Source organism: Bacillota bacterium (genome assembly GCA_012842395.1).
GTDB lineage: Bacteria > Bacillota > SHA-98 > UBA4971 > UBA4971 > UBA6256.
In genome coordinates, this window is sequence record DUSX01000017.1 from 1 (window position 1) to 230,686 (window position 230,686).

The 230,686-nt window shown below is 62.7% G+C and carries 189 protein-coding genes, 4 tRNA genes, 1 pseudogene and 1 riboswitch (1 of these 195 cut by a window edge); of the genes and pseudogenes, 44 read left to right on the plus strand and 150 right to left on the minus strand.

Going from position 1 to position 230,686, the window contains the following annotated elements; all coding sequences use genetic code 11:
- Positions 1-1,734: 1,734 nt before the first annotated feature.
- Together GX515_05070 and GX515_05075 are read left to right on the plus strand one after the other, a co-directional pair.
- Positions 1,735-3,273: a multicopper oxidase domain-containing protein gene (locus GX515_05070; protein HHY32389.1), complete on the plus strand. Its 1,539-nt coding sequence runs from the start codon at positions 1,735-1,737 to the stop codon at positions 3,271-3,273.
- A gap of 576 nt (positions 3,274-3,849) precedes the next feature.
- Positions 3,850-4,170: a hypothetical protein gene (locus GX515_05075; protein HHY32390.1), complete on the plus strand. Its 321-nt coding sequence runs from the start codon at positions 3,850-3,852 to the stop codon at positions 4,168-4,170.
- A gap of 252 nt (positions 4,171-4,422) precedes the next feature.
- Here the strand turns inward: GX515_05075 and mscL are convergent, their stop codons facing one another.
- From mscL to gcvH, 19 genes are all read right to left on the minus strand, one after another.
- Positions 4,423-4,626: a large conductance mechanosensitive channel protein MscL gene (gene mscL, locus GX515_05080; protein ID HHY32391.1), complete on the minus strand. Its 204-nt coding sequence runs from the start codon at positions 4,624-4,626 to the stop codon at positions 4,423-4,425.
- Between the two features lie 31 nt (positions 4,627-4,657).
- The gene (locus GX515_05085; protein HHY32392.1) at positions 4,658-5,866 is read right to left on the minus strand and encodes an MFS transporter; all 1,209 of its coding nucleotides are present in this window, start codon (positions 5,864-5,866) and stop codon (positions 4,658-4,660) included.
- 254 nt (positions 5,867-6,120) lie between these two features.
- The gene (locus GX515_05090) at positions 6,121-6,480 is read right to left on the minus strand and encodes a hypothetical protein (protein ID HHY32393.1); all 360 of its coding nucleotides are present in this window, start codon (positions 6,478-6,480) and stop codon (positions 6,121-6,123) included.
- Positions 6,481-6,621: 141 nt separating this feature from the next.
- Complete coding sequence (locus GX515_05095; protein ID HHY32394.1) at positions 6,622-7,527, minus strand: formate/nitrite transporter family protein; 906 nt, start codon at positions 7,525-7,527, stop codon at positions 6,622-6,624.
- Between the two features lie 402 nt (positions 7,528-7,929).
- Positions 7,930-8,505 carry a hypothetical protein gene (locus GX515_05100; GenBank protein ID HHY32395.1) on the minus strand — a complete coding sequence of 192 codons (576 nt, stop codon included), beginning with the start codon at positions 8,503-8,505 and terminating at the stop codon, positions 7,930-7,932.
- 15 nt (positions 8,506-8,520) lie between these two features.
- Entirely contained in the window at positions 8,521-9,762 is a 1,242-nt protein-coding gene (locus GX515_05105; protein HHY32396.1) for a serpin family protein, read from the minus strand.
- Positions 9,763-10,169: 407 nt separating this feature from the next.
- Positions 10,170-10,703: a nitroreductase family protein gene (locus GX515_05110; protein ID HHY32397.1), complete on the minus strand. Its 534-nt coding sequence runs from the start codon at positions 10,701-10,703 to the stop codon at positions 10,170-10,172.
- A 49-nt stretch (positions 10,704-10,752) separates the two neighbouring features.
- Positions 10,753-11,625: a hypothetical protein gene (locus GX515_05115; GenBank protein ID HHY32398.1), complete on the minus strand. Its 873-nt coding sequence runs from the start codon at positions 11,623-11,625 to the stop codon at positions 10,753-10,755.
- Positions 11,626-11,791: 166 nt separating this feature from the next.
- Positions 11,792-12,238 (minus strand): Hsp20/alpha crystallin family protein, encoded by a 447-nt coding sequence (locus tag GX515_05120; protein ID HHY32399.1) that lies wholly within the window; start codon positions 12,236-12,238, stop codon positions 11,792-11,794.
- Positions 12,239-12,416: 178 nt separating this feature from the next.
- Entirely contained in the window at positions 12,417-13,283 is an 867-nt protein-coding gene (locus GX515_05125; protein HHY32400.1) for a hydrogenase, read from the minus strand.
- Positions 13,284-13,371: 88 nt separating this feature from the next.
- On the minus strand, positions 13,372-14,496 hold the full coding sequence (locus GX515_05130; GenBank protein ID HHY32401.1) for a 4Fe-4S ferredoxin: 1,125 nt from the start codon (positions 14,494-14,496) through the stop codon (positions 13,372-13,374).
- 98 nt (positions 14,497-14,594) lie between these two features.
- Positions 14,595-15,590 (minus strand): 4Fe-4S ferredoxin, encoded by a 996-nt coding sequence (locus tag GX515_05135; protein ID HHY32402.1) that lies wholly within the window; start codon positions 15,588-15,590, stop codon positions 14,595-14,597.
- On the minus strand, positions 15,591-16,046 hold the full coding sequence (locus GX515_05140; GenBank protein HHY32403.1) for a hydrogenase iron-sulfur subunit: 456 nt from the start codon (positions 16,044-16,046) through the stop codon (positions 15,591-15,593). It abuts the gene before it with no gap.
- A 71-nt stretch (positions 16,047-16,117) separates the two neighbouring features.
- Entirely contained in the window at positions 16,118-19,339 is a 3,222-nt protein-coding gene (locus GX515_05145; protein HHY32404.1) for a CoB--CoM heterodisulfide reductase iron-sulfur subunit A family protein, read from the minus strand.
- A gap of 53 nt (positions 19,340-19,392) precedes the next feature.
- Positions 19,393-20,235, minus strand: a complete 843-nt coding sequence (locus tag GX515_05150) for a hydrogenase iron-sulfur subunit (GenBank protein ID HHY32405.1) — start codon at positions 20,233-20,235, stop codon at positions 19,393-19,395.
- Position 20,236: 1 nt separating this feature from the next.
- Positions 20,237-22,228: a CoB--CoM heterodisulfide reductase iron-sulfur subunit A family protein gene (locus GX515_05155; GenBank protein HHY32406.1), complete on the minus strand. Its 1,992-nt coding sequence runs from the start codon at positions 22,226-22,228 to the stop codon at positions 20,237-20,239.
- Positions 22,229-22,387: 159 nt separating this feature from the next.
- On the minus strand, positions 22,388-23,260 hold the full coding sequence (locus GX515_05160) for a disulfide reductase (protein ID HHY32407.1): 873 nt from the start codon (positions 23,258-23,260) through the stop codon (positions 22,388-22,390).
- Between the two features lie 6 nt (positions 23,261-23,266).
- Entirely contained in the window at positions 23,267-23,797 is a 531-nt protein-coding gene (locus GX515_05165) for a heterodisulfide reductase (GenBank protein ID HHY32408.1), read from the minus strand.
- Between the two features lie 318 nt (positions 23,798-24,115).
- Positions 24,116-24,532: a glycine cleavage system protein GcvH gene (gcvH, locus tag GX515_05170; protein ID HHY32409.1), complete on the minus strand. Its 417-nt coding sequence runs from the start codon at positions 24,530-24,532 to the stop codon at positions 24,116-24,118.
- A 1,232-nt stretch (positions 24,533-25,764) separates the two neighbouring features.
- On the opposite strand from gcvH, the gene GX515_05175 reads away from it, so the two are divergent.
- Positions 25,765-26,322: an O-acetyl-ADP-ribose deacetylase gene (locus GX515_05175; GenBank protein ID HHY32410.1), complete on the plus strand. Its 558-nt coding sequence runs from the start codon at positions 25,765-25,767 to the stop codon at positions 26,320-26,322.
- Between the two features lie 24 nt (positions 26,323-26,346).
- Here the strand turns inward: GX515_05175 and GX515_05180 are convergent, their stop codons facing one another.
- The 15 genes from GX515_05180 to GX515_05250 form a co-directional block, all read right to left on the minus strand.
- Positions 26,347-26,973, minus strand: a complete 627-nt coding sequence (locus tag GX515_05180; protein HHY32411.1) for a hypothetical protein — start codon at positions 26,971-26,973, stop codon at positions 26,347-26,349.
- A gap of 203 nt (positions 26,974-27,176) precedes the next feature.
- Positions 27,177-28,217: a 6-phosphofructokinase gene (locus GX515_05185; GenBank protein ID HHY32412.1), complete on the minus strand. Its 1,041-nt coding sequence runs from the start codon at positions 28,215-28,217 to the stop codon at positions 27,177-27,179.
- 60 nt (positions 28,218-28,277) lie between these two features.
- Entirely contained in the window at positions 28,278-29,129 is an 852-nt protein-coding gene (gene fba, locus GX515_05190) for a class II fructose-1,6-bisphosphate aldolase (GenBank protein HHY32413.1), read from the minus strand.
- A gap of 159 nt (positions 29,130-29,288) precedes the next feature.
- Positions 29,289-29,480 (minus strand): hypothetical protein, encoded by a 192-nt coding sequence (locus GX515_05195; GenBank protein ID HHY32414.1) that lies wholly within the window; start codon positions 29,478-29,480, stop codon positions 29,289-29,291.
- Between the two features lie 39 nt (positions 29,481-29,519).
- Complete coding sequence (gene pyk / locus GX515_05200; GenBank protein ID HHY32415.1) at positions 29,520-30,932, minus strand: pyruvate kinase; 1,413 nt, start codon at positions 30,930-30,932, stop codon at positions 29,520-29,522.
- Positions 30,933-31,310: 378 nt separating this feature from the next.
- Entirely contained in the window at positions 31,311-32,309 is a 999-nt protein-coding gene (gene pfkA, locus GX515_05205; GenBank protein ID HHY32416.1) for a 6-phosphofructokinase, read from the minus strand.
- The gene (locus GX515_05210) at positions 32,306-33,367 is read right to left on the minus strand and encodes an acetyl-CoA carboxylase carboxyltransferase subunit alpha (GenBank protein HHY32417.1); all 1,062 of its coding nucleotides are present in this window, start codon (positions 33,365-33,367) and stop codon (positions 32,306-32,308) included. Before GX515_05210 ends, pfkA begins: the two co-directional genes overlap by 4 nt.
- Positions 33,364-34,230, minus strand: coding sequence for an acetyl-CoA carboxylase carboxyltransferase subunit beta (locus GX515_05215; GenBank protein HHY32418.1), 867 nt, complete (start codon positions 34,228-34,230; stop codon positions 33,364-33,366). The genes GX515_05210 and GX515_05215 overlap by 4 nt, the downstream gene beginning before the upstream one ends.
- A 6-nt stretch (positions 34,231-34,236) precedes the next feature.
- A complete protein-coding gene (locus GX515_05220; GenBank protein ID HHY32419.1) occupies positions 34,237-34,437 on the minus strand; it encodes a DUF2007 domain-containing protein in 201 nt (66 codons plus the stop codon).
- 202 nt (positions 34,438-34,639) lie between these two features.
- Complete coding sequence (locus tag GX515_05225) at positions 34,640-35,176, minus strand: phosphatidylglycerophosphatase A (GenBank protein HHY32420.1); 537 nt, start codon at positions 35,174-35,176, stop codon at positions 34,640-34,642.
- 56 nt (positions 35,177-35,232) lie between these two features.
- Positions 35,233-38,664, minus strand: coding sequence for a DNA polymerase III subunit alpha (locus GX515_05230; GenBank protein ID HHY32421.1), 3,432 nt, complete (start codon positions 38,662-38,664; stop codon positions 35,233-35,235).
- Between the two features lie 224 nt (positions 38,665-38,888).
- Positions 38,889-39,350 (minus strand): hypothetical protein, encoded by a 462-nt coding sequence (locus GX515_05235; protein ID HHY32422.1) that lies wholly within the window; start codon positions 39,348-39,350, stop codon positions 38,889-38,891.
- A 281-nt stretch (positions 39,351-39,631) separates the two neighbouring features.
- Positions 39,632-39,775 carry a hypothetical protein gene (locus tag GX515_05240; GenBank protein ID HHY32423.1) on the minus strand — a complete coding sequence of 48 codons (144 nt, stop codon included), beginning with the start codon at positions 39,773-39,775 and terminating at the stop codon, positions 39,632-39,634.
- Between the two features lie 104 nt (positions 39,776-39,879).
- Positions 39,880-41,436 carry a hypothetical protein gene (locus GX515_05245; protein ID HHY32424.1) on the minus strand — a complete coding sequence of 519 codons (1,557 nt, stop codon included), beginning with the start codon at positions 41,434-41,436 and terminating at the stop codon, positions 39,880-39,882.
- 14 nt (positions 41,437-41,450) lie between these two features.
- On the minus strand, positions 41,451-42,359 hold the full coding sequence (locus GX515_05250; GenBank protein ID HHY32425.1) for an aminopeptidase: 909 nt from the start codon (positions 42,357-42,359) through the stop codon (positions 41,451-41,453).
- A gap of 417 nt (positions 42,360-42,776) precedes the next feature.
- Here GX515_05250 and GX515_05255 point away from each other — a divergent pair, with 417 nt between their 5' ends.
- Together GX515_05255 and GX515_05260 are read left to right on the plus strand one after the other, a co-directional pair.
- Positions 42,777-43,097: a carbohydrate-binding protein gene (locus GX515_05255; protein HHY32426.1), complete on the plus strand. Its 321-nt coding sequence runs from the start codon at positions 42,777-42,779 to the stop codon at positions 43,095-43,097.
- A 265-nt stretch (positions 43,098-43,362) separates the two neighbouring features.
- On the plus strand, positions 43,363-44,022 hold the full coding sequence (locus GX515_05260) for a DUF1614 domain-containing protein (GenBank protein HHY32427.1): 660 nt from the start codon (positions 43,363-43,365) through the stop codon (positions 44,020-44,022).
- A 316-nt stretch (positions 44,023-44,338) separates the two neighbouring features.
- Here GX515_05260 and GX515_05265 read toward each other — a convergent pair.
- The 13 genes from GX515_05265 to GX515_05325 all read right to left on the minus strand — a co-directional run bounded on the left by GX515_05265 (position 44,339) and on the right by GX515_05325 (position 55,577).
- Positions 44,339-44,414, minus strand: a tRNA-Glu gene (locus GX515_05265).
- 22 nt (positions 44,415-44,436) lie between these two features.
- A tRNA-Gln gene (locus GX515_05270) sits at positions 44,437-44,510 on the minus strand.
- 265 nt (positions 44,511-44,775) lie between these two features.
- Positions 44,776-46,245 carry a glutamate--tRNA ligase gene (locus GX515_05275; GenBank protein ID HHY32428.1) on the minus strand — a complete coding sequence of 490 codons (1,470 nt, stop codon included), beginning with the start codon at positions 46,243-46,245 and terminating at the stop codon, positions 44,776-44,778.
- A gap of 213 nt (positions 46,246-46,458) precedes the next feature.
- The gene (locus GX515_05280) at positions 46,459-46,971 is read right to left on the minus strand and encodes a carbohydrate-binding protein (protein ID HHY32429.1); all 513 of its coding nucleotides are present in this window, start codon (positions 46,969-46,971) and stop codon (positions 46,459-46,461) included.
- A 198-nt stretch (positions 46,972-47,169) separates the two neighbouring features.
- Entirely contained in the window at positions 47,170-48,396 is a 1,227-nt protein-coding gene (locus GX515_05285; GenBank protein HHY32430.1) for a stage II sporulation protein P, read from the minus strand.
- Positions 48,397-48,780: 384 nt separating this feature from the next.
- Complete coding sequence (htpX, locus tag GX515_05290) at positions 48,781-49,674, minus strand: zinc metalloprotease HtpX (protein ID HHY32431.1); 894 nt, start codon at positions 49,672-49,674, stop codon at positions 48,781-48,783.
- 70 nt (positions 49,675-49,744) lie between these two features.
- On the minus strand, positions 49,745-50,293 hold the full coding sequence (locus GX515_05295; protein ID HHY32432.1) for a LemA family protein: 549 nt from the start codon (positions 50,291-50,293) through the stop codon (positions 49,745-49,747).
- Between the two features lie 122 nt (positions 50,294-50,415).
- A complete protein-coding gene (locus GX515_05300) occupies positions 50,416-51,714 on the minus strand; it encodes an amidohydrolase (protein ID HHY32433.1) in 1,299 nt (432 codons plus the stop codon).
- Positions 51,715-51,925: 211 nt separating this feature from the next.
- Complete coding sequence (locus GX515_05305) at positions 51,926-52,648, minus strand: tetratricopeptide repeat protein (protein HHY32434.1); 723 nt, start codon at positions 52,646-52,648, stop codon at positions 51,926-51,928.
- A 171-nt stretch (positions 52,649-52,819) separates the two neighbouring features.
- Positions 52,820-54,013: a pyridoxal phosphate-dependent aminotransferase gene (locus GX515_05310; GenBank protein ID HHY32435.1), complete on the minus strand. Its 1,194-nt coding sequence runs from the start codon at positions 54,011-54,013 to the stop codon at positions 52,820-52,822.
- Positions 54,014-54,074: 61 nt separating this feature from the next.
- The gene (locus GX515_05315) at positions 54,075-54,662 is read right to left on the minus strand and encodes a flavin reductase family protein (protein HHY32436.1); all 588 of its coding nucleotides are present in this window, start codon (positions 54,660-54,662) and stop codon (positions 54,075-54,077) included.
- Between the two features lie 42 nt (positions 54,663-54,704).
- The gene (locus GX515_05320) at positions 54,705-54,890 is read right to left on the minus strand and encodes a 4-oxalocrotonate tautomerase (GenBank protein ID HHY32437.1); all 186 of its coding nucleotides are present in this window, start codon (positions 54,888-54,890) and stop codon (positions 54,705-54,707) included.
- Between the two features lie 54 nt (positions 54,891-54,944).
- Positions 54,945-55,577, minus strand: coding sequence for a QueT transporter family protein (locus GX515_05325; protein HHY32438.1), 633 nt, complete (start codon positions 55,575-55,577; stop codon positions 54,945-54,947).
- Between the two features lie 219 nt (positions 55,578-55,796).
- Between GX515_05325 and GX515_05330 the strand changes: the two genes are divergently transcribed.
- Both GX515_05330 and GX515_05335 read left to right on the plus strand, forming a co-directional pair.
- Positions 55,797-56,966: a M28 family peptidase gene (locus GX515_05330; GenBank protein ID HHY32439.1), complete on the plus strand. Its 1,170-nt coding sequence runs from the start codon at positions 55,797-55,799 to the stop codon at positions 56,964-56,966.
- Between the two features lie 310 nt (positions 56,967-57,276).
- Entirely contained in the window at positions 57,277-58,332 is a 1,056-nt protein-coding gene (locus GX515_05335) for an ATP-grasp domain-containing protein (GenBank protein HHY32440.1), read from the plus strand.
- A gap of 111 nt (positions 58,333-58,443) precedes the next feature.
- Here the strand turns inward: GX515_05335 and GX515_05340 are convergent, their stop codons facing one another.
- From GX515_05340 to GX515_05380, 9 genes are all read right to left on the minus strand, one after another.
- Positions 58,444-59,241 (minus strand): ATP-binding cassette domain-containing protein, encoded by a 798-nt coding sequence (locus tag GX515_05340; protein ID HHY32441.1) that lies wholly within the window; start codon positions 59,239-59,241, stop codon positions 58,444-58,446.
- Positions 59,192-60,130, minus strand: a complete 939-nt coding sequence (locus tag GX515_05345; protein HHY32442.1) for an ABC transporter permease — start codon at positions 60,128-60,130, stop codon at positions 59,192-59,194. Before GX515_05345 ends, GX515_05340 begins: the two co-directional genes overlap by 50 nt.
- Entirely contained in the window at positions 60,130-61,131 is a 1,002-nt protein-coding gene (locus GX515_05350; protein HHY32443.1) for an ABC transporter substrate-binding protein, read from the minus strand. The genes GX515_05345 and GX515_05350 overlap by 1 nt, the downstream gene beginning before the upstream one ends.
- 55 nt (positions 61,132-61,186) lie before the next feature.
- A complete protein-coding gene (locus tag GX515_05355) occupies positions 61,187-61,723 on the minus strand; it encodes an Lrp/AsnC family transcriptional regulator (protein ID HHY32444.1) in 537 nt (178 codons plus the stop codon).
- A gap of 128 nt (positions 61,724-61,851) precedes the next feature.
- The gene (gene pflA / locus GX515_05360; GenBank protein HHY32445.1) at positions 61,852-62,625 is read right to left on the minus strand and encodes a pyruvate formate lyase-activating protein; all 774 of its coding nucleotides are present in this window, start codon (positions 62,623-62,625) and stop codon (positions 61,852-61,854) included.
- 7 nt (positions 62,626-62,632) lie between these two features.
- On the minus strand, positions 62,633-64,897 hold the full coding sequence (gene pflB, locus GX515_05365; protein HHY32446.1) for a formate C-acetyltransferase: 2,265 nt from the start codon (positions 64,895-64,897) through the stop codon (positions 62,633-62,635).
- An 81-nt stretch (positions 64,898-64,978) separates the two neighbouring features.
- The gene (glgA, locus tag GX515_05370) at positions 64,979-66,466 is read right to left on the minus strand and encodes a glycogen synthase GlgA (protein ID HHY32447.1); all 1,488 of its coding nucleotides are present in this window, start codon (positions 66,464-66,466) and stop codon (positions 64,979-64,981) included.
- On the minus strand, positions 66,463-67,611 hold the full coding sequence (galT, locus tag GX515_05375) for a galactose-1-phosphate uridylyltransferase (protein ID HHY32448.1): 1,149 nt from the start codon (positions 67,609-67,611) through the stop codon (positions 66,463-66,465). The genes glgA (GX515_05370) and galT overlap by 4 nt, the downstream gene beginning before the upstream one ends.
- 216 nt (positions 67,612-67,827) lie before the next feature.
- Positions 67,828-68,331 (minus strand): hypothetical protein, encoded by a 504-nt coding sequence (locus GX515_05380; protein HHY32449.1) that lies wholly within the window; start codon positions 68,329-68,331, stop codon positions 67,828-67,830.
- A 258-nt stretch (positions 68,332-68,589) separates the two neighbouring features.
- Between GX515_05380 and GX515_05385 the strand changes: the two genes are divergently transcribed.
- Positions 68,590-68,856, plus strand: coding sequence for a DUF1657 domain-containing protein (locus GX515_05385; protein ID HHY32450.1), 267 nt, complete (start codon positions 68,590-68,592; stop codon positions 68,854-68,856).
- Positions 68,857-69,029: 173 nt separating this feature from the next.
- Entirely contained in the window at positions 69,030-69,548 is a 519-nt protein-coding gene (locus GX515_05390) for a hypothetical protein (GenBank protein ID HHY32451.1), read from the plus strand.
- 68 nt (positions 69,549-69,616) lie between these two features.
- Here GX515_05390 and GX515_05395 read toward each other — a convergent pair whose 3' ends face one another.
- Genes GX515_05395 through GX515_05410 form a run of 4 tightly spaced genes read right to left on the minus strand, consistent with a single transcriptional unit; the run spans position 69,617 to position 73,690 of the window.
- Positions 69,617-71,098 (minus strand): 6-phospho-beta-glucosidase, encoded by a 1,482-nt coding sequence (locus GX515_05395; GenBank protein HHY32452.1) that lies wholly within the window; start codon positions 71,096-71,098, stop codon positions 69,617-69,619.
- The gene (locus GX515_05400) at positions 71,098-71,841 is read right to left on the minus strand and encodes a PIG-L family deacetylase (protein HHY32453.1); all 744 of its coding nucleotides are present in this window, start codon (positions 71,839-71,841) and stop codon (positions 71,098-71,100) included. Before GX515_05400 ends, GX515_05395 begins: the two co-directional genes overlap by 1 nt.
- A 23-nt stretch (positions 71,842-71,864) precedes the next feature.
- Entirely contained in the window at positions 71,865-72,692 is an 828-nt protein-coding gene (locus tag GX515_05405; protein ID HHY32454.1) for a serine hydrolase, read from the minus strand.
- Positions 72,693-72,706: 14 nt separating this feature from the next.
- Complete coding sequence (locus tag GX515_05410; GenBank protein ID HHY32455.1) at positions 72,707-73,690, minus strand: TGS domain-containing protein; 984 nt, start codon at positions 73,688-73,690, stop codon at positions 72,707-72,709.
- Positions 73,691-74,152: 462 nt separating this feature from the next.
- Between GX515_05410 and glgP the strand changes: the two genes are divergently transcribed.
- Complete coding sequence (glgP, locus tag GX515_05415; protein ID HHY32456.1) at positions 74,153-75,808, plus strand: alpha-glucan family phosphorylase; 1,656 nt, start codon at positions 74,153-74,155, stop codon at positions 75,806-75,808.
- Between the two features lie 115 nt (positions 75,809-75,923).
- Here the strand turns inward: glgP and GX515_05420 are convergent, their stop codons facing one another.
- From GX515_05420 to GX515_05435, 4 genes are all read right to left on the minus strand, one after another.
- A complete protein-coding gene (locus GX515_05420) occupies positions 75,924-78,431 on the minus strand; it encodes an HAD-IC family P-type ATPase (GenBank protein HHY32457.1) in 2,508 nt (835 codons plus the stop codon).
- A gap of 32 nt (positions 78,432-78,463) precedes the next feature.
- Positions 78,464-79,240 (minus strand): TrmB family transcriptional regulator, encoded by a 777-nt coding sequence (locus tag GX515_05425; GenBank protein ID HHY32458.1) that lies wholly within the window; start codon positions 79,238-79,240, stop codon positions 78,464-78,466.
- A gap of 190 nt (positions 79,241-79,430) precedes the next feature.
- Complete coding sequence (locus GX515_05430; protein ID HHY32459.1) at positions 79,431-80,672, minus strand: MFS transporter; 1,242 nt, start codon at positions 80,670-80,672, stop codon at positions 79,431-79,433.
- Positions 80,673-80,694: 22 nt separating this feature from the next.
- Complete coding sequence (locus tag GX515_05435; GenBank protein ID HHY32460.1) at positions 80,695-81,435, minus strand: hypothetical protein; 741 nt, start codon at positions 81,433-81,435, stop codon at positions 80,695-80,697.
- Positions 81,436-81,704: 269 nt separating this feature from the next.
- Here GX515_05435 and GX515_05440 point away from each other — a divergent pair, with 269 nt between their 5' ends.
- The gene (locus GX515_05440; protein HHY32461.1) at positions 81,705-82,973 is read left to right on the plus strand and encodes an amidase domain-containing protein; all 1,269 of its coding nucleotides are present in this window, start codon (positions 81,705-81,707) and stop codon (positions 82,971-82,973) included.
- Here the strand turns inward: GX515_05440 and GX515_05445 are convergent.
- Positions 82,957-84,390 (minus strand): phosphomannomutase/phosphoglucomutase, encoded by a 1,434-nt coding sequence (locus GX515_05445; GenBank protein ID HHY32462.1) that lies wholly within the window; start codon positions 84,388-84,390, stop codon positions 82,957-82,959. The genes GX515_05440 and GX515_05445 overlap by 17 nt on opposite strands.
- A gap of 160 nt (positions 84,391-84,550) precedes the next feature.
- Between GX515_05445 and GX515_05450 the strand changes: the two genes are divergently transcribed.
- The 3 genes from GX515_05450 (at position 84,551) to GX515_05460 (ending at position 87,832) form a co-directional block, all read left to right on the plus strand.
- Entirely contained in the window at positions 84,551-85,273 is a 723-nt protein-coding gene (locus tag GX515_05450) for a hypothetical protein (GenBank protein HHY32463.1), read from the plus strand.
- 315 nt (positions 85,274-85,588) lie between these two features.
- Positions 85,589-86,305 carry a response regulator transcription factor gene (locus GX515_05455; protein ID HHY32464.1) on the plus strand — a complete coding sequence of 239 codons (717 nt, stop codon included), beginning with the start codon at positions 85,589-85,591 and terminating at the stop codon, positions 86,303-86,305.
- Between the two features lie 123 nt (positions 86,306-86,428).
- Entirely contained in the window at positions 86,429-87,832 is a 1,404-nt protein-coding gene (locus GX515_05460) for a HAMP domain-containing histidine kinase (protein ID HHY32465.1), read from the plus strand.
- 47 nt (positions 87,833-87,879) lie between these two features.
- On the opposite strand, the gene GX515_05465 is transcribed toward GX515_05460, so the two are convergent.
- From GX515_05465 to GX515_05530, 14 genes and pseudogenes are all read right to left on the minus strand, one after another.
- A complete protein-coding gene (locus tag GX515_05465; GenBank protein HHY32466.1) occupies positions 87,880-89,049 on the minus strand; it encodes a hypothetical protein in 1,170 nt (389 codons plus the stop codon).
- Positions 89,050-89,136: 87 nt separating this feature from the next.
- A pseudogene (locus GX515_05470) lies at positions 89,137-90,066 on the minus strand (DMT family transporter).
- A gap of 140 nt (positions 90,067-90,206) precedes the next feature.
- On the minus strand, positions 90,207-91,709 hold the full coding sequence (gene gatB / locus GX515_05475; protein HHY32467.1) for an Asp-tRNA(Asn)/Glu-tRNA(Gln) amidotransferase subunit GatB: 1,503 nt from the start codon (positions 91,707-91,709) through the stop codon (positions 90,207-90,209).
- Positions 91,702-93,327 carry an Asp-tRNA(Asn)/Glu-tRNA(Gln) amidotransferase subunit GatA gene (gene gatA, locus GX515_05480; GenBank protein HHY32468.1) on the minus strand — a complete coding sequence of 542 codons (1,626 nt, stop codon included), beginning with the start codon at positions 93,325-93,327 and terminating at the stop codon, positions 91,702-91,704. Before gatA ends, gatB begins: the two co-directional genes overlap by 8 nt.
- Positions 93,328-93,602: 275 nt before the next feature.
- Entirely contained in the window at positions 93,603-93,896 is a 294-nt protein-coding gene (gene gatC / locus GX515_05485; GenBank protein ID HHY32469.1) for an Asp-tRNA(Asn)/Glu-tRNA(Gln) amidotransferase subunit GatC, read from the minus strand.
- Between the two features lie 78 nt (positions 93,897-93,974).
- Positions 93,975-96,014 (minus strand): NAD-dependent DNA ligase LigA, encoded by a 2,040-nt coding sequence (gene ligA, locus GX515_05490; GenBank protein ID HHY32470.1) that lies wholly within the window; start codon positions 96,012-96,014, stop codon positions 93,975-93,977.
- Positions 96,015-96,130: 116 nt separating this feature from the next.
- Positions 96,131-98,431 carry a DNA helicase PcrA gene (gene pcrA / locus GX515_05495; protein HHY32471.1) on the minus strand — a complete coding sequence of 767 codons (2,301 nt, stop codon included), beginning with the start codon at positions 98,429-98,431 and terminating at the stop codon, positions 96,131-96,133.
- A 122-nt stretch (positions 98,432-98,553) separates the two neighbouring features.
- Complete coding sequence (locus tag GX515_05500) at positions 98,554-99,459, minus strand: carbohydrate ABC transporter permease (GenBank protein ID HHY32472.1); 906 nt, start codon at positions 99,457-99,459, stop codon at positions 98,554-98,556.
- Positions 99,460-99,714: 255 nt separating this feature from the next.
- Positions 99,715-100,578 (minus strand): sugar ABC transporter permease, encoded by an 864-nt coding sequence (locus GX515_05505; protein ID HHY32473.1) that lies wholly within the window; start codon positions 100,576-100,578, stop codon positions 99,715-99,717.
- A gap of 138 nt (positions 100,579-100,716) precedes the next feature.
- Complete coding sequence (locus GX515_05510) at positions 100,717-102,033, minus strand: sugar ABC transporter substrate-binding protein (protein HHY32474.1); 1,317 nt, start codon at positions 102,031-102,033, stop codon at positions 100,717-100,719.
- A gap of 352 nt (positions 102,034-102,385) precedes the next feature.
- Complete coding sequence (locus GX515_05515; GenBank protein ID HHY32475.1) at positions 102,386-103,666, minus strand: ROK family transcriptional regulator; 1,281 nt, start codon at positions 103,664-103,666, stop codon at positions 102,386-102,388.
- A gap of 434 nt (positions 103,667-104,100) precedes the next feature.
- Complete coding sequence (melA, locus tag GX515_05520; GenBank protein HHY32476.1) at positions 104,101-105,411, minus strand: alpha-galactosidase; 1,311 nt, start codon at positions 105,409-105,411, stop codon at positions 104,101-104,103.
- A gap of 20 nt (positions 105,412-105,431) precedes the next feature.
- Complete coding sequence (locus tag GX515_05525; protein HHY32477.1) at positions 105,432-106,793, minus strand: TldD/PmbA family protein; 1,362 nt, start codon at positions 106,791-106,793, stop codon at positions 105,432-105,434.
- Entirely contained in the window at positions 106,787-108,238 is a 1,452-nt protein-coding gene (locus GX515_05530; protein ID HHY32478.1) for a TldD/PmbA family protein, read from the minus strand. Before GX515_05530 ends, GX515_05525 begins: the two co-directional genes overlap by 7 nt.
- A 582-nt stretch (positions 108,239-108,820) precedes the next feature.
- Between GX515_05530 and GX515_05535 the strand changes: the two genes are divergently transcribed.
- Positions 108,821-109,924 carry a DegT/DnrJ/EryC1/StrS family aminotransferase gene (locus GX515_05535; protein ID HHY32479.1) on the plus strand — a complete coding sequence of 368 codons (1,104 nt, stop codon included), beginning with the start codon at positions 108,821-108,823 and terminating at the stop codon, positions 109,922-109,924.
- 492 nt (positions 109,925-110,416) lie between these two features.
- Entirely contained in the window at positions 110,417-111,724 is a 1,308-nt protein-coding gene (locus tag GX515_05540; protein ID HHY32480.1) for an NCS2 family permease, read from the plus strand.
- 420 nt (positions 111,725-112,144) lie between these two features.
- Here the strand turns inward: GX515_05540 and guaA are convergent, their stop codons facing one another.
- The 18 genes from guaA to tsaE all read right to left on the minus strand — a co-directional run bounded on the left by guaA (position 112,145) and on the right by tsaE (position 132,317).
- Positions 112,145-113,674 carry a glutamine-hydrolyzing GMP synthase gene (guaA, locus tag GX515_05545; protein HHY32481.1) on the minus strand — a complete coding sequence of 510 codons (1,530 nt, stop codon included), beginning with the start codon at positions 113,672-113,674 and terminating at the stop codon, positions 112,145-112,147.
- Positions 113,671-114,210, minus strand: coding sequence for a hypoxanthine phosphoribosyltransferase (gene hpt, locus GX515_05550; protein ID HHY32482.1), 540 nt, complete (start codon positions 114,208-114,210; stop codon positions 113,671-113,673). The genes guaA and hpt overlap by 4 nt, the downstream gene beginning before the upstream one ends.
- Before the next feature lie 175 nt (positions 114,211-114,385).
- Entirely contained in the window at positions 114,386-115,324 is a 939-nt protein-coding gene (locus GX515_05555) for an MOSC domain-containing protein (protein ID HHY32483.1), read from the minus strand.
- Positions 115,312-115,827 (minus strand): cyclic pyranopterin monophosphate synthase MoaC, encoded by a 516-nt coding sequence (moaC, locus tag GX515_05560; protein HHY32484.1) that lies wholly within the window; start codon positions 115,825-115,827, stop codon positions 115,312-115,314. Before moaC ends, GX515_05555 begins: the two co-directional genes overlap by 13 nt.
- A gap of 42 nt (positions 115,828-115,869) precedes the next feature.
- Entirely contained in the window at positions 115,870-116,934 is a 1,065-nt protein-coding gene (moaA, locus tag GX515_05565; GenBank protein HHY32485.1) for a GTP 3',8-cyclase MoaA, read from the minus strand.
- The gene (locus GX515_05570; GenBank protein HHY32486.1) at positions 116,931-118,859 is read right to left on the minus strand and encodes a molybdopterin biosynthesis protein; all 1,929 of its coding nucleotides are present in this window, start codon (positions 118,857-118,859) and stop codon (positions 116,931-116,933) included. The genes moaA and GX515_05570 overlap by 4 nt, the downstream gene beginning before the upstream one ends.
- A 355-nt stretch (positions 118,860-119,214) precedes the next feature.
- Positions 119,215-120,453, minus strand: a complete 1,239-nt coding sequence (locus tag GX515_05575) for a molybdopterin molybdenumtransferase MoeA (GenBank protein ID HHY32487.1) — start codon at positions 120,451-120,453, stop codon at positions 119,215-119,217.
- On the minus strand, positions 120,413-121,201 hold the full coding sequence (locus GX515_05580; protein ID HHY32488.1) for an ATP-binding cassette domain-containing protein: 789 nt from the start codon (positions 121,199-121,201) through the stop codon (positions 120,413-120,415). The genes GX515_05575 and GX515_05580 overlap by 41 nt, the downstream gene beginning before the upstream one ends.
- A 64-nt stretch (positions 121,202-121,265) precedes the next feature.
- Positions 121,266-121,964 carry an ABC transporter permease gene (locus GX515_05585; GenBank protein HHY32489.1) on the minus strand — a complete coding sequence of 233 codons (699 nt, stop codon included), beginning with the start codon at positions 121,962-121,964 and terminating at the stop codon, positions 121,266-121,268.
- A 7-nt stretch (positions 121,965-121,971) separates the two neighbouring features.
- Positions 121,972-122,859, minus strand: coding sequence for a solute-binding protein (locus GX515_05590; GenBank protein ID HHY32490.1), 888 nt, complete (start codon positions 122,857-122,859; stop codon positions 121,972-121,974).
- A riboswitch (molybdenum cofactor riboswitch) is annotated at positions 122,854-123,004 on the minus strand. Its footprint overlaps the gene before it by 6 nt.
- Before the next feature lie 205 nt (positions 123,005-123,209).
- Positions 123,210-124,016: a hypothetical protein gene (locus GX515_05595; protein ID HHY32491.1), complete on the minus strand. Its 807-nt coding sequence runs from the start codon at positions 124,014-124,016 to the stop codon at positions 123,210-123,212.
- Positions 124,017-125,553: 1,537 nt separating this feature from the next.
- Positions 125,554-127,536 (minus strand): SpoIID/LytB domain-containing protein, encoded by a 1,983-nt coding sequence (locus GX515_05600; GenBank protein ID HHY32492.1) that lies wholly within the window; start codon positions 127,534-127,536, stop codon positions 125,554-125,556.
- Positions 127,537-127,549: 13 nt separating this feature from the next.
- Entirely contained in the window at positions 127,550-128,275 is a 726-nt protein-coding gene (locus GX515_05605; GenBank protein HHY32493.1) for a 2-phosphosulfolactate phosphatase, read from the minus strand.
- Between the two features lie 45 nt (positions 128,276-128,320).
- Positions 128,321-129,301 carry an LCP family protein gene (locus GX515_05610; protein HHY32494.1) on the minus strand — a complete coding sequence of 327 codons (981 nt, stop codon included), beginning with the start codon at positions 129,299-129,301 and terminating at the stop codon, positions 128,321-128,323.
- Positions 129,302-129,542: 241 nt separating this feature from the next.
- The gene (gene tsaD, locus GX515_05615; GenBank protein ID HHY32495.1) at positions 129,543-130,580 is read right to left on the minus strand and encodes a tRNA (adenosine(37)-N6)-threonylcarbamoyltransferase complex transferase subunit TsaD; all 1,038 of its coding nucleotides are present in this window, start codon (positions 130,578-130,580) and stop codon (positions 129,543-129,545) included.
- Positions 130,567-131,034: a ribosomal protein S18-alanine N-acetyltransferase gene (rimI, locus tag GX515_05620; GenBank protein HHY32496.1), complete on the minus strand. Its 468-nt coding sequence runs from the start codon at positions 131,032-131,034 to the stop codon at positions 130,567-130,569. Before rimI ends, tsaD begins: the two co-directional genes overlap by 14 nt.
- A 28-nt stretch (positions 131,035-131,062) precedes the next feature.
- On the minus strand, positions 131,063-131,779 hold the full coding sequence (tsaB, locus tag GX515_05625; protein HHY32497.1) for a tRNA (adenosine(37)-N6)-threonylcarbamoyltransferase complex dimerization subunit type 1 TsaB: 717 nt from the start codon (positions 131,777-131,779) through the stop codon (positions 131,063-131,065).
- 22 nt (positions 131,780-131,801) lie between these two features.
- A complete protein-coding gene (gene tsaE / locus GX515_05630) occupies positions 131,802-132,317 on the minus strand; it encodes a tRNA (adenosine(37)-N6)-threonylcarbamoyltransferase complex ATPase subunit type 1 TsaE (GenBank protein ID HHY32498.1) in 516 nt (171 codons plus the stop codon).
- A gap of 218 nt (positions 132,318-132,535) precedes the next feature.
- Between tsaE and GX515_05635 the strand changes: the two genes are divergently transcribed.
- The 8 genes from GX515_05635 to GX515_05670 all read left to right on the plus strand — a co-directional run bounded on the left by GX515_05635 (position 132,536) and on the right by GX515_05670 (position 140,630).
- On the plus strand, positions 132,536-132,805 hold the full coding sequence (locus tag GX515_05635; GenBank protein HHY32499.1) for a ribbon-helix-helix protein, CopG family: 270 nt from the start codon (positions 132,536-132,538) through the stop codon (positions 132,803-132,805).
- On the plus strand, positions 132,795-133,145 hold the full coding sequence (locus GX515_05640; protein HHY32500.1) for a type II toxin-antitoxin system PemK/MazF family toxin: 351 nt from the start codon (positions 132,795-132,797) through the stop codon (positions 133,143-133,145). The genes GX515_05635 and GX515_05640 overlap by 11 nt, the downstream gene beginning before the upstream one ends.
- Positions 133,146-133,260: 115 nt before the next feature.
- Positions 133,261-133,983, plus strand: a complete 723-nt coding sequence (locus GX515_05645; protein HHY32501.1) for a gamma-glutamyl-gamma-aminobutyrate hydrolase family protein — start codon at positions 133,261-133,263, stop codon at positions 133,981-133,983.
- 41 nt (positions 133,984-134,024) lie between these two features.
- Positions 134,025-135,044: an asparaginase gene (locus GX515_05650; GenBank protein ID HHY32502.1), complete on the plus strand. Its 1,020-nt coding sequence runs from the start codon at positions 134,025-134,027 to the stop codon at positions 135,042-135,044.
- Positions 135,045-135,155: 111 nt separating this feature from the next.
- Positions 135,156-135,980: a M55 family metallopeptidase gene (locus GX515_05655; protein HHY32503.1), complete on the plus strand. Its 825-nt coding sequence runs from the start codon at positions 135,156-135,158 to the stop codon at positions 135,978-135,980.
- A gap of 73 nt (positions 135,981-136,053) precedes the next feature.
- Complete coding sequence (locus tag GX515_05660) at positions 136,054-137,265, plus strand: amidohydrolase (GenBank protein ID HHY32504.1); 1,212 nt, start codon at positions 136,054-136,056, stop codon at positions 137,263-137,265.
- Positions 137,266-137,271: 6 nt separating this feature from the next.
- Positions 137,272-138,870, plus strand: a complete 1,599-nt coding sequence (locus GX515_05665; GenBank protein HHY32505.1) for a D-aminoacylase — start codon at positions 137,272-137,274, stop codon at positions 138,868-138,870.
- Between the two features lie 545 nt (positions 138,871-139,415).
- Positions 139,416-140,630 (plus strand): M20/M25/M40 family metallo-hydrolase, encoded by a 1,215-nt coding sequence (locus GX515_05670; GenBank protein HHY32506.1) that lies wholly within the window; start codon positions 139,416-139,418, stop codon positions 140,628-140,630.
- Positions 140,631-140,733: 103 nt separating this feature from the next.
- Here the strand turns inward: GX515_05670 and GX515_05675 are convergent, their stop codons facing one another.
- From GX515_05675 to GX515_05685, 3 genes are all read right to left on the minus strand, one after another.
- Positions 140,734-141,921 (minus strand): diguanylate cyclase, encoded by a 1,188-nt coding sequence (locus tag GX515_05675; protein ID HHY32507.1) that lies wholly within the window; start codon positions 141,919-141,921, stop codon positions 140,734-140,736.
- 233 nt (positions 141,922-142,154) lie between these two features.
- Positions 142,155-143,297: a magnesium transporter CorA family protein gene (locus GX515_05680; GenBank protein ID HHY32508.1), complete on the minus strand. Its 1,143-nt coding sequence runs from the start codon at positions 143,295-143,297 to the stop codon at positions 142,155-142,157.
- Positions 143,298-143,946: 649 nt separating this feature from the next.
- On the minus strand, positions 143,947-144,801 hold the full coding sequence (locus GX515_05685) for a DUF1848 domain-containing protein (protein HHY32509.1): 855 nt from the start codon (positions 144,799-144,801) through the stop codon (positions 143,947-143,949).
- Between the two features lie 539 nt (positions 144,802-145,340).
- On the opposite strand from GX515_05685, the gene GX515_05690 reads away from it, so the two are divergent.
- The 7 genes from GX515_05690 (at position 145,341) to GX515_05720 (ending at position 154,797) form a co-directional block, all read left to right on the plus strand.
- Positions 145,341-146,543 (plus strand): LacI family transcriptional regulator, encoded by a 1,203-nt coding sequence (locus tag GX515_05690; protein ID HHY32510.1) that lies wholly within the window; start codon positions 145,341-145,343, stop codon positions 146,541-146,543.
- Between the two features lie 80 nt (positions 146,544-146,623).
- The gene (locus GX515_05695; GenBank protein HHY32511.1) at positions 146,624-149,248 is read left to right on the plus strand and encodes a hypothetical protein; all 2,625 of its coding nucleotides are present in this window, start codon (positions 146,624-146,626) and stop codon (positions 149,246-149,248) included.
- A 29-nt stretch (positions 149,249-149,277) separates the two neighbouring features.
- Positions 149,278-149,421: a hypothetical protein gene (locus GX515_05700; protein HHY32512.1), complete on the plus strand. Its 144-nt coding sequence runs from the start codon at positions 149,278-149,280 to the stop codon at positions 149,419-149,421.
- Positions 149,397-150,695: a sugar ABC transporter substrate-binding protein gene (locus GX515_05705; GenBank protein HHY32513.1), complete on the plus strand. Its 1,299-nt coding sequence runs from the start codon at positions 149,397-149,399 to the stop codon at positions 150,693-150,695. Before GX515_05700 ends, GX515_05705 begins: the two co-directional genes overlap by 25 nt.
- 245 nt (positions 150,696-150,940) lie before the next feature.
- Positions 150,941-151,879 (plus strand): sugar ABC transporter permease, encoded by a 939-nt coding sequence (locus GX515_05710; protein ID HHY32514.1) that lies wholly within the window; start codon positions 150,941-150,943, stop codon positions 151,877-151,879.
- A complete protein-coding gene (locus tag GX515_05715) occupies positions 151,876-152,769 on the plus strand; it encodes a carbohydrate ABC transporter permease (protein HHY32515.1) in 894 nt (297 codons plus the stop codon). Before GX515_05710 ends, GX515_05715 begins: the two co-directional genes overlap by 4 nt.
- Positions 152,770-152,901: 132 nt before the next feature.
- On the plus strand, positions 152,902-154,797 hold the full coding sequence (locus GX515_05720) for a cellulase family glycosylhydrolase (protein ID HHY32516.1): 1,896 nt from the start codon (positions 152,902-152,904) through the stop codon (positions 154,795-154,797).
- Positions 154,798-154,819: 22 nt separating this feature from the next.
- Here the strand turns inward: GX515_05720 and GX515_05725 are convergent, their stop codons facing one another.
- The 17 genes from GX515_05725 to GX515_05805 form a co-directional block, all read right to left on the minus strand.
- Positions 154,820-155,857 (minus strand): alpha-hydroxy-acid oxidizing protein, encoded by a 1,038-nt coding sequence (locus tag GX515_05725; protein ID HHY32517.1) that lies wholly within the window; start codon positions 155,855-155,857, stop codon positions 154,820-154,822.
- Between the two features lie 125 nt (positions 155,858-155,982).
- On the minus strand, positions 155,983-156,459 hold the full coding sequence (locus GX515_05730; GenBank protein ID HHY32518.1) for a DUF134 domain-containing protein: 477 nt from the start codon (positions 156,457-156,459) through the stop codon (positions 155,983-155,985).
- Positions 156,460-156,552: 93 nt separating this feature from the next.
- Positions 156,553-157,584 (minus strand): hypothetical protein, encoded by a 1,032-nt coding sequence (locus GX515_05735; GenBank protein HHY32519.1) that lies wholly within the window; start codon positions 157,582-157,584, stop codon positions 156,553-156,555.
- Between the two features lie 22 nt (positions 157,585-157,606).
- On the minus strand, positions 157,607-161,479 hold the full coding sequence (locus tag GX515_05740) for a DEAD/DEAH box helicase (GenBank protein HHY32520.1): 3,873 nt from the start codon (positions 161,477-161,479) through the stop codon (positions 157,607-157,609).
- Positions 161,476-162,885: a hypothetical protein gene (locus tag GX515_05745; protein ID HHY32521.1), complete on the minus strand. Its 1,410-nt coding sequence runs from the start codon at positions 162,883-162,885 to the stop codon at positions 161,476-161,478. The genes GX515_05740 and GX515_05745 overlap by 4 nt, the downstream gene beginning before the upstream one ends.
- Before the next feature lie 124 nt (positions 162,886-163,009).
- Positions 163,010-163,085, minus strand: a tRNA-Arg gene (locus GX515_05750).
- A gap of 225 nt (positions 163,086-163,310) precedes the next feature.
- Positions 163,311-164,033, minus strand: coding sequence for an amino acid ABC transporter permease (locus tag GX515_05755; GenBank protein ID HHY32522.1), 723 nt, complete (start codon positions 164,031-164,033; stop codon positions 163,311-163,313).
- Between the two features lie 310 nt (positions 164,034-164,343).
- A complete protein-coding gene (locus GX515_05760) occupies positions 164,344-165,141 on the minus strand; it encodes an amino acid ABC transporter substrate-binding protein (GenBank protein ID HHY32523.1) in 798 nt (265 codons plus the stop codon).
- A gap of 771 nt (positions 165,142-165,912) precedes the next feature.
- Positions 165,913-167,904, minus strand: coding sequence for a glycoside hydrolase family 13 protein (locus GX515_05765; protein HHY32524.1), 1,992 nt, complete (start codon positions 167,902-167,904; stop codon positions 165,913-165,915).
- Positions 167,905-168,096: 192 nt separating this feature from the next.
- Positions 168,097-171,156 carry a glycoside hydrolase family 57 gene (locus GX515_05770; GenBank protein ID HHY32525.1) on the minus strand — a complete coding sequence of 1,020 codons (3,060 nt, stop codon included), beginning with the start codon at positions 171,154-171,156 and terminating at the stop codon, positions 168,097-168,099.
- A gap of 283 nt (positions 171,157-171,439) precedes the next feature.
- A complete protein-coding gene (locus GX515_05775; protein ID HHY32526.1) occupies positions 171,440-172,741 on the minus strand; it encodes a glycoside hydrolase family 1 protein in 1,302 nt (433 codons plus the stop codon).
- A 352-nt stretch (positions 172,742-173,093) separates the two neighbouring features.
- Positions 173,094-174,635: a multifunctional 2',3'-cyclic-nucleotide 2'-phosphodiesterase/5'-nucleotidase/3'-nucleotidase gene (locus tag GX515_05780; protein ID HHY32527.1), complete on the minus strand. Its 1,542-nt coding sequence runs from the start codon at positions 174,633-174,635 to the stop codon at positions 173,094-173,096.
- Positions 174,636-174,893: 258 nt separating this feature from the next.
- Positions 174,894-174,971: transfer RNA gene (locus tag GX515_05785), tRNA-Pro, on the minus strand.
- Between the two features lie 62 nt (positions 174,972-175,033).
- Entirely contained in the window at positions 175,034-175,675 is a 642-nt protein-coding gene (rdgB, locus tag GX515_05790) for an RdgB/HAM1 family non-canonical purine NTP pyrophosphatase (protein ID HHY32528.1), read from the minus strand.
- A 1-nt stretch (position 175,676) separates the two neighbouring features.
- Positions 175,677-176,462: a ribonuclease PH gene (gene rph / locus GX515_05795; protein HHY32529.1), complete on the minus strand. Its 786-nt coding sequence runs from the start codon at positions 176,460-176,462 to the stop codon at positions 175,677-175,679.
- Between the two features lie 188 nt (positions 176,463-176,650).
- The gene (locus GX515_05800; protein HHY32530.1) at positions 176,651-177,463 is read right to left on the minus strand and encodes a glutamate racemase; all 813 of its coding nucleotides are present in this window, start codon (positions 177,461-177,463) and stop codon (positions 176,651-176,653) included.
- A gap of 234 nt (positions 177,464-177,697) precedes the next feature.
- On the minus strand, positions 177,698-178,117 hold the full coding sequence (locus tag GX515_05805) for a helix-turn-helix domain-containing protein (protein ID HHY32531.1): 420 nt from the start codon (positions 178,115-178,117) through the stop codon (positions 177,698-177,700).
- 262 nt (positions 178,118-178,379) lie between these two features.
- Between GX515_05805 and GX515_05810 the strand changes: the two genes are divergently transcribed.
- Entirely contained in the window at positions 178,380-180,242 is a 1,863-nt protein-coding gene (locus GX515_05810) for an N-acetylmuramoyl-L-alanine amidase (GenBank protein ID HHY32532.1), read from the plus strand.
- A gap of 10 nt (positions 180,243-180,252) precedes the next feature.
- Here the strand turns inward: GX515_05810 and glgA (GX515_05815) are convergent, their stop codons facing one another.
- The 8 genes from glgA (GX515_05815) to GX515_05850 form a co-directional block, all read right to left on the minus strand.
- The gene (glgA, locus tag GX515_05815) at positions 180,253-181,407 is read right to left on the minus strand and encodes a glycogen synthase (GenBank protein ID HHY32533.1); all 1,155 of its coding nucleotides are present in this window, start codon (positions 181,405-181,407) and stop codon (positions 180,253-180,255) included.
- Positions 181,408-181,559: 152 nt separating this feature from the next.
- The gene (locus tag GX515_05820) at positions 181,560-183,227 is read right to left on the minus strand and encodes a hypothetical protein (GenBank protein HHY32534.1); all 1,668 of its coding nucleotides are present in this window, start codon (positions 183,225-183,227) and stop codon (positions 181,560-181,562) included.
- Between the two features lie 582 nt (positions 183,228-183,809).
- Entirely contained in the window at positions 183,810-184,940 is a 1,131-nt protein-coding gene (locus tag GX515_05825; GenBank protein HHY32535.1) for a DUF362 domain-containing protein, read from the minus strand.
- A 51-nt stretch (positions 184,941-184,991) separates the two neighbouring features.
- Complete coding sequence (locus tag GX515_05830; GenBank protein ID HHY32536.1) at positions 184,992-185,579, minus strand: glycerol-3-phosphate acyltransferase; 588 nt, start codon at positions 185,577-185,579, stop codon at positions 184,992-184,994.
- A 565-nt stretch (positions 185,580-186,144) separates the two neighbouring features.
- The gene (locus GX515_05835; protein HHY32537.1) at positions 186,145-187,236 is read right to left on the minus strand and encodes a hypothetical protein; all 1,092 of its coding nucleotides are present in this window, start codon (positions 187,234-187,236) and stop codon (positions 186,145-186,147) included.
- Positions 187,237-187,295: 59 nt separating this feature from the next.
- Entirely contained in the window at positions 187,296-188,477 is a 1,182-nt protein-coding gene (locus GX515_05840) for a S8 family peptidase (GenBank protein HHY32538.1), read from the minus strand.
- A gap of 947 nt (positions 188,478-189,424) precedes the next feature.
- Positions 189,425-189,628: a hypothetical protein gene (locus tag GX515_05845; protein ID HHY32539.1), complete on the minus strand. Its 204-nt coding sequence runs from the start codon at positions 189,626-189,628 to the stop codon at positions 189,425-189,427.
- Positions 189,629-189,685: 57 nt separating this feature from the next.
- The gene (locus GX515_05850) at positions 189,686-190,051 is read right to left on the minus strand and encodes a hypothetical protein (protein HHY32540.1); all 366 of its coding nucleotides are present in this window, start codon (positions 190,049-190,051) and stop codon (positions 189,686-189,688) included.
- 258 nt (positions 190,052-190,309) lie between these two features.
- Between GX515_05850 and GX515_05855 the strand changes: the two genes are divergently transcribed.
- Positions 190,310-191,065, plus strand: a complete 756-nt coding sequence (locus tag GX515_05855) for a hypothetical protein (protein HHY32541.1) — start codon at positions 190,310-190,312, stop codon at positions 191,063-191,065.
- A gap of 385 nt (positions 191,066-191,450) precedes the next feature.
- On the opposite strand, the gene sucD is transcribed toward GX515_05855, so the two are convergent.
- The 20 genes from sucD to GX515_05955 form a co-directional block, all read right to left on the minus strand.
- Entirely contained in the window at positions 191,451-192,329 is an 879-nt protein-coding gene (gene sucD, locus GX515_05860; GenBank protein HHY32542.1) for a succinate--CoA ligase subunit alpha, read from the minus strand.
- Positions 192,329-193,474: an ADP-forming succinate--CoA ligase subunit beta gene (sucC, locus tag GX515_05865; protein HHY32543.1), complete on the minus strand. Its 1,146-nt coding sequence runs from the start codon at positions 193,472-193,474 to the stop codon at positions 192,329-192,331. Before sucC ends, sucD begins: the two co-directional genes overlap by 1 nt.
- A complete protein-coding gene (locus tag GX515_05870; protein ID HHY32544.1) occupies positions 193,471-194,019 on the minus strand; it encodes a 2-oxoacid:ferredoxin oxidoreductase subunit gamma in 549 nt (182 codons plus the stop codon). The genes sucC and GX515_05870 overlap by 4 nt, the downstream gene beginning before the upstream one ends.
- Positions 194,012-194,845: a 2-oxoacid:ferredoxin oxidoreductase subunit beta gene (locus GX515_05875; protein HHY32545.1), complete on the minus strand. Its 834-nt coding sequence runs from the start codon at positions 194,843-194,845 to the stop codon at positions 194,012-194,014. The genes GX515_05870 and GX515_05875 overlap by 8 nt, the downstream gene beginning before the upstream one ends.
- An 8-nt stretch (positions 194,846-194,853) precedes the next feature.
- Positions 194,854-195,990: a 2-oxoacid:acceptor oxidoreductase subunit alpha gene (locus tag GX515_05880; GenBank protein HHY32546.1), complete on the minus strand. Its 1,137-nt coding sequence runs from the start codon at positions 195,988-195,990 to the stop codon at positions 194,854-194,856.
- On the minus strand, positions 195,983-196,249 hold the full coding sequence (locus GX515_05885; protein HHY32547.1) for a 4Fe-4S binding protein: 267 nt from the start codon (positions 196,247-196,249) through the stop codon (positions 195,983-195,985). The genes GX515_05880 and GX515_05885 overlap by 8 nt, the downstream gene beginning before the upstream one ends.
- A 67-nt stretch (positions 196,250-196,316) precedes the next feature.
- Positions 196,317-197,930: an FAD-binding protein gene (locus tag GX515_05890; protein HHY32548.1), complete on the minus strand. Its 1,614-nt coding sequence runs from the start codon at positions 197,928-197,930 to the stop codon at positions 196,317-196,319.
- Positions 197,931-197,961: 31 nt separating this feature from the next.
- Positions 197,962-198,642 carry a 4Fe-4S dicluster domain-containing protein gene (locus GX515_05895; GenBank protein HHY32549.1) on the minus strand — a complete coding sequence of 227 codons (681 nt, stop codon included), beginning with the start codon at positions 198,640-198,642 and terminating at the stop codon, positions 197,962-197,964.
- 29 nt (positions 198,643-198,671) lie between these two features.
- The gene (locus GX515_05900; GenBank protein HHY32550.1) at positions 198,672-199,754 is read right to left on the minus strand and encodes a hypothetical protein; all 1,083 of its coding nucleotides are present in this window, start codon (positions 199,752-199,754) and stop codon (positions 198,672-198,674) included.
- A 35-nt stretch (positions 199,755-199,789) separates the two neighbouring features.
- Positions 199,790-200,221, minus strand: coding sequence for a hydrogenase iron-sulfur subunit (locus tag GX515_05905; GenBank protein ID HHY32551.1), 432 nt, complete (start codon positions 200,219-200,221; stop codon positions 199,790-199,792).
- A gap of 61 nt (positions 200,222-200,282) precedes the next feature.
- Positions 200,283-203,489 (minus strand): CoB--CoM heterodisulfide reductase iron-sulfur subunit A family protein, encoded by a 3,207-nt coding sequence (locus GX515_05910; protein HHY32552.1) that lies wholly within the window; start codon positions 203,487-203,489, stop codon positions 200,283-200,285.
- Positions 203,490-203,644: 155 nt separating this feature from the next.
- Positions 203,645-205,591: a CoB--CoM heterodisulfide reductase iron-sulfur subunit A family protein gene (locus GX515_05915; protein HHY32553.1), complete on the minus strand. Its 1,947-nt coding sequence runs from the start codon at positions 205,589-205,591 to the stop codon at positions 203,645-203,647.
- Entirely contained in the window at positions 205,588-206,469 is an 882-nt protein-coding gene (locus tag GX515_05920; GenBank protein HHY32554.1) for a disulfide reductase, read from the minus strand. Before GX515_05920 ends, GX515_05915 begins: the two co-directional genes overlap by 4 nt.
- Positions 206,470-206,601: 132 nt before the next feature.
- On the minus strand, positions 206,602-206,886 hold the full coding sequence (locus GX515_05925) for a hypothetical protein (GenBank protein HHY32555.1): 285 nt from the start codon (positions 206,884-206,886) through the stop codon (positions 206,602-206,604).
- A gap of 381 nt (positions 206,887-207,267) precedes the next feature.
- Positions 207,268-208,629 carry an NADP-dependent malic enzyme gene (locus GX515_05930; GenBank protein HHY32556.1) on the minus strand — a complete coding sequence of 454 codons (1,362 nt, stop codon included), beginning with the start codon at positions 208,627-208,629 and terminating at the stop codon, positions 207,268-207,270.
- A gap of 303 nt (positions 208,630-208,932) precedes the next feature.
- Entirely contained in the window at positions 208,933-209,226 is a 294-nt protein-coding gene (locus GX515_05935) for a hypothetical protein (GenBank protein HHY32557.1), read from the minus strand.
- Between the two features lie 45 nt (positions 209,227-209,271).
- Entirely contained in the window at positions 209,272-211,179 is a 1,908-nt protein-coding gene (locus tag GX515_05940) for a TRAP transporter permease (GenBank protein ID HHY32558.1), read from the minus strand.
- A 95-nt stretch (positions 211,180-211,274) separates the two neighbouring features.
- Positions 211,275-211,886, minus strand: a complete 612-nt coding sequence (locus GX515_05945; GenBank protein ID HHY32559.1) for a DUF1850 domain-containing protein — start codon at positions 211,884-211,886, stop codon at positions 211,275-211,277.
- A gap of 1 nt (position 211,887) precedes the next feature.
- Positions 211,888-212,847: a TAXI family TRAP transporter solute-binding subunit gene (locus tag GX515_05950; GenBank protein ID HHY32560.1), complete on the minus strand. Its 960-nt coding sequence runs from the start codon at positions 212,845-212,847 to the stop codon at positions 211,888-211,890.
- A gap of 224 nt (positions 212,848-213,071) precedes the next feature.
- Complete coding sequence (locus tag GX515_05955; GenBank protein HHY32561.1) at positions 213,072-213,302, minus strand: DUF3006 domain-containing protein; 231 nt, start codon at positions 213,300-213,302, stop codon at positions 213,072-213,074.
- 872 nt (positions 213,303-214,174) lie between these two features.
- Here GX515_05955 and GX515_05960 point away from each other — a divergent pair.
- The 5 genes from GX515_05960 (at position 214,175) to GX515_05980 (ending at position 219,041) form a co-directional block, all read left to right on the plus strand.
- Entirely contained in the window at positions 214,175-215,302 is a 1,128-nt protein-coding gene (locus tag GX515_05960) for an ABC transporter substrate-binding protein (protein ID HHY32562.1), read from the plus strand.
- Positions 215,303-215,596: 294 nt separating this feature from the next.
- Positions 215,597-216,490, plus strand: coding sequence for a branched-chain amino acid ABC transporter permease (locus tag GX515_05965; GenBank protein ID HHY32563.1), 894 nt, complete (start codon positions 215,597-215,599; stop codon positions 216,488-216,490).
- A gap of 1 nt (position 216,491) precedes the next feature.
- Positions 216,492-217,580, plus strand: coding sequence for a branched-chain amino acid ABC transporter permease (locus GX515_05970; GenBank protein ID HHY32564.1), 1,089 nt, complete (start codon positions 216,492-216,494; stop codon positions 217,578-217,580).
- Entirely contained in the window at positions 217,547-218,335 is a 789-nt protein-coding gene (locus GX515_05975) for an ABC transporter ATP-binding protein (protein ID HHY32565.1), read from the plus strand. The genes GX515_05970 and GX515_05975 overlap by 34 nt, the downstream gene beginning before the upstream one ends.
- 1 nt (position 218,336) lies before the next feature.
- Entirely contained in the window at positions 218,337-219,041 is a 705-nt protein-coding gene (locus tag GX515_05980; GenBank protein HHY32566.1) for an ABC transporter ATP-binding protein, read from the plus strand.
- Positions 219,042-219,158: 117 nt separating this feature from the next.
- Here the strand turns inward: GX515_05980 and GX515_05985 are convergent, their stop codons facing one another.
- Complete coding sequence (locus GX515_05985; protein HHY32567.1) at positions 219,159-220,067, minus strand: helix-turn-helix domain-containing protein; 909 nt, start codon at positions 220,065-220,067, stop codon at positions 219,159-219,161.
- 259 nt (positions 220,068-220,326) lie between these two features.
- Between GX515_05985 and GX515_05990 the strand changes: the two genes are divergently transcribed.
- Positions 220,327-220,590 carry a zinc ribbon domain-containing protein gene (locus GX515_05990; GenBank protein ID HHY32568.1) on the plus strand — a complete coding sequence of 88 codons (264 nt, stop codon included), beginning with the start codon at positions 220,327-220,329 and terminating at the stop codon, positions 220,588-220,590.
- Positions 220,591-220,757: 167 nt separating this feature from the next.
- Here the strand turns inward: GX515_05990 and GX515_05995 are convergent, their stop codons facing one another.
- Complete coding sequence (locus GX515_05995) at positions 220,758-222,509, minus strand: FAD-dependent oxidoreductase (GenBank protein HHY32569.1); 1,752 nt, start codon at positions 222,507-222,509, stop codon at positions 220,758-220,760.
- Between the two features lie 509 nt (positions 222,510-223,018).
- Here GX515_05995 and GX515_06000 point away from each other — a divergent pair.
- The 4 genes from GX515_06000 to GX515_06015 all read left to right on the plus strand — a co-directional run bounded on the left by GX515_06000 (position 223,019) and on the right by GX515_06015 (position 226,270).
- On the plus strand, positions 223,019-224,092 hold the full coding sequence (locus GX515_06000) for an FAD:protein FMN transferase (protein HHY32570.1): 1,074 nt from the start codon (positions 223,019-223,021) through the stop codon (positions 224,090-224,092).
- The gene (locus GX515_06005; protein HHY32571.1) at positions 224,064-224,483 is read left to right on the plus strand and encodes a NusG domain II-containing protein; all 420 of its coding nucleotides are present in this window, start codon (positions 224,064-224,066) and stop codon (positions 224,481-224,483) included. Before GX515_06000 ends, GX515_06005 begins: the two co-directional genes overlap by 29 nt.
- Positions 224,484-224,598: 115 nt before the next feature.
- Positions 224,599-225,162: a Gx transporter family protein gene (locus GX515_06010; protein ID HHY32572.1), complete on the plus strand. Its 564-nt coding sequence runs from the start codon at positions 224,599-224,601 to the stop codon at positions 225,160-225,162.
- Positions 225,163-225,193: 31 nt separating this feature from the next.
- A complete protein-coding gene (locus GX515_06015) occupies positions 225,194-226,270 on the plus strand; it encodes a polyprenyl synthetase family protein (protein ID HHY32573.1) in 1,077 nt (358 codons plus the stop codon).
- A gap of 122 nt (positions 226,271-226,392) precedes the next feature.
- Here the strand turns inward: GX515_06015 and GX515_06020 are convergent, their stop codons facing one another.
- Positions 226,393-227,160 (minus strand): HD domain-containing protein, encoded by a 768-nt coding sequence (locus GX515_06020; GenBank protein ID HHY32574.1) that lies wholly within the window; start codon positions 227,158-227,160, stop codon positions 226,393-226,395.
- A gap of 302 nt (positions 227,161-227,462) precedes the next feature.
- Here GX515_06020 and GX515_06025 point away from each other — a divergent pair, with 302 nt between their 5' ends.
- A complete protein-coding gene (locus tag GX515_06025) occupies positions 227,463-228,464 on the plus strand; it encodes a LysM peptidoglycan-binding domain-containing protein (GenBank protein HHY32575.1) in 1,002 nt (333 codons plus the stop codon).
- Between the two features lie 270 nt (positions 228,465-228,734).
- Here GX515_06025 and GX515_06030 read toward each other — a convergent pair whose 3' ends face one another.
- Positions 228,735-229,418, minus strand: a complete 684-nt coding sequence (locus GX515_06030) for an FMN-binding protein (protein ID HHY32576.1) — start codon at positions 229,416-229,418, stop codon at positions 228,735-228,737.
- A 399-nt stretch (positions 229,419-229,817) separates the two neighbouring features.
- Positions 229,818-230,686, minus strand: partial view of an ABC transporter substrate-binding protein gene (locus GX515_06035; GenBank protein ID HHY32577.1) — the 3' portion only. Its footprint extends 337 nt past the window's final position; only the last 869 of its 1,206 coding nucleotides appear in the window; its start codon lies beyond the right edge, outside the window; the stop codon is at positions 229,818-229,820.

Here is a 230,686-nt window from a genome sequence, read left to right on the forward strand (position 1 = left end):
TAATATTCGTCCCAGTTAGACATATTCCTGCCTGGCTACATATCCCTCCTGTGGTTGCAGGGTCCGAATGACCTGCTCCCGGCACCGCGGGAGAACACCGGACTGAGTGTGAGAAGGTGACACATGCACCGTTGCAGGCCACCAGCTTGGGGTAGACGGTAGCGGAAAATGGAGCGGGCGGGGCCGGCTGTCACCACTTCCTTTTTCCGCCGTAGCAGTACGGCAAGCGTGTTTGCCACCGGTCTATTTGTCTGCGTCTATGGGGGGTGGGGCTCCGAAAGATCGCAAGAAAACAGGTTGACTATAGTATGACCCCCAGGAAAAACCTCCTGTTTAGGGGGACATTAAGGGTCAGCGCGGATGTACAAAGGAGGCCGCGAGTGGTCAGGCCATTCTTCTATGACAGGAGCACCCCAGGTGGTAAGTCCGAGATTTGTGGCGGACAGTTGAGAAGTCTGCAGCCTCCTTGCTATAATGCGAATGTATACGAACACATGTGCAACATTGTCCGACATAAGCCGCCCGGTGATTGATCCCATTAAACTCGATGGTCGTTGATGAAGTCAGATAATCTCCCGGAACGCTCTCAAGGCGGTATCCATCATGAGGGCTGAAAGGGGCGCTAGGTCACGCCGTTCATGCCCCGTTCAGCATCGGGATTGTACTTGGACGAGGGCCGCAGTTGGCAACTGCACCTCTCAGCCGAAGTCTAATCTGGGGCGAGGTTCGGGTAGAGGTCCGGTAGTCTGCTAATCATTTGCTAATGAACTACCTGAAACCAGGGATCATCAGTCGGACGGATTAGCATGAGGTGTCGCCTGAAGCGCAGCTAGGATATCATTTGACGGACGGGCGATCACGAGGCAGAACTGGGCAACAGGTGCCCCCCTGGAATCCCCCCTTCGGCACCAAGCTTTTGTACGGAATTCGTCAAACAGGCATTCTAGCGCTGAGCAGGGCTTTTGTGGTCCTGCTCAGTGTCCTTTATGTCGCCGTCGGAACCCTCGAAATCGGAAATTGGACGGAGAATGGACGATGACGTGTAGCTAGCCGAAAAGGAAAACCCCGGCGTGAGCCGGGATGGCATAAAGTATGTGGAAAAACCTACTCCTCCACCTGAAACAGGTCCTCCACGTTGCAGTTCAAGGCCTTCGCCAACTTCAATGCCACGCTCACCCTCGGATCCCGCCACTGCCCGAGCTCTACGTGAGGATGCGTTAGTCCTTGCCCCATTTCCAGTAGTTGCCGGGTTGCCGGTGTTGCACTCGGGGACGGCGCCCCAAGCGGGGCGCCTTGACAGAATCCGGCCCATTAGGCCAGTGGCCGGATTCTGACACCCCTCGTGCATTCACCGGCAACCCCTCCCAAAAGTCGGGAGCATTTCTGCACCCCCACTTAGCATCGATATCGCCCAGTGGGAATAACCGAGCATCCGGCCGAGCCCGGTCTGAGACAGCCCCAACGCACGACGCCGCTCGCAGATCCGGTTGCCGCTCTTCCGCAGAGACAGACTCCAAGCACCACTAGGGAGCTTACGACGCGGCATGGTGACTGCGTGACGGCGAACGTCTCGCCCAACAGAACCGGGCACGCTGTCCCCATTCTGACCGCTGCACAAGATTCGTCATCACCTGCACCTCTTTAAAGCTGGCGCCATACAGTACGAGTGTCACGGACAAGAAAGGCTCTTGAGGCCTCTCCGTCCTGACGACTAGACTCTGAGAGGTGAAAGCCATGTCCCAAAGGCTATTCTACAACTTGTTTGCCACTGACGGTTTCATTGACCTGCCCATAGACCCCACGGGAACGGAGCCTCGTCGTAGAGTCTATATCTTCGGTTTCGTCGGGGGGTTGTTCAAGACTCAACCGATATCCTTCGGTGTGCCCACAGGTCCAGCTACGGTGGTGAACCCCCAGTTTGACATCACCGTGCCGGCGAACCTCGACGCACTCAGGGGCAAGGCGGTGATTCCGTCACCGAGAATCGACATGGAAATCGGCGACGAACTCTACATCACCCTTGTGAACCTCGGCCTTTATCTGACCAGTCCTCCCATCCTCGACGTCCACACGATTCACGTACACGGCGGCCACGTGGCAAACCAAGTCGACGGCGTTCCTGAGACATCCTTTGGCCTTCCGGTAACCCCACCGGGTACGCCGGGGATTCCCGTGACTTACTACTTTAAGCCCGAGAAGCCGGGAACGTACTTCTATCACTGCCACCAAGAGGCTTCGGAACACGTCCAGATGGGCATGTACGGGGCCCTCATCGTCTACCCGTCCGCCCTCAGCTTAGCACAAGCGGGGATTGTGAAAAGCCAGACCTCTGGGCGCTGGTTCTTCAAGGGCAGGCCGCAGCCGCAGATTCCTCCCACCGCCACGAACAGAAATTTCGCCTACAACGACATCAACTCGTTCTTCAACAGCGACTGGGTGTTGCTCTTCTCGGACATCGACACGCGCTGGCACGATGCGGTGTTTGCTCAGACCGACTTCAACCCGGTTGACTACAGGCCGGATTACTGGCTCGTCAACGGCCGCGCCTTTCCGGACACTCTGCTACCTACCGCCCTACCCCCGGTGCTCGTGCCCAACTTCGGCTACAGCATACCCGACGGGTACGACTGCTTCGTGAAGGTGTCAACAGGGGATCCGAAAAGGCGCATACCACCGGACAAGTTCCTGCTCCGAATGATAAACATCGGCTATCAGCCGGTGCCGTTCCACGTCCACGGCTGGCACGGCATGATAGTCGGCAAGGACGCCAACCCGCGCACAGCAGGGGAGATGAACTTCACCACCCTGGTTGGCTCGGGCGAAAGCTACGACGTTCTGTATGTCGCCGATGACAAGAGGCCAATCTACGCGGACTACATCTTCTGCGGAAAGGCAGGCTTCCCGTCGCTGAAGAATCAGATTGCCACGGCCACTGCCCAATCAATGGCAGTCGGCACATTCATCCCACCCTTCCCCGGCGCGACGGATCTGTGGGCAAACATCATCCTGAAGACCAGTCTGGGCCAAGGGACATTCATTCCTCCGTACAACTGGGTGCCCTGGAACTATGGCACCCCCACCGCCGATAACTTCATGTTCCCGCAGTTCTATCTGGCTCACAATCACGACGACTACAAGGTCACCAATAACGGTGTGTACCCTGGCGGGCAGCTGATTCTAATCGAGACTGACTTCCCAGGCTCTGACTACAAGGCAACTCCCCCAGTGATAACCGAGCCTCCGCATGTGTGCCCTCCGACACCGATTCCGTAACAAACTGACGGGCGCGAGGGGCGGCCAGCAAACGCCCCTCGCAAAGGCAAGTCTGGAGGATAGCAATCCTGGTGGCTCTCTGCTCTCCCAGATAGTACAGCAAAAGCCCGGCCCCCCGAAGGGGCCGGGCTATAGAAGGAGCCGGCTCAGACGTCAGGTGCGTAGAGGCTGGTTACTCGCTGAAGATGGGGAAGAAGCAGAAGCAACAACACAGTATCAGAATAACGATGATAACTATGATTATGATCCACCACCATGAGCCTCCGCCCCCACCCGGCTTAGTGATGTCGGCCATAGCACCCACCTCCCTTGAACAGCCCTCGATAGAGGATCGTCCGCCGCGTGTTCCCTGCGGCCGTGATATGATATGCCCATCTGGACGAGGATGATACAAAGAGTCCATGCTGGCACACGCATGTAAACAGCTCGGCCCCCGAAGGGACCGGGCATGAGGAATTCCACCCGTTCATTCTCTCAAAATGGCCACACGGTAACACCATCGGGCTGTCTCGCATAACTTGTATTGGCACGAGACGGGTTCACGCTGAACCTCAAACGCCAAGGAGGTTACAGAACATGGAAGCATCAGGAGAGAAGCAACCCGTGGATGCGGATCCCATGGGCCACCCATTACTTGCGGGGCTCAGGCACTTCGGAGATCTCGAGAACCTGTGCATCGCTGTTGAATTCGAATGTGACGACTGCTGCAAGAAAGCTCTGAATGCAAGGATCCTAAAGATAATATGCGAATTCCTGGTCTTAGTAGGTTTCGGAGACGGATGCATTCTGGTGAAGACGATAAGCGGCGGCGAGCTAGTAGAGAAAGAACTAGTCAAGGCAATTGTCATTCCGCTCGACAGGGTTTGCAGCATAGAGATCGGTGCCGTGCAAGTATAGCCAAAGCGGCTGCGGTTGATCCTGAAAGAGCGGAGATTCCACGTCCCTCCGACCTAGCCCGGCCCCCAGGAGGCCGGGCCTCACTGTCGTCATCACTGCCTGACACAACTACGGTCTGAATTCGACACTCATGGCGAGCGCCGGTTCCAGCGTTAACCCTTGGGGCGTCATCACAACTCGAGCACTCACACCTGCTGCAAACGAAATGAACTGCCCGTAACTCAACATGACAGCCCATGCGTCCTTGGCCGCTTACAGCGTTTCGTATCGCCTTCCGTCAAAGCTGATGAACAGATTAGTGAAGTCGATCCCGCCGGTGACGAGGCTGACCATCGGCGTTAGAATGTCGCTGACAAGTGATGTCACTATCTTCCCAAATGCCGTCCCTATGACGACACCGGTGGCCGGATCTACGACGTTGCCCTTCATGGCGAAGTCCCTGAACTCTTTGATTATCGACATGTCATACCCACCTCTCTTGACCCGTCTAGTTTTCGCTAGCCGGCACCTGCGCAGCTCCGCCTCTGGCCCGGCGCTCACGCGCCAAGTGCTCGTTGACCGCGGATAGCACCAACATCACCCCGCATCCGAGGGGGATGAGAGCCATCCCCCGGCCCAGCGAGTACGCATCGGAGACGAGACCGATGAGCCCCGGGAGAATCGCCCCTCCCACCGCTCCCGCGGCCACGAGCATGCCGGTGACGCTTCCTGTTGAACTTGGGAAAAGCGACGTCCCTTGGGCGACGACCGTGGGGAATATGCCCGAGAAGAAGAACCCCAGCGAAACAAAGGATACGACCGCCGCACGAGCACCCATCCCTGTTGTCGCGAACAGCCCGAGCGCACTCGTGAGAATCGCCCCAACGCAGCAGCACAGGACGAACAACTCATGGCCGAGCCGTTCGGAAGCGTACGCTGACAAGAGCCTACCGAGGGTCAGCGACGCCCAGAACAAGGAGACTGCGGACGTGCCCACTTCCGGGGTCGTCCTCAAGGTTTCGGTCAGAAACGAGAACATCCACGCGCTCACTCCGCTTTCGAGCCCCACGTATACACATATCAGCGCCCCAAGAAGCACCAGCCGCTTGTCAACGAGCAAAGACGCGAAACGCTCGGGACTCGCCTTCCCCTCTCGCAAGGGCGGCCTGACGCGGCAGGCGCCGAACGCGAGGAGAAACACGAACGAGCACGCGGCCATCGCGAGGTAGGCGTATCTCCAACTCAGTGAACTCGCGACGATCCACCCCGCGCCAAGAGGCCCGAGGAACGCGCCGACACCGAAGAACGTGTGGAGAAGGTTCAGGGCGAAGGCTCTTCTTTCCGAATTGAGGTCCCCGACCAGGGGAGCCAGCCCGGCGTCAAAACCCCCGAACCCGATGCCGGCCGTGCAAAAGCCCAGCGTGAGGAGCCACGTATTGTGGAAGCATCCGATGAGGAGCAAACCGCACGTCAGAATGGCCGTTCCAACGAGAAGGAACGTCCGTTTCCCGAAGGTGTCCGCGATCATGCCACCGACCAGCACTGAAAGCACGAAGCCGGCGAACTGCACGCTGAAAAGGCTCCCCGCCTGCGAGAGACTGAGCTGGTAGTCAAGCCTGAGCGATGGCAGCAACGGACCGGACATCGTGTTCGCAATCCCGAAGAGCACAAAACCTGCCGCAAATACAGTTCCCAGTCCAGACCTCGTCGTCGCCAAACCTTCTCACACTCCTGCGACACCGACCTCATGATGAGGTATTCCACACAGAGCGACAGTAACCCTGCGTACCGGCGGGACTCACTCCTCAACTTCAGCCTTCAGCCGACCGGACAGCGGACCTTCTTACCGCACGGCCATACGACGCCCGTGACTACGACGAGCTGCGGCAGGACGCCGGCTTCCTTGAGCGCAGGGAAAGACGGCTGTGGGTCCGTGAGGATGGGTCCCGGAGGTGAGCTCGCCAGCTTGGCTCACACCTTCTTCGGCGCCTTCCGCCGCTCCAGCGCAGCCCCGACACACCCCAAGAGCGCCGATGCGACAAGCGCGTTCACCAGGCGTCCGTCCCACCGTCTCTGCACGATCACTTCGGGCAGGACGGTCACGCCTTCAACGCCCGCCCCGGCGACAAACCGCAGAGGAGCCGACATGGCGCCGACCACTGCGCCCCGGCCCTGCACAAGCTCCATGGTTTCCTCGTAGGCGCGCATCGCCACCGACAAGTCGCCGTACGAGAGGTGCGTCCCGTCGTTGCGTCCGAAATGGAGCCACGGCGCAATGCCGGCCCAAGAAGGGTCAGCCATGAACCATCGGCTGCCGTCGTAAAGCTCCACCCACGCGTGTGCCCCGGCAGGATGGCCCCAGGTGCGTCTTGACGACAGAAACGGAAGCGGCGGCGCGCTGGAAAAGGCCAACCCGCCCACCATGCGGGAGGGAAATACGTGGGAATCAACACCTGCCCTACGCGCCGCCTTTCAGACAGCCCTGGAAACTTTCGCAACGTCTCCCTTTTCGCCTTTCAGGTATACATACCAGTAGGCCATACCTACGAACAAGCCGGCACCCACGATGTTGCCCAGCGTCACCGGGATGAGGTTGTTCGAGAAGAATGTCTTCCATGTAGCCCTCAGGACAGGAACCTGCGCAGCAAGCGCCTGCGGGGTCCGAGCGAAGGCAACGTATGCCGGGTCGCCACCCGCGAAGATGCCGAGCGGCACGAAGAACATGTTGGCCACGGAGTGCTCGAAACCGATTGCCGCGAAGGCCATGATTGGCCACCAGATGGCAAGCATTTTTCCTATAATGTCTTCGGCGCTGAAAGCCATCCACACGGCGAGCGCCACGAACCAGTTGCACCCCGCGCCTCGCAAGAACGCCTGCGACCAAGGAAGCGCGGTTTTGGCGTTAGCGATCCCAACAGCGAAAGTCGCCCAGGGCATCTGAGTCACTACGCCGCCGACCTTCACGGGTTCCATGATTATCCCAGAAAGGTACGCCAGGACGAAGGCGACGAAGACGGCACCGGTGAAATTGGAGAGATAGACGAGAGCCCAGTTCCTCATGACCCCGTCGATCCCGATCTTCCGGTCGAGAAAGGCTAAGGACTGAGTCATGAAGTTGCCGGTGACAAGTTCAGCTCCGGCTATGATGACCATCATCAGGCCGACCGGGAACACGCCTCCGAAAACAAGCCTCTGCAAGCTCCCCAAGAGCTCCTTGGGCAGCGCCCCGCTCGCGCGCACAGCTAGAAGGCCTCCCAGGGCAACGTAGGCACCGGCGAGGAAACCGAGAAGCACCATTTTGCCCGGCGGCAGGCTGGCCTTTGTGACCCCCAGTTGCGCCATGCCCACAGCCACTTCACTCGGAGACTTGGAAGCCATGAGACACTCACTCCCCCTGTTCGGGAACAACTACATGAGAGCAGGCAGCATCGGCCTCTGACACGCGGCGATTGACGAGGCCATATCAGCGGTCCGGAAGCCCGATTGCCGTCCGCGAGGACGCTTTACGTTCCAGAGAATTGGAGCACGCCCCACAGTTGAGCCCACAGAACCCCATCATCGCCATCGTCAGTAGACCTCCTCATCTCCACTACGGCCTGGCCGCAGATGGTTTCGACGCGTCCACAATCCAGCCCGTCAGGCCGACGGCCGGATTCTGACACCCTCGTGGAGTCAGGGGAACTCCTCCCATGAGCCGGAAGCGTTTCTACCGTACCCTCACTTGTGCACGCCAGTTAGCCGCATGCCGCCGGGAGCCCTCGACCACTTCCGTGCCAGCGGCTACCACGCGCCCGCCGCCTCCGCCGCCGAACGTATTGGTCGTCTTGAGCGGGTAGAAGAGCTCTCTGCTCTTGAACCTGTACGCGATGGGCTCCACGACTGGATCTCATTGACCTTCACGACGGTGATGTCGTGGGCACCGAGCCGAGCGTTCATGCGGATCTCGACCGGCTCAGCGGACCGGTCGCCGCCCTTTGACGTCGAGACGAAAACCAGCTTGTGTTTCCTCATCAACTCTGCGACGGCTGCAAACGGGTCTCCTTCGGGGAGACTAACCTGAGGCTCCGATGGAAACGGTATGAACCTGAGGATCGTTGTCTCTCTGTCGGCCTCGAGGTCCGTTCCCAGGATCAGAACCTCTTCCTCGAGGTTGTGGAGAATGATGGCTTTCTGGGCCGTCTCCTCAACTCTCGCTTCTGTTGTGCGTATCCTTCCCATGTCAGCGCTGGACACCTGCGAAAAAGACAGGGCCACCAGAACGGCCAAGGCGACGACGCCCGGCGCCATCGCCTTCGTGACGGAAAGGTTCCCGACACGCACCACCGCACGCCCGCCCGAATGAATCGTGCCGCTCATGCCGCCACTCTCCCATCAAGACGACGACTTCGCCGGGTCGGACAGCCGACCCATGAAGAGGATGCTCCCGGAACGGAGATCGCGGATGGCGAAGACAAACGGGTGATCCGCGAGGAAGAGACGCGGTCTGTCCACAATCATCGATTTCGCGTTCATTACGACGGCTGTCGCGGCCGCTGCTTCAGTCCCTTCTTCGTTGACCTCGACGAACGCTTTGTGAATCACCATGCTTATGTACAAGTCGGGACCGGGAGTCATTCCGGAGAAGTCGGCCTTCATCTCGTCGAACGCGTCTCTCATCCCCAACCGCTGCAGCTCTTCGTTCAACACGAATCTCTCTTCCAGCCTGAACCTGGGCAGGAACACCTCCACTTCCTCGGTGGAAAGCTCAGAAAGCCAAGACTGGACAAGATCGGGGCGGAGCATGCCCTCAAGCTTTGCCAGCTCGTAACCGGGCTTCGGAAGGAGAATGACCATCGACAGGTCGCCGCCGGCATACGGCAGCTCCAAAACCTGAGCTTGGTCGTTCTCAGCGTAGTTGAACTTGGCAGCCTGATGCATCATGGGAACGTCCCTTGTCTCTTCGGCTGAGACATGGAACGGCATGGTCTTCGTCGCCTCTAGCTTGAACTGGATCTGCCACTTGCCCTTGAAGTATATGGCATTGGTCAGAACAAGCCGAGTGAGCTCGGTGAGGTCGTCAGGCTGGAGGATGTCCTTTATTCTCCCGTTGGTCTTTCCCTCCACCCATTTGTTGATCGTCTGTCTCGCCTGTTCGCGCGCTCCAACGTAATCGACCTCCTTGAAGCCTGCCCCATAGTACTTGTTGGTGGTCTCGACGAAGTCAGGTAGGAACTCGTAATCAACCTGCCCCCACAACGCGTTGGCCACGGAAAGCTGGTAGTCCTTTCCCGGAGCGTTGAACATGCCCGTAAGCTCGGAGAACGCGGGATGGAGCTTCTCCTGTGCCAGGCTGAAATGCATGACCTCAGCCATCTGCCTGGCGGTCTCCTCCCGAGCCCCCGCGTAGGTCATAGCCAGCGCGGAGGAGATGCTGAACGGGGAGAAGAAAAGGTTGCCCTCGTTCTCCGCGAGCTGTCTGTATAGATCAAGGGCGAAAGCGTTGTTTCCCGCAACAAGGGAGCCGACACCCGCCTCGTCGACGCTGGAGCATGTGATTCCCGAACCGGAGCATCCCGCGCTCAGGACGCACGCCAGCAGAAGCACCGCTCCCGCGACCGCATACCGGTTCTTCATGATTCCTGCGACCTCCCTTTCGGTCTTTCCTTCAAGGCTCCCGACACGGGTCGACACACGGACTCGGCACCCCAGCGCCTGTCGTCCTCCAGGAAGAGACCTGCCCTGACGACACGACGGCGCACGTCGCGCACGTTCAGCGTTGTTGGATTGTTTCGACACCGCGTAACGAAATCCCTCCCCCCGCTAACGATGCAACGAAGGTCCACCTGCCACAGCTCGGCATGCCCCTGCAGCCGGCATTGCCCACCTTTCCACCTCGAGGAATAGCCTGTGCGACGGTCTCGCGTACGTACATAGAGAAAGGCGGGGACTCCACGCCCCCGCCCTTAGCCGCGCGAGCGCCTCCACTACAGACTGCCGCATCGAGGCATCGGGAACCTGCGTATTTCCACACGCGGGGTTCCTCATTCGACCACCGTTACTACTTCCTCCCATGGCCTCTGGGGCCGTGGACGCTTGCCAGCAGGGTCACGCTTCGGATAACCTATGGGAATCATCGCGACGGGCCGCACATCCTCGGGCAAGTTGAGAGCGCGCCTCGCCTCGCCTTCGTCGAATGCCCCGACCCAACAAGCGCCGAGGCCGTATGCCACCACTGTGAGGAGGATGTTCTCGATCGCCGCGGCCGTGTCCTGGATGCAGTAGAGATCGGACCCACGCTTTCCGTATTTGGCCGCGCTCCGCTTGGGCTCGGCCGCCACGACCACCACGACGGGAGCTTCCTCGACGAAGCCCTGTCCGAAGGCGGCGCGCGCGAGGGCGGCTTTGACCTCCGGGCGCTTCACGACCCAAAACCGCCACGGCTGCACGTTCCCCGCTGTGGGCGCCATCAGGGCGCAGCCGACAATCCGGCTTATGGTTGTGTCGGGCACCGGGTCCGGCTTGAACTCCCTCACGCTCCTGCGCTGTTCGATCGCGTCGATGAGGTCCTTGGTCACTCCGCATCACCCTCCATCAGTCAATTCCGCGCTAACGATACCCCCGTGCTCAGGACGCGCGGCCGGAGCATACGCCACAGGCGGGCGGGACGTCCGGAGCGCCCGGACCACGCACCTCACAGTGACGACGCTGGGACACTTCGTGCTCGATCCACAAGTAAGAGAGCAGCCGGTGGGCGGCGGATGTCCGCGTTTCGCTTGCGCCTCGGGACAGGCGGCGGGTCTCCATCTCGTCCCGAACGTTCTTCCACAGGCTGCGGAGGACGGGATCCTCGATACTCATGGGGATATGCGGCCTGACCACCAGCCGCAAGCAGCGTGCGGAGACACGACCGACGAGCTCTCTGACCTGGGGCAGGGCGTCCCCGGGGACGAACGCCGGGCTCGTGGCCACCGTTACCAGGGCGGCCCGGCTATTTGGCATGACGAAACGGTCGTGGGGCACTATCTCCACCTGAACCTCGTGTCCCACGCGGCACCGGCAGCGACCCGTCTCGTGATACGACAGCGCCGCCCGTCGCTTTCTCAGCCACACGCCGGGGGTGTCCCATCGTTCCCATTCGCCGCTGTCATACAGCCATCGGGGAACGACCCACACGACTTTCGAGAACAAGCCGTCTTCCACTGCCTTCCGCAAGAAATTGCCGCAGTGGACAAGCCACGGAAAAGTGTCGTAGAAGTCAGAATGGGCGTCCACATGGACCAGGGTGGCCGAGTGAGCACCCCATTCCTTCCAGACGAAGTACGCTTCCTTGTGGTCGGTGAAGACTGCGACCGGACTTGCGCTCCAGTCGAGCCCCGCCTCCTCGAGCCGCTCCACGAACTCGGCCGGCGCTATCCAGCAATCCTGCCGAATCCGTGGATTCCCGCCCGTCCTCGGCTGGAACATGAAATCCGCGTCGATGTCCAGGTATACACCCATATCCCGCACCGCTTCCTGGTGTTCCGGGGTCTCGGGCGCAGCCCCCGCGACTTGAGAACGTGGGGAGGCTGCCTCCTTCCAGCGGTTGGCCTCTTTATTCCAGAGTGTACACAGACGCGCGCGGAATTCAAGCCCCCGTCCGCCCGCCCTCTTGCGGAAGTCGGGGTCAGTGTACGTCGAGCCTGTAGACCTTCCCTTTGGCTTCCTCAGCCTTGGGGATGACCACCTCCAGGACGCCGTTCTTGAAGCTGGCCCGCGCCTGGTCGGGCTTCACCTTCGTCGTTATCGGCAACGTCCGGGCGAACGTGCCGTAAGCCCGCTCGCGGCGGTACACGTTCTTGTCCTCGATCTCCTTCTCGTACTTCGACTCACCCTTTATCGTAAGGGCGCTGTCCGTGAGCGTTACCTCCACGTCCTTCTGGCCCACACCAGGTAGGTCTGCCCGCACCACGACTTCGTTCTCGGTCTCGTACATGTCGACCGACGGCTGCCACGCGCGACCGAACCCAAAACCGCCCATACCGCGTCTGGCGAACGTCTCGTCGAACACCCTGTTCATCGCGTCCCGAATCGTAGCAAGCTCGTCAAAGGGATCCCATCTGACAAGGCTCATCTGCCAGCCTCCTCTTTCCGTTTTCTCCGCCCCGGTTCCACCTAGGGCGGCACGCGTCGCACACATAGTGTTCCACGAGCGTGCGGGCGCTAAACGGTTTCGGAGGCCGCTCCGATGCCTAACAAATTGAACTACGTGCCGCTTTCTCCCTGCACCCGTGCCTGTGCCCGCCCCGTGGTCAGTATTCTTGCGGCATATCCAGAAGCTGTCTATGTGTGAACACCGGGCCGTCGCGGCACACGTACTTGCTGCCTATGTTGCACCTGCCGCACTTCCCTATGCCGCACTTCATGCGCATCTCGAGCGTGGTCACTACCTGCTCGGGCGCGAACCCAAGCTCCGTCAAGACGGAGAGCACGAACTTGATCATCACCGGCGGCCCGCACGTCACGACGACCGCGCCCTCCGGCCGCGGGGCCACCTCCTTCAGAACGGCGGGCACGAACCCCACGCGTCCCGTCCACGCCGGCTCAGGACGGTCGATGGTGACCACTTGGTCGATGTCGGCCCTTTCGCCCCACCGTTCGAGCTCCGGCTTGAAGACCAAGTCCCCCGAGCTCCTCGCGCCGTAGATTATCCTGACCCGACCGAATTCGGCCCTGTGTTCCTCGGAGAGGACGTAGTTGATGAGCGAGCGGAGCGGCGCGAGGCCGATCCCGCCACCTATGAAGACCAGGTTCTTGCCTTGCATGTCCGCGACGGGAAACGTGTTGCCGTAAGGGCCCCTCACCCCGATCACGGAACCCTCAGGCGAGTAGTGGAGCGCCGTGGTCACCTGGCCCATCCTCTTCACGCTGAACTCGAGGTATCCCCGCTGGGTTGGAGACGAAGTGATGGAAATGGGCGCCTCCCCCACGCCGAACACCGAAACCTCGGCGAACTGACCGGGCATGTACCGGAACCTCTCCCACGCGGACGGGTCACGGAACTCCACGCGGAAGGTCTTGACGTCGTTCGCGCCGGTTTCGCGCATGACGTGCGTAATCACGGCAAGGTGCGGCACGTACGGGTTGACGCCCGCATCGTATGTGAGCGCCCCACTCATTCGCTCATCCTCCCAGCCCCTCGCGCGCTCCGACTCGTCGTGCAGCGCGGCAGTCACGACGCGCGGGACGCGGTTTTTCGGCGTGACCTCACAGCGCGGCGAAAGCCTCAAGAACCTTGCGCACGTCCAAGTTGACCGGGCAGTTCTCGACGCAGCGCCCGCACCCCACGCACGCTACAACTCCGTTGTTCTCGACGAAGTAGTTGAACTTATGCATGATCCTCTGCCTGAACCTCTCCTTGCGGGACGGCCGCGGGTTGTGGCCAGACGCGTGGAGCGTGAAGAGGGGGAACATGCACGAGTCCCAGTTGCGCACCCTCTCCCCGCCTGTCCTCGTGGCTTCGTCGCCTATGTCGAAGCAGTGGCACGTGGGGCAGAGATACGTACAGACCGCGCAGCCAAGGCATTTCCGGTACGCGTCATCCCACGCAGGGTGGCCGAACGCGCCTTCGAGCCTCGATACGGCCGCGTCCACCGGAACGGCCCGGCTGGCCATGCGCGCCTCCGCCCTCGCCCGGGCTTCCCCCGAGGCCTCGAATTCCGCCTCTCCGGCCTCCCGCAGCGCCTCGAACCCTCGAATGAGATCCTCGCCCTTCGCTGACAACAGCCTCACTAGATACGCCTCGCCCACCTCAGCGAACACGACGTCCGAACCCGTCTCGTCGAACGGGCCGCCCCCAACAGACGTGCAAAAACAGGCCACACCCGGCTCGGGGCACGCGAACGTGACCACCGCCGTCTCCCTGCGTCGGCTGACGTAGTACGGGTCCCTGTGGTCGGCGGCGTCGAACACAAGGTCGAGGAGGGTCAGGCTCCGCGCGTCGCACGGCCGCGCCCCGAAGGCGACCCTGACCACGTCGGATGGAGAGGATACCAGCCGTTCGTCTCGTGCCCGCGCCCGTCCACGGTCATCCCCGAGTGCCGGTGCCTTCACGCCGGCCGCCGTCTCGATCCCACCATGCGCGTCGAAGGCGAAGAGCGTCTCCTGCTGCGGGAAGAAGAGCTCCTTCAAGGGCCTCGTCGAAAGAAACGGGTCGCCCTCAAGGCTCCGAGCACCGCGGGCGCCGTCAGGACACGCGGCGACAAAACGAGTCACCCCTCCCTCGTCCACCGGAACGAAAACCACGTACGAGGCCGCCAAATGGGTAACGAATCGGCCGAGGTCTCGTTTAGTCATCACAAGAGCTTTCCGGGGCCGCCCCTCTTCCAGCATGCGTAGTTCACCTCGGGGCCGCAAAACTCGCTCCCGCAGCACATTCCGACCGCCCGTACCGCTCGAGCATCCCCGACGCTTTCCTGCCCGAACCCTGCTCAAAGGATGAAATCGCCGGGGTCTTCCCGCTTATACGTCGCAAACACCGGCACGGCCGTAAGGTCCACGCCCGGCTCGTGCCCGAAAAACTCGAGTACATCCTTCTCTATACGTTTCGCGAGGAGCCTGAGATCGATCCCAGCGGGGCACGCCCTTCTGCACGCGCCACAATCCACGCACCGGCCCGCCGTGTGCAGGACGCGGCCGAGGTGGAACACCATCTTGTCGGAAAGGTCGCGCCACCTGCCGACCCACTTCGGGCTCTGGCGGTCCACGAAGCATTCGGGGCAGTAGCATAAAGGGCATGCCTGCCTGCATGCGTAGCACTCTATGCAGCGCTCTATTTCCCGCGCGAAATACGCGAAGCGTTCCTCCGGGCCCCGACTCGCGAACGCATCCACATCGCTGTACGCCTGCTCCTTTGGGCACGCCCGCCGAGCGGCCTCATCATCGCCCGCCAGGAAGTCGTGGACGACGGGCACAGGATGGGTGCACGCGACGCAGGACGCCGACAGAACATCCTCAATTGGAACGGCTTTCTCGAAGCCGTCACCCGCGACCACGACCACGCCGTCCGCGGTCTCCGCGGCGCTGCGGATAGTCTCGTGCCCCTCCCCGAGAGCAGCCGCAAGCTTCCGGCGGTCGACGACGCCTCCGCATGGCACGCCCACGATCTTCACATCGTCGCGACGTACTTGCCGCTCGATGATGAGGTTCACGAGCGCGCGCGCGTCGCAACCCTTGACCACCACGCCCACCCGCCCTTTGGGCTCGGGCAGGTAGACAGCGAGGTTGTTCTCACACATGTGGTTCCATACCAGGCGCGACACGTCGTCCGGGCGCGTCAAGAAGGCAGGGGACGTTCGAAGAGGAAGGGTCCCCTCCTCATATCCGATGAAGACATCGATCTCTCCCGTGGCAAGCAGGTCCGCCGCGATCTCCCGGAGCCGCCCGGCGACCTCCGCAGTCCGGCCCGATGAACCCCGTGTGAGCATTTACCTTTGCCTCTCCTTCACGAGCCTCGTGGGTTTGCCGAGCGCCTTCACGCTCTCCGTCACGCGCCTCACGACGTCGGCGAACTTCTCGCCCTCGGCCGCGGACACCCACGAGAAGTGCACCCGGCCTCTCTCGATGCCGACGAAATGGAGCAGATCCGCGAGGAGCGCAAACTTCCTCCTCGCAAGGTAATTCCCAGCTATGTAGTGGCAGTCTCCAGGGTGGCACCCCGATACGAGCACCCCGTCAGCCCCTTGCTGCAGGCACTTCAGAATGAGGAGCGGATCTACCCGGCCCGAGCAGGGCACGCGGACGATGCGCACGTTGGGCGGGTACTGCATCCGGCTCGTCCCAGCAAGGTCGGCACCCGCGTAGGAGCACCAGTTGCAGAGGAAAGCCACGATCCTTGGCTCCCACGCCTCGCCAGTCTCGTCACGGGCGCGGCCCGGGGCAATAGAACCCTCCTTGGTGGCCCGCGGGTCCTCCGCCCCGTCGCAAGCCCGTTGCCGTCCAAAGTGCTCAACGTTTAGCAAAGCGCGCCCACCTCCGCGAGGAGCTCCTCGTCGGTGAACCCCTTGAGTGTGATGGCGCCGCACCGACACGTCGCCGCGCACAGGCCGCACCCTTTGCACAACGCCGGGTTCACCTCCGCGACGTTTTCGACGGCGTCAATCTCGATGGCCTTGTACTGGCACACTTCGGCGCACAGGCCGCACCCAGCACACCGCGTTTTCGTGACCTCCGACTTTATCCCCTCGGTGGTGATGGCGCCGCGAGCGAGCAATGCGGAGGCCCTCGCTGCCGCCGCATGGGCCTGGGCGATGGTCTCATCGATGGTCTTCGGCGCATGAGCGAGCCCTGCGAGGAAGACGCCCTCCGTGGCAAAATCCACCGGCCTGAGCTTCACATGGGCCTCCAGGAAGAACCCGTCCTCGTCCAAGGGCACCTTGAGCATCTGCGCCAGCCTGCCGTTGCTTTCGTTCGGCACTATCCCTGCGCTCAGGACCACAAGATCGGCGGGAATAGCGAGCCTTTCGTCGAGGAGCGTGTCTGTGACCTCCACGACGAGCCGCGAGCCGAGGGGCGGTCCCGGTCGTGACACCACCGGCATCTGCCCCTCGGGGTATCGCACGAACACCACCCCTCGGCGCCGCGCCTCTTCGAAATAGACCTCCATTTTACCGTAAGTGCGAATGTCCCTGTAGAGGATGTACACCTCCGCGTCAGGAGCCGCCTCTTTGATCCGGATGGCATTCTTCACGGCCTCGCTGCAACACACGCGGCTGCAGTAGCCGCGTTCCTCGTCGCGCGAGCCCACACACTGGATCATGACCACCGACGCCGCGCCGCGGCCCCGGGGGCCCAAGCAACAGCTTTCCCTCACGCTGCCCTGCCCGCCGCGGCACGCCCCGGGCAGGTCTGTCCCTTCGGCTGCGCCTTGCCGCGAGGGCCCCAGGTCTCGGTCTCGCGCAGGTTCCAGGCCGGCCCACCGCGCCTCCCGGGCCACCGGCCGAAGCCCGGACGCCAGGGCCTTCTCGAGCTCGGACTGGGTCACGACAGCCGGATGCTCCCCGTACAGGAACCCGGCCGGGCGGTGCTCCTGCGCGCCCGTCGCGACGATCACCACACCGTGACCCACCACGAGCTCACGGATTGCGCCCGCCTCCCCGTCGCCCCGGCTCCGGTCCACCACGCGTGACCGAAAGTTCCCGACGTACCCCGCGACCTCGGTCACCTCGGACGATGTGTGAACCTCTATCAAGGGATGGGACTCAACCCTTCTCGTGAGGTCTCGCAGGAACGCTTGGACGTCCTCCCCGCTCAACGTAAAGTAGATGCCCCGCAGGTGGCCGCCGAGCTCGGCGCAAGCCTCCACAAGGTAAACCTTGAACCCCTGGTCTGCAAGGTCCAACGCCGCGATCATCCCCGCGAGCCCCCCGCCGATCACAAGGGCGGACTTGTCGACCTGTATCGGCACGCGCTCGAGTGGCTCCAGGAGCGCCGCCTTGGCCACAGCCGCGCGAACCAGATCCTTCGCCTTCTGGGTGGCCTTCTCGGGCTCGCGCATGTGGACCCAAGAGCACTGGTCCCGTATGTTCGCCATCGCGAAGAGGTAACGGTTGAGTCCCGCCTCCCGGATCGTCTCCTGGAAAAGCGGTTCGTGCGTGCGGGGCGTGCACGAAGCCACCACAACCCGGGTGAGCCCGTGCTCCTTGATCTTCTCCTGGATCCTCTTCTGGGTGTCTTGCGAGCAGGTATACAGGTTTCGCTCGGCGTACACCACATTCGGGAGGGTCCTCGCGTACTCCACGACCGCGGGAACGTCCACGACCCCGCCGATGTTTATCCCGCAGTGGCACACGAACACGCCAATGCGCGGGCCCACTCCCCTCAGGTCCTTTTCGGGAGGGTAGAGCTTCTCGCGGACTCGCGTCCCGCGGGCGCCTCTGAGAAGCGTTCCAACCACGCCTGCGACCCCGCTGGCTTGCGTCACGGTCTCGGGGATGTCCTTCGGGCCTTGCATCGCGCCGCATACGTACACGCCGGGCCTGGTGGTGGAAAGGGGATCTAACGGGCCCGTTTTCGCGAACCCGCTTTCGTCGAGGTCTATTCCAAAGACCCGCGCAAGCCGCTCAACGTTGTCTGGGGGCTCGAGCCCCACGGAGAGCACGACGAGGTCGAACTCCTCCTTCGCGACCGTGCCGTCGCCCCGCTCGAACGACACGATGAGGTTATGGGTCGCGGGGATCTCGGACACCCCGGCAACCCGCGTGCGGATGTACCTCACGCCGTGCTCTGTCTTCGCCCGCTCTACGTATGCATCAAACCTCTTCCCATAGGACCTCATGTCCATGTAGAAGATGGTCGCCTGGATGCCCGGCGCATGCTCCTTCGCGATCACCGCTTCTTTCGTCGCATACATGCAGCACACGGAGGAGCAGTAGCGGGCCCCACGCGCCCGGTCGCGCGACCCGACGCACTGTATGAAGGCTATCCTCTCGGGAACGTCGCCGTCGGACGGGCGCAGCACGCGCCCCTCATACGGCCCTGAGGCGCTCAGGATCCTCTCGAATTCCATGCTGGTGAGGACGTTCGGATATCTGCCGTACCCATACTCGTCACGGAGCGACGGGTCTAGAAGGCGAAATCCGGGAGCGAGCACGATCGCTCCCACGGAAACCGTACGCTCGCGCGGCGCGTCGTCGTAGCGGATGGCGCCGGCGAGGCACATGTTCTCGCACAGGCCGCACCCGACGCACGCGTCGCGGTCTATCACATAAGTGAGGGGCACCGCCTGCGGGTAATCGATGTAAATGGCGGGCCGCCCCGTGAGCCGCGCGTTGAAGGTGTCGCGGGCCGCTCCCACAGGGCAGTGCTGAGCACAAATGCCGCACCCTGTGCATTTCTCGGCGTCAACATAGCGCGGCCTGCTCGACACGGTCACCGTGAAATCCCCGGGCCTCCCTTCGACTCTTTCCACCGTGGAATTGGTTATCACTTCAATGTTGAGGTGGCGTCCGCACTCGACCAACTTGGGAGAGAGTATGCACATCGAGCAATCGTTCGTAGGGAATGTCTTGTCCAGTCGCGCCATGGCGCCGCCGATGGCCGGGCTCGATTCCACGACGTACACAAAGAAGCCTTGCTCCGCCAGGTCGAGCGCGGCCTGCATGCCTCCGATGCCCCCGCCGACCACTAGCACCGCACCCACAGCCTCTCCACCTGAACCGCTCGCCCCGCAACCCATGTCATGCGCCCCCGCTCGAAGTGCACCCTCCCGAAGTGGACCCTACGCTGACTCTACACCCTGGCGCCCCGCAGCACGTACCTTGGCGAGTGGCCCAGCACGTCATATGGCTCTATGACGCCCCGGCGCTTCAGATAGGCGGCCTGTTCCAGGACGATCTGCGCCGAGACTCCGAGACGCGCGGCGATGTCCTTGACCGACACGGGCGCCTCCGCGGCGAGCACCTCTATGGCCGCACGCACGCACTCATCTGCGATGACGCCTTGCAGCAGGGTGGCCACCTTCTCCGGCAAGATCCTCTCGCCATACACGTTGCCCTGCTCGCAAAGGGCCTTGCTACGCCCCACGAGCCACCTGAACCTCTCGCTAGCAGCCACGCGTCTTGCGATCTCGCTCCGAAACACGAACTCGTCCCGCGAGAGCCCTTCTCTGGATGCGGAGCCTCCGCCCGCCGGGCCGAGGGCCCTCACTTGCTCGACAAAGCAAGACACCATGTCCGCGAATCTGGCACCCTCTGCCGCCAAGACCCAGTCGAGATACAGCCGCGCACGATCAATCCCGAGATGATCGAACACCATCCACAACGTGCGGACCCGCTGTTCCGCCTGATAGTTCCCGCTCAGGTAGTGGCAGTCCCCGGGATGGCATCCGAGCACCATGACCGCGTCAGCCCCGCGAAGGAACGGGTCGACCATTATCTCCGGGTCCACACGGCCGGAGCACATGACGCGGACGATGCGGAGGTTCGCGGGATAGGCGAGCCGCGACGTGCCCGCAAGGTCGGCTCCTGCGTACGAACACCAGTTGCACAGGAATCCGATCACCCGTGGTTCAAACCTTTGGAGCTCTTGCCCATCTTCCCTGCGCACAGGACCCCCGGACGCGAGACCCGCCATTCTAGCCCACCTCCAGGAGCGCTTCCGCCTGCGCAACAAGCTGGCTTGTGGAGTAATGCTTCATCGTTATCGCCCTCGTGGAGCACGAGGCACCGCATACGCCACAGCCTTTGCACGCAACTTCAACGGCTCTCGCTTTGTACCCCCTGTCGGTCCTTTCCATCTTGATCGCCCCGTATGGGCAGAGCGTCTCGCATAGCCTGCAGCCGATGCAAAGCTGCTCGTCGATGACCGGGCCAAGCGGGTCCATTTCTATCCGCTCCCGCGAGCACGTCGCCGCAGCGGCCGCTGCGGCGCCTCCCGCCTGGGCGACGCTGTCAGGGATGTCCTTGGGAGACTGAACGCAGCCCGCGAGGTAGACACCGTCAATGGACGTCTCGAAGGGGCGAAGCTTCGGGTGCCCTTCCAAGAGGAACCCGTCCGCGCTGCGCGAAAGGTTCAGACGCTGGGCGAGCTCTGCGAGGCCCCTGGGCGGCGCGAGCCCCACCGCGAGCACCACCAGGTCGAAACGCATGTCGAGAACGCACCCGGAGTCGAGGTCTTCGCAGACCACGCGGAGCGATCCGTCTGGCTCCCCACGGACCTCGCCTGGCTTGCCCCGAACGAAGACTATTCCCTGCGCTCTTGCGCGCCGATAGAACTCCTCGAACCCCTTCCCGGCGGTCCGCATGTCGGTGTGGTATACGTACACCTCGATGGCGGGGTCCTTTTCCTTGATCATGAACGCCTGCTTCGCCGTGATCATGCAGCACACGCGGGAGCAGTAGGCCCCAGCTCCGTCCAGGCGATGCTCGTCGCGGGATCCAACACACTGTATGAACGCCACGCGCTTCGGAGCTCTCCAGTCGCCCGGCCTCTTCAGTTTGCCGTGGGTGGGTCCGTCGGCGCAGATGATCCTCTCGAAGTCGAGACTGGTGATGACATTGGGGTAACGGCCGTAGCCATACTGCGGCTTTTTCGACGCGTCGTATGGCTCGAACCCTGCAGCCACGACGATGGCGCCGACCTCGACCGTCTCCACGCGGTCAGTCTGGTCAAGCGCGATCGCACCGCGCTCGCACACCTTGTCGCACACCCTGCACTTGCCCTCTGTCAGATACCTGCAGTGTTCCACGTCGATCACATACACGGGCGGAATGGCCTGAGGAAACGGAATGTAGATTGCCTTCCGCTCACCCATGCCACGGTTGAACTCGTCGGGCGCCCTCACGGGGCACTTGGACGCGCACTGCCCGCAACCAGTGCACTTGGCCTCATCAACGTAGCGTGCCTTGCGTCTCAGTTGCACTCGGAAGTCCCCGACCTGACCATCGACTTTCTCCACCTCAGAGTAGCTCAAGACCTCGATATTCTCATGCTCGGCGACCTCCACCATTTTGGGTGAAAGGATGCAGAGGCTGCAGTCAAGGGTCGGAAACGTCTTGTCGAGCATGGCCATATGGCCTCCGATGGACGGCTCGCGCTCAACGAGATAGGTCTTTATCCCCGTATTGGCCAGGTAGAGCGCGGCGGATATTCCCGCAACGCCGCCTCCCACCACCATGGCCTTGGGCACGACCCGCCCCTGGCTGCGAGAAAGCGGGACGAGAAGCCTCGCCCTGGCCACAGCCGACCGCACGAGCGCCTTGGCCTTCTCCGTTGCGGCCGCAGCGTCACCCGGGTGCACCCATGAACATTGCTCCCGTATGTTCGCCATCTCGAGAAGGAACGGGTTGAGACCGCACTTTTCAAGGAGCGTCCGAAACGTCTTCTCGTGAAGCCTCGGCGAGCAAGACGCGATCACCACGCGGTCAAGCGCGAAGTTCCTGATGTCGTCGGCGATGGTTTTCTGCCCGACCTCGCTGCAAGTGTACTTGTTGTCGCGGGCGATCACCACCCCGTCGAGCAAGGAAGCGGCCTCCCTCACGGAGACCACGTCGACAACGCCGGCGATGTTAAGGCCGCAGTGGCACACGTAAACGCCGATTCTCGGCTGTGGCGTAGATGCCCGCATCGCACCGTCACACCACCTTTGCGTCACGTCACACCTATCGCTGTGAAGCCTCGTCAGCCGCGCTCGCCGCGCGCTGGCCGCGCTTGCCGTGCTCGCCGCAACGCGCGTCGCTCGTCTGCTGGCCGGGCGCGGCTCGCCGCCATGCAGCCCGGTGGCAGCTCATGAGATCTTCGCCAAGAGCGCCTTCGGCTTTATGGGATTCTGGGAGAGGCCCAGCTCTTCAGCGTCGATGCCCATGGCAAGCCCCAGGACCTGTGGATAATAGAGGATTGGGAGGTCGTACCTGGTGCCATACTTCGCCTGGATCTTGCGCTGGTTCGCTCCGTACATGACGCTGCAGAACGGGCATATCAAATTGATGGCGTCGGCCCCGTGGGCCTTTATGTCGTCCAGCTTCGCCCGGCTCATCTGAAGGGCAATGTTCTCGTCCACCCCGAGGATCGCGCCGCCGCAGCACTCCTTCTTTGTGGCGTAGTCGACGGGCTCAGCTCCTGTGACGGCCACGAGCATGTCGAGGGACCTGGGCACTTCGGGGTGGTCGAACCCGTCGTAGATTCCGGAAGGCTTGAGGTAATGACACCCGTAATGAGACGCAATGCGAAACGCATCGAGCGGCCGTCTTACCGTCTTCTTGACCCTCTCCAGGCCCACGTCTTCGTATATCACGCGTGCCAGGTGTTTCACCTGTACCTTGCCGGAATACCTCCGTCCGATCGCTCCGAGGCGTCGGTTCACCTCCTCAAGCAAACCCTCGTCCGCCGCGAGTTGTCGGGCCGTCTCGGTCAAGACGGACGTGCACGCGCTGCACAAGGTGCAGACGTCACACCCCTTTTCCTCGGCCAAAGAGAGATTCCTCGCCGCGAGGAGCAGCGACGTTTCGTGGTGAACCGACTTCACCGGGTAACCGCAGCAGCCAAAGTCCGGGATGTCGGCAAGCTCGATGCCGAGTTCAGCGGCTACGCGCCTTGCGGACAGCTCATAGCTGAGATTACGCACTGGGACCGTGCAACCCAGGAATATCGCGTACCTCACCGCTCATCACGCACCTTTGCGGGAAAGTAGGTCTGCGAGCCCCGTCATCCCGAATATCTCCACCGCCTCGACCAAGTCGCTCTGAAGAGCCGGAAGCCCGAGTTCCGCGCGCTTCTCGTTGGTAAACTCGTCGATCTCGTACAGCCGCCCGTGTCCGCCGACGAGCTCAGCCTGCGCCCGGAAGGCTGGGTGTATGTACCCGGCCTTCACGGCCATGTTCTTGAGGGCGTTCATCACCTCGGTGATTCTCACGTCTTGCGGGCAGCGCTCATAGCAGGTATAGCAGGTAGAACACAGCCAGATGAAATCGCTCGACAGCACCCGCTCCCGCATCCCGAGGATCGCCATGCGTATGATGCGTCGCGGGTTATACCTGCTGTCGAGCTCCGCCACGGGGCACCCTGACGTGCACGTGCCACACTGGAAGCAATACTTGATGTTCTCGCCCCCGGGCTCGCGGGCGATCTCGTGCTTGAACTCGGGATCGAGGACGGTGACGACCGCTCGGTCTTTCTCTCCCCACGTGCCGGACTCCACGGCCAAAACCCCCTTGCGATGCAGCCTGCCGAAATGGCAGGACGCTCAATGCAGATCGCCGCAAACCCCGCTGCTTTTCAGCGCCGAGGTGCCGTCTAGGGCTGCCGGCGTCGCCCTCCGACGGGGGTTCGCCCCGCGTGGCGAATCGTTCGAATCCAGCGCCCGGGCTAGCCGGATTTGCGGCGCCCCATCGTGCAAGCCCTGGCAACCCTGACGCGCTCAGGACGAGACGCTCAGGACGAGAGACGAACACTCATGTCATGGCTCCCTCCTGCCCAAGCGTCGTCAAGACCGCGCTCGCCGTGTCGTTCACGCCGCTCATTTCGCGTGCTTTTCTATCTCTTCCTCGAGCCACCTGACCGCCCTGTCTCCCCGCATCAGATTCGCCAGCTGCGCGGGATCATCCATTTTCACCTTGAAGACCCAGCCCTCTCCATACGGGTCTGTGTTCAGAAGCGTCGGGTCGTCTTCCAGATCCTCGTTCACCTCGATGACTTCGCCGGTGACAACCGCGTACACGCGTCCCACCCACTTGCCGGATTCGACCGCGGCCGCGGGCTTTCCTTGGTGCACCTTCCTGCCGACCGCCGGGAGATCCACCGACACGAACTCCCCCGCAAGCTTCTGGGCGAAGTCGTTGATCCCGACCGTCACGACGTCGCCCTCCACCCTGCCCCAGCTATGATTCGGCTCGTAGTAGAGGTCGTCCGGGAGAAGGTAGCCTTTGACTTCCACCCGCTCCACCCCCGATCCTGTCCCGTAATCTCCCTCCACACACTCACGCCCGCCGCCCCGGCGGCGTACGCAGGCCCCGCTCCGACCCGGTCCGTGGCTTCTTCCGTGAGATGAGCGGTGCCCTGAGCACCGCCTGTTTTCATGCTCTGATTCCAACTCCCCGATTCCCACGCTTGGTTCCGACAGTCTGATTCCCTCAGCGTGTCCCGCAGCGTGATTCTCACGGCTTGATTCCGGCGGCTCGATTCCTACGGCTTGATTGTTCTACGCAGCGGTGCCTGAATCCTCCTTCATTTTCGTACGCTTTCGAACGTAAAGAGCCCATTAGGGAAATGCGTGGGATGCGCGGTGTGAGGAAAACCTGCGGAGAATCTGCGGCGGCGAGCCTGTGGGAGGTGTGCGGGAGGCACACACCGGACGCCGGGGTATTGGACGCGGGGGCGGATGCGCGAAAGATCGAGGTACGGAGACTGTTGAGCTTCCCCGGTGACTGCCGATTTGCCCGACCCCAGCGCCATCTCTGCGGGCTTCAAGTGGCCCGGGATGGCGTAATACCATCGGGTCCTTGCGCTCAAGCATCCCCACGCTCAAGCACCATCAGCATCAGCGGCTTTCGGTCGGCAGCTCTGGATGGACGGATGAACTTCATCTGCCGAAAAGCGGCTGCCGAAAAGCGGCGCGGATTCCTGGCAGTCCAGCCAGAGGCCGCCCGAAAGGAATGCGCCGGACGCGCTAGAATAGTGTATTTGAGTAGTGCGTTTGCACGAATACGGGTTAGGGCGAGCCGCGCACCGTTCGGGGCGCCATCTCCGTGTCCGGCGCTGGCAACCGACCGACTAAGCGTGGCGCCACAAGTCTTCGTCTCCTTTCTTGACGGCGTTAGGGTTGCCGGTGCTTGCACCACGACGCGGCGTGGAGGATTCGGCCGTCTTGAGCGCCGAATTCGGACAAGGCGCGCCGCAAGCGCGCCGTCCCCGGAGGGCGAGGCCGATAGCCTTAGGCAGGGCCGTCCCGCCGAAAAGTGGCGCGAACTTTTGGCGACATACTTGGGCAACTGGTGGAGGAAGGACAAGAGCCAATGCACGACACCCTTGAGTCGCCTCAATAACTGCGAATTCGGGTGACCTTGGCGACGGCGACGGCTTTGTGGGCCTCGGTCGGGGTGAGGCATCATAGTGTGGGAGATTTCAGCAGTCTCACGCACGCTTACTCAAAAGGGAGGGGTTTCAGGCATGGATGTGACGATAGGTAGAACCTTGCTGAGGCTCGTCCAAGGCGACATAACCCAACAGGAGACAGACGCCATAGTGAACGCGGCAAACTCGGAGCTCGCTGGAGGCGGGGGCGTGGACGGTGCCATCCACAGGGCAGGCGGGCCAGTGATCTATGAGGAGTGCGCACGGATACGCAAGGAAAGGGGACGCCTTCCTGCGGGGCAGGCGGTGATCACCGCTGGGGGTCGACTCAAGGCGAAATACGTCATCCACACCGTAGGACCGGTTTGGCACGGCGGCACCCACGGTGAGGAGGAGACTCTCGCAAGCGCCTACCGCAGCAGCCTCAAGCTCGCCACGGAGCACGGCCTTCGAACGGTGGCGTTTCCCTCGATCAGCACGGGGGCTTACGGGTTTCCGGTTGAGCGGGCCGCCCGCGTCGCATTGCGTGCTGTGAAGGATTTCCTAGTGAGCCCAATGGGACGGGCCCTTGACGAAGTTCGGTTCGTGCTCTTCAGCTCCAGAGATCTCGAGGCGTACGAAAAGGCGCTCGCGGACATCCACCGCTCCGCGTGACCCCCGTCGATCGCTCACATTGCCCTACCGCCTCCGCCGACCCGAGCGCCGCCCAAGCCAACGGACCGCCTCGCGCACACTCACGGCCAGCACGCCGACGCCAAGGAGGACCCACCCCGCCAAGGCCATGTATTGCCCAAGCTTCGGCACATCGGCAACGATCCTCGCAAGCGCCCACGACCATGTTGCAGCCCAGATGACATCGGTGACAACAAGCGCGCGCAACGTGCGCTCGCCGTCATCGCCGAGGGCTCCGAGGACCCAGAATACCTGGCTGTATCCCACACCTACCCAGCGGAGCGCGAAGAGCCCGAGCACGGCGCGTGGCCGCCCGCGGCTCGCGGATGCCTTCAGGTACGCGAGCACGCGCGACAGCGAAGGGAGACGACGGGCAAGCGTGTCCATGAGATGACGGCCGGCAGCGCGAAACACCGCGTACGAGCTAACGTGCCCGGCTGCAGTGAAGAACCCCACCAAGAGGGCGGTGTAGGCCCACGGCCAGCGCTCGGCACGCATCGCCGCAGCCGCGAAGCTGAACATCGCGAGCGAAGAGATGGGTACGCCCACAGCCATCAAGAAAAAACCACCGCCCAGGAACGCAACAGACGGAACCCAGGCGGTGATCATGCCATCAAGGCCCATGGACCTCATCCTCGAATCTCCTGCGCAGCGATTGCGATGAGCGTGCGCCGGGGTTTCAGGTCTCTCCGCGACATAACGCGTGACACGCCATGACCCCCTGCCTCGCCCAGCCCCTCCGCGCCGTCTCGCTGCTCCAGCCTGCCGATGGAAGAGAGGTCTCAGCTGCAAGACAAGTCCCCGGCAGAAGAGAGGTCTCTAGCAGAAAGAGGTCTCTACTTGAATAGAGCCATCGCTTCTTTATAAAGGGACTCCGGCACCGACTTGGTCTTGCCGACAGCGGTCGCGAGGTCAACCACCCTGATCTCGCCACCAGCAAACGCAGGCATCTTGCCGAACTCCCCACGACTGACGAGGTCAACGGCTGCCATGCCCAACCTCGTTGCGTAGAACCTGTCGTTCACAGTGGGCGACCCACCACGCTGAATGTGGCCGATCACCGCGACCCTGGTTTGGATGCCGGTCCGCTTCTCGATCTCGTTGCCCACGGCGTGCCCGACGCCGCGCAGACCGAGCCTAACGTGGCCGAACGCGTCGACATCGCCGGTAGGCTCCTCCGAAACACCGGGAAGCTTCACGCCTTCTGAGACCACGACGACCCCGTACTTCTTGCCGGACGCGCGAAGGTTACGCAGGTGGTTGCACATGGCGTCCAGGTCCGGCTCGACCTCGGGAATGAGCACCCAGTCAGCTCCGCCGGCCATTGCGGTGACCAACGCGACCCACCCGGCGTCCCTGCCCATCACTTCAAGCACCATGATCCGCCTGTGCGACCGCGCCGTATCGCGCAGTCTCTCGACGGCGTCCACAGCCACTGTCACAGCGGTGTCAAAGCCGATGCAGTAATCTGTGCCCGATACGTCGTTGTCCATGGTCTTCGGCACTCCGACGCACGGCACCCCGCGCCCGGTGAGCTTATTCGCAACGCCCAGCGTATCGTCGCCCCCGATGGCGACTACCGCATCGAGCCCCAGCTTCTTTACGTTCTCGATACATTTTACGACGTCTTCTTCCTTTTTGAACGGGTTGGTCCGGGATGTGCCCAAAACCGTTCCCCCATGAGAGAGGATCTCCCTGACGTCATCAATGCCGAGAGGCGCCGCGTCAGCGTTTATGAGCCCAGCCCAGCCGTCATGGATCCCCAGGACCTCATAGCCGTAATCGGCCGCCCTCATCACAACGCCCCTGATCGCCGCGTTGAGCCCTGAGGAGTCGCCTCCACCAGTCAAAACCCCGATTTTCTTGATCTCAGGCATTTCAAGCACCCTCCTCCGCAAACCCCAAGCTCCAAGAGATCCGGTGTTTTCCCACGCCACTCAGGCCTTTCCCGAGCACCCGAAAAGGCGCATCTTCGCCTTCACGGCTTCCTTCATATAGTCGCGGCCCACTCCGGCTATGCGCCTCGGGTCGATCTCGTCGGGATTCTTCTGGAGCGCCTCGCGTATGCCGCGCGTGAACGCCTTGTTGAGCTCGGTCGCTATGTTGATCTTGCATATTCCTGCCGCGATGCCCATCTTGTAACCTTCGTCAGTCACACCGGACGCGCCGTGAAGCACGAGCGGCACGCCCGTGAGCTCCCTGATCCGCGCTATCCTTTCCACGTCAAGCTTGGCAGCTTGGGTCGTCATCTTGTGTACGCTCCCAACGGCCACGGCGAGCGAGTCGACCTCCGTCTCCTCGACGAACCTCTTCGCCTCTTCGGGGTCGGTCATAAGGGCCTTGATTTCTTCCTCGGTCACGTGGCCCGCAGTGGCCACCTTGCCCAGCTCAGCCTCAACAGGGATGCCCGCCGCATGCGCCATTTCCACGATCTTCTTGGTTATGGCGACATTCTCCTCAAAGGGGAGAGACGAGCCGTCGAACATCAGGGAGGTGAACCCGGCAGCGAGGCATTTCACGTTTTGCTTGTAGTCAGTGCCGTGGTCCAGGTGGAGCGCCACTGGCACACTCGCCTCTTCAGCCGCAGCCTTTACCATGGCCACGACCATCTTGAGCCCGGCGTACTTGATCGCTCCCTGGCTCGCCTGGAGGATTACCGGAGCTTTCTCTTCCTCCGCAGCCTCGATGATGGCCTGAACGTACTCGAGGTTATTGGCGTTGAAAGCGCCAACCGCGTAGCGCTCGGCCTGGGCTTTCTTGAGCATTTCCTTCGTTGTCACCAGCGGCATATGCACATTCCTCCTTCTGTCTTGCACCGTTCGGGCCTTCCCGGGCACGCTTGACGGAAACCCTCGTCGCGATCCTGAGGGCCCGGGACATCAACGGTCCCGCCGGGTCGCCTGCGCCCCCGGAAAAACGCGTCGGCTCCTACCTCTCGCCACGCGTCATCAAAGGTCGTCACGGTATAGGATTCGCCCGCCAACCTTTTCTATTCTCCAGTCGCCCTCGTATTCCTTCTTCATAACGGACCAACTTTCGCGCGCCCTCGCCGCCAAGGCCGCGAGCTGCGGGCCCTCAGGCACGCCCCCGTTCCGCCCGGTCCGGCGCCCGAAGGGCCTCAACCTCACCTGCTCCGGCAATGACCCGCCGTCCGCCGCAACACGAACCCTGGCACGCTGTCAAACCCTGTGGGCTTTGAGCATGTTCGTCGTCCCGGGAACGCCTGCTCTTACCCCCGCTGTGATGATCACGAGATCCCCCCGGCTCACCATGCCTAGCGACACCGCCGCCTCGATGGCCACATCGAGGACGTCGTCGATATTGGCCGCCTTGCGCACGAGAGTGGGAAGCACCCCCCAGACGAGGCTCAGCTTCGCGGCGACCCTCGGGTTGGGTGTGGCAGCGATTATCGGGGCTCGGGGGCGGTATTTCGATACCATACGCGCAGTCGCGCCAGACTCGGTCGAGGTGAGTATCGCTTTGACACCAAGGTCATGCGCGGTTTGACACGTGGCATGACTGATCGCGTCCGCGACGCTCCTCGAGGGCGCGACACCCTTGGCCCGCAGGATGTCCTCGTACGGGAGGCCGCTTTCCGTGCTCTCCGCGATCCGCGACATCATGGACACGGCCTCGACAGGGTACTTGCCGACAGCAGTCTCAGCGGACAGCATCACCGCGTCGGTGCCATCGAAGATCGCGCACGCCACGTCAGTCACTTCGGCCCTCGTCGGCCTAGGATTCTCGATCATGGACTCCAGCATCTCCGTGGCGGTGATCACCGGCTTGCCTGCGGCGTTGCACTTTTGTATTATCACCTTCTGAACGAGAGGCACCCGCTCCGGGGGCGTCTCCACGCCCAAATCACCCCTGGCCACCATGACGCCGTCTGCAACCCTCATTATCGAGTCGATGTTCTCTATCCCTTCGCTGGATTCGATCTTCGCGATTATGTGACTGTCAGACCCCGCCGCGTCCAGGAGAGCCCGGACCCGGACCACGTCCTCCGCGGTTTGCACGAAAGAGCACGCTACGAAATCGACCTCTTGAGCCGAGGCGAACTGAATGTCGGAGACGTCCTTGCGCGTTGCCGCCCTGAACCTCACCTTCGCACCGGGCAGGCTCACGCCCTTGCGCGACGCGAGTTCGCCGGAGGTCTTGACCAGGCACACGACCTCGCCATCGCCCACATGATCCACCTCAAGCTCGATCAGGCCGTCGCTGAGAAGGATCTTGCCGCCTGGGGACACGCTCTCGAGAAGCTCGGGGTAATTCACGAACACCCTTGTCGCGTCCCCCTCCTCGTCCCCGGGCACCAGGGAGACGAACGAGCCTTCTTTAAGCTCGACCTTGCCCCCTTTTATAGGACCTGTGCGGATCTTGGGACCAGCAAGGTCGAACATGATCCCCACATGCTTTCCGCATTCCCTGGCCGCATCCCTCACACGCTTTATGCGGGACGCGTGTTCTTCATACGTACCATGGGACGCGTTGATCCTGGCGACGTCCATGCCCGCCCTCACAAGAGCCTCTAGGACGCCGGGCTCGTCCGTGGCGGGCCCGAGCGTGCACACGATCTTCGTCCTGCGCACGTGCATACCCCCTTCCTCACCTTCCTCATAGGGACGCGCCGTATGCCAGTCCCTTCTTGTTTCTCCCTGATACACCGAAACCCTTCCTTAAGGGAAGGGCTTCACACCGATGCCGCTGTCAAAATACCGTGTCGAGAGGGCGTTTCCCCTGCTGGCCCGTCCCGCAAGCACTGGCCCCTCCCGCAAGCCCGCACCGGGAGGCGCCGGTCCGTTGTTGCGAGCAGGGGGCCGGGGCGCGCGGGCCCCAGGCCACATCTGGTGCGCACCAGCACCAGGTGCGTGGCAGGGCACGCAGCCGGGTGCAAGGCCGGGCATGCTGCCGGGGCGGGGGCACCCGACCACCGGAGAGGCAACCACCGGAGAGGCAGAGGCCCGGGTTCACACCTTCGAAAGCATCACAGCCACATTGTAAAGGCTCAGATCAACCTTCTTGCGCGTTGCCGTGACCTCGTCGACGTCGAAAACCCGGATCTCGTCGCCCACCACCCCAACAACCTTAGCGGCTTGACCATCCTTCAGCAACTCAACCGCTTTGCATCCGAACATCGTCGCAAGCAACCTGTCGCGGGCCGTGGGCGTACCACCCCTCTGTATGTACCCGAGCACAGTAACCCTTGTCTCAAGGCCGGTCCGCTCCTGCACAGCCTCGCCTATCTTGAACCCTATGCTCTCATGGTGGGGCTCGTCGGGAGAATGATATCCGCCCACGCCCTCGGCCACCACGATTATGCTGTGGGTCTTGCCGCGCCTATAACCTGCCTTGACGCCCTCACATATCGCGTCAAGGTCGTAAGGCACCTCGGGGATCAAGATGTACTCCGCCCCGCCGGCCAACCCGGCGGCAAGCGCGAGGTGACCGGTGTCCCGCCCCATGACCTCTATCACGTTGCTGCGGCCGTGCGAGCTTGCAGTATCCCGTATCTTCGTGATCGCGTCGACGGCTGTGTTGACGGCCGTGTCGAACCCGAGGGTGTAATCGGTGAGCGAGATGTCGTTGTCGATGGTCGCGGGGATTCCGACCACGGGCGTGCCCATGTCCACGAGCGCGCGAGCACCGCGAAACGTGCCGTCACCGCCGATGACCACCAGGCCTTCTATCCCGTGTCTCGACATTTGGTCCAGGGCCTTCCTGCGCCCAGCATCGGTCATGAACTCGTCAGACCGCGCGGACCGCAACATGGTCCCCGCGCGTTGGATGATGTCTCCTACGCTGCGGGAGGTCATGTCGAACATGTCGCCTTCGATAAGTCCCTGATACCCTCGGTTCACTCCGACTACTGACATCCCGTTGTACAGCGCGCACCTGGTCGCGGCCCTGATCGCCGCATTCATGCCCGGGGCATCGCCCCCGCTCGTGAGAATCCCTATTCGTTTCAAGATCTGGCCTCTCCCTTCGGGCCTCCGGGCCCGGCCGCCGCCTGAACCGAGCCGCCCCCGCTTGCCAAGGCAGTCTCGGGGAACCCTTCCTGCGCGGCCTCGCGAATCATGAACTCGCCTATCCTGCGAAGCCTGGCATAACGCCTCTCGATCAGCCTGCGAGGCGGGATTCCGGCGAGCTCATCTATGCTTCTTATGAGAGCGTCCTTGATAATGCGCGCCATCGCGTCCCGGTCTTTGTGAGCGGCGCCCAAGGGCTCAGGGAGCACCTCATCGACGATCCCGAGCCTCTTCATGTCCGGAGCGGTGAGTTTCAGCACGTCGGCAGCCTCCTGCGCCTTCGACCCGTCTTTCCACAGGATCGCGGCGCACCCCTCCGGCGAGATGACGGAGAAATACGCGTTCTCGAGCATGAGGAGCCTGTCGCCGACCCCTATGGCGAGGGCACCGCCGCTCCCTCCCTCACCGGTTATGACCACCACGATGCACGTGGCAAGCCTCGAGATCTCCTCCAGGTTACGGGCGATGATCTGGCCTTGCCCGCGTTCCTCGGCCTCAACACCCGGGTAGGCGCCGACCACATCTACGAAGGACACGACAGGCCTGCGGAATTTCTCAGCCTGTCTAATCAGCCGCAGCGCCTTGCGATATCCCTCCGGGTGAGGCATTCCGAAGTTTCGCGCGAGGTTCTCCTTGGTATCGCGACCCTTCTGCGTTCCGACCACCGTGACGGGACGACCGGCCAGGCTCGCGATCCCGCCCACGACCGCTCCGTCGTCGCGAAAGGCGCGGTCGCCGTGCAGCTCGATGAACTCGTCGAAGATGAGGTTTATGTAGTCCAGCGTCGTGGGACGCCTCGGGTGACGCGCTATCTGCACGCGCTGCCAGGGCGTGAGGTTATCGAATATCTCGCGCCGAAGCATCTCGGCCCTTTTCTCCAGGGTAGCTATCTCCTCGGACAGGTCGATCTCCTTCTCGCGACTGAAATTCCGGAGCTCCTCGATTCTCTTCTCCAGCTCCACCAGGGGCCTTTCGAAGTCCAACGTGGGGTTGATCATCCCACCTCGTGCCTCCTTTCGTGGAGCGCGAGCAAAGAGGCAAGGGTCTTCTTCATGTCGCGTCGCTCGACTATCATGTCTATCATGCCGTGTTCCATCACGAATTCGGCGCTCTGGAAGCCGGGCGGCAGCTTCTGTCTGATGGTCTCCTCGATCACCCTCTGGCCCGTAAAGCCTACGAGAGCGCCCGGCTCCGCGATGATGATGTCGCCGAGCGAAGCGAAGCTCGCCAGGACGCCAGCAGTGGTCGGATTCGTGAGTACTGAGATATACAAGACCCCTGCCTCCGACAGCCGCGCGCACGCCGCGCTCGTCTTGGCCATCTGCATCAAGGACAACACGCCCTCCTGCATCCGGGCACCCCCGGAAGCGCAGAACATCACCACGGGAACACGCTGCCGCGTGGCCCGCTCGAAGAGGCGGGTCACCTTCTCTCCAACGACCGAGCCCATGCTCGCGCCGATGAAGGAGAAATCCATGACTCCTATCATGACCGGGTAGCCGTTTATGGTTCCCTGCCCCGTGATCACGGCTTCCTCGAGCCCGGTGGCCTGCCTCGTTCTTTCCAGCTTGGCGGCGTACCCCGGGAACTCGATGGGATCGGCGGAGACGAGGTTTGAGTCGAACTCCGTGAAACTCCCCTCATCCAGAGTGATCGACAGCCTTTGGGCCGCGGTGAGCTTGAAGTGAAAACCGCACTTGTGGCATACGAGGAGGTTGTGGGCGAGCTCCCTTGTGTACGTGAGCTCGCCGCACTGCGTACATTTGGTCCACAACCCTTCGGCCCGTTCCTCCTGCACGCTCACGGCCTTTACGGTTACGTACTTCTGTTTGCCCTTGAAAAGGTCCTTAAAAGCAGGCATACGTACCTACCTTCCGAACGCTGCAGTTAGAAGCTCCTGCGCGTCCTCAGCCTCGGATTCCGGCACGAGCACCTCGACATTCGCTGAGTTGCCCATGTGGGGCACGCCCACCGGGCGCAACATCACAAGCATCCCCTCTTTTTCGAGCATCTCCTTCATCATCTCTGCCATTGCCTTGTTTGCGGCGATGTACACGACAGTCCACATTCGCTGTTTCCTCCTCTGCAAGACAGGAAGACGCCGGATGTAGTATGTCCACCCACGTTTATGCTCTTTTCTAGCCCGCCCTCGAATATCCTTCTTGGCCGCAAGCCCGTCAGGCGAACGGACCCCCACACGGCACCGCAGCACCACGGCACCGCGCAATTCAGGATCTGCTTAGCGGCCAAGCCGCCCGAGGCCACACTGCTCAACCCGCGGCTTCGCCCCGGTGCGCAATGCGCGCGGCCGCCGCGCCGGCTATTCCTGCGACCAGGTCATCGAGAAAGGTGTTGACTCTCGAGCCGGACCTGCCCGCTTGTGCGTTGAGCCCGCGAAGCACCCCCATTTTCCTTTTGTCCACGTACCCGAAATTCGTGAGCCCCACCGTGCCGTATATGTTCGTTATGCTGAGAGCCAGGATCTCGTCGACCCCGTATAAAGGGTCATCCGTTTTGACAAGCGATAGGAGTGGCTCCGGCAGTGCGTCGCTCTCGGCAAGCATGTCAAGGGCGATCCCCGTGAGCACGGCGTGCTGAACCTCCCTTTTCTCGAGGACCTTCTCGACACTTCTCAAGCACTCGTCCACGGTCAGATCCGGTCGATAGGGTCTTTGAAGCTCAACCACGATCCGGGCGATCTGCTCCAGCCGCACTCCTCGGGATGCGAGCATATCCACCACCAAATCCTTCACAATGCTTCTCCCCTTCCCACCGGGCGTGTCCGCCCTTCCTCGGTGCGCTACCATGTCCACTGCCTGAGATGCCTTCGCCGAACCGATTTCGAGTCCGCCCCAGCGCCTCCTCACCTACCGGTCCCGAGCGCTTGCCTCACCTCGTCTCGGCGCTCGCCCCCGGCAATGAGCGCGCTCAGGCTCTCCCTTGTTTCCGCAGATACCCACGTGTGCGGAGAAGTCGACACCACCGCTACCCCGACAGGCGTGGTCACTCGGAGAAAGACAGGGATTGTGCCGTTCCCGCCAGCGCCCTCGAGTTTCTTCTTCAGCCGCTCGAGCTTGGCCTTGGTGGTCGCCTCACCGTCCACCGGAATCACCACGGCGTCAGGGGAAAACGGCAATACTGTGTTGGCGAGGAGTTTCGGCCCCTCTTCCTTCACGTCGAGCCTACCCTGCACCAGCACGATGGCATCCTCCGCTATGAACTTGAAGCACTCCTCGTAAACGCGCGGGAACACGACCACCTCGACCGAGCCCGTCAGGTCCTCCAGAGTGAAGAAGGCCATGGGCTGGCCAGTGTTCTTCGTGACGATCTTTCGGAACGCCGTGATGATCCCACCGACGGACACCTCGTCGCCGTCCGGGTGGTCGGCAAGCGTCGCCACCTGGGCGCTCACGTGTTCCCGCAGCTTCGGAGCGACTCCCTGCAGCGGGTGCCCCGACACGTACAGCCCGAGAAGCTCCTTCTCCATGGAGAGCCTCTCCCTCTCGCTGAACTCCGCCACGGACGGAAGCGGGACTTCGCTGGAAGCGAACTCGCCCTTCTCATCGAACAGATCGAAGAACGAGGCCTGCCCCTTTTCCCGCTCCCTGCGCCCGGCGGACGCCGCGTCGTAGGTGCTGTCGAGCACCATGAGGAGCGCCGCCCTCTTCGCGCCGGTGGAATCGAAGGCGCCGCAGCGTATGAGGCTCTCCAGGGCCTTCTTGTTGACCTCTCTGAGGTCCACCCTGTCGCAGAAATCCGCAAGGGACCTGAACCTGCCGCCGGCCGCCCGTGCCTCGATGATCGCCTGCACCGCTCCTCTTCCAACGTTCTTCACAGCGGCGAGGCCGAATCGAATCCTTCCCCCGACTGCCGTGAAGTCCTCAAGGCTCTCGTTGATGTCAGGCGGCAAGACCTCTATGCCTTTCTGGCGGCATGCGTCAACATAGAACGCGACCTTGTCGGAAGCGCCGGTCACGCTCGTGAGGAGAGCTGTCATGAACTCCACCGGATAGTGGACCTTGAGCCATGCCGTCCGGTATGAAATCATGGCGTAAGCCGCGCTGTGGCTCTTGTTGAAGCCGTACCCGGAGAAGAACTCCATGAGGTCGAACACCTGCGCCGCGGTCTCGTCGTCGACGCCGCGCTTTCTTGCGCCCTCCATGAACTTCTCTCGCTGCGCCGCGAGGACCTCGGGCTTCTTCTTGCCCATGGCCCGCCGCAGGATGTCCGCTTCCCCGAGAGTGAAACCGGCCAAGGTGCTCGCAACCATCATGACCTGCTCTTGGTAGAGCATGTTTCCGTAGGTCTCTTTCAAGACCGGCTCCAGGTCGGGGTGAGGATACTCGACAGGCTTCTCGCCGTGTTTTTGCTGGGCGAAGTCCTGGATGCGCCCCATCGGCCCGGGGCGACCGAGCGCCAGAATGGCGATGATGTCCTCGAAGCACGTCGGCCGGACCTCGCGGAGAAGCCCTTGGAAGAGGCTGCTCTCGAGCTGAAACACGCCGAGCGAGTCGCCCTGTCTGAGCGCCTCGTATACGGCGGGATCGTCGAGGGGAATCTTGCTTATGTCAATATCCTCGCCACGCGTGCGGCGGATGATTTCAATGGCCTTGCCGATGACCGTGAGCGTGCGCAGCCCGAGGAAGTCCATCTTGAGGACGCCGATCTGCTCAAGGTCCTCCATGGCGAACTGCGTGGTGATGGCATCATCATTGGTCCGGTACAGAGGAACGTGCTCCACCAGCGGGTCCTTCGAGATCACCACGCCTGCCGCGTGGACCGAGGCGTGCCTCGGCATCCCTTCCACGGCGCGCGCCATGTCTATGAGGTTCCTTACCTTCTCGTCCTGGTCATAGGCGGCTTTGAGCTCGGGGGACGATGCGAGGGCCTTCTCAATAGTCGTCCCGGGCTCTGTCGGAACCAGCTTGGCTATCCTGTCCACTTCGTTGTACGGGAAGTTGAGCACGCGCCCAACATCGCGTATGGCCGCCCTCGCGGCCATGGTGCCGAAAGTGATGATCTGGGCGACCCTGTCGGATCCGTACTTCCTCGTTACGTAGTCGATGACCTCGCCACGCCGTTCGAAACAGAAGTCCACGTCGATATCGGGCATGGTCACGCGCTCCGGGTTGAGGAATCTCTCAAAGATCAAGCCGTACTTGATCGGGTCGATGTCGGTGATCCCAAGCGCGTAAGAGACGAGGCTGCCGGGCGCGGACCCGCGGCCGGGCCCCACGTAGATGCCCCTTTCCCTCGCGAACCTTATGAAGTCCCACACTATGAGGAAGTAGCCAGCATAGCCCATCTTGACTATTACGTCAAGCTCGTAGTTCAACCTTGCTACAAGATCCCCCGCTGCCTCGCCGTACCTTCTTTTCAGACCCTCCAAGCAGAGGTGCCTAAGATACGTCTCTTCCGTGTACCCCTCCGGGACCTCGAATGCGGGCACCGCGGACCTGCCGAATTCGAACTTGAAATTGCACCGCTCAGCGATGGCAAGAGCATTCTCCAGCGCTTCCGGCACGTCTTTGAATGCGGCTTCCATCTCCTCCGGGGACTTGAGGAAGAACTCGTCTGTGGGAAAGCGCAGGCGGTCTTTGTCATCGATGGTCTTCCCCGTTTGGATGCACAAGAGGACATCGTGCACTCGGGCGTCCTCGCGCCTCACGTAGTGGACATCGTTGGTCGCTACAAGAGGGATGCCAAGCTCGCGAGAGATCTCCATGAGCGCGGCGTTCACTTGGTCCTGCTCGCGGATGCCGTTGCTCTGGAGCTCCAGGTAGAAGTTATCGGGCCCGAACATTTCTTTGTACTCCGCGGCCTTGCGCTTGGCGCCCTCGCGGTTTCCCTGCAGGATAAGGGACGGGATCTCGCCCGCGAGACAGGCCGAGAGGACGATTATCCCGTCGCGGTGGCGATCGAGCGCTTCCAGGTCGACCCTAGGCTTATAGTAGAACCCGTCGACGAACCCAATGCTCGAGAGCTTCACAACGTTCCTGTAACCCGTGTCGTCCTTTGCCAGGACCACCAAGTGATGCTGGTCGTCGTCCACATGAGGGGTACGATCGTGCCGGCTCCTCTTCGCAACGTACAACTCGCAGCCGATGATAGGCTTTATGCCGTGCTTTTCGGCAGCCTTGTAGAACTCTATGGCCCCGTAGAGGACCCCGTGGTCCGTCATGGCAAGGGCCTTCACACCCACCTCGCGGGCCCTTGTCATGAGGTCGGGCAGCTTGCACGCCCCATCGAGGAGCGAGTACTGAGTGTGCAAGTGCAGGTGGGCAAACTCGCCCATATGCTCCTCCCCTTTCGGCCCCTCACCCACGGGCGTCGCATGCCGCGCCCGCGCAATACGATGAGGGAGAGCCCATCCGGCAGTAGACGCCGATGGCGGGCTTATACCCGCCATCAGGTACTACACATTATATCAGTTCTCGTTTCCGGAGCAAGTTCCTCCCCGTCGGGAGACCCTGGGGGTCGTGCCTTGGGAAAAGGTGGCATAAGGTGGGCCCGCCGGCCTCATTCGGATGGTAGCGGGGCTTTCAGCTCCGCAAACACGTTTCTGAAAGAAAAGGTGATGCTCTCGTGCCTGGGACGCGTACGTATCCCCTGGCATACGACGAAGTCGGGCCACGAGTCGTCCTTGAACCCGTCCACATGCACCTCCACCATGGCCATGAGCGGATTTGACACCATCGACGGCCTGACGACCGCCGCCCGTCCCCTGATGCCCACGGCTATGTTTCCTTCGTCAAGGACCGCTATCATCACCTGCCCGCGCCGCTGGATGTTGGCCAAGGCCATGCTGCGACGTTCCAAAGCCATCCTTATGATGGTCCCAGAAACCGACGTTATGGTATTGACCGGGGTCGTCCACGGGTCGCCCCACTCGTCCACCGTGGCAACAACCGCCGTCACGCCTCGCCTGCCAAGCAGATCCGCCACCCTCTCGTCCAGCGGGCCAGGGGTAATGACCTCCACTGCATTCAGCCCCCAAGGAGCGACACGTAGCGACGCAGCCGCCCGCTGTTATCAATATGCCCCGGGACTCGTAAGTATGTCGCCAAGAGTTCGCGCTACTTTTCGGCGGGGCGGTCCTGCCCAAGGCTATCGGCCTTGCCCGCTGGGGACGGCGCGCCTCGTTCGAATTCGGCGCGCAAGCCTGCCGAGTTCTCCACGGCCCGTCGTGCAAGCACCGGCAACCCAGCACTTGCTGGCAACAACGCGGACACAGACGCGCCCACTTGGCAAGGCGACCGGCCTCACTCGGGCCGGTCTTCCTCTGGTTCATCCTCGGGGTTCGTCCACAGGTTCTCTTCCGGGGCTTTCCCAAGGACCTCCGACGCCTCGTCCTCGTTGACCTCGGTCATGAGCATGTCGAGGAAGTCCTTCTCGTCGACGTCCAACGTCCTCCTGGTCCTCTTCCCTGGGTTCCTTCTTGAAAGGCGCGGATCTCTTGAAGGCGACTTCGATGTCACGAGTATCACCGTCCCATCTTAAAGTTTGCGCATCACGCCTCCAACTTATCAAGGATCTCCTGGACAAGCGGGGACGGGTCCACCGGACCTGTGCCAAGCCTCGCGGCGAGCTCTTCGACCGGGAGACGCTGTCCCTCGGAGAACAGCTCGCGCAGCGCGGCCCCAGTTTCGGCGTAGGCGTACCAACGCTCGCCGAAGCGTCTCGTGAGGAAGTCCCTCAAGTGAGCCTCGAACATCCAAGCCTTCAAGTATCGGGCCACGTAGAACCCGTCGTCGACATCAGCGAGGTAGTCGGTCTCGGGATATTGAACTTTCAGTGCGTCCGTCAGAATGCTCGCGTACTCGCCGGGCATCTCTGATAGCGACCCCCCACCATGCAGGCGAAGCTCATACAGAAGCTTCGCGGCGTATCGCCTCAACATGTACGCCTTGTGGAGCATGGCGTGCGCGCGGTACTCGTCGATGAAGGCGCCCGTCGTGTGTTCCGCGAGCCACCGCTCGTTGCAGGCAAGATACTCGAACAAGAATGCATACGCCTCCGTGACCGAGTTGTCCCCGAGCCACTTGTATTCGAAGTCGAGGTCTCGGCGGACGCTCCCGTAGTGCCACGCGTGGCCAGCCTCGTGAAGGATGCTGTGGTAGTCGTCATGGCCGCCATGAGGCATTATGACCAGCACGACTCGCGCGGGCACGTCAAGAGGCACCGAGAACGCGCGCGGGGACTTGCTGTCCCGCGGTTCAGCATCTATGTGTATGTTGGGGTACTCGTCGTGCGGCAGCCCCATGGCCGCGACGGTTGATTCGAGGGTGGCCACGACCCTGTCTCCGCGGAACATGTCGTCGAAGCGTGCCCCACGGAAAAGAAAGGCAAGGTCGTGGCGCCTCACATCCTTGAGACGCATTCCGAGGATCGCAGAGGTGGCCTTTTCCATCGCACGCGTGTACACGGCGTCCGTCTCATCGAGAAAGGCTTCCATCATGGCGGCGAGCCCTTCCAGGTCCATGCCCCCAAGGTCGGCGCAGAACGACTTGTAGTCGGAGAACCCGAGGTCGCGCACGAGCGAGTGAAGCGTCTCCATTCGCTCTTCACGCTTGGGGTTTATCGCCTCGGTGACCTGCTGCCGCGCGGCCTCGAGCGCGGCCCGTGCCCGCTCGTTGGGTTCGTTGGCGAGCAGCACCTGAGACATGCGAAATGGGATCGTCCTCCCCTCGAACTCCACGACCGCCCGCGTCTCCGCGGACACGATGGCGTCCGTCAGCTCTCTCGTGGCCATGTCAAGGTACCCATGGCACGCAAACTCCGCGAGATATCTGACGCTCCTCGCGGTGTCCGACTCTACCTCGAACGATGCCAGACCACCGTTGCCCCCAACCGAGCGCTCTTGGGGCGCGGCAGAGCGGGACGCCGCCGCGTCTCGCAGATCTCTGAGGGCACGCTCCACCTCGGCCCTGGTGAACAGGTCGCTGTTCCTCTCATATATCGGCGCCGTGTCCAACGAGGCCTTCAGCCCAGCACCATTCCGGTAGAACTCCTCGTTCAGCTCGCGAAGAAAGCCCTCCGCTCGCCGCCGATACTCGTCGAGTTCCATCGTTACCCCTCCCATCACACTCGCAGCGTGCCCTCTTCGATCACCGTCACCCCGTCTACCACGAGCGTGGGCTTGAGGATTATGCCGTCCAGATGGCTCGGGACGTCGACCGTGCCCCCGAAGCTCACGTTGTTACCGATCGCAATATGCACGGTCCCGAGCACCTTTTCATCCTCGAGCACCTTCCCGGTGATCACCGCGCGATCGTTGGTCCCCACTCCCAGCTCCGCGATATTCCTGGCAGGTCTCCCCAGCTGAGCTATGGCCTGCTCAAGCGCCCTCGCGGCTTCTCCCCCAGAGATCTCCGTCACATACCCCTCCTCCACCTTCATCCTGATATGGTCCTCGAGCACGCCTGCGCCAGCCATCGCGCCGTCCACGACGATCACCCCGGTCGCCGTGCCCTCCACTGGTGCTATGTATGCCTCGCCGGCCGGCAGGTTTCCAAAATCGCCCGGGAGACGGTATATCCCGGTGTCGGGGTGACCTGTGCGTCCTTCAAGGGACATGGTGATGTCGGTGCCTGAGGGGCTCACCACCCGAGCGGTCGTGCCCGACGTCAAGATATCCGCGACCCTCTTGCTCAACTCGGCGATGCGGGCGTAGTCCGCCGACAGGGTGCGGATCATGGCGTCTCGTGTTATGCCCGGCAACGTAGCGATGCGCGCCCCCGCCGCGCACGCCTCCCGCCTCGCGGCGGTATGCGAGAGAGATTTGCTCGTAGGCGCGAGCACCACGTCCACCGACTTCATGATGCGCGCGACCGCAGCGGGCGGTTCCTCACCGTTCCGCGCCCTTGGTATGATCTCAAGGAGCATCGCTTCTGCGCCGAGTGAGCGCGCCGCCTCCCATAGGGCATACCCGATCTCCCTCAGCTTGTCGTCGGTCACGACAAGCACGCTTTCTCCCGCGGACACTCCCATGCACTGAGCGAGCGCCGTATGCGCGGCGCGGCGCAGGTCTTCGCTTGCAACAACCACTCACGATCCCTCCCAGCTTGGTGTCGCCTGCCCTCTGCTCTCTACCTCGAACTTCTTCTATTCATACTGCATTGACTTCCACCTGTTGCCAGGGTCCTAGCTGTAGTATGGGTAGTGATTTCTCCTCCATACGCCGTTCTCCTCCACGCGGCCAGGTTCTTTCGACACTGGTTGTCCGGGAGGCGGCGGGCGCGCAGCTGCAACCTGGCGCGCAACTGCAACTTGGCGCGAGCCCGCACGGAGCGGGCGAACCTGTGCGGGCGAGCTTTCCTGCCGCTCATGAAGGCACATAAAGACGGGCAAAGACAAGATAATAATACTGACATCAACAGCCATGCATGTAAGGAGTGATGGTGGCACATGCCGAGAAAAGCCATGCGAGATCTGTTCATCGACAGGAGGGTGGCGGTGGACCCGATTCCACTCGCCAGCAAGAAGAAAGGAACAATCATGTACAAGGGTCTCCTCTCCATGTGCGGGGCCGATGCCGTGTATCTTTACTCAGGATACGGCGACAACTGGGAGAACGCGCGTTTCACCCCCATGACCAAGGTGGACGACGTTACCTGGTCAGCCGATGTGACTGTGGAGGGGGACAAGACCTTCAACTTCTGCTTCAAGGACGGCGCAGACCACTGGGACAACAATTCCGGCCTCAACTGGGGCGTGGAGATAGTCTAGCCCCTGGCCTCACCGGGCCACGCTCAGACCGGATTCCCCGCGATTTGCTGCGGGCGCGCCTCCCGCGTGGGGCGGGTCCGCGGCAAATCGCGTCTCGTCGGCTCCATCATCGCACACGAATCGGTTATAATAGTGGTGGTCGTCGCCGCGCCGGCCGGCGGCTCTTTCCGCCCGTTCATCGCCCGGCCGCAGTCCGCCCGCAACGCGCTCGCCGCGCACCGGCACCACGGGCGGCTAGGGGCCCGCGCAATCCAGCGGCGGCCGAATGGAGGACGTGCCGGTGTTTGGCTTGCTCCCTTTCGTCCTGCTCTTCATCCTGCTATTGCCGGCGCTCGTGTTCCTGTTTTACTTCAACGTCGCAGCGATATCCTTCACTAAGCTAGGGTTGTCGCCCGAAGGCGCAGTCCTGCTTTTCGGGCTCTCGCTCCTCGGAAGCGTCGTCAACATCCCCGTCGTCAGAAAGCGTGTCATTATCGAGGATCGATCGCGGCCCTTCTTCCCGTTCCTCTTCTATTACCCGCCCCAAGTGCGCGAACAGGTCATAGCCGTGAATTTCGGGGGAGCGGTGGTGCCCACGGTGTTCGCCTTTTATCTCCTGCAAAGGACCCCGGTCCTACCGGCGCTCGCTGCGACCGCCATCGTCGCATGGGCCGCTAAGTCCATGGCCCGCCTCGTGCCCGGCGTGGGCATCGCCCTGCCCGCATTCATACCGCCGCTCGTGGCAGCGGGCGCTGCACTGCTCCTGGCCGGCGAATATGCCGCGCCCGTGGCGTACATAGGGGGCACCATCGGGACGCTCATTGGGGCCGACCTCCTGAATCTATCCAAGATCCGCACACTCGGCGCTCAACTCGTCAGCATAGGTGGGGCGGGCGTGTATGATGGAATCTTCCTGGTAGGGGTGGTGGCGGCGTTCCTCGCGTAGGCGGCGAAGCACGCAAAGCCACGCAGCGAGATGTGCGCAGGGAAGCGCTGACTGGCAGTCTCGGAGTATCCGAGCCGCCGCACCTTGAGCCTTCTCCCGTGCAAAGGAAGTCACCCAAGTGAGGGTGCGTCGGTCTTTGCCCCGTTGCGAGCAGTCGCCGGGCTCCCGGTTTGCGCTCGGGGACGGCACCCGAGCGGAGGGCTTCGACGAAATCCGGCCCGTCAGGCAAGTGGCCGGGCTTTGACATCCCTTGTGCAATCACCGGCAGCCATCACAATAAGACGTCTAGCAGCGTCCAGCAAACCAGTACATAAAATGGTGGCCCCGACGGAATTCGAATCCGTGTCACCGCCTTGAGAGGGCGGTGTCCTGGGCCGCTAGACGACGGGGCCACACACTCTAGAAAACTTATTTTGGCTGGGGAGGGAGGATTCGAACCCCCGCAAACAGATCCAGAGTCTGTCGTCCTACCACTAGACGACTCCCCAGCGCCATTCGCTCTCGCTTATCGCATCAGAGGCCTCCCGCGGCCGCTGCCCGACCGTGGTGCCCCCACGTGCGAATTGTAACACAGCCTATGCATCCGCGTCAAGCCCTCCCGCAGGCTCGAGCGGCGTTTCCTGCACGCCCGCGAGATGCGTCCGCGCACATGCCCCTCGCCTCCAGCAGCCTCGCCTCCACTGGAGAGGCCGCGCCGAGGCCGCACGGAGCCGCCGATCCAGCGCCGATCCAGGCGCCCTAGCCTGTCCCTAGTCAATTGCCCGCGGAAAGCCTGGACAGGGCATCATCCAGCCGTGAGCACGTCGCCTCCCTGCCCAGCACCTCCAAGACCTCGAAAAGCCCCGGGCTTGCCGCGCGGCCTGTCACGGCCACCCGGACCGGGTGGATCACATCGCCGGCCTTTCGGCCCAACTCTGCGGCGTAACCTCGTAGAACCCCCTCGATGCGCTCTGCCGTGAACTCATCCCCGATGGCCCACAGCCTTCGCTTGACCTCGCCCAAGATCTCCGGTGCGTCCTCGCGAGCGAGAAACTTCTCAAAAGCCCCCGGATCATAGGAGACGTGCTCCGTGAAGAAGAAATCGCCCACAGTAACAACGTCTTTCACCGTGCGCATCCTCTCCCTGAGGAGCCCCATGATCCTCTCGATACGCGCCATTTCGCGATCGTCAGGAGCCTTCGGCACGAACCCGGCCCGCGCGAGGTGCTGCACGGCCAGATGCGCGAGGGTCCTCGCGTCGGTGGCACGCAGGTAATACCCGTTCATCCAGAGCAGTTTATCCGGGTCGAACACCGCGGGATTCTTTGAAACCCTCTCCAAGGAGAACTTCTCGACGAGCTCTTCCCTGCTGAATATCTGCTGGCTGGAATCGTACGCCCACCCTAGGAGGACCAGATAGTTCACAAGGGCGTCGGGAAGATAGCCATCCTCGCGGTACTGCTCGATGGACGTCGCGCCGTGGCGCTTGCTGAGCTTCGTCCTGTCCGGCCCAAGTATCATCGAGACGTGAGCGAACTTGGGTACCTCGAACCCGAGCGCACGGTACATCATGATCTGCTTAGGAGTATTTGGAAGATGCTCATCACCCCGAATGATATGGGAGATCCGCATCAAGGTGTCGTCCACGACCGCGGCGAAGTTGTACATCGGATATCCGTCCGACCTCAGGATGACGAAGTCGTCGATGAACCTGTTCTCGAAACGGACCTCGCCCCTGATGAGGTCGTTCACCACCGTCTCACCGTCGTCCACTTTGAACCGGATCACGGGCTTGCGGCCCTCGGCCTCAAAGGCCCTGCGCTCCTCCGGTGACAGGTGTCTGCAGCGCCCGGAGTATCCGCTAGACTCGCCACGCTCTAGCGCCGCGGCCCGGGCTTTCTCGAGTTCCTCAGGGGTGCAGTAGCACCGGTAGGCATGTCCCGTCGAAAGAAGCCGCTCGGCGTACTCGCGGTATATGTCGAGCCTTTGCGACTGGAAGTACGGGCCGTACGCGCCGCCGACTATGGGGCCTTCGTCCCAATCGAGGCCCAGCCACCTTATGCTGTCGATGATCGCATCTACCGAAGCTTCCGTGGACCTTTCCACGTCGGTGTCCTCGATCCGCAGGACGAACGCGCCACCGTGATGCCGCGCGAAGAGCCAGTTAAAGAGCACCGTACGCGCCCCTCCGACGTGTAGATGCCCTGTGGGAGACGGAGCGAACCTAACCCTTACCCGATCCATGCGACTATCCCTCTCAATCACCCTCGCAAGCCCTCATGGTTTGCATTATACCTTACGAGCACCAGCTCTTCAAGGCGCAGAACGCAAGCCCTCGGGCTTTGCGGGCAAGACACGGGCATGGAGAGGGAGCCTGTGGATGAAAAGGGAAGGGGACGAGCCGGGCGTGGGCGCTCTCGCCTCGCGCGACGCAACGCGTGCAACAGGCCAGGCGCCCTACACGAGCAGCTCGCCGTCGTGTATCTCGTAGCTCCAGTTGCGTCCCCCGTTGTTATCCCAGTTTCCCGCGTCATCTCTGAAACAGAAATGGAGCCGCGATGTCTCCTCCAAAGGCAGGTCTATGCGGGCCTCGAAGGTCCCGGGAGCGGTTCTGGCCATCGGCACGTCCGTAACCGACTTCCAAGCGCCGATCCCGTAGCCCATATGCAGGTAAACCTGTGCGGCCCCGGATCTCGCTAGCAGCCCGCTGTACCTCACAGACACGGAGTCTCCCGCAGTGATCGGAGTGGGACTCACGTAGACTCCGTCATCCACGTCGGCGGGAGCCGCGCCTTCCACGTGGGCAGCTTCACGCCGACCGCCCCCGTCATGCTCAGGGCTCGACGCGCGGCGGCCTTCCTTAGAAGCCTCGTCACCGGCGCCGGGTCGGCTCCCGCGGGCGATCTCCGCCGCGACCTCCACGTCAGTTCTATTGAGCCTCTTTGCAACCCAGTCGATAATGCCTGCCATGGGCTGAATACCTCCTCTGAACCATGGATGCGGACACCCGCATTCATAGTCTACCTGAGCAGAGGAGTGCGTATAGATGAAAATCCCTCCTCCGAAGCCCACCGCGAGGAAAGCTTGATTGCCCTCTGGCGCCTGCGAAGGGCGCGGAAGCCTTCCCACATGTTGCCTTTCACCTTTACGTGCATCATTCCCTGTGGCTCACTGCTCGTCGCCGTCGGGACGTTGCTCTCCGTCCTGGTCCGCCCGGCTAGCGGCGCCCCGTCCCGGTCGTCCCTTTCTCCTGAGCCCGAGGGCGCTTGCAAACTCCAGGCTCGCAAACCTCCGGATCCTCTTGCGCACCCCCTCCATGCTCCCCTCGTTGAGCAGCAGGAAGACTGCGCCCCCTAGGAGCACCAGGATACCGATCCAAGCCAGGGCCGACAGCGCCCCTCCCTGTTCACCAGCGGCGCGCCTCGCAGCCTCGCTTCCGGCAGTCGGCCCCTGGGGCGTGATTCCATACAAGATAGCGGGGATCGAGAGTATGAAGTTCACCATGACCCGCTCGGCGGCTTCCTGGCTGTTCTCCTGGGAACCCATCTCGAAAAGCAGAGCGCGCGGTGACAGGTCCTGATTGAAGGTAGCGTCCCCGTAGAAGATGCCCCTCACGAATCCGGGGAAGTTCTTATCGGCAAAGCTTTTCACCGCGAACGCGAATTGCTCGTTGGCCTTGAGGTTCGGATTCTGCCTGCCCAGCACGATCATGACCTTCGCCCCGGGTTTGCCACCAACAGTCGTTGCGTACGCTTCCAGGGGCGCAGCGTCCCTGTGAAGGTCGAACAGGGCATCGGGGTTCCTGCGCAGAAGAGCCATGGCTGTCCGCCGGGAACGGTCGTAGGCTGCGCCATCGTGGGGCAGGTGCGAGGTCCATGATTGTATCACACGAAGCCCGACCGAACGCTGCAACGCCGCTCTCACGACCGCTCCCACGTTGTAAACGTCCCCGTGCGGGGCCACGAATGGAGTCCCGCTCGTGGGAATGTACGACTCATCGCTATGGGTGTGGTATATGGCCACGAGCCGCCCGGCGGGCGCCTGAGCGAGGCGTCGCGGGGTCGCAAGTCCCGTGGTGGCAAGCTCCTGTCTCCACGCAGCGTAGAAGGCCGCAGCCCCGGCCTCGAGGTCAACCCGCTCGACGAGCCTCGCCCACGCGGTGTGACCCTCGACCCTCGTCACCCTGTATCGGTTGTTTTGAGGGTCCACGAACTCGTCGCCCACCACGACCACGTGGCAAGTGTGAAGCACGGTACCGCCGGTGTCCTCGTCCACTATGGTATACCAGTGCTCCGTGTCCTCCTCGCACCCTTGCGCTTCTATGCAGGGCGTGGCTACAACCGCGCACGCCACCACCAAGACCAAGCAGATCGCCACGAGCAATCGCAGATTCATGGGGGCACGCGCGCTGCGCAGGCTTGCCTGTGTCAAGCTCGGAGACGGCGCCTCAAGCGCAGCACGTTGACAAGACGCGACCCATCTGGCCAGCGGCCGGGTTCTGACACCTCTCGTGCGATCACCGGCAACCCAAGGGCTCAGAAAACGAGAGAAGTCCAATGACCTCACGCCTAACACGGCCGCGGCAAGCTTCCTCCCAATCATAGACTCGCGCTCCTCTATGCTGTCGATATGGATGTCACGAAGTGGAGAGACGATCAGGCAATGTTCCACGTTTAGTATGGGAGAACGCGGTCAAAAAGATAAGCCTCGCGGCGGAGGAGGCCGCGAGGCTAGAAGCGTGAGTTTGCAGACGCGAGCTTGCAGGCGCGCCGCTGCGACTCACATGGACCTGAGCCTTGCTATCCTCTCTTCGATTGGGGGATGGGTGCTGTAGAGATAGCTTACGCGCCGGCCGGCGTCTTTGAAGGGGTTGACGATGTAAAGGTGGGCAGTGGCGCGGTTCGCGGCCTCGAGCGGTTCGGTGTCCCTGGCGATCTTCTCGAGGGCGTCGGCAAGCCCTGCAGGGTATCTCGTGAGGAGCGCACCATCGGCATCCGCCAGGAACTCGCGCTTCCGCGAGATGGCGAACCTTATGAGCTGCGCAGCCACCGGCGCCAATATCGCAAGGACAAGCGCGATCACGGCGATAAGCGCCCCGGCCTGCCCCGCTCCGTCGCGGTCCCGGCGTCGGCGCGTCCCACCCCACCAGAAAGACCGCAGCATCCAGTCGGAAAGCAGCGCCGCCACCCCAACGAGCACCGCCGTCACGCTTGCGAGCAGTATGTCCCGATTCCTTATGTGAGACATCTCGTGGGCGATCACGCCTTCCAGCTCCTGCCGGTTGAGCTTCGACAGCAGGCCCGTGGTAACGACGATCGCCGCGTGCTCCGGGTCGCGACCAGTAGCAAACGCGTTCATGGCTGTGTCATCGATGATATAGGGCTTGGGCGCGGGAATCCCCGCAGCTATGGCGAGCCCTTCGACGGTGTTCCAGAGATATGGGTGTTCTTCCTTCGTCACCGGCCTAGCCCGGCTTACGCTGAGGACTATCTGGTCGCTGTAATAATAGCTCGCGAAACTCATGGCGACCGCGATGATGAGCGCGATGACGAGGCCGCTCCACCCAGCGCCCGACATCTCCCCGAACACATAGCCGAGAAGCGCCACCAGCGCAATGAAGAGGCCCATCAGGAGCCGCGTTCTGTTGATGTTGCTGGCTATCTGTTCGTACATGGACTTCACCTGCTCAACACGGAATCCCGCGAGCAAAGCGTTTCTTTGTCATGCCGCGGCCCGCCCCGCTCTAGAACTTCACCTTCACAGGCTCCCGGGCGGCTTCCTCGATCTCAAAGAAGTCCTCGGGCGAGAAGCCGAACATCCCCGCTATGAGGTTGGTCGGGAACACCTGCAAGGCATTGTTGTACTTCATCACCGTGTCGTTGTAGAACTGCCGTGCGTACGCGATCTTGCTTTCCGTGCCAGAAAGCTCCTCTTGCAGCATGAGAAAGTTCTGGTTCGCCTTGAGCTCGGGATAAGCCTCCGCGACAGCGAAAAGCGTTCGCAGGGCACCGGTGATGGCGTTCTGTGCCTCCGCCTGCTCACTCACGGTTTTCGCGCTCGCCATCTGGGCCCGGGCTTTCGTGACCATCTCGAAGGTCTCCTTCTCATGCGCGGCGTAGCCTTTGACCGTCTCCACCAAGTTCGGGATGAGATCGTAACGTCTGCGCAACTGGACGTCTATCTGAGACCATGCGTTTCGGATCCTGTTCCGGAGCACCACGAGCCTGTTGTACGAGGTTATGAAGAACAGTGCGATGATAGCGACGATCGCAAGGATCACAAGAGTCGCCACCAGAGTTCACCCCCCCTGTCTTGTTTTCCGATGTATTTCGCAACGCACGCCGGGACTCCTTCAGCACCACTCATACACCGCAAGGGGTCGCAACTGCCGGATTGCAGGCCGCAGGAAGCCTCCTACTTCAGCACCAGGGCTTGCGCCCGCTCCTCCGCGCGGGCAAGGACCTCTTCCTCGTCTACCGTGGTGATGACGCCATCTTCCATCACGACTCTCCCGTCGATGATGACCGTCCTGATGTCGGAGGACCGCGCTGAGTACACGATGTGCGAGACCATATCGTGACGAGGATACATATGGGGCCGTCTCGAATCCATTAGGACTATGTCTGCCTTCTTGCCCTCGTCTATTGTCCCGATCGTCTCCTCGAGCCGGAGCGCTCTCGCGCTCCCGAGGGTTGCAAGGTACAGTGCCTCGCGCGCGGCCAGCACCGTCGGGTCGCTTGAAGCAAGTTTATGAAGAAAGGCCGCGATTCGTGCCTCCTCCAGAAGGTCAAGATTGTTGTTGCTCGCCGCGCCGTCCGTGCCGAGGCCGACCCTCACCCCGGCCTTGAGCATCTTCGGAACAGGAGCGATGCCGGAGGAGATCTTCATGTTGCAGCCAGGATTGTGCGCCACGCCAACACCTCTGGCGCTCAGGATCTCGATATCCCTGTCCGACACGTGCACGCAGTGTGCGGCAAGCACCGGGAACTCGAACAGGCCGTAAGTCGCCATGAGTTCTATGGGAGACAGCCCTCCGTGGACGGCCTTGCACTCTCTCACCTCCCCCTCGGTCTCAGAGAGGTGAATGTGCATTCCCACCCCGAGCTCGGAGGCCGCTTCCATGACCTTTTCCAGGAAACTCCTAGGACACGTGTATGGAGCGTGCGGCCCGAGCATGGTCGTGATCCTGCCGCCGCAGGCGCCGTTCCAGCGTTCGCACAGCTCCTTGCCCTCCGCGAGCCCCTGCTCCGCACCAGGCGCGTTTCCGATGAGGCCCCGCGAGAGCGAGGCCCTCATCCCGGTTCGGTCCACGGCCTTGGCGGTCTCGTCCATGAAGAAATACATGTCCGCGAAGGTCGTCACCCCAGCCCGGATCATCTCGACGCAGGCAAGCATCGTGCCCCAGTACACATCGTTGGCTTTGAGTCGCGCCTCCGCGGGCCAGATCTTCTGCGTGAGCCACGCCATGAGCGGCATGTCGTCGGCAAACCCCCGGAACAACGTCATGGCGGCATGCGTATGCGCGTTTACGAATCCCGGCATGGCTACGAGGCCAGAGCCGTCTATGACCTTTGCTGCGCCTTGGAATTGGGGAGGAGCGGGAGACGGGCCTACATACGCGATCTTCGACCCCGAAACCGCGATGTCACCCTTCGGCAATACAAGCGGTCCTTCCTCACGCGGGGAGACGATCTGTGCCCCGCTAATGAGTATGTCCGGTCTCTCTGTCTGTCCGGTCTTGCACACGGCGTATCACCCCTGCATCATCGTCGTGCCATAACAGGCGGGCGCCTCGCGTTTAGGTGAGGGCTCGCCGCCCGATACCCGATACTGAGTGTCCCTTGCCACACACGGCCCGCCGCCGGCGGGCGGGTCGGCGCCAGCACGAGCAAAGACGCGAGAAAGATGCGAACCTGCGCCCGCTTCACATGAGGGTCGACAGCTCGCGAATCGCCTTTCCGGCCCGAGCTAATTCCAGGACGGACAGGATGTACCAGCCCTTTTCCCTGTACGCGAGCCCGAGCAGGAGATGCGTATACTCGTTGGATGGGTCCAGGGCAAGGGCGCCTTTCAGCACCTCGATGGCCTTATCGAGCTTCCCTATCCTTGAAAGGCTCACGGCGAAATAGTGGCGGGTCCAGATGTTCTGGGGGTCCAGGCTCACGAGCTTCTCAAAACACTCGCTGGACCTCTCGAAATCTGAAAACGCATAGTACGCGAAGGCAACTATGTTGAGGTTGAGGATGTCGTTCGCATCCTTTGCCAGGGCTTCCTCGGCCTTGGCGATGACCTTTCGGCCGAAATCTTCATAACCCGCCGCCTCGATAGCGCGGAACTCACGCGCGGCCTCCGGGACCATCCCTTGGTTGGCATACGCTATCGCAAGGTGGAGTCGTCCCTCAAGGTCGTCCGGGGGACGCCCCTTGTTCACCGCTACAATGGCGCCCCAGTCGATCCGCGATTCTGCGCGCGCTTCCGCGGGCGGCCCGCCGGCGGCCTGAGACTGCACCATAGCACGCGAATCCCCGCTAGCCGCTTCGGCGGCCGAGTAACGAAACAGCACCGCGCCGACCACTGCCACGAGGAAGAGGACTCGCCCGTAGGCCAGCAACGCCCCTTGTTTCGTACCCGTTCCCTTGCGCCTCATGCCGTGAGGTGTTCTACAGCCATCGCGCAAATCCTCCATGTCCCCTTGCCGGTGCTCGCTAACGGCCACCCCCTCGCCACGCCGACCTGTCATCCTGCCGGCCGCTGGGCTCGCAAGACACCCTCCTCGGCACCCATGACCACGAGACTCCCTCGATTGGCGGTTCCCAAGTTAGCGTGCGCGACTCAGGACCTCGCCCATTCTGTCGAGGCCTTCGGCAATCCTCGCCATGGAGGTCGCGTACGAAAGCCTCACGCACGTATCGCACCCGAACGCGATTCCCGGCACAACGGCCACATGGCCGTGCCGCAGAAGCGCCTCCGCGAACGTGGTGGAATCCTTTATCACCACGTCGTCGATCCTGCGACCGAAGTAGCGCGATATATCAGGAAACGCGTAGAACGCGCCATCCGGAACCGGGCACGTCACATCGGGTATCTCGTTGAGCCGCCCCACCATATACTCGCGCCGCCTCGCAAACTCAGCCCGCATGCGCTCTACGGGTTCTTTCGGACCGGTAATGCCGGCGAGCGCCGCCTTCTGCGAGATGGACGTGGGGTTAGACGTGACATGCCCCTGGATCGTCTCCATGGCCTGGATGACCTCCCTCGGCCCTGCAGCGTATCCTACACGCCAGCCGGTCATGGCGTAGGTCTTCGACACCCCGTTTATGACGATGGTGAATTGCTTTATGTCCGGTCCGAGCGAAGCAATGCTGACGTGCTCCACGCCGCCGTAGACGAGTTTTTCGTATATCTCGTCGGATATCACGACCACGCCGTGGGCCACAGCAACCTCGGCGATCTCGTGGAGCTCCCGCCGCGAGTAAACCGACCCGGTGGGATTGCACGGGCTGTTCAGGATCATCGCGCGCGTCCTAGAGGTGATGGCTTTCTCGATGGCGGAGGCACTAGCCTTGAACCCATTGCAGATGTCGCCCTCGACCACCACGGGGACGCCCCCCGCGAGGCGAACCATTTCCGGGTACGAAACCCAATAGGGGCTCGGGATTATGACCTCGTCGCCCTCGTCACATAGAGCGAACACGGCGTTGAATATCGAGTGCTTCGCACCACACGACACGAGCACTTCTTGAGGGCTGTATACAAGCCCGTTGTCCGCTCGCAGTTTCTCGCAAATGGCCGCGCGCAGCTCAGGGATGCCGGCGGTCGGCGTGTACTTCGTGAACCCTGCTCTGATAGCATCGACGGCCCTGTCTTTGATATGGTCGGGCGTATCGAAGTCGGGCTCTCCAAGGCTGAAATTGACGATGTCCACGCCCCGGCTGCGCATCTCCCGAACGAGCGCGTCCACCCCAAACGTTTTTGACGGGCTCACCTGCGTCGTCCTCCGGGCAAGCCTCATGCGACACGCCACAAAGGGGCTCCGCGTCCGCGGAACCCCATGGTGGCCTCCCTCCTCTCCATCATCTCTTCTCCGGTTTCGGCCGAGCACCCTCTTCAAGAGAATACCCGTGCCGCCCGATCTTCTCCCCGAGTCGGTAGTAGTCTGGCCCCACATAGGCAAAGGGCCTCATGGCCTGCACATCGATTCGCCCTTCGGCGGTGAGAACGCCCTCGCTTGCGTGGACCGCAACCACCTCGCCCACGAAGAGCTCGTGCGATCCTAGCACGATCTGGTGTCGCACCTTGCACTCCATGTTTATCGGGCAATCAGCAATGTAGTGGCATTCCACCTCGTCACACTCCGCGGCCGAAAGCCCGAGCGCGGCGAACTTGTCGACGTCGCGCCCGGACACGCTGCCGCAATAATCCGTGGCATAGAGGAGGTCCTCGCTTGGCACGTTCACGCAGAAAGCGCCGGTCTCCTTTATTATCCCGTGCGAGTACCTCGACAGGTTTACCGCGACTGACACCATCGGTGGCGTGCCGCAAGCGACACCCGTCCAAGCCACGGTGATGATGTTCGGCCGCCCGGAAGGTGCAGTGCAGCTCACCATGACGGCCGGTATCGGGTACAGGTAGTTCCTCAACCTGGCCAGCGTCTTGCGCATGGCGCCCTTGTCACCTCTCTCTATGCGTCACGTCATCGCTTGTCACTTGTCGCAATATAGCTTACCGGCCTGTGCAAAGTTCTCCTTCTTCATCTCTCGCAGGATGATGCTCACTGCGCTCTCAGGGCAGCCTACAGATTCAACTACTGCCTTTGTGACCTTGTCCACGAGCACTCGCTTCTGCTCGACGGTCCTTCCCTCAATGAGCTCGATCTGAACGATGGGCACCTGTGACACCTCCTTCCTGTTTCGCGGTTCCGGCCTCGCGTTCGAGCCTTCGAGTCAACGCTCCTTCTCTCCGAACGCCCGGCTCATGAGCTTCAGAAGCGGCACGCCGATGGCCAGCACCGAGATGGTTTCCGATGCGCCTATGCTGAGCACCAGCGCCCAATACGGAACCTTGGTGAGAAAGGTGAGGTAAGCGCTGACAAAGGCGGCGTTCAGCGCGATCGGGGAGACATAGGCGACGGGGCTTCGCCGGAACACCCGCGTGATGATGGCCGCAACCAAGGTGATGAGGCTGCCGAACACCACGTCGGGCAGGCCGTACGGCCCGAGCAAGTTGGCAACGAGGCACCCGACGAAAAGCCCGGGGACGGCCTCGGCGAAGACCATCGGGAGCAACGTGAGCCCTTCCGCCACCCTGAACTGCAGCGGCCCGAAGCTCAACGGCGCGAGCGCGTACGACACCGCCACGTAAACCGCGGCAACGAGCGCGCCGCGCACGATGCCCCTCACGACTCGCGACCCTCCATCCCGAACTCGCAAACCCGCGCTCCACCCCCTTCGGGGCGGGCCATCATGCGCCCGTGCGCCCCGCGGCCTGATAACGGTAGTATTCTCCCCAAGCAACCAAAGTCCTCCGCGCTCGCGGAAAAACGGCGCAGTGTCACCGCGACCTCCTCGCCGACCCATGGCTTTCGAAGGAGGGACTTAGCGATTGCCCCATTGGCATCCGTTGGCAGACAGCCAGACAATCGGCACCGCGCCCGGGGCGCCTCCCTAAGGAAAGCAGGGTGCTATGACGCCGCGACAGGGCACAGCCTGTCCCCTGGTATCCGCGGGCGTTCCCGCCTGTCCGGTCAAGCCCGCCACCAGCCCCCAAGACACGTACTCTGGAGGCTCTTGACTTGAATGGCGGCTTGGAAGTGCGATATGATGGCGTCGGGAGTTGGGAAGTCCGCGGCCTCGCGCTGCGGCGCGCTTGTGAACGCCTTGGGAAGGGAAGTGGGTCCAACGGCAAGCTACTGTCGGCTTTCGCAAACGCTCGCCCGTTTCTGCAACTGCTGCCTGGTGTTGGGCTTCGTCATCGTATGCGCGTGTACCGGGTGCCGGGGCACCACCGCTGCCGCAGGCTCCGGAATCGACAGGGGCGTTTTGGAGCCTGCGGTGCATGCGCCCGGTGCCAGTCCGGAGGCTGAGGGGAGCGCGGCGCCAGGCAACGCGGGGTCTCAGGACGCCTGGCATTACCTGGAGCGCCAGGTGAGCTTCGGCCCGAGGAATCCGGGGTCGGACGGCCATCGGAAGGTGGTTGACTTTATCGCCTCCGAGCTCGGGAGATCCGCCGATGTCGTCCAGGTGCGCCCCTTTGACGCCGTCTACGAAGGCACCGCGTATTCCATGGCCAACATCACCGCGCTCTTCAAGTCCGCGTCGGGCAAAGAGGAGCCATTCATTCTGCTCGCGGCGCATTTCGACACCCGCCCTCGTGCAGAGCACGACCCCCTTCCCGAGCGGAGGCTTACCCCCATAATGGGTGCGAATGACGGGGGTTCGGGAGTGGCCGTGCTTCTGGAGATCGCAGGCATGCTGGCGCGGACGAGGCCACCCGTTCCTGTGATGCTGGCCTTCTTCGACGGTGAGGATCTCGGCGCTTCGGCGGACTGCATGTTCCTTGGGTCGCGTCGCCTTGCAGAAAGCGTGGACCCAGGACAGGTGACATACATGCTGCTCCTCGACATGGTGGGCGACGCTGATCTCAACATATGTGTGGAAGGCTACTCCCAGCTGAGCGCGCCCGACGTGGTAGACGCGGTATGGTCTAGTGCTGAGCGCCTCGGCTACGGGGACACGTTCAGCCGTGAGGTTCGCTATCATATCCTGGACGACCACGTTCCTTTCATTGAAAGGGGCATCCCGGCGGTTGACATCATCGACTTCGACTACCCGTACTGGCACACAACCCTCGATACTATGGACAAGTGCAGCCCCAGGAGCCTGCAGATCGTGAAGGATGTTGTCCTCGACACCATCTTTCGGAACGGGGCGGCGCCTCCTTCCCTGCGCAAGCCTGATGGGTCCTGAGTCAAAACTAATGCCTCCCGCGAAGCACAGACATTCCTTTCCGATGCCAGCGCGGTTTCCAGCCCAAAGCCTCCAAAATTGGCATTATTACGTAGTAGACAATGCCTCCGGCCGGGTATAGACTCAACTACTGAAAAGATGGGCGCCCGAGGAAGCGCCGCGGAGGTGGTCATGGGGCCTGGGAGGCAACGCAAGGAGCCGAACAGGGTGGTAGAAAATCCTGGTCTACCGGAGGCGGGGGCTGCCCCGCTTACGAGATCAAGCCTGACATAACCAACCAGAGAACACCATCAATTAGTGAGGGATGACCATGGGATTTGTGGTAGGTCTGGCCTACAACCTCAAGAAGGATTGTCCCAGGTCTGAGATGGTAGTCGAAGACGCTGACGCCGAGTTTGAGGAACAGGCAACGGTAGACCGAATAGCGAAGGCCTTGCGAGCCGCAGGGCATCGTGTCGTGAGGATGCCGTACGGCCCGGGGTTGCTTTCGAAGCTGCAACGCGATCGCGTTGACGTCGTCTTTAACATAGCCGAGGGCTGGGAAGGCCGGTGCCGTGAGGCGATCGTCCCGGCGATACTGGAGTCTCTCGGGATCCCGTACACCGGCTCGGACCCGCTCACGTTAGCGGTGTGCCTTGACAAGGCGGTCACCAAGGCTCTCGTCTCATCGTACGGAATTCCAACACCTAAAGCAATCAAGGTCGAGTCCCCTGCAGACCTTCCCGACGACCTCGGCATGGAGTTCCCCCTCTTTGTCAAGCCCGCTTACGAAGGTTCCAGCAAGGGCGTGAGGAGTTCGTCGAAGGTCAATAACAGAAAAGAGCTAGCGGCCATGGTGGAATGGATCACCGGGTCCTACAGGCAACCCGCCCTGGTCGAAGAGTTTCTGCCCGGGCGTGAGTTCACCGTGGGCATAGTGGGCAATCGTGAGCTTGAGACATTCCCCATCATGGAAGTGCGGCCCACGGCCGAGGTCGAGCCTGAGTCGTTCGTGTATTGCTACAACACGAAGCACAACAACCTTGAGAAATTCCTCTGTCCGGCGCCGATCCCCGGCGAGCTCGCGGAGAGGATTCGCGACGTAGCCATAAAGACGTTCCGGATACTCGAGTGCCGCGACCTCGCACGGGTGGACGTGAGGCTTGACGGCGCGGGCAATCCCAACTTCCTCGAGATAAACCCGTTGCCGGGCCTGTCCGCCGTGAGCTTGTTCCCTATCGCCGCCATGGCCGGAGGGATCTCGTTCGAGGACCTGGTCCAGAAGATCCTCGATACCGCGGCGGCCAGGTTGAACCTGCAGGCGCGCAAGGCGGCGCAGGAAGCAGCGGCAGCGCGGTGTTCCCGGTCGGCGCTCGCCCGGTCTTGACGGTCTTGGCTCGACTGTGTTGACTGAGCCCGAACGCAGCAGGCCCGGCGCAGTGCACTGCGCCGGGCCTTTCTTTCCGTCCGTCACGTCACGGCCGTCTCTGCAGCAGGGTCACACCTCGAGAAGGATCCGGTCGTCCAGGAGCCTCTCGCCCCGGATGGCGTGAAAGCGCTCAAGAAGGTCGGCCACGGTCATCTGCGACCTCTCAGGGCCTCCTACGTCCAGCACTATCTCACCCTCATGCATCATGATGGTGCGATTCCCGTAGGCCAGCGCGTGACGGAGGTTGTGAGTCACCATCATGACGGTGAGGCCGTGACGCTTCACGAGACGGTCGGTCAGGGCGAGGATGTCCTGGGCCGTCTTCGGGTCGAGGGCGGCTGCGTGCTCGTCGAGGAGCAGGAGTTTCGGCTTCTTTATCGTGGCCATGAGGAGGGCCAGAGCTTGTCGCTGGCCGCCGGAGAGAAGCCTCACAGGCTCAGAGAGCCGCTCCTCCAGGCCCAGGCCGAGGAGCGCGAGATACTCCCTGAACGTCTCACGGTCCTTCTGCGTGACGCCCCATCTGAGCCGCCTCGGCTCCCCGCGCCTCGCTGCCATCGCTAGATTCTCCTCAATGGACATCGAGCCTGCTGTCCCTTGCATCGGGTCCTGGAACACCCGGCCGATCATTGGAGCCCTCTCATGCTCGGGAAGCGAGGTCACGTCTTGCCCGTCGACGATGATCGTGCCGTCGTCCACCGGGAACACGCCTGCCACCGCGTTCAGGAGCGTGGATTTCCCCGCGCCGTTGCTCCCGATGATGGTCACGAAGTCGCCGGACGCAAGGTCCAACGAGACATCCCGAAGTGCCATGCGGCCGTTAGTGGTTCCTGGCAAAAACGTTTTCCGAAGATGCCTCAGCTTTACCATGGCCGAGCGCCCGCCTCCTTTCCATGCCGAGGGTCCTCCTGATGACAGGCCCCGATAAGGCTATCACTACGAGAGCCGCTGTAACGATCTTGAGATCTGTCGGCGCGAACCCCAGCCGGAGCGCAACGAACACCGCGAATCTATAGATTACCGACCCGGCCACCACGCCGAACGTGGCGAGGCCCGTGGACGAAGGCGCGATGATGGCCCCACCGATGATGACGGACGCGAGCCCCGCGACAACCATGCCTATGCCCATCCCGATGTCCGCGAACCCCTGGTACTGCGCGACCATGGCGCCGCACAACGCAACGAGCGCGTTGGACAAGCCGAGGCCGATGATCTTCATGGAGTCGGTGTTCACGCCCAGGCTGCGTATCATCACTTCGTTGTCGCCGGTCGCCCGGAGCGCAAGGCCAAACTCGGTGCGGAGAAACGCGTCCAGCAGCAATTTGGCCACAAGCGCCGTGACCGAGAAAAGGATCAGCGCCGCGCAGCCTCCGGGCACACCGAGGCCTGTCAGAGTCGTCAGCACCGTCGCGCTCCTGAGAAGCGGGATGTTGGCTCTCCCCATGATCCGGAGGTTCACCGAGTAAAGCGCGGTCATCGTCAATATGCCAGCGAGAAGCCCTGAGATCTTCAACTTGGTGTTGAGGACCCCGGTTGTCGCCCCCGCTACGAAGCCGAGAACCGGGGCGACCAAGGTCGCTACGACGGGGTCGCCCCCGGTGTATATCAGCCTCGCTGCAATGGCCGCACCCAGCGGGAAACTCCCGTCCACGGTGAGATCGGGGAAATTGAGGACACGGAACGTAATGTACACCCCGAGAGCCATCACCGCGTACACCAGACCCTGTTCAAGGGCACCACTGAGCGCGCCTAGGGAGATCACTGTATCACCTCATAAGCTTGGTCTATCAGCGATTGCGGGACGGTCACGCCCATCTTCTCCGCGGCCTTCAGGTTTATGACCAAGCGCACGTTTTCCTGATACTCGATGGGCATCTCGGACGGCTTGGCTTTCTCGCGGAGGATCTTCGCCGCCATCTTCGCGGTCTGCTTGCCCAGCGCGTAGTAGTCGATGCCGACTGTAGCGAGGGCACCACGCCTCACACCGTCTTCCTCGCCCACCACGAGCGGGATCCTGGACTCCTCGGCCACCTTTATCACGGACTCGAGCGCGGATACCACCGTGTTATCGGTAGGCACGTACATCGCGTCCACCCTGCCTACGAGAGACTGGGCGGCCTCGTACACCCCGCTCGTCGAGCTCGCCGTCGCTTCAACGAGCTCGATGCCCAATGCCTGCGCAGCTTCCCTGGCGAGGTTCACTTGTACCACCGAGTTGGTCTCGCCCGCGTTGTACACGATGCCCACCCTCTGGGCTGTCGGGACGAGTTGCTTGAGCAGTTCCAACTGCTTCGCCACGGGCGTGAGGTCGGAGGTGCCCGTCACGTTCGTGCCGGGGCTGTCGATCGACTTTACGAGCTCGGCCGCCACCGGGTCGGTCACCGCCGTGATGAGTATCGGGATCGTGCTCGTGGCTTTCGCCGCGGCCTGCGCCGTCGGGGTCGCTATTGCGAGGATCATGTCAACCTTGTCGTTCACGAACTTCTGTGCTATGGACTGAGCGGTCGCCATGTCGCCTTGTGCGCTCTCCGACTCAAACTTGACATCCTTACCCTCGGTGAAACCCTCTTCAGCAAGGCCGTCCAAGAAACCCTTTTTCGCCGCGTCCAGGGCGGGATGCTCGATGATCTGCATGATTCCGATGGTCGTGACAGCGGACCTCTTCTGGATCGCGTTCGCAACAAGCAGCGCCGCGCCGAGCACCACAAGAACGGCCACGTAAAGGATCGCCCGTGACGCACCCGACTTTCTGGAAGCCATATGGATCCCTCCTAAACAGTGCAGTAATAGCTAGGGCTGTGCGCGTCTCGAAACGTCATTCGGAGCCTGCCGCTTCGCAAAGTCCGTCTCGTCCATGGCTCCCACCCTCCTCCTCGATGCCGGCCCACCCGCTCCACGCCGAGCTTTCCTTGCACACCTTGAGAACGAGGGAGGTTTGGGATCCCGCGATCCCTGCCACCTTCCTCAGCTTGTGCGTGAGAAACTCGTAAAGCTCGTTGTTGGACTTGAGCACGACCTCCATCATGATGTCGTAGGCCCCGGTACAGATGGCGACGTACCTTACCTCGGGCAATTTCACGAGGTCGGCCACGACGCGTTCGGGCGAATCGCCCTCCACGCTTATGCCGACCATGGCGACGAAGTTCATCCCGAGGCGGAACGGGTCGACCACCCCGGTGATCCTGGCTACCCCTTCCTCAAGAAGGCGCGCGACACGCTTCCTTACCGTCCCCTCCGCGACCTTGAGCTTCTCGGCGATGGCTGTGAAGGGCATCCGACCGTCCCGCTGGATGCACGACAGGATCTCCTTGTCGAGCTTATCCAGCACGACCACATCGTTCACGAAAATCACCCCAATCGGCCTTCTCAAATCTGATAATCGTAACGGACTGCGCGTATCAGCGCGCTCATCATGATTATGACTTAGCCTATTCGACGAATTATGCAATTGTCCTTCTCAACACCGTGGAAATTCTTTGGTCAGTCGGTTCTCAGGGGGACGCCGTGTTGGTGGAAAATACGGCGGGCTCTCGCGATGTCATCTGGCGTAGGCTCAGGCACGCCCTCAAGGGCGCAGTCGAGGCCGAGCTGTCTCCATTTGGCCACGCCCATCCGGTCATAAGGGAGGATGTCCGCCCTCACCGTGCCGCCCTCTAGCGATGCCACGAGCGCCGCGACATCGTGAAGGTCATCGTCAGAGTCGTTAATGGCAGGTATGAGAACGTACCTCACCACGATCTCCATCCCGCGCTTGGCAGCAAGCCGCAGGTTCGCGAGGATCACGTGGTTCGTCACACCTGTAAGCCTCACGTGTTTCTCCTCGTCCACGACCTTGATGGAGAAGAGGAGCAGGTCGGTGCAACCGAGAACGGATTCGAAGTCCCCGTGTTTGCAGTACCCCGCGGTGTCCAGCGCTCGGTGGAGACCATGCCGACCGCACGCTTCGAAAAGGGCCCTCACGAACCTGTGCTGCAGGAGCGGCTCTCCTCCGGAGACGGTCACGCCTCCGCCCGACGCCTCGAAGAAGGGCTTGTAATCGAGGATCTCTTTCATGACCTCATCCACGCTCACCTCCCGACCCAAGCGCAGCCAAGTGTCTGGGTTGTGGCAGAACACGCACCTCATGGCGCACCCTTGCATGAAGAGCACGAACCTTATCCCGCCGTCGTCCACGGTGCCCATGGTCTCGATCGAGTGGATGTACCCCTTGACTGCACTCGTGTCGTCGCGTGTCTGCCTAGGGTGGTCGGTCATTTCTCGGTCATCTCTCGAAGATCGTCCTCGCCAGGACCTCCTCCTGCTGTTCACGCGTGAGCCTCACGAAGTTCACAGCGTACCCGGACACCCTGATGGTCAGCTGCGGATACTTCTCCGGATGCTCCATGGCATCGAGCAGGGTCTCGCGCCGGAATACGTTCACGTTCATGTGATGCCCGCCCTTGGCGAAGTACCCGTCTATGAGGCCGGCAAGGTTCGATACAGCCTCCCCCGGAGTCTTTCCGAGGGCCTTCGGTGTGATCGAGAACGTGTACGAGATGCCGTCCATAGCGTGCTCGTAAGGGATCTTGGCCACGGACGCGAGCGACGCGACCGCACCGTGGGTGTCGCGGCCGTGCATGGGGTTTGCGCCCGGCGCGAAGGGCTCTCCCCGCTTCCTTCCGTCCGGCGTGGACCCGGTCATCTTTCCGTACACCACATTGCTCGTGATCGTGAGGATCGAAAGAGTGTGCCTCGCGTCTCTGTACGCGGGGTGCTCCTTGAGCTTCTCATGGAACAGCACCACGGAGTCGCGGGCGAGAGAATCCACCCTGTCGTCGTTGTTGCCGAATTTTGGGAAGTCACCCTCCACATCGAACTCCGTGGCTATGCCCCGCGAGTCGAACCGTGGGGTGACCTTCGCGTACTTGATCGCCGAAAGCGAGTCCGCGAGCACGGAGAGGCCCGCTATTCCGAAAGCCATGAACCTCCCCACGTGCGTGTCATGGAGGGCCATCTCAAGGCTCTCGTAGGCGTACTTGTCGTGCATGTAATGGATGACGTTCATCGTGTCCACGTACTTGCCGGCGAGCCACCCCAGCATCCTCGTGAACGCGTCCCACACAGGCTCGAATTCCAGAGGTCCCTCCCCTGCCCGGTAGAACTCAGGCGCCACCTTGGCTCCGGAGATCTCGTCCAAGCCTCCGTTCAACGTGAGGAGGAGCGCTTTCGGCAGGTTGGACCTGGCCCCAAAGAACTGCATCTCTTTTCCAACCCTCATCGCCGAGACACAGCAGGCGATGGCGTAGTCATCTCCGAAAATCGGTCGCATGATATCGTCGTTCTCGTACTGGATGGAGCTCGTGTCGCAAGATACCCTGCACGCGAATTCCCTAAAAGGCCTGGGGAGGTCCCTCGACCACAGGACCGTGAGGTTGGGCTCGGGCGCAGGGCCGAGGTTGTAGAGGGTTTGCAGCACCCGGAAGCTCGTCTTCGTAACGAGCGGCCGGCCGTCCAGGGCCATCCCGCCGATGGATTCCGTGACCCACAGAGGGTCGCCGGCGAAGAGCTCGTCGTAAGCTCGCGTGCGAAGCTGCCTCGCCATACGCAGCTTGATCACGAAGTCGTCCACGAGCTCCTGGGCCTCTTCTTCCGTGATGGCCCCCCGGCGCAAGTCACGCTCCAGGTAGATGTCCAGGAACGTGCTGGTCCTCCCGAGAGACATCGCGGCGCCATTCTGCTGCTTTATAGCGCCGAGGTAACCGAAGTAGAGCCATTGGAACGCTTCTCGGGCGGAACGCGCGGGCCGTGAGATGTCATAGCCGTATGAACGGGCCATCTCCTTCAGTTCTTCAAGGGCAAGGATCTGGTCGTGAACCTCCTCGCGCAGCCTGATGGTGTCCACGGTGATCGTGGTGAGCTCCGGACTGGAAAGGTCGCTTCGCTTCTCCTGGATCAGGCGATCCACGCCGTAGAGAGGGATCCTTCGGTAGTCGCCGATGATTCGCCCGCGTCCATACGCGTCGGGCAGGCCCGTGATGACGCCGCACCGCCTGAGAGCGCGCATCTCGTCGGTGTACACGGCGAAGACCCCCTCGTTGTGGGTCCTCCGGTACTTGTGGAACGTCTCACACACCCTGGGCTCCAGGTCTACGCCGTATTCCCTGCACGCCATCTCAACCATGCGGATGCCGCCCCAGGGATTTATCGCCCTCTTTAGAGGCTCGTCTGTTTGGAGACCAACGATGATCTCGAGGTCGCGGTCGATGTAGCCCGGCGGGTGGCTCGTTATCCCCGCGACGGTCTTGGCGTTGATCGCGTACACCCCGCCGCGCCTCCTCTCCTCAGCGAGAAGGGCGAGGCATTTCTCCCAAAGCGCCTTGGTCCGGCGCGTCGGGCCCACGAGGAATGAGCCATCACCCTCGTAGGGGCGATAGTTGCTCAGAATGAAATCCCGCACGTCAATGCGGTCACGCCAGACCGTGCCCTTGAAGTCCCAGTAATAATCAGAGAAAGAGTCGACCACTTTCGCACGCTCCCGGCGCGGCATCCCGTTTCACGGCGGGCATCAGAGGGACCGCGCCGACTCCCTCGTCGTCGGACACCAAGGCGCCTTTCCGCCCCGGGGCGCTCACGCGGGCACAGGGACCTCTTCCAGCTTGTTCCTGGCTATCCCGTAAAGCCCCATGTACTCGGCAGCTGACTTGTTCCAGGAAAAGTCGTGGCGCATGACGTTTTCAACTAACGCGCTCCACCTGCGCTTGTCCTTGTACACGTCCATCGCCCGCCTGATCGCATCGATGAGAGCCTCCGGCGAGTACTCGGCGAACGTAAACCCGTTGCCTACCTGAAGCTCAGGTTCGTAGTTCGTAACCGTGTCGGCAAGCCCGCCCGTGCTGCGGACTATCGGAACCGTGCCGTAGCGCATGGCGATGAGCTGGCCGAGCCCACCGGGCTCGAACCTGGACGGCATGAGGAACATGTCGCATCCGGCGTAGATGCGTTGCGCGAGGACCACGTTGAAGCCGATCTCCACGGCCACCCTGTCGGGATATCTCTTTCTGAGCGAGCGAAAGAGATTCTCGTAGTACGGATCCCCCGTGCCAAGCAGAACGAATTGGAGGTCCATCGCCATCATTTCATCCATGGCGTCCGCGATGAGGTCGAGCCCTTTCTGATCCACGAGGCGAGAGACTACCCCGAGCAACGGTGCGCCGGAGGAGGCCAGGTTCATGTCGCGCTGGAGCGCGAACTTGTTTTCCTTTTTGTCCTCGATGTTCCCCAGGCCGTAGTTCCTGTAAATGCGGGCATCCGTCTCAGGGTTGAACTCGTGGTAATTGAGCCCGTTCATGATGCCGTGCAGATCCTTAGAACGCGTGCGCAGGACACCGTCCATGCGCTCCCCGTACTCCGGCGTCTGGATCTCCTTGGCATAGGTCTTGCTCACAGTGTTGACCACGTCCGCGTATAGGATGCCTGCCTTCATGAAGCTCACGTCGCCGTAGAATTCGATGCGATCGGGCGTGAAATACTCCTCGCCGAGGCCCAGGAGGTGGAGTGTCTCCCGAGGGTAGTTCCCCTGGTACTGAAGGTTGTGGATCGTGAACACAGTCGCTATTCCCTGGTAGAGCGGGTCGCGGGAGTACTGCTCACGAAGGAGGAGCGGCACTGGCCCTGTCTGCCAGTCGTTGCAGTGAATGATGTGAGGAGCCCATCCGAGGTACCGGATCATCTCGAGGATCGCCCTTGAGAAGAACGCGAACCTCTCCGCCTCGTCGAAGTACATGTACATGTTATCTCTGTCGAAGTAGTGATAGTTGTCGACGAAGTACACCGGAACCAGCTTCTCAGCGCCGTTGAGACGAGCTTTTATCACCCCCTGGCGCAGGATGGCCGTGACCTTACGCCACCCTACCCAGACCGGGAAGTCGCCTATCGTTCTGACGTCTGTGATCCCTCTGTACCTGGGCATCACCACGCGCACGTCGTTGCCCATCGCGGCGAGAGCCTTCGGGAGCGAGCCCGCGACGTCTGCGAGCCCTCCCGTCTTGGCGAACGGCGCAACCTCAGGTGAGGCCACGAGAATCCTGTAGGTTTCGTCAAGCTCTTGTACCGTCACTTCTCCAGTGCCCCTTCCTCCACGCCCCGCAAAGCCGTTCCCCGGGTCTCATCCTCAGGGCGCGCAGCCGTAGTCTCCGTCGCGCGCGCACCCGCGCCCGCGTTTTCAAGGTCGCATTCCCGAAGCGACATGGCGGCATCCTCGGGGGCCGTGGGATTTATGTAGTATCCCGTGCCGAGCTCGAAGCCCGCCAGGGTCGCCAGGCGCGGAACGAGCTCAAGGTGCCAGTGATAGTATGCTCCGAAATCACCCGTCCATGGGCTGGTGTGCCATATGAGATTGTAAGGAAAGGTCTCGAATCCAAGCTCGAACCTTCTTATGGTGCAGCGCAACGTCCTCGCCAGGTCCGCGAGCTCCGCCACCTCGATGTCCTCGAACCTAGCGCTGTGCGCTAGGGGCACGATCCACGTTTCAAATGGGAACCTCGCAGCATAAGGGCAAAAGACCAGGAATCGGTCGGATCGCTCCACCACCCGGACGCCCTCCGCCGCCTCGGCTTTGACAATGGCGCAGTACAGGCACTCCCCGGTTCTATCGTAGTGCTCCCGAGCAGTGGCGAGTTCTTCCTCGATAACCGCTGGAACAATGGGCGTGGCGATGAGCTGACAGTGAGTGTGCTCAAGGGATGCACCAGCAACCCTTCCCCAGTTCTTGAAGATCTGGAGGTAGCTCAGTCTACGGTCACGCGAAAGGGCCCTGGCCCTCGCGACCAAGGCCTCGAGGATGTCTTCCATCTGGCTTTGGGAATGCGTGCCGAAGGTTGAGTCGTGGTTCGGCGATTCGATGAGGACCTCGTGAACCCCGATCGCTGGCAAGCGCTGAAACAGCTCGCCGGGATCGTGCGGCCCGTCACCGCTTCCTCGCTCGGAAGCGGCTCGGCCTCCGGCATCCGGGGAATCGAGGGTAAGCGCGGGGAACTTGTTGGGAACCACCCGCACCGACCACCCCTTGTCGTTCGGGCAGTCGGCATCTCTCCCGAGCGCCAGGACTTCCGGGGGAGTCATGTGTTCGTTGCCATAACAAAAGGGGCATACCCCGCTCTTTCGCTCGTCTCGAGGAACCCGGAAATCCGAAGGACGCCGGCTCCGCTCGGTAGCAATGATCACCCACGAGCGGGAAGCGGGATCCCGTCTCAGCTCTGGCATCGTACGCCTCCTCCTGTGCAGGGAACGTGCGCCACGCCTGGACCTGCCGCTCACCTGCGTGACAGCACGCGCCGCGGGCGCGGCCGCCAGCCACCATATCCGCACAGGCTCCGCGACGCGTGCAGACATCCGGCGCGGCCGAATGGTCACGTTTTAGCGTTCCTTGCTCCAACGGGGATGATGCATGGATGCCAGGGGTTTTCACACTGCGACCTTTCAGCCGCGATCGAAGTAGATGCTCTTTCCTGTGGCGGATAGCGGTATGCCCACGGCCACGTCCGCGTCGATGAGGCCCATCCGCTTCGCCGCGACTCCCACCCGGTACATTATTCTATTGTCCACGTTATGAATGGACGCCGTCTTGACCGCCGAACCCATGGCGATACCGAGGTCCATCAGCCTCCATGCGCAGAACGGGCCGGCAAACTCGGGCCCTTCGTGAGGCCGCGCGAGCCCTGCGCACGTCGCATTTCCGCACGCCCCACAGTTCAGCCCGGCGGTCTGCGCACCCTTCAGGCCGATGAGCACGCACGCGTCGCTCGCCGCCACGTTGGCGCCGTCGCGGTCGAAGTTCTTCTTGCCCGACTCCCTGCCGTAATCAACCATCGCCTGTGCGAGACGACTGAGTGCATCCCCCTCCACTACCGCAGTGACGATGAAATCCTTGCCCGCGGCCTTCGGCGCGGTCCTAGCAGCGAGACACATGAGATCGGCAACCATCCTCACAGCATCTTTCACTCTGCCCACCTCCGGCGGAAGTATTCCACGTTTGTCGGCAAATCCCTTGCAATGACGCACGCATTTCGGGCGCGGGCCTGAATCGCCCTTTGCGTAAACAGCCATGCTATGTCATGATGGCATGGACGGCTCACCCGAGGGCCGCGCGAAACCCAACCGGCGCGGCCGGCTCGAGGCACGCTGGCGGAAGCCCTTGCCGGGCAATCGAGCCGCCCGCATATCAGTGTAGAGGTGATAGCGGTGACCGTAGGTCAGAAGGTTCATCAATGTCTTGCCCAGCTGGAAAGCGTAGCCGCGGACTTTCGAAGCTTTGCCCTGGATACGCAGGACCAAAACGCGCAGAAGCTGTATGCGCAGCTCTCCGAAACCCTGCAGAATCAGGTGATAAACCCCCTGAAGTCCCGCGTCAACTACATCGAGGCTCAGGAGCCTCAGTACAAAGTGTACCAGCAGGCGATGCAGCAGGGTCAACAGCCCCAGCCGAAACAGCCGGAGCAACAGCACTGAGCGGGGGCACCACGTGGGGGCACGGAAATGCCCCTTCGGTGGCCTAATGCTTTGACCCGCCGACGCTCCGGCGCTTCCGCCCATACGGCGCACCCGAGGAGCATAGTTATATTCTTGGCACGCGTTGAGTATCCAGCCCTCGATGGACTGTAGCTGACGAGAGGAACGGGCGGATGGCCCTTCGGGCGCGATCGCCGCGAACGTTCACGTGCGGCCTCCTGGTCGTGGTCGCGGGCTGCATTGTGGTTTGTCTCAGCCTGGCGGCGCTCATCGCCATGCGGCACCACGACCGCTTCCTCCCCAACCAGGCGTTCGGGGAGGCTTGGGGCGAAGTCCCGCCCCGCATCGCCTGCGGGTCGGTGACAATAACCGCGCCGTCGCGCGAGACCGTTCAGACGACAGTGAACCACGGCCTCGGGAACGTCCCGGTGGCCGTGGTTCTAGGCCTCGATCTCCGCGGGTTCGACTACTACGAGTCAATCGACAGCCGCCCCGAATCAGGCGGCGGTCTTCCCGCCGAGGCGCCCGCACATCTCTCGGCGATGGTCCGCAAGCCGTACAACGGCACGTTCACAATTCGGCTCAAGCACTTCCTCGGAAGCCAACGCACGTTTACCGTGGTCTGGTTGGCCATCTCATTGGAAGGCCCGGCACGCGCACAGGTTCCGGCGGATAACGCCTCCCGTCCGTAACGGACCCAGGCTCTCCTGCCGTCCGACGGCTGCCTTGCCACGGCCTTCGTTCCTGCGTTTCACGCGGTTCACGTGCTTCGTGGGCTTACGGCAAAGCCCGGCAGGTACTCGGCGTTAGCCCTCAGAATGTCCTCAAGGAGGGCCCGCGCCGTGTCTGCCCCAGGCACAAGCGGGTGCGAGAGGAGCGCGAGGTACGCGATGTCGCGGTCGGCCTTTACTGCTGCCTCCACGGTCAGCCGCTCGTATGCCTTCACGTGCTGAACGAGCCCGCGGATGGACTCAGGCAGCGGCCCCTGGGCCACTGGATGCGCGCCCGACGCGTTGACCACGCAGTTCATCTCGACCACAGCGTCGGCCGGAAGATCGGGCACCGCGCCCTTTGCCGGAACGTTCAACACGTGAACCTCGTCCTTGTCATTGAAAATGGCGGAGATGCACGCGAGGGCAGCCTCGGAATACCACGCTCCTCCTCTTTCGGAAAGCTCAACGGGCTTCTCAGAGAGGCTTGGGTCAGCGTAGCGTTTGAAGAGCCTTTCCTCGATGGCCATGACCTCATCCGCACGGGTGCCGCGCCCTTCCTCGACTCGCCTCGTCTCCTCCTCCACGAGCGCCCGGTGAAAATAGTAGTACCTAAGATAGTACGAGGGAATCATGCCAAGCGCGCGGAGAAGGCCCAGACCGCTTGCGACCGAGCCGTCGCCCTCTTCCTCGGCTTTGTCGGAGCGAAGAAGCCCGCCGTCGCGGCTGACGCCCCCGGCTTCCGCTTCGTTCGTGGCGTGCGCTGCGTCCGCGGCATCCGCAGCGCCCGTGGCGCCCACAGCGCTCGGTAGATCGAACTCGCGCCTCACGAGTTCATGGGAAAGAAGATCACGCGTGACGTCTACCCCGTCTACAGTTACCTTGCGCGCCCAGCTCAAGTGGTTGAGGCCCACGAACTCCACCTTTACGCGGAGAGGGTCCGCACCCAGCGCTGCCGCGATCATCCTTTGCATACTGATGGGGACGTTACACAGCCCGATGCACCGCACGCCCGAGTACCGGGTCAGGGCCTCCGTGACGATGCCGGAGGGGTTCGTGAAATTGATGAGGTACGCGCCCGGCGCAACGCGCTCCACATCCCGGGCGATGTCGAGAGCGACTGGGATCGTTCGAAGCGCGCTCGCGAACCCGCCTGGCCCGGTTGTCTCCTGCCCGATGATGCCGTATTTGAGCGGGATCCGCTCGTCCTGGGCGCGGGCGGCAAGCCCGCCCACGCGGAACTGCGTTATCACGAAGTCGGCGCCCGAGAGCGCGGCCGTCCTATCAAAACCCGCACTCACCTCAATGTCGAGGCCAGCCCGCCCGATCATGCGCCTGGCGAGGCTGGCGATGACTTGCAGTTTGCTGGCGCCTTCAGCGATGTCCACCAGGGCGATATGCCTCACCGGGAGCTCATTCGCCCTTCGAATGATTCCGTCTATGAGTTCGGGCGTGTAGCTCGAGCCCCCGCCGATGATCGCCAGCTTAAGACCGTCCGAACTCCGCCTCGACGCGCCCTGTGCCGGTGCCATCAGTACCCCTCCGTGTCCACGTTGAAGTGCAAGAGGATGGTGGGAATCACTTTGAAGGCCTCGGCCCTCGCGCACCCACGCCCTTTTGCGACCTCTCGTGCCTTCATGTCCACGTACATGAAGAGCGTGGTCCAGCTTTGAGAGACTTGGCTGGCATGCATCTTTATGGCCTCAATCTTCCTGTGCCACGTCTTGTCCACATTGATCCAGGTGTTTGCCCTCGTTGTGCAGTAGAAAGCGACTGCCGAGACACCGTGGGGCGGCGCGTGCGGTTCCGATCTCGCGTGGGGAAAGCCCGAGAGTATGCAGGCGCCTGCCACCGCGAGCCCCGTGAGACGGTGGTCCCTATGGCCCTCATAGGGAAGCCAGGGGTCGGGCGCCAGCACGATATCGGGCTTCACCGTCCGCACCACGCCCATGATGGCCGCGGTAAGCTCGCGCTCTTCCGGGACGTCGCCGTCGTGGTACCCGAGCCATAGAAGGTCCGACACTCCCAGGTGCCGGGCGGATCGCTCGGCCTCGGCCCTGCGGGTCGCCGCAAGCTCCTCCGGCGTTATGCTTGCGTCCTGCGTGCCCACGCACCCGTCCGTGACCGTGAGGTATACGACGTCGACGCCGAGGTCGGCGAGCCAGGCGATAGTGCCACCCGCCGCGATCTCATTGTCGTCCGGGTGCGGCTGGACGCACAGCACGCGCCTCGCCGTCTCGAGCCTCGGAACGCTGAGGAAATCTTTGAGATCCATGGGATCGCCTCCGTTCGATCAGCTCAAACGCCAGCGAAATACCTGTACAGCTCCAGGGATATCCTCCGGATGGCCTCTTCACCGTCTCGCGGGCTGGAAAGGTCCTTGCTCAGGATTGTGAGCACGTAGTCGCGCCCCGGGACATAGACTATCCCCGCGTCGTGCCGCACCCCAGACACCGACCCGGTCTTGTGGGCAATCTCGACGCGCGGCATCTCCCCCGCGAGCAGCTGATCCTCGTCCCTGGGCACGGGCAGCAGCGCGGGAATGAGGTCGTTGTGCTGCTGCTCCTTCATGATGCGGACCATCTCTCCGCACGCCCAGGCTGAAACCACCTGGCAGCGAGCGATCTTCTCCAAAAGACCCGTCATGTCCCTCGGGGTTATGGTGTTGGGGATGGGCCTCGCGACCGGCACCATCATGAACTTGCGCCGAAGGACGATCTCGGTGAACCCTAGGGAGCGCATGGTCTCGTTCACGCGCTCCATCCCAACGATATCTAGGAGAATGTTCGAGGCCGTGTTGTCGCTCACCACGATCATGAGGCGCACCAGGTCTATGATAGGAAGCTCCACGCCGGGCGAAAGCACCCGGAGGATGCCCGACCCGCCGACCTTGTCGGTGTCTCGGAGCCTGACGCGGGTCTCGAGATCGAGAAGCCCTTCCTCGGCCTGCCTGAAGACCTCCACCATGATCGCGATCTTGATGACGCTCGCGGCGTTGAAGGGTTCGTCCGGATTCAGGAGCACTTCCTGAGGGCCGTGCAGGCTTCTCGCCGCTACGCCGAAGACACCGCCGCCCGCCGTTGCTGCAATAGCAGCGAGCCTCGCCTCGACCTCCGCAGCGTCCACCGCGCCTCGCCACCTCACACGTGCAATTCAACTACATCCCGGTCGTGAAGAACGTAGTCCCGCGGGACGGACTGCCCATCGAACCTCGCTGAACCCCATATCCTCGCGCTCTTCAGCCTGGACGGAAAGTCACGGTGAACCGCCGCGGCCATGTCCAACACGGTGCTCCCCTTTTTCAAGACGAAGGGCTGGCCCATGTCCGGCGGCTGGCCCGGCACCTTCGTGTAGATCCTGATGATCCCCAGTAGCTCGAATACCCTGCGTCGGAGGCCTTCGAGGCTCTCCGCGGACCTGACCGACGCCGGCACCATCTCCAGGCCCGGCGGCAGGTACTCCCTGATGATCGCCAAGTTATCCTGCGCGCGGGGCAAGTCCGTCTTGGTGGCCACTACCATGCAGTCCTCCAGGGTGTGTCCTCTCGCGCCTGCCTCAAGCTCCGTCGCATCGCGCAGGATCCTCTTTTCGCCAAGCAGGCTCAATACGTCTTCAAGCTGGTCGAGGCAGTCATCTGATGAAGCGTCCGCCACTATGAGCAGTGCATCAGCGTTGCGAAGGGCGCCCGCCATCCCCGGCGGCATCTCTCCGGAGGTTACTGGCGGCATGTCCACGAGCTGTATCCAGATGTCTTCGAATTCCATCATGCCTGCCACGGGAAGAACGGTGGAGAACGGATAATCGGCCACCGTCACCTTCGCCCTCGTCAGGGCACCCACCAGGGCCGACTTGCCTGAGTTGGGGAAACCGACGAGGGCGACCTGGCCCGCGCCATGCCTCTCTACAAGGAACGGATCCTGGCGGCCGGTCTTCGCCTTTCTCTCGCTTTCATCCCGCAGCTTTGCCAGGCGCCGCTTGATGTCGGCCTGCAGTTTCTCGGTGCCTTTGTGCTTCGGGATGACGGCGAGCATCTCCTCGAGCGCGGCGATCTTCTCGGGGATGGTCTTCGCTTCCTTGAAAGCCTGCTCGGCCTCGAGATACTGCGGTGTGAGGTTTGCGGGCATCAGCTCTCACTCGTCCTCATAGTGATACACCGGGATGTCATCGGCAGCTCACAGAGCCGCCATGTGGGCGAGCCCGAGTAACACCGTAACACCGGGCTGTCTCGCACTTATCATTTTATCATGCACGCACCGTCCCTGCTACCGTTTTCGGCCCGGCGGCTTGGGGGCCCGGCGGCTCGGCCGGGTGGCATCATGGGCGGCGTGACCTGCGTGTGCCCAGGACTTGGTTGAATCGCTGGTCCATGCGGCTCAGTTGCCCTGGCTGGGTTCTTGAGTTATAATCGGGCACGTGGGAGGAAGGGGCGGCGTGTTGCCGCGCTCTTCGGAGGCTTCACTAATAACGCGCAGGGCACCGGAGCTGCGGCGCCCCGTCACGTGGAGCTGCGCGGCGCAGCGCGCGGGGCTCGGACGTGGACGGCGCAACTCGGAGGCAATGGCGCTGGCTGCGCTAGGGGGAGAGGTATGTACAGAGATAGCGCCACGCAGCCACCGAGGGTGGCGTACTTCTGCATGGAATTCGGCCTCCACGAGGAGCTCAGGATCTATGCTGGAGGGCTCGGGATACTCGCGGGCGACTACCTGAAGTCAGCGTGCGATCTCAGCCTTCCGGTAGTGGGGGTCGGAATACTCTGGCGGCAAGGGTACACAAAGCAAATGATAGGCGAGGACGGGAGGCCGTTTGACGCGTATCCCTGCTATTCCTACGAGTTCCTCAAGGACACGCGCAAGCGCGTGACGGTCAAGATACGCGGCCGTGACGTTGTCTGCAAGATCTGGCTCGTGGACAGGTACGGGAACGCGCCGCTGTACCTCCTCGACACGAACGTCCCCGAGAACGAGGACAGATGGATAACAGGCCAGCTCTACGGCTGGTTCGGCGAGGAGCGCGTCGCTCAAGAGATGGTCCTTGGAATAGGCGGGGTTAGGGCCCTCCGGGCTCTTGGCATAGACGTGGACGTGTACCACTTCAACGACGGACACCCCGTCTTCGCAGGTATCGAGCTCATCCGTGAGAAGATGTCCCGCGGGATGAGCTTCGACCAGGCGCTCGCCGCGACGCGGCGGGAGGTGGTCTTCACGACTCACACGCCCGTGAGGGAGGGCAACGAATCCCACGGGCACGAGCTCCTGCGCTACATGGGGGCTTACAACGGGCTATCAAAAGAGCAGATGGCGAGGATCGGGGGGGACCCCTTCAACATGACCGTGGCGGGGTTGCGGCTCTCGCGCATCTCAAACGCTGTAGCCGAGCTGCACTGCGAGACCGCTAACAGGATGTGGCAGGACGTCGCGGAGAGATCGCCCATCGTGGCTGTGACAAACGGGGTCCATCCCGGCACGTGGCAGGATGAGGCGGTCCGCGAGGCGTTCGAATCGGGCGGAGACCTGTGGGCGGTTCACCAACGCGCGAAGGCCGCGTTGCTGGAGGAGATCAAGGCGAGATCCGGCGTCTCCTTGAAGCAGGAGAACATCCTAGTGGGATTTGCGAGGCGTGCGGCGCCGTATAAGCGCAGCGACCTCATATTCCGGCGGCCGGAGGTGATCGACCCCTACCTCAGGAGCGGCAGGCTACAGCTTGTGTTCTCCGGTAAAGGTCACCCCCTTGATGACGTGGGCAAGGATATCGTCGCGAACCTCGTGCGCATGGCGAAGCGATACCCGGAGAGCGTGGTGTTCGTGCCGGACTACGACATGAAGGTGGGGCGCCTCCTCACCCGCGGGTGCGACGTGTGGCTCAACAACCCCGCGAGGCCGCTCGAGGCGAGCGGCACCTCCGGGATGAAGGCCGCCATGAACGGCGTCCTCAACCTGAGCGTCCTGGACGGGTGGTGGCCGGAGGCGTGCGACCACGGGCGCAACGGCTGGCAGTTCGGCGATGGATACGAAGGTCCTGGGCAGGATGACCATGACCTCGATGCCCTCTACAGGGTGCTGCTCGGGGAGGTCCTGCCGACGTACTATGAGAATCGGGCGAAGTGGGTTGAGATGATGAAGGCAAGCATAGCCTCTACAACCGAGAGGTTCTCCTCCCACCGAATGCTCGAGGAGTATTACGCACGACTCTACGTTCCGGTCGCCGCGTCGAAGCAGGTAGCGGCCTCTTCCGAGGGGCGGTGACCCCGCACACCGCCGGGCGTCCCGGGGATCTTTGGGATAAAACTCGAACGAACGGGCCCGCGCGCACGCGGGCCCGTTTCACACCACGGCGCGGCGTCTCCGCGTGCGTCCATGCTTAGTCGCCGCGCTCGGCCGCGGGCGTTGCGCTCCCGGACGCGAGCGCGATGAACTTCCCTATTTCCACGATGACGAGCAGCGCTATAGCCAGGCCGAACACCATGAGCCATTCCCCCGCTGAAAGCGGCACGACCCCAAGAACCCTGCGCACCGCCGGCACGGCCACCGCGCCGATGGCCAACGCAAAGCCGCCGGCCACCGAGACGAGAAGCGGCCTGTTTGCGAGAAGGTGACCTGTGTGGAAGATGCTCCTCCGCATGCTCCGGTACGCGAATACGTACACGAGCGATATGATCGCGAGCGTCGCAAAGGACAGGGTGCGCGCGAGCGTGAGGTCGTGATGGACCAGCCAGTAGTGACCGAACATGGCGAGACACCCCACCGCGGCTGTTATGCTTATGGCGGCTATGAGACCGATGCCGAGCCTGCCGAGGATCGGCTCGGAAAGCGGCTTGGGCTTCTCGCGCATGATGCCCTTCTCCGCGGGCTCGAACCCGAGCACTATATCCACGGGGCCGTCACAGATCAGGTGTATCCAGAGGATCTGAGCAACCACGAGAGGCGCAGCCCATCGCATGATCATCGCGCCGAAGATGAGCAGTATCTCCGCAAACGAGTTGGATAGCGTATACGACACGACCTTCTTGATGTTGTCGAACACCACGCGACCCTCTTCGACCGCGGCCACGATGGTCTTGAAGTTGCTGTCAAGCAGGACCAGGTCGGCCGTCTCTTTCGCCACGTCGGTCGCCCCGCCTACGACTACTCCGATGTCGGACTTCTTCAACGCCGGGGCATCGTTCACGCCGTCACCCACCATGGCGACGACCTCGCCAGCGTCCTGCAGAGCCGACACTATCCTGAGCTTTTGGTGCGGCGATATGCGCGCGAAGACCACGATGTCCCGCACGCGCGAGGCGAGGTCGCTCGCGCTCATGGCGTCGAGGGCTTTCCCGTCCACGACCCCGCCGGGAGGGACGTCCAGGCCCAGCCGCCTCGCGACGTGGAGGGCCGTGCGCTCGTAGTCGCCGGTAACGATCTTGACCTTGATGCCGGCATCGCGGCAAGTCTTGACGGCCTCCACCACCTCATCCCGGATCGGGTCCTCGATACCCACGAGCCCGGCCCAGGCGTATCCCCTGCATCCCGCGTCCGCGGTCTCCCGAGCCTCGTCTTCCTCGTCGTCCTCCTTGACGGCGATGCCGAGCACCTTGAGACCTTGGTCGGCCCATGACTCCACCACCCGGGCGATCTCCTCCTTGCGCGCGTCCGAAAGGTCGCACATAGCCGCCACGACCTCTGGCGCCCCCTTCACGAAGACCACGCGCTTCCCTTCGACCAGGCTCACCACACGCATGTACTTGGTCTCGCTCGAGAAGGGCTCCTCGTCGACGCGCTCCGCCTGCCTTGCGAAGGCTTCCGGATCTTTGATGCCGTTCTCGCGCGCGAACTCCCACAGAGCAACCTCGAGCGAATCCTCTAGGTTGTTGCACAATACCAGGGCCTGCACGGCACGCTCAGGCATGTCGAACTCCGTGCGAGTAACCGACATCACGCCCTTGGTGAGTGTTCCCGTCTTGTCAGTGCATATCGTCGTGACCGAACCGAGAGTCTCAACGGCAAGAAGCTTTTTCACAAGGCCGTTGCGCTTCAGAATCCGGCGCATGCCGATGACGAGGATGACCGTCACGGCGATGAGAAGCCCTTCGGGAATGGCTGCGATGGCCAGGATGATGGCCACGCGCACCATTTCCAAGACAGGTTTGCCCGTGGCAACGCCGATGAGGAAGAGCGCCACGGTGACGCCGATGACGAGCCGCGTGAGCGTGCGGCTGAATGCAGCCAGCCTGACCTGCAGCGGAGTCTCGCGTTCCTCGCTCTCGGAAAGGCTCGTGGCGATCCTACCCAGTTCTGTGTCCTTGCCCGTGCGGGTGACCTCCATGATGCCCCGGCCCGAGAGCACCGTAGTGCCCATGTACACCTGGTTTCGGCCCGGCTCCTCCGCCTTGAAGACGGGCTCGCTTTCGCCGGTCAGGATGGCCTCGTTCACAGACATCTTCACGCTCTCGAGCACGGCGCCGTCTGCAGGCACCCTGTCACCCGCAGTGAGGATGACTATGTCCCCTGGGACGATCTCGCGGACCTCCACCTCTCGGCGCTCTCCCGCCCTCACCACGGTTGCAGTGGGTTTTACGAGCTTGCGGAGGCTTTCATACGTTTGCCTGGCCTGGTATTCCTGAACGAACCCAAGCACGGCATCAAAGATCACCACTGCCATGATGATCAGAAAGTCGTTGTATTCCTTCAACAGCAAGGACACGAGCCCAGCTCCAAGGATCACGTATACGAGTGGGCTCGTGAACTGCGACAGAAAGATGGCGAGCCGCGACGGGCCCTTACGCGATGGCAAGGCATTCGGCCCGTACTTGCGAAGCCGCTCCTCCACCTCGCCATCGGAAAGCCCCTGAAACGGGCCGAAGTAAGCCTCAAGAGTCTGCGTCGCCATGGTCATCGCTCCTCCCAAGATAGTCGGGCGCGTCACTCACCGAAGATCGCCTTGCGCTCCTCTGGGGTCAACACAGCCCAAAGGTCCCTGCCGAGCCTCTCTGATGCACGCTGCGTGAACATCTCCTGCCAGATGTACTGCCTCGCGATGAACACCAGGTGCCTATTGCCTGTCCAGACCGCCGTATCCTCCGCACCCGTGCCGCCGACCAGGGCCTGGGCGCCATCGGCCACAACCACTATGCTCTGGCCTAGTTGCTGGAAAACGCTCTCCGCCTGTGGGTGCCTGACGACCTGTCCGAACCCGAGCTCGGCATCGCCCGAAACGAGCACGCGGACGCGCACACCCCTCTCGTGCGCCTCCTGGAGCTGCGGCATCACATCCACGAGCGTCCGGTCGCTCGCTGCGAGCAGGAGCTCTTCCCTCGCACCACCTATCATGTCCCTCGCCTTGCTCAGGATTGCGTCTCGCCCCTCGATGTTCCATGCCTGGTCGAGTGGGACCAGCGTCTCGTAGTGGGCGAGGGTCTCGTGCGCGACGTCGATGGCGTCCTCGTACTTGTGGCGCATGTTGTCCAGAAGGGCGTTCACGGGAACGGGTGCATACCGTGTGGTGTCGCCCTGCTGCAGCGTGAGCACCGCGCCTCTGTTGACGAGCCTGCCCAGCGCCTCGTACACCATCGACCGCGGGATGCCTGCTTCTTTGCTGATCTGGTACCCGGTCGCTGGGTTCGACCGCAGGAGGGCGAGGTAGGTTTTGGCCTCGTATTCAGTAAACCCAAGGGATGTTAGAGCCGTGAGGGGGTCCACCGCGTTCCATACCTCCGGCGATTCTGCAGTTCTCTAGTATTCCTGATTGAGATTACGTGGTTCGTTTACGAAACACTACTCTCAGTGTATATGACGGTCGCCGCGCTGTCAAGGGCGAAGAAGAGACAGAGAAAAAAGGGGACGGCGCGCTCGCGGTCAAGAGACGAGGTGAAAACCCATGACGCCGCACCTAGACGACAACCCAGATGCCGACGGCAGCGAGCAGGCCCATCATGCCACCGAAGAGGAACGTCGCTTGAGGGCCGAAGAGGTTCCAGAGGAATCCTGCGAGGAGCGAGGCCGGGAGGAGGCCCACCCCGACCAAGGTCGCGTGAAGGCCGATGGTGGTGGCCCTCAGCTGCACCGGAGCGATGTCCGCCACAAGCGCCTTCTCAATCCCTTCAGTAAGCGCGATGTACGCGCCGTAAACGGAGAAGAGCGCCCACACGTGCCACGGCGCCCTCGCAAACGCGAAGCCCAGATACACGAGGCCGTACATGGCGTAGCCCGCGACAAGAAGCGTCTTCCGGCCCACTCTGTCCGAAAGGTGCCCGGCCGGGTAGGACAACACCGAATAGACCACATTGTAGAGGAAATACACGAGGAGCACCTTCTCGGGACCAAAGCCGAGGTCGCCCGCACGAAGGATGAGGAATTGGTTGGATGAGTTGCCGAGGGCAAAGAGGAACACCACGATGAGGAATCCGCGCAGGCGGCGATCCAGCTTCGACCACTGGAAAGGCAGCGACTTCCGTCGCCTGGCCGCGGGGACCGGGCGACATTCGGTCCCGCCTTCGCCTCTCGTGCGACCGTCGGCTCTGGCTGCGCTGCTACCGGTGCAGGAGTCCTCGGCGGACGCTGCCGTCTCATCCGCGTCCACTCTGGTCTCACGCGCGAGGAAGAGGACCGCCACCCCCATGAAGGCAGGCACCATGGCCCACAGGAATACGCGAGCGTAATCCCCCTTGTACGCCACAACGAAATAGTACGCAAGCAGCACCCCTGCCGCCGCCCCCAGGGTGTCCAGGGCCCTGTGCAATCCGTATGCCCGTCCCCGCGTCTCGGGAGTAGACGAGTCAGCGATCAGGGCATCGCGCGGCGCTGTGCGAATGCCCTTGCCGAGCCTGTCAATGACCCTGGCAACCAGCACCGCTGGCCACGAACGCGCGACATACAGGACGACCTTCCCCGCGGTGGACGAGCCGTATCCCAAGATCGCGAGGGGCTTCTTCCGCCCGAAAAGGTCGGCGAGATATCCCGAGAAGACCTTCAACAAGCTCGCCAAGCTTTCCGCTATGCCCTCGATGAGCCCGACCACGGCAGGCGTCGCGCCCAGCCGTGTTGTAAGGAAAAGGGGCAGGAGAGGGTAGACCATTTCAGTGCTGATGTCCGTGAGCAGACTCACCAAGCCAAGGATGATCACATTGAACACGCCACACATCTCCCCTGAAGGCTCACTGCTCGCCGGTATGGCGGCGGAAGACCTCTTGCTCGAACTCCTCCATGCGGGCCCTGCACTCGGCGATTTTCCGAAGCACCTCGTCTTGGAGCGTGCCCCCGAAGAAGTCGCGGCCCAGGGCCCTCTCCACCCATCGTTCTATATAGGCCAGATCGCCCTCGTTCTCCTCGATCTCGGCAAATGTGAACTTTCCTTTCCTGGTTTCCGTGTCAAGCTCGCCCAAAAGGCCCGTACACTGCTCGAGGATCTCGCGGTATTCCTGGTCGCTCTGGGCGCGGAACCTCGCGACGAGCTCGGCCTCCTCGTAGGACCCTGTCTCCGCGCGGAACACGAATGACTCGACGCCCGTCTCCCTCATCTCTCTCGACAGGCGCAGCACCGCGCGCTCAGTCTCGGACCTCGCCGGGAAGACGGCCACCGCCTGTTGAATGTATAGGCCGCCCAGCTCGCGAACCCGGCGCCACGCCCTGACCCTCGCAGTGGAAGGCTCCACCGGCGGGCGGTACACCAGGACAAGCCACCCCGTCCTCCCCGCCCTCGCCTCGGCCCGGTCTTCCTCAGCCCCGGCGGCCTCGGCACCATGGGCGGATGCAGCTCCTTGGGAGGCCGCAAGCCCGGGTTGCGCACCAATCTCGCACCCGAGGTCCCGCGGCTCTCTAGACACTTCTCCGGGTTCGGGACCGACCTCCGGCAGCCGCCCCCACCGGGCCCGTGCATCAAAGCCCGTCTGCGACACAGCGCGACCACCTACCAGCTCGTGGCGTGCCTCATCAACCTCTTAGTGCCTCTCGAGGTATCAATGTACTTGCGTCCCAGCATCGAACGCTTCAACGGTATTGTAACACCTGTTGCAGCCTGACGCAACAGATGTTAGCCACCAAGTCGGCGGGCGCCCGCGCCCCAAGCGTGCTCGTTTCCGCCTATCATCATTCTACTTCCCGCGGGTGAGACTATATAGGAGCCAAGACAGGAGCCAAGCGGCATGCGAGAGGACGGAGATAGAAAGTGAAAGCCACCCCAGACAGACGTGACCCGAAAAAGCCCAGGGGCGCAAGAACACGGGCCTTCATTGCAGCATTGCTCGTCGTGGCCGCCGTGGCTGGCGCCGGGCTCGCTCGGCTCGGCTCCGGCGCATGGCCCGGCCAGGCCGTCCCGCCTCGAACCCCCGCAGCAAGAGCCGTCGTATCAGCGCTCGAGGATATCTTCGATGCACGCGCGGCGGCCCTTGTCCGGGGAGACCTCTCGCTCATCGAGCGATACTACGAAACCGGCGGCGCCGCGAGCGCCCGCAAGGCCCTTCAGCACGAAGCTCGGAAGCTCCGGTATGTTCAGGCGTGGGCGTCGAAGCGCGGCGTCGCGATCACAGCGGCTGATGCCCATCTCCAGGTCAAATCAGTAGCGCTCGGTCGCGACACAGCGAACGCCGTGGTGTGGCAGAGCCTCAACGTCCGCTACAGGCCGTCTTCCCGTCCGGCAGTGGCCGACAACGTATTCGGGATCAGGACGCGCCACAATGTCACGCTCGTCCGCAAGGCGGGCGCTTGGCTCGTGCGCTCCGACGAGTACACTGACCCTCTCGGCGAGGATACCCTCGTCCCGGAAGTCGCCCCCGCGGCCTCGCTCGAACCGGCAGACTCCGTGGAATTCGTGTATCCGCCCCAGGGCGCCCTGGAAAGCCAGGGGTACGAGGCAGCTGCAGCCGCGCCGTCGCAGCGCCGGGTCTCGGGGACAGGGGCGTACAACCGTAAGCGAGCCGTTGCGTACGCGGACAGGTACTGCGGGGTAAAGGTCTCGCCGGGCGCTGAGTCCGGGTACAATCCTCTGTACCTCGATTACACCGACATGGGCGGAGACTGCACAAACTTCGTGTCACAGGTGCTCGGCGACAGCAAGGCTGGCGGGATCCCACACGACTCGGTGTGGTACTATGACTACGCGTCCTCAAGAGGCGGCAGCAAGGCCTGGGTGGAGACCGATGCTCTCGCCGCCCACCTCACCGAAAGCGGCATGGCGCGCCTCCTTGCCCGAGGCTCGTTCCGCGAGGTCCAGGCCCCCACCGCGCGCTTCCCGAGGGGGGCACTGGCCTTGCTCGAGCCTGGCGACATCATCGCCTACGAAGAGAAAGGCGAGATCCAGCACTTCGCCGTCATCACGGCCAGAGATCCTTCGGGATATCCCCTTGTCAACACGCATACCGCGGACCGCTACCACGTCCCGTGGGACCTCGGATGGGACAAGAACACCGTCTTCTGGCTCTTCAAGATAGTGAGGTGACGCACCCGCGCATGGCGGCCCGCACCTCGCGAAGCACGGCCTCCTTCATGCCTTCCAGCTCCTCGGGACTCGTCGCCTCGAACCTTAGGACGATGACGGGCTGGGTGTTGGACGCCCTCACAAGTGCCCACCCGTGCGCAAACCGGATTCGCGCCCCATCGACTCGGTTTACCTCGCAAGTGCGGCTGAACTCGGTCGCCACATGCTCGACAACAGCACGCTTACACCCTTCGGGGCAGTCCACGCGGATCTCGGGCGTGTTATACATCCTTGGCAAGGTCCTGACCAGCTCGTCGAGACCGCCGCGCGACCGCGACAAGAGGTCGAGGAGCCGTGCCCCGGCGTACACCGCGTCGTCGAACCCGTAGTACTTGTCAGCGAAGAAGAGATGTCCGCTCATCTCGCCCGCCAGAAGCGCCCCGTCCTCCTTGAGCTTCGCCTTTATGAGCGAGTGACCGACCTTCCACATGATCGGGACGCCCCCCGCCTTCCTAATCTCCTCGAAAAGCGCCTCCGAGCACTTCACCTCACCTATGATCTTCGCCCCGGGATGCCTCGCGAGGATGTCTCTGGCGAACAGGATGAGGAGCTGATCGCCCCACAGGATGGTGCCGTCTGAAGCGACCACGCCGATTCTGTCGGCGTCGCCGTCGAAGGCGATGCCCACCTCGGACCCGCTCCTTTTCACCTCGCTTGCAAGCGCCTCGAGGTTCGCAGGGATCGTAGGATCGGGATGATGGTTGGGAAACCTGCCATCAGGCTCCGAGTAAAGCCCGACCACCTCGTGGCCGAGGGATCTGTAGACGTCAAGCGCCACGGTGTTCCCCGTCCCGTTTCCAGCGTCGACCACGGCCTTTACACTGCGCCTCGCGCCGCCCTCGCGCACGATCCCTCCGGAGACGGCCCGGACGTATGCCTCGTTGACCGACACGAACCGGCAGGTTCCGTTGCCTATCGCAAAGTCGCGGGCGACCATGATTCTCCTCACGTCCTGGATGGCCTCGCCGTATATGGTCGTCTTGCCCAGGCAAACCTTGAACCCGTTCTCGTCAGGCGGATTGTGGCTCCCCGTTATCATGACGCCCCCGCCCACATCGAGGTTGAAAAGGGAGAAGTACAGGACGGGCGTCGGCACAAGGCCGATGTCTATCACATCCATGCCGCTCTCCATCAGGCCGGCCGACATCTCGTCCCTGAAAGCGGGCGAACTCAACCGGGCGTCACGGCCAAGCGAGACCGACCTGACCCCGTGGCGCCGGTAGAACGTTCCTAGCGCGCGTCCCAGCCAATATACGAATGCGCTCGAGAGGTCGCGTCCCACGACGCCACGGATATCGTACTCTCGAAACACGTGGTCGGGTACTTCTACTTCCGTGACGGGCCTCGAGCCGTCCCCCTCGCGCTCTATTCCTGCCATCGCAGACTCACACGTCCTTTCCCGTCCGGCCTCGGCTCTATTGTATTTGACGCGTCCCCCGATTGTCCTGCAGGCCCGATTCTTAAGAGAATCTTGACAGATGGTTGGCAGGTTCTTCAAACGAACAAGCTACAATGGACTTGAAAGGAGGTGCCGGATAATGCTCAGATCAAGAATACACAACGCGGTCATTGCAGGCGCGCTCGCCATCGCGATGGCGTTGACCGGGGTCGCAGGCGCGGCCTTTGCACAGGAGGCCGCGACATCCACAGAGCAGCCGGCGGTGAACGGCATAGCGCCGTCCACACCAGTGAACCCGCAATTTGGAGGCCGTCAGAGAATGGGGTGGTCCGGCCCCCTCGTGACGAGGGTCGCAAATATCCTGAAGATGAGCGTCGAAGACGTCATCGCACAGCGACAGGCAGGCAAGTCCTTCGCCGAGATCGCGCAGGAGAAGGGCACGAGTGAAGCCGATCTTCTAGCAGCCCTCGTGGCCGAGGTCAAGTCGTCCGTTGAGAGCCTCGTGGCTAGCGGCAATATGACTCAAGCCCAGGCTGACAGGGTCCTCGCGAACGTGGAAGCCAACCACAAAGCCGCGATAACCCGGACAGCGGTCGGCCCCCAGGGAGACGGCATCCGCGCAGGCCGCGGTCCTGCAGCGGGCACGGCAGGGCCGCACGGGCGGCAGCAGTCCGCAGGTGCGCGTGCCGGGGCGCGCGTCGGCCGCCATCAGGGCGCGATGCAGGGAACAACGCAGGGAACTAGGTCATCCGGCCTCGGGATGGGCTTCGGCCTCGGCCGCGGACGGTCGGGTTGTCCGGTCTGGCAGCAAAAGCAGAACCAGGATGGGACCCAGGCTGGCAGTCAGAACACCGGAGCCTGAGACCGCAAGCACGCGGCATGATCTCCTAAGGGCTCACCTCATCGCAAGGGAAGGCCATCTGGCCTTCCCTTGCAACTTTCACCGCGATCGGGCACAATTAGTTTGGTCCAGGTATGGCGCCATGCCATATAGGCAGGGTCCCGCGCCGCAAAGCAGCGCGAACTCCTGGCGATAACGGAGACAGCTTCGCCCCGGAGGCGGCGCCCTGTCCCGTGAGTGGCCGGCCCCGGCATGGGCCGGCCGTCCCGGCGATGCCGCGAGTGGGCGCGGCCGGCGCGCGGATGGCGCGTCAAGACCCAGCGTCGCGGAGGTGGAATGGCTTTGGATAAGCCACGGATCCTTGTGATAGACGACGAAGCCGCCATAGGCAATATGGTCAAGGACTACCTGGAGGCGCAGGGATACCGGGTCGACTGGGCGGCCGATGGACTGGCGGGCCTCGACGTTTTTCGCAGAACCCGTCCCGACCTCATTGTCCTCGACCTCATGCTTCCCGGAAAAAGCGGGCTCGACGTCTGCCGCGAAATCAGGTCCGAGAGCGACGTGCCAATCATCATGCTCACGGCGAAATCAGAGGAAGTCGACCGTGTCGTGGGGCTCGAGCTCGGAGCGGACGACTACGTCACAAAGCCGTTCAGCCTGCGGGAGCTTGCCGCGAGAGTGCGGGCGGTCCTCAGAAGGGCCGGCAAGGACGCCGAAGACGAGGGAAGCCCTGTTCTTGAAGTAGGCGACATAATCGTGGACACTGATCGCCACGAGGTCTCCGTTGCAGGGCGTGCAGTGACCCTTACGCCGACGGAGTTCGCGATCCTGAGCTTCCTAGCGGAGCGACCGGGCAAGGTCGCAAGCCGCCTTCAGCTCGTGAACGCCGCCCTCGGGGAAGCCTATGCCGGGTACGAACGGTCAATCGACACGCACGTGAGCAACCTGCGCAAGAAGATCGAAGAGGACCCATCGAATCCCAAACGGCTTGTAACAGTGTACGGCCTTGGCTATAAGCTCGCCGATTCCAGGGACCAGTCCCGACCTTGAGCCCCGAAAGCCGCGAGCCGCTGCGCCTGGTCAGGCCCGAGTGCACATGGCCCATCACACAGGTTGTGAGCCATTGGAGGGCGCAGAGGAGAGAATGTGGCCGGGAAAAGAGGATAACGGTCGATGACCATCGGGCGAAAGATCTCCATAGCGTTCGCGATAGTGGCAGTGTGTGGAGCGCTTCTCACGGCGGTCGTGGCCAACACTGCAACGCGCTCCGTGTTCGATTGGTACGTGCGTGGTGCCACGGAAGCCCGCGCAGAACAATGGCGCGACCTTTTCGCCGCATATTACGCCCAGCAGGGTTCTTGGTCGGGCGTGGGCGTCTTGGTGCCCCCGGCGGCGACGGCACCGCCCGGCCAAGCACGCGGCAGGGGACTGGGCAGGCCGTGGGCCAACATCCTCCCGGCTGGGGCCAGAGGCGAACGGGTGATCCTTGCCGACGAAACCGGCAGGGTCGTAGCTGACTCAGAGGGAACGGCAGTCGGCACGTTCCTCGAGGAAAGCTCCGCCAGATTCTCGCTTCCCGTGGTCGTAGACGGCGAGCAGGTAGGCATTGTGGCGCTCGAGACGCCCTTCCAGAAGGGGCTCGTGACGCTGGAGGCGGAATTCCTGCGTCGTGTGACGGTCTCCACCATGCTCGGAGCTGTGCTCGCGGCGCTCCTCGGCGCTGCCCTCGCGTCGACATTCTCGCGGCAGATATCCGCACCCCTCGTCGAGCTTGGACGCGCCGCGCGCCGCATTGCCCGCCGCGATTTCAGCATGAAGGTCGAGCCTGAGTCCGACGGCGAGATCGGGGACGTGGCCCGCGCGTTCAATCTTATGCAAGAGAGCCTGATGGAAAGCGAAGACGCCCGCCAGAAGCTCATGGCGGACATAGCTCACGAGCTCCGTACCCCGCTTGCGGTCCTGCGAGGGAATCTTGAGTCCCTGCAAGACGGCATAGCCCAGCCGACCCACGAGATGCTCGTGTCCCTCCACGATGAGGTGATCCGGCTCTCCCGCATCGTGGAGGACCTCCTTAACCTGGGACGCATGCAGTCGGGAGGCTTCCCACTCCATCTCGTGCCCACGCGGATCGGCGAAGTTGCCTCGCGAGTGACGGCCGTCTTCGGCCCGGAAGCCGAGTCGCGCCACATCCGGCTGCAGACAACCGTCGAGCCCGACACTCCGCCAGTTCAAGCTGACCCCGACCGGATAGCCCAGGTGCTCGTGAACCTGCTTGCCAACGCCATGCGCCACACGCCAGACGGAGGCCTTGTGGCGGTCTCGGTCCGTCGGCACGACGACGGCGGCGTTGCCGTGTCCGTTCGCGACACCGGCGCGGGGATAGCGGAGAAGGACATCCCCCACGTGTTCGACAGGTTCTACCGGACAGACGAGGCTCGGGACCGCTCGACCGGCGGCTCAGGCTTGGGGCTTGCCATAGCCAAGGGAATTGTAGAGGCCCACGGCGGCCGCATATGGGTTGACAGCGAACCAGGCCGCGGCGCTGCGTTCACGTTCACCATCCCCGGGGTGCACTGAGGCTGAGCCCGCGCCCGCCCCTCCAGTTTCGGGCCCCGTTCGCCCGCCTATCCCTCTTGCCGCGGGTCTACTGGCCCAGCGCCTGCCGCCGGCGGCGCGGGCTCCTCCGCAGTCCGCGTACCCGGCTCCGTGTCATCGTGCGGCTGAGGCAGGGGATGGACAGCCGGCTCTGGCTGTGGCTCCGGCCCTGGTTGCGGCCCCGGCCCTGGTTGCGGTTGAGGTTGAGGCTGCGGTTGGGGCTGCCGCGGTGGGAGCCACGGCCTGTTGGTCCCGAACCTAGTGTCCAGGACTGCGCCGACTCCGATGATAGCCACAGCCAGGCCCACGATCACCCCAAGCACTGGGATAAGCCCCAGTGCTCCCAGGACAAGCGCTCCGACAAGGACCTTGACTAGGATCGACATGCGCGCGTTCGCGAGACGCCCGACCTTGTCACCCACAACGACCGAGATAGCCGCATGTCCGAAGATTCCACTGACGACGTAAAACAGGATCCACACCGGCACCAAAGGTATGCCTATGAGCGTGACCGCCAGGAGTATCATGCCTGGCACGAACAACAGCCACGCCACCAGACCCACGAGCGCCACCCGCCCGAGCCTCGTTTCGATGGCCGCCCCAACCGCAGCCGAATGATTGGGCCACAACGCCACCACCACGAGGGCGAGCACGAGGGCGCCCACGAGCCGCGCGAACCACATCAGGCCGAAGTACGCGCGAGGCATATACCACCAGCCCCATGCCCTCGGCCGAGGCACGCCACGGAAATCGAAGCGGAAAGGCCTTCCCCGCTCGTTGATGGTCCCACCCACCACGGCGCCGGGACACCTCTCAACCGACCCACCTATGCTCGTAACATTCCTGCCGACCCGGGCGCCGCCGCCGAGGAAAACCGTGGATCCCACGGACACCACATCGCCCTCGACCTCCCCGTTCACCTCGACGGTGGACCCTACGGACACGGCGTCTCCGGTCACTCGCCCGTCAACGGTAATGCTGTTCCCCAGAGAAACCACATCACCCTCAACAACCTCGTCCGGCCGCACGTGGATGGGGCCACCGAACACAACGATGCTGCCCGTGCGCTTCTCTTCGGCAAACACAAGGCCTGCGAAGCCCGCGAAAGCCATGACCGCCGTCACGACCAGCACGACCGCGACTGCAAGAGAGTTTCTCGCCATACGCCGCGGCTTTGACCCCTCCGATCTAGACTCCATAGCCATCCTCTGCACCTCTCTTCCGGCCTCTGACTAGATAAGTATATTACCAGAAGTCCGCGTAGTTTCCCGGCGTGGGAGTCCCGCCTAGGGCTCGGGGTCTTGCGGCGGCTCCTCTGCGCCTTGCTCTCGCCTCGGCCGCCTCCGCGGAAATCCCACTTCGGAGGCAAGCATGCCCGCGAGGATGAGTGCAGCGCCTGCTTGTTGGGCTACTGTCAGACGCTCCCCGAGGATGAGCCATCCAAAGATCCCAGCGAACACTGGCTCCGTAGCGAACACGATGGCCACATGGGTGGGACTGGTGAAGCGCTGGGCGACGTTCTGGACAAAGAAAGCCATCGCGGTCCCGAAGACTGCCAGAAACGCGACCCCGCCGAGGTCTTGAATGGAGACGGGCATCGCGACGTGCTGCCCTAACCAAAGCGTCCGGACCGCCACGACCGCGAAGGCGGCGGCCGCCACGGTGGCGAGCTGCGTCGTCACAAGCAAGGGCACGTCGAAGAGCGGGGCGAACTTGCCCACCGCGACGATGTGAAGCCCGAACGCCACGGCCCCGACCAAGACCAGGAGATCGCCGACCTCGAAAAGGGGGCCACCTCCGAGGTCGAGGGTGAGCAGCCCGAGGCCGACGACGGCGCACCCGACCCCTGCGATTGCGGCGGGCTCAGGCGGCTTCTTAAGGATCAACGTGGACAGGATAGGGACGAGCACGACCGAAAGACCGGTTATGAACCCCGCCTTCGACGCGCTGGTGTACTCCAGGCCCAGGGTTTGGAAGGCATACCCGACGAACAATGCTAGGCCTACCAATACCCCCGCGCCCGCGAGCCTCAGCGTCATGCGCCTGAACCGGGGAGCGACTGCCACACCGATGATGACAGCAGCCATGAGAAAGCGCACAGCCACGAGGGCTATCGCGTCGACCCTGGCGACCATGTCCTTGACCACGACGAATGTGGCGCCCCAAACGAGCGTCGTCAGAACGAGCGATCCATCGGCAACCAATTGCCGATGGACCGGGCTCGCCCAGAATCCCTTGAAACGGAAACCGTCTTGTGATCCTTCGCGCACTTTGCGTCCTCCTGCTTCTGTCCTCCTGCGTCATCATGCATCGTCCGGCGTTTCCGCTGCATCTACCTTCTCACATGCTCCGCCTGTTATCCCGGCTCCCCGGGCGCGAGCCGCTCCCGGAGCAGCTTGTTCACAGCCTGTGGGTTCGCGCGGCCGCGTGTCTTCTTCATCACCTGGCCGACGAGAAAGCCGAGGGCCCTGTCCTTACCCGCGCGTATCTCGCTGGCAACATCGGAATTCTCCGCTATGACATCATCAACGATCCCGGCAAGCTCCCCCTCGTCAGCTATCTGCACCAGGCCCTTTTCCTCCACGACCTGACGGGGCCCCTTCCCCGTGGCGAACATCTCCTCGAAGATCGTTTTCGCTATCTTCCCGCTGATTATCCCGTCGTCTATCATTTTCAACATCGCTGCGAGCGAGTCGGGACTCACCTTCACCTGCCGTATGTCGGTGCCGGTCGCGTTCATGAGCCTCGCAAGCTCGCCCATGATCCAGTTGCTGACGACCTTCGGGTCAGCGCCGTATGCCGCAGCCGCCGCCTCGAAGTAGCCGGCGAGGTCTCTCGATTCGGTCAGGATCGCGGCATCGTAGGCCGGGAGCCCGTATTGCCGCGTGAACCTATCGAAACGCGCCCCCGGAAGCTCGGGGAGAGTGCCTCTCAGCTCCTCCACCCACGCCTCGTCTATCTCGAGCGGAACGAGGTCCGGATCCGGGAAGTACCTGTAGTCGTCCGCCTCCTCCTTGTGCCTCATGGCGACGGTGATTTGGCGGGATTCATCCCAGTGCCTCGTCTCGCGCGCGATACGCTCGCCGCGGGCGAGCGCCTCAGCCTGCCGTGCACACTCGTACGCGAGGGCTTTCTCCACCGCCCTGAAGGAGTTCAGGTTCTTGAGCTCGATGGGCGTGCCGAGGGCCGGCGACCCCTTGGGCTTCACCGAGATGTTCGCATCGCATCGAAGCGAGCCCTCCTCCATTTTGCAGTCGGACACATCCAAGTAGCGAAGGATGCTCTTCAACATCGAAAGATACGCGTACGCCTCCTCAGGCGATCTGATGTCCGGCTCGCTCACGATCTCGAGAAGCGGCACCCCCGTGCGGTTATAGTCCTCCAGCGAGAAACTCGACCCAGTGATCGTGCCACTCTCGTGGACTGACTTGCCGGCGTCCTCCTCAAGGTGAACCCGCCTTATCCTCACGCGGCGGGCGACTCCGCCCACGGCGATGTCCACGTACCCCCGGCTGGCCAGAGGGAGGTCGTACTGAGATATCTGGTAATTCTTTGGTAGGTCAGGATAAAAATAGTTCTTGCGGTCGAACTTGGAGAAACTTGCCACCTCGCAGTTCAGAGCGAGGGCGGTCTTTATCGCCAGCTCCACTGCCTTGCGGTTGATCACCGGCAGCACCCCGGGAAGGCCCAGGCACACCGGACATGTGTGGGCGTTCGGGGGAGCATTGAAAGCAGTGGAGCACCCGCAGAACAACTTGGAATCCGTCAGGAGCTCCACGTGGACCTCGAGGCCGATCACAGGCTCGAAGTCCGACACATCCGCGACGGGTCTCGTGCCAGCCTCTGTCTCCCTAGACATCCCCCACACCCCCGGTCGTCCTGGAAATGAGCCGTCCCCGGACGTCCCCCGAGCCAGCGCCCCTCGCGATGCCGCCGCTCGAGCATGCGCCGCTCGAAGATGCGCCGCGCGCCCCGACGTCAGTCGCGCGCGCCGCGGCCCCGCCGCTCCCCCGATCATGGAGGGACGGCTTCGACTTGTGGAACCAAGTGGCCTGCTCGAAGGCGTACGCCACGCGCAGCACGGTCGCCTCGTCATAGTGTTTGCCGAGAATCTGAAGGCCCACCGGCATTCCGTCTTCACCGAATCCGCACGGGACCGACACCGCTGGTATGCCGGCGAGGTTCGCGGTTACAGTGTAGACGTCTGATAGGTACATGGCGAGAGGGTCACTGGTCCTCTCCCCGAACCTGAACGCCACTGTGGGCGAAGTCGGCGAGACCAGGCAGTCGCACTTCTCGAACGCGCGGTCGAAGTCGCGGGTGATGAGAGTACGCACCTTGAGCGCCTTGAGATAGTATGCCTCGTAGTACCCGGCGCTCAGAGTGTATGTGCCCAGCATGATCCTGCGCTTCACCTCGGCTCCGAACCCCTCGCTCCTGGTCCGCGTCATCATGGACACGCAGTCAGGGCACCCTTCGGCTCGGTAGCCGTACCGGACCCCGTCGTAACGCGCCAGGTTCGAGCTGGCCTCAGCAGGCGCGACTATGTAGTATGTCGCGAGCGCGTACTCGGAATGAGGAAGCGACACGTCCGCCAGGATCGCCCCCATCTCTTGCAGCGTCTTGAGAGCCTGGCCCACGGCAGCCTTCACCCCCGGGGCCATGCCGTCACCGAAGTATTCTCTCGGAACGCCTATCTTTATCCCGCGCACGTCCGGGACCAGGCTTCCCAGGTAGTCGCCCGACGTTCCCGGCACGGACGTGGAGTCGCGCGGGTCATGGCCCGCTATGACACCGAGCACCAAGGCACAGTCGCGCACATCCTTCGTGATGGGCCCGATCTGGTCGAGCGACGAGGCGAACGCGATGAGCCCATACCTTGATACCAGCCCGTACGTGGGCTTCAGGCCCACCACTCCGCAGAGCGCACTCGGTTGCCGGACAGAGCCGCCTGTGTCCGAGCCCAGGGCCACGATGGCCTCGTCTGCGGCGACCGCCGCCGCGCTTCCGCCGCTTGAGCCGCCAGGGACCCTTTCAAGGGCCCACGGGTTGTGGGTCGCGAAGAAGCCCGAGTTCTCGGTGGAGGATCCCATGGCGAACTCGTCCATGTTGGTCTTACCAATGATTATCGCGCCCGCGCCTTCCAGGAGCTCCACCACGGTAGCGTCGTAGGGCGGCACGAATCCCTTGAGGATCCTCGAGGCGCACGTTGTCTCGATCCCGCGCGTGCACATGTTGTCCTTGAGGGCTACGGGAATCCCCTCCAGAGGCCTTGCGGGCTCCCCGCGTGCAAGCCTCTCGTCCGCTGCTCGCGCCCTCTCAAGCGCGCGTTCCCGTGCCACAGTCAGGTACGCGCGGACGGCGGTGTCCACCCGGTCTATCCTATCGAGCAGGGAGCGGACCAGCTCCTCCACGCCGATCTCGCGTCGCTCGATCTTCTCCCTAAGTTCATGTGCTGTAAGCTCGTAGACTTCCAACCCGAACCATCCGCCCTTCTCACGCGCCGGACCCAGGGTCGTGTCCGCGCGTCTATTCGGATCCAAGTATGGCGCCGTAAGTTTTCGTCTCCCTTTTTGACGGTGCTAGGGTTGCCGGGGCTTGCACGACGGGGCGTGGAGAATTCGGCTGTCTTAAGCGCCGAATTCGAACGAGGCGCGCTGCGAGCGCGCCGTCCCCGGAGGGCAAGACCGGTAACCCTGGGCAAGACCCCTCCGCCGAAAAGTGGCCGGGACTCTCGGCGGCATACTCACAGCTATTCAGACTCGAGGATCCTCGGCACTTTGAAGTAGCCGCCTTCCCGGTCCGGCGCGTTCGCGAGCGCATCGGCGATGTCAAGAGACGGGCGAACCCGGTCGTCCCGCAGCACGTTCCGAAGAGGCACAGCATGGGCCGTCGGGCTTACGTCCTCGGTGTCAAGCTCGTTCAGCTTTTCTATGTACCCGACGATTCTCGAGAGCTGCTCGGCCATTTCGGCCTTCTCCTCTGCCGAGAAGGCGAGACGCGCGAGCATGGCTACGTGGTCCACATCGGCGATCGTGATCCTCAATCGACATCTCCCCCGAAAACCCCGCCTGGGCGAGGCGTTTCCAACCGTAAGTCTGCCCTGCGAAGCCCAAGCTGGTGGTCATCCTCCCTCCAGCAGTCTCTCGAACTCACGTTCATCCAAAACAGTCACTCCGAGCTCGCGGGCTTTCTCGTACTTGGACCCAGGATCCCTGCCGACCACGACATAGTCTGTCTTCCTGCTCACGCTCCCGGAGACCCTGCCGCCTCGCGCCAGCACAGCCTCCTCGGCCTCCTTGCGCGTGAAACGCTCCAGGGCGCCCGTGAGCACGACCGTCTTGCCGGCGAGCGGGCTCTTCCCCGCGGAAACGCCCTTCTCGGCCTCCTTCATGTTGACGCCGGCGTCCGCAAGCCTACGCAGGATCTCACGGTTCCTAGGCTCCCTGAAGAACGCAAGGACGCTCTCGGCGACCTTCGGACCAACGTCGCGCACGTCCGTAAGCTCACTGAACGTGGCAGAAGCAAGCCTATCCATCGTGCCGAAGTGCTCGGCGAGGTCCCGGGCGGATCGCTCCCCCACGTGCCGGATGCCCAGGGCGAACACAAGCCGGTGGAGCGGGTGGCTCTTCGATTTCTCTATGGCGCTGAGCAAGTTCTCCGCGGATTTCTTCCCCATTCTTTCAAGGGCCGCCACGTCTTCGAGCTTGAGGTCGTAGATGTCCGCGACCGTTTTGACGAGGCCGGCGTCGATGAGCTGCGCCACCAGCGAGGGGCCCATCCCCTCTATGTCCATGGCGTCGCGCGAGGCGAAGTGGAGAATGCTCTCACGGACCTGTGCGGGGCACGCCATCCCGCCGACGCACCGATAGGCGCTCTCTCCTTCGAGCCTCACCACGTCGGCGCCGCACTCCGGACATTTCTCGGGCATTCGGAACTCGCGTTCCGCACCAGTGCGCCTGTCTGCCACCGCCTTGACGACCTCAGGGATCACATCCCCGCCCTTCTCAACCACAACGGTGTCGCCGATTCGGATGTCCTTCGCCCTGATCATGTCCTCGTTGTGCAGGGTCGCGCGGCTCACCGTGGACCCGGCAAGCTCCACTGGTTCCAGAACGGCAACAGGGGTCAGGGTGCCCGTCCGGCCCACTTGCACGATGATATCGCGCACCACCGTGGTGGCCTGCCGTGCGGGGAATTTGTACGCCACCGCCCAGCGCGGGCTTCGCGCCGTCGCACCCAACCTTTCCTGTTGCGCTAGGGAATTGACCTTCACCACAACGCCGTCGATCTCGTAGTCAAGAGAGGCCCGCATCTCGCCCCAATGCGCGCAGTAGTCGAGCACTTCGTCGACGGTGCGGCACAGACGCGTGTTGGGATTTGTTCGGAACCCCGCCTTCTTCAGAAAGCTGAGCGCCTCGAAGTGCGTGTCTGGAGCGGCGTCCTCAGCGCCGATCACATATCCGATGCCGTACACAAAGATATCAAGCGGGCGCTCGGCCGTGACCTTCGGGTCGAGCTGCCGGAGCGACCCTGCCGCAGCGTTGCGGGGGTTCGCGAAGAGCGGCTCACCCGCTGCCCGCCGTTCCTCGTTCAGCTTCTGGAACTCGCGGCGGACCATATAGACCTCGCCGCGCACGTCCATGCTCACGGGCTTGTCCAGGCGAAGCCGCATGGGAATCGAGCGGATCGTCTTGAGGTTATGCGTCACATCCTCGCCTGTGGTGCCGTCGCCACGCGTGGCGCCGCGGACGAACCTACCGTCCTCGTACACCAACGACACGGCGAGGCCGTCGATCTTGAGCTCCGCCACGTACTCGACGGGCTCGCCATCGAGAGCCCTCCTCACCCTGGCATCGAACGCCCGAATCTCCTCGACCGAGTACACGTTTGCCAGGCTCATCATGGGAGACCTGTGGACGACAGGCGCGAAGGCAGCGGCGGGCGCCGCCCCCACGCGCTGAGTCGGCGAGTCAGGCGTCACGAGCTCGGGATGTGCCGCCTCGAGCCGAACGAGCTCGTTCATCAGGCGGTCGTACTCAGCGTCGGAGATGACTGGGTCGTCAAGCACGTAGTACCGGTAATTATGGAACTCGATCTCGTCACGCAGCTTCCGGAGCCTATCCTCGATCACGCGGATGTCCTCCGACTCGGCCACGCCCATCAGCCTCCTTCGTACCTTCCGATCCTGCCCCGACCATCTCCCAGATATCAGCGAGGATCACCCAGGGCAGGGCCCACTCGCCACCGGGGCGGTATCGCGTCCGCCAGTCCGTCACCCTAAGGGGCAGGCTCGAGGGGCGCGTACGCGACCGCCAGCCTCTTCACGCCCACGCCTGGGAACGCCACAGTCACTATGGCGTTCCTGCCCTCGCCCTCCGCGTTCACCACGGTGCCAAGCCCCCACTCGCCGTGCTTCACCTTGTCCCCCGGATGATAAGAAAGAACGGCCCGTGAGCCGTCGACGCGGGCGGCCCGCCTCACGTCGCTCGGCGGCGACCCGGTTGACCCGGGATGACGAGGCGTCGAGCCCGAAAGGCGTACGCCTGCGTTTCCGCCCAGGCCCGCCTCTGTCTCTAGGTCCGGCCCTGGCCGGGAAACCGCCCTTCTCGCGAGCCCCCAGGCTGAGCCCGGCCTCCTCGTCACGTTGCGACACAGGTCTTCCGGGACGTCAGCGAGAAAACGGGAGGGCTCGTTTATCACGATCTCGCCGTACAGAAGGCGCTCCCTCGCGCGCGTGAAATACAGGGCCTCCTTGGCCCGCGTTATCCCAACGTAACAGAGCCGCCGCTCCTCCTCAAGCTCCTCTTCGCTCTCAAGAGTCCGCGCGTGGGGGAAGAGGCCCTCTTCCATGCCCACGAGGAAGACCACCGGGAATTCCAGGCCCTTCGCGGCGTGGAGGGTCATGAGGGTGACCCCTTCCTCTTCCTCGTCGAGAAGGTCAACGTCGGTCGCGAGGGTGACTTCCTCCAGGAACCCAGCGAGTCCTCTCGATTCGCTGTCCCTCGCGTCAAACTCGCGTGTGACGGACAGGAGTTCCTTGACGTTCTCGGCCCTCGTATCGGCCTCGACCGTGCGTTCCTCCTTCAACGCCTCTAGGTACCCCGAGCCGTCTATGACTCTCTTCGTGATCTCGTAAACAGGTAACCTCGCCGCGACATCAGCGAGGTCGCGGATGAGGGATGCGAACTCGGAGAGAGCGGCCTTTGCCTTCGAAGCGACACCGGGCACCTCCGCCGCAGGGTCGCCCATCGCGAAGGCGAGCGGCATCCCGGCCTTCTTGGCGTAGGCCACGTATTTCTCCAAGGTAGCCTGGCCGACCCCGCGCTTCGGGACGTTCACCACCCTTGAGAGGCTCAGAAGGTCGTCGGGATTCAGGACAAGCTTCAAGTAAGCAAGGATGTCCTTGATCTCCTTCCTCTCGTAGAACTTCAACCCGCCCACGACCTTGTAAGGGAGGCCCATCCCCAAGAACGTGTCCTCAAACACCCTGGACTGGGCGTTCGTGCGATAGAGAACCACGAAATCTCCCGGACGCCGGCCTTTGCGCACAGCCTGTCCTATCTCGGACGCAACAAACGAGGCCTCGTCCCGCTCGTCCCATGCCTCATAGTAGATAGCCTCGCGCCCCCGCCCGTTGGTGGTCCAGAGGTTTTTCTCTTTGCGCGCCTTGTTCTTCGCGATCACGTGGTTCGCTATATCCAGGATCACCTGGGTGGACCTGTAATTCTGCTCGAGCTTTATCACCGTGGCATCGGGGTAATCCCGTTCGAACTCAAGGATGTTCCTGATGTCCGCCCCGCGCCAGCGATAGATGGACTGGTCGGGATCGCCGCAAACGCAGATGTTGCGGTGCTGTGCGGCAAGCATGTTCACCAGCTCGTACTGGGCATGGTTCGTGTCCTGGTACTCATCGACCAAGATGTACCTGAGTTGTTGCTGATATCGTTCGAGAACCGCCGGATGTTCCTTGAAGAGCCTCACCGTTTCGACGAGCAGGTCGTCGAAGTCCAAGCCTGAGCTCTCACGCAGGATCCGCTGGTACACGGGGTACACACGGGCCACCGTCTCCTCCCAGAACCCACGCGCCCGTTTCCTGTACTCATCCGGGCCCACGAGCTCGTTCTTGGCCGTGCTCACCGCGGCGAGCACCCCTTCGGGCTGGAACCTCGTCTCGTCTATGCCGAGCTCGCGGAGCGCGCGCTTCATGGCCGACTTCTGGTCCGCTTCATCGAAAATGGTGAAGCTCCTAGGGATGCCCAGCTTGTCGATATCGCGCCTTAGCACCTTTGCGCAGAATGCATGGAAGGTGCTCACCCAGATGCTGCGGCTCCACGGCCCCACGAGCCGGGACACACGTTCGCGCATCTCGTTCGCGGCTTTATTGGTGAAGGTCACCGCAAGAATGCTGTCAGGGAATACGCCTTGTTCGCCTATGAGGTAGGCGATGCGATGGGTGAGCACACGGGTCTTGCCCGACCCGGCGCCCGCTAATATGAGCAGCGGCCCCTCGATGTGGCAGGCCGCCTGTCGCTGGGCTGGGTTGAGGTCCTCCAGAATGCCCCCGGTTGCCGCTCCCATTGACCATCCTCCTGGAAGCATTGTAGCGCAACTGGGCGCACTAGACAACCGTTCAACCGGGGAGGGCTCGACTTTGCGGCGGCGGCGCGGCCCGCGCCTGGCCCGGCCAGGCGCCCATCGCCTCATCCCTTGGACGCGCCGGCCGTGAGCCCTTCCACGAGCCACCTCTGCACGAACGCGAACAACACTATGGTCGGAAGTATCGTCAGGGTAGTCGCGGCCGCGACCTGGCCCCATTTGATTATCAACGACACTGATATGCGCCAGAGAGTGAAAGGTATCGTTGCCGTTGCGTTGCTCTGCGTGAGCACAGACACGACGAGGAAGTCTCCCCACGAGACGATGAATGCGTAGAACGCGACCACAAGTATGCCTGGCAGGGCGGTAGGAACTATGATCTGAGCAAGCGTTCTCAGTGTCCCGCACCCATCTATGACCGCAGCCTCATCGATTTCCTTCGGGATTCCGTCAAGATATCCCTTGGCCATCCATACGCCGAAAGGCAAGGTGAGCGTGAGCTGGGCGAGGATGATGCCTGGGTACGTATCCACCATGGCGAGTTTCAGCATCCACGCGTACAGAGGTATGAGTATGAGCACAGGCGGGAACATCTGCGACGCGAAGATCCCAGCAATGATGTAGTTTTGTGCCTTCAACCGGTACCGGCTCAGGCCATAGCCTCCGAGCGTCGCCAGAACCAGCGTTATCGCTGTCACACCCGTGGCGATCTTGACTGAGTTCCACAAGTTGGTAGGGAAATCCGTCACCGAGAGGATGTTCACGTAGTTGGACAGGGTGAGGTCTTTGATACCACAAACGAGGGAATCACGCAGGATTGCGTCAGGCTTCTTGAATGAGGTCAGTATGATCCAGCCGATAGGAACCAGGAAAAAGGAATAAAACGCCACGAGTACTGCGTAAGTGAGGACGACCTGCCTGAGCCTGTTTCTCGTCTTCGTACGCGAGTGCCTGTTGGGGAGCACCTGCATCCCCTTGCTAGACGGACCGCTGTTCTCAATCGCGTTCATCCGTGCCCCTCCCCTCACCGTCCGGTGGTCAACGCGTCGACAGGCGACTTGCTGCGCAGCTGCCTAGGAGGGCCACAGCTCCGGGTCTTTGTAGCGCTCGGCGGCGGCATCTGCAACGCGAGACAAATGGTTTCAAGCCAAGGCCTCGGCGTTCGAACGAGGCACGCCGCAAGCGCGCCGTCCCTGGAGGGAAAGGCCGGCAGCCCTGAACAGGGCCTGCACGCTCAAAACCGGCGCGGAGTCGTGGCCAGCTCGCTAGATCTCCCTCTCCCCAGTCACCTTGGTATAAAGCAAGAAAAACGTAGCTAGAAGGACCAGCATCGCGACCCCGAGCGCGGCACCGTACCCCATGGAAAAGTTGTGCCAACATTGCTTGTAAAGGTATACGGGCAGCACCTCAGTCACATCGACCGGGCCTCCGCCGGTCGCAAGGTAAACGAGATCGAAGTTGTTGAACGTCCAGATCACATGTATGGTGACCATCACCATGGCCGTGTACTTGATCCCCGGCACGGTGATGTGCCAGAACTGCTGCCAAGCATCGGCCCCATCTATCTGCGCTGCTTCATAGAGATCCTTTGGGATCGACTGCATCGCAGCAAGCAGCGCGACACCGTAGAATGGGACGTTCCTCCACAGGTGGAGGAACACCACGAGCGGGAACGCCCAGCGAATGTCCCCGAACCAGTACGTCGCGTACCTACCCAACCCAATTCTCTCTAGAACCATGTTGAAGAATCCGTAACCCGTCTGGGTCATGAACTTGAACATGACCACCGTGGCGACTACAGGGATCACCCAGGTTGTCATGGCCAGGCTTCTGAAGACACCTACGCCCGGCACGTTCTGTTTTAGAGCCAAGGCTAAAATGGTGCCGAGGGCGAGCTGGAGGATCACCGCTACGGCAGTGAGCGCAAGAGAGTGTCGTAGCGCGACCCAAAACACGGGGTCGAGCACCATCTTGGCAAAATTCGCGAGGCCGACCGTGCGGACGGTCGGCCTCAATAGGTTGGCGTCGGTGAAAGCCTGCCACACGCCGCTTACGAGCGGGAGCGCCACAAGCACGCCGAGCACGGCGACAGCGGGCGCACATAGAATGTAGCCGGTCTTGCCTCTCAAACGTCCCTCTACCATGTGCCTGTGTCACACCCCGCCTTCCCTTCCTGGTCCCTTCTCCGACGTCACAAACCCCGAGTCTCGTCGCACGCCTGCGACAAGAGAATCGTTCGTCCACGCGCTTGACGTCCGGTGGACGGGCTACAGCAGGCCCTCACTGGCCACTTTCGCAAGATCGTCGCACAGGCGCTTGGCAGCTTCCTTGGGCGACATGGTCTTGTAGATGACTGCATTGATGGCTTTGAATATGGCGTCTTTCGCAGGCGCCCAGTTCAGCGGAGAGGGGCAGATGCCGGTGGGCAGCTGCGCGCTGAAGCCTTGTTGCCACCAGTTGCTCTTGAATTCCTCCAAAGCGGACACGTCCTTGCGGGCGGGAATGAACCCGGAGCTGGCCGCCCAACCGGCCATGGCGTCCCTCGACGTGATGAACTTGACAAGCTCCCACGCCTTCGACTGATCCTTTGAATGTGCGTTGACCATGATAGGTTTGACTTCCATGTAGGTTGCCTGAATGCCTCCAGGGGGGATCGGCAGCGGTGCTATGCCGGTCTTCTCCTCTAGGATCGCGCGCGCGGTCTCGTTATCAGCACGGTGCCCCCAGATCCACGGCCCCATCGGGACCATCGCCCACTTTCCAGCGACGTACCCGTTGTCCTCAGGCATCCACCCAGCACCCCTCTGCGCGGGATCCATCGCCGGGAACTCCGGGTCGCAGAACAGAAGATCATAGTAAAGCTGCAACACCCTCTCGAACTGCTCAGGCGTAGCCACGCAAACCCACTTACCGCCGACCTTCTCGAAGATCTGTCGGCCTTTGCTCACCTGGAAATACCATGAGATGAACTCCTGGAATCCTCGCGATTCGCCAACCTCAGTGACGCAGGTGAACCCGTACACCTTCTTGTTGGATTTCCTCGTAATGGCGGAAGCTGTCTTCACTAGGTCGTCCCAAGTCTTCGGGACCTCGAGACCATATTCTTTGAAGAGGTCTTTTCTGTAGAGTAGGACGCGGGCGTTAGTGTTGTAAGGAATCCCGTAAATGGCTCCATCTACTGTCAAGGCGTCCACGGCACCCTTGACGAAGTTGGCCTTTTCGTTCCAAGCGTTGAACTCATCAGTAAGATCGGCTATAAGCCCCATGCTCAGATAAATGGGCATGTCTTCGACGAGTCCCTCGATCACGTCCGGCTTGCCCGTCTTTGCCTGGATCACGTATTTCTTTTGCATTTCGGGATATGAGCCGGGTCCGTAGAACTTGTCGACGACCACATCCGGGAGGGCCTTCTCCACCGCGCTCTCCCACCATGCGACGTAGTCGGGAGAGACCTCCTGGGTCACGAACGGCATGTTCCAAAACGTCAACTGGACCTTGGCAGCGGCGTTCGCCACGCAACAAGTCGTCGTGCACACCAAAGCAAACAAAGCGACGCACACAGCCATACGCACCGCTTTCCTCATAGTGGCCTGACTCTCCTTTCAGAATCGGGTTGGTTGCCTGTCAGCCGACCTCGATGCCGTTCCCCGAGCCAGAACAATGCGTGTGCAACGCGAGGCCTTCTTCTTCTCGCCGGTGCCAAGGCCGTCGGCGTTCCCAGGTAGGCAGTGAAGTGTGGGCAGCGAAGCAGCACAAGAAGACATGAAGCCTTGATCGGAGGAAGGAGTTGAGCAACGTTGAACAACATGGACGGTAATGGGCTGTTGTCGCTAGTTGAAGTTGGATTCACAGCTGCGCACCGGGCAGTCTCCGCGCATCCCCCCTTTCTTCAGCACATCCCACACCGGGCCGTCAGAACACGGGACTTACCCGCGGTCACTCAGAAGTCTTTGTACAGTCCACGAATTCGCCGGTCTCAAGCATATTCTCGAGCACCAGTGCGGCTGCACCGATGCTGCTCGCGTCCTCGCCCAAGGAGGACGGCACGATCTCCGGAAGGTTCACCATGGTCGTGAAGGCCCGCTTCCTCACAACGCACTTTATCTCGTTGAAGAGGAGGTCTCCTGCGCGCGAGACGCCGCCGCCGATGACCACCATCTCGGGGCTGAAGAGGTTCACGGCGTTCGCTATGCCGATGCCGAGGTATCTGCCGGCCTCGCAGATCAACCTGCGCGCCAGGAGGTCGCCCTCGTTGGCGGCTTCGGAGACCACCTCCGCCGTGATGTTCTCGATCCTGCCGCCAACCATATCCCTTATCGTCGTGCGAGCCCCGGCGGAGACCGCCCTTATGGCCGCCGCCGCAATGCTGGGCCCGGAAGCCACCACCTCCAGGCACCCATTGTTGCCGCACGGACACACAGGCCCGTTGGGATCAACCGTGGTGTGGCCAATTTCGCCCGCGCCCCCGCGCTCCCCCCGGTACAGCTCACCGTTGAGGATGAGCCCGGCACCGATGCCGCGGCCCACGTTCACGCAGATGAGGTTCCTGCGGCCCCGACCCACTCCGAACCTTGCCTCACCCAAGGCCATCGCCCGCGCATCGTTCTCAATCCAGCACGGCAGGCTGAACTCCCCGCGGAAGATGTCTGCGACGGGAACGTTGCTCCAACCCGGTATGTTAGGTGCGAACACCGAGACCCCGTTCACCACGTCGGTCAGGCCCGGAACACTCACCCCTATTCCCGCGACCTTGTCCCGAGCGGAGCCGGCCTGTGACTGGGCTTCGCGCGCCGCCTCCAGCATGCGGGAGAGTATGCCCTCTTTGCCGACGCCCACGTCGAGGTCCATTTTCGCGCGAGAAACCGTGCTTCCCTGAAGGTCCGTCACGACCGCGATGACCTTGCTTACCCCGAGATCCACCCCAGCAAGGTAAAAAGCTTTCGGGTCGAACTCAAGGAGAACGGGAGGCCGTCCGCCGCTTGATTCTCCAAAACCTATCTCTCGCACAATCCTGCATTTTATGAGCGTCGACACAACGTTGGAGATCGTGGCGGGAGTCAAGCCAGTGACCCCGGCAAGCTCAGCGCGGGACATGGGGCCCTTCTCTCTAAGGACCTGGAATACTCTAAGAGTGTTAATCCTGCGTAGAAGCCTGGTGTCATCCGCTTTCATGGGCAGCGACCCCGTTCGCCACTCGAGCGCGCTCATCTCGAACACCGCCAACTATCCTCGTTCCGCAACAAGCAGCAGAGCGTTTCTCAAGAGCCTAAATTAAGCGCCTGCGCCAGCCCGGGTGTAGCTCCCCGCTCGCCCGGCTGACGAACCTCACGACACCACTTCTGTGGTGTACTGCCGAGCAAATCGTCGCCACAACTCTGCGCTACCTTACGCGCCCCTGACGTCTCGCCTAACGCTATCGGGCCTGGCCCAAGGTTATCGAACATGCCCTCCCTCCTCGGCGAGCCTCGGGCGCACGTCATTCGGCTTTCGCACGCGAGCTCGAGCTGGTCGAATCTCTATGCCCCTGGCACAAGCGCCGGTGCCGCGATCTCGTGCATAACTATTCGCTGAGCCTCCTATGAATCCTGCCATCTTTCATAAAGTTCTAAACAAAAACCGGGCGCTCCAAGTAGCCCGGAAAACGCACACCACTAGAAGGGAAGAAAACCTGCCTCGGCCGCGAACAGCTCCTCAGCCATGGCTCTGAGCTCCGCAGGAGAGCATACCGCCGCGCTCAGCGGGTCGAGCATCATAGCATGGATCGCCGCCTCCCGGTCGCCCTCGAGGGCTGCCTTGACCCCGAGCTCGTAAACGGCCATGTTAGATTGACACAGCGCTGCCAGTTGCGATGGAAGTCGGCCGAAACGGCAAGGATGGTAGCCAGCGCCATCAACCAGCACAGGCACCTCCACGACCCCGTCGAAGGGAAGGTTTTCGATGAGCCCCCCGTTCAGGACGGTCGCGTGAATCACGGTCGGCCGATCGAATAAATGGGCCTCGATGATGGCCGAGGCATACTCATGGCTTCTTGTGAGCTCGTAGTGCTCTTCGCCGGACACAAGGCGCATGGCCCGCGCGTCGTTGTCCTTGCGCCATTGCGGCCAGTTCTTGGCATAAAACCCCGATCCACCGAGATACCCTTCGCGGCAGTACTTCTGTATGAGATCGGGGCGCTTGCGGAAGTACGGCACGTATTCGGAGAAATGCCCGCTCGACTCGGTGACGAACGCGCCGAAGTGCAGCATGACCTCGAAACGCACGGGGTCCCGCTCGTATATCGCCGGATCCTTTGCTTTCTCCCGAAGCACCGGGTACATGTCCCGACCGCCGTGTTCGAGCCTGGTAAACCAAGCCATGTGATTGATCCCGGCGCATTCCCAAACGAGTTCCTCATACGGCACACCCAAGTACGTGGCGAGCTGCTTGGACGTGTTCTGGACCGAATGGCAAAGCCCCACGACCCTTAGCTTACTCGTTCGCACCGCCGCCAGCATCATCATGGACATGGGGTTCGTGTAGTTCATGACGAGGGCGCGAGGGCAAAGCTCCTCCGCGTCACGCAGGATCTCTACCCACGCCGGGATCGTCCGCAACGCCTTCATGACGCCGCCGGGCCCAATGGTATCCCCGATGCACTGATCGATCCCGTACTTCTTGGGTATCTCGTAGTCGAAACCCACCGTGGACACGCCGGAGACTTCGATGGTGTTGATCACGTAATCAGCATCGCCCATAACCTCACGGCGCTCGACTGACGAGATCACGTCCCAATGCCTGCCAGCGAGCGAGACGAGCTTCTCCACCAGTCTCCGGGCGATGCCCAACCTCTCCGCGTCGATGTCCACCAGTGCGAAGGTCCCACACCCGATCCCCGGGATGAGGAGAATGTCCTTCGCCAGCTGGAATGTGAAAGAGCTGCCCGCCCCGAAGATGACCACCTTGGGCTTCGACGCACCGCGCATGCGACCCGTGCCACCTCCTGTCAGTATTGCGTGACTCCCGTAAACGTGAAGCTCCTCACCTTTACCGCCGGCGCTACGATTCCACCCAGCGAGTACAAGGGAAGAAGCCTCGTCTCCTTTGAGATCAGTTCCACGCCGGAGAACGCGCCAAGTATGCTCTCGGTGAACCGGAGGTTCTTCACCGGCCGCACGATCCTGCCGCTTTCCACGAGGAAGGTGCCATCCCTCGTCATGCCCGTCAGTATCGACTTTGCGGGATGGACGGGGTTCGTATAGTGAAGGCGCTTCACGTAAATGCCGCGCCTCGTGGCCGCGATCATCTCGTCCAGAGAGGAATCACCCCCAGCCATGAAGAGATTGACGGCGAAGGGCTCCGCGGACGGCAAGGGCGATATCGCATGGCCCGTGGAGCGCTTTCCCTCGCGCGCGGCCGTGAACGAATCGTACACAACGCCGCGTGCGACGCCCTCCTCGATGAGCATGACCCTCTGCTTGGGCACCCCCTCGGCGTCGAAGGGCAGCGGCACCCCGCGCGGGTCAAGGCCGTCATCCCAGATGGTGATGTTCGGCCCGGTTATCCTGCGCCCGATATTCCCTGACATGAAGCTACGACCCTCTTGGAACGAGAGCGCACCGAACCCCATGTAGGAGAGCATTTGAACCATGTCGGCCACCGCGTACGCCTCGAAGATGGCTTCGTATTCTCCGGGCTCGATGTCTACGGGGTCGGCATCCGCCAGACATCCCCTCACCGCCTCTTCAGCGACTTCATGCGGGTCTATGGCTCCGACGTTCACAGAAAAGCGCTCCGCGTAACCCGAGCCGGTAGCGGACATAACGACCGTGAGAAGGTTCGCGCGGGTGAACCGTGTCTCTGCAAGAAGCCCGCGTGAGTTCACGACCATCATCTCGTGCGCCGCCGTGGAAAACGAGCCTGACGCAACGAGCCCTTCTTTGGCCGCGAGCCTGCAGATCTCCCCCACGCCCGAAGCCCGCCGCTCTGGCGGGCACGACGCGGTCTCTTCGGAATATGCGTTGACCTGCGCACACTCGGCCGGGCCGGGGAGCCCTGGGAACTCTGGGTTCTCAGGCTGCGCCTTCGCGACGCGCCCCGCCCGCCGCACCGTGGCCTCGACCGATTCGCGATCCAGCCTCGTGGTGGACGCAACCCCGACCTTCTGACCGAATACCGACCTCACCACCACGCTTGTGGTGCGTTCCCCGGTGTTCTGGTGGATCTCGCAGTTGGCGAAACGCGTGAGGTATGCCTCGGACGTCTCGACGGCCACCTCGACCTCGTCAGCTTCGGACGTATTCAGGACGATATCGGCCACGCACGCATGGTCTCTGCTACGGAAAACGGTATCTTTCGCCCCTACCATCTCCCAACACCCACCCTCACGTTACGGAATCTCGCGGGAGCAGACCCGTGACCGACGTGCGCGAGCTGAGGCGGCTCGCCTTTGCCGCAATTCGGAACACCCCAAAGGTGCCACTCTCCTCTGGTCCCAACCGCGTCGCAACTCCCCCAGAACTCAGGCGTTATCCCCGTATAAGTGGGATTCTTCACCATCTGGCCGATGGCGCCGTCCCTAATGAGGTAACCAACCTCTGTGCCAAACTGAAAGTTCAATCGCCTGTCGTCTATACTCCAGCTCTTGTTCGTATCGAGGAGAATGCCCTCCTTCGTATCGCGGATCATCTCGTCGAGCGTCCAATCGCCCGGCTCGAGGTTGATGTTAGTCATCCTGATTATCGGCATCCTGTGGGGACCGTCCGCGCGCATCGCACCATTGCTTCTTTCACCCAACCTGGCCGCGGTTTCCCTGGACGTAAGATAGTTCACGAATATCCCGCCGTCCACAAGTGGCGTTCTCTGCGCGGGAACGCCTTCGTCGTCGTACCCGAAGCTCCCGAGGCCTCCGGGGATCGTTGCATCGGCGGTTATGTTCACGAGCTCCGATCCGTACCTGAAGCTGCCTTTCTTGTCCGGCGTCAGGAAGCTCGTCCCCGCGTAACTCGCCTCGGTGCCGAAGACCCTGTCCAGCTCCGACGGGTGCCCGCAGGACTCGTGAATCTGCAGGGCCATCTGGTTGGTTCCGAGGATCACCGTGGTGGTCATCGAGGGGCACTGCGGCGCGTCCAAGAGATCCCCCGCCTCCCGTCCCACCTTCTCTGCATGGCCGGGAAGGTCGAGAGCCTCCACGAACTCGTATCCCGCACACGCGAAATCCCCGCCGAACGCGGCCGGATATGATCGCCTCTGTACATCGTTTGGGCCCGCGGCGAACGCGGAGAGCCCGGCGCCGCTTTCCACCCTTTTCTGGCTGATCACCGCGCCTTCGGATGACACGAAGGTCTTCTCTTCCTCAAAAAAGCTCATCGAAGCGGTGGACACCCTGACCCTCTTATCTTCCCTGGCCAGCCTATCAGCGTCAAGGAGCAGTTGGATCTTCTCGTCGATCGGCACCTCGAACGGGTCCGTGTTGCACGGGGTGACGTGCGAGCCAGTGACCGGCTTGGTGGGGGCCAGCGCAACATCGCGCCGTTTCACCGTCGCGCTCGCCCGCGCGATTCTTACAGCCTCGTCCGCAACCCGCAAGGCTTCGTCAAGGTCCAGCCTGGAGCTAGACGCGAAACCCCAGGCCCCGTCCACGAGCACCCTTACACCGAAGCCCTCATCCTCGCCCATGGATACGCCACTCACCGCTCCGTTTTTCACGGAGATAGATTCCTGCCGCCTACGCACTACTCTCACGTCGGCATAGCTTGCCCCCCTCGACACAGCGAGGTCAAGGGCGTCTTTCAGTTCCGGCACATCCAGCAAGATCGCTCCCTCCTCAGACGGCCAAGCTCCACGTCTCTCGTCGCGGCCCCACAGGCCCACTACAGGCCCACTCGAGGATGGCCCGCGACCCGTGCCGCGGCATCCGCATGCCGGCTCCGCCTACGGGCTGGGTATTCTACACGACGCTGCCCCATCCCTTCACACCGAAGTCGGATTTCAGAGGCTGCCAAGGTCGTCACAAGCCCGCGCTCCTTTTCAGCGCACAAGTCCTGCCCCGGGCTGCCGGCGTTCGTCCTGAGGAGACGGCGCCGCGCTTGCGGCGCGCCTCGTTCGAGTTCGCCGCCCGGGCTGGCCGAATTCCGAGCGCCCCGTCGTGCAAGCACCGGCAACCCCAGCGCCCTCGCCCTCGAGAGAAAGGGCAGAAACTTGCCGCGCCATACTTACGTAAGCGCGTGCACGCGTTCAAGGAAGGAAATCGGCGGATCGCGCAGAATACGGTGTGGCGAACTGCAGCAGCCTAGCATATCAGCACGGTATCGGGGCGAAGGCCGTCAACTGAGGGGGGATACGATGGAATCAGAATCGCGCACTTCAACGGGGCTCGAGTTCCGAAAGGTCTCAATGGCAAAACCCTATCACGGTCCCGAGATAGAAGAGGCCGTCCTCCAAGTGCTCAGATCGGGGATGCTCATTCAGGGGCGGATGGTCGAGGAGTTCGAGACGGGCCTAGCGAATTACCTAGGCGCCACGCACGTCGTGGCTGTGGGAAGCGGCACTGCTGCCCTTCACCTCGCCTTCCTCGCGCTCGGGGTCGGCCCCGGAGACGAGGTCATCACCACGCCGTTCAGCTTCGCGTCGTCCGCCTATGCCATCATGTATTGCGGCGCGACGCCTGTGTTCGCCGATATCGATCCAAGGACCTTCAACATAGACCCAGCGTCGATCGAGGAGAGAATAACCCCTCGCACAGTCGGTATCGAGCCCGTGCACCTCTACGGGCAACCGGCGGAGATGGATGCCATACGCGACATAGCCGCGCGTCACGGCCTCTTCATCGTGGAAGACGCTGCCCAGGCCATCGGGGCGGAATACCGTGGTAGGAAAATCGGAACCATCGGTGACGTGACGTGTTTCAGCACTTACGCCACGAAGAACCTCCATACCATGGAAGGCGGGTTCATCGCGACAGAAGACCGCGATCTCGCAACGAAAATCAGGCGCCTGCGCAACATCGGCCAGGAGAGCAAATACCGTCACACGCTGGTCGGATTCAATTACCGCATGACAGAAGTCGCGGCAGCCGTCGGGCGGGCGCAACTCGGCCTCATAGACGAGTTTTCGAGGATCCGGCGGCAAAACGCGGCCTACCTCACCGGCGCGATCTCGTCGCTCCCGGGGGTCACGCCGCCTTACGTGCCGCCCCATGTATCATCCGTCTTCCACCAGTACACGGTGAGCATCGATGAGAGCACTCTAGGCCGCTCGCGCGATGAGATAGCTGCCTTAATGAAGGCAGCCGGCGTCGAAACGGGCATCCACTACCCGGAACCAATCTATTCCCAGCCAGCGCTTCGAGAGCGGTTCGGAGCACAGGCCGCACTCTGTCCAGCAACGGAACGGGCCTATCGGCAGGTTCTGTCGCTCCCCGTTCATCCCGGGCTGACAAAAGATGATCTAGACCATGTGGTGCGGGCGCTAGCGAGCGCGGTGGGCGTCGCCCTGTAAAGTCGCTGTGGCAGCCATGCCCTGCAGAGGAGGAGATAACCAACCCTGAGAAGGTCTTTCAAGCGAAACGTCGAAGCAGTAAAGTGCGCCGGCGAAGGCCCCTTGCGCGCTCGCGGGGTTCCACCGCCAGACGGCGGCGACCGCCGCCCCGGGTTGAGCTCCAACGCTCGGAAGCAATTGTAGGGCCATTAGGACTCTTCTCGGAATCGCACCTCAGCGCACGCATCGCGCAGTGCCTACAAGGCCTTGCCACCCCACCCAGGGTCGGGGAAAGGTTCGAGCCCGGGCGGTCCGCCTCCGGGGCCCCGGAAAAGGTTTCGCTGCGGAGAGGAGGGGATGCACGGAAGCACGTGAGCGAGCAGCTACCCGCGCAGCACAAAGCGGGCTGGGGTCCGTTACAGGGCGCATTTACTCGTGCTGGCCACACGCTATGTATCTTAAGGAGGTTCGGGTATGGCACAAGCGAAGGTGAACAACGCAGATGCCGGGTTTCTGGATAGCGTGTTTCACTTGAGAGAGAACCACACCAACATAAGGACAGAGATCGTGGCGGGCATCACGACTTTCATGACGATGGCTTACATCATCATCGTCAATCCATCCATTCTCGGGAACACCGGCATGGACGTCGGAGCTGTGATGGTCGCGACCATCCTCGGCACGGCCCTGGGAACGCTGGTTATGGCGCTCTATGCGAATTACCCGTTCGCCATGGCGCCCGGGATGGGTTTGAACGCCTTCTTCGCATTTACAGTGGTCCTCGGAATGGGCATAAGTTGGCAAACGGCCCTCGCCGCCGTGTTCGTTGACGGCGTGATCTTCTTGATACTGACCCTTCTCCCGGTGCGAAAGGCTATCATCAACGGCGTCCCGATGACCCTGAAGCTCGCGGTGAGCGTGGGCATCGGTCTTTTCATCGCCTTCATAGGGATGCAAGAAGCCGGGATAATCGTGAGAAATGAGGCCACGCTCGTGGGGCTAGGCAACATAACGTCCCCGACGGTTCTGCTGTCCCTGTTCGGCCTGGCCGTTATGGGGCTCCTCGTTTCGCGGCGCGTCAAAGGCTCGCTCCTGCTTGGCATCCTTATCACAACGATCGTGGGAATGATATTCAAGCTGAACCCCGCACCGAGAGGGATCGCCGACATCATCGGCGCTCCGCCAAGCCTCGCCCCAACATTTCTGAAGATGGACTTCAGCGGGCTCCTGGACGTCGGACTGATAACAGTGATCTTCACATTCACATTTGTAGACATGTTCGATACGGCCGGTACACTCATTGGTGTTTCAACAAAAGCCGGGTTCCTGAACGAAAAGGGCGAATTGCCCAGAGCTGACCAGGCGCTCCTCGCCGACGCGGTCGGCACCATCGCCGGAGCGATTTTCGGAACCAGCACCGTCACCACGTACGTGGAAAGCGCGTCGGGCGTCGCTGAGGGCGGGCGAACCGGCCTCACGGCCGTCACAGTCGCAGTGCTGTTCCTGCTCTCGCTCTTCTTCGCGCCGCTTGTGAAGCTGATCCCCGCTGCCGCAACCGCTCCCGCCCTCATCATCGTGGGCATTTTCATGATGGAGCCAGTTATGAAGATCGACTTCACCGACTTCACCGAGGCGATCCCGGCGTTCCTTGCCATCGCGATGATGCCGTTCGCGTACAGCATAGCCGAGGGCCTGGTGTTCGGGGTTCTCGGATACGTCATCATCAAGCTGCTGGTAGGCAGGGCGAAAGAGATCAGCGCCACAATGTGGGTGCTCGCAGCGCTCTTTGTCCTCAGGTTCATCCTGCCGCTCATAACCTGACCAAGTACGACGCCATAAGTTCTCGTCTCCTTTCTTGACGGCGCTGGGGTTGCCGGTGCTTGCACGACGGGGCGTGGAGAATTCGGCAGGCTTGCGCGCCGAATTCGAACGAGGCGCGCCGCAAGCGCGCCGTCCCCGGAGGGCAACACCGGCAACCCTGGGCAGGAGCCCTCCGCCGAAAAGTGGCGCGAACTTTTGGCGACATACTCAGAAGGCTCATCCAGCCCCCAAAAGCTCGACGGAGCACTTGGCTTGCCAGCGGCGCCGGGGAATTGGAACGCCCATCATCCCAGTCGGACTTGGTGCTGAGATGAGACAAGGATCGGCGTTGTACGTGGCAAAGCCCCTGCGGTGCCTACCGAGAGGTACATCGAGGCATCGCAGGGGCCTTCACGGTGAACGCTACGCGCACGCGCATCGCTATTCCCATTCGATCGTCGCCGGTGGCTTCGTGCTTATGTCATACACGACGCGGTTCACGCCCTTGACCTCGTTGACGATGCGCGTGGAGATCCTCTCGAGCACTTCCGACGGGAGCCTCACCCAATCGCACGTCATCCCGTCTTCGCTCGTTACCGCGCGGATCACGATGGGCCGCTCGTAGGTGCGCGCGTCTCCCATGACGCCCACGCTTCGCACGTCCAGGAGCACTGCAAAAGCCTGCCACACTTCGGTATACAGCCCCGCAGCCCTCGTCTCCTCCTCAACGATCGCATCCGCCTCGCGCACTATCTCGAGGCTCTCCGGAGTGACCTCGCCCACCACCCGGACAGCGAGGCCGGGCCCAGGGAACGGGTGGCGCTCGATTATGGATGCCGGCAGACCGAGGTCCCGCCCGATGACCCGGACTTCATCCTTGAAGAGGTAGCGCAATGGCTCGATGAGCCGCAGCCGCATGGTCTCGGGAAGACCGCCCACGTTGTGGTGGGACTTGATCTTGGCCGCGGGCCCAAGACGGGAGCCCGCACTCTCAATGACATCGGGATACAGCGTCCCCTGGACCAGGAAGTCGACTTCGCCACACTTCCGAGCCTCTTCCTCAAATACCCTGATGAACTCGCGACCGATCCTCCTGCGTTTCTCCTCCGGGTCCACCACCCCGCGCAGCGTGCTTATGAACCGCTCTCGCGCGTCCACGGTGCGGAGGTTCATGCTGAAGTGTTCCCCGAAAGTGGCCTTGACCTGCTCTGGCTCGCCCTTCCGAAGCAGGCCTGTGTCAACAAACACGCATGTAAGCCTGTCACCGATTGCGCGGTGAACGAGGAGCGCGGCCACGGAGGAATCGACACCGCCCGACAGCGCGGCGATCGCGCGCCCCTCTCCCACCTGCTCGCGGACGCGCTCTACCTGGTCCTGGATAAACCTGCCTCGAGTCCACGACTTCTCACACCCGCATATCCTGAACAAAAAGTTCGCCAAGATCTCCCTGCCGTGTTCGGTGTGAACCACCTCAGGATGAAACTGGAGCCCGTAAAGCTTCCGGACGCGGTCGCGCATGGCTGCAACAGGGGTGTTCTCGGTGCGGGCGATGACATCGAACCCCGCAGGAGGCGCATTCACCTGGTCTTGATGGCTCATCCACGACGTGAAGCTCGGACCCACGCCCGCGAAGAGATCGGACCAGTCATTCACGAAGACCGTGGTCTTGCCGTACTCCCGCAAGCCGAGATGAGCCACCTCGCCCCCAAGGATCCGCGCCATGAGCTGCATGCCATAGCAGATCCCGAGCACGGGAACGCCCATATCTAGGATTCGCCGGTCGCAAGAAGGGGCGTTTTCCTCATACACGCTCGACGGCCCGCCTGAAAGAACGATCCCCTCAGGCTTGAGCCCAGCTATCCGCGTCGCGGACGCATCGTGGGGAAGGATCTCGCAGTATACCTCAAGCTCGCGGATCTTGCGAGCGATCAGCATGCTATATTGTGAGCCGAAGTCAAGGATTGCTATCATTTTTGATATACTTCCGGTTTCAACACGCCAACCTGGGGCAGGTTGCGGTAGTATTCCGCGTAGTCAAGCCCGTACCCGACCACGAAATGGTCGGGGATGGAAAACCCGCAGTAGTCAGGAACAATATCCACTTCTCTGCGGCTCGGCTTATCGAGAAGCGTGCACACCTTCACCGAGAGAGGCTTCCTGGCCTTGAAGTTGTTGATGAGGTAGTGCATGGTGAGCCCGGTGTCTATTATGTCCTCGACGATGAGCACGTGCTTGCCCTCGATGGGCTGATCGAGGTCTTTGAGGATCCGCACGACGCCCGAGGTCTTCGTGGCCGTGCCGTAGCTCGACACCACGGCGAAATCCATTATGACGGGAATCGACAGGTGCCGTATAAGGTCCGCCATGAACACGAGCGCGCCTTTGAGTATGCCCACCACCACAAGGTCGCATCCACTGTAATCTCGGGAGATCTGCTCGCCGAGCTCCTTGACCCTCTTGGCGATGACCTCCTCGCTCAGGAGGATCTGCTGAAGGTCGTTTACCACTTCGTCCGCCTCCCGCAATGTGCTCTCCCCAGCTCCGGCCAGGTGGGGGTCGGCTTTCCGTTCCCACCTTTCCCCGGTGCTCAGCTGGAACAACGTGTATATTATACAATCTCCGTTCCTTGGGGACAAGCACCGTCGTCACGCCGTCACGGGGGCGGTGCGATGCCGTGACCGCTCAATCGTTCTTGCTCCGTTCCCTCCCGCACTCTTCGGCGGTCCCTCTTAGGGTCTCCACCGCATGGGGGATGGCCGCGAGGAGCACTGCCAAGCTTTCCTCGACCCCCTTCGGGCTGCCGGGAAGGTTCACGATCAGGGTCTTCCTCCGGATGCCCGCGGCAGCCCGGCTCAACATGGCGTGAGGCGTCTTGGCGAGCCCGGCCGCGCGCATGGCCTCGGGAATCCCCGGAACGAGGCGGTCAATGACCGATCTCGTAGCCTCGGGTGTAACATCGCGCGGGCTGAATCCCGTGCCGCCCGTGGTCAGGACCACGTCAACCCCGAGCTTATCGGCCATACGACGCAGTTCCTCAACGATCAGGTCGTACTCGTCGGGAACGATGCGCCTTTCCACCACCCTGCCGATGCTCGAGACCATACGTTCGATGACATCGCCGCTCTCGTCGGGCCGCTCCCCTCGGCTTCCCTTGTCACTCACCGTCAAGACCGCGAACCGAACCGGCGTCTTCACGCGTATCTCATCTCCCCGCTCGATCTCTCCGCCCCGTACCACTCTCGCGAACACCCCCTCGCGCGGCATCACGCACTCGCCCACTTGCCGAAAGATGGCACACCCTGCGTGACACTCCTTGCCTATCTGAGTGACCTCGAGCACCGCTTCGGGCCCTATCTCAAGCCGGGTGCCCACGGGCAAGTGGTGGAGGTCAATGCCGCGGGTGGTGATGTTCTCCGCGAATGCCCCCGGCCCAACCTCGATTCCCTTCGCGCGCATCTTGTCGATGCTTTCCTCCGCGAGCAGGCTCACTTGCCGGTGCCACGGACCAGCGTGGGCGTCCCCCTCTAAGCCGTGCCCCTCCACTAGCCTGCCCCGACACACGTCGCGCTTGCTCACGCCCTTGGTCTCGCTCACACACACCGCGACGACTACCCCTCCCAACTCGGCTCTCCCTCCCGTACGAAATCCCCGCTCTTGCCGCCGGACTTGCGCACGAGCCTCACATCGCCTATCACCATGGACCGGTCCACTGCCTTGCACATGTCGTAAATGGTGAGCGCGGCCATGCAGGCCCCGGTGAGAGCCTCCATTTCAGCCCCCGTCTTTCCGAAAGTGCGCACCGTGACCTGGATGTCCACGACACCGCTGGCGAGATCGGTCCGAAAGTCCACGTCGATCCCGGTGATGGGAATAGGATGGCACATCGGGATGAGCGAGGACGTGCTCTTCGCGCCCATCACCGCAGCCACCCTCGCCACTCCGAAGACGTCGCCCTTCGGCCCCTCGCCCCTCTCAGCCAGTGCAAGGGTCGCGGGGGCCATCCGGACCCTGCATCGAGCCTGCGCCTCGCGGGCAGTGTCAGGCTTCGACGTCACGTCCACCATCCGCGCTTTGCCCGACCCGTCAAGATGGGTCAGCGTCCTCCCGGGCACTCCTTCCGTCATCGGCCTATCCCCCCGAGCATTCCGCCTGCTTCCCCGTTTCGGTCAACCTCCGATCTCACACAGCGACGGCGAGGGCTGCAACACACCGTCGCCCGCCACGCCTCCGCACGCCGCGCCGCTCTCCGGCTTCATGCTCACAGCTTTCCGTATGAGCTCAGCAATGGCTGCGTCGTCGGCGCCGTCGCGAAGCGGCCCCCGCAAGTCGACCCCGGAGGTTGCGAGAAGGCACGGCAAGAGCTTGCCGTCGACCGTGAGACGCAGCCTGTTGCACCTCACGCAAAAACCGTCGCCCTCCCTTGATATGAAGCCGACTCGCCCGAGCGCTCCAGGCAGCCGTATGTAGCTCGCGGGGCCCGATTCGCCTGCTGCCTCCAGGCCTGGCCGCCCCGTGGGTGCGGCCGAGCCCAACGTCAGTGACGCGTGGCAAGGGACCAATGCCCCACCACGGGCGATGGCCTTCACTCTTCCCCTCACCTCTTCAATGGGGACCACATCCGAAGGCCCGAGGCTCCCGCCATTGCCCCAAAACGGCATGAGCTCTATGAACCTCACGTCCCAGGCGTGTTCCAACGTGAGTCGAGCGAGATCCTCGATCTCGCCGTCATTTACGCCCCGGACCACCACAGCGTTTAACCTGATGGGCCGAAGGCCTGCCGCCTCCGCAGCGGCTATCCCGCGGAGCGCCGCCTGGAGATCGCCACGTCGCGTTATCCTCGAGTACACGTCCGGCCTCAGCGTGTCCAGGCTGATGTTGACTCGCTTGAGCCCTGCGGCCGCGAGCTCGGCAGCGCGGTCATCAAGAAGCGTGCCATTGGTGGTCATCGCGAAGTCGCGGAGGCCAGGAAGAGAGGCGATCATCTTCACGAGCTGCACGAGGCCCTTGCGCACGAGGGGCTCGCCGCCGGTGATCCTCACCTTGGTGATCCCCAGGCCGGCTGCGACCCGGACCACGCGGGCGATTTCCTCGAGCCTGAGTATCTCGTGGTGCGACCTGGGCTTCACCCCGTGCTCTGGCATACAGTAAACGCACCGGAGGTTACACTTGTCCGTCACAGAGACGCGCAGATACGTGATCCTCCGGCCAAAGGCATCAACGAGCGTTGTCACCCTTCCCACACGACCTTTCCGGTGTCCGACACGTCGTACCCGCCAAGACCGGCGACAGCCGCCTTGAACTCGTTCGACCTCATCACGGTCAGAAGTTTATCCATCATTGAAGAACCAAGGAAGGCCTTGGTCGTGAGAAGGTCGTATCGCTCCTTCGCGACCGGCACGAAATCGAGGCCTAGCGCGGCTGCGGCGCTGCGTATCCCAAGACCGACGTCGGCAGCTCCACTCGCCACGCAAGAGGCGACGCCCATATGGGTATATTCTTCGCGCTCGTACCCGGCTATCCTTCCCGGATCCAAACCAAGTCTTGCGAGCTCGAGGTCAAGGAGCACCCTCGTTCCCGCGCCCTTCTGCCTGTTCACGAAGACGACGCCAGGCCTCGTAAGGTCGGCGAAACCTGCGATGCCTTTGGGATTCCCCTTGGCCACAATGAAGCCCTGCTCGCGATGGACGAGGTTCACGAGGGCAAAGCCTTCGGTCCCGAGGAATCGTTCGACGTACGGCACGTTGTACTCTCCGGTCTCTCCATCGATGAGGTGAACTCCCGCGAGGTGGGCCTCGCCCCTCTGGATCGCCATGAGCCCCCCCATGCTGCCCACGTGTGCCGAGGAAAGGCTCAGGCCGGGGTACCTGCACGCGAGATGGCTTGCGAGGAGGTCTAGGGTGAGATCGTGGCTGCCTATCACGACGATGGTATTTGATATGTCATCGGGCTCGCGCGATAGCTCCACCTCGACCGTGGACGACGCCTCCACGCCCTGGGCCGAGGGGGGTATGCGGATCAACCCGTCAGCCCTCACAAGGGACATCACTGCGGCCGCTCCGCGCGCAAGCGGCGTGACAACGCGCTTTCCGTTCACTTCCCCCACCTTGACCCTGACGAACTCATCCACGCCCGGCGTCGACACGATCCGCCGGGTTGCCACGGCGGGCATCTTCGGACGGCGCGGCGCTGGCCGCCCGAGCATCCTCGCCACGAGCGGCCTCAGGAAAAGCTCGCATGCGAGCGAGGCCGACACCGGGTAGCCGGGGATCCCTAAGAACGGCCGGCCGCAAACGATGCCTAAGATCGTGGGTTTCCCAGGCTTGATCGCGACCCCGTGGACGAGGAGCTCGCCTAGGGAGCTCACCACGCGACCGGTGTAATCCTCGCTGCCGGCTGAGGATCCCGCGTTGACCACGACGATGTCGGCCGCGTCGGCGGCCACGCGCACGGCATGCGCGATGGCTTCGTAGTCGTCCCTCACGATCTCGTGCAGGACCGGCTCGCCACCCCATTCGTGAACGAGTCCGCCCACGATCCTCGAGTTGAATTCGATGATTCTCCCGGGGGAGAGCGGCGTTCCTGGCGGCACGAGCTCGTCGCCGGTGGGAATCACAGCCACTCTTGGCTTCTTGCGGACGCTCACTTCGGTGACTCCCGCCGCGAGCATGGCTCCGAGGTCCGGGGGCCGAATGACGTGATTCGCCGTCAGGACAAGCTCCGTGGCCACGATGTCCTCGCCTACCGAGCGCACATGCTGCCACGGCCTTGCCGGGGCGATGACCGTGACGCGGTCCTCGCGCACCTCAACGAGATCCTCGACCATGATGACGGCGTCGAACCCGGGCGGCAGCGGGTCTCCAGTGTCGACCCACCGTGCCTCCTCGCCGAGGCGCAGCGTTACCGGGTTTCTTTCGCTTGCCCCGAAGGTGGCTTCGGCCCGCGTGGCGATCCCGTCCATGGCGCAAGAATGGTAGTACGGCGACGACACGCGCGCCGCCACCGGCGAGGCGGTCACGCGCCCCAGGGCGGGGATATCCACCGGGATGGTCTCGCCCTCCAGCGGAGCCGTCATCCCCCTCGCCTCGAGAGTTGAAAAGAACCTTTGCAGCGCCTCGTCGAGAGGCGCCTCTGTGAGGTATACGTCGCGCTTCGTCATCTTCACCCTCCAGTCCGCCCGTCGTCGGGCGCAACCCCCATGACGGTCCCTAGGAAGGACGCCCGGCCCTGTTCCGGCACACACGCAACACAGCCCGCCGACCCCGCGAGCCCTCCGCGTCGAGACAGACCTCGAGAGGCTCGCGCCGCTTTCCAGCGCCGAAGTCTCGCCGCCCAAGGCTACCGGCATGCCCCCCGTACACGACGCGCCTGCGGCCTGCGCCGTGCCCCGTTCCCGTTCGGACCCCGCGTCCGAGATAGCCGAGGCCGACATGGCCGAGTTCCCCACGCCCCACCGTGCAAGCACGGGCAGCCGTCGCGCTCCGGAAAGGAGACGAGAGCCTGCGGCACCGTGCTCAGAACAACAGCGAAACGGTGACACGAGCTCCTTTCTCAAGGCCCTCGGCGTCCGCGGGGATCCTGATGATCCCAGTGGACGCCACTAGCCCTGATATCAGCGAGGATTTGGTGAAGACCGGGTCCGCCCACACTTCTCCGTCACGCGTCACCACGTGTACCCCGACGTAATCCTCCCGCCCGGCCGCGGACGGCACGTTTGCCCCAAGGCGGGCCACAAGCTCGCGCCTCTCTGGCACCGTGCCCATCCACCTCGCTATGGCAGGCTCCACGAAAAGCCTGAAGACCGTCAGGCAGGACACAGGGTGGCCTGGCAGCCCGAACACGGGCTTCCCTCCAGCGACCGCGATGATGGTGGGCTTCCCCGGCTTCACGGCAACGCCATGTACCAAGACCCCGGGAGGCCCAAGGGAGTCGATGGCGTCACGTGTGAAGTCCCGGGCGCCAATGGAGCTGCCGCCAGAAACGACGAGCATGTCTGCGCTGGCCAGGCGCTCTCGCATGGCCGCCGCAAGCTCCTGGTAGTCATCTCGGACGATCCCTGCCGCAAGAGGTCTCCCGCCCGCCGCGAGCACTGCAGCGCATAAAGAATACAAGTTCGTGTCTCGGACCTTCCCTGGCGGAGGGGTGGCGGCAACCTCCACGAGCTCGTCTCCGGTGGACATTATCGCGACATTCGGCTTTGCTGCCACCTTCACCCTGGACACGCCGGCGGCAGCGAGAGCCCCGATGTCCTGCGGACGCAGTCTCGCACCCTTCTTCAGGAGCACGGCACCGCGGGCCACGTCCTCCGCGGGACCGATCGCGTTCTCGCCAGGCGCCACGGCCTTGTCGACCGCCACGAGATTCCCGCCGGTCTCCATCGTGGCCTCGACCATGACGACGGCATCCGCGCCCTGCGGCAGCATTGCCCCGGTGGCAACCCTCGCGCACTCTCCCGGCCTCAACGCGAAGCACGGGGCGTCCCCGATTCGGACCTCGCCAGCGACGGCAAGGAGCGCCGGCATGGACTCGGTTGCCCCGAAGGTGTCCCGGGCGCGCACGGCAAAGCCGTCCACGGTCGACCTGGGAAAGCCTGGCAGATCCGCGGGACTAGTCACGTCCTCCGCAAGCACGCGCCCGTGGGCGTCGAGAAGGTCGACCATCTCGACACGACGTGGTCCGCACTCAAGGTGCTCCTCCAGCCTCCGCCACGCCTCACCGGGAGGAAGAAGCGACAGGAAGACCTGCAACTGCATCACCGTCCTGAGACAAGATCCAGCGGGCGGAGCCGGCAAGAGCGGAGAGAGCCCGCCTCATGTCGTCGCTGAGCACGTCTCTCACCGGCCCGCAAGCCACGATCCGCCCGCCTGCCATGACCGCGGTCCTTTCTGCCAGGAACGGGATCTCCATAACATCGTGGGTCACGAACACCGTGGTCACGCGCGTCTCGCGAACCACCTCGGCCAGCTCAGCGAGGAGCGCTATCCTTGTCGGGACGTCCAACGAGCTCGTGGGCTCGTCCAAGAAGAGCACCTCAGGTTCCAGGACGATAGCCCTCGCGAGGCTAACCCTTTGGCTTTCGCCACCAGAGAGCGCCCGCGCGCGCCGCGCAGCGAGATGCTCGATGTTGAAAGCGGCAAGCGCCCGCTCAACCCTGGTTCGGATCTCTTCGCGCGGGACGCCGCGCATCCGGAGGCCCACTGCCACGTTGTCGAACACCGTGCCGTCCAGGAGGTACGGGCGCTGAAGCACCATGGCCATACGACGCCGGAGTCTCAGGAGATTCGTACGCCTTTCGACCTTCTCTCCGCATACGACGACCTCGCCTGCCCCGGGCCGGAGAAGGCACGCCATCACCTGAAGAAGGGTGCTTTTCCCAGCGCCATTAGGGCCCACCACCGCCAGGGCCTCGCCGCGCCGCACCACGAGGCGCGGGACATCCAGAACCATTCTCGTGCCACGAAACACCTTGACATCCTTGAGATCGACAACAGCCTCATCCAACAGCACATTCCCCTCTCGCGTACCGCGTACTGGACGCAGGCTTGCGCCGCGCTCGGTCCATGGCCTACGCGCGCCCACCCTTTTGCTGTAGGTGAGTCAAGCCATAAGTGACACCGTAGGTGAGCGCCAGGAGAATCACGCTGAGCGCTATCGCCATATCGAAATGCCCGCGCGATACCTCCATGGCCGTCGCAGTGGTGAGGATCCTCGTCTGGCCCATCACGTTTCCGCCGACCATCATGGACGCGCCGATCTCGGATACTACGCCCCCGAAGCCAGCTATCACGGCTGCCAATACCGAGAGCCTCGCCTCACCCAGGAGTATCCAGAGCAGCTGCCATCGTGATGCCCCGAGGGAAAGCATCTGCAGCCGCACTCCCTGGTCGAGCTGGCCTATGCCGGCCATCGTGAAGCCCGTAACTATGGGGAGCGCTATGACCGACTGAGCTATCACCATGGCGGCTGGGGTATACATGAGATGCAGGAAACCCAAGGGTCCGTATCGCCAGAGAAGGATGCTCACCCAAAGCCCCACGACTACGGGTGGCAGCCCCATGCCGGTGTTGATAAGGCTCGCAGCGACCTCTCGCCCGCGAAAGGTGGAGAGCGCGAGGACGGTTCCGAGGGGCACGCCCACCACCACGGCTATCAAGGTCGCGAGCCCCGACACTCGCAGGGTGAGCAGGGTGATCCGGATGACCTCGCGATCCACCTTCACGAGAAGCCAGAATGCCTTCGCGATGCCTTCGACTACAAGGTCCAACCTGGCATCACCGTCCGAGATCGTCTTCGTTCTTGCCAGCGTCCGCGAAGAAGAGTGGTTCGCCGTAGTCTCTGACTCCGAACGAGGCGATCACCTTCTGGGTCTCGGGAGCCACCATAAACTCTACAAATGCCTTGGCTCCCGGGCCGTTCACTTTGTCGAACTTCTCAGGGTTCACCTGCATCACGTGGTAGATGTTGAGGAGCATCGGGTCGCCCTGCACCAACACGTCAAGGCCAAGGCGCTTCTTGAGGGCGAGATAGGTGCCCCGGTCCGTCAGCGTATACCCTTCCTTCTCGGAAGCGATATTCAGGGTCTGCCCCATGCCCGAGCCAGCCTCCTGGTACCAACGCCCTCCAGGCTGTACCGAGGCCTTGGCCCAGATCTCCTTTTCTTTCTTGTGCGTGCCCGAGTCGTCGCCCCGTGACACGAAAACCGCCTCGTGGGCCGCGATCTTCTTGAACGCTTCAGGCGCGGAAGTCAAGCCGCGTATACCCGCGGGGTCACTTGGCGGACCGACGATTATGAAGTCGTTGTGCATAACCAGCCTGCGGTTGGTTACAAGCCCGCTCGTCACGAGCTCCATCTCCGACGCAGGCGCATGACACAGGAGCACGTCGGCTTCGCCGCGGGCGCCGAGAGCGAGCGCCTGCCCTGTGCCCACGGCTATCGCTTTCACCATGTAGCCCGTCTCGCTCTCGAACATGGGAATGAGCACGTCGAGCAGGCCAGTGTCCTGAGTGCTGGTGGTGGTAGCCAGGATGACCTCACGCGCGGCGGGCGCTGCGGTTGCAGCGCTTCCGAAGGCAACAGCAAGGAAGATTACCACAACAAGCCCAAGCGGGAGGAAACGACTTTCCACACAACGGCACAGCAAACCTTTGGGCTTTGGCATGATCCTTAACATCTCCTTTCCAATAGTGGGAGGCTTGCCAGTTTCCCGGCAAACCCTCGAGCCGCAGAGACCTCGCTTCCGCGGCTGCCGGTCACCCGCCATCCATGAGAGGGCCAGGCGCAGTGACTCGGAGAATCAGGCTCGCAGTTCGACCCGATGTGGTTCAAGCAAAGCTCACCTCTTGCCGACCCAGTCCCAGGATCACCTCCCTTCCCCGTTCATCCTCGGGCGTCTCGCGTTCTCTCTCATTCGCGGGCGCCTAGCGCCCTCCGAGCCGACGCAAACCACCGCCAGCAACGTGGCAACCACCGGCAATGCGACGAAAGCAGGCGCACCCCCAAACGCCACCATCATGGGAGCTCTATACTAAGCGCCGATGTCGGTTCGATCGACTTCGTGCTTATGGTGTACTCGTAGACATCAGAGCCGGGCTCCTGGTATACCCACATGTCCTCTATTCTCGAGATGAGCGGTTCTCCCCTCAGCGTCACCCATGCCGTTATTTCGTATTTCACAGGTTTAGCGCCGACCCCCGCCTCAGCAAGGCTTGTTTCGAACCGTTTCAACCAAGCGGGACTCGCGAAACTCAGGACCGCGCATCTCGTTCGCTCGACTTCCTCCTCACCGGTCTTGATGACGTTTTCGGCGTCGTGCAGATCCCCGCCGAGAATGGTCTCAACCCCCGTAACCCCGGAGAGCCACTCGAGTTCTGAACGAATCGCCTCGTCGCTCACATCCGCCAAGCGTTCGACCCGGACCCACCCGCGGTCGGCGTCTCCGCCAAGGGGCCTCTCGGCGGGCGTTTCAAGGTCGAGCAGTCGGTAGGCAATGGACTGGCCTACCCGGTACGCCTCTATGCCCCCATCCTCGGAAGACGATGTATAGTGGACACGGTCCGGAGCCACGTACTCCGTGACGCGGGTCCATACGCCCGTGCCGAGGCCCCTCACATCCCTGGCGGACAGGAGTTTGTCTGAGGAAGGAAACGCCGTTTCCTCGACCACTCGCACGCTCTTCAATGCGAGCGTATTCTCCACCGCGGTCCTCAGTAGACTTGCCGGGTCTTCACCTGACTCGCGCGTCTTCGGAAGACAGCCCGCGAGCGCGACCGCACATGAGAGAAACACAAAGGCGAGCTTGCACGCTCCCATACGCACAAGCGCCCACCTCCTTGAGGCCCCCGCAGGGTACCAGCCGCCGCGTGCCACGCCCTGGGGCCCGGCAACCCGACGCGCCGTGCTGTCCACAAAATCTCCACCGGCTGCGCGAAGTACCTCGTTCGAATATTCGACGCCCCGCCCGGAAATCCTAGCGTCCGGGGTGAATTCCTTGGCTTCTCCCGGCCGAAACACGCTCCGCCGCGGCCTTGCCTCTCGCCACCTTTCCATGATATCAATAGGCGGGGTCATCGGGGTGGGCATGTTCCTCGGAAGCGCAGCCACGGTGAGGCTGGCTGGCCCCGCGGTGATCCTCTCCTTCGCGCTTGGCGGCGTCATCATGATGATGGTGATGCTCGCCCTCGCCGAGATGTCTGTGGCCGAGCCAGTGGAAGGCTCTTTCCGCACGTATGCAGCGGAATCACTCCACCCGTACGTAGGCTTCGTAGTTGGGTGGACCTATTGGATCGCCTGGGTGGTCATCATGGCTGCCGAGATCGTCGCAGCCTCCACGTACATGCGCCTATGGGTCTCTCCTGAGCTCGCCCTCGCCTTCGGCCTGGTTTTCGCCGTAGCGATGACGCTCGTGAATCTGACGAGCGTCAGGTCGTTCGGCGAGTTCGAATTCTGGTTCGCCATGATAAAGGTCGTCGCCATAGTCGCCTTCATCCTCATAGGCGCAGCTGCAATACTCGGGCTCGGTCCCTTCAGCCCCATAGGCATCAGGAATTACGTGGGACACGGGGGTTTCGCTCCGAAGGGAATAGGCGGCGTGCTCCTGGCGATGGTCATGGTGATGGTGGCATACGGCGGAACCGAGGTGATCGGGGTCGCCGCAGCGGAGACTCAGGACCCAGCGACCAGCGTTCCCCGGGCGGTGAACGGCGTCGCGTTGAGAACCCTCGTGCTGTACATCGGATCCATGACCGTCCTGGTGGGCACCATACCATGGTTCGAGGTAGGGCTCGGCGCGAGCCCGTTCGTTCGGGTATACCAGCTGCTAAAGATCCCGGCCGCCGCTGACATCATGAACTTCGTGGTCATCACGGCCGCGTTGTCTAGCATGAATTCGGGGCTGTACACGAGCTCGCGCATGCTATACTCGCTGGCTGAAGCCGGGGCAGCGCCGAGGTTTTTCACCAGGCTGGGCAAGAGATCACGCGTTCCCTATCTGGCGGTTATCGGGAGCACTTTCTTCCTGTACGTAGGCGTGATCCTGTACTACCTGGTGCCGAAAACTGCGTTCCTCTACATCACGGGAATAGGGGGCTTCGGATTCCTGTTTTCGTGGCTCGTCATAAGCCTGTCCCAGATATACATGCGCCGGCGTATCCTCGCGCAGAACCCCTCGGCGCTCAAGTTCAAAATGCCAGGCTATCCATACACCTCGTGGATGACGGTTGCTCTCATAGCCGGCGTGATCCTGACGCTGCCCTTCGTCCCCGGACAGCGCGTGGGCTTTATCTCGGGTCTCATTTGGCTCGCCGCGGTTTCCCTTTACTGGCTGGTCTCGTGTAAAAAGCGTTTCGCGCCGAGGCTAATCACGACCAAGGGGCTCACAAGGCTCGAGTTCGCCAGCATCATCGGGTGGAGAGGTCTCGACCCGGACGTCGGCACCGGAGACGGCGGACCCCTCGGCGGATCCCGTGGGAACGGTGGGCGAAAGGACGGGTAAATTGTAGTTCGCAACCACCTCAGTGCCAGGATAGTAGTGTTTCAGGATGTCCACGTACGAGTACACGGGATTCCCGCGTTCGTCCCGCATCGACGCCATGCCCTGCGCTCCCCATTGGCTGAGGCCGACCCCGTGGCCATACCCCACGCCGTCGATGATGACGAGGGTTCCGGCCGACTCAAGCTCGCCTGCACATCCGGGCCCGACGGCCTTCCCTTGGACCACCACGTTCCTTCCGAGGCTCACGACGTAGCCTTTCGTGGAACCGTCTTCCCTCACCGCCACGCATCCGCTGACCGCTGGAAGCCCGGGCTCCGCGGTGCCGCCCGTGCCGTCAACCGGAGGCGTGCCGTCGCGAGCCGTCCGATCGGGGCCCGCGCCTCCCCCGGGCGCGTCAGGAGCCTCGCTAGGCACGACTATCCCCGTCTCCTCGGGTCCCACGACCCTGATGGTGAACCGGGGGCTCTTGAGTCCCACCTTGCGCCTGATCTCCTCCCGCGTGAGGGTCACGCTGGCGGACGGGGTGCTAAAGCGGTAGCTCAGGACCTTTTCACCTGAGACCAACGCGGGCTCTATCCGCGCGGGAAACTGCGGCTGAAGGCCAAGCTTGGCAAGAAGGTTCGGTGCCCATAGCGCAGGCGGGTTCTGCCACACATAGTGTGGCGATGCCTGGTCAAAATCTGCCACTGCCTCGAGGTACGGCTCGTCCTCTCCCCCCGGCCAGACATCCTCGTCGTCCTCGGTCGTCCCACCACCTGACGCGAAGTAATGCGCGTTGATGATATCACCCTGGTATGTGACGACTTCGCCGCGGGTTTCCGCCACTGCCCGCCTGAACGATTCGATGGCGTGCCCGCCTGAGTACTTCTGGTACGCCACAGTATCGTCCACATCGTAATCCCGGCCGGACGTCGTGGCCTTCCGGTAAAGCGCGTAAGTCCTCGCAGCCACAGCCTGGGCCTTGAGGGCCTCCATCTCCCAGCTCGGGTACACCTCTCCCGCAAGCACGCCCTCCACGTAGGACTCGATGTCGATGCGGTTGATGGCCACGAGCTCGACCTTCCCGTCCCAGGAGTCCTTCCTCCTTATCTCGAGCTCACCTTTGTATCTGACGCCTCCAACGGTGAAGCCAATCTCAAGGGAGTCCCGGGGTGCGACGCGCACGCCCCCGCCCACGAAGGACATGGTCGCACCCGACGAGGTCAGCAACACGATTTCGCCAGGAAGCTCCCCGGCGCGCACTTCGAACGGGCCGTCTGCGGTCGAGAGGCGGGCCTTTTCGGACACCGCAGGCCTCACAAGGACAGGAACGGGCGCAAAGCCCCTCTGTATCCCCACACGGGCGAGCGCCGCACTCAACTTGTGGAGCGCATCGGGATCGCCGGTCCCACCCACCCGGAAGACCCACTCAGTGCCGTCTGCCACAATATGCGGCACATACCGAACCTTGTCCTCATACGGGAGGGAGGCCGCCAGCACGGCCCGCAGGCCGAGCGCATCGTCCACGCGCCGGAACCTTCCGATCTCGACCTCGTACGCATCGTCACCAGCGCCAGGACCTCCCAAGACGGTCGTGAACGACTTCCCGAACGCAACGTCGCGCGCAAGGACGTCGTCGCGGACATCCATCACCACCGCGTCCTGGTCCAGGTTAAACCTGAGAGGGCTACGCGCCGAGAGACGCACCCGCATCACGATACCGGGTCCGGCCGCACCCGCGCCTGCGAGTGCGAAGCCCCCGTCGGACATTCCGGCCGTCGCGCTCCCGGGTTCCGAAGCAGAGACCCCGAACGCCCACGCGACCGAGGCACATAGCGCCAGAACGCACGCAAGCGTCCCGCGCACCCCACTCACCTCGCTATTCAGCCCTGCGAACGATGTGTCCCTCGCGAAGCACCGGCACCACGCCAACCCTGTCGGCCTGCACGGCCGCCGCAACGTCGTCACCGAAACCGATCCGGGCAAGATACCTGGCGTGCTCCGAACTTGCTACAGCCGCTTCGAGGCCGCCGCGGAAGGAGGCATACAGTCGACGGGCGGCGACGCAACCGTCAGACTCGTCCACCGCGACCATAGACGCTATCCGCTCGCACATCATGCCGGCGCAAACCGCGTCTTCCAGAGCAAACCTCCTGCCCTCCCCGGCACACACGATCAGGATGTCCCTGCCGAGAGCCACAGCCCGGTCACACGCCGCGGAGATGTTCCAGAAAGACCCCACGATTACGTCGTCCGCGCCCTTCGCGGCCCTTATGGCACCCGTGCCGTTAGTGGTGGTGATGATGATCTTCTTTCCCGCGACTCGGTCCGCCGTGTACTCGAGCGGCGAGTTCCCGAGATCGAAGCCTTCGATCTTCTCCCCCTTTCGCTCTCCGCAAAGGAGATAATCACCTCTCGCATAAGCGCGCGAGATCTCCACGGCCTCCTCGACCGAGGTCGTCGGAATGACTTCGTCGCAGCCGTTTGAGATGGCGCACGCGATGGTAGTGCTAGCTCTCAAAACGTCGATCACTATCGCTGTAATCCCGTTGAGATTCCTTGCCTCGATTTCCTGTGGCACGAGAGCCACGTCGATGCGCACCATCCAGAAATACCTCCCTCTCCCTCTGCCTCCGGCTTCCTCCTCGCGTCACCCGGGGAAACCCTCCTGCAGCGCCCTGACAAGCTCGTCGACGCGTTCCCGGTCAGGAACCCAGTACAACGGGGAGAACTCACCGGGGAGCGTCTCTGACACGATCTCGGCTCTGGTCCTCACGAAGAACCAAGCGATGGACGCCATGTCCCGCTGGGACATGTCCGTTCTGACATGCTCCATCAAGATGCCCAGGATCTCGCGCGCCTTGGACAGGTTCCGCACGTTCAAAGCCTGCCGCGCCACAGCCTTCAGAAGCGTCTGCTGGCGTTTCACCCTGTTGATATCCCCAAGGGCATCCGCGCGGAATCTCACATATCCGAGCGCCTGCGCCCCGTCCAGGACCTGCCTGCCCTTTTTGAGGTCTACCTTGAGGCCGCCAGCCCTGTCCACGTAGTGCATGTCCTTGTCGACATCGATCTCCACCCCTCCCAGCGCGTCGATGATGCGTTGAAACCCCCTGAAATCGACTTCCACGTAGCGATCAATCGGCATGCCCAGGAGGTTCTCCACCGTCCTGCGAGTAAGCTCTTGCCCCCCGTACGTGTGCGACGCGTTTATCTTGTTCGTGCCGTGCCCTGGGATCTGCGCCCTGGTGTCCCTTGGGATTGATACCAGGTATACCCTGTTGACCTTGGGGTTCACTGACGCCAGCATTATCACGTCCGCCCTCACGGGCGCGTCTATCGGGTTCCCGTGCTCGTCATAGGTCCTGTCTGTTCCGAGGATGAGGACGTTCACGGGCCGGTCGTCAACGCCGAAAGCAGCTTCCGGAGCAAGCCACGACGACAAAAGCACGTATAACGTCACCACGAGCGCGGCAATAGCCACGACCACAACGAAAAGCACGCGCCAGAATGTAAAGTAGCTTGGTCTTTCCGACGGCTCGAACGGGCTCGGGCCCAGAGGCCCCGCGGCCCCTCCTCGTCCCAGCCCCGGGCCGACCGGGGCGATATCGCCGCCTCCCATGTGCTCCACCCCTAACACCCTCTTCCGTCCGCGTCAAACCGCATCTTCCGTCCGAAGCGAGTCATATTTCGGACCGCTTGTGCATAATCATCAGTGGGCAGTATAACCTTATTTGCCATATACTGCCTTTTATCCACACGTTCCACAGGGTTATCCACAGGCCTTTCCGCGGCGCGCAGCCTTGCCGCGCCCCGCACGAAGTGCTCCACACGAACCGCGTTCTCCGTTTTCCCCGCTAGCTTTCTTGATTTCACGATTCCAGATCGAGGTCGGGAATGGCGGGCACGTCCAGCGGGCTTTCCTTGCCTCTGATGAGCCGGAAATACCCCGCGCACGCCACCATGGCGGCGTTATCAGTACACAGGCCGGGCGACGGAAAAACCAGCCGCAGGCCGGCTTCTGACGCCCGGACGGCCATCCTTTCTCTGAGCCTGGAATTGGCGGCTACGCCACCCGCGAGAGCCACGATCTTGACGCCCGTTTCAAGCGCTGCCCGCACTGTCTTCTCCACGAGGACGCCCACCACGGCCTCCTGGAAACTCGAGGCGACGTCGGCCACGCCCGTCCTCACCTTTCTCACGTGGTTCAGGACGGCGGTCTTGAGCCCGCTGAAGCTGAAGTCGTACGATCCTTCTTCCAGGAACGCCCTGGGAAAGCGGACCGCCTCCGGGTCGCCGCTCCGCGCCGCTGCGTCGATCGCAGGACCGCCGGGATAGCCCAGCCCGAGGACCCTCGCGACCTTGTCGAACGCTTCGCCCGCGGCGTCGTCCCGCGTACGGCCCATTACTTCGTAGCTCCCGTGGTCTCGAAGGTACACGAGATCTGTGTGCCCACCAGACACCACAAGGCAGACGAAGGGGGGACGGAGGTCGGGGTGTTCGAGGAAGTTCGCGTACATGTGCGCCTCGATGTGGTTCACCGCAACAAACGGCAGCTGCCGGGCGAGCGCCAGGGCCTTTGCGGCCGAGAGCCCGACCAGGATGGCGCCGACAAGCCCGGGACCGCGTGTTGCCGCGACCGCGGTTACGTCGGACAGGCGAAGACCCGCGTCGCCGAGAGCCTGGTCGATGACGGGGATTATCGTCTCCACATGCCTCCGGGAGGCGACCTCAGGCACGACGCCGCCGAACCGCTTGTGCAAGTCCACCTGGGACGCCACCACGTTCGACAAAAGCCGCAGGCCAGAGGCCTCGCACGACCCGTCTGCCCTCAGCACTGCGCACGCTGTCTCGTCACAGCTTGTCTCGAGCCCGAGCACGCAAAACGCCGCACCGTCAGCGCCGACCATGGTGGTCCCTCACAGGCCTCTCGCGCTGGGGCTGCTCATTTCTCCACATTATGATGGCGTCCTCGCCGTTATCGTGGTAATAACCAGGCCGTATCCCGGCGCTCACGAACCCCAGCTTCTCGTATAGCTTCTGAGCCCCCAGGTTCGACACCCTCACCTCGAGGGTGATCCTCTTCGCGCCCTTGGACCGGGCATAGTCGATGATGGCCTTCATGAGGCCCTCACCCACACCCCGGCGCCGGTAATCAGGATGCACCGCGAGGTTGGTGACGTGCCCCTCGTCGAGGATGATCCAGATGCCGACGTACCCTATGACTTCGCCGTTGTGTTTGGCCACGAGGTAACACGCCCTGCTGTTCTCGTAGATCTCCGAGAGGAACGCGTTCCGCGACCACGGGGTCGGAAAAGAGGCCTTCTCGATCTTCATGACGCCGTCGAGATCGCTCTGCCGCATCTGGCTGATCTCAAAGTCAAAGCCCACGCTATGCACGCCTCCCGCACGACACGGCCCCGCGCTGCGCCGTCTCAGCGCTGGACCTCCCCAGATAAAACGGCTCCACCTCAAAAGCGTTCCTCGCTCGACCGGAACTAACCGCGAGCCTTCCCATGGCTGCGACGACGGCGGGACGAGGCCCGACGCACCAGTCGGGCCCGAGCGCGAATGTGTCGCCAGCGCTTTCAAGTATAACCTGCTTGTGCACCCTCGCACCATCCCCCACAAAGAGGACCTTGGCAGGCCCCCCTGCAAGGCCCCCCGCGTGAGCCTCCGGCGCAACCGCCGCGGCGCGCAGCCCCTCCAGGACCTCGCGGATGCCTTTCGCCTCGTAGTCGCTCAACCGCTCCGGATACGCGCCGTGCATGCGATAAGTAGCCGTGTACACGATATCGCGCCTGGCCGAGATGAGCGGGCACACCAGAGCTTCGGAGAAAGGGAGGTTGGCTGCGATGGCGTCAAGCGTCACGACGGTGCCGATCGGCAGGTCCAGCGCGTATGCCAGCACTTTTGCCATGGTCACCCCGATCCGCACGCCCGTGAAGGATCCCGGGCCTATCGCCACCGCGACCGCATCGAGGTCGGAAGCAACCCATCCCGCCTCCGCGAGGAGCCTCCCGCAAACGGCGCAGACGCCCTCGGAGTTCGTCCGCGTCACAACGGCGCTGTATTCGGCGACAACCTCGTCGTCGTCAACGAGTGCCACGCCTCCTGTGAATGTAGATGTATCAATGCCCAGGATGCGCAAGGGCTTTCAACTCCTCGACCATCCGGCGAAACTTCTCGCCATGCGGCAGGAACGCGATCTCCCGCGGGCCGGGGTCACTGTCACCATCCGGCATGCGGCCTCCTTCGTCAGCGTCGGCGGGCACGCTGATGACCACGTCGAGCCTTTCGTCGGGCAAGAGCTCCTGGATCCTCTGGGGCCACTCAATAGCCACTGCGCCGCGTCCGTAGAGGTACTCCTCAATGCCGGCAGTCCCGGCGTCGTCGACCCCTTCCAGCCGGTAGGCGTCTACATGATATAAGGGAACCTTTCCGGGATGCTCGTGAATAATAGTGAAGGTGGGGCTCGCAACCCGACCTCGAACACCCATTCCCGCAGCCATTCCCTGGACGAACACGGTTTTCCCCGCACCAAGCTCGCCCTCGAGGCAAACAACGTCGCCCGGGCCGAGAAGCCTCCCCAGGGTCTCACCCAGCTTCCTCGTCTCGTGCGGGCTCGAGGTCTGGAATACCGTCAACAGCCGACCCCCCCGGCGGCCGCGCAAATTCAAGCAGATTATACCACAGGGGCTGGACGAGAATCCACAACGACCGCAAGGACTTGCGCGGCGACTGACTCATAACCGTCGTTGACAGCTTTTCCTGGACGTGTATATAATCTGTGTGCAGACTGTAATATATACTGTAGCGCCCGAAGAGCGGAGGGGTTGCGGTGGCCCAGCAGGTCAAGAGGATAATGATCACCCTGCCGGATAGCCTCTTGCAGGAAGTTGACGGCGTCGCGAAGAGGGAGAACCGAAACCGGAGCGAGTTCATCAGGGAAGCAATGCGCTGCTACATCGAGGAAAAGCGCAGGCTGGAACTCCGCGAGAGGCTGAAGGAGGGCTACCGCAAGATGGCGAGCCTGAACTTGGAGCTTGCCACCGAGGCCGTCGCCGCGGAAAACGAAGCCCTTGCCCTCTACGAGGAGGTCCTGGCACGGGGCAATGGAACCGATGGAGCTTAAGCGCGGCGACATCTTTTATGCGGACCTCAACCCCGTCATAGGCTCGGAACAAGGAGGCACCAGGCCGGTTCTCGTCCTTCAAAACGATATCGGAAACCGGTACAGCCCCACCACGATCGTGGCGGCTATCACATCACGCATCGACAAGGCGCGCCTCCCTACCCACGTCGAGCTGCCCTCAGCCAGGAGCAAACTGCCCATGGATTCTGTCATCCTCCTGGAACAGCTGAGGACCATAGACCGCCGAAGGCTCATCGAGAAAGTCTCTCATTTGGATCCCGTGACCATGGACCGGGTGGACCGGGCCCTTGAGATCGGCCTCGGTCTCGCCGGAATATGACCGGGCTTGAGCTAGCCCGAAGGATTTTCCGCAGGACGGGCGAATATTAACGTTTGTAACCTCCGGTGAAGCGGTGCTTCGCACGCGTGCGCCTGCCAGGGGAGATGGATCTGGCTTGCGGCCGCTTGTTGGCGTCACTTGTTCAAGTTATAGCCCAAACGAGTCAGGCGAGACGAGGAAACACACGCTGCCCCACGATTACGTTCACGCCCTCACCAAGGCCGGCAGCGAGGTCGTGATATTGCCCGCGGGTGACGGCGAGTCCGCGCGGCGTCTCGCCGAATCCCTTGACGGCGTGGTACTCTCGGGCGGAGCCGATCTCGACCCAACGCATTTCGGCGAGGGGCCCCACCCGAAGCTCGGATATATCGACCCAGAGCGCGACCAGTTCGAGCTTGCCCTCGTGAAGGCCGCTATTCAGGCGGGCACCCCGGTCCTCGCGATCTGCCGGGGCATTCAGGTTCTCAACGTCGCAATGGGCGGCACGCTGTACCAGGACATCCCCTCCCAAATCAACGGCGCGATCAAGCACAGGCAGGAAGCCCCGCGCTACCACGCGAGCCATAAGGTCATCGTGGAGCGCCACTCGAAGCTGGCGGGAATGGTCGGGGCAGGCGAGGTTCTCGTCAACTCCTTTCACCATCAGGCTGTCCGGCAAGTCGCGCCGGGGCTCGTCGTCTCAGCGCGTTCCCCCGATGGAGTGATTGAAGGGATAGAGTCGGCCCACGATCTCTTCGTGGTCGGCGTGCAGTGGCACCCGGAGTGCATGACCGACCGATATCCCGCTATGCTCGAGATATTCGCGGCGTTCGTGGCCGAAGCGGCCGCGAGGCGTTGAATCCGGTGGATCCTCACACAGCTCCGAGGAAGGTGGTTTCGTTGTCAGAGCCGGCAGTCAAGGTGACGCGCGGGCCGATTGTCGAAAGCGTCCACAGGGTGGATGTGGCGGTTGCCGACAACGCGGGCCGCGTTTTATTTTGGCTTGGGGACCCAGACAAACTCACGTATTGGCGATCCTGCGCCAAGCCCATCCAGGCGGTGCCCGTGGTCGAAACGGGCGCGGCCGGCCGGTTCGGATTCGACGATCAGGAGATCGCAGTCATGTGTGCATCCCATAGCGGCGAGGACGTGCACATTCGGACGGTAGCCAGCATTCTGAGGAAAATCGGGCTCACCGACGACGCGCTCAGCTGTGGGGTCCACCCGCCTCTCGATGCGGCCTCGGCAGATAGGCTGGTTGCCTGCGGCGTAGGCCCGTGGCAGCTCCACTGCAACTGCTCAGGCAAACACGCCGCCATGCTCGCCATAGCCGTCCATATGGGTTATCCTCCAGCGGGCTACTTCCGACAAGACCATCCCGTTCAGCGCCTGATGCTTCACGAGGTGTCGGTCTTCGCGGGCTTGCCAGAGGACGACATAGTCATCGGAGTGGACGGCTGCGGGGTGCCCGTGTTCGGGTTGCCGCTTTCTGCCATGGCGAGGGCGTTCGCGACGCTCGCCAGCCCAGATCGTCTCGCAGCGACCGATACCGCTCGCGCCGACGCCGCACGGCGCATATGCAACGCCATGAGGGCCTACCCCCACATGGTGGCGGGCACGGGCCGATTCACCACCGCCCTGATGCAGGTGGCTGGCGACCGGCTGGTGGCTAAGAGCGGGGCCGAGGGCGTGTACTGCGTGGGCATTCTGGGGCAAGGCCTGGGCGTCGCCGTTAAGGTCGAGGACGGGAACGCGAGGGCGTCCGCTCCAGTGGTGGTCGAGGCCCTGGCGCAAATGGGCGTCCTTCACGCACACCACCTCGAGGCGCTTGCCGGGCACCATCACCCACATGTGTTCAACCATCGCGGAGAGATCGTCGGAAACGTTATCCCCGACTTCAAACTTAGGTCGGATCATTGAGCCCGCGAGCCGGGAACGTCCCGCCCGCCGACTGACATGCCGGGCGGAGCCGCACGCACGGCGCGACGTCGGCACCGGGACTCGCCGGCCCGGAGCAGGAGGTGACGGCTGGTGAAAGTATACATCTCCGCGGACCTTGAGGGCATAGCCGGGGTCACACACGCGGAGCACACGATGAGAGATGGGAAGGAGCACGAGCGGGCGCGCGTTCTCATGACCGAGGAGGTGAATGCAGCGATCTCGGGAGCCATCGAGGCGGGAGCCACCGAGATCGTGGTCAATGACTCCCATGGCACCATGCGTAACATAATCCCCGAGAGGCTGCACAAGGATGCCTATCTCATATCCGGGACTCCAAAGCCCCTGAGCATGATGGAAGGCATCGATGATTCATTCGACGCCGCCATGTTCATCGGGTACCACGCGGCGTGCGGCACCCAGAACGCCGTCCTCGATCACACTTATGCGGGACGCGTCGTCTCGGCGGCTATCATAAACGGCATGGAGCTCGGCGAGACCGGCATCAACGCTGCTGTAGCCGGGTATTTTGGCGTCCCCGTCGTCATGGTGAGCGGCGATACGGCGGTAGCAAGCCAGGCCAGGGACCTCATCCCCGGGGTCGTGACAGTGGTCGTGAAGCAAGGCATAGGGCGGTACGCGGCGAGGTCTCTGCATCCAGAGAAGGCCCAGGCCGTCATCAAGGAAGCCGCGCGAAAAGCCTTGGGGAGCTTGGGATCCGTCGGGTGCTTCCGAGTGCGGCCGCCGGTATGCCTGGAGCTCCACATGAATAATACTGGTATGGCCGACATAGCGGAGCTCATCCCTGGGGTTGAGAGGATCGCGCCGAGGGCGATCAGGTTCGTCTCTGAGGATTACCTCACGGTCTTCAAAGCGATGAGGGCAGCCATCACGCTTGCGGGCGAGACCCTGCAATGAGCAAAGGCGGTGGTGGGCAGTGTCGGCGATGACGAGTGTTAGAGGAAGGCCCAAGGGACGCGCGCTCCTCGAGATGGCGCGGGCGCTCTTGCCTCAGATGGTCGCCGTGCGCCGCGACCTCCATATGAACCCGGAGCTCGGTGGCGAGGAAAGGCGCACCGCCGGCATGGTCGCGTCAAAGCTGTGCGAGCTCGGGATAGGCGTCCAAGAGGGCGTGGGAGGCACGGGCGTCGTCGGGTTGATCCGGGGGCGTGGCGCGGCGAGCGCCAGTTCGGCTGACCCCAGCCGGGACCGCGACCCAGGCCCCGAGCACTGTGTGGCGCTGCGAGCTGACATGGATGCGCTGCCAATCGACGATCGCAAGGACGTGGACTACAGGTCGCGCGTGCCCGGCGTCATGCACGCGTGTGGTCACGACGGCCACGTGGCGATGCTGCTCGGAGCAGCCAAGCTCCTGGCGTCCCTCGCGGGCGAGTTCTCTGGATGCGTCAAGCTGATATTCCAGCCCGCCGAGGAAGGCCCCGGCGGCGCGGCACCGATGATACGGGACGGGGTGCTCTCAAACCCCGACGTCAGCGCCGTTGTGGCAGCCCACCTTTGGCCTGACCTCCCGACCGGGGTCATTGCTGTCAAGGGCGGGCCCGTGATGGCGGCAGCGGACAGCATCACCATCACCGTCACAGGAGAGGGAGGCCACGGCGCCGCGCCTCACAGGTCTTGTGACGCCATAGTCGTGGCGGCCCAAGCGATCATGGCGCTCCAGACGGTCGTGAGCCGTCAAGTCAACCCCGTCGACCCGTTGGTCCTCACCATCGGAACCATCTGCGGCGGGTACCGCCACAACGTCATCGCGGACCAGGTCACTATGACCGGCACGGTCAGAACGCTCAGCCCGACATTGCGAAGGACCGTTCCCGACGTCATCCGGCGCACGCTCGAGGGCATAGCCAGGAGCGCTGGCGCCGAGATCGAGTGCGCATATTCGCCGGGATACCCGCCGCTCGTGAACGACGAGAGGGTGGCGGCGCTTGTGGCGGATAGCGCCAGGAAGATGTTGGGCAAAAGACGCGTCATCGAGGACGTTGAGCCTTCCATGGGCGGAGAGGATTTCGCGTACTTCCTTGAGCAGGTGCCTGGCGCCATGTTCATGTTAGGCGCGGGCAATCCTGAAAAAGGCGCGTGCCACCCGGCGCATCACCCCAAGTTCGATTTCGACGAGGACGCCATGGCCATCGGCGCCGCGCTCATGGTTGACGTCGCGTTGGAGCTGCTCGAGAGGAGGTAGGGGCTGGTGCGGGACGGTGCGCTCCTCATCCGAGGCGCGAGGATAGTCGACGGGACTGGCTCTCCTTGGTTCTTCGGCGATGTCGAGGTCGCCGGCGACAGGATAGCCCGGGTTGGGAGGCGCCTCGATGCGACGCCCGGCGCTCGCGTGGTCGACGCCGAGGGACGCGTACTGGCTCCGGGGTTCATCGACATCCACTCGCACTCCGACGACACTATCCTCCTGAACCCGCGTGCTGAGAGCAAGGTCAGGCAGGGAGTGACATCCGAGGTCATAGGCAATTGCGGGTATTCCCTCGCGCCTCTGGAAGGCGGCGCGCTCGCCGATGTGAGACGGGATCTGGAAGACTCGGGCATTGACGTGCGCTGGAGGTCGTTCGATGAGTACCTGACGCACGTGGAGCGATCCGGCACGGCCGTGAACATCGCCTCCCTAGTAGGACACGGCACGGTGAGACGTGCGGTGATGGGATGTGTCGAGCGCGGCCCGTCCCGCGAGGAGTTGGACCGCATGAAAGCCCTTGTCGCGCGGGCGCTGAACGAGGGCGCATGGGGGATATCGAGTGGTCTCATCTATCCTCCGTCGTGCTATGCTTCCACGGATGAGCTCGTAGAACTCGCGCGGGTGGCCCGTGAGGCAGGGGGCATCTACGCAAGCCATATACGCAACGAAGACGACAGACTGGTTCAGGCGGTCGAGGAGGCCATCGCCATCGGTGAGAGAGCGCGGGTGCCCGTCGAGATATCGCACCATAAGGCTTCGGGCGTCCAGAACTGGGGCACGGTGCGCACGACCATCGCCCTCATGGACGAGGCTCGCGCACGAGGGGTGAACGTCGCCTGTGACGTCTACCCCTACACCGCTTCCTCCACATCCCTCTCTGTCATTCTGCCCCAGTGGGTCTTCGATGGCGGCCTTGACGCGGCCTTGCAAAGGCTCAAGGACCCGGCGGTGCGAGAGAGGATCCGTCCCATCGTGGAGGAAGAGGAAGGTCGAAAGCGCGGCTGGGACAAGACGGTGATATCGTCCGTCACACGAGAGCGCAACAGGGTTTTCGAGGGAATGAGCCTTCTGCAGGTTGCCGAATTGACCGGGAAGGACCCTTTCACCGCTGCGCTGGACCTCTTGGTCGACGAGTGCGCGGCCGTGCAGACAGTACGGTTCGGCATGTGCGAGGAGGACGTCGCCTACGTGCTTGCGTGGCCGGAGTCTTGCGTGGGAAGCGACGCCTCGGTACGAGCGCCGTATGGTCCTCTAGGCAAAGGCAAGCCCCACCCGAGAAGCTATGGAACGTTCCCGAGGGTGCTGGCACGATACGTGAGAGAACGGGGCGTCCTCCGGCTGGAGGAGGCGGTGCGCAAGATGACGTCGCTTCCAGCCTCACGAGTCGGATTGCCCGACCGAGGCATCATCCGCCCCGGGATGATCGCTGATCTCGTGCTCTTTGACCCGGATAAGGTTGCCGATATGGCCACTTACGCTGATCCTCACCGTTATCCCATGGGCATTGACTGGGTGTTCGTGGCTGGCACACCCGTCGTTGCACATGGCGAGCACACCGGAGCGACACCAGGGCGCGTGCTCAGGCGCGGGCGCGCGTCGTAATCAACTTACGCGCACAACGACCGCCGTCTCGCCCAGGGACCACCCGCCTACGGGTTTTGCGGCGGGCGGCATGAGGCTTGGCGCCGCGACCCACGCGTTGTTGTTCTCGCAAGACGTTCCTGCAACACCAGCCAACAGATCCTACCTTTACGCTACTGCCTCGTTGTAACATGATTGACAGGATACACATGCCTTGGTATACTCGTGGAAAAGTAGGGCGTAGCAGGGTGTGCGCCGGAGGCTTGTGTGAGGCCGCACCCCGAGTACGGACGCTGTGGGTTCTCGCCGCTTTTCTTGATTCTTGATCGAGGGCGCTAGGGTTAGCGGTCTTGCATGATATGGCGCCTGGAGTTCCGCCATATCGCGCGCCGGATTCGGACGGTCCGCGCCCCGGGCGCGCCGTCCCCGGACGGCAAGGGCAAGGCCGATAGCCTCGAGCGAGGCCTCGGCGCCGAGAAGTGGCGCGGACTTGCGGCGATCTACGGAGAACCGGGTGCGGCGAGGTGCCGGGTAGAGACGCGCAATGGAAGGGAGTAGAGAAGCAGATGAGCAGGGTGAGTAGTGGACGCCGCACAATCTGGGCACTTCTAGGAATCGTCGCCGTGATCCTTGCGGCGAGCACGGTGCTGGCCGCAAGCCCGCTGGACAACGCGTTTGCCTACGTAGACTCGCAAAGGGAAAGCATTCTCAACGACTGGATCACTCTCATCAAGATCCCCGCCCCTTCCAAGCAAGAGGACGATCGTGCCGCTTGGGTGAAGGCCAAGATGCAGGAGATCGGTCTCGCCGATATAGCTTCTGACGAAGCAGGGAACGTGTGGGGCAGCTATCCGGGGGCTTCCGGGGGACCGGTCCTCGTATTCGCGGCCCACATGGACACGGTGTTCTCCAAGGACACCCCGATCAACCCCGAGGTAAAAGAGGGCAAGATCTTCGCTCCGGGGTCCGGCGATAACACCTCTTCGGTAGTGGGCATGCTGTACGCCGCCAAGGCTATGAGAGCCGCAGGCGTCGTCCCCAAGTGCAAGGTGATCTTCCTCGCGACGGTCGAAGAGGAGATCGGCCTGAACGGGATGAGATACTTCCTCGAGCACAGCGGGATAACCCCTGATTACGTGGTGGCGGTGGACGGCGGGTTCGGGGGCGTCACATACGGCGCCCTGGGCATCGAATGGTACAAGGCTACCTTCAAGGTACCTGGAGGGCACACGCTGTCGAGCACAGGCAAGCCCAGCGGCGCGAAGTCACTGTCCGCTGCGATCTCCAAGCTGTATGAAATCCCCCTCAAGGAGGACCCAAAGTGCTACATGAACATCGGGACCCTTGGAGGCGGAACCGTGCCCAACGCGATTGCGAGTGAGACATGGTTCACCGCGGACATGAGGTCGCAGTCCGCCGAAGAGCTCGCCAAGCTGAGAGACCAGGTGCTCGCGGTCATAAACGACCAGGCAAAGGCAACCGGCGCAGACGTGTCCATCGAAGCGCTCACGCTCATCCCGGCGGGCCTGCTCCCCGGGGCTGAAAACCATAAGCTCACTCAGACCGCTGCCGCGGCCCTCAAGGCTGTGGGCGTGGAGAACCCGCGCTTCAGCGCGTCCGGAGCTTGCGATTCCAATGTGTCCATCGCGAAGGGAATCTACTCGGTGGCGCTCGGCGTAACAAAGAGCCAGAACGGCCACTCGGTCGATGAGGTCGCCGAGATCGAGCCGATCTACGCGGGAATAAAGCAGCTCATCTACATTGCCTCGATGATGGACTAAGGAAACCGACATGAGGCTCCGCGGACTCTAGAAGCCGAGCCAAGCTCTGAGAGGCTACAAGGCGCACACCCGCCCCCGGCACCACCGTGTCGTATGCGGCCTCTCACGTCGCGCATGCACGCGCGCGGCTCGGTTTCGCGCTGTACATCGCGTCGTCAGCGCTCTTGAAAAGCTCAGACATGCTCATCTCCATGGTTTCCCTGGTTGCCGCGCCGAGGGAGAGGCCGGTCAGGAGATCGGCCGCACCCGCCGCGTGCTGTCGAATGCGCTCGCGAATCGCCTTGGCCGCATTTGAGCCCGTGTTCGGGAGGAGCACCGCGAACTCATCGCCACCGATCCTCGCCACGATGTCGGAGGCGCGCACCGCACCCTTCACGATCTCAGCGGCGCGTCTCAAGACCGCATCGCCCGCCGCGTGCCCGTGCGCATCGTTGACTTGCTTGAGGTTGTCCACGTCGCAGATGATCATTGAGACCGGGAGGTAGCGCTCGGCGTCAAGCCGCCTCATCTCATGCTCAAAGCAGGCCCGGTTGTAGACGCCCGTGAGCCCGTCGTGCATGCTCAGGTACTTCAGTTTCTCCTCTTCCTTCTTACGGTCGGTAATGTCCCAGAAAACCCCGATGGTGCCCTTGACCGCCCCATCCGACCCGACAAACGGCGTTCCGGAAACCAGCACGTCAACAACCTCGCCGTCTTTCCTTATCATCTTGGACTCGTACCTATCTGACCGGCCCTTCTTCCGCCACTTCGTCTTCTCTCTGTATACCCGGTATTCCTCAGGCGAGGTGAACTCGGAAAGGTTCTTGCCAATAAGTTCCTCCGCGGTATATCCGAGCATTTGCGCAAAGGCGTTGTTCGCGAAGAGGATGCTCTCATTGAGGTCCACGAGGACCATGCCTTCCTGCATCAAGTTCACGAGCGCTTCGTACGCTCCCTGCGCCTGGTACTCCTCACCACCCGGCACCGCGCGGCCGTGCGCAGCATCGACGAAGCTCCCGAACACAAGCGCGCCCACCGCGAAGAGCGCGGTGTCCCACAGAAAAGCGCCTGCTTGCCAGGTATCCCTAGCAAGAGCGCACCCGCCTGACGCTGCGGCAGTCAGCACCGCGAACACGAGACCGCCGCGCACTCCCCCGTGCACGCACCCGACCAGGACCGCGGTCAAGCTCAAAACCAGCGAGGCTTCACGCCCTGCGATACACGCAGCCGTCACCAGTGCCGCCGACGTGACCACCGCCAGAACCGGGCTACGAAGCGCCATCTCCACACGATGCCACACACCACACCACACGCGGGCCGCGTCCACTTCTCGACTTCACCCCCTGCCCCTGCATGGACGTCCTCCTCGGACGTGCGCCCGGTACCGCGGATCTCAAGTGGCTGAACGCTCGTCTCATTCCACACTATGGGTGTAGTTCCAGCCGTCTTCTATCGGCCCTATGATACCATAGTCCTGTAATTTTGTGGAGACCCGGCGGCAGAAAACGGCGACACTTCGGGCACGGTCCGCCTCCGCCGCGCCCATCAAAACATCCGTCTCCTTGCAAGGAGGACCGCTGCCGCGAGGCTTGCGCCGAGCGAAACCACGAGCGTGCCTAGGAAGGCGTAGGGCGACCTCTGAAAAGGAAGCGCCACGTTCATCCCGTAGAAACTCGCCACTATGGTCGGGATGGAAAGCACTATCGTTACTGAGGTAAGGAACTTCATCACGATGTTTAGGTTGTTCGAGATCATCGAAGCGAACGCGTCCATCATGCCTGTGAGGATGCTCGTGTATATGTCGCCCATCTCGATGGCCTGCTTGTTCTCGGTTATGACGTCCTCGAGAAGGTCCTCGTCCTCGGGGTAGGCTCTGAGAACCCGGGCCGGGGACTGGGCGGCCGAATCTGTCTTCACGAGGTACACCCTGAGGAGCTTCTCCATGACGATCTCGTTGGACTTGAGGGACGTGGTGAAATACACGAGGCTCTTCTCCAGGTTCAGGAGCTTCACCACCTCCTCGTTCTTCATCGACCAGTGGAGCCTCGCTTCGATCTCGCTTGTCTGCTTATCGATCTGTCGCAGATATCTGAGGTAAAGCCCGGCGGTCTTGAAGAGGATCTGAAGGAGAAGCCGGGTTCTTTTGAAGGTATATAACGCCCTCGGCTTCGCGCTGACCAGCTCGGTAAGAACCAGGTTCTCTTTGAGACAGACGGTTACGATGTTGTCTTCGGAGATGATGATGCCTAGCGGGATGGTATCGTACAGAACGGGGTTGCCATTTCCGCACGCGATCGGAACGTTTATGAGGACCAGCACCTGCCCCTCCTCCGACTCGATGCGCGGCCTTTCCTCCTCGTCCAACGGGGCTCTCAGGAAATCCAGCACTGTGCCGAGCTCTTTGTGGACCCGGAGGATCTCCTCCTCGGTCGGGTTGAGAAGACTCACCCAGGTGCCCTTTTCGCCGATGGCATCGGTTTTCACAAGCTCTTCTTCGACCGTCTTGTAAGCAACTATCACCCGAACTCCCCCTTGCTGCGCGCGGTGCGACTCGCCTTCCGAACCTCGTCGGGGCCTCGCGCGTAACGCTCGCGTCCGCCCCCCTCGCCCTTCATCCACGGCGGCAATGTGTGTCACGTCACGCACCACGTGCGTTTTATCGTCGCGTCCGCGGGACCCCTGTAACATCACGCGGGGACAAGCAAAAGCCCCTCTCCGCAATCAGGACCGCTGGGGCGCTGTGGCATCACGGCCTCGAAACCCGGCAACGTGCCCAGGCGCTCCCACGTTCGGAGCCCTCGAACGCGCCCGCGGGCGCAGCATCCTGAGGAGTCGGCCGTAGCTCTCGCAGGCAAAAGCTACGTAGATCGCCAGGAGTTCGCGTCACTTTTCAGACCCACAGTCTTGGCGAAGGGTATCGGCCCTGCGCTCCGGGCATGGGACGCCCGCGCCGCGAATCGTGCGGATTTGGCGGGCGACCTGGCCAAATTCCCCACAACCCGTCGTGCAAGTGCCGGCAACCCTGGCACCCTCAAGAAAAGAAACGAAAACTCGTGGCACCACAGTTAGATGCTCAGGACATGTGCGATGAGCGGGCTTGAGCACCGGGTGTCGTTCGGCCGGGTACTAGCTGGATCGCCGTCCACGCTCGTCTCCCCCCTTTTCATTATTTACTATATGTCCCCTGCATCTGCCAGTCAATGAAAAAGAGATGTCTCGGGCACCACGTTCCGCATGCCGCGGCCGCCCGAACACGCACGGGCCCACACGGGCAGGCCGGCTCCGACACCCCCAAGGCCAGCACCAGCCCCCGCCCGAAGCGGAGCCACACCCCAGCTTACATCGCATAGCAGTACACACAACCGTGACGGCACGTGCCGTACACCCCGATGTCCCTGCTCACGACGCACCCGCATGCTGCGCGTTGGCCGGGGTCCTTCCTGGCCTGAACGTGGATGCCGAAAACGCGCGCGATGTACTCGTCGTCAATGCACTGTCCGGGCTTGATGCCCAGGTTCTCCAAGCTGTTCTCCTCGGCGCAGCTCGTGATCTCCATGCCTGACTCGTGGGCAGCACGTGCCATGCCGGCGAGAAGGTCTGCCGTTGCCGGGTCGTCCGCGGTGACCCTTCGTTCGACACGTATCCCACGTGCAGCCAGCCGTCTGAGACGGGCGCTGGAGCCGCGATAGTCGTCGAGGAGGCTTATGACGACGCGCCTGGTCTTGCCTGCCAACGCGTCGGCGATCTCCCTGAACCGGCGCCCGTGGTACGAAACGTCTGTTACGCTGGTGAGCACGATCGGGTCGTAGCGCCATATGACCCTCTCGGGGGAAACAGCCGCGGAAAGGCGCGCGAACGTAGCGAGCGTCTTGTCAAGAGGAGGCACGCCTGGCTCCAAGAACGATGGGTACCCGTTCACCGTGAAGTGGAAATAGTACCTAAACCCCCTGGTATCGAGCTCCTGCAAATGCGCGAGCATGGGCTCGGGGTCCTTGCTCCAAAAGACTATGACCTCCACGTCCTCAGGCCGGAGCGATACCACAGAGACTTGTTTCGGGTTGAACGGGTTGGGACACCTGCAGTACCCATCGCGAATCCGGTCCATCAACCACTCCGCGAAGAACTTCGGGATGTCCGTCCTTCGGCTCGCGCTTATGATCATGAGGCTCCACCCCGTTCTGAGAGGCGTCACACCTGGGCTGGATCGTCCTGCGATCGCCCCAACCGCATTTTACATCGAAACCCACGGCGAGCAAACCTCGAGAGTCCGCGGGGACAGCGGAACGACCAGAAGCCGACTCCACCGGGACAACCCGTCCATCCTTGAGGGTTCGGCTCGGGGTGCGGGCACGCACGTTACCCATGCTCGTTGCGCAATTCTGCGCAACGAGCATGCTTGACCTGCCAAGGCGGCTGCTGGCGCGTTCCTGCCCAGCTCCACGCGGTATAATCGCACGTTCCGCCCGGGCGTGGAGGTCAGGGAAATCCATTCTGATAGGAGGAATCCGGCAACTCACGTAGTAGTAAATGAGTGCATGAGCAACATCTGCGCACTGTCGCGCAACACCGCGCCCGCTAGCCCCCGGTAGCGCGCGATGCGGTCCTGGGACGCTCCAAGCGTGGGTCCCGTGTGCGGGCGGGCAGGGAGGGCGGCCCGCCGGGGCGCAAAGGCCGCAGCGGAGGGCACAAGAGCCGCGCGAGAGGCACCATGACAAGGGAGACGATGGTCCAGTGGACACAACCATACGCGAGATAGCAAGGCAGGTGGGCGTGTCGCCCTCCACCGTATCGAGGGCGCTGCGCCGCGAAGGTAGGATCAGTGAGACGACTCGCGCGCGGGTGTTGGCCGTCGCGCGATCACTGGGCTACCACGTGCCAGGCGACGTTGCGGCCGAGCCTGCGCAGCTCAGGGCGCCACTCAACGCAGACGCTGGCGCTGCGCCGGGTGGGGTCATTCTCACCGGCCCACGGAGCCCAAAAGGCGCAACAGCCACCCCGGGTCAAGGTCCGGGCCCAGGTCCGCGCGGCCGCGCAAACATAGGCATAGTGTTCAACAGGCGCCTATCCTCGCTGGTGACGGACCCCTTCTACGGGGCGGTGGTGGCTGGCATCGAGGAAAGCCTCCAGAGACTGGGCTTGCGGGTTTTCCTCAGGAGCATAGACGGGGCCGGCGACAACGCCGACTTCTTCGCGGCGGACCAGACGGGCGAGACGGGCTTCGCAGGGCTGTTGCTGGTCGGGTGCGACGTCCACCCGCGTGTCGCGAGGATCGCCCGCGAGAAAGGTATCCCGGTGGTTCTAGTGGACAATGAGCTTCCGGATGAGCCTGTGGATTGCGTCGTATCAGACAACGAGGCCGCGGCCCGATGCGCGATAGAGTACCTTTATCGCTCCGGGCACCGCCGAGTCGGTTTCGTGGGAGGACCGCAGTCCCACATATCGCTCGCTCAACGCTATGCAGGCTACGTCAAAGCTCTGGGCGAGTTCGGCATGGAGTTCCATCGCAAGTGGACGGTGTTCGCGGAGTCCGTGGATAGGCACGGGCCGCAGATCGGCTACGAAGGGGCACTCGGCCTCATGGACCTCGCCCAGCCGCCAAGCGCCATATTCGCAGACAACGACATGACCGCTCTCGGCGTGTTGAAGGCGCTTCACGAGCGTGGGGTGAGGGTTCCAGATGAGGTGTCCGTCATAGGGTTCGACGACATACAAGTGGCCAGCCATACTCATCCTCCCCTAACGACGATGCACATACCGAAGCAGCAGCTCGGGTCGGTCGCCGCCCGCAGGCTCGTGGACATCATCGACGGCGTCGACCCCGCGCCCGTCAAGATCGTTATCCGTGCGACGCTCGTGGTACGCGGCACGGTGGCCCCGCCCCCGCCTGAGAGTGAGGCAGCGTTGACGAAGGCCGGGGCGGAACCACAGGCGTAGGCGATAGGCACCGGCGGGAGCGCAACCCGCCCGGCCGAGGCAAGATCAGGCACGACAAGGGAAAACGGGGGCGTGAGCAGATGGAGTACCGTTGCTTGCACGAGTTGTCAGAGCGCGACACCGGCGTGTACGATACCCCGTCAGGCCCGGTCGTCACGTCGTCCGGGCACCAAATGGTTTTCGAGCGCGGAAGCGATGGAAGGCTGCGCTTTACCACCAGGGTCCACGACGGGTCCGGATGGCATGTTGTCGCCGGCCTTCCCAACGTGCTCGTGGGCGGGGCGAGTTTCGACCTCGCGCCGTCCTCATATCGGCTCGAGGACTCCGGGCCCTCGTGCGGGGGCAGCCGCCGGGCCGTGGTGTTCTCCGGCACCGGCCTGGGGTATACATGGAGGCACGCCCCGGACGAGCGTCGCAGCGATATCGAGCCGCGCCCATCGTTGACCGGAGCCGCCTGCAGCGTCGAGCTGGAGGAGATGCGATATCCCTTCGACGCGGAGGTCTCCGTAGCCCCGGGCGACCCGTGGATCCACGTGTCCGTGGTCGTACACCTGAAGAGGCCGCTCGTCCTCCAGCACTCTCCATCCATAGAGCCGGAGCTCGTGCTGTGGATCTCGGAGTACGCCACCATGAACGAGCGTCAAAACCACGAGTGGCGCAGAGTGGTCATCTCGAACCCGACGAGGAACTGCACCGGTATGCGGGGAAACGATTGTCCCGCGGTGTATTGTTACGACCCCGTCCGCCGCGCCGAGGTCGTGCTTTACTACGACATGACCTCCATGAGGTGGATGTCCAGGGACAACCTGGCGAGGTTCGAGGACTACCTTTGCTCCAGCAAGCTGGGCGGACCGCACAAGGAGCGGTTCGGCGTAGGCCTTTTCGCCGACCATTATCACGGCCGGCTGTTCCCCGCCGGCGACCATGTGTTCCGGTATTCGATTTGTCAGCGCTATCGCCGTGAGATCCCTTCACAGTGGGACGCCTTGGCCACGCTGGTGGACAGCATCTCCGTCCTCTTTCTTTCGGACGAGGAGGGCCTCGGAGACCTCGATGCCAAGGGAACGACGCGCGCCGCGCACCTCAGCACCCGGACGCACGCGCATGGCGGTACGCAGGTCTGCGCATGTCCGTGGCGAGAGATGGCGTCGGCAGCCCTGGACGAGCTTGTGCACGATCCTGCGTGCCAGACCGAGGTTGAGGGGGTGTGGGGGCACCCCGCGTACGTTCGGTCAAGCTCGCGTCAGTGGACTGAGCCGAAGTCGTTCGAGCTCATGACCCAGGCTGACGTGCTCTGGCCTCTCATGCACTATGTCCGGGCGCTCCCGGGTCGAGCCGACGCGACCGACGGCACGCGCATGCCCGTCCCGGCGACGGACCTATCCAGCTATCTCGACCGCCTGGTGGCGACGCTTCCTCACTTCTTCAGAGAGGACATCGGTTTCATCAGCAACAACCATCCACACGCACGCGGCCAGGAGAAGGTGGACACCTGGTACTTCTTCGAAAACGGCCTCATAAAGTGGCCGTGGATCACTCGCCTCTTGGAGACGTGGCATGCAACGGTGAATTCGTGCCGTCCGGCGGGCCTCGCGCCTTCGGCAGCGGCGGACGCTTCGGCGCTTCGCCGCATGTTCCTCGAAGCCCTTGATGGCGCGAGGCGCTATGCCCGCAACGTGCGTTACATCTTCCCCCTTTTCTACGATCCCGCGACCGGCTCCCCCGTGGACTCGGGCACGAACTATTCCGTCGCAGGACTGTACGCGTACGGGGCAATACTCGGGTTTCGCGCAAGCGGGCGCGAGGAGTTCCTGGCCGAGGCGAACGAGGCGCTTCTCACAATGACGCGACTGCCCCTTGACGCGCTTTATCACGAGCCCCAGCAATTCGCCTTCGGGGCCCTAGCCGCGGCGGAGCTCGCGTCGCTCCTCCACGACCCCTCTCTCACGCGCGTCTCGCGAGACCTCGTCCGGGCCCAGTTGCGGATGCTTTACTGGTACGACGACGTCGCGCGCAGCCGCGGCGGATACCACACCCGCGGGTTATTCCAGGCGTGCGCGTCCATCCTATATCCAGCTTTCAAGGAGAACGTCGAGTCCATTCTTCCGTGGCTGCCTCTGCTCAAAAACGGCGGCTTCAATCCCGCGCTCCTCAAGATCCTCCATCTGCAACGATGGAACAACCTTTGTTACTTCGATCCATTCCTCCCAGAATCCGAGCGGACGGGGGCGCGCTGCCCTCACATTCCGTACGAGAACATTGGCACGTTGGAGCTGCCTGACTCCACCGGCTACGTGGGAAAGGAGATATACGGGGCCGGCGAAGTCCTGTGGCTGTACCTCATGTTCGAGGCATTCGCGAAGGCCTCCGACCCACACGTGGACGTGGTCTTCCTGGATCTTTTGGACTGGGACCAGCCATTCGCCGACCACACGACGCCGAGATCCGTCCTGGTGTTCAACCCCACGCCGAGGGCGTTCGAAGGCACGGTGGACCTTGCGCCGCAAATCTGCGCCCGCGCGTGTCCGGTGGATGTCTTCCGGCTCGCTCCAGTGGCGGTCGATGCAGGGGTTTACCGGCCGCAGGCGCGGCCGGAGACGGTGGCCTCTTGGGAGCATGCCGGAGAGCTGACTGCGAACGGGGGCCGCGTCGAGATCTCGATAGCCCCTGGTGGATGCTGCAAACTGGTGACGCGCCCAAAGTGACGGGCGGCACTCGTTCGGAGGGACTTGATGTGCGTCACGGTTGTGGGGAGGTGATGAAACAGGACAAGAACGATACCGCGCCGCCGTTTGACGGTCCCATGGCGTTCAAACCCGAAAACGCCCAAGGCATGCAGGGAGGGAGAATGAAATGTCAAGTCGCGTACGTGGTCTAGTGCTGCTGTTCGGAGTTCTCCTTTTCATGACATGTGTAGTGGTAGGCGGGACCCAGGAGGGGCTCGCCGCATCCAAGGTGAGGATCCGGCTCGCGACATGGGCAGGCGTGGAGGAGGCAAAGGAGCTGCAGGCCATCCTGGACCAGCTCAACGCGAAGTCCAGCACCTACGAGATCGTGCAGGAATCGAGCCCCGCGGAATACATGACGAAGCTCACCACCACACTTGCGGCTGAGACCGGCGCCGACCTCTTCTGGATCGCGCAAGAGTACGTGCCCAGCCTCGCTCAGAAGGGTACGATGATGGACATCACCGCGCGGGTGAAGGCTTCCAAACACCCAGCAGCCAACCTTGACGACTATTTCCCTTCGTCCCTGGAGCGAATGACCTACGAGGGCAAGATCTACGGGCTTCCGTGGATCAACCAGCCCGTCATGCTCTACGCGAATCTCGATCTCTTTGACAAGGCCGGCCTTTCCTATCCGGATGAGACGTGGGACTGGGACAAGTTCCTGTCGGTTGCGAAGACGCTTACCATCGACAAGAACGGCAAGCATCCGGATGACCCGGGCTTCGACCCTGCCAACGTCCAGCAATGGGGATTCACGCTGAACGGCTGGCCGCCCGTGCAGATGTTCATCTGGCAGGCCGGTGGAGACGTCATCAGCCCTGACTTCAAGTCCTGCCCTGTTGACTCGCCGCAGGCCATAAAAGGCGCTCAATTCTATGTCGATCTCATGAGCAAGTACCACGTGGCACCGCCGCTGTCCGTCATCAGGGACCGCGGGTTCGATACCATGTACCGTAACCAGCAAGTGGCCATGTTCATGGGCGGGGCCGCTGACGACCTCGACTACAAACCGTCGTTCAGATCCCAAGCGTTCCTGATCCCGAAGGGGCCGTCGGGCAAGCGGGCGAGCTTCATGTGGATGGCGGGCATGGCCATCAACGCGAAGACAAAGAACCCTGACGTCGCGTTTGAGGCGTTCCTGGACTTGTCGGACGCGATCCACCATTGGAAGGTCGTTCCGCCTCGCAAGTCCCTCGCGACCAGGGAAATGCTGCTTAAGCTGAAGCCTGAGAAGAAGCACTCCATCGACGCGATCGTGGCCGCTATGGAGGACACGCGAAGTTTCAGGATATTCCCCAACTATGCGGAATGGGACAGCATCTTCTGGAACCAGTTTGCTGACCCGCTCCTGAACGGGAGAGGCACTGCGGAGCAGCTTGCGAAGCGCGTCCGGCCGTTGCTGGAGAGGACGCTCGGCAAGTAACCGTTCCGAGATCGTCGTTCCCGCGTTCGGCCTGTCAGAGGGCTGCTCGCTCTCACCATGACCGTGGGCTGCCGGCGCTTGAGCGCGGCGCACGTGGCGGCGCCGGCAGCCACCTCCCAAGCGGACCGTGACTATTCGGGCGCGTGATGGTACTTGCGACTTAGCCGCGCCGAAGGAGGGGGTGTGAAGTGGAAAGCGGCATTTACCTGGGGACACTTGCGCGCTATCTTCTGACTTTCGTCGCGATGTGCCTGTTGTGCCTCGGGGTGTATGGTGCGCTCAGGCTCGCGCGCGCCCGCGAGGAGACCGCCGCGGGATACGCACTCATAACCCCTTGGCTCGCGGGATTTCTCGTGTTCACGGCCGGACCCATCCTCGCGTCCCTGGGCTTGAGCTTCACGTCATACGACCTTTTCAACCCGCCCAAGTGGGTGGGCCTCGAGAATTACAGGTGGCTCTTTTCCGATATACTCGATTTTTGGCCTTCCGTGAAGCTCACGCTCGCGTACGCGTTCCTCAGCGTTCCCGTGGGGGTGGCGGGCTCCCTGCTCGTTGCGCTGCTCCTTTCCGCCGACATCCGTGGCATAGGCATCTTCCGCACCATCTATTACCTGCCCGCGGTCCTCCCGGAGGTCTCGGTGGCCTTGCTCTGGAGGTGGATCTTCAACAGCGAGGCGGGCCTGCTCAACGCGGTGCTCGGCCCCATCTTTCGCCTGATCGGCCTGCAGAACCCTGATTGGTTCGGAGACCCGAGGTTCGTTCTCCCCGCGTTCGTAATCATGAGCGTGTGGGGCGTGTTCGGCATAAACATGGTGGTCTTCCTCGCAGCGATCAAGAACGTCCCCAGGGTGTTCTATGAGGCCGCTGAGATCGATGGGGCAGGCTCGTTTGCAAAGTTCTGGAACGTGACCTTCCCGCAGATCTCGCCAGTGGTGCTTCTGCAGATAATCATGGGCATAATCGGCGCACTGCAGATCTTTACCGTGGCCATGTTCGCACGACCGACCTCCGCGGCCGGGCGGTTCATGAACCAGCTCGTGTATGAACGGGGCTTCCTTCAGCTGAGAATGGGTGAGGCTTCGGCCATAGCCTGGGTGCTCTTCGTTATCATTCTCGCCCTTACCCTGCTCGTCTTCCGCTCCTCAACGGCGTGGGTGTATTACGAAGCGGAGGTGCGAAAATGACCGCAAGGCTCGAAACCACACTGGTCGTTGCACAGCGGGCAAGGCGTGTGCGGCGCGCGAAAGCGGTGGCATCAAGGACGGCCGCGTACGTCGTGGTCATCGCCGGGGCCGTTGTGCTCCTGGTGCCGTTCTTCTGGATGGTCTCGAGCTCTCTCAAGGAGCTCCAGGACGTCTTCGCTTACCCGCCGGTGTGGCTGCCCATCCCTCCGCAATGGCACAACTACCTGGATGCCTGGAGAGCGGTGCCCTTCGGCCGGTACCTGGCGAACACGGTCTTTGTGACGGTTCTCGGGATGTTCGCGGAGATCACGAGCTGCACACTTGTGGCGTACGGGTTCGCGCGCTACTCCTTCCCTGGCCGGAACGCACTGTTCTTCATACTGCTTTCCACGATGATGTTGCCATACCATGTGACCCTCATCCCGACATACATGATCTGGCGGAACCTCAAGCTCCTGGATACTTTCGACCCTCTGGTGCTGCCAGCGTGGACAGCGTGGGGGCCATTTTACGTGTTCCTCCTGCGCCAGTTCTTCATGGGAGTGCCGCGGGATCTCGAAGAGGCCGCGAAGATCGACGGCGCCAATGTGCTGCAGACCTTCGCCCATGTTATGCTCCCGCAGATCAAGCCGGCCCTCCTGGCAGTGGCCGTGTTCGCCTTCCGAGGGTACTGGAACAACTTCCTGGGGCCGCTGATTTACCTCAACAGCATGAGCAAGTATACGCTTACACTCGGAATGTACCTGTTCATGGGCGGCGTGAATGAGGCGCCGCAGTGGCACTGGCTCATGGCCATGTCCACGGTGCTTGCCGTGCCGATGCTCGTCACGTTTTTCCTGGCCCAACGCTACTTCATCGAGGGCATATCCTTGACCGGTCTCAAGGGGTGAGCCTCAAGGGATGCCGGCGTGCGCCAGCATTCGCATCGGCGTGAGAAAGATACGCACGCACACGCGTTCGCGCATCGCATGATGGGCGCGCTATCGACATGTCGACACACGGATAGATGCGGAGGTATGACAATGGACGATTTCATTTGCGGGGTGAACTACTGGCCGCGCGAGACCGGGGTCCACATGTGGAAGGAGTGGAATCCGGAGTCTATCGAAACCGAATTCGCGCAGATGGCAGCACTCTCCCTCAATTCCTGCAGGGTTTTCCTGCTATGGGAGGACTTTCAGCCCAACCCGGACACGATATCCGAGGACGCAATGACCAAGTTCGAGACACTGGTGCAGATCGCCCGCCGCCACGGCATCAGGCTGATTCCCACGTTTTTCACGGGCCACATGAGCGGCGAGAACTGGGACGTGCCGTGGCGGCGCGACCGCGATCCATACAGCGACCCCGGCATGTTGCGGGCCCAGGTGAGGCTCGTGGGTGAGTTCGCCAGGCGCTACCGCGACGAGCAGGCGATCCTCTTCTGGGACCTCGCCAACGAACCCGACGTCTTCTGTAAACCCCGCTCAGTGGACGCCGCGTGGTTGTGGACGTACGTTCTCTACCGGGAGATCAAAGCCCACGACCCCGTCCACCCGGTGACTTTGGGAACTCACGCCTGGTCCATCTTCACTCCCGGGCCGTTCCGGCTCGGCGATGTGGCCGAGGCATGCGACTTTCTTTGCATGCACCCGTACCCTTCGTACACACCTCTGTGCCCCGAGCCTCTCGACAGCCTGCGCAGCAGTTACTTCACGTCGTTCGCTTGCAAGCTCACCGAGGGTCTCGGAGGGAAAAGGGTTCTTTTGGAGGAATTCGGCTCATCCACGCAGATGGCCTCCGAAGATGTCGAAGGCAGATTCTTTTCGGCTGCCCTTTACAGCGCGCTCGCGAATGGTGTGACAGGCGCCCTCGCGTGGTGCTTCGGCGACTTCAAACGGCAGGACCGCCTTCCGTACGACTCCACCCCTTACGAAGTGGGGTTCGGAATAACCGCCGCGGACGGACGAGTGAAACCGAAGGGCGAGGCGCTTGCGTCCTTCGCCCGCGTCACGAGGGCCGCACGCATCGCGGAGCTGTCTCCGGCGCCGGCCCGCGCGGCCATACTCGTGCCCAAACGGTACTACGACAACCCGGACGAAGAAAACGGGCCTCTCCGAAATGCGGCTGCCTTGTTCGCGTCGTTCATCCTGGCCAAGCGCGCCGGGATGGACGTGGCTTTCGTGACCCCAGAGCAGCTGGGTGATGCCGCCCACGGGTACCGGGCTCTCTTCGTGCCGTGCGCCACGCGCCGCGGCACGCTGAATGTGACGGACTTCGCGGCGCTCAAAGCGTTCGTTGAAGCGGGCGGAACGTTGTACTGCTCATACGACGGCCTAGCCGTGGACGGCCTCGGGGAGCTCTTTCGTGTGGGAGTGGTCTCTTCGAGCGTGCCGCAGGGCGACACCTGGTCGCTGAGCTTGCCGGGTAGCGGCCCCGTGCTCTCAGGCCCGCTGCCGAAGCCGGTTCCCCCCATCCTGGCGAGGAAGCACCTGGCCGTCTCCGGGTGTTCCGAAGACGCGAACGGGTCCGGCCGGGGGATAGTCGTAAGCGAATATGGACAGGGCCACGCCGTGCTCGTAACGATGCCCTTTGAGCTTTACCTTGCCACGACCCCGTACGCGTTCGAGGACGAGTCTCAGCCCTACCATGCGGTCTACTCGCTCGTGGGTAAGCTCGCCGGCCTCCCCGACGGCGCACACGTGTGCGATCGCGGCCCCGATGTGGAGGTCAAAGAGTTCGTGTCGGCCGAGAGAAGGGCGATAGTGGCCGTAAACCACGGGCGGCAACAACAAGCGGTCCGCATCCGCGTCTCTGCAGAAAACGCCCGGCGACGACCTGCCTGGTCTTGGCGCCAGGAGCGTCCCATCTCTGCGGCCGGCGGCGCACTCGAGCTTGCCCTCGGTCCATCCGAGGGGGACATCGTGGAGCTGCCGTGACCCGCGTCACATGCTGGTTTGCTCAGCGCCAGACCACGTGCGGGCCGATGTCGCGGATCGTGCGGGCTCCCGTCAGGATCATGGCGATGCGCAGGTCATCGCGAATGGCCGCAAGCGTGCGGGCCACGCCCGTCCGTCCAGCCCCGAAGGCACCGATGGCGAGCGGTCGGCCCACCAGGACCGCGTCAGCGCCCAGGGCCAGGTACTTCAGGACATCCACGCCCGTGCGTACCGCACCGTCCGCCAAGATCGTGATCTTGCCTTTGACCGCGCGGGCGATCGCGGGGAGCACCTCGGCCACTCCAGGCGTGTGGTCGAGAGCACGCCCGCCGTGGTTCGACGCGACGATCGCCGCTGCCCCGCACTCCAACGCCATCTCGGCCTCATCGGGTGTCATTATCCCTTTGAGAATGAGCGGCAGCGATGTGGACCGCACGAGCTCCCGAATGTCCTCCGGCGACTTGGGCCCCACGGGCGCGCCGAGAAGCCGCATATTCACCAAGCCGGCCGCGTCGACGTCGATTCCGACGGCCGGTGCTCCAGCAGCCTCTGCGGCCTTGAACTTGCGAATGATGTCGGTGTTCGGGCCAGGTTTTACTATGGGAATGCCACGCCCGCCCGCTTCGCGAATAGCCGTGATCCCTGATGCAAACACCTCGGGATGACCACCATCTCCGGTCATCGCAAGGGTGCCCGCATCGAGGCAGCCGAACACCATCGCCCCGGCAAAGTCCGCCTCGCTCATGAGCCCGCGGAAGTTGATCTTCACGCCGGCCACGGGCGCGCCCAGAACCGGCATTTCGATGGCAAGCCCGAACAGCGTGGTTCGGAGATCAGGCTCCGCTGCGTCGTGCAGGACCCGCATGTTGATCTTAACGTCGGCAAGGGCTCTTGCGTTTCGGATGAAGCCGGCACCCGTGCCGATCCCGCCCATGCCCGGGACCTCACCTGCGCACACCGTCCCGTCGCACACTCGGCACACCCGGCAGATCCCTTGCATGCTCTCCTTCGCGCGCCTGCGTATCTCCGGAAGCTCGGGAACCTGGTCCGTCTGGCCCATGTCACGACCCTCCCCCTCGTTCTCGCCCTTGCGCGGACGCAAGAACGTGCTCTACCAGTGGTTCTGCATAATGCCGCGCGTCCCTGCCAAACCGGGCAGCCCTGAGCCCAGGCCTGTGGGGCCAGTCATTCGCGGTCCCATCCCTTGCCATGACGGCCCCAGGGCATGTTTCCGAATCCGTGGCCGTTCTGGTCGGTCCGGTGCACCTCGCCAGCTCCACACCTAGGACACGTGATCTCCACTCCGCGTTGCCCGGTTCCGAAGGGCACCTCAAACTCGTGACCGCACGCCCGGCATCGGAACTCACGTTTCGCGACTCGGTAGTTGCCGCCCTCCACACGTATAGCCGCGCCTTCGACGAGGGCCCTGGCGATCTTCTCCCTGGCGGACACAAGCACCCTTTGGAATGTCGGTCGAGAGACCTGCATCCTTTCGGCGCACTCCTCCTGTTCAAGCCCCTCGAGATCTTTCAGGCGGACGGCCTCCAATTCCTCCACGGAGAGCACTTCCTCCCGCAGATCGCGCATGGGAACCCCTGCAGGCTTGAACACGGTTACCTGCGGCAAGAACTCCACTCGCCTGCACTTGGGCGGCCGTGGCATCCTATCAACTCCCATCCGGTAGCGATGTGGCATCAGCTGTCTCTCGAGGCAATCGACCGAGCCCCGGAAGCAAACACTGCGCAGTTAACAATATTATACACCGCGAGCCGGTTCACCTGTATCACCGCCGGCGTCCGCATTGCCATCCCCGCCAGCTCTCTCACCGCAGCCGGTCATGCCGGTGCCGTTCCCGCCGCCATCGTAAGCAAGGCTCAGGGCTTCCCGGCTCACCGTCTTGTAGTAGTCCGCCAGCACCACCGCGAACCTCCCTTCGTCGAAGTCGCGGCTGCTGCGCCAGGGTCGAGGCACGCCGAGGCGTTTCGCGATCGCCCCTGGCACCACCGGAGGACTCACCGATACTGGCAAAGCCTCGACCTTGCGCACATCGCCCGCCCAGAAAGCCTCGGTGGAAGCGAAGACCGCCTCCAGAACAGCTTGGCCGTCGTCACGGGCACCATTCCCGGCGCCACTCCAAGTGCCTGTGCAGCCACCGCCAACCCCTTCAGCCCCTTGGCGGCTGGCTGCACAGTCGTGTTTTGCCGGAGCGGCAGCGCGTCTCGGGGAAGGCCTCCTGTCCACCCCAGGGCACTCGGCCTGCATACGTTTGGCTCTCAACGCGGCCATCAACCCATCGCGGCTCCGCCCACGGAGCAGGAAGAGCAAGAACGGGTCGCGGTCGAACTCCTGCCCGAGCACATAGTACACGGCCGCCACGTGCTTGCAGGGGTTCGCCCAGTCCGGACACGAGCAGGTCGTCACGATATCCCGCCCGGACGAAGGGAACAGCGAGACCCGGTTCCGGGTAAAAACCTCCTCGATGTTTTCCGGCATCTCGCCTGCCAAGAGGCGTGCTGCAAAAACCGCCTGTTCCGCCATGGCTGACGTTACCTTCTCCCATTCTGCGTCGTCAAGGGGCTTCACCCTGATGGTCACCCTGTAGGGACGGGCCCTCGATCCCTGAACCTTCGCCCTGACCTCCCCGGGCGCGACCACCACCTCAAGCACGTTCCCGTAACGAGCGTATGACCTCCCTCTCTGCAGGCGGTTCGACCAGCCGAACGACTCCAGCACCGAGATCCACCGTCTCGCCCACCAGTTCTTTCCGAACTCACCGCTTCGTGCCATCGATCACCCGTCCTTTGTCAGGTCAGTCGTCGTCCGCTACAGCTTCAGTGCGCAGCAGGAGCAAATGGCGTAGCTCGTCCGTGGACATCTCGGTTATCCACTCCTCGCCCGTTCCGATCACTTCGTCCGCCAGGTGCTTCTTGTCCTCGATCATTTCGTCGATGCGTTCCTCCAGCGTGCCCGCACAGATAAACTTGTACACCTGCACCTTCTGGGTCTGCCCGATGCGGAACGCCCTGTCGGTAGCCTGATTCTCCACCGCAGGGTTCCACCACCTGTCGAAATGGAATACGTAGTTTGCCCGCGTGAGATTGAGGCCAAGTCCTCCCGCCTTCAGGGACAGGACGAAGACCGGCGGGCCGTCAGGGTCATCCTGGAACCGCTGCACCATCTCGTCCCTGGCCCTCTGCGGCACCCCACCGTGGAGGAACGCCACCTCGCACCCAAGCCTGTTGCAGAGGTAATCACGGAGCATAGCGCCCATCTCGGCGAACTGCGAGAACACGAGCGCCCGGTTTCCTCCGGCCACCACCTCATCCAACATCTCCGCAAGCCTCGCAAGCTTTCCCGAACGCCCGTCCAGGCCGCTCCTGTCCCGCAGGAACTGAGCAGGGTGGTTGCATACCTGCTTTAGCTTGAGCAGGGTGGCGAGGATCGCGCCGCGCCGCTCGATGCCTGACGTCGTCTCGATGACCTGGAGCATGTCGCTTACGACGGCCTCGTAGAGCGTTGCCTGCTCCCTGGTGAGCGTACAGTAGACCTTTACCTCCTCCTTCTCCGGAAGGTCCTGGATGACCCGCGGATCCGTCTTTAGCCTGCGAAGGATGAACGGCCCCACGAGGCGGCGCAGCAGCTCGGCCCGGTCTCGATCCCGATAGCGCTCGATGGGGATAGCGAACCTCCTCCGGAACTCCGCCGCCGGGCCGAGGTATCCAGGATTGAGAAAGTCCATTATCGACCACAGCTCAGACAGGCGGTTCTCGATGGGAGTCCCAGTGAGGGCCACCCTGAACCCCGCCTTCAACCTGCGCACGCTCTGGCTCTGTCTTGTGTCGGAGTTCTTGATGTTCTGCGCCTCGTCCAGGACTATGCCATGCCATTCAACGCAGGCAAGATGCTTCTCGTCACGGTGCACGAGAGAGTATGTGGTGATGACCACGTCACAGGCGCTCGCCTGAGCTGCGAATTCGTGGCCTGAAAGCCTGTCCGCGCCGTGATGAACCATAACCTTCAGGGACGGGCCGAACCGCCCGATCTCCCGGCGCCAGTTGCCCACCACCGACGTCGGGCAAACAAGCAGCACCGGGCCGCTGAGGGCACCTTCCTCCTTCGCCCGGAGGACGAGCGCTATCACCTGGATGGTCTTGCCGAGCCCCATGTCATCGGCGAGGCACGCCCCGATCCCCCACTCTTTCAGGAAGGACAGCCATGAGTAGCCCCTCACCTGGTAGGGGCGCAACCTCCCCGCGAACCCGCAGGGCTGAGGGAGTTCCTGGATTCTCTCGCTGGCGGCCAGGCGCCCGATAAGGTCGCCCATCCAACCGTCCGCGTCCACGCGGACTACGGGCAGGCCAGGCCCATCCCCTGACCCCGCCTGGAGGGCTGCGGCGAGCGCCTCGCCAACGGTCAGCACCGCGGCCTTCCTCCGCCTGTCCCAGAACTTGATGGCAGCCTCGATGTCTTCGCGACGGATCTCGACCCACTCGCCCCTCACGCGCACGAGAGGAACCTTCAGGGCCACAAGGCGGCGGAATTCATCCTTATCCATGACCTGGTCGCCGAGGGCTATTTGCCAGTCGTATTCCACCAGGCTGTCCATGCCGAAATAGGATTTGCTGGGCGCACCCGCCCCGGGCGACGCGGACGCCGACGCCGGGGCCCGCACCTTGAGGTGGATACCGAGACGTGCGGCCTTGCGGCGATTGTGGTCCCACCAGGGTGGCACAAGGACGCCGAAGCCGCTCTCCTCGAGCAACGGAGCCACCTCGCGCAGGAACGAGTATGCCTCGGCCGTACTAAGGTAGCAAGCTTCAGGCCGGGCTGCCTTGAGGCTGTCCTCTATCGCCGGGAACAAGCGCGAAGCACGCCCTAAGTCGGCGAGGAGCCTCTCCTGGGGGTTTTCGAACCGGCGGCCCAGGAACTCCAGCACCCGTCCCTTCTCGCGCCAAACTCTCGCAGCCGGAACCACGAGGCTCGGGTCGTCGATCGCCTGCAGCAGGTATTCAACGGCCCAGACATCGTCGTGGGCAACATCATAACCAGCACAAATCGAACGCTGGCCGGCGTAAGCAATCTCTGCTGACGATACCGAAGCAGGCGTCAACGCCGAGGGCACCGCTCCCGGAGCCCTCGCCACCGCAGACTCCCCTCCAGGTGGCAGAAGCCGGAAACACGTCCGAAATCCGCCGACTGTCCCGCTCCCACCGCTTTCGACCAGCCACTGCTCTATGTCAGCACACAGCTTCACAAGCTCAGCCGCCGGCCTGTCAACGAAAGGACGCCTTTCGCCAAGGGCATACAGCCATGCCATTGACGGATGCCTGTACACGCCGGCTCTCATGGCAGCCTCCGCGATGCACAAGTCCCTGCTGCCGAGGAAACCTCTCATGCGGCGTCGCCGTTCCTCGGAGAGCCAGCGACGTGCGGCTTCGTCGATGGTCGAGTCCAGGAAACTCTGCAGGAGAGCATCACCGGAGGAAAGCATGCGCCCGGCGGTCGTAGTCGTAGTAGCCTCATCCACCCTTTCGTCCGCGGTTTGAGGCCGACCGTTCGACGCGGCAGGCTGCCGTGCCTGGACCAGGCGCTCGGGGGCCACGAACGCGCGACAGAGCCCGGGCATCGACTGGGCGAGCTCCCGCACGCGGACCGCGTCGGCGGGAAGGTCCAGCGCCGGGCGCCATCCTGCCCTCGCTCTTGCCCTTGCCGCGTCGGCGCAGGCGTCAACGACCTTGACAGCGGCACCAGTACTGGTCCCAGTCCGGCGGACCGTGGCTTCTCCTCGCGCTTTCGACCTGCCCATCGATGCGGCCTGGCGCCCGGTTTCCAGTCTGCCGGCCGCGTCCTTCTGCTGATCTCCTCCTTCGGAGACCGGCACGATACACGGCACCAGCCTTTGCCTTGCGAGAAATTCGAGGGCGAGCTTGGCCGCCTTCACCCAAAAGCGGAAGTCGGGGCCCAAAGCGATGTGGGCTGCGCTCGTCCCTGGACGAGAGTCGCCGTCCTCCGGCACGACCGCAAGGAGGCTTAGGGCATCGGCCGCAGACAGGGACACGCCTGTTACTCGGTAAAGCCCCACCGACCTCCGGCCGTTGGGTTCGATACCAGCCTGAGTCTGGCCGTTATCTGCGGCGCTGTCTACGCCTGCTGGTGTCTCTTCGGCCCTGCCCTGCTTGCCTCCAGTGCCACTCCCCTGGCCATTCCTGGCCGCATGCTCTGCTGGAGGCAGGCCGGACGTGACAACGCCCTGCGCCTCAAAGCCGCCATTCTGTGGTCGGCTGAAGCCTTCCTCACCGTGCAGCATGAAAGCCTCGCGCAGCAGCAACGGCGACGGCTCAGGCCTGCCGTCCCGCGACGGCAGGAGCGCGAGCACCTTGGCAGCTCTTGTGCTCGGTAGATCGCGCATGCCCGCTGCAGCTTCCAACAGCGTTGCAAGGGCGAGCTCAAGTTCGGCACGCGTCATAAGAAAGGGGTGGCGCGCGTACCCTTTGTGCCGCCTACTGGACTTCGCGATCCCGGCCTCTCCGTGGAAGCGGTCAGGCGATTCACCCCATACGAAAAGGCGCCCATCAAAACTGGGCGCGCCCCCGCCCCCGCTACTGGAGCGTGCCCCCTCTTCCCCGAAGTCATCGCAGGTACCGGATGGAATCCACGTAGCATGCAGTACCATGTTTGTCACCGTCCGCGCTCCACCATACCACAGCAGCGAAGAGATTGACAATGGGATGGCAAGAACCCACTGCAATTGCCTTGACTTAACAGAATCCAGGCAACGGACGCCACAGGAAGCGCCCAGCAGAGGAACGCGTACGGAATGTATGCGGAAGGTGACACGCCCAGGATCGCCGCGGGCCCAAGCGCTGCGACGCTCCACGGCACAATGGGCGCAACTATGACGCCGGAGTCGGAAACCGCGTGAGCGAGAGCGAGTCTTGACAACCCCTTCTCACGGTAGACGCGGTCAAGGAGCGTGCACGGAACGACCACTGAGAGCGCCTGGTTTGCGGCAACCATCCCGGTCGCGATGCTGAAGCCCATGGTCGCAATGAGGAGCCTGCGAGGGCTTGAAAAGTTGGAGAGCCATTTCCCAAGCGCGGCCTCGAATATCCCAGTCCCCGACAATACCCCGGACAAGGCGGTTGACGACACCAGAACGAGCAAGACGCCAACCATCGACGCGAGCCCTCCCCCAACCGTTACAGGAGTGGCGGACGAAGGGGCGGCCACGTGGCATCCGAAGAGAGCCGTACGGATGACGAGCGCGGGCGATGTGTGCTGGACGACGACGGCCACGGTCGCGGCTCCAACGACGTTGAGAACCAGGTTCACGAGGATGGGCACCCTGAGCACCGCGAGCAGAATCATGAGCGCCGGCGCTGCTAGGAGGGCGGGGAAAGCCCCGTTTGCGAACTGGAAGACGCTTGCAACATCGCGCGATCCCGCTCCGTCCATGTGGCCCGCTGGGATGAGCCAGTAGAGCAGCACAGACACGGCCATGGCCGGGACGAGCGTGATGGCGAGCCGCCGGAATAACGTCCGAGGATCGCTGCCGGTGAGGTGAGCCACCATGTGCAGCACGCTCGAGACCAGCGATGACCGGTCGCCGAGGTAGACTCCTGAGATCACGGCGCCTGCAAGTAGTCCCTCGGACAACTGATATGCGTGGCCCAACATCATGAGCGGAAGCCCGATTATGCTCGCGGCCCCGTTCGCGGTGCCCACGGCCATTGAGACGAGCGCGCACAGAATGAAGGCGCTCAGCGCGAAGTAGCGGGGCTTCACCAGGGCGCTGCCGTAAACGGCCACGGTCGCGGCGGTCCCGTTGAGCCTCCAAAGCCCCATCAGGACCCCGATGAGCGCCAGCATCTCGATGGGGAGGATCGCCTTCCTGACACCGTCCACGGCCATTTGGGCCAGCGCCCTAGGATGGAACCCACGGCGCACCGCAAGACACGTGCACCCGAAGAATCCGGCAAACAATGGCAGATATGCGGGCATGTGAAGCACGGCAATGCACATGGCGAGCAGCGCCACGACCCCGCCGAGGACCACTCGCGATTCAGCCGCCGAAAAACCCCTGTGCACGTTCGTTGACCTCCGGAGGCAGGGGATATCTCGCTACACCGACCCGGCAGCAACAAGAGACCCCGGGTTCACCCGGGGTCGACCATCGCCCGCCCGCTGTGCTGCGCCATCGCACCGAAAACAATGGCGCGCCTGGCAGGAATCGAACCTGCGGCCCACTGCTTAGAAGGCAGTTGCTCTATCCCCTGAGCTACAGGCGCGTAAAGACCTCGCGATCTTGTGACAGACCCCAAATGTGCCCGAAGCCAACCTCTTCGAGCCTTGCTGCGACCAGCGCCGCGCATTCCACGCCTGCCTGCCGCCGATACCGCCTTGTCTCGCACGGCACACCCAGGCACGGCCCCAATGGCGCCAACCCCACGCAGCGCATGTGAACTCCGCCCGGCAGCAGCGAGCGACTCTCGAGCGCTGAGTCCATCGTTATGTTACCATATCGCCCGCACGCTTGCAAGACTAGCGAGTGCCCTCCGAAGTCGCGCCATCGCTGGGACTCTCTCCTTGCCCCGTTCAGCAAGCCGCCTTTCCCATGAGCCGAAAAGCACGGTGAAGGCCGTTGTCATGACAAGGTAGAAGACCCCGGCCGCAAAGAAGATCTCAAGCGGCCGAAACGTCGTGGCGATCATCTGTTGAGCGGCTCGCATGAGATCCACCATGGCTATGGTTGATACGAGAGACGAGTCCTTGAGCCGTGCGATGACTTCATTGCCCATGGGCGGGATGATCCTCGGAACGGCCTGCGGCAAGATAACCCACCTCATCGCTTGGATGTAGCTCATCCCGAGCGACCGTGCGGCTTCCATCTGGCCTTTGTCTATGGACAGGATGCCGCCGCGTAGGATCTCTGCTATGTACGCGGCCGCGTTGAGCGTCATCCCGAGCGCGGCTGCAGGAAAAGGATCCAGCGTCACCCCAACCTGTGGCAGCCCATAGTAGATGAGGAAGAGCTGCATGAGGAGGGGCGTCCCCCTCATCCACCACGTGTAGAGCGACGCCGGCCCGCGGAGGAGCGGGTGACGCGAGAGGCGAGCCAATGCGATCGGGAGCCCGAGCGCAGTCCCGACCACCACCGCAAGGCAGGTGAGCTCCATTGTCATCGCGGCGCCTTTCACTAGGACCGGCACAAGCTTCACCATGAGCATGAAATCCATAATGCGTTCGCTCCTCACTCAGTCCTGTCCAGCTTCCCGGAATCGCCCCGGCGAGTTACGGATGTCGCGTTCCCTCCGTCACATTGACGTCAATCACATTCAGCTGCTCACGAGCCTTCCCGCCGCGAACGCGACGGCCACGACAGCCCTGCGCAGCCTTCCCGAGCGCGGCGAGCGGTTCGCAGCGGGCCACGCCATAACGCCATGTGTGCTGCAGACGTGACGCGGCCCGCCGGTCCAGCCCTGCTCACGCTTCCCTGACATCACGCCGACCCCGGAAACGCGGGCTCACCTTGCATCCCGCGCCGCGTTACCTCCGAAGGACGTCCACTCCGAACCACTTCTTGGAGATGGCCGAGTACGTTCCGTCCGCCTTTATCGCCTCGACGGCCGCGCACACCGCCTCGCGCAGCGCATTATCTCCTTTGCGGAAGGCTATACCCACCTCTTCTTCTGCCAACCGCTCAGGGAGCACGCGGTACACGCCCGGGCGCTTCGTTATGTAGTAACGGCCCACGAACTCGTCCACCACCACGGCCTGTAGGCGCCCGATGGCGAGGTCCGTCAACGCCTCTGTGAACTGGCCGTACAACTTGAGTTCCTTGATGCCCTCGATCTTCTTTGCGGCGATCTCACCGGTGCTTCCGAGCTGGCTCCCTACCACCTTGCCTGCGAGGTCTGCTACGGTGTTTATCGACTTATCGCCTTCCCTGACGACTATGATCTGCGCGCCCCAAATGTATGGTGGGCTGAAATCTATCTGCTTCGCGCGTTCCTTCGTGATGGTCATGGAGGATAGGATGATGTCGAACTTGCCTGACTGTAACGCGAGGATTACCCCGTCCCACGCGACCGGCACCCATTCTATGGCGACCCCAAGGCGGCGCCCGATCTCGTCCGCCAGATCCACGTCAAACCCGATCAGTTTGCCCTTGTCATCGCGATACTCCATCGGTGGAAACGCGTCGTCCACCCCGATCCTGAGAACACCCGCTGCCTTGACCTTAGCCAGCGAGTCATCGCTCGCGGCGCTCGTGACGCCTGCAAAGGCAAGCACCGCGGCCATCACCGCGATCAGCACAATCCTTCTGGTCTTCTGCGTGTTCATTGGTGACTGCCTCCTCTTTCTTCTCTTCAGGTAATAACAGGCTCTCGTGTCTTGTCCCCTGCTTGGGCCGCCCACTCGCGCACCGTGCGTGCGGCCGCGTGCGTCGGCCCCTCCTGCTCGCCTCAGCCCGCTACTAGCGCAAAAACGCCTCCCGTCCCGCAAGGGACGAGAGGCGTTCTCCCGTGGTCCCACCCTTATTGGTTACCGCACAAAGCCGTAACCCGCTCATTTCCCGGTACGGCCCCGCCTCGACAGCCGCGCGCACGCACACGAAGCCGGCGCACGCCGTCACGCGTCACGCACAAGACGCGTCGTGACAAGCGACGCCGCAGCGGACCACCATGACGGTGATGCCGCGTGCCGTGGTGCCGGCGTTGCTGCGAGCGTCACGAACTCGCGAGTCAAGGGCTTATACCTCCCCGCGCTAACGGGCGGAACCCGTCAGAGCCTACTCCCCGCGCCGGTCCCCGTCGGGGGCCGCGTGGCCCACCAGGCAGGCAACGGCACTGGTTTCGGTCCGCGCTCAGGGGTGTGGTTCAACCGGCATGCCGTACCAGGATTCCACCGGCCCTGGCTCTCTAGGACGGCATATCCGGCCTACTCTTCCCCTTCATGGCTTTCGTCGAGCTTTTCACGGTGAATTGTATCTGCCGTGACTTGCATCACCCTGTGCTTCCGAGGCCTGCGCAGGCTGCTTTCGCCAGGATGTGCGTATTTATGCATAATGTAGCATGCCTCGACCGCATTGTCAAGCGCCGTGGCGCGCTTTTTTCATGTCGGACCCTCATCGGGCTCGCTGGACAGGGGGAGCAAGATGGCCGCTTGATGTGGCCCGAGCTGCTCCAGCCTCACACGGCCGCCCTTGGAGGGAACCATGCGCCCCGTGATGGCGTCCCAGAAGCTGTCGCCGCGGGGATGCGCACAGCGGTCGCCGCGCGGCCCTCCGGACCAGGGCGCGCACGCGGCCTCCTCCCCGAACCCGGCGGCGAGGTCGAGGTCCAAAGTGACCTGCTTTTCGCCCGCACATACAGCGACCACCGCGAGCTCGCGCCCAAAGGTTCGGGCGAAAGCGAACGTCCTCATGGAGTCGTCCACCAGCAGCCACCGCACGTTACCACGGCGCAACGCCGCGCTCCTCCTGCGCACCCGCACGAGCCGTCGGTAGAGTCCAAGCAGCTCACGATCTTGGAGGCTTTCGTCCCAAACCATGGTTCCTCGGCAGCCAGGGTCCTTCTCGCCCACCATCCCGACCTCATCACCGTAATACACCATGGGCGCGCCAAGGTAAGCCATCTGAAACACCACAGCGGGGATCATCCGGCGCTTGTCGCCGTGGAACGCTGTAAGGACTCGCTCGGTGTCGTGGCTGCCTAGGAGATTGAGCTGCGCTGCGCTGGCCTGGTGCGGGTAGTGGGCCCTCAGCCTTTCTAGCGTCGCCACCAGCTCGGATGCGGACGCCTTCTTCCTGGCGAAGAAATCAAGCACGGCATCGCGGAAAACGTAGTTCATGACCGCGTCGAACTCGTCACCCTTGAGCCACGGCGTGCCATCTTGCCAGATCTCACCAACTATATACGCGTCAGGATTGATGCTCTTGACGTGGTCGCGAAAGACCTTCCAGAACGAATGGTCGATCTCGTTGGGCACGTCCAGCCGCCACCCGTCGATCCCTGCCTCCCTCATCCAGAAGGTCACCGCGTTTAGGATATATGCACGCACCTCGGGGTTCCCCATGTTCAGCTTCGGTAGGTCCGCGAATCCCCACCAGGTCTCATAGTTCGGTTTCGGGCTGCGGCGGACGGGGAACCCGTGGACATGGTACCAGTTGACGTAGGGCGACGCTGGTCCTTTCTCCACGATATCCTGGAATGCCCAGAACTCGTCCCCCGTGTGGTTGAACACCCCGTCGAGGACCACTCTTATGCCCGCGGCATGGAACGCCTCAACGAGCTCGCGAAACTTGGCAAGGTCCCCGAATGAGCCGTCAACCCGCATGTAGTCCGCGGTGTCGTATTTGTGATTGGAGACGGACTGGAAAATCGGGTTCAGCCATACAGCCGTAATCCCAAGGTCTCTGAGGTAAGGGATCTTCTCGATTATCCCCTGGAAATCCCCGCCGAAGAAATTGTCGCGGGTAGGCGGCTCACCCCACGGGCGAGTGCCTGGAGGGTCGTTGGTCGGGTCGCCGTTTGCGAACCTGTCCGGGAAGATCTGGTAGAACACTGCGTCATGGACCCACTCGGGCGTTCTGAAAACCCGGAGCCGCGAGACGTCAAGCGTGTACCAGTCGTTTGGGTCGGGCTCCCGAAGGAAAACCCCGGATGGTGTGCACCATACCTTGAGGACACCGCCCGAACCGGCATTCCCGCCTGACGTTGCGACGTCGCTGGGCCTCAGCACAAACCTGTACAGGAGCACGCCGTCGGAGACCTGGACCTCCCCGCGATAGTGAGTGAACACGCCCTCGGTCGCGTACGGCTCCATGGCAACAAGCCCGTAGACGCTGCCTCCGGAGGCCGACTCGCGCCGGAAAGCCAGGTCCACGCCGGATACCGCCCGCGACCTCGCGCGGATCCTGATAGCCACGGTCTCTCCATCAGGCCTCTCCACATAGGGCGTGTCCTGCTCGTGCAAGAGGCCATCCAAAATGAGACGGGCCGCCTCATCCGGCACCGGCGGCCGTTCGATCTGAGGCGAGCCGCAGCCGCCCGTCTGCGCGCTCACGCCTTCAAGGTCGTCCTCGTTTTTTCGAAACGCTTCCATCGTACACTCCTGTGCGGGATCGTGTTCACTGGGAACCCGCCTCTCGACATACAGATGATATCGCACCGACTCCTGCAGCGCAAGGCCGAGTGATCAAGCTCATCCGCACGCCGGCCACGGCGCGCCGCGGCCCCGGCCCGCGAACGAGGACGCCCTTCCAGCCGGCCGAGGCCGGCCAAGAAAGGCCTCACGTCAGTCAGCGCCGTATACCATCGGGACCTCGGCAAGCTTGCCCGCGTTCACATCGTAGGCCCCGAGGATGTCTTCCTGAGTCGTGCCCGGGGGCGCAAGCAGGTCTATCACGTTCGGGTCGCCCTCGGAGTCATCTCCCCCGCCGAGGCGCCACTCCTGAGATACGGACAGCACCTCACGCACTCGCAGGTTCCCCGGGGAGGGATATCCCTCCTGGCTCATCAGAAACACTTGGTATCCCCAGTTGGCTTGCGGATCGCCCAGGGCGGCCCTGGGCACGCGCACGGATATGACCTTGTTGACCGGGTCGTGGCTCACCCGGACGGCCTCCTGCACCTCCTTTCCGTCGGCCGTGAAGACCTTCTGGTTCCACCCTTCGACCCAGATGGCGTACTCCCATGCCGACTCCGGTGCGAAGACCACGTGCCTTCCGCCAAGAGCCTCGGTCTTTCCGGACCCTGGTTTGTGATCGGTATCTATGTAGATGTCGATGGTCTGCAGCGACACCCCCACAGGCGAGTTCCACGGGTTCGTGATGTCGCTCGCTATTCTCACCTGGAACACGATGTCGTCCTGGACCTCAAGGACCTCGAAGGACAGCATATCGAACACACCCGGGGTGAAGACGGCGTTCAAGGGATAGGTGTACGTACCGGGGCCGTGGTCGTCGCCGGCAGGGTCATCCCATTTGAACAGCGTCTTCCCGACGATGGCCTCAGGCACCTTCACCTCAGCGGGCCCGCCGAGCGGCAAGAGGTCGACGTTTCTGCCGCCCCTCGACGCCACCACTGCAAGGCTCGCAGACTCTCCGGGCCGCAAGCCGATGTCGGCAAAGGGGACCTGGACCTCAATGGTGCGGTCTGCCCCGACGGACGAGACTTCGTTCGCATCGACCCACGTCTCTTTCCCGTCGGCAAACGCAAGGCGAGCCTTTGCAACGCCTGGCCCCTTGATGGCCCGGAGGTCGATGAGCACCTCGGTTCCTGGCGCGAACCCCAGCACTGTTGCGCGAGACCCTTGCCCGCTCCACCTGGGAACGCTGTTGGCCTCGGCCCGCCTCGGGTTCGACAGGTACGCCGCGAGGGCGACGTCCTGTCCGAAGAAGCTCTCCAGCCCGCCCTTCACATCGAGGCGCAGGTAGAGGTTGTCTGCGTCTACGCCCACCCAGAGCGCCCTGAGCACCATCTCGCCTTCGCCAGATGGCATGGGGGCGGCTTGCGTCTTGAAGTACATCGCCGCCGGTGACCACTCGCCTGCATCGATCCTGCCGTCCGGCGTTATCCTCGCAAGCCCGCTCATCTTCACGTCGGGCTTGGCCGCTTGCTTCGGGATCAGAGACAAGTAGAGATACGAAGGAACAGGTTGCCCGATGGCGGTGTATACGTTCTGGAGGTGGGTCCTGAAGAGCTCATCGAACGCAGCGTCGTTGCCGGAGTCCTGGTCGTTGCCATACCACCAGAACCAGTCGCTGCCTTCAGCGGCGTAGAGCTCGTCCCATGCGAGCGCCATGCCTCGCTGCGCCGCCTCATTGTCGGCGTTCTCCGCCGAATACCTAGCAAGAACGTCTCGCGCTCGCGACAGGTACTCCCACGCCTTGTTTTCCTCGGCTTCGCCTATCCATGTCTCCAAGTTATCGGAGATCCAGGAGCCTGTGTGTAATCTGGAAAGCCTGGCTTCTGCGGGATGCGCTCTCAAGTACTCCTCGACCGTGACTAGCCTGAAATCCGGGTCAGCGTTCAGCATCCCGTAGAGCGAGTGCAAGAACTCCTTCCCGTCGTTGGCATAGTACTCCCAGCAATTCTCGCCGTCGAGCGCTATCGTCACCACGTGAGGGCCCGGCACTCCGGCCAGGTCTCGCTTGACCTTGCGCAGGTAATTCATGAGATCCAGCGCAGCGGCGGTGCCGTTCATCCCGGAATAACTGAAGCCTATCTTATCAGAGAGAACTATGTCGCGGAAGAGGATGGCAACGGATTTGCCGTTCTCCTCAACCACATAAGGCTTGTAGAGAAGGTCTGGTCTCGTGACATTTCCGGAGCCATCACGGAGGCTCACGCCGAGGGACCGAGCGAGCACCCCTTCGCTCGACACCATCCATTGAAAGCCTGCATCATGGACGATCCCGATGAGGTCCTGTCCGACGGCCTGCTCGGAGGGCCACAACCCACGCGGCGCACGGCCGAAATGGTCTTGATAGAACTTCACGGCCATCTCGAGTTGCGCCTCGACATCCTCAGGATGCGCGAAACCGCTGGCGGGCAGATCGAGCCTGGGGCTTGCCACGCGCGCGAGGTCTATGTTGTATAGGAGCGGCATTATGGGATGGTAAAAGGGAGTAGTAGTTATCTCTATCTGGCCGGAGTCCTGCATGGACCGGTAAAGCGGGATGATCTCCCTCATGATCTCGGTATGCTTCGCAAGCACTTGGCGCTTGTCCTCTTCAGTGAAGCCCCGGGCTTTCTGAACGAGCGCCCTCATGGCGGGGTCTTGGTCCCTGAAGTCCGGGTCGAGCCAGGCGAGGTTGAACCAAACCTGGAGGTCTCTGTAGTCCTGCTCGGTAAACGCCTCTATGGCGCGTGCAATGCTTTGGTCGCTCACCGTCTCTCCACGCTTCTGCAATAGCTCCCAGTATCGTGGGAACCTGCTGATGATCCTGTCCCAATTCGCATCGAAGAACCTTCTGAGAAGGAACTCCTTGTCCTCGCGGGACAGCTCGGACGCAGGTTTCTCAGCAACGATCTGCCATCTGTCTCGCACCCCAGCGGCGCACTCGTCAAGCTGAAAGATGAGGGATGGGACCAGGTTGAACGTGCAATGAACGTTGGGATATTGCTTTAGAATGGAGGCCATGTCGTAGTAATCCTTGACCGCGTGCATCCTGACCCACGGCAACATGTACTCACCGGTAGCGGGGTTCTTGTAGAACGGCTGGTGATTGTGCCAGATGAGCGCCACATACAGTGGTTCATCTGCACCCAGCACGTGCGCGGGCGAGAGCCCCGCCACACCTGCAAGAAGCGCCAGCGTCATCGCAGCTATCAGGACACGGTGGTGTCTCACGAGGTTCGCCTCCTCTTGACTTCTCGAGATAGCTACACCCATCTCCCTTTGGGACAGGTGTATCGACTCGTAACGGATGTATGCAACGAGACGCCCGACGGACTGGAGTTGGGCCCATGCGAGGTCGAATCGGCTCCACCCGGGTTGCGCTTCCTATAACGTTGTAGGACCGCATTATCATTATACTGGTGCCACGTTTTGCTTGTCAAGGCAGATCCTGCCACGCTTCGCAGTATCACCCATCAAGCTCCGAGTGTTGTCAGCCGGTTATGATGATCAGCAGCTATTGCAGGCGTTCCTGAGGCAGCGACCCAGTCCGTATGATTTCAGAGTACAGTCTCGCGCTCGGACGGACGATCCGCGCCTGAGTCTTGTAGTCCACCTCCACGAGGCCAAACCTAGGCGTAAACCCCTCCTTCCATTCGAAGTTGTCCACGAGCGACCAGTGGAAATACCCGCGGACGTCCACCCCGTCTGCGATGGCGGAAGCCACCTCGCGAAGGTGGGACACGAGAAAGCGCTCACGCTGCTTGTCATCGGTGGTCGCGATCCCGTTTTCGGTGATGTATACCGGGAGCCCGTACTCCTTCACGCTCATGAGGATTCGGTATATGCCCTTCGGGTAGATCTCCCACCCCAGGTTGTTCTTCTCCACATCCTCCTTGACAGCCATGTCGATGAAAAGCGTCTGGGGTTTTCTGATGTTGAAACCTACAAGAGTTCGCGAGTAGTAGTTCACCCCGATGAAATCCTGGGTTCCCGCGAGCTTCGGATCGGTCTCGCGCCGAACCAACGGGAATGCCATGACGCCGGTAGTAAGCGCGTCAAGGAAAGACTTGTTGAATATGCGGTCGATCTTGGACGCGACCGCGCGGTCCCACCGGCTCTCAGGCCTCTTGGGGTCGAAAACCATCATGTTCTTCGCGATCCCGACCAAGGGGCGCATCCCGCGTGCCTCGAGCAACTCATGAATGGCGTGATACGCGCGGCCGTGGGCCTTCGCCAGGTTTTTCGCCACACGAAACGCCAGCACGACTGACTTCTTCTCAGGAGGCCAGACCCCAAATAGAAAGCTCTGCGTGGCATACACCATCGGCTCATTGATGGTGACCCAGAGGTCCACCAGATCCCCGAGTTCGACAGCCACGTGGCGAGAGTACCTCTCGAACAGCCCGACGACCTCTGGGCGCAACCAGCCGCCTTTGGCCGCAAGCCACCTTGGGTTCGTGAAATGGTGAAGAGTCACCATGGTGGCCATGCCGAGGGACTTCAAGGTGCCCAGCACGTCCCGGTAGTGCTCGACCGCTGCCCGGTCAAAGCGGCCTTCCTCAGGCTCGATCCTGCTCCATTCGAGCGAAAGCCTGTGGGCATTGTGGCCCAGGTCGCGAGCCATCTCGAAGTCCTGCCGGTACCTGTTGTACTGGTCACAAGCATCGCCAGACTTGTCTCCGTGGGCTACCTTCCCAGGCAGCTGTTCCCAATCCCACCAGTCATTGTTCACGTTGTTCCCTTCCACCTGATGGGAGGACGTCGCGGCGCCCCACAGGAAGCCTTCAGGGAATACTCTCCGCACATCACCGCCCATGGCATTCCGTCTCTCCTCTCTCGCGCCCTTGCCTTCGAGCCCCTCGTGCAACCCGCAATCATGGCCAACCTCTCAGGCAAGGTCGGAAACGCTGGCGCATCCTCGCCCTAGCGCGCTCAGGAAAAGTTACGAGGGCGCGCGCGGGCCATGCCGTTTAGGCCTGGGTCCCCTGGGTCCCGGCAGGCCCCGGCCGAACCCGGCCGAGCCCGACGCAAGCCCGATCATCCTTCGAGCTCGCCATCGGGCGTCGGCCACTCGCGCGCCTGCCGGGACCCGCGCTGCTCCAGGCAGCACGCAGCCGCCTGTTGCGCTTATCCGTCCGCGTTGCAGGATGCGCTGGCTGCTGTGCCAGCTACTTTACAACGATCCTTCCCTCTACCTCAGGAGCGATCTTGCCGGCCTCCTGTATGTACCTGGCCATCACATCGCGCAGGAGCTCACCCGACGAGAATAGCACCTTCGAGCCCTTGAGCATGTCATACCCGTCGCCGCCGGCCGCCGTGAAATCGTTGGTGGCGACAGTGTAGAGCTTGTTCGGGTCTAGAGGTGCGCCGCCGACCGTCACCGAGGTCACGCGCTGGCCAACGGGCCTTGACGGGTCGAACTCGAACTTCAGGCCTGAGACCTGCAGGAAACCACCGAGCTGCTCGGGATATGCGCTCACGGAGTGCTCCAACGCAGCCTTGATGTTTGCCCCCGTCACCTCGAGCACCACAAGGGTGTTGTCGAACGGCAGCGTCGTGAAGATCTCGCCGACGGTGATCGGCCCCGCATCTATGGATGCGCGAATGCCGCCTCCGTTGGTGAAACCGATGTCAGCCTGCCCCGCCTCGCGCATGATGTCGGCGACCAGGTTCCCCAGGTTGGTCTCACGCGTGCGAACGTTTGAGCGCTCCCCATCCAGAGGCACAAGGGACTCGCCCACGACCACCGACAGCTTTTCATCAAGCTGGCTCCCATAGGTAGAGACGATGGCGCCCACCGCCGGGTCGTCGGCCACGTCCGCGCCCACCGGCAGCAACTCGCCGGCGAAGGTCGTGACCTTGCCGCCTTCCACGGTGACGTCGAGCCTTCCGAGGTACTGGGCGTACTCGCCGGCCTGGACTATGATGGTGTCTCCAACCTTCTCGGGTTTCTCCAACTTCGTGTGACTGTGTCCGCCCACGATGATGTCGATGCCGGGCACCGCGGCGGCCAACCGCTTGTCGTCTTCATACCCTATGTGGGTGAGAGCGATCACGAGGTCCACGTTCTCCTGCTCGCGCAGGAAGGGCACCATCCAGCTCGCTATCCTGATGGGGTCGACGAACTCGAGGCCCTGGACGTTCTTCGGATGGGTTGACGTGTAGGTATCGAGGGGCGATAGGCCAAGGATGCCGACGCGGATGCTGCCCACCGACACGATGAGCACCCCGGGAAGGAGCGCGCGCCCGTCCTTCTCCTGAATGGTGTTGGCCGATAGGAACGGAAAGCCCGCTTCCTGCGCCCTTTCGAGCAACACCGGCTGACCGTAATTGAACTCGTGGTTGCCCACGGCCATGGCCTCGACGCCCACCGCCTCCAGGGCTTCGACCATGGGCTTCCCTTCGAACAGGTTCACTATGTTGGTGCCGTGTATGGAATCCCCTGCGTTCAAGATGAGGACGTTCTTGCCCTCTCTCTTCACCACATCTTCCACGAGAGTCGCGAGCTTGACCACGCCGCCCATCGCCTGGTCAGACCCTGACGGCTTGAACGATTCAAGCCGCCCGTGAATGTCATTGCTGTAAAGGATGACGATGTGACCGCTTGCCGACTGCGCGGCTACAGCGGGCAGAGCGCACAGCAGCGAAAGAAGGAATACGAGCATCCCGACGCCTACAAGCTTCCTAGACCGCACTGTAAACGGAGACATTGACACCCCTCCTACGTGAGTATTAGGAAACTCCCCCATAGGTAATTCTGCGCAGGAAGGATTTCCCCTTCAGACCGTTGCGGTCAACTTTCGGGACGCCAACGGACCACAAGGCCATCCGTAGCGGCGGTGGCCCCTGAGACCTGCGGGCATGCGCCCGCCCGAGGCTCATGGTTCGCACCAGTCGTTGCTGGAACACTGGAGGCGCATGGACAGGCGAGGGAACAACTGCGTGAAAGAAAGGAACGCAGAAAAAGATGGTCGGGGCGAGAGGATTTGAACCTCCGACCTCCTGCGCCCAAGGCAGGCGCGCTGACCAAGCTGCGCTACGCCCCGAACGAGACACAAGACGTGATGCCTTTCCCAACTTGAGATTCTACAGCAAATGTCCCCAAAAGTCAAAAGCCGCCGGCGGCCGGCAAACCGAGTTGCTCGCGGATCGCCGCAATGGCCGCCCTGAGGGCTCTCGCCCTGTGGCTGATCTCATTCTTCACTTCCGGCCCGAGCTCCGCAAATGTCTTGTCATACCCGTCTGGGACGAACACCGGGTCATAACCGAATCCACCTGACCCACGAGGAGCAAGTATTATGCGCCCTTCACACACGCCTTCGGTGGTCCGGACACGGCCGCCGGGAGATGCAACCGCGACCACGCATCGGAAACGCGCTGTCCGCGCGGGGCCGGGCACGCCCTTAAGAAGCAGGAGCAGTTTCTCGCGATTGGCCTTGTCACGCGACTCTCCACGCGGGATCGCCTCTCCCGCAAACCGCGCTGACCTCACCCCAGGCGCGCCGCCGAGGACGTCGACTTCGAGGCCGGAGTCATCGGCCACCGTCACCTCGCCCGTAGCCTCCGCCACAGCAAGCGCCTTTTTCTTGGCGTTCTCCTCGAAGGTCTCGCCGTTCTCCTCAACATCGCCAAGCCCGGGGAAATCCGCGGAAGAGAGCACCTTCACCGAGCCGAGCCCGCCCAAGCGCAGGATGGCCCGCATCTCCTCCACTTTGCCTGGGTTCCTCGTCGCGAGCACAAGCCGACACAACTCAGCGACCCACCTTTGCCGCAAGCTCACCGAGGACTTCACGCTGGATGCTGACGAGCGTGTCGATGGCACCCTTGGCGAGCCTGAGCATCCTATCCAAGTCCGCCTTGGAGAATGGATGCCCCTCTGCGGTCCCTTGGACCTCCACCAACTTGCCGCCCCCGGTCATCACCACGTTCATGTCGACGCTCGCGCGGGAATCCTCGTCAAAGGAGAGGTCGGCGAGCAGCTCGCCGTCGACGATGCCGACGCTCGTCGCGGCGATGAAATCCTTCACCGGGATGGGGTGGGCGAGCTCCCGTCCGGCAGCGCGGCCAGCGCCCTCCGCGTCGCCGGCCTCCCCGTCATCGCAGGAGAGCAGAGAAAGAGCCTCCACGAGAGCAACGAAGGCGCCCGTGATGGCAGCCGTGCGCGTGCCCCCATCGGCCTGGATCACATCGCAGTCGACCCACACCGTCCGCTCGCCCAGGGCCTCGAGGTCCACGACGGCTCGGAGCGCTCGGCCTATCAACCTTTGGATCTCGTAACTCCTGCCGGACTTGCCCTTCGTAGCCTCGCGGGGGTTCCGTTCGCTCGTCGCCCTCGGCAGCATTCCATATTCGGCAGTGACCCAACCCTTGCCCTGCCCCTTCAGGAACTGCGGCACTCGATCCTCGAGCGTGGCCGTGCACACGACCCGCGTGTCGCCCACCTCTATCAGCGCCGAGCCTTCGGCGTATTTCATGTACCCCCTTGTAATCCTGACCGGACGAATCTCATGGTTCGCTCTGCCGTCTTGCCTCGGCACGTCACGACCGCCTCCTTGACAACGCCTGCCCGGTCCTCCACCCGCCCGTCTGTGCACCGGCCCGCCGGCCGGCCCCTTTGCCGGATTGCCGAAGACCCGCTCTCTTTGCCAAAGAAGAAACCCTGTGGACCTCTCAAAACCCGTAAGCCTATAAGCTCGAAATCCCTCAAAGCGGAGACCCGCGCATCTTAGCTTCGTTGCAGCTCCGCTAAGGCGACCCTGGCTACAGGCGGGATCCGGCTGCCAAGTAGTTTCTCCGCAACACGCGCAAATCCTGCAGGATCGCCGCTCACCATAAACTCGTCAGGCCCTGTCCGCGAGGAGCTCGCGAGGCCAAGGTCATTCAGGAGCGCCGACACCGTCTCCACGGTCTCGCCCGCAGGATCTACAACGGCCACACCCGGTCCCACGATCCGCCTTATGCCGTCCGCGAGGAAAGGGTAGTGAGTGCAACCGAGCACGAGTGTGTCGACGCCGCGTTCCATGACCGGGGCAAGGTACTCACGGAGAGCGTTCATGGCTTCTGGAGAGTCGGCCCGGCCAGCCTCGACGATGGGGACGAGCAGGGGGCAGCCTTGCGAGACGACGTCCGCGTGCGGCATCAATGCTCTTATGGCCCTCTCGTAAGCGCCGCTTCGAACCGTGCCCTCAGTTGCGATGACCCCGATCTTGCCGGTGTGCGTAGCCTTCGTCGCGGCACGCGCCCCAGGCCTCAAAACACCCACGAGGGGCAGGTCGAACTCGCGCTCGACTTTGTCCAAAGCCAGGGCTGAAGTGGTGTTGCATGCCACGATAATGAGTTTGACCCCGCGTTCCCTAAGGTAGGACATGATCTGCCTCGCGAAGGTCTCTATCTCGAAGGCGGGTCTTCCGCCGTAGGGCACCCTCGCGGTGTCGCCGAAATACAGGACGCGCTCGCTTGCAAGCCGGCGCCACAGCTCGCGTACCACGGTAAGCCCGCCCACACCGGAGTCGAATACGCCGATCGGCCGTCCGTCCACCGGGGTCGCCTCCAACACAACGCTGCAATGCTCACTATCGTTGCGATGCTTATTATACGCGTGCGTGAAGCATCATAGCAACCCTGGTAAACACCATGTTTCAGGGGCCTCACCTTTCCAACATGGAAGCAAAGGGACGCCGCGGTCCGTGGAGGCTTGGCATGAGAGAGAATCGGCTGGCGCGACGCTCACCGTTTCGGTCATGTTTCGGTCAGTAGACGGGACTGGTGAGGATCACTTGGACGGCCCGTCCGGCGCGTCTGGGGTGGGCTCGGCTTTCGCGTCGGGACCGCGGTCCGCGACCCGGTAGCCCGAGGAGAGCACCGTCTCCGCTATCCTCGTGATGAGCTTCACCTGCTCAGGCGACGCGCCTGCAACGAGAGCTAGGAGGTCTTCGACGAGGGATTCATCATCGCCATCGCCGGTGGATTTCACCAGCAGCGCCGGGTCAACCTGCAGGGCCTTGGCGATAGCATCGAGGGTCTTGACGGACGGGGTTCTCTGGCCGCGCTCGAGCTGCCCGATGTAACTCACGTGCAGGCCGGTAAGCTCTCCGAGCTGTTCCTGGGTCATGCGTCTCAGGCGGCGAAGTCTTCTGATTCGGCTGCCGGTATGCTCGAAACCCCCGTCCAACCTGCTCACCTCACACTTCATATTACCGGGCTGTCCAGGTGAAGTGAAGAAGCGCACAGCGCGGACTGGCCGCAGCTATGCGCGCTGGCTGCGCGTCCTGGCCTTCAGCCCGGGCATGCGCTCCACATCGTCGCGACATACGTGCGACCGCCCGGAACGGGGGAACGCAGACGCCCTCATTGAGCTCCCGATGAGCTCTCGATCACTCGCCCTTTGGAAGAGGAAATTGCTGAACGGAGTCGAAAGAGAACCTGGCTGCAGTCGAATCGTTGGAGGCGCAATGTTGAAACCTCGAGGTTGCGCACAAACCCAGCTGCTCTCGGTCTTCCTCATTGTGGCGGGGCTTCTCGCGTTGTGCGCGCGCTCGCTCGCGGCTGTGCCCGCGTCCGCGTCAACGCCGGCCGACTCCGGTCAGGAGCTCGCGCGCGTCGTCGGGGTCAACTATGCTGAGGTCGACGGGCGGGGCACTGTGACGGTGTCGCTCGGGGGCCGCGGAGCGGCATCATGGCGGTCGTTCGCGCTCAAGGACCCGCCGCGGCTCGTCGTCGACATTGTGGGCGCGGTGCTGCCCTCCCGCCCCGAGCCTCTCGCCGTGGCTGATGGGATCATCGACAAGGTGAGGATCGCCCAGTTCAGCTCGACTGTGGTTCGACTCGTGGTTGACCTTTGCCAGGAGTCGTCATGCACCGTAAGCCAGCCGGAGGAGGACCCTCGCCAGATCGTGGTCACGTTTCCCAAGCGCGTCACCGGCGTGGAGTTTCGGGAGGTAGACGGACGGGCCGAGGCCGTCATCAGGGGCAGCGGAAGGCTCGGCTATAAGACGTCCGTGCTCATCGAACCGCCAAGGATAGTGGTGGACCTCGCCGATGCGGTCTTGGTGGGCAACCCTCCCCCGATGCCCGTGTCTCACGCAATAGCCCGCCAGATCCGGGCAAGCCAGCATTCGCCGGACACCGTACGAGTGGTTGTGGACCTCGTCAAGGAAACGACGTATTCCGTGTTCACGTCGCCCGACAGGCCCGGGGAAGTCGTGGTGGATTTCGGCCATCGGATCCTTGGCGCGGATTTTGCAACAAGCCTCAAATCCACGCGTGTAAGCGTGAAATCCACGGGCTTGCCGCCCGTGAAGATCACGCGCCTCACAGACCCTCACAGGATCGTTATGGACTTCGACGATTCCGTCTTGGACTCGCCCGACTCCACCATCGAGGTGGGAGACGGCACGGTCGACAGGATACGGCTGGCCCAGTTCGGACCGATGACCGTGAGGGTCGTGGTGGACATGCCCTACTACGTCGGCCATACCGAATTACCCAGGGGGCCTGGACCGTGCGGAACGTGGGACGAGACGGCCGTTGAGATCACGCGCTCCCCACTGTACCAGAAGACGATAGCGGTGGACCCCGGACACGGCGGGACCGACCCGGGGGCCATCGGCTCCACGGGCCTGCAGGAGAAAGCCGTGACCCTCGACATCGCGAAACGCCTCGCTGCAATGCTGGAGGAGGCGGGAGCCAAGGCCGTCCTCACCCGAACTGACGACGTGAGCGTCTTCCTGCCGGAAAGGGTGAGGATCGCGGCCGACGCGCGCGCCGACGCCTTTGTGAGCGTACACGCAAACGCGGGCAGAACCGACGAACCCGCGGGCACAGAGACGCTGTTCTGCTCAAACGTGCCGATGAGCAGCCGGCTGGCGCAGTGCGTTCAGGCGAGCCTCGTCAAGGAGACAGGTCGCCTGGACCGCGGAACTCGCGAGAGGCCGGATCTTTACGTGATCCGAGAGGCAACGATGCCTTCGTGCCTGGTCGAGGTGCTCTTCATGTCGAATCTCACGGAGGAGTTGCTCCTCATCGACCCTGCCTTTCGAGAAAAGGCCGCGCGCGGCATAGCGAACGGCATCTGGGCCTACTTCGAATGGCGGCTCGAGGCCAGCGCCAGCGCAGATGGTGGCGGCGCCAGGGCCGGGCCGGCGAAGGCTGGCAACGCCGCCCGCCCAGGCAATGACAGTGCTGACGGCGGCGGCGCTAGTTGCGCCGACACAGTTCCAGGGGACGTGATCGAGGCCCAGCACGGACCCGCTGCTGATACCGGAGGCGAGGGCGGAACGGAAGGCGATACGGGCGGAGGAAACGGGCAGGGAACTTGAGCCCGTCGCGTCACTCGCACCCCGCCTGGCCGGACGCAACCAGCTCCGCATACAAGTCTCTCGTCTGGCGAGCAATGGAATCCCAACTGAACTGCGCCTCGACGCGCCTGCGGCCAGCCTTGCCGAACGACCTGGCGAGCTCGGGGTTGGCCAACAGGGTGTTGATCGCCTTGGCGAGGGCCTCGGGGTCGCCGGGCCTGACCAGGAACCCGGTCTCGCCATCCACGACGACCTCGGGTATTCCCCCGACGGCCGATGCCACCACGGGAGTCTCGCAAGCCATGGCTTCAAGGTTGATTATGCCGAACGGCTCGTAGACTGACGGGCAACAGAACACGCGGGCATTCGTGTACAGCTCGATGAGCCGGTCCTTCGGCACCATCTCCCGGATAAGCACAACGTTCCGCTTCCCTTCGGCCCGCTCCACGACCTCTCGCTCGATCTCCTCGGTGTCGGGTGCTCCAGCGCAGAGAACGACCTGCGTGTCTTCGGGCAAGTGCGCCACGGCGTCCAGCAGGTGGACTATTCCCTTCTGCCTGCTCATTCGCCCTACGAAGAGCACATAGTCATCACCTATCCCGTACCTTCTTCGCGCGTCGTTGCCAGGTGTGGGTTTGTACTCGTCCGGGTCGATGCCATTATGGATGACACGGATGCGATCCTCGGGAATGGTGTAACATTTCAAGATGTCGTCCTTCATGCCCTTTGAGACAGCGATGACCCTGTCGGATGCGAGCACCCCCGTGCGTTCCATCCACCGGCTCAGTTTGTAAGCCGGGCCGAGCTGTTCCTCCTTCCACGGGCGGAGCGGCTCGAGGCTGTGGATGGTGGTCACGAGCGGCTTTCCATAAAGCTCCTTCGCGTAGAACCCAGCCATGAAAGTGTACCAGGTATGGCAATGAACCACATCCGCCGTGACCGGGTCGCTCACCATCGCAAGGTCCGTCGAAAGGGGCGAAAGGGCTTTAGCGAGGCGCTTATCGCCACATCTTGTCACGAGATCCCAGGGTCTATAGGCCCGCACCGCGAGTCCGTTGGATGCGGGAGGCCGCTCTTCTCCGAAGCACCTGACCTCCACATCCATCAACTTCGCCAGCGCGCGGGAGAGGTAGTCAACATGCACCCCCGCGCCTCCATACACGTTTGGCGGGTACTCGTTCGTCATGAGAGTCACGGATAGTCGCTTCGCCATCGGATTTTCAGGCCTCCTCGTCGCCCGGCTCATTCGTTGCCCGTGGTCGTTGTCCTCCTTGTCGCGACGCTGCCGCCCCGCCGCTATCGCGCCGCCGCGACGAGCCTGCCGTGGAGGGTGTTGCCTCACGGAGTGCCGACAAGGCTGCCGAGCTCGTCGACACAATCTAACACCCCCGCAAGGGGGATCTCCACCCACGACGGCCGGTTCCCAAGCTCGTATCTCACCTCATACAGCGCTTTCTCCAGCTTGAAGCACGTAAGGAGGAGCTTGAAGTCCCTATCGTTCCGCGGCACGAGCCCCAGCGGGCTGCAGCGTGCCCTGCGCAGATAACCTGCCAGAAACGAGCCTCCCGCGTGCCGACCCCATGTCCTGGCCCTCCTCAAGGGGTCGTCTGGGCGCTCCCCTGCTCCCGCCCCCACCCCGGCCCTGGGTCCCGGCATTTGGGCGCTGCCGCCCAGCCCGTTACCGGCCCGCTTCGCGCCTTCCTCGAGAGCGGCGAAAGCCGCAGAGTAAGCAACATAGTCGAAGGATCTCTGCATCCCGGCCACGTCACGAAGGGGGCTGGCCTTACGCCTCCTTTCCTCGACAGGCCGAAGTGGCTCTCCTTCGAAGTCGATCACGACGAAGTCCTCAGGCATGCCTCCGCCGTCCCCGCAAACCATCAGGAACTGCCCGAGGTGTAGGTCGCCGTGGATCCGGATCTTCTTCCCGAGGTCGTCGGAGGACATGAGCACGCGCGACGCGCGTCTCACGAGCTGGACAATGTCCCGCCCCCGGGCAGAGACGTCTCTCATCCTCCCGACTTGCTGCGGCTCGTATCGTGCCTCCGCCCGCTGTAGAGCCTCCACCGAGCCGGCCACCGCCGCCTCGAGGCTTTGCTCGAGGCTGGCAACGTCCGCGGCCTCGAATTCCTCTGGTCGGAACGGCTCGTCGTCAATGCTCGCAGAGGCGTCGTGGAGCATGGCAGTGATCTCGCCGAGCCGGGCCTTCCGGCTTTCGTCGCGGACTCGCGCATCGGGCTCCACGCCGCGAACGAAATCCAACGCGCCCGCAAGGAACAAGCGCCATGCTTCGCCTTGGTTCATCACGAATCGCTGCACAAGGAGGACCGGGAAGGAGCTTCCGTCATGGGCACGGTACACAGCGTAGCCGACCGCAGCAGGCGTGTGACGGAAGCCTGCTCTCGTGAGGTTTACGCTCATCTCCAGGTCTGGAGATGTACCATTCACCATTCTGCGATAAACCTTGATGACATGCGTCGAATCCACCGCCACCAGCGTATTCGTGGATGCGTCCGGAAGCCTCCTAGCCTCGGGCGCCAAGGAGCTCTGTGTCGGCTCCACGCTGCGGAATTCGAACACGCCCTGGACAGCAGGGAGCGAGGACCCCTGGTCCACATAGCTCAGCATCGCTCCGGCGAACATCGCGGTGCCTGTGCCATCGCAGACAAGGGCTCGGTAGCCTGGGCCGGCGATCTCAGCGAACGGTTCCTCCGGCAGGTCAACGCCCTCGAGAGCAACGACCATCGGCACGTTGTACAACTCCGGGTCCTTCGCCCGTCTGCCGCCTGGCTCGCGGAACCACACCTCAACGACGCCCAAAACGCAGTGCATGACGTCGTTCCGGGCGACCGTCGCGAGATCGCGCACCCTGATCCCGTCGATCGCCATGTCCTTCCGCTGAAGCCATCTCGCCCGCGATAGCCATCCACGCGCGGACCTCTCTACAACGATGTAGAGCTCATCCACGACATCCCCGAAGTCCCGTCCCGTAACGTGCGCATCCGGCATTCTTCCGCCCTCCGTGCGGCGACGCGGCGACCCCGCCCCGGCCCCCGGCCTTGCGGGCACGCGGCAGCGTTTTCCGCGACGCCTGAGCGGACCGGCCTCGACCCCTGCCGAGAGTCTGGAGCGCTCTTCCGCCCTCGCTTGGCGAGGCCGCCACCGCATCTCACGCCCTGGCCGCTTCTATCGGTCGCAGCGTGAGCTCGTCCGCTCACTCATGGTCATAGTCTTCCCAGTTTCGTTCCGAGCTGCATCGTTGCGTCAGGTACTCCCGAAATCTACCACCCTGCCCGTCGTTCGTCGCCGTGTGGCCGGACTCCCTGCCACAGCCGGAGCCCAAGTACGGTGCGGTGCACGTATCCGTGCCTCTTCACGAGGACACTAAGTATGTCGTCGAGAATTCGCGCCACTTTTCGGCGGAGGGGTCCTGCCTAAGGCTATCGGCCTTGCCATCCGGGGACGGCGTGCTTGCGGCGCGCCTCGTTCGAATTCAGCGTGGGACACATCCGAATCCTCCACGCCCCGTCGCGCAAGCACCGGCAACCCTAGCGCCGTCAAGAAAGGAGACGAAAACTCATGGCACCATACCTAGACCACGCCCACCATGACCAGCGTATAGTCCCTCGTGCCAAGCCCGATCCGCTCGCCGTGCCTGAGCTGCACGGTCCAGTCTACCTCCGGGTAGAGCGCCGCAAGCTTGTCCGAGTGGGGGTCAGCACTGGCGATGTGTTCTATGGCCGACCCGGGCAGAGCGTGCGCTTGGTTCACGAGATCAGCAGAGGCGGCGTCTATGGCCACCGGGTCCCGCGAGGCAAGGATGCCGATGTTCGGCACTATGGGCGCATCGTTCCACGCATAGCAATCGCACTGGGGAGAGACGTTCATGACGAAGTTCATGAACCCGCACTTGCCCTCCTTGGTCTTCACCACTCCCAGCGCGTATTCAGCCATCTTCTCCTGGAGACTCCCTTCCTGTCCCTTCTCCCATTCCACCCTGATAGCTCTGTTGTTGCAGGTTATCGTGCACTCTGCGCACCCGATGCAGCGTTCCGGGTCTATACGGGCCTTGCGGTCATCGCCGCCAACGGAGAGCGCACCGGTGGGGCACCACTTGACACACCTTCCGCACCCTGTGCATTTCTCCGGACGCACCGCCGGCTTTAGGCCCGAGTGTTGCTCCTGCTTGCCGCTGCGGCTCGCCGAGCCCATCCCTATGTTCTTGATGGCCCCGCCGAAACCCGTAGCCTCATGCCCCTTGAAATGCGACAGGGCTATCATCGCGTCGGCTTGGGCGATCGCCGCGCCTATGCGGACCTCCTTGAGCCGCACGCCGTCGATGCGCACTTTCATATGCTCGTGGCCGGTCAGGCCGTCGGCCACGATGAAGGGGGCCCCAACGGTCGCGTAAGTAAAGCCGTTCTCCAGAGCGGATACGGTGTGGTCAACCGCGTTCGACCGTCTCCCCACATATAGCGTATTTGAATCGGTGAGAAAGGGCCGGGCACCCGCGGCTTTCACCTTGTCGACGACTTTCCTCACGAGTTGCGGCGGAATGTAGGCAAGGTTCCCGGGCTCACCTACGTGCAGCTTGATGGCAACGAGGTCATCCTTCTCGAAGAGCTCCGAAAACCCAGCCGCGTCGAACAGCACGCCGACCTTGTCCACCAAAGAAAGACCGCTCTTCGTTCGCATGTTCGTGAAGTACACCTTGCTTGACACGTCGCTCCCCTCCTGAAAACGCTGCGGAACACCCGGTGCCCGCCACGGGAGTCAGCAAGCAGCTATGCTGTCTGGCTTCGTGCCATATCTCAGCCAGGCTACGACCTGCTTTACGCCGAGCAAGACGCCCATGCCCAGCCCGAAGCCGAAGTACGCCCATGACTGCTCGTAAATCCCGAGAAACACGGGCAGCGACGCGCAACCGAACATGGAGCTCGCGTACTTGTGCCTCGTGAGAACGTACGAGGCGCCCCACAGCGCAAGGAGATAGAATACGGAAGCCGCCGACAGCACGAGCAGTGTGCCGATGCATGTTGCGAGGCCCCCGCCCCCGTGGAAGCCGAGCCACACGGGCCAGTTGTGACCCACCACCGCGAACAAACCCGCGATGAACGCGGCCCAGGGCAGCTCGGGTGCGGTGGCTTTCGCGATAAGCACAGCCAGGATCCCCTTGCCGCAGTCGCCTACGCCCGCAAGAAGACCGGGGATGAGACCTGCCGTTTTCACCACGTTGGTCGTGCCGACGTTCTTAGATCCCACCTTCCGGAGGTCGATCTTCTTAAATGCCCGGGCAGCAAGGTATGAAAAGGGGACCGATCCTATTAGGTAGCTCAATGCAACTATCGCAAACGTTCTCACCGTCCGCTCACCTCCAAGGCCGGTGTAAGCCAGAGATCGCCTGACTATGGCGCCACGAGTCCCCGCTTTCTCTTTTTGAGCGTGCCAGGGCTGTCGTTGACCAGCCGACAGGGCTCCCGGGTCTCGTCAGCCGCCCGCGCAGCGAATTCGAGCGAGGCGCGGCGCAAGCGCGGTCCCGGGCGGGCAAAGCAGACAACCCCGGACAGAGGCCGGCCGCGTGCCGAGATGTCGCGCGAGCTTACAGCGGCGACCCGTGATCCCCCGGGGGCTGCGAAGTTGGGCGAGCCCGCGCCGGCCTTGGGTACTATGATCGAGCTGGTCTGGCACAATGCGGGAGAATCCAACGGTCTCATGCCGCCCTGCTTGGCGTCACCATTTGGTTTTTCGTCGCTTGGTCCCGTTTTCCTGCTTTTAGCCGCGTCCTTGCGCGCAGCCGTTTTCTTGCAATACAAGGTCACCGAGTACGGCGGGCATGATGAGTCTGCTTCTCTGCTCTTGATGGCGGTAAGGATGTCGCTGCTCGCACGACGAGGCGCCTGGGATTCGGACGGAGCCCGCCTCGAATTCAAGTGGTGACGCCCAGAGCGTCCAACACGCTGGTCATTCTATTGTAGATCGTCGATCTATCGGAGCCGGCGAACAAGAGGCCCACCGCCCGCACCTCGGCGTCCACTAGGACCGACCCGGAATCGCCTCCGTCAGCCATTGGGCTCGTCACGATCTGATCCCTGAAAATCGCCGTGACGTTGCCAGAGTATACCACCCTAACCGTCGTGTCGACCGATGTTATTTCGCCGGTCGTCACCCCCGTTGTCCGGCCGCTCTTTCTCACCGCCATTCCGAGCTCCGGCTCGGTCACGCCCCGGAGCTCGCCCAAGTCAAGGATAGATGGTTCAATGGAGTCGGGGCGGAGCGGCCTGGCGAGCGCCGCGTCCACGGTGTTCGCCGCAAACGGGAACTGCCTTATTACTATCTCGACGCGCGCCGACGTTCCGGTCGCGCGCAGCCAGTTGTTCATCGCCTTCTCGGCGGCCCTCGAGGCCATGCATGCAGGCACCCTGCCGGACATATGAATCGGCACAAACCTTTCCAGGACAGCTATGCGGTCCCGCTCGACCGTCCCCCCGTCGGCCGCTCCCGGCTGGACGATCGGGTCGCCCGCCCTTGCCCTGCCATCGCGACCCGAAGTCGCATTTGCCAGCACATGGTTGCACGAGAGGATGAAAGGCTCGCCCGTTTTATTGTCCCATACGACCGCCCCAAATGTGCCGGCTGTCGTCTGATAGTGCCCTATGCTCACGCCCGGCCGCGCCGGGCGCATCCGCTCCAGCCTGCGTGCACATGAGCCCGAGGTCGGGGCGCCGACCGTGCTGCTCACGTTCTCCTCCCCATGGTCAGCAGCACCCACGCGAGCTCCAAGGAAACGTATCTCTCCGACCTCCACCACATCGGTGGGGATCCCACGCACTTCGGCGGGCACCATGTCCTGAGCCTCGAGGACCCTTCCCGGAACCTTCTGCTTCACGAGGACCACGATGCACTCAGCGGAAGTCCGCACGCCAGCTGTGGCCTTGTATCCACGCCCCACGCCTACAACGTTGGGCAGGCTCATCAGTCTCAAGGTCTCGTCCTCGAGGACACGGGATATTCGGGCCATACTGAATCACCTCGCCACTCACAGGAAAGCCGGGGGCTTGAGGACCCGGGCTCGGGTTTCTAGGCGGACAGGCGCACGCGTGTTACTGCCGCGCCTGCGTTCACCACGCCCGACCCTTGTTGATCTGGAGAGAACCCTGGCAGCTTGGTAGCCGTCCGGCACAGAACCTCTCGAACACCATCTCTCGCGAGCCCAGGGGAGATGGAGAGGAGCAAAGCCGCGGCTCCCGTCACATGAGGGCATGCCATGGACGTCCCGGTCAGGCTCTTGTAACCGCCCTCCCTGTACGTCGAGTAGATGTCTTCCCCTGGAGCAGCCATCGCCACCTGCTCGCCCGAGTTGCTGAACGCCGCGATCCGGTCGTCGCGGGTTGAAGCGGCGACGGCAATGACGTTGGGGTCGCGGGCCGGATAGAGCACGTTGTCGCGTCTGCCGTCGTTGCCAGCGGCGGCTACCATGATGATGCCGGTTTGCGCCGCCTTCTGGATAGCCATCGCCAGGGCTTTACTGGAGTCGATCGTCCCGAAGCTCATGTTGATGATGTGCACGCGGTTCGCGATGCACCATTCCACGCCCTGCACGATATCGGATACCTGCCCCTGTCCTTTCGAGTCAAACGCCTTGACTGCGTACAGCCTTGCTTCGGGGGCAACGCCCACGACCCCGAGATCGTTGTTGCAAGCGGCGATGATGCCCGCCACGTGGGTGCCGTGGCCGTTGTCATCGATGACGTTCGTCGTCTCGTTGATGCAATCGAAGCCGCCGTCGATGTTGGCTTTGAGGTCCGGGTGGTTCATGTCAATTCCCGTGTCAAGGACGGCCACACGCACACCTCTGCCGCTCGCATGGGCCCACGCCTCGGGCGCCCGGACCTTGGCGATTCCCCACGGGACTATCTGCTGGCGCGGACGCGGGCGCGGTCTCGGGACGAAAAAGCAAGCGCTGTTTATGGAGATGACGAGGTCGTCCTCGACCCACGCCACCTCGCCCGCGCGCGAAAGGAGGCCCATGGCCGTAGCTTCCTCGGGGAAAACGCATGCAGCGCCGTTGACGATCGGCAGTTGCTTCTTGAGCTTTCCTCCGCACTCCTCAACTATGGAGCGGACCCTGTCAGGGTCCACGTCGGGCTTGAACAACACGATCTTGCGGACGGGCCGGGGCCCTGTGTCCCGTGCGCTCTGGCGCAGTCTGCGCACGAGAGCGGCAAGTGCCATGAGGTAGACGACATAACTCGGGAGCATGCGTCTAATCCTCCTTTATGGCAGACTTCGATGACGCTAAATGATATTCCGAACGAGAGACGACGGTGAGTCATGGAACCGCGCGGCGCCGGGCTCCGCGCAGAAGGGCCCCGGCCCTGGAGGCCGAAGGCCCTTCGTGCGAGGAGGCTGTGAGTTGGTACCGAGGTCATGCTCGCCGGGCATAGCTTGCGGCGAGCGTTGTGGAGAACGCCACGAGCTGCGGCAGCAACAGAACGAACAGGAGTATGATGATCCACCAGTGTTCGAGTTGCTGTACCACCTTTTTGCTCCTCCCCGGTTCCCCGGCTTCACCCGCCCGCCGGACGCGTCACGCGTTCTTGCTCCACGGGAAGAACGGGAAGAAGATGAGGAACATTGGGATGAGGAGGATGAAGAGCAATATGATTATCCACCAGAATTCGAGCTCCTGGGTCATGAGAAGCCCCCCTTTCCTCACTTTTCATGAGGTTCCGCACCGTCTGGCTCTAGCCCACGCCGGGCCGACCCGCCGGACGGACCACCGGATACTCCCGTTGCCCTGCCTCCCCGCGTGCAGGCCTTCATGGGATCAGGCCTTCTTGCTCCAAGGGAAGAGCGGGAAGAAGACCAGGAACATCGGGATGAGCAGGACGAACAGCAGTATGATTATCCACCAGAACTCGATCTCTTGGGTCACCTGTCATACCTCCCTTCGTCTCCATGCGCAGGGGCACCTGAAGGACCCACCGTCCTTCCTTCTTCGTGCCTAACGACGTCCCCGCCCGCGCGCGATCGCTCCATACGACCCCCGCCTCGCTACTATCATATGGAGCGCCGCCCGGGTTTGCTCCTCGCCACGACACCAGCTCTCATCTCACCGGCTCCATCGCACGCCCGATCCAGGCGTTGGCAGACGCCCAGCCCGGCCCAGGAGGTCCGCCACAGGTCGTCCTGGGCTGCACGCGCCTCTACTTGGCGTCGGTGTACAGGCCGCCCGAGAACGGCGGGCCGTCTCCGGATACAGGTGGGGGCGGGACGGCTGGCGACGGAACGAAGAACGCGAGGATCGCGGCTACCAAGAAGAATATGCTGCCCAAAAGGTCGAGAACGTCTATGATCCTGTCCAGACTGGTCTGCTCCGCAACCCTTCCTCGTAGTCTTTTGAGGAGCACGTCGTGGTCACCTCCTCGAAGGCGACCCTCTCCAAGGCGCGAGCACCTCATCCCTCCTTATCCCTCGGCATGCGGGACGCCCAGATCGCCACCGTCCACCGGGCGCGACGAGAGAGCGTCCTTGACCTCCGCAGGCACGTCTTGCGCGCTCAGGTCAGCGACCGCCTGGAGAACGACGCTCACGAGTTGACGTCGGGTTTCCTCGGGCATTGCGGCGAGTAGCCCCTGAGCGATCTTCGTCAATTCAAGAGGGTCAAAAAGCTGAGACGTAGAGTAACCAAACCCGCTCAGAAGGCCTTTGAGCGTCTCCTGGTTTTCAGGCGAGATCCCCGCTTCACGGAGGATCCCCGCAAGCGACCCTCCCTGGTTTTCCTGAAGACCCTTGCGGATTCTAGCTACAAGTTCCTCCATGTCGTTCGCCATGTGTGTTATGTCCCACCTTCCCGGCCTGGTGCTTCCCGCACGGACCGGAGTACTATGGCAGGGCGGTGCCCTGCGCTGATAGATCGTATTCGGATCGGGGTGCTTTGGTGAAGAGGAACAGCCGGCCTAAGGCTGCCAGCGCCTACGGGGGAAGTGGGAGACCTGCGCCGCCTCGCACAGTTGTGAGCCAGCCTCATATAATGTAGTGCCGACCGTACGAGACTCTACGGGTATAGATAGGCAGCGGGGTGGTTTTCCATGGAGGTTCAGGATACCAGGGATTCCCGTCGAGAGATACAGACGTTACAGGAGGCGGTCGCCCAGCAGACCTTGATACTGCAACGGTTGGAGCGAGGCCTCAAAAGGCTCGAGGAATCTTACGACAACGTGTCGTTGAGGCTCGAAGCCATCGAAACCGCCCGGCAAGGAAACGGCCCGGGGGGCGCGGCCCTTGCGCCTGAGAAGGGGCAGGCCGGAAACACCGGGAACGCTGCAAAACCCACCGTCGGGAACAGGGAGTACATGCGAGATCGGGCTTCCCGCGCGCACAGCAGCCCGGCCGCCACGAACGTCCCAGAGGCCGTGAACGCCCCCGCCGCTAACCCCCGACCACCCGAACCCGGCGAACCCACGCAAGGCGACGGCGGACAAAGCGAGACCCCGGCAAGGCCCGGCACGCCGGCTTCGCGCCCGGATCTGCTCGCCCGTGCGAAGGTAGCCATCCGCAGCGCCATCGCCGACGGCACCGTGAACAACACTTTGGACAAGGTCCAATCCTCGCTCAAGCTGGCTGACGAGGCAGCGGGGGCTCTTGCCCAGATCAGCGCGCTTGTCAAGTCCTCGCTGACCGAAAGCGCAAGCTTACAGGGATCCGGACCGCCTCCCATCCCGGGCGGCTCCATCACGCTCCTCCTGGAGCTTGCAAAGACGCCGCAGTTCCAAAGGTTTGCCGCGAGCATGCTCACGCAGTTCCTGAAAGATGCGGACCCGGCCGCTCGGGAGTCCACAGGCTAGCCTGACCGGACCCAACCGAACCGGGGCGCGACCTGCCCGACTTCGAAAGGAGGTAGCGTAGATGACCCAGGAATTCTATACCATAATGTGGATAATCCTCATCTGCCTCATCGTATTCATTCCCATCATATTCCTGTTCTTCTTCATCCCGCTTGGCTCGAAGGCGAACTGATGAAGAAAAGCAACGCCACCGCCACGTCGCGACCGAGGGGGTGGGCGCCATCCGGGCAGCCCACCCCCTCGGTCGTGCGCCCATTCGCAGGCCGGTCCCGTGATGCACCGTTTGTCAAGGCACCCCGCTCGGAACGCCCTCCCCGGGGGGCAAAACCCGCAACCCTAGCGGCGTCAAGAAAGCAGACGAAAACTTATGGCGCCGTACCTAGAGCTACAAGCCGAGCGCCCGCCCTGTCAGGTTAGCTATCTCCGCAATGGTGTCGGCAACGGGCACGCCCACGGCCCGGAACGCCCTCACCTTCGACTCCGCAGTTCCCATGCTGCCCGAGACTATAGCACCGGCGTGCCCCATGCGTTTGCCGGGCGGTGCGGTGCGCCCCGACACGAAGGCGATCACCGGCTTACTCATGTGATCGCGGATGAACGCCGCCGCGTCTTCCTCGTCCTGCCCGCCGATCTCACCGATGAGGACCACTGCCTTGGTGCTTGGATCCTGCTCGAACTCGGCAAGGCAATCGACGAAGGTCGTCCCGATGACCGGGTCGCCGCCGACGCCCACACACGTAGACTGCCCTATCCCCGTGGACGTCAGGAGGTTCACCACCTCGTACGTGAGCGTCCCGCTTCTCGACACGAGTCCGACCGGGCCGGGAACAAAGATGCGCCCCGGCATGATCCCCACAAGGGTTTCGCCGCTCGTCACGATCCCCGGGCAGTTCGGCCCGATGATGCGTCCTCTCCAGCCACGTGCTTTCGCAGCGTCAAGCACGGCCAGCACGTCCAAAGTCGGTATGCCCTCCGTAATGCACACCACCGTCTCGACCCCGGCCGCGAGCGCCTCGGCCACGGCATCAGCGGCCGCAGGAGCCGGCACGAACACGCACGACGCGTTGGCGCCCGCACGTTCCACAGCCTCGGCCACCGTGTCGTACACGGGCACTCCATCCACCTCGGACCCGCCGCGGCCCGGGGTCACACCCGCCACCACGCTCGTGCCATACTCCCTCATGCGGTTTGTGTGGAACCGGCCCTCCCTGCCGGTTATGCCCTGAACGACAAGCCTGGTGCCACTTCCCACGAAGATGCCCATCATACGACCTCCCCCGCGGCAAGCGCCACCGCCCTCTTTGCTGCATCCGCCATGTCCTCCACGGCGATCATCATGGGGGTCCCGCGCAGAAGCGCTCTGCCTTCCTCTTCTCTCGTTCCCACCAGCCGCACGACCATCGGCACGCGCACGCCCACCGACTCCGCAGCCGCAAGAAGCCCGGAGGCCACTTCATCGCAGCGTGTGATGCCGCCGAAGACATTTATGAGGATCGATTTCACGCGGCTGTCCATGAGAATGAGCTCCAGAGCGTTCTTCACCACGTCGGCCCTGGCCCCGCCGCCAATGTCCAGGAAGTTCGCGGCGCGGCCACCCTCGGCGCTGATGGCGTCGAGCGTGGCCATGACGAGGCCCGCGCCGTTTCCGATGACGCCGATGTTGCCGTCCACTTTGACGTAGGTGAGGCCTCGCCTGTGGGCCTCCCGCTCGAGGGGGTCGTCGCTTTCATCCTCGGCGAGCGCCTGATACTCTGGATGTCGGAAAAGAGCGTTATCATCAATGGTGATCTTGGCGTCCGCAGCGACCACGTTGCCGTCCTCCGAGACCATGAGGGGGTTGATCTCCGCAAGGGACGCGTCCTCCCGAACAAAGAGCCGGAAGAGAGCGGCGAGGTACGCCCCTGCGTGGCTCACCGCCTTCCTGTCGAACCCGGCCGCGATCGCAAGCGACCTTGCCTCCCATGGTTCGAAGCCCGCTCTAGGGCTCACCCAGACCCTGGCGATCTTCTCCGGCGCCCGCGCGGCAACCTCCTCGATGTCGACCCCGCCCTCGCTGCTCGCCATCACCACGATCGCGCGACGGGCGCGGTCAACGGTGATCCCGGCGTAATACTCCTTCTCAGCTCTCACAGCCTCTTCCACAAGCACCTTTGTCACGGCGAGGCCCTTGATGTTCATCCCGAGGATACGCGCGGCCTGGATCCTGGCCTCGTCGGGCGTGCCCGCAACCGCGATGCCCCCGGCCTTGCCCCTCCCGCCCACGCGCACCTGGGCCTTCACGGCGACCACGCACCCGAGCCTGGCAGCGATCTCGCCCGCCTCATGGGCGGTGCTCGCCACTTCGCCCCTCGGGGTACGGATCCCGTAACGTCGCATTATCTCCTTCGCCTGGTATTCATGAAGCTTCATGTTCGACCCGCTGCCTCCCTCGCGCGCTCAATCCCCAGCCTGAACGCCTTAAGGTTGACATCCTCGGTTCCTCTCGGGACGCGATCGCCGAGCGCACGCTCCGCGGCCTCCAGGCTTACGAGCCCTGCGGTCCCAACAAGCGCGCCCAGGGCCACCATGTTGGCGGTCACCTGCCGACCGACCTCGTGCCTGGCGATATCAGTGATCGGGAGGAGCACCACGCGCGCGCCTTCCACGGTCGGCACTGTCTTGACGCTCGTTTCGTCCACGATGACAATGCCACCGGGCTTGACGCTCTCTGCGTACTTGTTGCATGCTTCCTGCGACATCACCAGGACGACGTCGGGGACGCCGACCCTTGGGTAGTCGATGGGTTCGTCCGCGATTATGACCTCGGCGCGGCTCGCTCCCCCGCGCGCCTCCGGCCCGTATGACTGGGTCTGGACCACCTCGTGACCGTCGCGGATGGCCGCCTCGGCGAGGATGATGCCCGCGAGGATGAGCCCCTGTCCACCGCTCCCGGACAGCCGCACCTCGTTACGCATCCTTTTCAACCCCCTCGTCCTGGGCCGCCCTGATCAAGGCAGCGTATCGCTGCGTATATTCGGGCCTGGCTCTCGCACCGAGCTCGCCTATCTTGAACTTGCACGCAAGCTCATCCGGAGACAGCTTCGCCGCTGCGGCCACCGGCACAGCGTGCTCTTTCTGCCATTTCAACATCTCCACAGCGGACTTCATGTTGTTGCGTCTCCCATAGTAGGTGGGGCACTGCGTGATGGCCTCGACGAACGAGAACCCGTCAGTCGCTATGGCCTTCGCAATGAGCTTCGATAAGAGCAGAGCGTGATAGGCGGTGCCGCGAGCCACATAGCTTGCCCCCGCCGCGTAGACCAGCTCGCAGAGGTCGAAGGGCTCCTCGATGTTCCCATACGGCGCTGTGCTCGCCAGGCTTCCTGTCGGAGTCATCGGCGAGTACTGACCGTTCGTCATCCCGTAGATGCTGTTGTTGAAGCATATGGTGGTGATCCCGATGTTCCGGCGGGCGGCGTGTATGAGGTGGTTTCCACCAATCGCAGCGGCGTCGCCATCCCCGGTGAGCACGATCACCTTCAGCTCCGGCTTCACCATCTTGATCCCCGTGGCAAAGGCGATGGCACGGCCGTGGGTCGTGTGGAGGGTATTGAAATCGAGATACCCGGGCGCGCGAGAGGCACACCCGATGCCCGAGACGACACACACCTGGTCCTTATCGAGGCCATTCGCGTCTATGGCCCGCAACACGGCTCCGAGCACTATCCCATGGCCACAGCCTGCGCACCAGATATGAGGCATCTTGCTCGTCCGCAGGTAATGGGTTACAGGCATTGCCATCGCTCCGCTCACACCTCCTGCAGTGTCGCCAGGATCTCGTCTGGCGTGATGGGCTCAGAATCCACGCGGGAGAGGCCCAGTACTCGGGCGCGGCCCGCGGAAGCCCTCTCAACCTCCAAGACGAGCTGGCCCATATTCATCTCCGGAACAACTATGGCCCTCGCCCGCTCGGCCACCCTTCGCACGTGTCCCTCGGGAAACGGCCAGAGCGTCTTCGCCTTTATAAGACCGGCCTTAAGGCCTTGGGCCCGTGCGTCCCGGACCGCTCTCATAGCCGCCCTAGCGGTCACGCCGTAGGCGAAGACGGCAACGTCGGCATCGTCCACCATGAACTCGTCCACGAACGTAACGTGGGGCGCCGCCTTTCTCATCTTCGCGTCAAGGCGTCGCGTGAGGGCGTCCACTTCAGAAGCCTTTGTAGTGGGGAATCCGGTCTCGTCATGCGTGAGCCCCGTCACGTGATAGCGGTATCCGGACCCGAAATCGGCCATCGGAGGGACGAGGTCCTCGCCCGCGGCGTAGGGAAGGTACGCGTCCGGCGGCACCTTCGGTCGTGGCCGCTCCACGAGCTTGATCTCGCTCGCATCCGGAACCACGACCTTCTCCCGCATATGGGCGATGATCTCGTCCATGAGGAATATCACGGGCATTCGCCAGCGCTCCGAGATGTTGAATGCCTCGACTATGAGCGTGAAGGTCTCAGCGACCGATGACGGGCACAGGACCACGATCGGGTGATCCCCATGAGTTCCCCAGCGCGCCTGCATTACATCGCCCTGTGCCGGGGCCGTGGGCACGCCTGTGCTCGGCCCCACCCGCTGCACGTTCACGATGACGCACGGGACCTCGGTATACGCGGCGAAACCTATGCCCTCCTGCTTCAGAGAGAACCCCGGCCCGCTGGTGGCGGTCATGGACTTCGCTCCAGCGAGCGAAGCCCCGATGATCGCGGAGATGCTCGCGATCTCGTCCTCCATCTGCATGAACTTCCCGCCAACCTTAGGCAAGACGAGGGCGAGCTCCTCCGCGATCTCGGTGGACGGCGTTATGGGATAGCCCGCAAAGAACCGCAGCCCAGCGGCGATCGCTCCCTCCGCGCACGCCTCGTCTCCCTGCATCAGCCTCGTGCCGACCTTGCTAAGCATCCGCGTCACCTCCCCGCTCACAAGACGAGATGCCGCTGCGTGAGGCCGGCACCACCACGATCGCGAGGTCAGGGCACATGATCTCGCAGAGCCGGCAGCGTGTACACTTTTCGGGGTGCGCAACCTGCGCCTTCCCCCCTTCTGGTCTCGCGAGAACCCCCTTCGGACAGAAGGCAACGCAGATATCGCACCCCTTGCACCACTTCTGGTTGATCTCCACCGGAGCTTCGGCCAGCCGCGCCTCGACGGGTGGCCCCATCTCAGTGCTCCCAGGCATCGTCACCCGCCTCCTATTTCACACTCTGCGACGCACGATTAGAGGGACATCACGGCACCACCGGGTTGGCACCCGGCTTGGTTTCGCGACGAGCGTACGGCGGCAAAATCATCGGGGACACCCTCTCCCTCCCGATCCCCGCCTCGTCAAGCTCCTCATGATAGCGCCTGACGTGTTCGAGTGTGAGCCTCCCCGGCTTCACGCTCCGGGCTCTCTCGGCAGCAGCCATCCCCGCACGCCTGCCAAAGACCACCACGTCGAGGAGGGAGTTTCCCATGAGCCGGTTTCTGCCGTGAACGCCCCCGGAGGTCTCGCCTGCCACGAAAAGATTCTCCACGCAGGTGCTTGTGTCGTCGGATATCTCCACGCCGCCGTTCTGGTAGTGAAGGGTGGGATACACGAGGACCGGTTCCTTCCTCATGTCGATCCCAAAGCGCTTGTACTGGCGGAACATTGCCGGAAGCGCCCTTTGGATCGTGCCATCACCGTGGATGTGTTCTATCATTGGCGAGTCAAGCCACACCCCATGCTGGCCCGTCTCGGTGATGACGCCCGTGCCCCGCTCATGGCACTCCCGCAGGATGGCGCTGGACACAGCGTCCCTCGTTTCGAGCGGATACACGAACTGCTCGCCCCGGACGTTCACGAGCTGCGCTCCTAGACCGCGCACCTTTTCGGTGATGAGAAGGCCTAGGATCTGCTCGGGGTACGCCGCCCCAGTGGGATGGAACTGGGTCGCATCGAGAAAGATGAGGTTCGCGCCCATCCGGTAGGCCATGACCAGCCCGTCCGCGGTGGCCCCGTAGTGGTTCGTCGTGGGGAACCCGGCCACGTGAAGCCTCCCGAACCCTCCCGTGGCCAAGATGACGGTCTTCGCCCGTACCACGAAGAATTCCCTGGTCTCGAGGTTCATGAGAACGGCGCCCGTGCACCGCCCCTCGCCGTCCGAAAGAAGTTCCACGGCGGGCGAGAACTCGATGACCGGTATCTCTCTATTGCGCACCTCGTCGCGGAGAGTTCGCATGATCTCCGCTCCGGAGTAGTCCCGGGCCGCATGCATCCGTTTGCGCGACGTGCCGCCACCGTGCTGAGTGACCATGGTCCCGTCGGGGTCCTTATCGAACATGCACCCTAGGTCTTCGAGCCACCTTATCACGAGGGGCGCATCGTGGACGAGCGCCCTCACCAAGTCGGGCTTGTTGACGAATCCACCGCCGCCGATGACATCGAGATAATGAATCATAGGAGAGTCGTTGGGTTTATCGGCGGCCTGTATGCCGCCCTGGGCCATCATCGTATTGGCGTCGCCCAACCTGAGCTTGGTGACCTGAAGCACGTTCGCCCCTGCAGCCTGGGCCATCAACGCTGCCGAAGACCCCGCTCCGCCGCCCCCGACCACCAGCACGTCCACATCGTAGTCGATCTTGTCGAGGGGGAAAGTGTCCGGGTCAAGCCTGCTCCTCGCCTCTAGGACGTCCACGAGCTCATGGGGCATCATCGAGCCTCGTGACGGTCCTACTTTCACCGGGCGCATGGTATCGGGACGGAAGTCAGGGTGAAACCGGCGGAGAAGATCCTGTTTCTCCGCGGCGCTCAGCCTGGGATGCTTCTCCGTGTACCGTCTCTCGCGCGACGCCTCGACGAGGCGGATCGACTCAATCATCTGCGGAGTATAGGCCACTGCTCTGTCCCTCCTACTCCGGCTCTATGTCCCGCTCATTGTAAAGCCTTTCGAGCTCGGCCCGCTCCAGCCTGGTCATTTCATCGAGGGCCTGGTCGAACTTGCCGTCCAGTATCTCTTGGACTCTCGTGGCAAGGTGCTGCGCCCTCGGGGCAATGTGCCTCGCGTACAGTCTCCGGGCGAGGATCGCTATGTTGTACTGCACGGTCTCGGCCGGGCAACGAACCGCACAAAGGCCGCACATGAGGCAGTCGAAGGACATATCAGCCGTGCGTGCTATGTCGCCCCTCATGGCCGCCGCCATGTAGTTCATGACGTCGAGCTCCTGCGGACAGACTTTCGTGCAGGTGTTGCAGCCGAGACATCTTGAGAGTTCCGGGTACGCTTTCAAGAGGTCAGCAAGGGTCGGGCGCATCTCCTCAATGTCGTAGGTCGCCTTGTGGGCGGGGAAAACGGGTATCTGGGCGAGATACATCCCGTCTTCAACTATGGTCTGGCAGGCGAGGCCCACTTTGATCCTGTAGTCGCCGGGCATGCGGTACACAGTGCCGCACGCGCCGCAGAATCCCCCGCGGCACCCGCAGCCGCGGACGAACTGGTAGCCGGCGTACTCCATGGCTTTCATGATAGTGAGGCCCTTCGGCACCTCGTACGCCTTTCCCATGATGAAAACCCTGACCATCTCCTGTGCCATGCGATCACCTCCCGCCGGTACAGCCGAAGCTACCTGGGCTCGAGCTCCTCTTCCCTGAACGTCGTGAAGGGCAGTTCCTCAGCTAGATTCCTGCCGGGCACGTAATTGAATATCGCTTGAGTCCGCCTCGAGGCCATGGCGAAGAGGCGGAAAAGCGGCAGGTCCTGCTGGCAAGCCTGCTCACACTGCCCACACCCCACACACGAAAGGGACATGTGATTCATCCTCGTGAGGTGGTACAGGATCGTCTCAGAGGGTACCTTGAGCGCACCCTTCCTCCTCGCTTTCCTCATGAACTGGCCGAGCTCGTACTCGAACGTATCGGTGTCGAAGATGCACTCCTTGCAGTAGCACACGGGACACGCCACGCGACACCCACGGCACCCCGTGCACGCCGCGAGCTGTCTCGCAAACGTCTCGATGCCGTCGAAACCGGACGCGGCCATGAAAAGCTCGTAAGACTCTTGCCTTTGCCGCGCAAGCACTCCTAAGGCCTCCCGGCGCTTGCGCGCTGCGATCTCGCCGTCCCCGAGGCCGAGCTCCTCCACAGCCGCGGCCACGGCGGGGTCGAGGTCACCGTGAACCGAGACGAGCACGCCTTCTCGTTCGTCCAACCCGATAAGCCCAAGCGTCACGCCGGGCAGCGCATCCTCCAGCGGAGCCGGGGTTAGGCAGACACGGCAAGCTTGCCTCATGTCGAGGCTATCAGCGTTTCCGTTAGCTGCCCTGTATGCCACCGGGTCATAGGTGCCTTCGCAGTCGATGCCCAGGGCCACAACGTTCTCGGGCGCGGCTTGCCTCAACTTCATGAGCTCTACGAGAGCGCGTCCCTCACATGGCCGCAAAACGGCGGCGACTCTCCCGGAAGGGCGCTTGCGAACCACCTCCGACACTACCCGGGCCGCGCTCACGGTCATGACGGGCGCGAGCGGTCGCCCGAACTCCTCCACGATGCGCGGGTCCTTTGCCAGAACGCAACTCGTGACGCCCGGCGCTGCTTCGGCCGGAACCACGAGGCCGTCCACCACCCCGGTCTCCAGCAGCCTTGCGAGGAATCTCGCCAGCGCCTTCTCTCTCCCCTCTTCTCCCACCGCGAGCAAAAGATCTTTCATGGCCACACCTCGATGCTGCACGTGTCTATGCTGCATCACGCGATCCACAGCGCCCGTGCAGGATTGGGCCCCAAAGCCCTCAGGGCGTCGGTCATGTCGCGCACGGTCTTCGCAAAGAGCGCGCCCTCGCTTGCGCTGATGAACCTGAACCACACGCGGCGGCTGTCTATGCCGAACTCGTCCAGGATCGCCGAGAGCACCGCCATCCGACGCCTTGCTTTGTAGTTGCCGTTCACGTAGTGACAGTCTCCCGGGTGACACCCGCCGATGAGGACCCCGTCGGCGCCATCCAGAAGAGCCTTCAAGACATACATCGGATCCACCGAGCCCGAGCACATGACACGGATGGGCCTCACGTTCGGAGGGTACTGCATCCTCGACACGCCCGCGAGGTCAGCACCCGTGTACGTGCACCAGTTGCACAGGAACGCGACGATCCTGGGTTCGAAGTCCAGGCTGGACACCATAACCGCCCCCCTCCGTCGCTTGGCATCCGCGCTGGGGCACTCGGACCGGCCGGAGGCCGGGCTACCCGAGAGAGGCTTCCAACGCTGACGCAATGCGCTCCGCCTCGAACCCGGCATGCGACGCGGCGCCGGATGGACACGCCGCCTGACACGCCCCGCAACCCCGACAAAGGTACTCGTCCACCACCGCCACCCCAGCCTCCTCGTCAATAGACCGGGCACCGTAAGCACAAACGTCCACGCATACCCCGCACGCAGCGCATCGCCTCGCCCGGACGTATGAGACGTTCTGAACGGTCCGTGCCTCCCTGGCGGCAAGGTACAGCCCCGCTCGCGCCGCTGCGGCCTGGGCAGAGACGAGCGCATCGGCCAAGAGGCTGGGCGCCCTCGCAAGGCCGCACACATACACGCCAGGCGTGAGGCAGTCCACAGGCTGGACCTTGGGGTTAGCCTCGGCTAGAAAGCCGTAACGGTCAACGGGCACCCCGAGGTCCGCGGCAAGCTTAGGATCCGCCGAACCTTCCACCCCGGTGGAGAATACGACAAGGTCGGCGGGCAGGACCATCGCCTCGCCGAGGACCTCGTCGAAGACCTCCACCGCGAGCCCAGGGCCGCCGCTTGATTGGAGTCCCCCACCGTTCAGAGCGAGCTTGGGCCATGTGCCGTCGGGATGCCTTACAAACACCACCCCCATCCGCCGCGCCCGCTCGTAGTACGCCTCGAAGAGCCCGGACACGCGAATGTCATGGTGAAGCACGTACACCTCCACGCCCGGGCGCTCTTCCTTGAGCCGGATAGCGTTTTTGATGGCGTGAGCACAGCAAACCTGACTGCAGTAGGGCCTCTCCTCGTCGCGGGACCCGGCACACTGTATCATGACCACGCTTCGGACGTCGCCCGGAACACGGACCGCCGGCCACAGGCGCGCCTCGAGCTCTTGTTGGGTCAAGACGCGCACTCCGTCCCGGGCCCCCAGGCGCGCGGGAACGGGCGCTTCGACTCCTCCCGTCGCTAGGATCACGACACCGCAGTCGATTTCCAGAGCACCGGCGGCGCCGTCGGGGCTTTTGGCGCCCTCGGACACATCCCGCTCGATGCCAGACGCTCCGCCGGCCGCGCTCTCATGGTGGCGGACGATACAGAGCCGAAAGCCACCCTCATTTCTCCTTATCGACGCGACATGCGCCAGGGTGTGGATAGTGATGCGACCGCTTGCCCTCACGCGATCCTCGAGGTTCGCAAGGATATCCCTGACATCGGCGCCGTCGAGCGTACGAGCGAGGAGACGCGCCCTGCCACCGAGGGTGCTCTGCTTCTCAACAAGGTGGACTTCGTGGCCGAGGTCCGCAAGGGAGGCCGCGGCCTCCATTCCCGCGGGGCCGCCGCCGATAACCACCGCCCCTGCGGGGATCGCCCGGGAGCGCTGCTCGAGCGGCCTCGCAAGGCGCACCGCCGCGACAGCCATCGCCACGAGATCGCGAGCCTTTGTCGTGGCCTCCAAGGGATCCGCGTGAACCCAGCCACACTGCTCTCGCACGTTTGCTACCTCGATCATGCCGCACGGGATGCCTGCCATTGAAAGCTCCGCCTCTATGGAGCCGAGCACGTTCCTTGGCGAGCACGCGGCGACCACCACCCGGTTGGCGGCATTGGCCGCGACCTCCCGGACGAGGTCCGCGATCCCTTCCGGCGTGCATATGGATGCGATTTCCTTCACAATCACGACGTCGTCTACGTCCTTGGCGGCGATCGCTTCGGCCAGCGCCGCGGCCAGCCCGGCGGGGTCGAGGCTGCCCATGGACGATGGGCACCTGCACAGGAAGACGCCGATCCTCGGCTCGTCCTCAGCGCTTCGGCCCGCCTGAACCTGGAGAGGAGATGTTCCGGGAGTCGCCGTGGCCACGCGCCTTGCGGGCACGGCAACTGGGCCCGTGTTTCGACCGAGCACCTGGAGAGCACGCAAGGCGCACGCTCCCGACCTTGCGACTGCACTCGGGATGTCTTGCGGACCCGAGGCTCCCCCACAGACGAAAATGCCCGGACGAGAGGTCTCAACGCCCTGGAGCCGACCCCGGAAGGCGCTTATGAACCCGAACTCGTCCCGCTCCACCTCGAGCGCGGCGCCGAGCGCCTCAAGGTCCCGGCTGGGAATGAGGCCGTTCGAGAGCACCACGAGGTCGAAGCTCTGGCGCCTGACCGCCCCGCCCACCTCGGAGCACACCTTGAGCGCCCCCTCCCTCTCCTCGATCCCCGAGACCCTGCAGTTCTCGAACTCCACGCCGAGGGACCTGGCGCGGGCATAATACTCCTCGTATCCTTTCCCGATGGCTCTCAGGTCCGTATAAAAGACTTTCACCCGTGCCTCCGGCGCGAGGGTCTTGGCGATGATGGCTTCCTTGACAGCGTACATGCAGCAGACTGAGAAGCAGTAGGGGCTAGCCTTCGACCTGTCACGAGAGCCAACGCATTGGATGAAAGCAACCCGGGTCGGCTTTCTGCCGTCCCCGGGCCGGACGAGTCGGCCCGAGGTCGGGCCAGAGGCGCTCACCATCCTTTCGAATTCCAGGCCCGTGATGACGTTCTTCGAAGGATCGTACGAGTACTCTGGGCGCACGCGAGGGTCGCAAAGGGTTGCCCCGACGCATACGATGATGGCCGCCACATGGAGCTCGGTCCGGGCTTCCTTACGGGACAGGTCAATGGCACCCCTCGGGCATCCTTCGATACACCTTCCGCACCTCGTGCATGTCGTTTCATTCACGACGAATCCCGCCGGCACGCTGCGGTGGCTCGGAGCGTATATTGCCTTGTGATCCCGCATCCCGAGGTATGAGGGCTCATGTGTTGTAACGGGACACACTCTCTCGCACTCGCCGCATCCATCGCAGAGATCGCGCCTGACGTATTCCGGGGAGGTTATCACGGTCGCCCGATAGTCCCCGACATCCCCGGACACGTGGGTCACCCTGCTCCTCGCCATGAGTGTGATGCGAGGATGCCGCTCCACCTCTATGACCGGGCAGTAGGCCGGATTCCTCGGGGACATGTGGCATACCCCGCAGCTGTCGGTCGGGAAGGTCTTGTCGAGAAAGCCCCACAGCCCGCCCACCGCGGGGGACGAATCCACCAGGTACACGTGCGCGCCCGCATCCGCCAGGATGAGCGAGGCGTGCATCCCGGCCACGCCTGCCCCTATGACCAGCACGGATCCTTTCGAACCCACTCCGGGCGAACCCGCCCCGGGCGTCATCGTCGCGCTCATGCTCATGATCACCACTTCCCCCGGCGGCCTCGCAGCGCCATCTCGCTGCGACGGCAAGCCGCCCGACCTACGAGCCACGGCGACCTACGGCGACCCTGGCAGCCCTCGAATCTGCCAACGCGAGCCCGCACTCTATGGTGCATGTGCGGATTCCCCACAGCCTATCCGACCACTGCGTCAACCATCGACAGCACCTGGGACCTTGCCGAGTTCCTCTGGCGAGTCGCACCGCCCGGGCAGGCCACAACGCAAGCGCCGCATCCCTCGCAGAGGACCTCGTTCACGGCCGCCACGCGCCGCCTCTCGTCGAGCGTGCGAGCGTCGTACGGACACGCGTCCACGCACACGCCGCACCCGCTGCACAACTCCTCGTCCACCACGGCCACGGTCGGCGCGTGCGCAAGCCGTTCGGCGGAGAAGAGCGCAAGCACCTTTGCAGCGGCTGAGCCAGCCTGGGTCACGGTGTCCGGAATGTCCTTGGGGGCCTGGGCGCATCCGGCGATGTACACGCCTCGCGTGAGACTTTCTACCGGACGAAGCTTGGGATGCGCTTCAGAGAAGAACCCGTACTGGTCCGTAGCAGCCTTCAGTGCCCTCGCAAGCTCTTTCGCGCCGCTTGCGGGCACGATGGCCGTGGCAAGCACAACCATGTCCGCGCGGATCTCCACTTTCTTGCCGGAGAGGGTGTCTACGCCGAACACCACGAGGCTGTCACCGTCCTGGAACACCCGGGCGACCCTGCCCCTCAGGTACAGCACTCCTTCTTCGGTGGCTTGCAGCACGAACTCCTCGTAGCCCTTGCCCCCGGCGCGGATGTCCATATAGAAGATGTACGGCTGACCATCAGGCACCTTGTGCTTGTATAGACGGGCGTGTTTGGCCGTGTACATGCAGCAGATCTTGGAGCAATACGGATACCCTTTCTCCTGGTCACGGGACCCCACACACTGGATGAACACGACCTCTTTCGGCACCTTGCCGTCGGACGGGCGCCTTATCTCCCCCTGGGTCGGGCCGGACGCGGAGTTGAGGCGCTCGAACTCGAGGCCGTCTATGACGTCGGGATAGACGCCGTACCCGTATTCACCCACTTGCGCCTTGGGGTAGAGGTCGTAGCCCGTGGCAACCACGATGGCCCCCACCTTCTCCTCGAGGAGCACATCGCATTGCCCGAAGTCGACGGCTCCCACCGGACACACCTTCTCGCAAATCCCGCACTTGCCTTTCGTGAAATGCCTGCAGGCCTCGGCGTGGATCACGGGTTTGTGGGGAACAGCCTGCGGGAAAGCGATAGCTATCGCCGGCTCCTCCGCGTGACCCCGCTCGAACGAAGACAACGTTCTCGACGGGCATTTCTCACTGCACACACCGCAGCCGGTGCAGACGTCCCAATTGACGTAGGTCGCTCTCCTACGGATCCTTACGGAGAAATTCCCCACATACCCTGACACCGACTCGATCTCGCTGTTTGTGATGAGCTTGATCAAGGGGTGTCTGCCCACCTCCGAGGTCTTCGGCGTGAGGATGCACTGCGAGCAATCGAGGGTCGGGAACGTCTCCGAGAGCTGCGCCATGTGACCGCCGATATACGGCAGACGCTCTACGAGCACGACCTCGTGCCCGGCATCGGCGATGTCCAGCGCGGCCTGCATGCCCGCGATGCCGGCGCCCACGACGAGCGCGCGCCTGGTCACGGGCACAGACAACGGCACCAGGGGCTCATCGCCTCGGACTTTCTCGAATGATGCCCGAACCAGCTCAACAGCCTTGTCCGTCGCCCGGTCCGGTTCGTCCTGGTGAGGCCAGCTACATTGCTCGCGGATGTTTGCGATCTCGCACCTGTATGGGTTCAGCCCGGCGCTCTCCGCCACCGCCTGAAACGTGGCCTCATGCATGGCGGGCGAACACGCTGCCACGACCACGCTGTCGAGCCGCTCCCTCTTGACAGCATCTCTGATGAGCTGTTGCCCCGGGTCAGAGCACATGTACCGGTAGTCTTGGGCGAAGGCGACTCCCGGCCAGCCAGAAACCTCCCGAACCACCCTCGCCACATCCACGACCCCTCCGATGTTCAGGCCACACCAGCACACGAACACGCCTGTTCTCATGCCGTAACCTCACTCCCCATGGACCGGACCGAGCGCACGAGCGGCGCAGGAGAAATCAAATGGTTCTCAAGGGCCAACACGTCCTCCGGCAGGCCTAGGGCGAGGGCGAGGAGCTGCGTGAAATAGACGACCGGGACGCCTCTTGCGGCACGGCCGCCGGCGCCCTGCTGTGACGCGTCGAGATTGTACTGGCACAGAGGGCAGCTCGTCACGATGACCTGGGCTCCCCTCGCCTTCGCCGATTCGACCACCTTTCTGCTCGGCTCGGAAGCAGGCTCCCCGGGTTCGAGCGCGACATAGCTCCCGCAACACTCTATCTTGTAGGGGTAGTCCACTACTCTGCACCCGAGGGCGGCAAGAAAGTCCTCAAGGATGTGAGGGGATTCCGGGTCATCGAACGCAAGCTCGTCGTGGGGACGTAGGAGGAGGCAACCGTAATACGGAGCGGCGGCGAGGTCAGCGAGGGATCCGGTCGCGCGCCGGGCGAGCGTCTCGAAGCCTACATCGTCGCGGAGCACCTCAAGAAAGTGACGGACCTCGACCTCGCCCTCGTAATCCGCCTCGATGAAGGAGTTCACCTTGTCGCGGCGGTCGGCGTCGGTGCGCATCACGTGGTTTGTGCGTTTCAGCACGTTGTAGCAGGCGGAGCACAACGTCACAAGGCGCCCGCCCATCTTGCTGGCGGACGCGAGGGCCCGAGCCGGAGACACGAGCGGAAAGGAGTTGTCTGCCTGGAGCGGAAACGTAGCCCCACAGCACTGCCACTCCGGGAGTTCCTCAAGATGGATGCCGAGGACGCGCGCCGAGGCGAGGGCTGATTTCTCGAAGCCTCTGGCCTTCCCCCGAAGGGTGCATCCGGGGAAATACGCGTAGCCCATCTCGCTTCGCCACGAACCGCCTCTGCCATCCAGCGGTGGTTCGCGGCAACCCTCCTCCCTTATTCCTCGTCCGGGTCGAAGAAGCCTTTACTCCCTAACCTCCCTGTCCACGCTGCCCATCGTCGGGCGCCTTCACGTGTACTTTCTGAAGCCAGCAACGAATGCCTGCTCCGGCGCGTTGTCGAGAACGTGTTCCGGAAGGCCCGCGGGGTCCACGTGCCTTCCACCAGAGCGTAAGAGCGTCACGCGCAGCGCCTCCATGACGTTCGGCAGGCTCACGCCCCTCGGACAGCGTGCGCTGCAAGCAAGGCACGATGCGCAGACCCAGATCGCGCGGGAAGCAAGCGCCTCTTCAACGCAACCGAGCTGGACAAGCCTCACTACCTGGTGCGGCAGGAGATCCATCGACGCTCCCATGACACACCCCGCCGAGCACTTGCCACACTGGTAGCACGAGACGACGTCCTCACCGCTGATGTCCAGCAGTCTCCGTCTGCTGTCGTTGCTCACCAAGTCTCGCGTGAGCCTCAAAGTCCATCGCTCCCCGGCCGCGCCCGGCCACGACTAAGCAGATCGCCACAAGTTCGCGCTGCTTTTCAGCGCGCAAGTCTTGTCCGGGGTTGCCGGTGTTGCCCTCCGGGGACGGCGCGCTTGCGGCGCGCCTCGTTCGAATTTGGCACACGGGCTGGCCAAATTCTCCACGCCCCGTCGTGCAAGCACCGGCAACCCTAGCACCCCCAAGAAAAGGGGCGAAAACTTCTGGCGCCATGCTTAGGCCGCCGGGCGTGCGATCTTGCTTCAAACCCTGGGTGCCTTCTTCACGATCCCGTTTTCCATGAGCAACTTCGCGGTCTCACGCGATCGGCTGATCATGGCCTCAGCGTTCTTGTATAGTTCGTCCCATGTTAGAGCGAGACGCGCCACTCCTTGCTCGATGGCTTTCCTGCCCACAGCTGCGGCTTCCCTTGGGTAGACCTCCCACTCGTCCATCGTGGGGATGATGTAGTCGCGAGAGAGGCCTTTGTCCTCGGCACATCTCGCAAGCTCGAGAGCGGCGGCGAGACACATCTCATCGGTGATGGTCTTCGCCCTGACGTCCAGGGTGCCTCTGAAGATCGCGGGGAATCCCAGCGAGTTGTTGACCTGGTTCGGAAAATCGGACCGTCCGGTCGCCACGACAGCCGCCCCGGCTTCCGTTGCGTCCCATGGCCATATCTCAGGCACGGGATTGGCGCACGCGAACACGATCGCGTCGTTCGCCATCGACCTCACCCACTCAGGATGGATCACGCCCGGGCCGGGCTTGGAGAGCGCTATCACCACGTCCGCTCCGCGCATGGCATCGGGGACTTGGCCATCAAGGCCGCGCTCGTTGGTTCGCTGTGCAAGCTCCCACTTTTCCTTGTGAGTCTTGGCAAGCTCCGTGCGGCCTTTGTGAAGCGTGCCTTTGGTATCGCACATCACTATCCTGCCGGGATCTGCGCCCGCAGCGATTATGAGCCACGCGGTGCGGATGTTGGCAGCGCCTGCACCGATCATGGCGATGTTCACCTTGGCGAGGTCCTTCCCCACCAACTTCAAGGCGTTCACGAGGCCTGCGACCGTCACCGCTGCCGTGCCCTGCTGGTCGTCGTGCCAGACGGGGATCTCGGCTTCCTCACGTAACCGCTCGAGCACATAGAAACATTTGGGTTGCTCGATGTCCTCGAGGTTCACCCCACCGAAAGACGGCTGGATCCACTTCACTGCGGAGATTATCTCGTCGGGATCCTTCGTTGCAAGACAGATCGGGAACGCGTCCACGCCACCCAAGTACTTGAAGAGCAGGGCCTTGCCTTCCATCACAGGTAGGCCGGCTTCCGGCCCGATGTCGCCGAGGCCTAGCACCCTCGTGCCATCGGACACCACGGCAACTGTGTTCCATTTGTTGGTGTAGGAGTAAACAAGCTCCCTGTTCTGTGCGATCTCCTTGCAGGGAGCGGCGACGCCGGGTGAATACCATATAGCAAAATCCTGGAAGTCACGGATCTCGCACTTGGGAATCGTTTCGATCTTTCCCCGATAAAAAGGGTGAAGCTTCAGCGCATCTTCCGCAGGCTTCTTTGCCTTCGCAACAAGATCTTCTTTCTCGCTCACGCCACCGATGCCCCCTCTTTCCATTATTGCAAGTATCTAAGTATGTCGCCAAAAGCTCGCGCTAGTTTCCGGCAGAGGGGTCCTGCCCAGGGTCACCGGTGCTTGCACGACGGGGCGTGGAGAATTCGGCAGGCTTGCGCGCCGAATTCGAACCAGGCGCGCCGCAAGCGCGCGGTCCCCAGAGGGCAACAACGGCAACCCTGGCAGCGTCAAGAAAGGAGACGACGTACCCACGCCCGACCCCGTCGCCCACAGCGGCCGCGAACAGCGAGCGCGAGTCACTACCGAGTCACTACGAGGAACCATGAGTCCGAGAGCCGCAAGAAACTAAAGCCTGGCTAGATCGTCCGGTATCCTCGCATCTCCGATACGCCCGCAAGACATCGGACACTTCCAAGCCAGGCCATGCCGCTCTGCGACCCGGGATGCCTCCCTCGCACGCCGCAGTCGGTGGGTCGATCTCAAGGCCGACCCCACCACTTTGTACAGTTCCTCGGCCGCGATCCCGGTCGGGGGTTTCGCGTGCTCGCCGAAGAACATTGTTCGCTGCATCACAGAGTTTTCCTTCAACATGGCGGCCACAAAACCCTTCTCGTCCGTTCCCCGCGCCTCACACGGCAACCCTTTCCTCCACAAAGCCGAACCCGCACCGAGTAGCCCGTCATGTCATCGCGAGCGCGGCAGCCCCGTTTGAGGCCTCCCTCGCCGCACTCTAGCAACTTGAGCTGCGTACACGGCACCTATCACCAAAAGCCCGATGATATCAGTGGAGATGTGAGGGTGGATGAGCAGGAGCCCTCCGATGAAAAGAAGCAGCCTTTCCACGACCCCCGCCGACGTGAGGAGCCATCCCTCCACCGCCGCGCCGACCGCGATCATGCCGATGACGGCGCCGATTATGATTCTGGCGGTGTCCAGCCACGACACCGTGCCGATAAGGAGCAGCGAAGGAGCATACACGAAAAAGTACGGGATCAAGAACGCTGCTATGGATAGCTTGGTGGCCTCGATCCCGGTCTTTACGGGGTTCGATTTCGCTATCCCTGCCCCGGCGAAAGCCGCAAGAGCCACGGGCGGCGTCACGTCGGCAACGATCCCGAAATAGAACGCGAACATGTGCGCAGCCATCACCGGCACACCGAGCTTCATAAGGGCTGGCGCCGCTATGGTCGATGTGATGACGTAGTTCGCCGTGGTCGGCGCGCCCATCCCGAGCACCAAGGACGTCAACATCGTGAAGAAAAGCGTGGGAAGGAGCTGGCCTCGGGCCAAGAGGATGAGACCGTTTGCGAGCTTCAAACCGAGGCCGGTGAGGGTGACGGTCCCAACGATCATGCCCGCCGCGGCACACGCTATCACAACACCGAGGGCGTTCCTGGCTCCCTGCTCGAGCGCGGTGACGACATCCCGGGGTTTCATTCTGGTCGCCCTGGAGAGACAGCTCGCCAACACCGCCACGACGAGGCCCCAAAGCGCCGCTCTCATCGGAGTGCTGCCCTCGACGAGCAGATAGACGATTGCTACCAAGGGGAGGAACAGCTGCCCGCGCTGGCGCATAATATCCCAGAACCTCGGCAACTGCTCTTTGGGAAGGCCACGGAGGCCGGTCTTCTTGGCCTCGAGGTGGACGACGATGAACACACCGGTGAAATAGAGGATGGCCGGGATGATAGCTGACTTCGCGACTTGCAGGTACGGAACCCCGATGAACTCCGCCATCAGGAAGGCAGCCGCACCCATGATCGGGGGCATGATCTGACCGCCGGTCGACGCCGACGCCTCAACCGCTCCCGCGAACTCCGGCCGGTATCCGAGCCTTTTCATCATGGGAATCGTGAAGCTCCCGGACCCAACCGTGTTAGCAACAGAGCTCCCGGACACCGTTCCTTCGAGAGCACTCGTGATGACAGCGACCTTCGCTGGGCCACCCGCTGCGTGGCCGGCTATGGAGTTCGCGATGTCTATGAAGAATTGCCCGATGCCGGTCTTCTCTAGAAACGCCCCGAAGAGGATGAAAAGGAATATGAACGTGGATGAGACGCCGAGCGGGATGCCGAAGATCCCCTCGGTGGTATAGAACATGTGCCCTACCAGCCTCTCGAGAGACGCGCCGCGATGCCCGAAGAACCCAGGCACGTATCGTCCGAAATGCGCATAAGCAAGGAAACACCCCACGACGACCAGTATCGGAGTCCCCACCACGCGTCTCGTAGCCTCGAGCACGAGAAGGATGCCGATGGCGCCCACGGCTATGTCGGTCGCAGTGTAGGCGCCCGCCCGCACCAAGAGCGCCTCGAAATTCACGACGAGATAGCCCATGACCAGAGCACCGGCGGCGGCCAACCCCACGTCGTACCACGCCAGCGTGCGAATGCCTTTGCGGGATGCCGGGTAGAGAAGATACGCCAGCACCACGCCGAATCCCAGGTGCACGGCCCTTTGTATCTGTGCAGGGAGGACGCCGAAGGCTGCGGTATAGAGCTGGAAAACGGAGAACGCAACCGCGATGACGCCCACGACAACCGAATAGATCCCCGGGATCCTCCGGTACGCGGACTCCCTGTCATACTTCATGAGGATATCCTCGATCTCAGCCTGGCTTACGGGCTTTTCCTCCGCAATGTCTCGGGGCGCGCCCGGGCCTTCCCCGACTCCCTTCGGAGCCTCCCCTATCCTCTTTTCCACCAGAACCTCCCCCTGAACAAGAATGCAGCCGCGGGGGCATGAACCACCCTCAGGGTGAGGGCCGTCCCCGGCTCCGCCAGGTTCGCAAGCACAACGGTCTCGCCGGGGATCGTAAGCGCATGCCCAGGTACCGAGCTTACGGCCAGCCGAAGTTCGCCGATGCGCCGGCGAAGCCCGGTGATTCTCATCCTCCCCCCGTCCAGGACAAATCGAGCGCCCTTGTCGGCGGTCGTTGGCAGCCCGGCGCCGAAGGATTCGTATACCGTCTCGACGAGGTAGATCGCAAGGTCCGGACCGACTGCGAAGACCTCGCGGACCGGGGTCCGTTCCACAGAGTGAACGAACCTCACCTCGAACCTGGCTCCAACCGACACCGGGGCGAAGTGCAATAGGGGACCGAGCGGGCTCTCCCTTACCTCGAGGGCCACTAGCCCGGGAACGAGCGACGCCACCCCGGCTGCCAGAATCACCAGCGCAAGCGCGGTTATAGCGCGCCCCTTGCGTCCTTCACCCTGAGGGAGTCTCCCTATGCATCCGGCATCATCATCGCGACGCCCCATGGGCGAGCCGCTGGCCATCCCCTCACTCGCACCCACGTCATTTCACGAGACCTTTTTCTCTGAAATACCTCTCGGCCCCGGGATGCAGCGGCGTGCTGACGCCCGTGAGAGCGCCCGCCAGGGTTATCTCGCTGCCCTTGGCGTGGGCCTTCGCAAGTTCGGGGAGGTTCTCGAATAGCGCCCGGGTCATCTGGTAGACCAGACCTGCGTCAAGGTCCGACCGCGCGATGAGAACCGCCTGGACCGCCACGGTTTTCGCGTCTTTGGTCTGGTTGATGTATGTCCCTGCGGGGATGACGGCCTCGCCGTAGAAGCCATACTTGCCATGTAGCTTCTTGTACATGTCCTGCGGGATCTCGACGATCTTGATCTTGTGCTGCGTAGCCACGTCTTGGATCCCGGCGTTCGGTATGCCCGACGTAACGAAGAAGGCATCGATGTGCTTGTCCTTGAAGGCTTCCGCGGACTCGGCGAAACTCAAGTACTGCACCTGGGCAAGGTCTTTGTAACTAAGGCCGTACGCTTCAAGGATCTGCCTCGCGTTCGCCTCGGTTCCGCTGCCAGGCGCTCCGACCGACACCCTCTTCCCCTTGAGGTCGGCCACGGAGTTTATCCCGGAACTCGCGGACGCGACGATCTGGATAAGCTCAGGGTAAAGAGAGGCAATCACGCCGAAGCTCTGTAGCTTTCCGTCCTTCTCGAAAAACTCCGTCCCGTTCCAGGCGTAGTCCGCGGTGTCGGTCTGCACGAGCGCGAGATCAACTTCCTTCTGATGAATCATCCTCAAGTTCGCGATGGAAGCACCCGTGCTCTGGACGGTGACATTGACATCCTTCACCTTCTCGTTGATGAGCTGCGCCATCGCACCGCCCAGAGGATAGTAGGTCCCCGCCGTTCCGCCAGTGGCCATGACAAGCTGTGCCACAGCCGCAAACGACGCGGACGCCACGCCGAGCACAAGACACATGGTGACAGCGGCCAACACGACTCTTCTCATTTCCTAGGCCTCCCCACCCAGAGATTCCTTAGAATCGGTTGATTACTCTTTCAAGAGCGATCATTCGACGGACCCGGGCGTCTTCCTTCCCTAGGCGCCTGCCCCGGCTCTCCGCCTTCGGCTTGGCTTGCAAGTGAAACCGCGCGCCCGCCCGTGCCATCGCCGGACCGCCGGGGGCTCGCCTGAGGGGTTTTTCGAAGATCCGCCCGACGCCCCTGACTAGTTCACTGTCCGCTCCCCTTCGAAAGCAGCTTTTTCAACAAGTCTCCCACGCGTTCCTTCGCGGCGGCGGTTGCCTCCTCGTCTGGCTCCACGCGAACCTTGAGAACCATGCCCTCGCGGACGCCTTCGGGCAAGGCTGGCAGGGGCCATATGATCGCCTCATTCTCGGATTCACGCACAAGGAGCACGGCTTTCCCGCTTTCGATCCTGTCCACGGTGACCCTTATCTCCATGATTCTCGGCCCTCCCGGCCACGACCCAAGTAGACCGCCACAGGGCTGTTGGACTTTCCCACATTATGCCACGTCAGCCCGGGTGAAGTCAACGGAGCCGCCGCCGGGGTCGTTGGGACTGGCAGCCACTGGGGAAGCTCAACGGTCTCCACCACAAGCTGGCGCTGCTCTTCAGCATGCCTGTCTTTCTATACCGAGCGACGTATTCCTTCATGTTGGCCTCGCGTCGTGCTTCGGCTTCGAGCGCTTGAGACGGGCGGCGTTCCGCGCGGAAAATCCCGGCGCGCGCGTGGTCCGAAAGAGGAAACGAGCCATCGCAAGGCGAATAAAACACTGTTCTGGATGGCGCGCCGTTTGCTCCATCACCCGCGAGCTATTCGAGACAGGCCACGCGTGTCGCGCGCGCGTAAACAAGTCGTGCGTGAGACAACACGAGGGCAGTGAGGCGAATCTCAGATCTGGGCCGTGGTGCACGCGATTCGGAGCATGGGGACGAGCATGGGGAGGCATATCTTTACCCCAATCGGTTCCTTAACCTGCTGCTTGACTACGCGGGCGCTCCATGATATAGTCGTTGAAACAACTCATACCAGAGCTGCCAAGCCGGGCGCGAGAGCCCGGACGGAAGCAGGTGTGGGCCATCTACTCGAGCGCAGCGCGGACGGCATGCTTCATTGCTTCGGGGTCCGTCCCTGTGACAAAGGGCAGGCGGACCTGCGCTGCGGGCATATTTCAGACGGCGGGGAGGGCCGGCGCTCTCTCCCGGAGGAGGTGACCAGTCGGGCGTAAACTCGTACACATATCCGAAGGTTTGTAATGGAGCAGGCTAGGAAAAACCGGCAACCTTGCGCAAAACGAGGAGGTAGTGAGCAGTGAGAAGGTTCATACTATGCTTCGTTTTGGTTATTGCCCTTGTTTCGCTGGGAGCGGTGGCATACTCGGCGGAGCCCATCGTCATCGGATTCAACCTTGAGATGACGGGGCAGGTGGCCGCATACGGCCAGGCAGCGTGGGAAGGGGTCAACCTTATCAAGGAGCTTGTCAAGCCCGAGGTCCTTGGCAGGCCGGTTGTCTTCAAGCTCCTCGATAACAAGTCAGACAAGGTCGAGGCTGCTAACGCCGCCTCCCGCCTCATCGAAAACGACAAGGCCGTCGCGATAATCGGGCCCACGATCAGCGGCAACATGCTCGCCGCCGGCGAGATCTGCGAGAAGAAACAGGTCCCGATTATCGGCCCTACGACCACGAACCCCCTCTGCACCCAGGGCAAGAAGTACGTCTTCCGCGCGTGCTTCATCGACCCGTTCCAGGCGTCCATCGCGGCAACATATTGCTACAGAGACCTCAAAGCCAAGACCGCCGCGATCCTCTCCGACATAGCCAACGACTACTGCATCGCTCTCGGAACCATGTTTGAGAAGGAGTTCATCAAGCTCGGCGGCAAGGTGCTCACTCACCAGAAGTGCAAGTACGGCGACCAGGACTTCAGCGCGCAGCTCACCGAGATCAAGAACAAGAACCCCGACGTCATCTACATCCCCAACTACTACCAAGAGACCGCCCTTGCTGTCCGTCAGGCGCGGGACCTCGGCCTCACTCAACCTGTCTTTGGAGCCGACGGGATAGCTACTGAGGAGTTCCTGTCCATAGGCGGGAAGGCCGTGGAGGGCGTCCAGCACACAACCTTCTGGCATGAGAAGGCGGCCGTGACGGACATCGGCAAGAAATACGTCGAGCTTTACAAGAAGAAATTCGGAGCCGACAGCGAGGTTAACGTGTTCGGCGCCCTCGGCGCGGACTGCTACTTGATAGTCCTCGACGCGATCAAGAGGGCCGGGTCGGATGATCCCAAGAAGATCGCCCAGGCCATAGAAGACACGAAGGACTTGCCGGTGGTGACCGGGCCCGTCACGATCGAGAACGGCGACGCGATTAAACCCGTGGTATTCAGGATCGTGAGGAACGGTAAGTGGGATTACCAGTCGATCGTGTATCCGTGACGGCTGCCTACGGCTGCTTACGGGCGATCGCTTGACGCATGTGCACGAAGGGACCCTCGTTTGCCTGAAAGGGAGCGGGGTCGGAAACGCCCGTTCGTCGCGGCGCCGCCGGCAGGGATAGCTTGAGCAGGTCTCGGTTGAGGCGCCGCGGTGCGAAATCAGCTCCAGTCATCACAGGGGGCAAGGAGGGCCGTGGCTGTGAAAACGGCAAGGTTCCTTCTTGCCCCCGTCCGGTATCTTGCGAGTCCTCTAGGGTAGCGGCGCGTGACGTCGCCTTTTAAGGAGTAGATGCGAATGACGCTCGAGACTTTCATTCAGCAACTCATGAACGGCATCTCTCTCGGGAGCCTTTATGCGCTGATCGCCATCGGGTACACGATGGTTTACGGCATTCTAAGGCTCATCAACTTCGCTCACAGCGATATCTTCATGGTGGGCGCGTACTTCGCGTTCTTCCTGGTGGCCATATTCCGGCTGCCATGGGGCGTATCAGCGATCCTCGCCATAGTGCTCACGGCCCTCGTCGGAATCATAGTTGATAGGGCGGCATACCGTCCCGTGAGAAATGCACCGAGGATATCTGCGCTGATGACGGCCGTGGGGGTTTCGTTCTTCCTGGAGAACCTGGGGCTTGTGACCGTGGGGGCACGGCCGAAGGCTTTCCAAAGGCCCGACATCATGGCGAGGGTGATAAAGATCGGGCCCGCCGCCGTGTCAGGTGTGTCGATCTGGGTTCCCATCCTTAGCCTAGCCCTGCTTGCGCTCCTCTTGTTCATCGTGTACCGCACCAAAGTCGGCATGGCCATGAGGTCCGTCTCCACGGACATCGAGACGACCCGGCTGATGGGAGTGGACGTGGACCGGGTGATATCATACACCTTCGCAATAGGCTCAGCTCTGGCCGCAGCCGGCGGCATAATGTGGGCCTGCAAGTACCCACAGATCAACCCGCTTATGGGAATCTACCCCGGATGGAAGGCGTTCACCGCGGCGGTGGTCGGCGGCATCGGCAACATCACCGGAGCAATGCTCGGGGGCTTCCTCATCGGGCTCGTCGAGATCATGACCGTCGCGCTCTTGCCTGGCCTTTCAGGCTATCGGGACGGCATAATCTTCACGTTGCTCCTGGTTTTCCTGCTCCTCCGCCCGACCGGGATCCTTGGTGAACCCCTAAAGGAGAAGGTGTGACATGGAGAGAAGACGTCTGCACCTTGTTTTGACGCTTGCCCTCATAGTTGTGCTCTTTCTCGCCCTGTGGTGGGCCGACACACACCTCGGGGAGTTCCCGCTGCGGGTGGCACGCACAGGCGCGATATACGTGGTCGCGGCGGTTGCGTACAATCTCGTCAACGGCGTTACGGGCCAATTCTCACTCGGGCCTAACGGGTTCATGGCGCTCGGGGGGTACACCACGGCCCTCCTCATCCTGCCTCTCCAGCAGAAGCAGTTCGTGTGGTTCCTCGAGCCTCTCATGTGGCCCTTCAACTCGTTTTCGTTCCCTGGTTACCTCTTCGGCCTCGCCGTCCTGCTGGGTGGCGTCATGGGAGCGATAGGGGCGCTTCTCGTGGGCATCCCCTCGTTCAGGTTGCGCGGGGACTACCTCGCCATAGCCACGTTCGGTTTCGGCGAGATAATCTTCGTTCTCGCCAACAACCTCATTCGGCTGACCAACGGTCCCCTGGGAATGAAGGGCATACCCGAGTACGCCAACGTATACTGGTGCTTCGGGGCGGCCGTCGTGGCGACGCTGGTTGTAAGCAATATCGCGAACTCAAGCTACGGGCGAGCCATGAAAGCCATACGTGACGACGAGATCGCAGCAGAGGCCATGGGAGTCAATGTTTTCCGAACCAAGATGCTGGCCTTCGTTACAAGCGGCTTCTTCGGAGGAGTGGCTGGCGGCCTTCTGGTCTCGCTCATCACGACCATCTCCCCGACCCTGTTCACTTTCGGAATGACGTTCAACCTGCTCATTATCATCGTGCTTGGAGGCCTTGGGAGCATAACCGGATCGGTCGTCACAGGGCTTGGGTTCGCCGTCGTCTCCGAGCTCCTGCGGGTTGTGGAGGCACCCATCGACATCGGGTCACTCCATATCCCGGGCGTCCCCGGCATGAGGATGGTCGTGTTCTCAATACTCCTCGTTCTGCTCATGATCTTCTATCGACGCGGCCTCTTCGGCCAGTTCGAGCTATCGTGGGACTGGGTTCTGTCCGTGCTCAGAGTTACCAGGGGGGTGCGAGAGTGGAAGCGCGAACGCAAGACGGAGTCGTCCTGACCCTCGATCACGTGACCATAAAGTTCGGCGGGCTCGTGGCCGTGAACGACTTTTCCCTCGACATCAGAAAGGGCGAGCTCGTCGGGCTCATAGGGCCCAACGGCGCGGGCAAGACGACGGTCTTCAACATAATCACGGGCCAGTATTCGCCCACCAGCGGCCGGGTGATCTTCGAAGGACAAGACATCACAGGATGGCGCCCCGACCTCATAGCCGCAATAGGCATTGCCAGAACGTTCCAAAACGTCCGCCTTTTCACGGGTCTGACCGTGCTCGACAACGTCCTCGTGTCGCAACACCTGAGGCTGAAGTCCTCGTTCCTCTCGGCCGCGTTCCAACTGCCGGGTTATGTCCAGGAAGACCGGGACGCGCGCGAGCGCGGAATGGCGCTGCTCGAACGGGTAGGGCTCGCAGACCTCGCGAGGGAGCAGGCAGGCAGCCTCCCGTACGGCCAGCAGCGCCGCCTCGAGATCGCGCGGGCGCTCGCGACGAGGCCTCGGCTCCTCCTGTTGGATGAGCCAGCGGCGGGCATGAACCCTGAGGAAACAACACAGCTGATGAAGTTCATCTGTCGCGTCCGGGACGATTTCAACCTCACGATCTTTCTCATCGAACATGACATGCGGCTTGTGATGGGGATCTGCGAGCGGATACGCGTGATCGACTATGGAGTCTCGATCGCCGAGGGAACCCCGCAGGAGATCCAGTCGAACCCCAGAGTCATAGCGGCCTACCTGGGCGAGGAGGAGAAGTAGCATGCTCAAGATCAGAGACCTCCACGTTTATTATGGCGGCATTCACGCGCTCAAGGGGATCTCCATGGACGTGCCCGAGGGCAAGATCGTCACGCTCATAGGCGCGAACGGGGCCGGCAAGAGCACCACCCTGCGCGCCATCACGGGCCTTGTGAAAGCCCGGCGGGGGTCCATCGAGCTCAAGGGCCAGAACATCGTCGGAAAGCCGAGCCACCACATCGTGCGCTCGGGAGTAGCGATGGTGCCGGAGGGCCGCAAGATATTCCGCAACCTCACCGTCCTGGAGAACCTAATGATGGGGGCGTACCCACGGCAGGACACCGCGGGCATACAACAGGACCTGGACTGGGTGACCACTCTCTTCCCGAGACTCAAGGAGCGCTTCTCGCAGAAGGGCGGCACGCTTTCCGGAGGCGAGCAGCAGATGCTCGCGGTGGGCAGGGCTCTCATGTCACGGCCGAGGCTGCTGTGCCTCGACGAGCCGTCCCTGGGGCTAGCGCCTGTCCTCATGCGCGAGGTATTCAAGGCGCTTACCCGGATACACGACGAGGGGTGCACGATCCTCCTGATAGAGCAGAACGCCAAGGCTGCCCTAAAACTAGCCGACTACGCGTACGTGCTGGAAACTGGGGCAATCACGATGGAGGGTCCCGGACCGGAGCTTTTGGAGAACGAGGCCGTTCGCAAGGCTTACCTGGGAGAGTAGGAAAAGGCCGGACCGGCCGGCGTCTCGCAGCAGTTGTCAGAACGCTGTAGGCCCCAGCTCTGTCCGCTGCCTGCTGCCGCACGAGCGGGCCTGCCGCGCCTTACGCAGAGCCACGATTCACGCCGAGCCAAGCCCGGACCTCTTGAGCAGGGCGATCATCTCGAAAACGAACCGGATCTCGCGCTCGCTCATGGTGCATACAGCGCTCAAAAGCATCTGGACATTGGGGTCCTGCAGCACGGTCCGGAGATCTTTGCTCATCCCCGGAAGGAGCTCCTCGGCGCCCTCGCTGTCCAGCACCAAGTAGCAGGGGGACACGCCAAGGGCTGAAGCTATCTTGTTCACTGTCTTCAGCGAGGGCGAGACGCGTCCCAGCTCGATTTGGCCGATAAGCGCAGCCGAAACCCCGGCCTTCGCGGCCACCTCGGCCTGAGTCATGCCGAGTTTGTCCCTCAGCCTCCTGAGCTTTTCGCCGAGGAGGCCGTTGCGCTCGCTGGGCGACATGACGACAGACAGCGGAACGCGCAGCACGCGCGCGAGCTTCTTCAGGACGGACACGGCAGGCCGCACGTTTCCGCGCTCTATCTCGCTCAGATACGTGCTGGATATGCCAGCCGCAGACGCGACTTCCTTCAGGGTCATGCCCCTGTCCTCGCGGGCGAGACGCAGCCTGTCACCGAGCCCGATGCCATGATGCCCCTGGTCTTCGGAGATCCCGATGACCTCGGACCTGCTCAGGCCGAGCGCATCCGCAAGCCGTGTGAGCGCCTCCAGGGATGGGGTCTTGGCACCGCGCTCTATCTCGCTCAGGTACGAATAGGAAAGCCCCGCCTTCGAGGCAAGCTCAACGAGCGTAAGCCCTTTTGCCTTTCTCGCGGCCCTTACCCGCTCGCCTGACACCAGACACCGCGCTCCCTTCAACGCCCAAGGTTGGTCGAGCTCGTGAAGACGCCCATGAAACCGTGGATGAATACACCATGAACGGGGTTGGTAGGGCAAAACCGATGCACCCGTGCTGCACCCCATCAGGCCGCCGCAGGCCGCCCCTGGTACATTGTAGCACTTTGTGGTACGCTTCACAAATGCATCCGGCGGGAGAAGCGCGAGGAAATGATTCCGGGCCCCCCATGGATTCAAGGACGCCAGCGAGCCGGGTCGAAGGGGCGTTATTGACACGAGCCAAGGAGCGGCGTATAGTACGTAATTGGCGCGGGATACGCGGCGCTCCGTCCCCTAGAGGGCGCCCACGATGCGCCGAGTTTTCTAAAGGAGGGATTATCTCGACATGCCTACGTATGAGTACTACTGTGAGAAGTGCGGCCGTTTCGAGGAACTCCAGCGCATGTCGGATGAGCCCCTCTCCCGCTGTCCCACCTGTGGCGGCCCGGTCAGGCGGCTCATCAGCAGAAACGTGAGCATCATCTTCAAAGGCTCTGGGTTCTACACAACCGACAATCGCAGCGCTGACTACAAGGAGAAGGCCAAACAGGACGGCGAGGCTACGTCTCCGTCAGGATCGCTGAAGGCGCGTGATGCGGCGGGCGCATAGAGTCCCTTCCACGTCGTCCGTTCTGCCCGAAAAAGGCTCGGTGTGCCTGGTGCCCCGTGAGAAGAGGCGGGCACCAGGCACACGTTTCGTACCCCAGCTCTGCGCTTACGGTGCTCTCATGGCGTTGCGGCCAGTGTTAGGTGGAGGTGCGAAGGTCCTTCCGAGAATCACTTCGTCCCGCCAGCCGACGCTGCCTGCCTGCCGTGCGAAACCCAGGATTTCGGGAGCGCCCCCTTCACGACCTCTCCGAGGAACGGCATCACGTAATAGTCAAGCCCGAACGCCCTTCCGGCTCCGGCGAGCATCGCTATGGAAACCATCACGAACCAGATGTCACCGCCGGCCCCAGAGAGGGCGAAGTTCACGTTCATGAATATGGACCCTAGCGCCGCAAGGGTCGTGAACAAGCCAAATATGAGGGCGAGCCCAAGCGCGAGCTCGGTGAGGGTCACGACCCACTGGAAGAAGAGGGCATGCGGGAAGACAAACGTCTCCATGAACCACCTGTACCATCCAGGCGTCCCCGGGCCCATCGGCATCAGCGAAGATCCCGACACAAGCTTGTCGCCGGAGACAAGAAACCCCTCGCGAATCTTGCCGATTCCAGACAAAAGCCACTCGTACCCGAGGAACACCCTCAGGATCACCAGCCAGGCGAGGCTGACCTTGACGTTTGCGTGCTTCATGAGACCGGAAAGCACCCCTCTCGCGTTTATCATCTCGTGTCTCAGATACTTGAGTATGACCCGTAGGCCTCCAACCCCCCACTGGTAGTGGAGGTTCACCAAGTGCTTCATGACGGTCGCAGGATAGCTCCACAGTGAGATGCCCATGAGGTCTGCCACGGAGTAATGGCTGCCAATCGAGACCATCACGCCGTGCAGGTGGGGCCGGAACTTGCGCTTAGGCGCCCCCTTGATGTCCGCGGCTATGTTCCGGGCGGCGCACGCCCCTCCCTGAAGGGCCGACTCGACAAGCGCGGGAAGCTCGCCTTTCTCGTCCACAAAGAGGCAGTTGTCACCTACGGCGTACACGTCGCTGTGGCCATCTACCTGCAGGTATTCGTTAACCACGAGGCGCCCGCGCTTCTTGCAGTTGAAGCCCTTATCCTGAAGAAACGTCGTGGTCCGGACCCCGCCCGTCCAGATGACCGTGCGCGTGCGTATCTTTGCGCCGGACTTCAGCGTAAGCTCGTCTGGCTTCACTTCCACTATCGGGGAATTCGTGAGCACGGTGATGCCCTTCGCTCGCATGACCTCGGCCGCCCTGCATGCGAGGTTCTCGGCAAGCGTCGGCAAGATGCGCGGCAACGCCTCGACAACGTACACGGTTACCGAAAAACGCGAGATGCCAAACTCCCGGCAGAGGTCAGGCACCCACTCCGCGAGCTCCCCCGCCATCTCGACGCCGGTGAAGCCACCGCCTCCAACTACGAACGTGAGCAACTCCTGGCGTTTGACCGGGTCACTCTCAGCGGACGCAAGCTCGAACATGCGGCGCACGTGTGCCCTTATCCGCCGGGCATCCTCCAGAGACCATAGGGTCAAGGCGTTCTCGGCCATCCCTGGAATGCCGTAAAACTCCGGTTCGCTGCCGCACGCCAGGATGAGATAATCGTAGGGATACTCCGCCGACTCCGATGTGAGCACCTTCCTCTCGAGGTCGATCCCGGTGATGAGATCCTGCACGACCCTGACCCTGCTCCTCCCGAAGATGTCGGCAAGAGGGATCTGCACGCTGTCTTCATGGACGCGGGCCCCTGCGACCTCGTGGAGTTCGGTCAGGAGTATATGCCGGTCGTTCTTGTCGATGAGCGTGATCTCGGCTTCGTCGCGTCCAAGCATCTTCTGCAAGGTCTTGGCCGCATGAATCCCCCCGTACCCCGCTCCGAGAATGACCACCCTCTTTTTGTCCGCCATCCACCATTCCTCCCACGCGTTCTTTTCCCGGCCGGCCGGACGGCTCCCCCGGGCCTTGCCCACAGCCGCCCAGCCACCCATTTGTGATTGTGACGACTATCACACACGCCGCCCTAGCTATTTAAAGTTTCGCCGCGCTCCCTTGGAGCCCGGCTTGTCGCTCCAGTCTCGCTTGCGCTGTTTCAACTATACCATAGACAGTTTCGCCAGACAATGGTACAATCACAGTGTTCCGGCAGGGCGTTTCGACAGCTTGCGGCGCACGGCGGTCCGGCGCAGCTCATGGCCCCTCATAGCCCGAGGGCCTCTCGTTTAAGGCTGCGTCCTGAACGGTAGAGCAAGGACGGCGTACGATTGTGACTGTGAACGTGAAAACGAGCACAAAGATAAACACGCGCCTAGACGCCCCTACATGCGCGGACGCCCGCAATGCCGGCGGTGCCGCCCGGACGGGCCTGAACGTTGAGCGCCGTCCACCGGTTCCATCGGTTGCACGTCCGGCTACGGTCCTGCGGGCGGTCCGTGGCATCATAGCTCTCATAGTCCTGCTGGCGGCGGCCGTGGCGGTCGGAGGCTGCCAGGGTTTCGATGGCGGCAAGCCAAGCGCATCGGCCCGGACCGGCTTCGCCCTGGGGACCCTCGTCCAAGTGCGGGCGTACGCCTCGGGCGGGCCTGCGGACGAAGCGGTTGAAGAGGCTATGGCCCGCATCAGGGAAGTCGAGGCACTAATGAGCGTGAATGTCCCGTCCAGCGACGTCGCGGCGGTGAACCGCGAGTCGGGACGCTTGCCAACCAAGGTAGCCGAGGATACACTGTATGTGGTGAAGAAGGCCATTGAATACGGCGACTTAAGCGGCGGAAAGTTCGACGTGGCGATAGGCCCGCTGGTCGAACTGTGGGGTATCGGCACCGACCACGCGAGGGTGCCTGCGCCAAGCGAGATCGAAGCGGCAAAGTCGCTGGTCGATTACAGGAGCGTAGAACTGGACGAGTCAGCCAGCACCGTGCGCCTCAAGAAGCCCGGCATGGCCATCGATCTCGGGGCGATCGCGAAAGGCTTCGCTGCTGACGAGGCCGCCGAGACGCTGGTAAAACGCGGAGTGAGGAGCGCGTTCATCGACCTCGGCGGGAACATCCTGGTGGTCGGGTCGAAGCCTGACGGCTCGCCTTGGAGAGTGGGAATACAAGATCCGTGGAAGGAGCGCGGCGCCACCTTCGCGGTCGTGCCTGTGCGCGACACAGCGGTGGTATCATCCGGTACCTATGAACGTTTCTTCGAGAAATACGGAAGGCGCTACCACCACATAATCGACCCGGACACGGGATACCCGGCCGAGACAGGCATCGTGAGCGCGACGGTCCTGGCTCGCCGTGCGGTGGACGCGGATGCCCTATCCACCACGGTGTTCCTCCTGGGGCCGTCTGAAGGGATGAAGCTCATCGCGGGTCTCCCGGGACTCGAAGCCGTGATCGTCACCGAGGACCGGCAGGTAATCGCGTCCCCGGGCCTTCGCGGAGTCATAGAAGTCAACAAGGGATGGGCGGTCAAGTTCTATGGGCTTGAAAACGTTCAGGAAGGCTGACCTCATCCTTGCGCTCGTCATCGTGGGCGCGGCCGCCGGCATCCTGGCGGGGCGAACACTTGGCCGGGCCTGGCAAGGGGTCGCTCGGGCCGGGCGAGAGGTAGTGATAGAGGTCGATAACCGGCATTTCCGCACGGTGCCTTTCTCACAAGTGAAAGGGGTCGCGACCGTGGACGTTCACGCGCCCGGCGGTCATACCGTTGTCGTCGAGATCGCCGACGACGGGCGCGCGAGGGTCCGTTCATCGGATTGCCCGGACAAAGTGTGCGTCAAGACCGGCTGGATAGAGCACCCTGGGGAGATCATCGTGTGTCTCCCCAATAGGGCGGTAGTGAAGATCCAGGGTTCGGCGGGCGCTTCCAAGCCTGCGCTCGATGGTATCGCGTATTGAATCATGAGTTGCCATGTGATTGCGGACGTGAGACCGCCGGAGGGCCGGAAGGAGGAAAATGGGTTTCCGCGCGGGCGCCGGGTCATCCCGGCGCCGCGTGCGGCTTCCATGCGGGATGACGAGAACACGGAGATTGACACACATATCTATCTATACGGCACTCGCCCTCGTGCTCCACATAACAGAGAGCTTCATCCCAGTGCCCTTCATGGTCCCCGGGGCTAAGCTGGGCCTCGCAAACATAGTCACACTCCTCGTGATCGTCCTTTCAGGAACGTATGACGCCTTCATCGTGGTGGCCCTGCGGACCTTTCTCGGGTCGCTCCTCTCTGGCGCACTCACGAACTTCGCGTTCAGCGTCGTCGGAGGCATGCTCGCGACCGTAGTGATGTCCGTCGCGTACAAGCGCTTCAGCGGGGTGTTTGGTCTCGTCGGCGTGAGCGTCCTGGGAGCCATATCCCACAATATCGGCCAGCTCCTTGTGGCTGGAATCGTCGTGGGCACCATGGGCGTGTACGCTTACCTGCCCGTGCTCCTGTTGGCCGGGGTCGCTACGGGGTACTTCGTCGGAATTGCCGCTGGGTACGTCCTGAGATTTCTGCCGAAAGCCGTCGCGCAGTCGGCCGATGCCGGGTGGCCGGACGACGCGCGGGCACATGAGGTCCCAAGGCTTCCCTGAAGCCGGGCGCGACAGGAGATGGAGAAAACCGATGGGCAAACCTTTGGTATCCGGGTGGTCGTCTCATCCTTTGCTTGCCGAAAGCTTGAAAAAGGTCGAGGCCTACCTCGAAGAGCAGCTATCCACCGGCCACAGCCTCATTTCGGACGCGGTGATGTCTCTCCTCAGGGCAGGCGGGAAGCGCGTTCGTCCCGCGCTCGTTCTGGCATCGGGGATGTTCGGCGAAGCCGACCTTTCCAAGCTCGTGCCGGTCGCCTCGGCCATCGAAATCGTCCACATGGCAACGCTGATTCACGACGATATCATCGACGGCGCGGATACCAGAAGAGGAGTGAAAACCGTTCACGCACGCTACGGACCTGATGTAGCGGTCTTCACAGGAGATTATCTCTTCACCAGGGCCTTTCGCATACTGTCGGAGTACGCGAGCCACGAAATGCTGTCCTCCGTAGCCAGGGCCGTCCAGGAGGTCTGCGAGGGAGAGATCGAGCAGTACGAGAGCAGGCGCAACGTGGCCGTGTCCTTCGGCCAGTATCTGCGGCGGATCCGCCAAAAGACCGCTATGCTCTTCGCCCTAAGCTGCTACGCGGGCGCCCTCGTCGCGGAAGCGCCGAGGAGCACCGCGGACGCGCTTCGCCGCTTCGGGCTCCACCTCGGAGTCGCGTTTCAGATCGCCGACGACATCCTGGATTTCTCCCAGGACAGCGCGACCACTGGAAAGCCTGCCGGGCACGACATCGCCTGCGGCGTATACACGCTGCCGGTCATATACGCGCTGGAAAGCGCCAAGTGGTCCAATGAACTGCGAAATCTCTTGAACGGCCTGGATGTGAACGGCGCTTCTCCCGGCTCCTCCGGCTGCGAAAACGAGCCTTGTGGGAGCCGGAACGGGAACGCCGCCGGCGACAGCGCGCGCGACGCGGCCTGGGACGCGGCTCGCGAGCGCGTCATCGCGATCGTGCGAGAATCGGGCGCCCTCCGGCGGGCGTCACGAACCGCCGAGAGGTGCGCCGCCCGAGCCAAGCGCTGCCTTGCTTCCCTTCCCGATGGAGCCGGCAAGGACATCCTCACCGACATCTTGGTGAGCGCCGTGTACCGCTCCAGCTGAGTGCCGACCCGCAGCTCGGGGGAGAGCGCTGTGGGTTCCCCGCATTCCGATGCAGACGAGCACCCGGCATGTCAGGCACTCGCACCGGGCACGCGGAAGCGGAAGGTTGAGAAAACGTGACCCTAGGCACCCGCCTGAGACGAGGCTATCTGCGGGGCGGCCTCCGTAGGCGCCTTGGGCTGCACTTGTCCGAGGAGTTCGAGCCCGTTTATGACCAGCCTGAACCTGCAGCCCAGAAGCGAGGCCGCTTGCTTGCACATCTCCATGCGAGTCAGGTATATCTCGAAATAATCCATGATCTGGCACTCGGTAGTATCAAAGGATATATCCAGCGTAATGGTCTTGCGTTTGCTATCCACCGTCAAGGCTGAATCGGTTATGGCGAGGTTGACCCTGTCGTGGATGTCATGCGCCCGCCTCATCCTTACCCGGGTTCGGTGAGCGTCGCTCTTATCGGCGATGATGAGCGCCGCCGACACTGGGCTCACGGGGATGCCTATCTCCTCTTCGTGGTTGGCTATGGCCGTCGTGATCGTGCAGATCTCGTCCAGCGGCATTCCCAGCATGCGAAGCTCCGTGAACACGATGTTCGCGCCGGTGGGCCCGTGGTACTTCCGATTGTGCATGTTCCCGATGTCATGCAGATAACCTGAGATGGCTCCGAGCTCGACCGTCCTCTCGTCGTATCCTAAGCTCCTCAGAATGTACGCCGTCATCGTGGACACGTACGTCACGTGGCGCAGTCCGTGTTCGGTGTAACCGAGCAGCGACAAGTACTCGTTGGCCTTGCTTATGAGCAACCGGAAATTGGCATTCCCTTGGACGTCTTTTAGCGTCAACACGCTCCTCCCTCCCGCAACACTCTCCTTGGCTATACCATAATACCACATTCCCTTCCCACTGCACACAGTCCCGCCCGCACCAGCCCCCAGCCCGCCGTCGGTCGGCCCGCCCCCGCCCCGCCGGGCCAGGGACAAAGCCGCGCCCGGACTATGCGGCTGGTCACGGACGGGGCGCGGCGCGTGCCCACAATGCGCGATGCCACACGCTGTGCCTGGCAACCAGCTCTTAAGATGGGAAGATCTGAAGGGTGACAACCCAGGCCCGCCCATGTATCATGGCTCAAGGGATCGGGACATCGACACATCCGATGCCTCCCATCCAACATTCCTTCCAAAGGAGGAGAGGTGTCTTGCGTCACATCGTACGACACTCGCTGGTTCTGGGGCTCGCCATCCTCGCCGCGCTGGCGTTGCCGGCGATGACATGGGCGGCGGCACAAGGTGAGCAGCAGTCCACGCGTGGCTTGCTCGCCCACCCCTCGTTCCGGGCGGGGCAGAGCAACCAGGCGTACTACCGCGGAACGACCGCCCAGGCGCCCGCCGAGGTTGCAGTCGGTCCGGTAAACCTTGACTGGCAGAACTTGTACCAGGCGCAACTGCGCGTGAACAACGGGCAGGATACCTGGAGGCTGGATCCGGTTCAGGTGGCCCGTCTCGAAGGCGCAAGCCTCGGGTTCGACCCGGCGCAGGATAAGTACACCCTGGTATCGAAGGTCGACGTCGGGAGGAACTCGGGAACTGGTGAGGCTCAGGTGCTCGTGGAGCACTCCGGGCGGGCCTATATCGTGCAGCTCATTCAGCCTTTCGGACCCGGCCCCGGCATGATATGGACGGTCAATTCCGTACGCGAGATCACATCTGCCGATGAAGCAAACGCGGTCGCGCGTCAGGCCTCGATCTCCTTCCAGTACCTCGGCCCGTACGGGCCGGCCCTGGCCACGTGGCGGGGTGAACCCGCAGCACAGCCCCAGGCTCCCGTCACCACGACGCCGGTGCGGCCTGGGCAAGTCTACTACGTGCAACCCGGGGACACTCTTTGGGCGATCTCCGTGAAGAACGGCGTCGCTCTCTACAGGCTCATTGAGCTCAACCCGACCGTAGACGCGAACGCCCTGTGGGTGGGCCAGGTTATCATCATTCAAACGCCGAACGACCCTTGGGCGGTCCCAGGCCAAAGCGCGAATTGCGGGTCGCGCGCGGCTTCCCAAGGCACGGTGCACATCGTCGAGCCGGGCGATACTCTCTGGCAGATCGCGCTGAGGTACAACGCCCCTGTGCAGGCGATCATGGAGGCGAACGGCATCACTGACGCCAACGTTCTCTGGGTCGGCCAGAGGCTCGTCATCCCGTAACCTCCGGACCCCATTCCCATTCCGTGTTCCGACCCCCTGTGGACCAGGGGACCACCCGTCGTGAGCGCGTGCGAACACCGGTCTCAGTCTCATGGGAGCACAGGACGGCGAACGGATGGAGAATGGATGGAGGACACATGGACGATGCGCGCAGAAGGCCGGGCGCCGCCCCCGCTCTAGGAGGGGCGCCCGGCCTTCTGCGCGCCTGCCTGCGTCGTGCTTAGTTCTTGCAACGCCAGCCCTCTTTTAGCGACCTTGAGCAACGGCCGCTCAGAGCAAGCCAGCCTGCTTCAGCGCGTTCTCGTATGCGTAGAGGTACTCGTGGTAGCTGTGGGTAGCACCGCTTATGGCATCGATCTTCTTCAGGTCCGTTTGCGCCTTCACAGCGAGTTCCGGAAACTTGTCGAAGAACTCCTTCGCGGCCTTGGAACCGTAGTCCGCGCCCTTCGCCGGCATGAGGGTGTCATAATCGGACTTCTTCGTTATGAACTCAACCTTTGTGACCTTCTTACCCGCCACGGTCACCGCAAGAAGAGTGTTGCCATTCACTGGGTTTTTGGCAAGCCCGTAGAACACGTTCCCTTTGTACTTGCCGCTCGCTATGTCAAGAGCCATCTGCGTCGCCTTCATGTAGTCGTTGCGCGACTGAGTCGCGCCGCTCACAGCGTCTATCGCGGCCTTTTGGTTCTTTACAACCATGAGGGGATATTCCCGGAACAAGGCCTTTGCCGGCTCATGTTTGTACGATTGAGGCTTGTCCGGGTTTATCATGTTGACATCGACTATGCGCCCGAACTGGATCACGACCTCGATGACGACATCGCCGCGATCGTTCGCGACATAGCCTATGTACGACCCGTCCTTGTACGCCGGCGCCTCAGCCCCGAGCGTCACGGCGCTCGCCAAGGCGACTACCGCTATCGCAACTGCCAATAACACCCAAGCTTTCCTCACTGTCGTTACATCTCCTTTCTGGTTTGTGAAAACGACGACTTTCACAACCGCCCCCACGCCCTACACTCTCATCCCCCCTGATATGTGCTGCGTTTCACAATCGGCACATCTCTCCACAGGCCTGCAAGCACAGTGTTTCCATACCGGCTTGTGTGCCATTACAATTATACTATGGCCACCCCTGGTCCGCAACGCGGAATTTCCGGTCCGCCCCTCGGCGAGCCGGCCCGAAGACACGCAACCTCCAATGCAAATACAACGCGAGCCATTGTTGACGCGGGCAGGGCCGGACGCCGCCTGCGTGCGGCGCCCGGCCCTGCACTGTCCTGAACCGATGGTGCAAGAGGATGGTGCGATGGAAGGACGGTGACTCGACGAGTCGAAACCGCCACCTTCCCGTCAGATCTTGAGCTTGACCCAGTCAGAGATGACCTTCACGGAGTCCTCCTCGAATTTGGGCTTCTCGAACCTCATGAAGTACATCGAGCTCTTCCCGGACCGCCACTGCGGTGTGTACGTTATGCCCTTAGCCATTATGCCGTTCCAATCCTTCAGCGTCTCAAGCGCGGCGATAAGCTTGTCACGGGTGACGTCGCTCCCGGCCCGCCTCAAGCCCTCGCAGAACACCTCGGCGGCGATGAAGCCCGCGGCTGCGAAGGCGCTCGGCATCTCGTTCGGGAAGCTCTTTTGATAGATCTCAAGGTACTTTTGGGAATCTGGGTCCGTGCCCAGGACAGGCACCCACCCGGGTGCGATGAGCCCAACGCAGGCTTCCCCAGCGAGGCTCGGCATTTGGACAGGGTCCGCGTTCACGTACGTCGTGAGGAACTGGGCCGAAAGGCCCATGGTCGCAGCCTGTTTCAGGAAGCCCGCGCACGGTTTGATAGTGGAGTAGATGATGACCGCCTCCGGCTTCGCCTGAATCAGCTTGAGCACCTGGGAGCTGAAATCCACGTCGGCCGCGCCGAAGTTCACGACAGCCACAGGCTCGATTCCGTATGTCACGAGCTGTTCCTTCACGCCCCGAAGGCCCTCGGAACCAATGTCCGTTTGCTCACAGGCCACGGCGATCCTCTTCATCTTCAGGTTCTCCACGACGTACTGGGCGATGATGCGGCCTTCGCTGATGTAGTTGGGCTGTACCGGGAAGAAGTACTTCTTCGGCGGGAACGCCAGAACACTCACGCCGGTTCCCTGGTACACTGACGGAACTTGCTTCTCCATGATGTAGTCGATCGTTGCCACCACGCCAGGAGTCCCGAGGGTAC

Excerpts from the sequence above, each read along its gene's own strand:
- tsaD (HHY32495.1), bottom strand. The coding sequence starts at position 130,580 with ATGGTCGGCGCTGACGGTGCGGCGTTTTGCGTGCTCGGGCTCGAGACA.
- GX515_05390 (HHY32451.1), top strand. The coding sequence starts at position 69,030 with ATGGCCCTTCGGGCGCGATCGCCGCGAACGTTCACGTGCGGCCTCCTG.
- GX515_05870 (HHY32544.1), bottom strand. The coding sequence starts at position 194,019 with ATGCGTAACGAGGTGCGGCTGTCCGGGAGCGGTGGACAGGGGCTCATC.
- GX515_05950 (HHY32560.1), bottom strand. The coding sequence starts at position 212,847 with ATGAGAAGAGTCGTGTTGGCCGCTGTCACCATGTGTCTTGTGCTCGGC.
- GX515_05680 (HHY32508.1), bottom strand. The coding sequence starts at position 143,297 with ATGTTACAGGGGTCCCGCGGACGCGACGATAAAACGCACGTGGTGCGT.
- GX515_05105 (HHY32396.1), bottom strand. The coding sequence starts at position 9,762 with ATGAAGAACCGGTATGCGGTCGCGGGAGCGGTGCTTCTGCTGGCGTGC.
- GX515_05710 (HHY32514.1), top strand. The coding sequence starts at position 150,941 with ATGTGCCTGTTGTGCCTCGGGGTGTATGGTGCGCTCAGGCTCGCGCGC.
- GX515_05965 (HHY32563.1), top strand. The coding sequence starts at position 215,597 with ATGACGCTCGAGACTTTCATTCAGCAACTCATGAACGGCATCTCTCTC.
- GX515_05590 (HHY32490.1), bottom strand. The coding sequence starts at position 122,859 with ATGCCAAAGCCCAAAGGTTTGCTGTGCCGTTGTGTGGAAAGTCGTTTC.
- GX515_05805 (HHY32531.1), bottom strand. The coding sequence starts at position 178,117 with ATGAAGTGTGAGGTGAGCAGGTTGGACGGGGGTTTCGAGCATACCGGC.
- GX515_05775 (HHY32526.1), bottom strand. The coding sequence starts at position 172,741 with ATGGGCGGTGATGTGCGGAGAGTATTCCCTGAAGGCTTCCTGTGGGGC.
- GX515_05225 (HHY32420.1), bottom strand. The coding sequence starts at position 35,176 with ATGGTAGCGCACCGAGGAAGGGCGGACACGCCCGGTGGGAAGGGGAGA.
- GX515_05275 (HHY32428.1), bottom strand. The coding sequence starts at position 46,245 with ATGGATCGGGTAAGGGTTAGGTTCGCTCCGTCTCCCACAGGGCATCTA.
- GX515_06015 (HHY32573.1), top strand. The coding sequence starts at position 225,194 with ATGGGCAAACCTTTGGTATCCGGGTGGTCGTCTCATCCTTTGCTTGCC.
- GX515_05780 (HHY32527.1), bottom strand. The coding sequence starts at position 174,635 with ATGTCTCCGTTTACAGTGCGGTCTAGGAAGCTTGTAGGCGTCGGGATG.
- GX515_05920 (HHY32554.1), bottom strand. The coding sequence starts at position 206,469 with ATGGGCTACGCGTATTTCCCCGGATGCACCCTTCGGGGGAAGGCCAGA.
- GX515_05670 (HHY32506.1), top strand. The coding sequence starts at position 139,416 with ATGAGCAGGGTGAGTAGTGGACGCCGCACAATCTGGGCACTTCTAGGA.
- GX515_05905 (HHY32551.1), bottom strand. The coding sequence starts at position 200,221 with ATGGTGTCCAGCCTGGACTTCGAACCCAGGATCGTCGCGTTCCTGTGC.
- GX515_05410 (HHY32455.1), bottom strand. The coding sequence starts at position 73,690 with ATGCCCGCAAACCTCACACCGCAGTATCTCGAGGCCGAGCAGGCTTTC.
- GX515_05835 (HHY32537.1), bottom strand. The coding sequence starts at position 187,236 with ATGGCCCGAATATCCCGTGTCCTCGAGGACGAGACCTTGAGACTGATG.
- GX515_05125 (HHY32400.1), bottom strand. The coding sequence starts at position 13,283 with ATGAGTGGGGCGCTCACATACGATGCGGGCGTCAACCCGTACGTGCCG.
- GX515_05180 (HHY32411.1), bottom strand. The coding sequence starts at position 26,973 with ATGAGGTCCATGGGCCTTGATGGCATGATCACCGCCTGGGTTCCGTCT.
- GX515_05880 (HHY32546.1), bottom strand. The coding sequence starts at position 195,990 with ATGCTTAGCAAGGTCGGCACGAGGCTGATGCAGGGAGACGAGGCGTGC.
- GX515_05720 (HHY32516.1), top strand. The coding sequence starts at position 152,902 with ATGGACGATTTCATTTGCGGGGTGAACTACTGGCCGCGCGAGACCGGG.
- GX515_05220 (HHY32419.1), bottom strand. The coding sequence starts at position 34,437 with ATGTGGACTGTCGTGTACATCGCCGCAAACAAGGCAATGGCAGAGATG.
- GX515_05755 (HHY32522.1), bottom strand. The coding sequence starts at position 164,033 with ATGGATTTCATGCTCATGGTGAAGCTTGTGCCGGTCCTAGTGAAAGGC.
- melA (HHY32476.1), bottom strand. The coding sequence starts at position 105,411 with ATGCGCGGTGCGTCGAAGCCCAAGGTGGTCATCTTCGGGGCGGGCAGC.
- GX515_05465 (HHY32466.1), bottom strand. The coding sequence starts at position 89,049 with ATGGAGTCTAGATCGGAGGGGTCAAAGCCGCGGCGTATGGCGAGAAAC.
- GX515_05955 (HHY32561.1), bottom strand. The coding sequence starts at position 213,302 with ATGGAGATAAGGGTCACCGTGGACAGGATCGAAAGCGGGAAAGCCGTG.
- moaC (HHY32484.1), bottom strand. The coding sequence starts at position 115,827 with ATGACGGAAGGAGTGCCCGGGAGGACGCTGACCCATCTTGACGGGTCG.
- GX515_05930 (HHY32556.1), bottom strand. The coding sequence starts at position 208,629 with ATGGAAAGAGGGGGCATCGGTGGCGTGAGCGAGAAAGAAGATCTTGTT.
- GX515_05130 (HHY32401.1), bottom strand. The coding sequence starts at position 14,496 with ATGCTGGAAGAGGGGCGGCCCCGGAAAGCTCTTGTGATGACTAAACGA.
- gatB (HHY32467.1), bottom strand. The coding sequence starts at position 91,709 with ATGTCTAGGGAGACAGAGGCTGGCACGAGACCCGTCGCGGATGTGTCG.
- guaA (HHY32481.1), bottom strand. The coding sequence starts at position 113,674 with ATGATAGCAATCCTTGACTTCGGCTCACAATATAGCATGCTGATCGCT.
- GX515_05185 (HHY32412.1), bottom strand. The coding sequence starts at position 28,217 with ATGCCTGAGATCAAGAAAATCGGGGTTTTGACTGGTGGAGGCGACTCC.
- GX515_05990 (HHY32568.1), top strand. The coding sequence starts at position 220,327 with ATGCCTACGTATGAGTACTACTGTGAGAAGTGCGGCCGTTTCGAGGAA.
- GX515_05120 (HHY32399.1), bottom strand. The coding sequence starts at position 12,238 with ATGAGCCTTGTCAGATGGGATCCCTTTGACGAGCTTGCTACGATTCGG.
- GX515_05210 (HHY32417.1), bottom strand. The coding sequence starts at position 33,367 with ATGATCAACCCCACGTTGGACTTCGAAAGGCCCCTGGTGGAGCTGGAG.
- GX515_05260 (HHY32427.1), top strand. The coding sequence starts at position 43,363 with ATGGAGGACGTGCCGGTGTTTGGCTTGCTCCCTTTCGTCCTGCTCTTC.
- GX515_06020 (HHY32574.1), bottom strand. The coding sequence starts at position 227,160 with ATGTGGTATTATGGTATAGCCAAGGAGAGTGTTGCGGGAGGGAGGAGC.
- GX515_05400 (HHY32453.1), bottom strand. The coding sequence starts at position 71,841 with ATGGATCTCAAAGATTTCCTCAGCGTTCCGAGGCTCGAGACGGCGAGG.
- pflB (HHY32446.1), bottom strand. The coding sequence starts at position 64,897 with ATGCCGCGCCGGGAGCGTGCGAAAGTGGTCGACTCTTTCTCTGATTAT.
- GX515_05325 (HHY32438.1), bottom strand. The coding sequence starts at position 55,577 with ATGGGTCGGCGAGGAGGTCGCGGTGACACTGCGCCGTTTTTCCGCGAG.
- GX515_05230 (HHY32421.1), bottom strand. The coding sequence starts at position 38,664 with ATGGGCGAGTTTGCCCACCTGCACTTGCACACTCAGTACTCGCTCCTC.
- GX515_05135 (HHY32402.1), bottom strand. The coding sequence starts at position 15,590 with ATGCTCACACGGGGTTCATCGGGCCGGACTGCGGAGGTCGCCGGGCGG.
- GX515_05070 (HHY32389.1), top strand. The coding sequence starts at position 1,735 with ATGTCCCAAAGGCTATTCTACAACTTGTTTGCCACTGACGGTTTCATT.
- GX515_05245 (HHY32424.1), bottom strand. The coding sequence starts at position 41,436 with ATGGAACTCGACGAGTATCGGCGGCGAGCGGAGGGCTTTCTTCGCGAG.
- GX515_05350 (HHY32443.1), bottom strand. The coding sequence starts at position 61,131 with ATGGCTTCCAGAAAGTCGGGTGCGTCACGGGCGATCCTTTACGTGGCC.
- GX515_05875 (HHY32545.1), bottom strand. The coding sequence starts at position 194,845 with ATGGCAATGCCTGTAACCCATTACCTGCGGACGAGCAAGATGCCTCAT.
- sucC (HHY32543.1), bottom strand. The coding sequence starts at position 193,474 with ATGAAGCTTCATGAATACCAGGCGAAGGAGATAATGCGACGTTACGGG.
- GX515_05820 (HHY32534.1), bottom strand. The coding sequence starts at position 183,227 with ATGCCGGATGCGCACGTTACGGGACGGGACTTCGGGGATGTCGTGGAT.
- GX515_05100 (HHY32395.1), bottom strand. The coding sequence starts at position 8,505 with ATGAGCGGCACGATTCATTCGGGCGGGCGTGCGGTGGTGCGTGTCGGG.
- GX515_05925 (HHY32555.1), bottom strand. The coding sequence starts at position 206,886 with ATGGGAGCGTCGATGGATCTCCTGCCGCACCAGGTAGTGAGGCTTGTC.
- GX515_05840 (HHY32538.1), bottom strand. The coding sequence starts at position 188,477 with ATGCTCCCGAGTTATGTCGTCTACCTCATGGCACTTGCCGCTCTCGTG.
- GX515_05460 (HHY32465.1), top strand. The coding sequence starts at position 86,429 with ATGACCATCGGGCGAAAGATCTCCATAGCGTTCGCGATAGTGGCAGTG.
- GX515_05970 (HHY32564.1), top strand. The coding sequence starts at position 216,492 with ATGGAGAGAAGACGTCTGCACCTTGTTTTGACGCTTGCCCTCATAGTT.
- GX515_05735 (HHY32519.1), bottom strand. The coding sequence starts at position 157,584 with ATGGCACGAAGCGGTGAGTTCGGAAAGAACTGGTGGGCGAGACGGTGG.
- glgA (HHY32533.1), bottom strand. The coding sequence starts at position 181,407 with ATGACGAACGAGTACCCGCCAAACGTGTATGGAGGCGCGGGGGTGCAT.
- GX515_05305 (HHY32434.1), bottom strand. The coding sequence starts at position 52,648 with ATGAGGCGCAAGGGAACGGGTACGAAACAAGGGGCGTTGCTGGCCTAC.
- GX515_05890 (HHY32548.1), bottom strand. The coding sequence starts at position 197,930 with ATGATTGAGTCGATCCGCCTCGTCGAGGCGTCGCGCGAGAGACGGTAC.
- GX515_05150 (HHY32405.1), bottom strand. The coding sequence starts at position 20,235 with ATGGCGGGTCTCGCGTCCGGGGGTCCTGTGCGCAGGGAAGATGGGCAA.
- GX515_05980 (HHY32566.1), top strand. The coding sequence starts at position 218,337 with ATGCTCAAGATCAGAGACCTCCACGTTTATTATGGCGGCATTCACGCG.
- fba (HHY32413.1), bottom strand. The coding sequence starts at position 29,129 with ATGCCGCTGGTGACAACGAAGGAAATGCTCAAGAAAGCCCAGGCCGAG.
- GX515_05910 (HHY32552.1), bottom strand. The coding sequence starts at position 203,489 with ATGAGCATGAGCGCGACGATGACGCCCGGGGCGGGTTCGCCCGGAGTG.
- GX515_05725 (HHY32517.1), bottom strand. The coding sequence starts at position 155,857 with ATGGGCCAGACGGACCAGGTTCCCGAGCTTCCGGAGATACGCAGGCGC.
- rimI (HHY32496.1), bottom strand. The coding sequence starts at position 131,034 with ATGCGGCAGAGCGATCTCGACGGCGTCATGAAGATCGAGAAGGCCTCT.
- GX515_05285 (HHY32430.1), bottom strand. The coding sequence starts at position 48,396 with ATGAATCTGCGATTGCTCGTGGCGATCTGCTTGGTCTTGGTGGTGGCG.
- GX515_05895 (HHY32549.1), bottom strand. The coding sequence starts at position 198,642 with ATGGCACAGGAGATGGTCAGGGTTTTCATCATGGGAAAGGCGTACGAG.
- GX515_05995 (HHY32569.1), bottom strand. The coding sequence starts at position 222,509 with ATGGCGGACAAAAAGAGGGTGGTCATTCTCGGAGCGGGGTACGGGGGG.
- GX515_05575 (HHY32487.1), bottom strand. The coding sequence starts at position 120,453 with ATGCAGTTGCAGGTCTTCCTGTCGCTTCTTCCTCCCGGTGAGGCGTGG.
- GX515_05395 (HHY32452.1), bottom strand. The coding sequence starts at position 71,098 with ATGGCACCGGCACAGGGCGCGTCGAGGCGGAGTTCGGACGGTCTTAAG.
- GX515_05335 (HHY32440.1), top strand. The coding sequence starts at position 57,277 with ATGGGATTTGTGGTAGGTCTGGCCTACAACCTCAAGAAGGATTGTCCC.
- GX515_05175 (HHY32410.1), top strand. The coding sequence starts at position 25,765 with ATGGATGTGACGATAGGTAGAACCTTGCTGAGGCTCGTCCAAGGCGAC.
- GX515_05760 (HHY32523.1), bottom strand. The coding sequence starts at position 165,141 with ATGAACACGCAGAAGACCAGAAGGATTGTGCTGATCGCGGTGATGGCC.
- GX515_05215 (HHY32418.1), bottom strand. The coding sequence starts at position 34,230 with ATGCCTGCTTTTAAGGACCTTTTCAAGGGCAAACAGAAGTACGTAACC.
- GX515_05115 (HHY32398.1), bottom strand. The coding sequence starts at position 11,625 with ATGGGTGTATACCTGGACATCGACGCGGATTTCATGTTCCAGCCGAGG.
- GX515_05145 (HHY32404.1), bottom strand. The coding sequence starts at position 19,339 with ATGGGTTGCGGGGCGAGCGGTTCAGGTGGAGAGGCTGTGGGTGCGGTG.
- GX515_05315 (HHY32436.1), bottom strand. The coding sequence starts at position 54,662 with ATGCGCAAGACGCTGGCCAGGTTGAGGAACTACCTGTACCCGATACCG.
- GX515_05255 (HHY32426.1), top strand. The coding sequence starts at position 42,777 with ATGCCGAGAAAAGCCATGCGAGATCTGTTCATCGACAGGAGGGTGGCG.
- GX515_05380 (HHY32449.1), bottom strand. The coding sequence starts at position 68,331 with ATGGTTGCCGATCTCATGTGTCTCGCTGCTAGGACCGCGCCGAAGGCC.
- GX515_05510 (HHY32474.1), bottom strand. The coding sequence starts at position 102,033 with ATGAGGAAAGCGGTGCGTATGGCTGTGTGCGTCGCTTTGTTTGCTTTG.
- glgP (HHY32456.1), top strand. The coding sequence starts at position 74,153 with ATGTACAGAGATAGCGCCACGCAGCCACCGAGGGTGGCGTACTTCTGC.
- GX515_05660 (HHY32504.1), top strand. The coding sequence starts at position 136,054 with ATGGCGCGGGCGCTCTTGCCTCAGATGGTCGCCGTGCGCCGCGACCTC.
- GX515_05705 (HHY32513.1), top strand. The coding sequence starts at position 149,397 with ATGTCAAGTCGCGTACGTGGTCTAGTGCTGCTGTTCGGAGTTCTCCTT.
- GX515_05900 (HHY32550.1), bottom strand. The coding sequence starts at position 199,754 with ATGAAAGATCTTTTGCTCGCGGTGGGAGAAGAGGGGAGAGAGAAGGCG.
- GX515_05715 (HHY32515.1), top strand. The coding sequence starts at position 151,876 with ATGACCGCAAGGCTCGAAACCACACTGGTCGTTGCACAGCGGGCAAGG.
- GX515_05310 (HHY32435.1), bottom strand. The coding sequence starts at position 54,013 with ATGAGGCTTGCCCGGAGGACGACGCAGGTGAGCCCGTCAAAAACGTTT.
- GX515_05850 (HHY32540.1), bottom strand. The coding sequence starts at position 190,051 with ATGGCGAACGACATGGAGGAACTTGTAGCTAGAATCCGCAAGGGTCTT.
- GX515_05330 (HHY32439.1), top strand. The coding sequence starts at position 55,797 with ATGGCGGCTTGGAAGTGCGATATGATGGCGTCGGGAGTTGGGAAGTCC.
- GX515_05635 (HHY32499.1), top strand. The coding sequence starts at position 132,536 with ATGATCACCCTGCCGGATAGCCTCTTGCAGGAAGTTGACGGCGTCGCG.
- GX515_05570 (HHY32486.1), bottom strand. The coding sequence starts at position 118,859 with ATGACGAAGCGCGACGTATACCTCACAGAGGCGCCTCTCGACGAGGCG.
- GX515_05855 (HHY32541.1), top strand. The coding sequence starts at position 190,310 with ATGGAGGTTCAGGATACCAGGGATTCCCGTCGAGAGATACAGACGTTA.
- GX515_05940 (HHY32558.1), bottom strand. The coding sequence starts at position 211,179 with ATGAAGTATGACAGGGAGTCCGCGTACCGGAGGATCCCGGGGATCTAT.
- pflA (HHY32445.1), bottom strand. The coding sequence starts at position 62,625 with ATGACCGACCACCCTAGGCAGACACGCGACGACACGAGTGCAGTCAAG.
- GX515_05420 (HHY32457.1), bottom strand. The coding sequence starts at position 78,431 with ATGGCGACGCAGACTCTTGAGGCTTACTTCGGCCCGTTTCAGGGGCTT.
- GX515_05075 (HHY32390.1), top strand. The coding sequence starts at position 3,850 with ATGGAAGCATCAGGAGAGAAGCAACCCGTGGATGCGGATCCCATGGGC.
- GX515_05280 (HHY32429.1), bottom strand. The coding sequence starts at position 46,971 with ATGGCAGGCATTATCGACTGGGTTGCAAAGAGGCTCAATAGAACTGAC.
- GX515_05250 (HHY32425.1), bottom strand. The coding sequence starts at position 42,359 with ATGGGAGTGTCCGCGGGAGAAAGCGTGCTTGTCGTGACCGACGACAAG.
- galT (HHY32448.1), bottom strand. The coding sequence starts at position 67,611 with ATGCCAGAGCTGAGACGGGATCCCGCTTCCCGCTCGTGGGTGATCATT.
- GX515_05765 (HHY32524.1), bottom strand. The coding sequence starts at position 167,904 with ATGGAAGCGTTTCGAAAAAACGAGGACGACCTTGAAGGCGTGAGCGCG.
- GX515_05340 (HHY32441.1), bottom strand. The coding sequence starts at position 59,241 with ATGGTAAAGCTGAGGCATCTTCGGAAAACGTTTTTGCCAGGAACCACT.
- GX515_05605 (HHY32493.1), bottom strand. The coding sequence starts at position 128,275 with ATGGTGCGCATCGACGTGGCTCTCGTGCCACAGGAAATCGAGGCAAGG.
- ligA (HHY32470.1), bottom strand. The coding sequence starts at position 96,014 with ATGGGCGTGGCCGAGTCGGAGGACATCCGCGTGATCGAGGATAGGCTC.
- GX515_05450 (HHY32463.1), top strand. The coding sequence starts at position 84,551 with ATGCTCAGATCAAGAATACACAACGCGGTCATTGCAGGCGCGCTCGCC.
- GX515_05730 (HHY32518.1), bottom strand. The coding sequence starts at position 156,459 with ATGCCACGGCCGCCCAAGTGCAGGCGAGTGGAGTTCTTGCCGCAGGTA.
- pcrA (HHY32471.1), bottom strand. The coding sequence starts at position 98,431 with ATGGGAGCGGCAACCGGGGGCATTCTGGAGGACCTCAACCCAGCCCAG.
- GX515_05445 (HHY32462.1), bottom strand. The coding sequence starts at position 84,390 with ATGGCAGGAATAGAGCGCGAGGGGGACGGCTCGAGGCCCGTCACGGAA.
- GX515_06010 (HHY32572.1), top strand. The coding sequence starts at position 224,599 with ATGACGAGAACACGGAGATTGACACACATATCTATCTATACGGCACTC.
- GX515_05885 (HHY32547.1), bottom strand. The coding sequence starts at position 196,249 with ATGGGGCCACCCGTCGAGGCGCGGCTGGCCGAAGCTCCGGTGGAGATC.
- sucD (HHY32542.1), bottom strand. The coding sequence starts at position 192,329 with ATGGGCATCTTCGTGGGAAGTGGCACCAGGCTTGTCGTTCAGGGCATA.
- htpX (HHY32431.1), bottom strand. The coding sequence starts at position 49,674 with ATGTACGAACAGATAGCCAGCAACATCAACAGAACGCGGCTCCTGATG.
- GX515_05695 (HHY32511.1), top strand. The coding sequence starts at position 146,624 with ATGGAGTACCGTTGCTTGCACGAGTTGTCAGAGCGCGACACCGGCGTG.
- GX515_05155 (HHY32406.1), bottom strand. The coding sequence starts at position 22,228 with ATGCGGGCATCTACGCCACAGCCGAGAATCGGCGTTTACGTGTGCCAC.
- GX515_05985 (HHY32567.1), bottom strand. The coding sequence starts at position 220,067 with ATGGGGTGCAGCACGGGTGCATCGGTTTTGCCCTACCAACCCCGTTCA.
- GX515_05455 (HHY32464.1), top strand. The coding sequence starts at position 85,589 with ATGGCTTTGGATAAGCCACGGATCCTTGTGATAGACGACGAAGCCGCC.
- GX515_05525 (HHY32477.1), bottom strand. The coding sequence starts at position 106,793 with ATGGTAGGGGCGAAAGATACCGTTTTCCGTAGCAGAGACCATGCGTGC.
- GX515_05095 (HHY32394.1), bottom strand. The coding sequence starts at position 7,527 with ATGGCTTCCAAGTCTCCGAGTGAAGTGGCTGTGGGCATGGCGCAACTG.
- GX515_05500 (HHY32472.1), bottom strand. The coding sequence starts at position 99,459 with ATGAACGCGATTGAGAACAGCGGTCCGTCTAGCAAGGGGATGCAGGTG.
- GX515_05640 (HHY32500.1), top strand. The coding sequence starts at position 132,795 with ATGGAGCTTAAGCGCGGCGACATCTTTTATGCGGACCTCAACCCCGTC.
- GX515_06005 (HHY32571.1), top strand. The coding sequence starts at position 224,064 with ATGGGCTTGAAAACGTTCAGGAAGGCTGACCTCATCCTTGCGCTCGTC.
- GX515_05915 (HHY32553.1), bottom strand. The coding sequence starts at position 205,591 with ATGAGAACAGGCGTGTTCGTGTGCTGGTGTGGCCTGAACATCGGAGGG.
- GX515_05535 (HHY32479.1), top strand. The coding sequence starts at position 108,821 with ATGGCAAAACCCTATCACGGTCCCGAGATAGAAGAGGCCGTCCTCCAA.